The organism is Acidaminococcus sp., from assembly GCA_022482815.1.
In the GTDB taxonomy this organism is placed as follows: domain Bacteria; phylum Bacillota; class Negativicutes; order Acidaminococcales; family Acidaminococcaceae; genus Acidaminococcus.
In genome coordinates, this window is the sequence record JAKVOM010000001.1 from 1 (window position 1) to 230686 (window position 230686).

The 230686-nt window shown below is 48.6% G+C and carries 201 protein-coding genes, 8 tRNA genes, 4 pseudogenes and 3 other annotated features (1 of these 216 cut by a window edge); of the genes and pseudogenes, 29 read left to right on the forward strand and 184 right to left on the reverse strand.

Annotated features, from left to right (window positions below; translation table 11 throughout):
- The 16 genes and pseudogenes from LKE33_00005 to LKE33_00080 all read right to left on the reverse strand — a co-directional run.
- A partial coding sequence (locus tag LKE33_00005; GenBank protein MCH3949317.1) for a hypothetical protein occupies window positions 1-262 on the reverse strand: 262 nt, incomplete at its 3' end.
- Window positions 255-590, reverse strand: a complete 336-nt coding sequence (locus LKE33_00010) for a hypothetical protein (protein MCH3949318.1) — start codon at window positions 588-590, stop codon at window positions 255-257. The genes LKE33_00005 and LKE33_00010, both read right to left, overlap by 8 nt.
- A gap of 1 nt (window position 591) precedes the next feature.
- Window positions 592-1236 (reverse strand): hypothetical protein, encoded by a 645-nt coding sequence (locus tag LKE33_00015; protein MCH3949319.1) that lies wholly within the window; start codon window positions 1234-1236, stop codon window positions 592-594.
- On the reverse strand, window positions 1236-2480 hold the full coding sequence (locus LKE33_00020) for a hypothetical protein (GenBank protein MCH3949320.1): 1245 nt from the start codon (window positions 2478-2480) through the stop codon (window positions 1236-1238). The genes LKE33_00015 and LKE33_00020 overlap by 1 nt, the downstream gene beginning before the upstream one ends.
- Window positions 2477-3265: a phage tail family protein gene (locus LKE33_00025; GenBank protein MCH3949321.1), complete on the reverse strand. Its 789-nt coding sequence runs from the start codon at window positions 3263-3265 to the stop codon at window positions 2477-2479. The genes LKE33_00020 and LKE33_00025 overlap by 4 nt, the downstream gene beginning before the upstream one ends.
- A 2428-nt stretch (window positions 3266-5693) precedes the next feature.
- Window positions 5694-6131, reverse strand: a pseudogene (locus LKE33_00030) (tape measure protein).
- A gap of 217 nt (window positions 6132-6348) precedes the next feature.
- Window positions 6349-6639, reverse strand: a complete 291-nt coding sequence (locus LKE33_00035; protein MCH3949322.1) for a hypothetical protein — start codon at window positions 6637-6639, stop codon at window positions 6349-6351.
- Between the two features lie 56 nt (window positions 6640-6695).
- A complete protein-coding gene (locus LKE33_00040; GenBank protein ID MCH3949323.1) occupies window positions 6696-7070 on the reverse strand; it encodes a hypothetical protein in 375 nt (124 codons plus the stop codon).
- 15 nt (window positions 7071-7085) lie between these two features.
- Window positions 7086-7571 carry a phage major tail protein, TP901-1 family gene (locus tag LKE33_00045; protein ID MCH3949324.1) on the reverse strand — a complete coding sequence of 162 codons (486 nt, stop codon included), beginning with the start codon at window positions 7569-7571 and terminating at the stop codon, window positions 7086-7088.
- A 1-nt stretch (window position 7572) separates the two neighbouring features.
- Window positions 7573-7977 carry a DUF3168 domain-containing protein gene (locus LKE33_00050; GenBank protein MCH3949325.1) on the reverse strand — a complete coding sequence of 135 codons (405 nt, stop codon included), beginning with the start codon at window positions 7975-7977 and terminating at the stop codon, window positions 7573-7575.
- Window positions 7974-8417, reverse strand: coding sequence for an HK97 gp10 family phage protein (locus LKE33_00055; protein MCH3949326.1), 444 nt, complete (start codon window positions 8415-8417; stop codon window positions 7974-7976). Before LKE33_00055 ends, LKE33_00050 begins: the two co-directional genes overlap by 4 nt.
- A 2-nt stretch (window positions 8418-8419) precedes the next feature.
- On the reverse strand, window positions 8420-8740 hold the full coding sequence (locus tag LKE33_00060) for a phage head closure protein (GenBank protein ID MCH3949327.1): 321 nt from the start codon (window positions 8738-8740) through the stop codon (window positions 8420-8422).
- A complete protein-coding gene (locus tag LKE33_00065) occupies window positions 8740-9018 on the reverse strand; it encodes a head-tail connector protein (protein ID MCH3949328.1) in 279 nt (92 codons plus the stop codon). The genes LKE33_00060 and LKE33_00065 overlap by 1 nt, the downstream gene beginning before the upstream one ends.
- 27 nt (window positions 9019-9045) lie before the next feature.
- Window positions 9046-10242 (reverse strand): phage major capsid protein, encoded by a 1197-nt coding sequence (locus LKE33_00070; protein ID MCH3949329.1) that lies wholly within the window; start codon window positions 10240-10242, stop codon window positions 9046-9048.
- Between the two features lie 12 nt (window positions 10243-10254).
- Complete coding sequence (locus LKE33_00075; protein MCH3949330.1) at window positions 10255-10965, reverse strand: Clp protease ClpP; 711 nt, start codon at window positions 10963-10965, stop codon at window positions 10255-10257.
- Window positions 10955-12220 carry a phage portal protein gene (locus LKE33_00080; protein ID MCH3949331.1) on the reverse strand — a complete coding sequence of 422 codons (1266 nt, stop codon included), beginning with the start codon at window positions 12218-12220 and terminating at the stop codon, window positions 10955-10957. The genes LKE33_00075 and LKE33_00080 overlap by 11 nt, the downstream gene beginning before the upstream one ends.
- A 123-nt stretch (window positions 12221-12343) precedes the next feature.
- Between LKE33_00080 and LKE33_00085 the strand changes: the two genes are divergently transcribed.
- Window positions 12344-12796, forward strand: a complete 453-nt coding sequence (locus LKE33_00085) for a helix-turn-helix domain-containing protein (GenBank protein ID MCH3949332.1) — start codon at window positions 12344-12346, stop codon at window positions 12794-12796.
- A gap of 35 nt (window positions 12797-12831) precedes the next feature.
- On the opposite strand, the gene LKE33_00090 is transcribed toward LKE33_00085, so the two are convergent.
- The 6 genes from LKE33_00090 to LKE33_00115 all read right to left on the reverse strand — a co-directional run bounded on the left by LKE33_00090 (window position 12832) and on the right by LKE33_00115 (window position 17474).
- On the reverse strand, window positions 12832-14433 hold the full coding sequence (locus tag LKE33_00090) for a terminase large subunit (GenBank protein MCH3949333.1): 1602 nt from the start codon (window positions 14431-14433) through the stop codon (window positions 12832-12834).
- Window positions 14434-14511: 78 nt separating this feature from the next.
- Window positions 14512-14955 carry a hypothetical protein gene (locus tag LKE33_00095; protein MCH3949334.1) on the reverse strand — a complete coding sequence of 148 codons (444 nt, stop codon included), beginning with the start codon at window positions 14953-14955 and terminating at the stop codon, window positions 14512-14514.
- 146 nt (window positions 14956-15101) lie between these two features.
- Window positions 15102-15281, reverse strand: a complete 180-nt coding sequence (locus tag LKE33_00100) for a hypothetical protein (protein ID MCH3949335.1) — start codon at window positions 15279-15281, stop codon at window positions 15102-15104.
- A gap of 172 nt (window positions 15282-15453) precedes the next feature.
- Window positions 15454-16350, reverse strand: coding sequence for an amidoligase family protein (locus LKE33_00105; GenBank protein MCH3949336.1), 897 nt, complete (start codon window positions 16348-16350; stop codon window positions 15454-15456).
- A 100-nt stretch (window positions 16351-16450) separates the two neighbouring features.
- Complete coding sequence (locus LKE33_00110; protein ID MCH3949337.1) at window positions 16451-16684, reverse strand: DUF4314 domain-containing protein; 234 nt, start codon at window positions 16682-16684, stop codon at window positions 16451-16453.
- A complete protein-coding gene (locus LKE33_00115; GenBank protein ID MCH3949338.1) occupies window positions 16668-17474 on the reverse strand; it encodes a virulence in 807 nt (268 codons plus the stop codon). Before LKE33_00115 ends, LKE33_00110 begins: the two co-directional genes overlap by 17 nt.
- 137 nt (window positions 17475-17611) lie before the next feature.
- Between LKE33_00115 and LKE33_00120 the strand changes: the two genes are divergently transcribed.
- The 5 genes from LKE33_00120 to LKE33_00140 all read left to right on the forward strand — a co-directional run bounded on the left by LKE33_00120 (window position 17612) and on the right by LKE33_00140 (window position 21366).
- Window positions 17612-18031 carry a hypothetical protein gene (locus tag LKE33_00120; protein MCH3949339.1) on the forward strand — a complete coding sequence of 140 codons (420 nt, stop codon included), beginning with the start codon at window positions 17612-17614 and terminating at the stop codon, window positions 18029-18031.
- Window positions 18032-18276: 245 nt separating this feature from the next.
- Window positions 18277-18882, forward strand: coding sequence for a TetR/AcrR family transcriptional regulator (locus LKE33_00125; protein MCH3949340.1), 606 nt, complete (start codon window positions 18277-18279; stop codon window positions 18880-18882).
- Window positions 18879-19766 (forward strand): ABC transporter ATP-binding protein, encoded by an 888-nt coding sequence (locus tag LKE33_00130; protein MCH3949341.1) that lies wholly within the window; start codon window positions 18879-18881, stop codon window positions 19764-19766. Before LKE33_00125 ends, LKE33_00130 begins: the two co-directional genes overlap by 4 nt.
- A 10-nt stretch (window positions 19767-19776) precedes the next feature.
- Window positions 19777-20568: an ABC transporter permease gene (locus LKE33_00135; protein MCH3949342.1), complete on the forward strand. Its 792-nt coding sequence runs from the start codon at window positions 19777-19779 to the stop codon at window positions 20566-20568.
- 12 nt (window positions 20569-20580) lie between these two features.
- Window positions 20581-21366: an ABC transporter permease gene (locus LKE33_00140; GenBank protein MCH3949343.1), complete on the forward strand. Its 786-nt coding sequence runs from the start codon at window positions 20581-20583 to the stop codon at window positions 21364-21366.
- Here the strand turns inward: LKE33_00140 and LKE33_00145 are convergent.
- The 12 genes from LKE33_00145 to LKE33_00200 all read right to left on the reverse strand — a co-directional run bounded on the left by LKE33_00145 (window position 21336) and on the right by LKE33_00200 (window position 31441).
- Entirely contained in the window at window positions 21336-21809 is a 474-nt protein-coding gene (locus tag LKE33_00145) for a macro domain-containing protein (GenBank protein ID MCH3949344.1), read from the reverse strand. The two genes, LKE33_00140 and LKE33_00145, sit on opposite strands and share 31 nt — an antisense overlap.
- A 65-nt stretch (window positions 21810-21874) precedes the next feature.
- Complete coding sequence (locus tag LKE33_00150) at window positions 21875-23104, reverse strand: site-specific DNA-methyltransferase (protein MCH3949345.1); 1230 nt, start codon at window positions 23102-23104, stop codon at window positions 21875-21877.
- 144 nt (window positions 23105-23248) lie between these two features.
- Window positions 23249-23794, reverse strand: a complete 546-nt coding sequence (locus LKE33_00155; protein ID MCH3949346.1) for a P27 family phage terminase small subunit — start codon at window positions 23792-23794, stop codon at window positions 23249-23251.
- A 145-nt stretch (window positions 23795-23939) separates the two neighbouring features.
- A complete protein-coding gene (locus tag LKE33_00160) occupies window positions 23940-24308 on the reverse strand; it encodes an HNH endonuclease (GenBank protein MCH3949347.1) in 369 nt (122 codons plus the stop codon).
- Between the two features lie 127 nt (window positions 24309-24435).
- Window positions 24436-24867 (reverse strand): hypothetical protein, encoded by a 432-nt coding sequence (locus tag LKE33_00165; GenBank protein MCH3949348.1) that lies wholly within the window; start codon window positions 24865-24867, stop codon window positions 24436-24438.
- Complete coding sequence (locus LKE33_00170) at window positions 24864-26114, reverse strand: DEAD/DEAH box helicase (GenBank protein MCH3949349.1); 1251 nt, start codon at window positions 26112-26114, stop codon at window positions 24864-24866. Before LKE33_00170 ends, LKE33_00165 begins: the two co-directional genes overlap by 4 nt.
- A gap of 100 nt (window positions 26115-26214) precedes the next feature.
- Entirely contained in the window at window positions 26215-26511 is a 297-nt protein-coding gene (locus LKE33_00175) for a VRR-NUC domain-containing protein (GenBank protein ID MCH3949350.1), read from the reverse strand.
- Window positions 26501-27064, reverse strand: a complete 564-nt coding sequence (locus LKE33_00180) for a hypothetical protein (protein MCH3949351.1) — start codon at window positions 27062-27064, stop codon at window positions 26501-26503. Before LKE33_00180 ends, LKE33_00175 begins: the two co-directional genes overlap by 11 nt.
- 233 nt (window positions 27065-27297) lie before the next feature.
- Window positions 27298-29565 (reverse strand): DUF3987 domain-containing protein, encoded by a 2268-nt coding sequence (locus LKE33_00185; protein ID MCH3949352.1) that lies wholly within the window; start codon window positions 29563-29565, stop codon window positions 27298-27300.
- Window positions 29562-29981 (reverse strand): hypothetical protein, encoded by a 420-nt coding sequence (locus LKE33_00190; GenBank protein ID MCH3949353.1) that lies wholly within the window; start codon window positions 29979-29981, stop codon window positions 29562-29564. The genes LKE33_00185 and LKE33_00190 overlap by 4 nt, the downstream gene beginning before the upstream one ends.
- The gene (locus LKE33_00195; GenBank protein ID MCH3949354.1) at window positions 29968-30765 is read right to left on the reverse strand and encodes a phage antirepressor; all 798 of its coding nucleotides are present in this window, start codon (window positions 30763-30765) and stop codon (window positions 29968-29970) included. The genes LKE33_00190 and LKE33_00195 overlap by 14 nt, the downstream gene beginning before the upstream one ends.
- 61 nt (window positions 30766-30826) lie before the next feature.
- Complete coding sequence (locus LKE33_00200; GenBank protein MCH3949355.1) at window positions 30827-31441, reverse strand: hypothetical protein; 615 nt, start codon at window positions 31439-31441, stop codon at window positions 30827-30829.
- A gap of 563 nt (window positions 31442-32004) precedes the next feature.
- Between LKE33_00200 and LKE33_00205 the strand changes: the two genes are divergently transcribed.
- From LKE33_00205 to LKE33_00220, 4 genes are read left to right on the forward strand one after another with little or no spacing between them, the layout of a single operon-like run.
- The gene (locus LKE33_00205; GenBank protein ID MCH3949356.1) at window positions 32005-33396 is read left to right on the forward strand and encodes a hypothetical protein; all 1392 of its coding nucleotides are present in this window, start codon (window positions 32005-32007) and stop codon (window positions 33394-33396) included.
- Between the two features lie 13 nt (window positions 33397-33409).
- On the forward strand, window positions 33410-34060 hold the full coding sequence (locus tag LKE33_00210; GenBank protein MCH3949357.1) for a hypothetical protein: 651 nt from the start codon (window positions 33410-33412) through the stop codon (window positions 34058-34060).
- Window positions 34061-34072: 12 nt separating this feature from the next.
- Window positions 34073-36424, forward strand: coding sequence for an AAA family ATPase (locus LKE33_00215; GenBank protein MCH3949358.1), 2352 nt, complete (start codon window positions 34073-34075; stop codon window positions 36422-36424).
- Window positions 36425-36428: 4 nt separating this feature from the next.
- The gene (locus LKE33_00220) at window positions 36429-36632 is read left to right on the forward strand and encodes a helix-turn-helix transcriptional regulator (GenBank protein MCH3949359.1); all 204 of its coding nucleotides are present in this window, start codon (window positions 36429-36431) and stop codon (window positions 36630-36632) included.
- A 218-nt stretch (window positions 36633-36850) separates the two neighbouring features.
- Here LKE33_00220 and LKE33_00225 read toward each other — a convergent pair whose 3' ends face one another.
- The 7 genes from LKE33_00225 to LKE33_00255 form a co-directional block, all read right to left on the reverse strand.
- The gene (locus LKE33_00225; protein ID MCH3949360.1) at window positions 36851-37309 is read right to left on the reverse strand and encodes a hypothetical protein; all 459 of its coding nucleotides are present in this window, start codon (window positions 37307-37309) and stop codon (window positions 36851-36853) included.
- Entirely contained in the window at window positions 37296-37925 is a 630-nt protein-coding gene (locus LKE33_00230; protein ID MCH3949361.1) for a DUF4391 domain-containing protein, read from the reverse strand. Before LKE33_00230 ends, LKE33_00225 begins: the two co-directional genes overlap by 14 nt.
- On the reverse strand, window positions 37922-41155 hold the full coding sequence (locus LKE33_00235; protein ID MCH3949362.1) for an SNF2-related protein: 3234 nt from the start codon (window positions 41153-41155) through the stop codon (window positions 37922-37924). The genes LKE33_00230 and LKE33_00235 overlap by 4 nt, the downstream gene beginning before the upstream one ends.
- Before the next feature lie 779 nt (window positions 41156-41934).
- On the reverse strand, window positions 41935-42087 hold the full coding sequence (locus LKE33_00240; protein MCH3949363.1) for a YvrJ family protein: 153 nt from the start codon (window positions 42085-42087) through the stop codon (window positions 41935-41937).
- A gap of 2 nt (window positions 42088-42089) precedes the next feature.
- On the reverse strand, window positions 42090-42308 hold the full coding sequence (locus LKE33_00245) for a DUF2922 domain-containing protein (protein ID MCH3949364.1): 219 nt from the start codon (window positions 42306-42308) through the stop codon (window positions 42090-42092).
- 87 nt (window positions 42309-42395) lie between these two features.
- Complete coding sequence (locus LKE33_00250) at window positions 42396-42611, reverse strand: hypothetical protein (GenBank protein MCH3949365.1); 216 nt, start codon at window positions 42609-42611, stop codon at window positions 42396-42398.
- Window positions 42612-42755: 144 nt separating this feature from the next.
- Window positions 42756-43319 (reverse strand): N-acetylmuramoyl-L-alanine amidase, encoded by a 564-nt coding sequence (locus tag LKE33_00255; GenBank protein ID MCH3949366.1) that lies wholly within the window; start codon window positions 43317-43319, stop codon window positions 42756-42758.
- Window positions 43320-43911: 592 nt separating this feature from the next.
- Between LKE33_00255 and LKE33_00260 the strand changes: the two genes are divergently transcribed.
- Window positions 43912-44457, forward strand: coding sequence for a sigma-70 family RNA polymerase sigma factor (locus tag LKE33_00260; protein MCH3949367.1), 546 nt, complete (start codon window positions 43912-43914; stop codon window positions 44455-44457).
- Between the two features lie 60 nt (window positions 44458-44517).
- A complete protein-coding gene (locus LKE33_00265) occupies window positions 44518-45579 on the forward strand; it encodes a phage replisome organizer N-terminal domain-containing protein (GenBank protein MCH3949368.1) in 1062 nt (353 codons plus the stop codon).
- A gap of 222 nt (window positions 45580-45801) precedes the next feature.
- Here LKE33_00265 and LKE33_00270 read toward each other — a convergent pair whose 3' ends face one another.
- The 16 genes from LKE33_00270 to trxA all read right to left on the reverse strand — a co-directional run bounded on the left by LKE33_00270 (window position 45802) and on the right by trxA (window position 66829).
- Entirely contained in the window at window positions 45802-46608 is an 807-nt protein-coding gene (locus LKE33_00270) for a sugar phosphate isomerase/epimerase (GenBank protein ID MCH3949369.1), read from the reverse strand.
- An 11-nt stretch (window positions 46609-46619) separates the two neighbouring features.
- Window positions 46620-47702: an ABC transporter ATP-binding protein gene (locus LKE33_00275; GenBank protein MCH3949370.1), complete on the reverse strand. Its 1083-nt coding sequence runs from the start codon at window positions 47700-47702 to the stop codon at window positions 46620-46622.
- A 13-nt stretch (window positions 47703-47715) separates the two neighbouring features.
- A complete protein-coding gene (locus LKE33_00280) occupies window positions 47716-48534 on the reverse strand; it encodes a carbohydrate ABC transporter permease (protein ID MCH3949371.1) in 819 nt (272 codons plus the stop codon).
- On the reverse strand, window positions 48524-49426 hold the full coding sequence (locus LKE33_00285) for a sugar ABC transporter permease (GenBank protein ID MCH3949372.1): 903 nt from the start codon (window positions 49424-49426) through the stop codon (window positions 48524-48526). Before LKE33_00285 ends, LKE33_00280 begins: the two co-directional genes overlap by 11 nt.
- A gap of 78 nt (window positions 49427-49504) precedes the next feature.
- Window positions 49505-50800 (reverse strand): ABC transporter substrate-binding protein, encoded by a 1296-nt coding sequence (locus LKE33_00290; GenBank protein MCH3949373.1) that lies wholly within the window; start codon window positions 50798-50800, stop codon window positions 49505-49507.
- Window positions 50801-51125: 325 nt separating this feature from the next.
- Complete coding sequence (locus tag LKE33_00295) at window positions 51126-51893, reverse strand: cyclase family protein (GenBank protein ID MCH3949374.1); 768 nt, start codon at window positions 51891-51893, stop codon at window positions 51126-51128.
- A 1267-nt stretch (window positions 51894-53160) separates the two neighbouring features.
- Window positions 53161-55188 (reverse strand): TRAP transporter permease, encoded by a 2028-nt coding sequence (locus LKE33_00300; GenBank protein ID MCH3949375.1) that lies wholly within the window; start codon window positions 55186-55188, stop codon window positions 53161-53163.
- Window positions 55130-55675: a DUF1850 domain-containing protein gene (locus LKE33_00305; GenBank protein MCH3949376.1), complete on the reverse strand. Its 546-nt coding sequence runs from the start codon at window positions 55673-55675 to the stop codon at window positions 55130-55132. The genes LKE33_00300 and LKE33_00305 overlap by 59 nt, the downstream gene beginning before the upstream one ends.
- 6 nt (window positions 55676-55681) lie before the next feature.
- Window positions 55682-56689: a TAXI family TRAP transporter solute-binding subunit gene (locus tag LKE33_00310; protein ID MCH3949377.1), complete on the reverse strand. Its 1008-nt coding sequence runs from the start codon at window positions 56687-56689 to the stop codon at window positions 55682-55684.
- Window positions 56690-57998: 1309 nt separating this feature from the next.
- Entirely contained in the window at window positions 57999-58391 is a 393-nt protein-coding gene (gene rpsI, locus LKE33_00315) for a 30S ribosomal protein S9 (protein ID MCH3949378.1), read from the reverse strand.
- A gap of 20 nt (window positions 58392-58411) precedes the next feature.
- Window positions 58412-58849, reverse strand: coding sequence for a 50S ribosomal protein L13 (gene rplM / locus LKE33_00320; GenBank protein MCH3949379.1), 438 nt, complete (start codon window positions 58847-58849; stop codon window positions 58412-58414).
- An 892-nt stretch (window positions 58850-59741) separates the two neighbouring features.
- On the reverse strand, window positions 59742-61373 hold the full coding sequence (locus LKE33_00325) for a hypothetical protein (GenBank protein MCH3949380.1): 1632 nt from the start codon (window positions 61371-61373) through the stop codon (window positions 59742-59744).
- 4 nt (window positions 61374-61377) lie between these two features.
- The gene (locus LKE33_00330) at window positions 61378-63081 is read right to left on the reverse strand and encodes a hypothetical protein (GenBank protein ID MCH3949381.1); all 1704 of its coding nucleotides are present in this window, start codon (window positions 63079-63081) and stop codon (window positions 61378-61380) included.
- 16 nt (window positions 63082-63097) lie between these two features.
- Window positions 63098-64234: an AAA family ATPase gene (locus LKE33_00335; GenBank protein ID MCH3949382.1), complete on the reverse strand. Its 1137-nt coding sequence runs from the start codon at window positions 64232-64234 to the stop codon at window positions 63098-63100.
- Between the two features lie 390 nt (window positions 64235-64624).
- Complete coding sequence (locus LKE33_00340; GenBank protein ID MCH3949383.1) at window positions 64625-65869, reverse strand: IS110 family transposase; 1245 nt, start codon at window positions 65867-65869, stop codon at window positions 64625-64627.
- A 642-nt stretch (window positions 65870-66511) separates the two neighbouring features.
- Window positions 66512-66829 (reverse strand): thioredoxin, encoded by a 318-nt coding sequence (gene trxA / locus LKE33_00345; GenBank protein ID MCH3949384.1) that lies wholly within the window; start codon window positions 66827-66829, stop codon window positions 66512-66514.
- 128 nt (window positions 66830-66957) lie between these two features.
- On the opposite strand from trxA, the gene LKE33_00350 reads away from it, so the two are divergent.
- On the forward strand, window positions 66958-67296 hold the full coding sequence (locus tag LKE33_00350) for a helix-turn-helix transcriptional regulator (GenBank protein ID MCH3949385.1): 339 nt from the start codon (window positions 66958-66960) through the stop codon (window positions 67294-67296).
- 278 nt (window positions 67297-67574) lie between these two features.
- Here the strand turns inward: LKE33_00350 and LKE33_00355 are convergent, their stop codons facing one another.
- From LKE33_00355 to LKE33_00460, 22 genes are all read right to left on the reverse strand, one after another.
- The gene (locus LKE33_00355; GenBank protein ID MCH3949386.1) at window positions 67575-68042 is read right to left on the reverse strand and encodes a YhcH/YjgK/YiaL family protein; all 468 of its coding nucleotides are present in this window, start codon (window positions 68040-68042) and stop codon (window positions 67575-67577) included.
- The gene (locus LKE33_00360) at window positions 68039-68932 is read right to left on the reverse strand and encodes an amidohydrolase family protein (protein ID MCH3949387.1); all 894 of its coding nucleotides are present in this window, start codon (window positions 68930-68932) and stop codon (window positions 68039-68041) included. The genes LKE33_00355 and LKE33_00360 overlap by 4 nt, the downstream gene beginning before the upstream one ends.
- Window positions 68919-70448: a lipase family protein gene (locus LKE33_00365; GenBank protein MCH3949388.1), complete on the reverse strand. Its 1530-nt coding sequence runs from the start codon at window positions 70446-70448 to the stop codon at window positions 68919-68921. Before LKE33_00365 ends, LKE33_00360 begins: the two co-directional genes overlap by 14 nt.
- Window positions 70426-71043 (reverse strand): hypothetical protein, encoded by a 618-nt coding sequence (locus tag LKE33_00370; GenBank protein ID MCH3949389.1) that lies wholly within the window; start codon window positions 71041-71043, stop codon window positions 70426-70428. The genes LKE33_00365 and LKE33_00370 overlap by 23 nt, the downstream gene beginning before the upstream one ends.
- A 99-nt stretch (window positions 71044-71142) precedes the next feature.
- Entirely contained in the window at window positions 71143-71868 is a 726-nt protein-coding gene (gene tsaA, locus LKE33_00375; GenBank protein ID MCH3949390.1) for a tRNA (N6-threonylcarbamoyladenosine(37)-N6)-methyltransferase TrmO, read from the reverse strand.
- Entirely contained in the window at window positions 71868-72488 is a 621-nt protein-coding gene (locus LKE33_00380; GenBank protein MCH3949391.1) for a hypothetical protein, read from the reverse strand. Before LKE33_00380 ends, tsaA begins: the two co-directional genes overlap by 1 nt.
- 39 nt (window positions 72489-72527) lie before the next feature.
- Window positions 72528-73943 carry a hypothetical protein gene (locus LKE33_00385; protein MCH3949392.1) on the reverse strand — a complete coding sequence of 472 codons (1416 nt, stop codon included), beginning with the start codon at window positions 73941-73943 and terminating at the stop codon, window positions 72528-72530.
- 2011 nt (window positions 73944-75954) lie between these two features.
- On the reverse strand, window positions 75955-77268 hold the full coding sequence (locus LKE33_00390; protein MCH3949393.1) for an AMP-binding protein: 1314 nt from the start codon (window positions 77266-77268) through the stop codon (window positions 75955-75957).
- 108 nt (window positions 77269-77376) lie between these two features.
- On the reverse strand, window positions 77377-78603 hold the full coding sequence (locus LKE33_00395; protein ID MCH3949394.1) for an acetyl-CoA C-acyltransferase: 1227 nt from the start codon (window positions 78601-78603) through the stop codon (window positions 77377-77379).
- Window positions 78600-79034: a biotin transporter BioY gene (locus LKE33_00400; protein MCH3949395.1), complete on the reverse strand. Its 435-nt coding sequence runs from the start codon at window positions 79032-79034 to the stop codon at window positions 78600-78602. The genes LKE33_00395 and LKE33_00400 overlap by 4 nt, the downstream gene beginning before the upstream one ends.
- Window positions 79006-79668, reverse strand: coding sequence for a hypothetical protein (locus LKE33_00405; protein MCH3949396.1), 663 nt, complete (start codon window positions 79666-79668; stop codon window positions 79006-79008). The genes LKE33_00400 and LKE33_00405 overlap by 29 nt, the downstream gene beginning before the upstream one ends.
- 102 nt (window positions 79669-79770) lie before the next feature.
- The gene (locus tag LKE33_00410) at window positions 79771-80493 is read right to left on the reverse strand and encodes an RsiV family protein (protein ID MCH3949397.1); all 723 of its coding nucleotides are present in this window, start codon (window positions 80491-80493) and stop codon (window positions 79771-79773) included.
- Window positions 80494-80518: 25 nt separating this feature from the next.
- Window positions 80519-81271, reverse strand: coding sequence for an energy transducer TonB (locus tag LKE33_00415; protein MCH3949398.1), 753 nt, complete (start codon window positions 81269-81271; stop codon window positions 80519-80521).
- A 1-nt stretch (window position 81272) separates the two neighbouring features.
- Window positions 81273-81683 (reverse strand): biopolymer transporter ExbD, encoded by a 411-nt coding sequence (locus LKE33_00420; GenBank protein ID MCH3949399.1) that lies wholly within the window; start codon window positions 81681-81683, stop codon window positions 81273-81275.
- Entirely contained in the window at window positions 81680-82306 is a 627-nt protein-coding gene (locus tag LKE33_00425; GenBank protein ID MCH3949400.1) for a MotA/TolQ/ExbB proton channel family protein, read from the reverse strand. Before LKE33_00425 ends, LKE33_00420 begins: the two co-directional genes overlap by 4 nt.
- 51 nt (window positions 82307-82357) lie before the next feature.
- Window positions 82358-83164, reverse strand: coding sequence for an ABC transporter ATP-binding protein (locus tag LKE33_00430; GenBank protein ID MCH3949401.1), 807 nt, complete (start codon window positions 83162-83164; stop codon window positions 82358-82360).
- Window positions 83165-83166: 2 nt separating this feature from the next.
- Complete coding sequence (locus LKE33_00435; GenBank protein ID MCH3949402.1) at window positions 83167-84129, reverse strand: ABC transporter substrate-binding protein; 963 nt, start codon at window positions 84127-84129, stop codon at window positions 83167-83169.
- A gap of 112 nt (window positions 84130-84241) precedes the next feature.
- A complete protein-coding gene (locus LKE33_00440) occupies window positions 84242-86194 on the reverse strand; it encodes a TonB-dependent receptor (protein ID MCH3949403.1) in 1953 nt (650 codons plus the stop codon).
- Between the two features lie 218 nt (window positions 86195-86412).
- Complete coding sequence (gene truA, locus LKE33_00445) at window positions 86413-87162, reverse strand: tRNA pseudouridine(38-40) synthase TruA (GenBank protein ID MCH3949404.1); 750 nt, start codon at window positions 87160-87162, stop codon at window positions 86413-86415.
- On the reverse strand, window positions 87159-87965 hold the full coding sequence (locus LKE33_00450) for an energy-coupling factor transporter transmembrane protein EcfT (protein ID MCH3949405.1): 807 nt from the start codon (window positions 87963-87965) through the stop codon (window positions 87159-87161). The genes truA and LKE33_00450 overlap by 4 nt, the downstream gene beginning before the upstream one ends.
- Window positions 87959-88822, reverse strand: coding sequence for an energy-coupling factor transporter ATPase (locus tag LKE33_00455; GenBank protein ID MCH3949406.1), 864 nt, complete (start codon window positions 88820-88822; stop codon window positions 87959-87961). The genes LKE33_00450 and LKE33_00455 overlap by 7 nt, the downstream gene beginning before the upstream one ends.
- A complete protein-coding gene (locus tag LKE33_00460; GenBank protein ID MCH3949407.1) occupies window positions 88807-89643 on the reverse strand; it encodes an energy-coupling factor transporter ATPase in 837 nt (278 codons plus the stop codon). The genes LKE33_00455 and LKE33_00460 overlap by 16 nt, the downstream gene beginning before the upstream one ends.
- A gap of 762 nt (window positions 89644-90405) precedes the next feature.
- Between LKE33_00460 and LKE33_00465 the strand changes: the two genes are divergently transcribed.
- Complete coding sequence (locus LKE33_00465; GenBank protein MCH3949408.1) at window positions 90406-91521, forward strand: alpha/beta hydrolase; 1116 nt, start codon at window positions 90406-90408, stop codon at window positions 91519-91521.
- A 52-nt stretch (window positions 91522-91573) separates the two neighbouring features.
- Here LKE33_00465 and LKE33_00470 read toward each other — a convergent pair whose 3' ends face one another.
- The 4 genes from LKE33_00470 to LKE33_00485 all read right to left on the reverse strand — a co-directional run bounded on the left by LKE33_00470 (window position 91574) and on the right by LKE33_00485 (window position 99080).
- A complete protein-coding gene (locus LKE33_00470; GenBank protein ID MCH3949409.1) occupies window positions 91574-92791 on the reverse strand; it encodes an ISL3 family transposase in 1218 nt (405 codons plus the stop codon).
- Between the two features lie 798 nt (window positions 92792-93589).
- Window positions 93590-95134 carry an AbgT family transporter gene (locus tag LKE33_00475; GenBank protein ID MCH3949410.1) on the reverse strand — a complete coding sequence of 515 codons (1545 nt, stop codon included), beginning with the start codon at window positions 95132-95134 and terminating at the stop codon, window positions 93590-93592.
- Between the two features lie 717 nt (window positions 95135-95851).
- Entirely contained in the window at window positions 95852-97387 is a 1536-nt protein-coding gene (locus LKE33_00480) for an AbgT family transporter (GenBank protein MCH3949411.1), read from the reverse strand.
- A gap of 148 nt (window positions 97388-97535) precedes the next feature.
- The gene (locus tag LKE33_00485; protein MCH3949412.1) at window positions 97536-99080 is read right to left on the reverse strand and encodes an AbgT family transporter; all 1545 of its coding nucleotides are present in this window, start codon (window positions 99078-99080) and stop codon (window positions 97536-97538) included.
- A 184-nt stretch (window positions 99081-99264) separates the two neighbouring features.
- On the opposite strand from LKE33_00485, the gene LKE33_00490 reads away from it, so the two are divergent.
- Window positions 99265-99912, forward strand: coding sequence for a hypothetical protein (locus tag LKE33_00490; GenBank protein ID MCH3949413.1), 648 nt, complete (start codon window positions 99265-99267; stop codon window positions 99910-99912).
- Between the two features lie 416 nt (window positions 99913-100328).
- Here the strand turns inward: LKE33_00490 and LKE33_00495 are convergent, their stop codons facing one another.
- The 3 genes from LKE33_00495 to LKE33_00505 form a co-directional block, all read right to left on the reverse strand.
- Entirely contained in the window at window positions 100329-100799 is a 471-nt protein-coding gene (locus LKE33_00495; protein MCH3949414.1) for an L-2-amino-thiazoline-4-carboxylic acid hydrolase, read from the reverse strand.
- A gap of 90 nt (window positions 100800-100889) precedes the next feature.
- A complete protein-coding gene (locus LKE33_00500) occupies window positions 100890-101876 on the reverse strand; it encodes an agmatinase family protein (protein ID MCH3949415.1) in 987 nt (328 codons plus the stop codon).
- Window positions 101877-101952: 76 nt separating this feature from the next.
- Entirely contained in the window at window positions 101953-103185 is a 1233-nt protein-coding gene (locus LKE33_00505) for an Nramp family divalent metal transporter (GenBank protein ID MCH3949416.1), read from the reverse strand.
- Window positions 103186-103397: 212 nt separating this feature from the next.
- Between LKE33_00505 and LKE33_00510 the strand changes: the two genes are divergently transcribed.
- Together LKE33_00510 and LKE33_00515 are read left to right on the forward strand one after the other, a co-directional pair.
- Window positions 103398-104177 carry an IclR family transcriptional regulator gene (locus tag LKE33_00510; GenBank protein ID MCH3949417.1) on the forward strand — a complete coding sequence of 260 codons (780 nt, stop codon included), beginning with the start codon at window positions 103398-103400 and terminating at the stop codon, window positions 104175-104177.
- On the forward strand, window positions 104177-105400 hold the full coding sequence (locus LKE33_00515; protein ID MCH3949418.1) for a Zn-dependent hydrolase: 1224 nt from the start codon (window positions 104177-104179) through the stop codon (window positions 105398-105400). The genes LKE33_00510 and LKE33_00515 overlap by 1 nt, the downstream gene beginning before the upstream one ends.
- Window positions 105401-105991: 591 nt before the next feature.
- On the opposite strand, the gene rpoC is transcribed toward LKE33_00515, so the two are convergent.
- Together rpoC and LKE33_00525 are read right to left on the reverse strand one after the other, a co-directional pair.
- Entirely contained in the window at window positions 105992-110005 is a 4014-nt protein-coding gene (gene rpoC / locus LKE33_00520; GenBank protein MCH3949419.1) for a DNA-directed RNA polymerase subunit beta', read from the reverse strand.
- 15 nt (window positions 110006-110020) lie between these two features.
- Window positions 110021-113752: a DNA-directed RNA polymerase subunit beta gene (locus LKE33_00525; GenBank protein ID MCH3949420.1), complete on the reverse strand. Its 3732-nt coding sequence runs from the start codon at window positions 113750-113752 to the stop codon at window positions 110021-110023.
- Between the two features lie 567 nt (window positions 113753-114319).
- Here LKE33_00525 and LKE33_00530 point away from each other — a divergent pair.
- Entirely contained in the window at window positions 114320-115807 is a 1488-nt protein-coding gene (locus LKE33_00530) for an MBL fold metallo-hydrolase (protein MCH3949421.1), read from the forward strand.
- A 466-nt stretch (window positions 115808-116273) separates the two neighbouring features.
- Here LKE33_00530 and LKE33_00535 read toward each other — a convergent pair whose 3' ends face one another.
- The 8 genes from LKE33_00535 to gatC all read right to left on the reverse strand — a co-directional run bounded on the left by LKE33_00535 (window position 116274) and on the right by gatC (window position 122409).
- Complete coding sequence (locus tag LKE33_00535; GenBank protein MCH3949422.1) at window positions 116274-116774, reverse strand: DNA-deoxyinosine glycosylase; 501 nt, start codon at window positions 116772-116774, stop codon at window positions 116274-116276.
- Between the two features lie 105 nt (window positions 116775-116879).
- A complete protein-coding gene (gene rpmA, locus LKE33_00540; GenBank protein ID MCH3949423.1) occupies window positions 116880-117170 on the reverse strand; it encodes a 50S ribosomal protein L27 in 291 nt (96 codons plus the stop codon).
- Window positions 117171-117175: 5 nt separating this feature from the next.
- Window positions 117176-117505 carry a ribosomal-processing cysteine protease Prp gene (locus tag LKE33_00545; GenBank protein MCH3949424.1) on the reverse strand — a complete coding sequence of 110 codons (330 nt, stop codon included), beginning with the start codon at window positions 117503-117505 and terminating at the stop codon, window positions 117176-117178.
- A gap of 3 nt (window positions 117506-117508) precedes the next feature.
- Window positions 117509-117820: a 50S ribosomal protein L21 gene (gene rplU / locus LKE33_00550; protein ID MCH3949425.1), complete on the reverse strand. Its 312-nt coding sequence runs from the start codon at window positions 117818-117820 to the stop codon at window positions 117509-117511.
- 164 nt (window positions 117821-117984) lie between these two features.
- The gene (locus LKE33_00555) at window positions 117985-118881 is read right to left on the reverse strand and encodes a DMT family transporter (protein ID MCH3949426.1); all 897 of its coding nucleotides are present in this window, start codon (window positions 118879-118881) and stop codon (window positions 117985-117987) included.
- A gap of 311 nt (window positions 118882-119192) precedes the next feature.
- Window positions 119193-120641 carry an Asp-tRNA(Asn)/Glu-tRNA(Gln) amidotransferase subunit GatB gene (gatB, locus tag LKE33_00560; protein ID MCH3949427.1) on the reverse strand — a complete coding sequence of 483 codons (1449 nt, stop codon included), beginning with the start codon at window positions 120639-120641 and terminating at the stop codon, window positions 119193-119195.
- Entirely contained in the window at window positions 120641-122107 is a 1467-nt protein-coding gene (gene gatA, locus LKE33_00565) for an Asp-tRNA(Asn)/Glu-tRNA(Gln) amidotransferase subunit GatA (protein MCH3949428.1), read from the reverse strand. The genes gatB and gatA overlap by 1 nt, the downstream gene beginning before the upstream one ends.
- 14 nt (window positions 122108-122121) lie before the next feature.
- Window positions 122122-122409 carry an Asp-tRNA(Asn)/Glu-tRNA(Gln) amidotransferase subunit GatC gene (gene gatC / locus LKE33_00570; protein MCH3949429.1) on the reverse strand — a complete coding sequence of 96 codons (288 nt, stop codon included), beginning with the start codon at window positions 122407-122409 and terminating at the stop codon, window positions 122122-122124.
- 281 nt (window positions 122410-122690) lie between these two features.
- On the opposite strand from gatC, the gene LKE33_00575 reads away from it, so the two are divergent.
- Window positions 122691-122981: an N-acetyltransferase gene (locus LKE33_00575; protein ID MCH3949430.1), complete on the forward strand. Its 291-nt coding sequence runs from the start codon at window positions 122691-122693 to the stop codon at window positions 122979-122981.
- A gap of 257 nt (window positions 122982-123238) precedes the next feature.
- On the opposite strand, the gene LKE33_00580 is transcribed toward LKE33_00575, so the two are convergent.
- From LKE33_00580 to LKE33_00610, 7 genes are all read right to left on the reverse strand, one after another.
- Entirely contained in the window at window positions 123239-123685 is a 447-nt protein-coding gene (locus LKE33_00580; protein MCH3949431.1) for a hypothetical protein, read from the reverse strand.
- 92 nt (window positions 123686-123777) lie between these two features.
- On the reverse strand, window positions 123778-125838 hold the full coding sequence (glyS, locus tag LKE33_00585; protein ID MCH3949432.1) for a glycine--tRNA ligase subunit beta: 2061 nt from the start codon (window positions 125836-125838) through the stop codon (window positions 123778-123780).
- Window positions 125838-126719, reverse strand: coding sequence for a glycine--tRNA ligase subunit alpha (gene glyQ, locus LKE33_00590; protein MCH3949433.1), 882 nt, complete (start codon window positions 126717-126719; stop codon window positions 125838-125840). The genes glyS and glyQ overlap by 1 nt, the downstream gene beginning before the upstream one ends.
- Before the next feature lie 258 nt (window positions 126720-126977).
- Window positions 126978-127727: a glycosyltransferase family 2 protein gene (locus LKE33_00595; protein MCH3949434.1), complete on the reverse strand. Its 750-nt coding sequence runs from the start codon at window positions 127725-127727 to the stop codon at window positions 126978-126980.
- Window positions 127728-127729: 2 nt separating this feature from the next.
- Entirely contained in the window at window positions 127730-129769 is a 2040-nt protein-coding gene (locus LKE33_00600; protein MCH3949435.1) for a sulfatase-like hydrolase/transferase, read from the reverse strand.
- Window positions 129770-130055: 286 nt separating this feature from the next.
- Complete coding sequence (locus LKE33_00605) at window positions 130056-131510, reverse strand: amino acid permease (protein MCH3949436.1); 1455 nt, start codon at window positions 131508-131510, stop codon at window positions 130056-130058.
- Between the two features lie 541 nt (window positions 131511-132051).
- On the reverse strand, window positions 132052-132369 hold the full coding sequence (locus LKE33_00610; GenBank protein MCH3949437.1) for a TIGR00366 family protein: 318 nt from the start codon (window positions 132367-132369) through the stop codon (window positions 132052-132054).
- Between the two features lie 74 nt (window positions 132370-132443).
- On the opposite strand from LKE33_00610, the gene LKE33_00615 reads away from it, so the two are divergent.
- Both LKE33_00615 and LKE33_00620 read left to right on the forward strand, forming a co-directional pair.
- The gene (locus tag LKE33_00615) at window positions 132444-133145 is read left to right on the forward strand and encodes a transposase (protein ID MCH3949438.1); all 702 of its coding nucleotides are present in this window, start codon (window positions 132444-132446) and stop codon (window positions 133143-133145) included.
- Window positions 133142-134062, forward strand: coding sequence for an IS3 family transposase (locus tag LKE33_00620; GenBank protein MCH3949439.1), 921 nt, complete (start codon window positions 133142-133144; stop codon window positions 134060-134062). The genes LKE33_00615 and LKE33_00620 overlap by 4 nt, the downstream gene beginning before the upstream one ends.
- A 46-nt stretch (window positions 134063-134108) precedes the next feature.
- Here the strand turns inward: LKE33_00620 and LKE33_00625 are convergent, their stop codons facing one another.
- The 9 genes and pseudogenes from LKE33_00625 to dnaG form a co-directional block, all read right to left on the reverse strand.
- Window positions 134109-135260 (reverse strand): C4-dicarboxylate ABC transporter permease, encoded by a 1152-nt coding sequence (locus LKE33_00625; GenBank protein ID MCH3949440.1) that lies wholly within the window; start codon window positions 135258-135260, stop codon window positions 134109-134111.
- A 33-nt stretch (window positions 135261-135293) separates the two neighbouring features.
- Complete coding sequence (locus tag LKE33_00630; GenBank protein MCH3949441.1) at window positions 135294-136454, reverse strand: M20 family metallopeptidase; 1161 nt, start codon at window positions 136452-136454, stop codon at window positions 135294-135296.
- 286 nt (window positions 136455-136740) lie between these two features.
- Window positions 136741-137919, reverse strand: coding sequence for an amidohydrolase (locus LKE33_00635; GenBank protein MCH3949442.1), 1179 nt, complete (start codon window positions 137917-137919; stop codon window positions 136741-136743).
- A 3-nt stretch (window positions 137920-137922) separates the two neighbouring features.
- A complete protein-coding gene (locus tag LKE33_00640; protein MCH3949443.1) occupies window positions 137923-139089 on the reverse strand; it encodes an amidohydrolase in 1167 nt (388 codons plus the stop codon).
- A gap of 98 nt (window positions 139090-139187) precedes the next feature.
- Entirely contained in the window at window positions 139188-140729 is a 1542-nt protein-coding gene (locus LKE33_00645) for an AbgT family transporter (protein MCH3949444.1), read from the reverse strand.
- 608 nt (window positions 140730-141337) lie between these two features.
- Window positions 141338-141412 (reverse strand) — tRNA-Ile (locus tag LKE33_00650).
- Between the two features lie 55 nt (window positions 141413-141467).
- Window positions 141468-142382: pseudogene (rpoD, locus tag LKE33_00655) on the reverse strand (RNA polymerase sigma factor RpoD).
- A gap of 339 nt (window positions 142383-142721) precedes the next feature.
- A pseudogene (locus LKE33_00660) lies at window positions 142722-143204 on the reverse strand (RNA polymerase sigma factor RpoD).
- A 43-nt stretch (window positions 143205-143247) separates the two neighbouring features.
- Window positions 143248-145068: a DNA primase gene (gene dnaG, locus LKE33_00665; protein ID MCH3949445.1), complete on the reverse strand. Its 1821-nt coding sequence runs from the start codon at window positions 145066-145068 to the stop codon at window positions 143248-143250.
- Between the two features lie 304 nt (window positions 145069-145372).
- Between dnaG and LKE33_00670 the strand changes: the two genes are divergently transcribed.
- Window positions 145373-145849 carry an organic solvent tolerance protein OstA gene (locus tag LKE33_00670; protein ID MCH3949446.1) on the forward strand — a complete coding sequence of 159 codons (477 nt, stop codon included), beginning with the start codon at window positions 145373-145375 and terminating at the stop codon, window positions 145847-145849.
- Between the two features lie 300 nt (window positions 145850-146149).
- On the opposite strand, the gene LKE33_00675 is transcribed toward LKE33_00670, so the two are convergent.
- The 26 genes from LKE33_00675 to LKE33_00800 form a co-directional block, all read right to left on the reverse strand.
- Window positions 146150-146944, reverse strand: a complete 795-nt coding sequence (locus tag LKE33_00675) for a carbon-nitrogen hydrolase family protein (GenBank protein MCH3949447.1) — start codon at window positions 146942-146944, stop codon at window positions 146150-146152.
- 15 nt (window positions 146945-146959) lie between these two features.
- Window positions 146960-148360 carry an AbgT family transporter gene (locus tag LKE33_00680; GenBank protein ID MCH3949448.1) on the reverse strand — a complete coding sequence of 467 codons (1401 nt, stop codon included), beginning with the start codon at window positions 148358-148360 and terminating at the stop codon, window positions 146960-146962.
- Between the two features lie 12 nt (window positions 148361-148372).
- Window positions 148373-149611 carry an amidohydrolase gene (locus tag LKE33_00685; protein ID MCH3949449.1) on the reverse strand — a complete coding sequence of 413 codons (1239 nt, stop codon included), beginning with the start codon at window positions 149609-149611 and terminating at the stop codon, window positions 148373-148375.
- A gap of 215 nt (window positions 149612-149826) precedes the next feature.
- On the reverse strand, window positions 149827-150759 hold the full coding sequence (locus LKE33_00690; GenBank protein ID MCH3949450.1) for a LysR family transcriptional regulator: 933 nt from the start codon (window positions 150757-150759) through the stop codon (window positions 149827-149829).
- A 123-nt stretch (window positions 150760-150882) separates the two neighbouring features.
- On the reverse strand, window positions 150883-151770 hold the full coding sequence (locus LKE33_00695) for a kinase/pyrophosphorylase (GenBank protein ID MCH3949451.1): 888 nt from the start codon (window positions 151768-151770) through the stop codon (window positions 150883-150885).
- The gene (locus tag LKE33_00700) at window positions 151697-152359 is read right to left on the reverse strand and encodes a helix-turn-helix transcriptional regulator (protein ID MCH3949452.1); all 663 of its coding nucleotides are present in this window, start codon (window positions 152357-152359) and stop codon (window positions 151697-151699) included. Before LKE33_00700 ends, LKE33_00695 begins: the two co-directional genes overlap by 74 nt.
- A 274-nt stretch (window positions 152360-152633) precedes the next feature.
- A complete protein-coding gene (gene ppsA / locus LKE33_00705; GenBank protein MCH3949453.1) occupies window positions 152634-155021 on the reverse strand; it encodes a phosphoenolpyruvate synthase in 2388 nt (795 codons plus the stop codon).
- Window positions 155022-155365: 344 nt separating this feature from the next.
- Complete coding sequence (locus tag LKE33_00710; protein MCH3949454.1) at window positions 155366-155926, reverse strand: flavin reductase; 561 nt, start codon at window positions 155924-155926, stop codon at window positions 155366-155368.
- 302 nt (window positions 155927-156228) lie between these two features.
- Complete coding sequence (locus LKE33_00715; GenBank protein MCH3949455.1) at window positions 156229-157206, reverse strand: iron ABC transporter permease; 978 nt, start codon at window positions 157204-157206, stop codon at window positions 156229-156231.
- Between the two features lie 91 nt (window positions 157207-157297).
- Window positions 157298-157372: transfer RNA gene (locus LKE33_00720), tRNA-Glu, on the reverse strand.
- Between the two features lie 12 nt (window positions 157373-157384).
- Window positions 157385-157458, reverse strand: a tRNA-Gln gene (locus LKE33_00725).
- A 1367-nt stretch (window positions 157459-158825) separates the two neighbouring features.
- Window positions 158826-159314, reverse strand: coding sequence for a hypothetical protein (locus LKE33_00730; protein ID MCH3949456.1), 489 nt, complete (start codon window positions 159312-159314; stop codon window positions 158826-158828).
- A 6-nt stretch (window positions 159315-159320) separates the two neighbouring features.
- Window positions 159321-160958 carry a glycosyltransferase family 39 protein gene (locus LKE33_00735; protein MCH3949457.1) on the reverse strand — a complete coding sequence of 546 codons (1638 nt, stop codon included), beginning with the start codon at window positions 160956-160958 and terminating at the stop codon, window positions 159321-159323.
- 238 nt (window positions 160959-161196) lie between these two features.
- Complete coding sequence (locus LKE33_00740) at window positions 161197-162504, reverse strand: 2-hydroxycarboxylate transporter family protein (protein MCH3949458.1); 1308 nt, start codon at window positions 162502-162504, stop codon at window positions 161197-161199.
- Between the two features lie 266 nt (window positions 162505-162770).
- Window positions 162771-164210, reverse strand: a complete 1440-nt coding sequence (locus LKE33_00745) for an aminoacyl-histidine dipeptidase (protein ID MCH3949459.1) — start codon at window positions 164208-164210, stop codon at window positions 162771-162773.
- A 3-nt stretch (window positions 164211-164213) separates the two neighbouring features.
- A complete protein-coding gene (locus LKE33_00750) occupies window positions 164214-164561 on the reverse strand; it encodes a PqqD family protein (GenBank protein MCH3949460.1) in 348 nt (115 codons plus the stop codon).
- A 64-nt stretch (window positions 164562-164625) separates the two neighbouring features.
- Window positions 164626-166518: an oligopeptide transporter, OPT family gene (locus LKE33_00755; GenBank protein MCH3949461.1), complete on the reverse strand. Its 1893-nt coding sequence runs from the start codon at window positions 166516-166518 to the stop codon at window positions 164626-164628.
- Between the two features lie 548 nt (window positions 166519-167066).
- A complete protein-coding gene (locus LKE33_00760; GenBank protein MCH3949462.1) occupies window positions 167067-167885 on the reverse strand; it encodes a C39 family peptidase in 819 nt (272 codons plus the stop codon).
- 311 nt (window positions 167886-168196) lie between these two features.
- Window positions 168197-168982: a tryptophan synthase subunit alpha gene (gene trpA / locus LKE33_00765; protein MCH3949463.1), complete on the reverse strand. Its 786-nt coding sequence runs from the start codon at window positions 168980-168982 to the stop codon at window positions 168197-168199.
- A complete protein-coding gene (gene trpB, locus LKE33_00770; GenBank protein MCH3949464.1) occupies window positions 168975-170159 on the reverse strand; it encodes a tryptophan synthase subunit beta in 1185 nt (394 codons plus the stop codon). The genes trpA and trpB overlap by 8 nt, the downstream gene beginning before the upstream one ends.
- Window positions 170152-170784, reverse strand: coding sequence for a phosphoribosylanthranilate isomerase (locus LKE33_00775; protein ID MCH3949465.1), 633 nt, complete (start codon window positions 170782-170784; stop codon window positions 170152-170154). The genes trpB and LKE33_00775 overlap by 8 nt, the downstream gene beginning before the upstream one ends.
- The gene (gene trpC, locus LKE33_00780; protein MCH3949466.1) at window positions 170781-171569 is read right to left on the reverse strand and encodes an indole-3-glycerol phosphate synthase TrpC; all 789 of its coding nucleotides are present in this window, start codon (window positions 171567-171569) and stop codon (window positions 170781-170783) included. The genes LKE33_00775 and trpC overlap by 4 nt, the downstream gene beginning before the upstream one ends.
- A 19-nt stretch (window positions 171570-171588) precedes the next feature.
- On the reverse strand, window positions 171589-172611 hold the full coding sequence (trpD, locus tag LKE33_00785; protein ID MCH3949467.1) for an anthranilate phosphoribosyltransferase: 1023 nt from the start codon (window positions 172609-172611) through the stop codon (window positions 171589-171591).
- Between the two features lie 13 nt (window positions 172612-172624).
- Window positions 172625-173200: an aminodeoxychorismate/anthranilate synthase component II gene (locus LKE33_00790; protein MCH3949468.1), complete on the reverse strand. Its 576-nt coding sequence runs from the start codon at window positions 173198-173200 to the stop codon at window positions 172625-172627.
- Window positions 173197-174663 (reverse strand): anthranilate synthase component I, encoded by a 1467-nt coding sequence (trpE, locus tag LKE33_00795; GenBank protein MCH3949469.1) that lies wholly within the window; start codon window positions 174661-174663, stop codon window positions 173197-173199. Before trpE ends, LKE33_00790 begins: the two co-directional genes overlap by 4 nt.
- A gap of 429 nt (window positions 174664-175092) precedes the next feature.
- Window positions 175093-176208, reverse strand: coding sequence for a M20/M25/M40 family metallo-hydrolase (locus tag LKE33_00800; GenBank protein MCH3949470.1), 1116 nt, complete (start codon window positions 176206-176208; stop codon window positions 175093-175095).
- A gap of 487 nt (window positions 176209-176695) precedes the next feature.
- Between LKE33_00800 and LKE33_00805 the strand changes: the two genes are divergently transcribed.
- The 3 genes from LKE33_00805 to fsa all read left to right on the forward strand — a co-directional run bounded on the left by LKE33_00805 (window position 176696) and on the right by fsa (window position 178728).
- A complete protein-coding gene (locus LKE33_00805; GenBank protein ID MCH3949471.1) occupies window positions 176696-177259 on the forward strand; it encodes a DUF3793 family protein in 564 nt (187 codons plus the stop codon).
- 53 nt (window positions 177260-177312) lie between these two features.
- Window positions 177313-177744 carry a flavodoxin gene (locus tag LKE33_00810; protein MCH3949472.1) on the forward strand — a complete coding sequence of 144 codons (432 nt, stop codon included), beginning with the start codon at window positions 177313-177315 and terminating at the stop codon, window positions 177742-177744.
- 336 nt (window positions 177745-178080) lie between these two features.
- The gene (gene fsa, locus LKE33_00815) at window positions 178081-178728 is read left to right on the forward strand and encodes a fructose-6-phosphate aldolase (protein MCH3949473.1); all 648 of its coding nucleotides are present in this window, start codon (window positions 178081-178083) and stop codon (window positions 178726-178728) included.
- Between the two features lie 209 nt (window positions 178729-178937).
- On the opposite strand, the gene LKE33_00820 is transcribed toward fsa, so the two are convergent.
- From LKE33_00820 to LKE33_00845, 6 genes are all read right to left on the reverse strand, one after another.
- The gene (locus tag LKE33_00820; protein ID MCH3949474.1) at window positions 178938-180323 is read right to left on the reverse strand and encodes a cation:dicarboxylase symporter family transporter; all 1386 of its coding nucleotides are present in this window, start codon (window positions 180321-180323) and stop codon (window positions 178938-178940) included.
- A 111-nt stretch (window positions 180324-180434) separates the two neighbouring features.
- Window positions 180435-181610 carry an amidohydrolase gene (locus tag LKE33_00825; protein ID MCH3949475.1) on the reverse strand — a complete coding sequence of 392 codons (1176 nt, stop codon included), beginning with the start codon at window positions 181608-181610 and terminating at the stop codon, window positions 180435-180437.
- 214 nt (window positions 181611-181824) lie between these two features.
- On the reverse strand, window positions 181825-182679 hold the full coding sequence (locus LKE33_00830) for a MetQ/NlpA family ABC transporter substrate-binding protein (protein MCH3949476.1): 855 nt from the start codon (window positions 182677-182679) through the stop codon (window positions 181825-181827).
- Between the two features lie 12 nt (window positions 182680-182691).
- Entirely contained in the window at window positions 182692-183351 is a 660-nt protein-coding gene (locus LKE33_00835; GenBank protein ID MCH3949477.1) for an ABC transporter permease, read from the reverse strand.
- Window positions 183351-184379: an ATP-binding cassette domain-containing protein gene (locus LKE33_00840; GenBank protein MCH3949478.1), complete on the reverse strand. Its 1029-nt coding sequence runs from the start codon at window positions 184377-184379 to the stop codon at window positions 183351-183353. Before LKE33_00840 ends, LKE33_00835 begins: the two co-directional genes overlap by 1 nt.
- Before the next feature lie 97 nt (window positions 184380-184476).
- Window positions 184477-184696: a binding site (T-box leader), on the reverse strand.
- A 186-nt stretch (window positions 184697-184882) separates the two neighbouring features.
- Window positions 184883-185101, reverse strand: a binding site (T-box leader).
- A 170-nt stretch (window positions 185102-185271) separates the two neighbouring features.
- Window positions 185272-185727 (reverse strand): DUF441 domain-containing protein, encoded by a 456-nt coding sequence (locus tag LKE33_00845; GenBank protein ID MCH3949479.1) that lies wholly within the window; start codon window positions 185725-185727, stop codon window positions 185272-185274.
- A 210-nt stretch (window positions 185728-185937) separates the two neighbouring features.
- Between LKE33_00845 and LKE33_00850 the strand changes: the two genes are divergently transcribed.
- Entirely contained in the window at window positions 185938-187287 is a 1350-nt protein-coding gene (locus LKE33_00850; protein ID MCH3949480.1) for an ISL3 family transposase, read from the forward strand.
- Window positions 187288-187385: 98 nt separating this feature from the next.
- Here LKE33_00850 and rplL read toward each other — a convergent pair whose 3' ends face one another.
- The 24 genes from rplL to LKE33_00970 form a co-directional block, all read right to left on the reverse strand.
- Window positions 187386-187754, reverse strand: coding sequence for a 50S ribosomal protein L7/L12 (rplL, locus tag LKE33_00855; GenBank protein ID MCH3949481.1), 369 nt, complete (start codon window positions 187752-187754; stop codon window positions 187386-187388).
- An 83-nt stretch (window positions 187755-187837) separates the two neighbouring features.
- On the reverse strand, window positions 187838-188371 hold the full coding sequence (gene rplJ / locus LKE33_00860) for a 50S ribosomal protein L10 (GenBank protein MCH3949482.1): 534 nt from the start codon (window positions 188369-188371) through the stop codon (window positions 187838-187840).
- A 27-nt stretch (window positions 188372-188398) separates the two neighbouring features.
- Window positions 188399-188525 (reverse strand) — a sequence feature (ribosomal protein L10 leader region).
- Window positions 188526-188530: 5 nt separating this feature from the next.
- Window positions 188531-189232: a 50S ribosomal protein L1 gene (gene rplA, locus LKE33_00865; GenBank protein MCH3949483.1), complete on the reverse strand. Its 702-nt coding sequence runs from the start codon at window positions 189230-189232 to the stop codon at window positions 188531-188533.
- A gap of 48 nt (window positions 189233-189280) precedes the next feature.
- Entirely contained in the window at window positions 189281-189706 is a 426-nt protein-coding gene (gene rplK, locus LKE33_00870) for a 50S ribosomal protein L11 (protein ID MCH3949484.1), read from the reverse strand.
- A gap of 19 nt (window positions 189707-189725) precedes the next feature.
- Entirely contained in the window at window positions 189726-190319 is a 594-nt protein-coding gene (nusG, locus tag LKE33_00875) for a transcription termination/antitermination protein NusG (protein MCH3949485.1), read from the reverse strand.
- Between the two features lie 2 nt (window positions 190320-190321).
- Window positions 190322-190546: a preprotein translocase subunit SecE gene (gene secE, locus LKE33_00880; protein ID MCH3949486.1), complete on the reverse strand. Its 225-nt coding sequence runs from the start codon at window positions 190544-190546 to the stop codon at window positions 190322-190324.
- Window positions 190547-190558: 12 nt separating this feature from the next.
- Window positions 190559-190723, reverse strand: a complete 165-nt coding sequence (rpmG, locus tag LKE33_00885) for a 50S ribosomal protein L33 (GenBank protein ID MCH3949487.1) — start codon at window positions 190721-190723, stop codon at window positions 190559-190561.
- Window positions 190724-190865: 142 nt separating this feature from the next.
- Window positions 190866-192059, reverse strand: coding sequence for an elongation factor Tu (gene tuf, locus LKE33_00890; GenBank protein MCH3949488.1), 1194 nt, complete (start codon window positions 192057-192059; stop codon window positions 190866-190868).
- 79 nt (window positions 192060-192138) lie between these two features.
- Window positions 192139-192215, reverse strand: a tRNA-Met gene (locus LKE33_00895).
- A 5-nt stretch (window positions 192216-192220) separates the two neighbouring features.
- Window positions 192221-192296 (reverse strand) — tRNA-Thr (locus tag LKE33_00900).
- Between the two features lie 3 nt (window positions 192297-192299).
- A tRNA-Met gene (locus tag LKE33_00905) sits at window positions 192300-192375 on the reverse strand.
- A 4-nt stretch (window positions 192376-192379) separates the two neighbouring features.
- A tRNA-Tyr gene (locus LKE33_00910) sits at window positions 192380-192464 on the reverse strand.
- Window positions 192465-192486: 22 nt separating this feature from the next.
- Window positions 192487-192562, reverse strand: a tRNA-Thr gene (locus tag LKE33_00915).
- A gap of 91 nt (window positions 192563-192653) precedes the next feature.
- Window positions 192654-193457 (reverse strand): undecaprenyl-diphosphate phosphatase, encoded by an 804-nt coding sequence (locus LKE33_00920; protein ID MCH3949489.1) that lies wholly within the window; start codon window positions 193455-193457, stop codon window positions 192654-192656.
- Window positions 193458-193797: 340 nt separating this feature from the next.
- Complete coding sequence (locus tag LKE33_00925) at window positions 193798-194898, reverse strand: 6-phosphofructokinase (protein MCH3949490.1); 1101 nt, start codon at window positions 194896-194898, stop codon at window positions 193798-193800.
- A 17-nt stretch (window positions 194899-194915) separates the two neighbouring features.
- On the reverse strand, window positions 194916-195377 hold the full coding sequence (gene brxF / locus LKE33_00930; protein MCH3949491.1) for a BREX-3 system P-loop-containing protein BrxF: 462 nt from the start codon (window positions 195375-195377) through the stop codon (window positions 194916-194918).
- A gap of 212 nt (window positions 195378-195589) precedes the next feature.
- A complete protein-coding gene (sigH, locus tag LKE33_00935) occupies window positions 195590-196297 on the reverse strand; it encodes an RNA polymerase sporulation sigma factor SigH (protein ID MCH3949492.1) in 708 nt (235 codons plus the stop codon).
- 27 nt (window positions 196298-196324) lie between these two features.
- Window positions 196325-197080 carry a 23S rRNA (guanosine(2251)-2'-O)-methyltransferase RlmB gene (rlmB, locus tag LKE33_00940; GenBank protein ID MCH3949493.1) on the reverse strand — a complete coding sequence of 252 codons (756 nt, stop codon included), beginning with the start codon at window positions 197078-197080 and terminating at the stop codon, window positions 196325-196327.
- A 157-nt stretch (window positions 197081-197237) separates the two neighbouring features.
- On the reverse strand, window positions 197238-198416 hold the full coding sequence (locus LKE33_00945; protein ID MCH3949494.1) for an FprA family A-type flavoprotein: 1179 nt from the start codon (window positions 198414-198416) through the stop codon (window positions 197238-197240).
- A gap of 460 nt (window positions 198417-198876) precedes the next feature.
- Window positions 198877-200226, reverse strand: coding sequence for a sodium:alanine symporter family protein (locus tag LKE33_00950; GenBank protein MCH3949495.1), 1350 nt, complete (start codon window positions 200224-200226; stop codon window positions 198877-198879).
- A gap of 50 nt (window positions 200227-200276) precedes the next feature.
- Window positions 200277-202007, reverse strand: a complete 1731-nt coding sequence (locus LKE33_00955) for an ABC transporter ATP-binding protein/permease (GenBank protein MCH3949496.1) — start codon at window positions 202005-202007, stop codon at window positions 200277-200279.
- 485 nt (window positions 202008-202492) lie between these two features.
- Window positions 202493-205660: an efflux RND transporter permease subunit gene (locus LKE33_00960; protein MCH3949497.1), complete on the reverse strand. Its 3168-nt coding sequence runs from the start codon at window positions 205658-205660 to the stop codon at window positions 202493-202495.
- 15 nt (window positions 205661-205675) lie between these two features.
- Window positions 205676-206845 (reverse strand): efflux RND transporter periplasmic adaptor subunit, encoded by a 1170-nt coding sequence (locus LKE33_00965; protein MCH3949498.1) that lies wholly within the window; start codon window positions 206843-206845, stop codon window positions 205676-205678.
- A 120-nt stretch (window positions 206846-206965) separates the two neighbouring features.
- Window positions 206966-208579 (reverse strand): hypothetical protein, encoded by a 1614-nt coding sequence (locus tag LKE33_00970; protein ID MCH3949499.1) that lies wholly within the window; start codon window positions 208577-208579, stop codon window positions 206966-206968.
- Window positions 208580-208876: 297 nt separating this feature from the next.
- Between LKE33_00970 and LKE33_00975 the strand changes: the two genes are divergently transcribed.
- Entirely contained in the window at window positions 208877-210298 is a 1422-nt protein-coding gene (locus tag LKE33_00975; GenBank protein MCH3949500.1) for an FAD-binding oxidoreductase, read from the forward strand.
- 252 nt (window positions 210299-210550) lie between these two features.
- Here LKE33_00975 and LKE33_00980 read toward each other — a convergent pair whose 3' ends face one another.
- From LKE33_00980 to LKE33_01010, 7 genes are all read right to left on the reverse strand, one after another.
- Window positions 210551-211045 carry an NAD(P)H-dependent oxidoreductase gene (locus tag LKE33_00980; GenBank protein MCH3949501.1) on the reverse strand — a complete coding sequence of 165 codons (495 nt, stop codon included), beginning with the start codon at window positions 211043-211045 and terminating at the stop codon, window positions 210551-210553.
- Window positions 211046-211061: 16 nt separating this feature from the next.
- Complete coding sequence (locus LKE33_00985) at window positions 211062-212042, reverse strand: MBL fold metallo-hydrolase (protein ID MCH3949502.1); 981 nt, start codon at window positions 212040-212042, stop codon at window positions 211062-211064.
- Window positions 212043-212333: 291 nt separating this feature from the next.
- Window positions 212334-213593: a dicarboxylate/amino acid:cation symporter gene (locus tag LKE33_00990; protein MCH3949503.1), complete on the reverse strand. Its 1260-nt coding sequence runs from the start codon at window positions 213591-213593 to the stop codon at window positions 212334-212336.
- 449 nt (window positions 213594-214042) lie between these two features.
- Window positions 214043-215161, reverse strand: coding sequence for a [FeFe] hydrogenase H-cluster radical SAM maturase HydE (gene hydE, locus LKE33_00995; protein ID MCH3949504.1), 1119 nt, complete (start codon window positions 215159-215161; stop codon window positions 214043-214045).
- Between the two features lie 357 nt (window positions 215162-215518).
- Window positions 215519-216829 carry an APC family permease gene (locus LKE33_01000; protein ID MCH3949505.1) on the reverse strand — a complete coding sequence of 437 codons (1311 nt, stop codon included), beginning with the start codon at window positions 216827-216829 and terminating at the stop codon, window positions 215519-215521.
- A complete protein-coding gene (locus tag LKE33_01005) occupies window positions 216816-217562 on the reverse strand; it encodes a gamma-glutamyl-gamma-aminobutyrate hydrolase family protein (protein MCH3949506.1) in 747 nt (248 codons plus the stop codon). Before LKE33_01005 ends, LKE33_01000 begins: the two co-directional genes overlap by 14 nt.
- A 270-nt stretch (window positions 217563-217832) precedes the next feature.
- A complete protein-coding gene (locus LKE33_01010) occupies window positions 217833-218465 on the reverse strand; it encodes a TetR/AcrR family transcriptional regulator (GenBank protein MCH3949507.1) in 633 nt (210 codons plus the stop codon).
- A 144-nt stretch (window positions 218466-218609) separates the two neighbouring features.
- Here LKE33_01010 and LKE33_01015 point away from each other — a divergent pair, with 144 nt between their 5' ends.
- Window positions 218610-219296 carry a hydrolase gene (locus LKE33_01015; protein ID MCH3949508.1) on the forward strand — a complete coding sequence of 229 codons (687 nt, stop codon included), beginning with the start codon at window positions 218610-218612 and terminating at the stop codon, window positions 219294-219296.
- Window positions 219297-219449: 153 nt separating this feature from the next.
- On the opposite strand, the gene LKE33_01020 is transcribed toward LKE33_01015, so the two are convergent.
- From LKE33_01020 to LKE33_01050, 7 genes and pseudogenes are all read right to left on the reverse strand, one after another.
- Entirely contained in the window at window positions 219450-219866 is a 417-nt protein-coding gene (locus tag LKE33_01020) for an endonuclease domain-containing protein (protein ID MCH3949509.1), read from the reverse strand.
- A gap of 251 nt (window positions 219867-220117) precedes the next feature.
- Window positions 220118-220765 carry a cobalamin-dependent protein gene (locus LKE33_01025; GenBank protein ID MCH3949510.1) on the reverse strand — a complete coding sequence of 216 codons (648 nt, stop codon included), beginning with the start codon at window positions 220763-220765 and terminating at the stop codon, window positions 220118-220120.
- Between the two features lie 201 nt (window positions 220766-220966).
- Window positions 220967-222472: pseudogene (locus tag LKE33_01030) on the reverse strand (homocysteine S-methyltransferase family protein).
- A 141-nt stretch (window positions 222473-222613) separates the two neighbouring features.
- Window positions 222614-223210, reverse strand: a complete 597-nt coding sequence (locus LKE33_01035; protein MCH3949511.1) for a Vitamin B12 dependent methionine synthase activation subunit — start codon at window positions 223208-223210, stop codon at window positions 222614-222616.
- A 401-nt stretch (window positions 223211-223611) separates the two neighbouring features.
- A complete protein-coding gene (pepT, locus tag LKE33_01040; protein MCH3949512.1) occupies window positions 223612-224838 on the reverse strand; it encodes a peptidase T in 1227 nt (408 codons plus the stop codon).
- A 54-nt stretch (window positions 224839-224892) separates the two neighbouring features.
- A complete protein-coding gene (locus LKE33_01045; protein MCH3949513.1) occupies window positions 224893-225444 on the reverse strand; it encodes an adenine phosphoribosyltransferase in 552 nt (183 codons plus the stop codon).
- Between the two features lie 564 nt (window positions 225445-226008).
- The gene (locus tag LKE33_01050) at window positions 226009-226317 is read right to left on the reverse strand and encodes a hypothetical protein (protein MCH3949514.1); all 309 of its coding nucleotides are present in this window, start codon (window positions 226315-226317) and stop codon (window positions 226009-226011) included.
- Window positions 226318-226775: 458 nt separating this feature from the next.
- Here LKE33_01050 and LKE33_01055 point away from each other — a divergent pair, with 458 nt between their 5' ends.
- Window positions 226776-228023 (forward strand): IS110 family transposase, encoded by a 1248-nt coding sequence (locus tag LKE33_01055; GenBank protein ID MCH3949515.1) that lies wholly within the window; start codon window positions 226776-226778, stop codon window positions 228021-228023.
- 511 nt (window positions 228024-228534) lie between these two features.
- Here LKE33_01055 and LKE33_01060 read toward each other — a convergent pair.
- Both LKE33_01060 and LKE33_01065 read right to left on the reverse strand, forming a co-directional pair.
- The gene (locus tag LKE33_01060) at window positions 228535-230649 is read right to left on the reverse strand and encodes an RNA degradosome polyphosphate kinase (protein ID MCH3949516.1); all 2115 of its coding nucleotides are present in this window, start codon (window positions 230647-230649) and stop codon (window positions 228535-228537) included.
- Window positions 230650-230652: 3 nt separating this feature from the next.
- Window positions 230653-230686: the final stretch of a hypothetical protein gene (locus LKE33_01065; GenBank protein ID MCH3949517.1), read on the reverse strand. Its footprint extends 1523 nt past the window's final position; only the last 34 of its 1557 coding nucleotides appear in the window; its start codon lies beyond the right edge, outside the window; the stop codon is at window positions 230653-230655.

Genomic DNA, 230686 nt, shown 5'->3' on the forward strand with positions numbered 1-230686 from the left:
CCGAGATGCTTTCTGCCCATTGTCTGGCTGTATCTGCCCAAACTTTAGATGAACGGGTACCTTCCCCTGCAGGAGCACTGTCACTCTCCGCCCAGGCTTCCGCCATATTCTTGCTGTTGAGGGCATCTGCCGCATACTCCCCGGCCTTCTCTTGGTATTCCCGGGCTTGATCCGCTGCGTACCCATCCACCACATCCCCCATTTCCACTTCACTATTGTTCTGGACGGTCAGCGTCACTTCTACATTGGTCGCATCAGACATTATGGGCCACCCCCTTGATGATGAAAGATTTCGTAAAGAAGCAGGTAAGGATCCGTTCCGTCTCGCTGTTCATAATGGCCAGATCGTAAATGTATGCCCCAGGCTCCAGGGAATCCAGGGCTCCCTTGGGAACTGCCACATCTACAAAATTATTGCCCGGATTGTAGAAATTGTCCGAATAGACCACTTCGGAGGAATTTGTAGTCTTCTTGATGGCAAAAACCACCTTGTCCGCATGGGTCAGTTTGTAGTTGGTAAAGCGGAACCGGATGGAAAAGGTGTCGTACTGGGACACCTGGATGTTCTTATTTTCGTCAATGACCAGCATCTTAGCCGCCTCCCGAATCATCACTGCAATCGCAGTTACAGTTGCAGTTGCACTGAGAATTCTCTTTCCAGTATTCTTCCGTATGGGACCGGTTCACCAGCTCCTGGAGGATGCGCCGGAGGGTGTAGGTTCCTGCCGGGATGCCCCGGTGTTTCCGGATATGGTAAGCAGACTTAATGGACTGCAGTCCTGGTGCCGATGTAGGTCCAGTCTCTACGTCCCAGGAATTCAAGCCCATCACCCGAGCATCCTTGTCCGCCTGGGTGCTGGAAGTAACCGCAATTTCCACCTGATCGATGAGCCGATCATCGGTCAGTGTTCCCATCCCGTTATAGGTAACCTGTACTGTTTTTCCTGCATCTGCGGCAGAAAACTTCAGGGTCCCGGTATTCCACCCTTCAATGCCGTGCTCCGTAGTCAGGTAATCTGGCCAGTACTGTCCCTGGGCCGGTTCTTCCGACACTTCCGTCAGGAGCACCCCATTTTGATATTTCACTTGCAGTGTGGTGGGCGATGTTTTTTGGGGAACTTCCGCCAGCCGGATGGTATAGGGACTGTTGGTAGGGATTACATGAGTTTCGTCAAAAATCTTTTTGATGTCGAAGGTATTTTCAAAGGGATTGAATCGATAATCATGGATGGCCATCAGCTTCCTCCTTTCCATTGCTTCAGGACCGAAGACTGGGACTGCTCCATATCCTTGGACCGGCGTTCGATCTCCGACAGATACCGATCCACGGAAAACTGAGGTTCTCCCAGTTCCATCTCCGTCTTAATGCCGTTGGACCCGGACAAGGTATATTTAATCTTTTTGATGGGATAGGTATCTGCATTTCCGTCCAACCGTCGAATTTCGGCCAGACCATCCGTAGACATATGGCGGACATTAAAGGTCCCGTCCGGATAGGGATATTCCAGCCGTATCCCACCAATTTTGGCGGATTTCACGGGAGCCTTATACTGACGGATCTGGTTTTCCCCCCACCGTTTGGCATCGGCCGCATCGTAGGCTTCCGGCAGATTCCAGACAGCCTGGTGAACTCCATACCTGTTCTGGCTTTCCTGATCTTCCACAATGCAGAGCCACTGTTCTCCCTGGTCATCCACACTGCCGCCCTTGATCCGGGCCCAGTTCACCAATTTGGACACATCCCAGGAAGGGGTATAAGACGTTATGTGTTTTCCCACGGTCAAACGGGCCTGTTCGTTGACGGAAGTTTCTCTACGGCGAAAATACAGGCACCGGTATTCGTCCACCCCATACACATAGTCCACGGCAAAGTCAGCCAGGGTGTTCAGGGCTTCTTTCACCGTGACTCCATCAAAGACCAGTTTGGTGGGATTGTACCCTACGCTCTGGATTTTGCTGTCGTTGTAGACCACCTGCAGGGTCTGCCGTTCCACCTGCCGGGCAATATCCCGGACAATATCTCCTACATCGGTGTTCTCGTAGGTCTTCCAGAGCATCACATTCTCCAGTCGGTTATAGAAGCCGTAGCCTTTGTACACGAACTTGGTGTCCGTCGTCCCTTCAATGGGCCGACTGATGATGTAACCGCTATACCATGGCTTTCGGTCTCCATACAGATGGATGTCGATGCGCTGCATATAATCTAGCTGAGCATTGTCGGGCTGCCGGTAAAAGGTCAGCTGGCACTGGCCGCAGCCAGTATTTGTGATTTCAAAGGTTACTTCATTCAGGGCATTGGCTTCGCTTCCCCCTCCGAAAATGGCCGTCCGGGTCCCGTCCCTTTTGTAGGCATAGACCACGAACTGACCGGGATAGTACTCATGGATCTTGCCCCGGTCTCTGCTGCCTTCTCCTTCACTGGTAGGACCTGCAAAGATCCACCGGCCGAAGAGGCCCCTTCCAAAGATGAAATTCGTCATACAAACCACCTGTTGGTATAGGTTATTTCCACCGTCCCTGCTCCTCCTGTGTAGAGAAAGAGATTCGCTCCCGGTTTGGCGTGGAGGAAAGCCCCAGTAAAGGCGTTGATGCTGTTATCCTTGTCCCGCCAGACCGTTCCTTCTCTCCCGTTCACAATGGAGGTCTTGGGAGCCACCAGCAGGGCATCGGTCAGGGTAAACTTTTCTTTGGCTTCCTGGTGCCAGACGGTGAGGTTGGTCATCCGGTCTTTGGGGATAAACCGGAAAGTCAGCGGGGTATCCACGCTCCCCAGGTTATGGAGCACCATTTCCGCCTGCACCGTTGCCTGGGGAAAGAGAAAGACCACTTTGGATTCCTGGGCTTCGTACCGGAACGGGTCTGCCAGGAGAAGGAACACGGTAATGTTGCTTCGTCGTTGCTTGAACCCGTTCTCGAACTTGTGCTTGATCTTGGACAGGCAGGCCACATGGTACACCCGGTCCGGGCGGCCGGCCATTAAGGAATAATCCGTTTGGCCAAAGAAGGTATAGGCTTCATTCAGCACTTCGTCATGGTCTTCCTCCGTAACCCCCTCCATGGAAAATTCCACCTGGATCGTCCGGCCATCAATCTTTCCATCCCCCACTGCATCACTTCCATGGGCGAAGGCCCGGGATTGGAGCTTATTCCGGAAAGTATAGCTGCCGCTGTCCGTCAGGCTCCAATGGGCCGGGAGCTTATATTCCACCCCATCTTTGGTGATTGTGAAATTTTGTTCGTTTTCTTTCCGCTTTGGAAATTGCATCTTAGGCACCTCTCAGTCCGGCCAGAACAGCTTCCGTGAACCCATCCATCAGATCCTCCAGATCCGCGGCGTTGTTGATGTCCCCGAAGTTGTTGAAGGTCGTTGCAACTTCCCGGTTATCCGTAGATTCACTGGAATTCGAGATGCCTTCAGCAATGCTGTCGAACACGGCCCGGTTTAGGGGCAGGGCCACTTCGTCACCGGCATCCCCCAGGACACCAATAAGGGGTCTTGTGAAATACCCGCCTTTGGCATAATGAGGAGTCTTTCCGGCTCCTTGCGCCGCACCTGCAGCCGTATTGGTTGCAGCAGCTGCCATGCCGATGCCTACCGCAGCGGACGTACCTCCGGTCAGAAGGCCCGTGGCCACAGGACCGGCAGACGGGTCGATGACCAGTTTCAGCCAGGCTGCAGGAGCCAGGGCCCCGGCTGCAGCCGTCCCCTGGGCTACGGTCTTGGCTGCACTGGCTGCGTTTAATTTATCCCCGAATAGGGCTGTCACCAACATCCCGGAGATCATCTGGGAGAAATAGCTGGCAATGGTCTTCAGCATGGCCTTCCCCAGATCCAGAAAGGCATCCTTGGCGTTTTTTGCTCCTGTCAGGATATCTGTGAAGGCGGTCTCCAGGCCACTTAAAGTGGTGGAAGCCATGTCCGCGATCAGTTCCAGGGTTCCCATGTGGGCATTCATATAGGCTTCCTGGTAGGTATCCATCAGAGATTTCTCTGCGTCAATGTTGCTTTGGCGGAGGGCCATCTCTGCCGTCAGGGTCTCCTGCAGCATGGCCAGGGAATTCTGGTTGTAGGCTTCATCCAGAGCTGCCTGGATGTCTTTCCCCTGGGCAAAGTAGGCGTTCCGTTCCTCCATATAGCTTTTGTAGGCTGCTGCTTTTTCCAGATTGGCCTGTTTGTCAAAGGCAATCTCGTTGGCACTGGCCTGTTCATAGGCGATGCCTTTTTCCTTCAAAGCATTCAGAAACACAGCCTTTTCCGTACTGGTAAGGCTGATGAAGTCCTGGGACAGCTTGGCGTACTTGTCATCAATGGAAGCCACCGCTTTTTCCATGTCAGACTGCATCTTCATGACTTCCTGTTCCTGTTTGGAACCGTAGAGAGTGAGTTTCGCCGTCACCGCATCGAAAGACAGATCCCGGGCCTTGTTCATCAGCTCTCGTGCCTTGGCCTGTTCCTCAGAAAGGGCATCCAGCCGCTTCTGGGCATACAGTTCTGCCAGACGGGTCTTATCCCGTTCGTAGTTCTCGTTGGCGGATCTGGATTTTTCCAGTTCGTCCGTTTCTTCCTTATACCACCGGTCCACCAGGGCGCTTTTGGTCTGGAAGGTCCGGAACCATTCTTCTTCGATGCTCTTGCTGGTCTGGGCCGCGGCATTGGCCAGCTGGTCCGTGCCTCCGGAGCTTCCGCCCCCTCCGCCGCCACCAGAACCACCGCCGCCTCCGCCTCCTCCGGAAGGAACCGGGATATCCCCGCCTCCCCCTCGAAGGTTGCTGAAGTCCGGCAGCTTAAATTCCCGTTTGGCAGGAGTGCTACTGCCCCCGCCACCTTCTCCACCGCTTTCGCCACCCATGGAACCCAGAGCATTGTTGGTTTCCAGGATTTTCTGGATCAAGCTGGAGAGCCAGCTAATGGCTTCACTGACAAAGTTGGCAATGGTAGAAAGGGCACTAGAGGCCCAGGAGGGAAGGATGCTGCCAGCCATGTCGGACAGGATGCTTCCTACTTCATCGATACAGGACCCAATGCCTTCTACAAGATAGGTAAAAGCATTCAGGATCCAGGTCACACATTCGCTAAGGACGCTGATGAAGTTCAGCACTCCGTTCACTACCTCGCCAATCACCTGCAGGGCTGCATAGAAAGCTGCCCCCATCACGGCAGCCACTAAGGTGAACACCGGTTCCAGAGCCTGAAGGTTGGCAATAATGGACTGGGCCGCCGCGCTCATCATTGCCTGAACGGCATCCACAGCCCGGGTGACCGTTTCCATTTTGATGCCCATAGTTCCCAGCACATCTTCCACGGTCATCCCGCTTTTCCAGATGGCATAGAGGGCCGTGGCCATTGCCGCTGCTACCCCAATAAAAGGAGCTGCCGCTGCTACCGCCGCCAGAAAAGGCGCGGCCATCAGGGTCACCTTCGTCACAAAAAGCCCAATGGCCGGAATGGCAAGGCCAGTGAGAGTACTCACAATGAGGAGGATTCCTGCCTGGAATTCAGGAGGAATGGCTGTCATAAGAGCTTCCGTAAGTCCGGAAGACTGGACGGTGGCTGCAAAGTTGGTCAGCATATCCCCTAAGGACTGGAAGATCCCCGGCAGGTTTAGGGCTTCCGCAATCTGGAGGCCCACTTGGGCCGCCGACTGTTCCAGTCCATCCATGAGTGTGGACCAGGTGCCGCTGATGGTCTCACTCTGCTGATCCATCATGCCCCCGAAAGACTGTTCCATACCACTGACCAAAGCCGTAATGCCCGTTGCCGCATCAATGGCTCCTTTGGACACCCTGTCCATGGCTTCCGGTACGGAAACCCCGATCTGGTCCGCCAGCATCTTCCAGGCCGGAATGCCTGTTTCAGTCAGCTGCATCATTTCACCGGCCTGGACTTTCGACTTTGCCGCCATCTGCCCCAGGGCCAGGGTGATCCGGTTAATGCCTTCTGCTCCAAGGCCCACGCCGGCTGCCGCATCCCCCACCGCGGTTAATGTAGGAATGACCTGTTCGGCCGAAAAGCCGAAAGCGATGAACTTCTGGGCTGCCTGGGACACCTGGCTAAATTCGAAAGGAGTCTTGGCTGCAAATCCCTGCATTTTCCCTAGAAAGTCCTGGGCTTTTTCCGCGCTCCCCAGCATATTTGTGAAAGCGGTCTTGGTACTCTGGAGACTGGCCCCGGCTTTCACCGATGCCACACCCAGAGCAGCCAGTCCGGCCCCGATGCCTCCTAAGACGGCCAGAGATTTCTTGGACACGTCCAGGGCTTCGCTCCCAAAGGCGGACTTGATCTGCCGTTTGGTGGCATTGAGTTCTTTCCGGAGATCGGAGGTATCTGCTCCGATCTTTACCAGAAGGTCAGCGATGGTTGCCACGATCGTCAGCTCCTTTCCGTCTGAATTCCTCAAAGAAGGCATCCCGCTCGGCTGCCATTTGGCTGCTGGTTTTCCTGGGCAGGAAGGGTTTCATCAGCTTTTCCGTCCGTACCGGTTTCCGGGTATGGATGCTCATCAGGCAGGCCACCCAATAAGCAGTCTCCCATTTCTTTCGTTGTTCTGCCCTGGCCCGGCATTCCGCCATCCGATCCAGCTCCAGGGGAGTCAGGGCATAGAATTGGGCAGGCAAAAGATGCAAGAGCCCATAGGCCACTTCTTCCGCCCACCCCAGCCACTCGTTAAAAGACGGGACTTCTTCCTGTCCCGTCGTCAGTTTTTTGGTTTCGTCTTACTCTTCCCCGGTTCTTTCCCCGGATCTTCTTCTGGAAAGATGGCGTAGTACACTTCTTTCCCCAGTATGCCGGACCCGGCAATGGCCTTCACCACCGGCTGGACGAATTCTTCCATCTCGTGGCCTTCATCGATGAGTTCCTGCATCTTATTGGCGTACCACTGGGGATTCTTGATGCCGTGCTGCCGGAGCCCGATGGACAGAAGAGCGGTCAGGATCCCCAGGTTCAATTCCTGGTTCCGGATAATGTCCCCGGCACTTTTTCCGGTAATGTTTTCTACCTGGATCAGCCGGCCGATATCAAAATACAGGTACTGGCCAGGGCCAAAGACTTCAAAGTCGATTTTCTTCATGTTTTCCGATTCCTCCTATTTACCGGTAGGGACAACCGTTCCGTCCGCATTCTTCAGTTCACTTAAGGGCCCGTCCCCGGAAATGGTCCCAGAGAGAGTGGCCACGTCATCATGAGGGGTGGACAGGCTGCATTCCGTCACGGAGCCCCATCCGGTCACATAGCTTTTATCCGGGTACTCGAATTTGATGTGGACCTGCTTTCCTGCAAAGAAAGAGGCTTCCAGGAATTTGGCCCCCTTGTCTCCGGCCAGGTACACGGATTCCAGGTCCAGGGACCAGTTCCGCAGGCCGGGGATGGTGGATTTCCACCCGCTGGACGTTTTGCTGCTGGCGTCGATTTCGTCTGCCTGCCGGGTCAGATCCCCGCTCCGCTGGCCCCCTAAGAGCAGCCAGGTGGGATTGGTATCCGATTCTCCTGCGTTCAGATAGATCAAATAATCCTTGCCGGCAGTCGCCGTGTTGGAGGCTTCACTCCGGCTGGGAAAAGTGGTAGTTGCCATATTACTCCTCCTTATGGATATTCTGGATGAGGACTTCCAGGGTGATCACCCCGCTGTAGCCCATCTCATCCTCCGGGTACGTTTCGTAAAAATCCACCCCTTGGGCAGATACATAGAATTCATCAAGGGAAAGATCCAGTTGGATGCTCCCGAACAGGTTGATGAGTTTTTCCGCCAGAGAGTTGATTTCATACCGTCCCTTGTAATTGCTGTAGATATGGATGTGGGCCGAAAGGTGGGTCATATCCTCGGTTTTGGTGGATTTGTCCTGTACGGTCATGGTCCCCAGGGTGATAAACGGCAGCACCGCCTCCTGAGGCACGTAGTCATAAACCGCCAGTCCCGTATGGTTCCTGAGAAAGGCCATCAGGGCCTTATGCACTGCGTTATTGGGTAATCTCTTCATGGCTCCTGTACCGCTTTCTTCACATCACGGAGCAGCTGGGGTTCCACATAGTCGTAGGAAGGCTTGAAGAAGGGCTTCCCTGCCTGGGCCGGAATCCGGGACCGTTTCGTAAACACAGGGCCTCCCTTAAAGAACCGGAGGGCCTTTTTCTTCTTGGGCCTTACCGTATGGGCCCTACTGCCGAATTCCACCAAATGGGCATAGGGCACATTGCTGTACACCTGGCCTTCCAGCTTCACCGTGGAAAACCGGGTCTTGATGGATTTCTTCAGTTTCCCCGACCGCACCGGTACCCGCTGCCGGGCTTCCCGGGCTACCGCGTTCGTCCCGTTTTTCAGGACTGCTTCCACCCGAAGTCTTGTCTTCCCATCCCAGGCAGAAATCTGCCGGATGGCCTTACTCAGTTCCCCTTCTGGAACTTTTACCGTAAATACGGCCATGGCTACACCCCCTGTTCATACCGATGGACGATCAGCGTGGTACTGTCCCGGTAAGTATTGTCCACGGTCTCGATTTCATAGATTTCCCCCGAAAGCTTGAACCGCCAGCCTCTCCTGATGTCCTTTCGGGGCCGGATTTTGAGACGCAATTGCTCCCGATTCATGGGAGTCCCCTGGGCTTCCTGTTCGGCATAGTTTGTCTGGATCACCTGGGCCCAGATTTTCCCTTCTTCTTCATAGTCCGTATGAAAGCCCCCGTACCCGTCTTCGGAAGGAATAGGCCTAAGAAGGGTAATCCGTTTATCCATCTTCCCGATTTTCACTAGAAGGCTTCCTTCCTTTCCCCAAACAAAAGAGAGCGCAGGGTGAGAAGCAGATTGTGATAATCCGCATCCTCCCTGTGCTCATAGAGATAGGCTACCGAAAAAAGGACGGCCATTTTGAAGGCCGCCGTTTCTTCCGGTTCTTCTTTCCGCAGGGTGTCCAGACAGAGCCGCTCGGAAGAAGCGATGAGACGGGCAATCATGTCATCCTCCTCGTTTCCGTCTATCCGGAGATAGGCTTTGGCTTCCTCAAGCGTTATGAGTCCCGTCACTGCCATGCTCATCGCCTCCCTCTAAAGCGGTCATCAACCGGCCTGGACCTGCAGGACTTTTACGGTTTCCGGCAGGATCAGGCGGCCATCCACCCGTTCGCTGGCCAGGAATCCGATCTGCCCGTTGGCTGCATAGAGTTCACTAAGCCGCTTGAACTTCCGGCCCTGACGGTCGGCAATCCAGTAGTAGGAGTAGTCCCCCAGGGCAATGACCTTGTTGCCGGCCGCCAGTTCCGGCACGAAAGAAGACGTGCGATACGGCAGGCTAAGGATCCGGTCCGGCTGGCCCACCTGGACAGAAGGCTGCCAGATGTAGTTACCGTTGTTGTCCTTCAGTTTCCGGATGGCTTTTACCGTGGAATCGTTCAGGATCCAGGAAGCATTTCTGCGGTAGGGGGTTCTCAGGCTATGGTACAGATCCATCATGTCATCGAAGGTGATGGCGGTCTTCCCGGCCGTCACTCCCACTTCCGCTCCCTGGAACACACCCATAGGTTTATGCTGGCCATCGCCCACCAGGAAGGCTTCTTCTTCCTTAGTGCCGATCCGTCTGGCAAATTCCTGAGTGATGTAGCTTTCCAGGTCAAAGACGCTGTCATTCATCAGTTCTTCGGAAACCCGGATGGCGGTTCCCAGCTTATGGGCTCCCAGGTTCACCTGGCTGAAGGTATCGTCACTTTCCGGATAGGCACTGCCTTCTTCCATCCAGGCCGCTTCCCCGTGGCTGGCCACAACAGGGATCGTATGATCCCCGGAAGACGTGTGGATGGTATGGGCCAGGCTGCGGAAGAAGTTCTCTTCCTGGAGGGCTGCCACCAGAGTGTGTTCGTATTCATCCGGGACCAGGTACCCGCCTTCGGGATCAGAACCGATGGTCAGGGTGTCTTTGATTTCCTGGATGTTGCCCTTCCCCCGGAAGGCCTGCCAGAAGGCTTTGGTGTAGGCATCGCTGGCCCGTCCCACTTTGGTGTCCGGTTTCAGGTTTCCGGCACCGGGATTGACCTTGAGTGCCGTATCAATAGTCTTATTCATTTCATCATCGATGTTCCGCTGGCGTTCCAGCCGTTCGATTTCTTTTCCCAGGGCCACCACTTTTTCTTCCATCCGGTCGTAAACAGCGCTGTCTTCCGCAGAGACCATGCCGTCTTTGTCCCTATGGGATTCCAGGAAGGCTTTAGCCATTTCCCAGGTGTTGGCTCTTTCTTCTCTCAGTTTCAGGATCTGATTCATGGAAATTCCTCCTTAATGCACAAGAAGGCCCAGCCGCTTCATGAGTTTGTCCGCGGGGACCTTGTTGGGTACGGGTTCTTTTGTTTTCTTCACAGACAGCTTGGTCAGCAGGGAATTGGTCACTGCCGCCCGGCTGAACAGCATGGCATCTACGTTGATGTCATTTTCCGTTTTCTCTTCGGTGTAGAGAATGGCGTCTGCAAAACCTAGTTCCACCGCCTTCTTAGCGTTGAACCAGGATTCTGCGTCCATCAGCCTGGAAATCTTGTTCCGGGACAGGCCGGTTTTGATTTCGTAGGCGTTGACGATGCTTTCCTTTACTTCAGAGAGCATATCTATGGCCTTCTGCATTTCCTTGCTGTCGCCAATAGCCACCGTGATGGGATTGTGGATCATCATCATGGCCACCGGGGACATTTCCACCTGGCTTCCGGCCATGGCAATGACGCTGGCGGCAGAGGCGGCCAGGCCATCGATCTTCACGGTCACATGCCCCGGATAGTCCATCAGCATGTTGTAGATCTGGGCTGCCGCAAACACATCGCCCCCGGGGGAATTGATCCAGAGGGTAATATCTCCGCTGCCGGCCATCAATTCATCTTTAAAGAGCTTCGGAGTCACTTCGTCCCCGAACCAGGTTTCATCGGAGATTTCACCGGAAAGGTACAGGGTGCGGGTTTCTTCCCCCTCGTTCTTCACCCAGTTCCAAAATTTACGTTTCATGGGTTTCCTCCTTGCTGCCGGTTCCTGCAAACAGCCCGGCATCCTTTAGTTTCGTCATGTTCCCGTTGATCAGATACAGGTCCCCGCCCTCTTCTTCCGGGATCCGGTTCATGTTCTCCAATTCCCGGATATCGTTGGCGGACAGCCACCCGTTCTGGCGGCCTACAGCATAACCGTTCATCCGGCTTTCGTAGTCGCCCCGGAGGAGCCCGTCCACGTTGAAGTGGATTTCATACCGGGTCCGTTCTTCCGGTGTCAAGAGTGCCTGGCTCATGGCCTGCTCCCACCGGGACACCCAGGGCCCAAGGGTATACTTCACAAATTCCAGGGACTGCTGCTCAATGTTGGAAAAGGTGGATTTCTCCAGATCTCCGATCATATGAGGCGGCACCCGGAAGATCCGGGCAATCTCGTCAATTTGGAAGTTTCTTGTTTCCAGGAACTGGGCCTGGTCCGGAGAAATCCCAATGGGAGAATACTTCATGCCTTCTTCCAGGACGGCTACCTTCCCTGCATTACTGCTGCCTCCGAACTGGGACTGCCAGGCTTCCCGGACTCTCTGGGGATCCTTGATGGTCCCCGGATGCTCCAGGACGCCGCTGGGAGAGGCCCCATTGGCGAAAAATTTCGCCCCGAACTCCTCGCAGGCGATGGCCATGCCGATGGCGTTCTTGGCCATTGCGATGGGAGAATAGCCCACCAGGCCGTCAAAGCCAAGGCCGGGAATGTGCATCACGTTCTCCTTCCGGAGACGGACGGTGCCATATCCCTTGATTTTCGGATTCTCGTCCGTGGCCTTGGTATAAAGGTAGTAGATCTCCCCATCCCCATCCCGGCACACTTCCATCCGGTCCGGCATCAGGGGATACAGGGCTACCACCTGCCCCCTGCCATTCCGAATGATCTGGGCGAAGGCATTGCCCCACAGAAGAAGATGGGTCATGAGCGTCTCCCGGAATACGAAACTTGTCATCTCCGGGTTAGGGGCATCGTGAAGAAGCCCCGCAAGGGGATGCTGGAACTCCCGGACTTTCCCGTTTCCTTCCCGGTTGTACCGGAAGAGATGGAGGGGCAAGCCTGCGATGGATTCTGAAAGGACCCGGACGCAGGCATAGACTGCCGTCATCTGCATGGCGGACCGTTCATTGACGGCCTTCCCGGAAGAAGAGCCGCCAAAGAAGAACCAGTGCCCGCCGCCCAGAAGGCTGTTTCTGGGCTTGTCCCTGGATTTGAAGAGTTTGGAAAATAAATTCATGAAAGACTCCTTTTATTTTTTGGCAACCGACTTTTAGTCGGTTTTCCCATTGACGACTCGATTTCGCGTCTAGTGACAGAAAAAAAGCCTTGTACTATGCTTGCTAACAGGAGGTAATGTGATATGAAATTTGGAGAAAAGATTAGACGCTATCGAGAAAACAATAACCTGACCCAAAAGGATCTAGGGGATCAGTTACATTTAACAGACGATGCAATCTACAAGTGGGAAGCTGGGAAAAGTTTTCCAGATGTCCCTATGCTTCGAAATCTTGTTGAACTCACAGGCTATGATGCTGAAACTCTGACAAACGATAACCGTTCTATCGAAGCCTATTACGGGCTTCCCGTTTCTGCTAAAACGTTCTTGTATGAAAAAACGATCAACGCAAGAGATTCAGTTCATGAAATCTATGATATTGGGTTACGAAAAGGAGTAAAATTACATCGTTTTACAAACCGCGGTGGAGAAGAATACTCAGCCATTTACTGTGGTTCAAATGAAATTTTTTCTTGTCCACGAAAAGAAGAAAAGGAAATGATTTATTACTGGAACACGAACGAAATCAATTTCTAAACGTAAGCCCTACTCACAACGAGCAGGGCTTTTCTCTATACAAAAAGCAGTCCCCGGGAATCGTAGACGCTTTCGTGAGCATTGTTCCCGCACCGGATGGCCCGGTCCAGGCCCATGATGGTGGCAATGGCCCCGTCTATTTTTTCCGTGGACTTTTCCTTATCTGCCTTGATATTCCCGGCAGGGTCTCTCCGGATGTAGATGTTGTCCATCATCCATCGAAGGACTGGATGCCCTCCATGAGCAATTCGCTGCTCCAGCGTGAGCTTCATAAGCTCCTTAGTAGGAGGGCTCATGTCCTTGAATCCCTGTCCGAATGGGACCACGGTAAAGCCCATCCCCCCAAGGTTCTGGACCATCTGTACCGCACCCCACCGGTCAAAGGCGATTTCCTGGATATTGAACCGTTCACCCAACTTCTCGATGAACTTTTCAATATACCCGTAGTGGATGACATTGCCTTCGGTTGTCTGGATAAATCCCTGCTGGGCCCAGATGTCGTACATCACATGATCCCGCTTCACCCGCAGGGGCAGTGTCTCCTCCGGCAGCCAGAAGTAGGGCAGGATGCAGTACTTATCCTGGTCATCCAGAGGCGGGAATACAAGTACGAAGGCGGTAATGTCCGTGGTGCTGGAAAGGTCCAGACCGCCGTAGCAGATCCGGCCTTCCAGATCTTCTTCCCGCACCGGGAACGCACAGGCATCCCATTTATCCATAGGCATCCACCGAACAGACTGCTTCACCCATTGGTTCAGCCGGAGCTGACGGAAAACATTCTCTTCGCTGGGTGTCTCTTTGGCCGATTCACAGGCTGCTTTCACTTTGTCGATTCCCACGGTAATCCCAAGAGAAGGGTTGGCCTTCTTCCAGACTTTCGGGTCGGTCCAGTCATCCTGCTCCGCGGCCCCGTAGATGACAGGGTAAAACGTGGGGTCATGCTTCCGCCCTTCCAGGATGTCCATGGCCTTCTGATGGACTTCATAGCAGATGCTGTGGGTATCCGTCCCGGCTGTGGTAATGAGGAAATACAGGGGCTGCATCCGGGCATCCCCGGAGCCTTTGGTCATTACATCAAAAAGCTCTCGGTTGGGCTGGGTATGGAGTTCATCAAAGACCACTCCGTGGATGTTGAATCCATGCTTGGAATAGGCTTCTGCCGAAAGGACCTGGTAGAAGCTGTTGGTGGGCCGGAACACCATCCGTTTCTGGGATGCCAGGATCTTGACCCGCTTGCTGAGAGCCGGGCACATCCGGACCATATCCGCCGCTACTTCAAAAACGATGGAGGCCTGCTGCCGGTCTGCGGCACAGCCATAGACTTCGGCCCCTTCTTCCCCGTCCCCGCAGCAGAGCAGGAGTGCCACAGCTGCGGCCAGCTCACTTTTCCCCTGCTTCTTGGGGATCTCGATGTAGGCCGTATTGAACTGTCGGTACCCATTGGGCTTAATGGTCCCAAACAGATCCCGGATGATCTGTTCCTGCCAGTCGATCAATTCAAAGGGATGGCCCGCCCAAGTCCCCTTGGTGTGACATAGGCTCTCGATAAAGGCTACCGCATAATCCGCCAGTTCCTTATTGTAGGTGGACGTTTTGGCCTTAAACTTTGTCGGTTTGTATTTTTTGAGTTTCCGCATGGGTGCTCCCTCCTTTCTTTTTACTGGGTATAAGAAAAGGAGCCCGGAGGCTCCTTGGTTCTTGCTGTCCCCCGTTCCTCAAAGGCTGAAGAGGAAGGCGGGGATTCTTTCGTATTCGTTGCTCATGAATTTCTGGCCGGATCCGTAGATTTCGGTCATCCCTTTCAATTTGCAACCCAGCTGGGTAAATTGCCAGGCTACCTGGACGGCGCTGGACCAGGTGGAGGAAAAAGTGAATTCTTTCACCCCAAATTCCCGGAACACTTTGAGGATCTTTTCCGGTTCCTGGTAGGTTCCGGAAAGGTCCAGGAGGCTGTTGCCGTGCTTTTTCATGTCGCTGTAAAGCCGCATCATGTTCCCGAAGTCTTCCCCTTCTGCCTGGACTTCCTTCACCAGTTCCTGGTAGGCATCCCGGCAGGCCTGCATGGTCTGGGCATCCCCAACCTTTTCTGCTGCATCGAACTTCTTTTCCAGTTCCTCGCTGCGCCCGTAGAGTTTTTCCATCATTTCCATCTTTGTCATTTTGTTTTCCTCCTTGTGGTTGTGTGCTTTGCCTTTTGGCATGTACATATATCACTCTAAAAGCAGATAATAGCAAGCAAATTCTGTTTATTTATTCATTTTTTCTGGAACAGGGGCCTTTGCTTGGCCCCTGCCCTTCCCCTGTTTTACCGGAACTCGATGGTCAGCATTCCGTTTCCCATCCACCAGGTACTTTCTTCATTCGGGTCTTCTAAAAAGACTTTCTTGGCTTCCCGGATCATTTTGTTCACGTCGGCCTCTCCGTACATTTCACAGGCTGCTTTCTTACTGATTTTCTTGGCGTCCAGGGTAATGATCGTTCTCATGGGTATTTCCTCGCTTTCATGTGCTTTTTGCTTTTGGGGGCTATCCCCTTTGGCATGTCTATTAATCACTCTAAAAGCACATAATAGCAAGCGAATTCTGTGTATTTATGCAAGTATACAAGAAAGAAGAACAGGGCCTTACGGCCCCTTCCCCTGCCTGTGGCTACCGCCTTCAGGCGGCGTTTCTCCAGGCGGAATTCCCGGTGAGGTGTTTCAGCATGTGGAGCCGGCAGGTCTTGAATTCTTCCCCGATAAGCCCCAGCCGGAGCATCCAGCACCGGAAGGCGTATTTCTCGTTGTCCGTCTCCGTCTTTCTGGCGGAGGCTTTCTTCTGGGTCAGTGCCTGATGGGCCACCGCCAGACAGAACTGGATGTATGCCTTGATTTCCCCGGCGTGGAGGGTGCCGTTGAAAAGCCGGAATTCCACCGTCCCTTTGGTGAAGGTGGCGTGGAGGTTGAGCCCGTGGTACCGGCTGTTGTTGTAATGTTCATCCCGACCAAAGGGTGCCTGGATGTACCAGATGTCGGCAAATTCTGCCATGGTTCGGGGCTGCTTCTTGTTCAGTTCCCAGAGGAAGGTTTCATCTGTCTTCTGGCAGTATCTGGCTTCCCGGAGGGCGTCGATCTGGAGGGCATGGTAGATCATATCTTCCTTGCTGGCCACCAGGTTTACCAGGTTCCGCAGGGTTTTCGGGGTGAACTTCTCGGCTCCCACATGGATGTGAATCCCGCAGGAGGTGTTCACCAGGGCCCCGGCTTTTCTCAGGATCCGTACCAGTTCCTGCAGCTTCGGGATGTCGTCGTAGGAAAGGATGGGGCTTACCACTTCCGTCCGGTAGTCCCGGGTGGCGCCCTCGATCTGGCCGCCCACCTTTCTCTGAGGTCGGATGCTGGAGTCGCTCATGGCTTTCCAGGTCCGTCCTTGGTTATCCAGGGCGGTGTAGGTATCGTAGGCTCCGCCTTCATAGGTGCCCCGTCCTGTTCCGAAGAAACCGGCCATCAGGTTGGCAGCCTTTTCTCTCGTAATCCCCGTCATTTCCATTTCAATCCCGAAGTGCAGTGTTTTCATCCTTCTCGTCATCCTTTCGCTAGGTTTGTGTGTTCTTTGGCATGTGTATATATCACTCTAAACGCACAGAATAGCAAGGGATTTTGAGAATAATTATTAATTATTTCGTATCTTTATTCAGTTTTTGCACCTCATCCACCCCATGGATCACATTAAGGTGGGATCCGTTGTCCCAAACCACCAGGAGGGACCCTATATCATCTACGCCGGTCACCGTGCCTTTCGTACCCAAAGGCGGTGCCTGGGGATCGTCCATCCGGGTAAGGCGTACCCGGGTTCCGGGAGGGTATTCCTGCTGTAGAAATTCCAGCAGCTCTTTATTGGGAAACCGCATCTTTTTTCCCTCCGTTCCGGAAGGCCGCTGACCCACTGAGCTTTTCCAGCAGGATCTTTCGGCAGTCCTTGTATTCCTTCCCGATAAAGCCCAGGCGCAGGAGGAAACACCGGAAGGCGTATTTCTCGTTGGGGACTTCATGTTCTTTGGCCGTGACCCGTTTGGCGTTCTTGGCAAACTGGCACAGGGCCTTCACCAGTCTGGAGTAGGCTTGGACCTTGGCGCCGTCCGCTTCGTGGAACCAGGGGAAGTTGATTTTCCCTTCGCTGCGGATGATGGTCAGGTCATCCGTCCCCAGGGCCTTTTTGAAAAGGCCGGCTTTAGAGGCCACCAGGTTCTGAAGTTTCTCGAAGTCTTCTTCCGTGAAATCGTCCGGAAAGGAAATGGTGAGGGTGTCGACTTTCTCAGGAGTTTCTTCCGGTTCCTGGGCTGTTTCAGGTTCCGTCCCTTCTTCCAGTTCAGCCGTTTCCTGGGAAAGTTCTGGTTCCGGGTTTGCATCCGGTTCTGCCGTTTCCTTTACGGGTTCTTGTTCCGGAGTTTCTTCCGTTGCTGCCTGTTCTGCAGCCGTTTCTTCTGGCTTGAATCCTCTGGCTTCCAGTTCTTTTACCACCTTCTGGAACAGTTCTCCGTCTTCACATTCCATGGCACCGTTTTTCCACACCATAATGCTGCCGATCCGGTAAGCCTTGGTGGGAAGAAAAAGGTACTTTGCCTTTTCTCCCGTAATGGCGCTGATGGCCTGGACCAGTTCTTTTCTCGCTGCACCTTGTCTGTTGTATTCGACCTTCATGATTGGTACCTCCTTAGGGTATTTTGGTACTGTTATTAATCACTCTAAAGGCGAATAATAGCAAGCAAAATGTAGCCCTTTTTGTTCTTTATTTTTCTCCGCCCACAACTTCCTGGTATGAGGATTTATCCGCGAAGGTGGACGAGGCTACGGCCCGTTTTCACACGCTGGCCGGAGAACTGAAAACAGCGGAGGACGAGTTGTCCAAAACCTCCGCGCTCATGGCCGCCGTGGTGCAGTACGCCAAGACCCGGCCCGTGTTCGATGGCTACAAGGCGGCCCGGTATTCCAAAAAATATCTGGCGGAGCATGAGACGGAGCTTGCCGACTACCGGGCGGCCAAGGCCGCCATGAACGAGCTTTTGGGCGGGGCCAAGCTGCCAAAGATGGACGTGCTGAAAAAGCGGCGGCGGGAGCTGGCCGAAAAGCGGAAGGCCCTCTATGCCGAGTACCGGACGGCCCAGCAGGATATGCGGGAGCTGACCGCCGCCAAAGGCAACCTCGACCACCTCTACCGCGCCACCGAGGGGCGCGGGCATAAGGCACAGGAGCGTTAGCGACGGGCCGCAGACAATAAAACTTTGGGACACTTTGTCCCGAAGTTGGCGGGTTTGGGGAGCCTCCCCAACAAGCATTTTTGCGGCCCCCTCGGGGCGCAAAAATAGCAAGTGTCTACACACTTGCCCTGCTTGCCGTTTGTGCGCTCCCCTAAAAATAAAGCAAAGCACCATTGACCGTTTCGGTTATTTGTGCTATACTGTTCAATGATAACCGAAACGGTTATTCAGAGAGGGGTAATACGATGGAAAAATTTCTTGCTCTATCAATCAAAAAGCAGGATACCATACGCAATGCGGCTCTGGCCTGTTTCGCAAAACATGGATATGAAAAAGCATCAATCAATGATATTGCGGTAGCGGCAGGTATCTCAAAGGCGTCTATCTTTCAATATTTTGGAAACAAACAGGCACTCTACCAATATTTATTTGATTACTGCGCTACCCAAATGAAACAAGCATATAACACGAGCGTATTGGAGGAAACCACAGATTTCTTTGACCGTGTATGGGAAGCCAGCGTTATGAAAGTGGAAAACTTGAAAAAGCACCCGCATATTGCATCGTTTATTGCAAGCGTGGCCGCAGAACCAATGCCGGAATTGAAAGGTGCCATATTTTCGGAAACAAACGAAAAATACATTGCATCGCTCGTTCTGCATGAGCAGGATTATAAAAAATTCAGACACCCGGAGGATGCGGAATTAGTGTTTCAGATGCTTATGCTGCTTGCAAAGGGTATGTCCGTTCAGTTGGAAAACGGAGTGGATTATGACGGCATGATGAAAGAGTTTCGAGAAATCCTAAATATGTTGAAGCACAACTTTTACAAGGAGGAATATCTGCTATGAGTGAACCTGTGATTGCCCTAAACAAGCTCACCAAAAGCTATGGAAAGCACCGTGGAATTGAGGAAATCAGCTTTACGGTCGAGCGCGGTGAGATTTTCGGCTTTATCGGCCCTAACGGGGCGGGAAAGTCCACCACCATCCGTACCTTGATGGGACTGTTGAAGCCCACCGGAGGAACCGCTTCTGTCTTTGGACTGGATTGTGGGCGGCAGGCATCTGAGATCGCAAAGGATGTGGGGTATCTCCCCAGCGAAAACTGTTACTACAACAGCATGAAAGTCAAAGAGATGCTTCTTTATACGGCGGAACTCTATGGAGTGGCCGGTCATAACAGGATGGAAGCATTGGCGGAACGGCTGAATTTGGATTTGTCCAGGAGGATCGGCGACCTGTCTTTGGGCAACAAAAAGAAAGTCGGCATCGTTTCGGCTTTGCTACCCTCCCCAAAGTTACTTATCATGGACGAGCCCACCAGCGGCCTTGACCCGCTGATCCAGCAGACCTTTTATGACCTGTTAAAAGAAGAAAATGAACGCGGTACGACGATTTTCCTGTCCTCCCATGTTCTGAGCGAGGTACAGAGGCTTTGTGACCGTGTAGCCATTCTGCGGGAGGGAAAGCTGGTCGGCGTTCAATCCATGAAGGAACTGCGGGGAAACGGCTACAAGAAAATCTCGTTGACAGCAAAAAACGCCATTCCAGAGGATTTATTTTCTATTCCCGGTACGGCTAATTTGGAGTGGGATAAGAGCAAAACTTCTGTATCCTTCATGTTTAGTGGAACCGTTATGACAATTATGAACCAGCTCCATCGGTTGGAGCTGGAGGACATTTTAATCGAGGAACCATCATTGGAAGAAATATTCCTCCACTACTACGAATAGGAGGCTCGTCATGCAGATTTTTCGATTTGAATGGAAACGGTCACAAAAATATATTCTGATTTGGGCCGTTGCTCTTGCGCTATGTATTTTTTCCATGACGCCGGTTTACTATGGCATGGTGGAAACAGCGGGGACGCTGCCGACAGGATTTGCACAGGGAGGATTTTTTGAAACCGTTGGCATTTCCCTGGAGCTTCTTACAAAGCCTATGGGGATGTATTCCTTTCTCACAGGGTTCTTCATGATCGCCGGCGGCATCTTCGGGATGCACCTGGGCCTGTCCTTACATACCAAGGAGTGTACGGAAAACACAGCAGAATATTTGTATACCAAACCTTGTGGACGGCAGGCGATATACAAAGGGAAACTATTGTGCGCCCTTGCCGGGGTATGTGTAACAGGAATTTTTTATGTGATGGCCTCCTTTTTTACGATGACGCTGTTTCGCCCCGGATTTCCAACAGGGGAATTTTTTCTGGTGGCAGGCTCCCTTGTCCTTCTCACTCTCTTTTTTGCATTGATGGGGATAATGGTGGGAGTATTCCGGCCCAATAACCGCTCTCCGCTTCTGACATCTGGACTGGTCGTGTTTGTGGAATACTGCATTACCTCTTTTTCAAGGACTGTCGGTATCCGGGCTATTGGCTTTTTATCGCCGTTTTCCTTTTTCAGTCCGGCGGAGATCCATCATTCCGGGTCTTATTCGTGGGACTATATGATCTGGTATCTGTTTCTGCTGTTTGTGTTTGCGCTGCTGGCGTACTGGAAAATCTTGAAGCGGGATATTGCGATGGCTGTGTAAAGGAGGAAGTAAATGAAAGCGTTAGTGAAAAACGAGCTGCGTTTAACAAGAAAGATACTGCTGATATGGATGGGGATCGTCTTGATTTTATGCGGCTTCGCTTACTTTGAGTATTTGTCACTAAAGGACAGCCTCAATGAGCTGACAGGGCTCATATCGGATTTCCCAAAAATTCTGAAAGCTATGTTTGGCGTGAGCGGTGATCTGACCTCTGCTTTGGGCTGGTATGGCTGTATGTATTATTGGACTACGATGCTGACCAACAGCTATGCGGTCTATCTCGGTGTTTCGTGTATAGCGAAAGAACAGGCGCAGGGAACGGCAGAATATCTATTTACAAAACCAGTGAGCCGTAGCAAAGTTGTCTGTGCCAAAGCCGTTGCCTGTATATGTAATTTGCTTGCACTTGCGGTATTCAGCGGGCTATGTAATTATTTTACCGCCATTTTGCCGCTGGGCGGTTTAGAGCAAAGAGAAGCTGTTTTTACCACCACATTGGGCCTGTTTTTGACAGGGTTGACTTTGTTTGCAATCACGCTTTTGGCCTCCAGCCTGACGAGAACCTATAAAGGGGCCGTTCGGATAGGCGCGGGAATATTATTGCTTTTTTATGGTATCAGTATCACCGCTGAATATCTTGAAGTTCCAATGCTGTACTGTTTAACGCCATTAAAATACTTTGATGTTTACACAGTGGCAATGAGTGGAATACAGTTTTCGTTCTTACTATTGGCTATGATAATTGCGATTGGTTCTGTTATCACGGCTCAAAGAGTTTGGATGTTCAGAGAAATTTGAAATGAATTATATGGATAGCTTCGAGTGGCTGCTATGTCCAGTCTGTAACAGTAAAACTCGTATGTGTTGTCATCAAACAGCACCCACATCACCAAATCAAATGCATCCGGATTCTCATCCATATATTTCTGAACGGTCTTAACTGCAATCTTCGCAGCCTGCTCAACCGGATAATAAAACACACCTGTAGAAATGGAGGGGAATGCTATGCTGCGTATCCCCTGTTCTTTGGCAATCTGCAGCGAGTTTCTATAACACAATTCCAACAGCTTATCCTCATTCTTTTTTCCGCCATGCCATACCGGACCGACTGTGTGAATCACATACCTGCACGGGAGATTATATGCCTTTGTGATCTTTGCCTCTCCCGTTTTACAGCCATGCAATTTAAAGCATTCAGCCCGAAGTCCCGGTCCCGCAGCCCTGTGGATCGCGCCATCCACTCCGCCTCCTCCGAGCAGGGTGCGATTCGCGGCATTGACAATGGCATCCACACCATGAACTTTTGTTAGGTGTATGTTTTCCCATTTCGCAGGACGGTCACGCTGTCCTGCTCCCCTTCGTGGGAAGCCAGGTACCGCTTCACCGCCACATCCACGAACTTGGGTTCCAGCTCCACCCCATAACAGATCCGGCCCAGCTGGTCGCAGGCCATGAGGGTGGAAGCAGACCCCAGGAATCCGTCCAGCACCACCCCGTTGATCTGGCTGCTCAGCTTGATCAGATAGGCCAGCATGGGCACCGGCTTACTGGAGGGGTGCCCGAAACCGTCCTCTTTGCTGTTCTTGATCCCGTCAAACTCAAAGACTGCTTTCTGTTTCTGGTCCCCGTACCAGTTGTGTTTTCCGTCTTTCCGCCACCCGAAGATAATGGGTTCCATGTTAAACTTCCAGTCGGTGCGCATAAAGGGGGCCTTGGGCTTTTTCCAGATCAGGCCAGCTCCCACTTTGAAACCGGCATCTTCGAAAGCGTCGTAAAAGACCCGGGCCTTCATGGTGGCGTAGAACACATAGATGGAGGCGTCCGCCGCCATGGCATCATGGAAGCAGGTGAAGGCCTTTTTCAGGAACTCGTACCCTTCCTGGTCGTTCAGATCATCGTTCCTGATCTTCCCGGAAGTACTCCGGAGGTTGACCAGGTACGGAGGATCCGTCAGGACCAGGTTTGGCTTTACTCCATCCATCAACTGAGCATAAGTTTCCGGCTTGGTAGAATCCCCGCACAGGACCCGGTGCTTGCCCAGCTGCCAGAGGTCCCCGGCTTTGGAAAACACCGGCTTCTGCAGTTCTTCTTCCACGTTGAAGTCGTCTTCTTTGGCTTCTGTTTCTTCATCGAAGATATGGGCGATTTCATCATCGCTAAAGCCGGTGAGGCTCACATCAAAGTCCGCTCCCTGGAGGGATTCAATTTCCACCCGCAGCATTTCTTCGTCCCATCCGGCATCCAGGGCCATCCGGTTGTCGGCCAGGATATAGGCTTTCTTCTGGGCTTCAGTAAGGTAGTCCACCAGGACGCAGGGCACTTCCCGGATGCCTTCTTCCCGGGCTGCCATCACCCGGCCATGGCCAGCAATGATGTTCTTGTCCTTGTCGATGATCACCGGGTTGATGAACCCGAATTCCCGCAGGCTGGCCCGGAGCTTGTTAATCTGCTCCGGGGAATGGGTCCGGGCATTATTCACATAGGGGATCAGCTCATCGATGGGGATGAGCTTCATCTCTTTGGTCGTTTTCTCCATGCCATGTTTCTCCTTATAATCGCAGCAAACCCCCTGCGGGCACCGTTCAGGTCCCCACAAAGGGCTTGTCCTCGTAATGTTTTGATCTGTTGTTTGGTGAGGGGATATCCCCTCAGCCGGGAAATGAATTCTCTTGCTGTCATGCTATACCTTCCGCGACCGCAGCAGCCGTTCCATCACGTCATCCTGGGGCGTGTTGCCGGCAAACTCCACGGAGCAGTTTTCCTTCACCACCTGGTAGATCTGATACCAGATCTGATTCACCTGCTTCATGTAGTTCTGGCCCATGGTTACGTATGGAGAAGCAATGGCCGCATTGGTGGTGGGGTGCTTGGCCAGAAAGCCATATTCCGAAATGGCATGTTCGCACTGGATCCACCGGGACACCGCCATGGCGTACTGGCTGATGAGCTGAGGGCTTACCAGTTTCTCGCAGTGCCGGGCTTTGAGCCACAGCCAGGTTTCCCGGTAGATTTCTTCCGCCTCCAGCTTCCCGCCGTTCCGCTGCTTTTCCTTCATGTAGGCTTTGGGTTCCGGCATATCTTCTCCAGATAGATCCGCCCCTTCCGGCAGGTCCATCACCTTAAGCGGCCGCTTCCCCGGATTGTCCGGCAGTTTGTCCAGCAGGGCCCTGGGTTTCCGCCCCTGGCCCACCCGCAATCCCCCTCGCATGGTTCCGTCTTTTGCTATTTTTCATACCTCCTTTTTCACCGGGTCAATACCCTTTTTGAAAACGCGTTTTTTTCGCGCGTGACCCCTCGCCCGTTCTGGGTTTGCGGGCTTTCAGAGATTCATACTCCCCCTGGGTATACGACTTTGTTTCAGATTTAACATTTTAAAACTCCACTTTTTTATGCCACCTGTCTCCCCGTTTGGCATGGATCCGGGCATGGCAGGCTTTGCACAGAGCAATCAGGTTGTTCCAGTCGTGGGTCCCGCCTTCCGCCAGGGGCTTCTTGTGGTGGACTTCTTCCGCCACCACGTACCGGCCGTTCTTGAGACACAGCTCACAGAGAGGATGGCTGGCCACGTAGGCATCCCGGATCTTCTTCCAGGTCCTGCCGTACCGTTTCTTTGTACCAGGGTTTCGTTCATACTTTTCGTACCGCTTGTCCATGATCTTCTGGTGCATCTCGCAGTACCGGCCGTCCGTCAGGTTCGGGCAGCCTGGGAAGGAACAGGGCCGTTTCGGTTTTCTAGGCACAGCTGCCACCTCCTTTCGGGCATGAAAAAAGCCTTGTAGGATTCTTATATCCCGCAAGGCTTCTCTTTATTCCCTTTTCTGGTGATTCTATCATACCACGAAGGGGCTGTTGAATTCTAGTGCATTGTTACTGCATTTTACTGCACTCCTCCAAAATTTTTTCAACGGCTGCCACCCCATCACTGTGGACGGCATAAACCCACCGGATTCCTTTGCCCATGCTCCGGGCAATATCCTCCCAGGCATCGAAGTGGATGTACCGGTCCCGGAGGACCAGCCGCTGGGCTTCGTCTTCCACCCGGTCGATGACCTGGCCGATCTCATACTTCAGGTCCACCAGCCGGTCCACTTCCTGGTTGATCTCCTGCTCCCGCTCCCAGATCTTCTCGATGGTCCGGACGAAGGGAGCTTCCGTGGGCCGGTTGGGGTTGTGGCTTTCTTCCAGGCCGGCTGCGGAGATCCCCAGGCACAGGTGCCGGAGCTCAGCCACCTCCCGCAGGTTGCTCTCTATTTTCTTATCCAGGTAGAATCCCTGTTGCAAGTACTCTTTCGCGTTCATGCTTTTCCCTCCAAATCCGCTTTGACGGCTTCAATCAGAGCCGCTTGGGAACTGTCTTTCTTTTCCAGGGCTTTTAGAATCCGTTCGTCCATGGTGCCCTTTGTCACAATGTGCTGGACGATCACCGTCCGGCTGTTTTGCCCCTGTCTCCAGAGCCGGGCCACCGTCTGCTGGTAGAGTTCCAAACTCCAGGTGAGTCCGAACCAGATCAGGATGGACCCGCCCTGCTGCAGGTTGAGGCCGTGACCGGCAGAAGCCGGATGGATCAGGGCCACCGGGATCTTCCCGGCATTCCAGTCGGCAAAGTCCTTGCTCTCCTTCAGCTCCCTGGCTTCCATCCTCTGACAGATTCGTTCCCGGTCGTGCCGGAACCAGTAGGCCACCAGCACCGGCCGTCCATTGGCGCTTTCCACCAGATCCTCTAGGGCATCCAGTTTCCGGTCATGGAGATGGATGGTCTGCCCTTCATCGGTGTAGATGGCTCCGTTGGCCATCTGGGTCAGCTTCAGCGTAAGGGAAGCCGCATTGGCTGCCGTCACTTCTCCATCCGGCAATTCCAGCACCAGGGACTTTTTGAAGTCATTATACCGCTTCCGCTCCGAGTCCGAAAGATTGACCTCGGTTTTCACACGCACCAAATCCGGCATCTGCAAATAGTCTGTGGCCTTCATGGACACGGTGATGTCCGCGATCTTTTTGTAGATGGCGTCCTCTGCTCCCGGCAAGGGCTTGTAGGAAAACACCACCATCCCGTTCCGTTTGTCCGGCTGGAAGTAGGTGTTCCGGTACTGGCTGATGTATCTCCCCAGCCGCTCTCCCATGTCCAGGAGCCGGAATTCCGCCCACAGGTCCATAAGACCATTGCCGCTGGGTGTCCCGGTAAGGCCCACGATCCGTTTCACCTTGGGCCGCAGGGCCTTCATGGCTTTGAACCGCTGGGCCTGCTGGTTCTTGAAAGAGGACAGTTCATCCAGGACCACCATGTCAAAATCCAGCCGGCAGTTCTTACAAAGCCACACCAGGTTTTCCCGGTTCACGATGTAAAGGTCCGCTGGCTTCTGGAGGGCCCGCCTCCGTTCCGTCACGGACCCCACGACCACGCTGCAGGTCAGGTCCTTCAGGTGGTCCCACTTCCGGATTTCTTCCGGCCATGTATCTCTCGCTACTCTGAGGGGTCCAACGATCAAAACCCGGTGGACTTCAAAGGAGTCATACATCAAATCCCGAATAGCCGTCAAGGTTGTCACTGTCTTGCCGAACCTAAGCCCATATCCAGCAAGAGAGCCGTCACCGGGTGGGTCTTGATGTACTCGGTGGCGTATTTCTGGTACGCATGAGGTATGAACTTCATTGGGCATCACCTTCTTCCATGATCTTCTGCAGCAGTCCAGGGATGTCTTCCATGGCATCCAGGACGAACACCCGGAACCCCAGCTCCCGAAGCTTTTCGTGCCGTTTCACCTGCAGCATCCGTGGTTTCTTCCCCGGTGCTTTCACTTCCACAAAGGCCAGCTTCCCACCAGGGAGAAGAACCAGCCGATCTGGCATACCAGCATATCCAGGGGAAACGAACTTCACAGCCAGTCCGCCTTTCTTCCTCGTTTCCGTCACCAGCTTTTGCTCTATCTGCTTTTCATTCTTCATGATTCACCTCCGGTATTGGGTCAACAAGATTAAATGCGGCGTAGGCGGCGGAGAGAAAGTTTCTGATGGGCTTCCCCTTATAGGTCCAGATGCACTTACCGCGGCACTTCACGCCGAGATGTTTCGGATTGCGGCGGCTGCGTCCAATGAGAATCTGCTCTCCGTGATAAGTGAGACGCCAGCCATGCGAGGTCTGCTCCCATTTGCGTCCTGGAAAACTGCGTTTCCGTTTGGAACGGTTCCGCATAAGCCGTTCCCGTTCCCTGGCGGCAAGGATATCCCCTTCCATGACTCCGGCGCAGATGCAGCCAACGGCTACATCCTCAAAGTAGTCAGGATGCCTCATCACATGCACAAACCGTACCTTCCTGCAGCCGCAGAGCTCACAGGTGTGAAGCGGCGCCTCCATGTCATCTTCTCGTACATCATAAACTTCCTGGCAATGCCATCCTGAGAGCGGTGCTCCCCATTCGCGTAATATTTTCTGGCTGCGGGCAAAATAACTTTTGTCCTTTCTGCCATCAGCCATTTTTTCCTCTGATTCATCACCCATAGTGTTAAAACCCCCGTATTTTCTGGCTTTCCGGGTTTTGTCCATTTTGTCTGTTTTGTCCCTAAATAAATATTTTTATATTTTTTAGTAGAATAATATATAGAGTAAGTAAGTACTTTTTACTTTTTTATAGTTTTCGGACAAAAAGGACAAAGCCGGAAACCCGCATGGTGCCTGCTCTGAGACTGACCACAAAAATCAGGACAACCTCAGGACAAAAGGACAGAACCCAGTCAATGCTCCTTCAACCAGGGGTTGATGGCATATTTGGGCAGTGGTGGCCTGCCCGTGCCTGAGTATTTCTGCGGTTTTTGCATGATGTACCCGTAATCCTCAAGGAAGTCGAGAACCGGCTGGATGCTGTCCACGGTCTTAAACCTCCGGCACATGCGCATAGCTTCCCGCCTGTCAAAGGCGGTGAGACGCCGCTCCCTGATTTTCTGGAGGATCAGGTTCCCGTTCTCGTACATGTCATTTTCCGGCAGGACGGAATAGGCGGCCTGTGCATGGTTAAGATAATATTTTCCAAGACGTATCGCATCTGACATGGTTTTCCCGGTGACGGACAAGGCATCCTGCACCATAAGAAAGTCATGGCTTTGGTAAACGGAAGCCCTGCAAAGGAGTCCGGATATGCGCAGTACATTGCCGACAAGCTTTCCGGCCCAGTCAGCCATTTCTGCATAGTCGTTTGTGAGCTTCGGCTCCAGCCAGTTTGCGAATGCTTCAAGCTCCCTGTCCGCTTCCGGAGAGAGTGTGATGGTCTGCGGTTTTTCCGGATACTCATCTTCCAGGAGATTCACCACAAGCTGTTCATAGCCGCGGTAGGTTTCGTCCGTCACAGCTTTACTCCGATACTTTCTTTTTCCCACTGACGAGACTGGCATGCTGTACAGGAACCTCGCCGTAAGACCGCGTCCCCGGAATGTGGTGTTGCTCAATACGGATGAGACCACGTTCGGCTGTGCCATCAGGAGGATCGTCAGTGCCGGATCCATAATGCTTTCACTCTCGCGCCCGATACGGTCCACTCGGATCGTATCTCCGGAGTACCCCTTCAGCATGACATCGATATTGACCGTCTTCGTATAGATACCGGAGAGGGTGTCGAAGATACCTCCTTCACTGGAAATGAGAGCTGCATGGCCGTGATTTTTGGCAATGACGGCTACCAGTTTTTCAGTGGTGATGTCATCCACATAAAGCTGCATGGGGCTTACTTCCTCAAAGTCAGCGGCCTCCTGTGCGATACGTTTCAGTTCTTCCGGTTTGGCATTTCCCTTGGCGACCTTGTCTTCGACTGCCTTCTGCCTGCGTTCCAGGACACGTTTCTGCATCTTCCCAGCCTCCACCGCAGCGGCATTCTGTTTGTTGTACTCGGTCTCGTAATCGTTGACCGGCTGCAACATGAGATGCAGGACGGATGACTTTCTTTCGGACGGCGGGGCAATTACAATCACATAAGTGTTGAGCGGCTCCACCCAGCCAGGCTTTCCCTGGATCCGGTATTTCTTCTGCAGACAGGTCGAAAGTACGGAAAGTACGATGCTCCCCGCCATATCCACAGGTGTCTGTGTGCTTTCCGCTACGGCCCTCACATAATCAGCAATCGGCTGCGGCAGCGCATCGACCGGGAATGGAGCCATTGTGAAACGTGATAATGGCAGTGGCTCGCTCCATCCGGGATAGGGATTGTTGAATTCCTGCGGAGGCACATACCCTTCACTGCCTTCAATCTTGTCCCTGTAAAATTTCAGGGCACTTTTCCAGATGGTTCCCAGTTCCTTCTCCGAAAGAGGGGGGTCGCAATTCTCGGCCCTCTGCAGGTAGGCTTCATAGGCTTTGTCCGTATCCCCATACCGTTTCAGCACCCGGCCGGCAAAGTGGGACATGGCATTGTTGCGGCTGCCTTCCGGGATGGAGCTTCCTGTATAGAAGGGAGCTTCCGTCCGGCTGGGTTCCGCAGGTTCCAGTCCGGCCAGGAATTCCATAATGGTGCGCTCCCCTTCCTGCCAGAAGATTTCTTCCGGCACCACTTCCGTGCCATACAGGAACCGGGCCGCATCCAGGGCCTGGCCGTCAAAGAAGGGAAACTGCTCCCGGATTCCCTGTTTCAGTGCCGTATAGGCTTTTTCGTCCTGCACTTCCGGAATGGGAAAATACGCATGGAACCGGGGCCGGGCTTTCCGGCCTTCCTTGGCTTTCCCGCTATTCCGGGACGGGACGATGGCCACAGCCACGTTTGGCAGCATGGCAAGGAGCTTTTCTCCCGTCACCCACTCCTTCGGATTTTCCGTATGGTCGTTGTCGCAGTCCATCACCGCCACATCGGAAGCCAGGAAGTTATCCCGGCTCCGGTAGTTGTCCTTATAGGCCGCACAAACGTGGTCGAAAGCAGCAGCCGTCCCCAGTTCCCTGCTGCTTGTGATGACTGCTTTATTAGGATATATGGCATTTCGTTCGTTGCCGGTACAGTCAGCCGTGTAAATCGTAAATCTCATCTTTCTGCCTCCTCGAGGGTTTCGTTAAAGAATCTCAGCCGATAGTTCTTCCATCTGGCCCGCCGAATCTCCGCATCCATGCCAGGAGATATGGTATCCCCGAACACCCACACTTCCCGGCAAAGGCCCATCAGGATGTTGCCGAAATGGAGCCCTGCCTCCCGTTCCTTTGGATTCCGGTCATCCAGGAACTGGGGAAAGAGGAGATGCGGAGCCAAGGGCAGGTACCCTTCTTCAAAGGCAAAGCGGCAGTACCGCCTTGCTGCCAGGATATTTTTATCCGTTGCCCCGGAATACGGGGAACAGATATATACGAGAGGCCGGTAAGCCCGGAGTGCCTTCCGCTGGGCTTCGACAGCACTGAGGGCTCTCTGCGGAGTCGGATCCGGATAGTGTTCCTGGTTATGCATGTCCATAAATGCCACACTCCTTTTCGATCAGGGGATAGTTTCCTTCCTCAGTCATCAGCCGATAGATGAACAGCCGACCTTTCTGTGTCCAATAGGTATGGACACGATTATGCAGGACGCCGTTTCCGTCCGGGATATTGAAGGTCTTTGTCGAGGTGTATCCCATGGGAGCATAAGCCTGGTAAAGCAGCCAAATATTGCCCTGTTTGTACTGGATCCCGTGTTCATGGAGCCACTGGTTCATGCGGTTTGCAGACCATCCATAGTCCTTGGCAATGGTCGATGTGCTCACCAGCTCCCTACACTGCAGGACCAGATCGAAGTACGTAGCCTTTGGCCGGAGCTCCGCAAGCTGCTGCTGTTGAGCGGCATTTATCTGTGCCAGTTCCCTTGCCCTATTCCGTTCCTCTTTAAGCTTTGTAAGAGCTGCAATCGCAAGATCCGGATTATCCAGGATGGCTTCTGTAGCATAAATGCCTGTTTTTCGGATGGCTGGAAGGACTTCATGCGTCACCCAACGCTTAAATGCCCTGGCTTCCGGTTTCCGGCTTCTGAGAATCAGCGTGTAGAGACCTGCTTCATTGACCACACGTTTTTCGGGATTCCCCGGAATACCCTCGGTTAAAACGAGGGTATTCTTCTCATCGTCATCCAGTCTCGAGAGTGCATCGCTCGGATTGCCGATATCCAGGATGCGGCATATGTCCGCAGCTACGAACCAGGATTCCCCGTTTACAACAGCCGTACGCACGTTCATTCCGTTATAAATAAAATTTTTCATATCAGTCATCTTGCTGACCTCCCTGTATGTAGTTGGGAGTTGCCTCCCACTTTGTAGCCACGGCAATCCATCAAATCTGACGGTTTCCAAAAACTTCCTGCAACTTTTTTCTTGCCCGCTTCAGCTTCTGGGTGATGTTGTTTTCATTGGCACCGATTCTGATGGAGTATCCCCGGATGGATTCTTCGTTGAGATAGACAGAGATTACCGCATCTTCCCACTCCGGCTTGTTCACCAGCACCGTATGGATTTCCTGACGGACTTTTTCTTCGCTAGCCTTGCGATCCCGTTCCGTTGCATCTCGGCTGACAGTATTCATATCTGGCATGGAGATTCCGTTCCGGCTGCACCCGCTTCCAGCAACAGTGCAGGTGTACGTATCAGGGACTGCCTCGATGGGATTCATCAAAGCCTCGTCCTTTTCATTCCGTTCCTGGTAGTCCGGGCACTCTGTTCTTCTCCGATGTTCCCTGCGCCAGTCGTTATAGAGGGGCTTGTTGAATTCTTCGTCCATGATTTCCTGGGCGCTGCGCCGGGTAACTTCTTCCCCTTCCTTTGCCGCCTGTTTTCTCAGTTCGTAATCCCTCTCGATCATGATCTGGCAGTCACCTTCAGGGACTTCCACTACCGTGACCACTGGTGCTTTGGATTCATCCAATCCGTAGTATTTGACTGTGATTTTCACTTTTGGCGTCCTTTCCGTCCGTGCCAGAAGACGAAAGGATGCCAAAAAAGACCTGCGGGGAAAGTCCCCACAGGTCCCAGAGTGCCAAAATGGCGCACGGGAACAAACGGTGGGGGCATTTCCAGTCCTGCCCACCGCATCACTGCGGTGATTCAGAACTGTCTATGCATCCCATCGTCCTCATGCGCATCTCGGACAACAGAGATTTTTTTGTTATGGGTGCCTGAGCACTCATATGGAAGCAGGACTGCCTGCTGCCGTATCAATGTTCAGACTATCCGTCCAGCTTTTGGAATACCCGCTTGCTGGTCGGTCATAATGAAATCGAACTTACTGATTGCAGATTATATTTCTGCATTTGCGGTATTCAGATTCACAGCCACACAGAAAATTCCACACATGCATGGTATAATGTTAGAAAACCAGTAGTCACACTTCCTTCCACCTCCCGTCTTCAATTTCTGATTTCATCCTATCCTTGATAAGGTTACTGTCAATCCGTAGTCCGGGTGGTTAAGGTTACTAACGATACTTAAGCTTACTTTTTTTCAGGAGGTACTGTTATGCCCTCACAAAACAACTTCCACGTTCCCCATTTATGCGGTGGTATCCTGTTCAATCTTTTACTGGAAACAAGAAAAACACGCGGAAAAATCCGTGACAGGGCACATGGCGGAACAGACGGTCTTTCTGATTTGGATGTATATATAGGACTTGTAAATGTTGTAGCTGGCAATGACTGGAAAGATGTTGACGGGACAACAAAAAATAAATGTGTATCTAACTATAAAAGGTGCGTGGACAGCACAGGTTCATATGTTCCTTTTACTGATGAGGTTTTTAGGAAAGCCTTCGATTCGGAATACAATAAAAAAAGCCCTGCCCTCCTTGAAAGGATGGCAAGGTTCATAGAACAGTATTTGAGTCTTGAAAAGTGCAAGTGGCTTGGCAAAGCATTGATTGAAATCATGCAAAAAGACCCTTCAATCAATGATGATGCCGAAATTGCTGTAGGCTTTGGACAAAATATTTCTGTAAAAAAACTGCATGAGGCAAAGAACATTCACTTTTTGCCTTTTTTCCTAAGCGTACTGCATTACGTAATCGATAATTGCCCTGACTGCGAATCCGGGCGGTCCACCTTTGAAACCTGGTATTGCCAAGTTGGTCCGAAAGCGCCATGGAAACCCAAACATGATGTACTCAGTAAACTCGGTGGCACCATCGGCGATATGGAAGTGTCAGTGAATCTGGAAGTTCAGAAAGCCATTACGATAAAAGATGCAGAACATAGAAATTCCGAGAGTACATCTTCTGCAGATGAATGCTCATCGGAAAAGCCAGATAAAAATAATGATATTCTTTCACCCGAATCCCCGCTTTCCAACCGTGATACCACTCTTTTACCCCGGCTGGCGAAGGGATTCAACAAAATATTGAAGTTTGCCAAAGACACGGACCTCAGTATAGAACGTATGCCTTGCGAAATTCTGAATACCTTTGATACCCTGTATAATGAATGGAAGGATCAAGACACGGACTTTAAAGATCCGGAACTGAATAAATTGAAATATGACATTCTAAATACATTGTATGGGTATATCACCTTCTGGGAAACTCATCTTTGGTTCAACGATGATTCTGATTGCTTTGTCCACCTAAAAAATACGTACAAAGATTCCTGGAAAAAAGAAGGAGAACTTCGTCAGCAGGCCATGAAGGACAGAGAAGCTTTCACCCGTCTGCATGAAAGGCTTTGTCGGTATATCATAGACTTTGATATCGATCTAAACAAAACTGAACCAGTTGAAGCCAAGGTCGTAGAAGAAACGCCGCCTCTGGAAAATAATCAAGGCGGCAGCCGGACTACAATTATCGAGCACCAGACCAATATCGGCCACAGTGTGTCAAAGACATATAACATAAAGGACAGCACTGTCACATTTAATGATTAAGGAGAAACAATGTATGAAGAATTTAACAGCTCCTGGCCCACATCAAGTGCGGCCGATAGTCCAAACGAATATAGGGAATCAGGTCATAAAGACATACAACATTCAGGACAGCAACGTTAACATCTATAATACGTGTCCACCTAACCAAGGGAATCCATATAGTGCAGCCCAAATGATTGCACTCAATAATTTCAGCAAAGAATATTATCAGCTCCTCGTTACCTGTGAAACAGATGTCTTTGAAAATAATAACGCCACATTTCCCTTAGACCGTGCGTTAAGTCAAAGGTATGTTCCGGAAGAAATATTAACCCGTTGTTCGTCTTTGTCAGAAGAAGGGATTGCCGAACTGAAGACCTTTCCGGCCATTGTCTGTATGGAAAACACAGGGTTCAATGGAATTACAGATCCTAATCAAACCGCGATATTCGCATATATAACACGAGTAAAAATGGAAGGCTACCAAGTTAGAGTGGCGTTCCAGCCCATTGCACCATTCCATCAAAAAATACTTTGTGAACAGAAATATGCTATTTATTTCGACTTGAACATGAGTTGTGCCATTACGGATTTGAATCGCACTGCCTGGTCTATCCATAAAGTGAATCTTTTTGAAGCTTTCAATGAGTCTGGACTGGGATATCTCCCGCACCCTTCTATTTAAAGGTGACTGTCTATGAACAGAAAATATCCAAGCGAAATAACAGAAATTAGAGTGGATGATGCAACCTTTAAAAATACAGGCACTGTCATCACCCCCACCTATATCAACTACTTTTTCGGAAACAACGGCACGGGAAAATCCACTATTGCCAAAGCAATCCAATCTGGAACTGGCATCAAGTATGCTCCAGGAAGATCTGCCACAGACTACCAGGTATTGGTTTTCAACCAAGAATATATCAATCGAAATATGCAGAACTTCCATAACCTTCCAGGTGTTTTTACGATGGCCGAGGAGAATGCAGAAATCCAGGACAAGATTGATGAGGCTGCAGAGCAGCTGGCTGATGCACAGGAAAAAGTATCAGATGCCACGGATGAAAAAGAAAAATTAATTAAAATAAAAAAAGAAATCTGTACAAAGTTCTACGATGAAATCTGGCGGCGGACTGGAAAACTGCGTAAAACATTTCCAGGCACACAGGCTGGATACCTCAAATCAAAGGCTAATTTAGCCGACAAAGTAAAACTGTGTTCACCCAGCGAATATGATTTGGATGATCTTAAACGGATGTATGATTCTGCCTACTCTTCTACAGCACAGAGCTATCCTCGCTTTAATACAATTAGCGATACTACTGTGCTTGACAGCATTGAAGGCAGCGAAATTCTATCTGTTGCAATTGTCAATTCCTCAGATACCCAACTTGCAAAATTTTGGAAGAAAATCGAGGCTTCCGAATGGGTGCGTCAAGGCCATTCTGCATATCATGGCAAAACCGATGGGAAATGTCCTTTTTGTTCACAGCCTTTGCCTTCAGAATTTGAAAAATTCTTGACAGACAGTTTTGATGACCAATACGAGAAGAACCTTACAAAGCTATCAGCATTCCTTGAAGATTACAGAAACACAGCCAACGCTTTATTTATGCCTTTGTCAAAACTTCCAGAACCGCTATATCCTGTCCTTGATGAAAAACCCTACAAGGATAAACTGGAAGCCCTAAGAGGTATTATTTCTACAAACATAAACCGGATAAAAGAAAAAATAGCCGAACCTTCTAAATCTATTAAATTGGATAATACCGCACCACTACTACAAGAACTCCAAAAAATGATTACAGATTATAATAAACTAATTTCTGATAACAACATGGTAGTTGCTGATGCCCCTAAGAAAAAAGAAGAATGCAAAGAAAAAGTCTTTTCTTTCATGTCCTTCATAACAAATGAAACAATCAAGGCTTTCAACAAAAGTATCTCTGACATTAATAAACAGCTAAACAAGCAACAGGAAATCATTGATACTCAGACAGAGCAAGGTGCGGATATCAGAGAAGAAATCCGTGTTCTAAACAGCCAGACAAAAGAAACTGAGTCCGCAATGAACAACATAAACCTTATGCTGAAAGATGCCGGATTCCAGGGATTTAAAGTCTGTCCCCACTGGGAAGAAAGAAGAAATCCGGATGGTTCTGTAAAACGAGTAATTCCTTCGCCGATTCGTAACTATGCTGTAGTCCGTACCGATACCGAAACAGGAGAAGAAGAAATTGCACATGACCTTAGTGAAGGAGAAAAGAATTTCATCGCCTTCCTGTATTTCCAGCAAACTGTATTCGGGAGCACTGACGCAGACAGCGATTCTCTGCAAAAAATAGTTGTTATTGATGACCCCGTTTCCAGCATGGACAGTGGTACGCTTTTTATTGTAAGTGCTCAAATCCGTAAGATGATCCATATTTGCCGAAACAATGTTGACAACCGGCAACCGGCAGCAGATGGAAATTTCATCAAGCAGATTTTCATTCTTACCCATAATGCTTATTTCCATCGAGAGGTAAGTTACCTTTATGCCCGACAGTGGAACTTTGTATCTTTTTACCTGGTCCGCAAAATCAACAATAAATCTTCCGTCCAGTTGTTTGAAAAGCAGAACCCCGACTGCCCTACCAAAATGATGAATGTCAATCCCGTCAAGAACTCCTACGCTGCCCTTTGGGAATCTTATAAGGAAGTCCGGAGCGGTATCCCGTTAAAGAGCACCATCCGCAGGATTTTAGAATATTATTTCCTGCAATTATGCGGCTATGAAGGAGACGATTTGAGAAAACGTATCCTGGAAGACCATAAGAACAACTTTCTATATGACGAAAATGGCCATGAAACTCCAGAACGATACGAGATGGCTAAGGTCCTTCTGTCTTACATCATCTCCGATAATTCCAGCGTGAATGATGGAATCAACTACACGGACGATTTCCTCGATGAACAGCTTTACAGGGATACATTTAAAATGATTTTCAAATACATAAATCAGGAACAGCACTTCAATATGATGATGGGTAACGAACAAGGAGAATAATGAAATGCGTATCAGCTACAATAAACTATGGAAGTTGTTGATTGACAAAAATATGACCAAGATGGAATTAAAGGAAGCAGCCGGAGTAAGTTCCGCTTCGATTGCAAAGCTCGGCAAAGGTGCCAATATTACAACCGATGTCCTGCTTAAAATCTGCGAGGCCCTTCATTGCCGTGTAGAAGATATTATCGAAACGATCAATGATTAAAAAAAGGACTCCATGTAAACTGATATAGTCTGCATGGAGTCCTTTTCTCACATAAACCATGAACGATTACCAAACTATTGAACGGTGGTCTTTTATCCTATCGTTCAGATGTTGTGCATTTATGACTTTAGAAAGAATATTCCTGAATACACAGATATTCTTTTTAGGGGAAAATAAAAAATGAGCCTTCGAAGGAAAATCCTTCAGAAGCCCATATATCAAGCCGTTTTTACTGTTTGGGGTGCGGAAAATTTTTTTATCAATACGGAAAGGCTTATTTCAATGTAAATCATTTTCACTTTTCCAAGATATGTCTCCTGAAGAAGTTTCAAAGCATCCAGGTTATCCCCTTCAATATAGATATTTTCCGAATCAATACCGCCGGGAGTTCCATCTTTTCCCACCGATTTTTCTCGATTGAAGCGAAGCGTTTTAGCAATGGGCTGGTTTGCAAGAAGGATAGCTTTTTTCTTATCAGGCCACGTAAATTGATATCTTTCCTGTCCTTCATCCACTACCTGAGCATTAATCTCCTGCATCAGTACGGCCTTATTTATGGCCCTTACGACATTACCATTATCATCAATCGTTTCAGTAACAGCATCTGGAAATAGCTCTGCCAATTTTTTGAAATTTTCTTTTGCCAAATCAGGCGTATGCATCTTAAGCTTTTCCATTTTTAATTTCCTCCAGTTCCTTCTTATAGCCTTTCAGTCTTGTATAAAGTTCAAATTTTTTCTTTGGCTGTCGCTCTTTCCACGTAAGAGCTTCCATTTTTTTTATTTGTTCGTTCAGCACTTCAATCTGTTCCTGGCGTTTTAGTCTTTCTGCAATATTCATACTATCCGGAACTGCTTCTTCATTTATCAGAGCAACCTGCTCGACGAAGTGGTTCCAAATATCATCCAGTGAAAACCCTTCTACAGCTATTTTTACTTCTGATTCTTGTTTCCAATTTGTCTGATATAGTTTTCCCTGATACAGCGCACACTGTCTTTCGTCGTTATAAGAAAGAATAAATAACAGTTTATGCGGATTTTGTCTTGCAATGATTTCAAGCGTTTTTTTGTCATAGTTGTTCTTTTTCAGTTCAATCAGCATGACAATAATCTCTTTGATGTCAGACTCACGCTCAAGGTTTAAGTTTTCCTTAGTCAAAATGTATTCAACATATAATCGACTGATATCAGAAACAAATTCATCCTTCAACTTCACTGGTAAAGACAAATGCTTGTAAAATGCCTCCTTCGGCATTTTCCTGTGAACATAGGTAGTTTTGGGAAACTCAATCATGACGTCACCACCATAAAACAAATCAGCTCAAAATCGCTAAGTCCTGAAATTTTTTCTGTTTGAAAAGTAGTCATTCCAGGTGAAAAGAAACTGTCAATATCTTCTTCGTTTTTCACATCGATAATTGACTCAATAGCATCTTCAAGGAGCCCTGAAATTTTGCGCATATCTTTGCCGTTTTTCGTCTTACGATTGAACAACCGGCAGATTGTTTCATCGGGAGCATCCTTCCCACGTGCCAAAACACGCATCACATCCAGTGTATCTTTTACCTGTAAATGATTTGTGATAATTTCTCCGTCCATTCCCACATAGACGAGATAAAAGGGATGGAGACGATTTTTGTGATCGATATTAATATTTTCATTGACATTTTTCAGGACAAAAATGACGCCTGGCTTTTCACCCCGAACTACCGCATGGATACCGAAAGGAACATGGTCAATATCCGGATGTGTCTTCATATACGCCAGCAAATCCATCCGAAAATCATTTAAACCGAGATCTACAATAGAAACTCCGCTGTTCATATCCTCCAAATCGACAACTTCTTCTTGAAGTTTTTTCAGTTGAGCCTTCCTGTATTCAAGGTCTCCTTTTTCTTCGGGATTAATCAGGTTATCATCACCTGTTGAGGTCATGACCGAAATTTTCATTCGTGTTTCAACGCGCGCTTTAAGATTGATATACTCATCAAGATCCAAATCAGGCCAGAAGTTAACGAGTTGAATCACACTGTTTTTACTTCCGATACGGTCAATACGGCCGAACCGCTGAATGATGCGGACAGGATTCCAATGAATATCATAATTGATGCAGTAGTCACAATCCTGCAGGTTTTGCCCTTCAGAAATACAGTCTGTTGCAATCAAAATGTCAATATCATCATGATCATCCGGATAAATAAAATCACGCTCTTTTGAAATCGGAGAAAAAGAGGCGAGAACGTGATTCATCTCTGCTCTAAAGCCAGGGATGGTAGTTTTCCCGTCTACAGATCCGGTAATTAATGCCGTATTCAACCCGAGGGTATCCTTAACTACTTTACTGATATTTTCATAAAGATACTCAGCAGTGTCAGCGAAAGCAGTAAAAATCAAGATCTTCTTGTTACTTGGATTAATGGGATTCACTTCTTTTTCCCTTATCACGCCAAGAAGCTGCGTCAGCTTGTAATCATATTCCGGCGTGATGCCTTCTACCATGGAAATCAAACGTTTAAGGTTAGCAATATCCTCCTCTATATCTCGTTGCCATGAGATGAAATCCATATCATTAAGATCAATCTGTATCTTTTTGCCTACTGCAAATAGCTCCGTGTTCTGATCATCGTCATCAAACTCTTCGCTTACGCTTGAAAGGTCCGTCATTTCATCCAGACGAACATTTTTCCCTTGCCTAAACTGTTCAATGGTCTGATTCGTTTCGTCAAGATACTGATAAACCCTTTTAATTGTCAGGAGAAATGAGTGAACGGAGCTTTCCATACGCTTGAGCAGGTTAATGCTCATCAGCCGCTGAATCCCTCGTTCACGGCCACGCTTCATGTTTTCTGATTCATCATGATCAAGATATTTATGGAGCTTGCTAGGATGTATGAACTCGGTTGGTGTATAAATAGTCAGGTGCAGCAAGTTTAAAATATTGTAAATATCCTTGTAGTTTATTGCACTTTCTAAGGTCGTGAGTTTAGGTCTGAGTGAAATGGGTTTATTGCGCTTCGGAAAGGTTCCGATATCCGTTGTGTCGTAATATTTCTGAATATGTTTTCTGGATCTTGCAATAGTAACGCTATCCAGCACTTCAAAGAAATCGTAATCAAGCTGAGACAAGAGATTTTGGGTAGTTCTCTCCTCTTCCGGCAGTTTAGCCCAGGCGTTATAGACTTTCTGTGCTTGCCGAAAAATCGTATCTATATCAGATTTAGTATTAAGCTTCTCGTTAAAAGAAGCCGCATCTCCTTCATAAGCCAATGCCAGTTGATTCCGCAAGTCGAAGAATCGATTATTTACCGGTGTCGCAGAAAGCATCAGCACCTTCGTCTTAACACCCGGTTTAATCACACGGTTCATAAGACGCATATACCGGTTTTCTTTTTCACCGCCATGCGTATTTGTTCCGTTTCCATTCCGGAAATTATGAGATTCATCAATAACTACAAGGTCATAATTTCCCCAATTTATACGATCAATAGGAAGACCGATTACCGTTTTTCCTCTATTCCTGGATAAATCCGTGTGATATAAGACATCATAGCGAAAACGATCCCCGGCAAGAGAGTTATTTACCAAATTTCCGCGGTAAGTCATCCAATTTTCGGAGAGTTTCTTAGGGCAAAGTACGAGTACATTCTTGTTGCGGCCCTCATAGTATTTAATAACGGCCAGGGCAGTAAAAGTCTTGCCAAGGCCGACGCTGTCAGCAAGGATGCACCCATTATACTGTTCCAGTTTATTGATGATTCCCAGCGCAGCATCTTTCTGGAAATTGTAAAGCTTATTCCAAATAATGCTGTCTTTGAAGCCTGTTGCCTCGTTAGGAAGAACATCTTCAGAGATATCCTCCAAAAACTCACTGAAAATGTTATAGAGCGTCATGAAATAGATTAATTCTGGTGAATTTTCTTGATATACATTTGAAATCATACTGATGACTTCATTGGTGACATCAGTCATCTTATCCTTATCATTCCAGATTTCATCAAAAGTATTCAAAAACTCTTTGCTGGCAGGATTCTCCATCCTCGTTACCATGTTGGTCATGTTGTTTCCACGTTCGCATCCAAGATCAATCGTAGTAAACGAGTTCATAGGCATGTAGGTATAGAGCTCATCTTGATCATCCACCAGCAAAAAGTTATTCATACCTTCCCGTGTATTGTTTGTTTTAAACTTGGCTTTTACCTTTATCCATTCAGCACATTCACGTGCAACAGCTTTTTGTTTCAGTTCGTTGCGCAAACGGATTTCGAATTGTGTGCCATATAGACTTTTTTCACGCTGCAGTCGGGAAATATAAAATTCTCTTCTTTCTTTTGGAGTTTTCTCAGCAACAAATGTAGGAGACGTAAAAATGAAACGGAATTCATCACAGGATTCCAGAGCATCCTTTAATGCTTGATAGGCGTAAATAGAAAAGCAGGCAGCGGCAATAGAAATTTTGCTGCCGGATTTGATTTTTTTTAAAAGGTCATCTCGCACGACATTTGTAGTATTATTAAAGACTTCCATGGATTTTACACTCCAATCGCATCATGGATTTTTAAAAAAATTCGAGAATCATTTTCACTATGCACAAAAGCTATCAAGCCTAGAACACGCCATGATAATACTCTTATATCATATCACAATATGCCTTGTTTCTGAGAAACAGATTTTTCCCAGGAGATATTTTTCAGACTAATCACTGGCAAATGAAACTGTTTCAATTTTGAAGCAGCATCAATATTTATTCTGAAATGAGGAGCAGCAAAACAATCTCTCTGTACCTACTTCTGCGTCTGACTCAATCATCATTTTGTCATCGGTAGAATTTTACTTTTCTTATTTGATTATAGAAAATTCCAAGTATGAGAGCAAGGAAATCAAGTACAATAAATGATACATATAAGAGGCTCAGGTTTTTAATTAAAGTTGATTGCAGCGCCATGCTTCAGCTCTTTTCTTTCACTCCAATTCTTATATAATCAGCTTAAATTCTTCTTATCCTTCTCAAGGATTTTAGGTATAAAAAAGGCATACGCTCCTATCGGAACGTATACCCTGACATCACACCTCGTTTTATTTTGTTTCTATTGGAATCTGCTGCAAGACAACCGCATATACGCAAAAGACCGGATTGAGGGCACGAAGTCGGAACTGAGCGCCAACGATTTGCAAGCGTGAGCGCCGCAAGAGTGGTCACAATCCGGTCTGACAATGCAGATGCCGCTGACTTCTGCGGAGTCCATCATAAACTTTCTTATAAAAAAACCGCTGCAAGCGAAAGAATCACTTGCAGCGGTTTTTAGTTATGCTCTATGCATCAGAATATCTTTTAACGAGTCAATACTCAGCGTAAGCTGCTCCAGCTTATCTTCCATACGCACCAGCAAATACCAGCTGATCACCATAGGAAAACCGTACTGGGCCGCCTGGCCGAGCAAGACGGAAAAGTTATCCATGATTAGTCTTCCGCGTCGAAGACTACTTCAGTCTGGCGTACCTTTGCGCCTTTGATGGATGCCATGTCGACTCCATCGCCGCCGTAGAGGTTGAGGGCCAGGAGCTTCTTCATGACCGGTTCTACCTTATCACGGGTCGGGTTCATGATCGGGTTGGTGATGCTGATGCTCTTCGTTTTGTTGTTCGTCAGTTTGAAAGTCAGTTCGAGAGTGTTGCTCATTAGTAATTCCTCCTTATCAAGTTACAAAATGATGGGCTGGCTGCCGGAATCATACCGGCAGTCACTTACTGCAAAAAATGCAGGGGCTTACTCCTTAGCGCCCGCTACGAGCAGTTCGCGTTTGATGGCGTACATAGCCGTAGGCTGGGCAGACATCAGTTCTGCCACGGCGTGCCCCATTTCCAGCAGTTTGTCGTCCGCTGCGTCGGGACGCAGACCGGAGAAGGTAGTCTTTCTGGTCTTTACTTTTTCGCCGTCCATGTAATCACTTTCAAGCTGCAGAGTCAGAGATTCAATGTTCATGTGTGGTTCCTCCTTTAAATGTTGAAAAGTTTGGCGGAAGTCCTTCCGGCATCATCAGTCCCCGGCGGCAGTCTGCGCACTGGCCGGGCCCGGTCATTCCGGTTTATCTGATGATCCTTCCGACACTCCCGTCTTGTAAGATACTTACATCAGATAAGAGAGCACGGAAGAAGCATGCTGCTGGTAATAGAGCGCCTTTCCGCGGAAGATCATGCCCCCGCTCCGCCATACACCGTCAAAATCCAGGAGCTTATACAGGTCCCAACGTTCGAAACGGGACGTTCCCGCCAAGGCTGGCCCGTATCCGTCAAGATCTGCCGCCTCCGCATGGGTCATGATATGCTCGGGGTCGATAGGAATTCCCAAGGCTTCAGAAAGAATGAAGCATAAGATAGCTGTCTCTTCGATCTGCATCGGTGTTGGTGGATAATCGCCCAGGTCAAAAGACCCGTCGGCATACATTACGGCATCTTTGGCGCAGCAAAGAGCCAGGCCGATGGCGCCGGTGTTCCGGTGCCAGGTGTGGGCCAGCGTCGTCGTGAAATCTTCACAGGACGCATAGGCCCGGCCGACGTCCGTCAGGTTCAGGTGATAATCCCTGAAAGGCTGGTCATACCGGCCGGCTGTCCAATGGACATAAATACGGTTGACCTTGCCCCGGGCCCGAAGGCCCATCTGATAGACATCTTTTCTCGTTACGTACATCATGTTTCTCGCACCCCCTACACTATATAAGTGTCAAAAAATGGGGTTTTGTCCAAAAAATTAGCAGATTTGCTAATTTTATAAGTTTTTTCTTATATATTTTTGAACGAAATACTAATTTGTTTGTGTTTTTGTAAAATATAGAAAAATGTGGTTGATTTTTTGTTTTTATCTTGCTAGTATAAAAAACAGTTACGCTCTACATCATGTTTCTTCTCACATCTAAAGTAATAGCTACCCCCAGGAAAACGAGAATCTCATTAATCTTTCCAAGTTAGGAATCTTTATGGAAATTGAGGTTCAAATTTTTCACACCCTGATATTTATGTAGAAAGTGAGCTGTTTTCCATGTTGAATTTTGAACCTCTTTTTGTATTATTGAACAAACGTCATATCTCCCAGAAGGAGTTAGCCCTGAAAGCCGGACTGCATCCGACCACGATTTCGCGGTTGCGACATCTGTCCGGTTTCTCTATGCCCAAAAGAGCATCCGTCCTTCCTAATTGCCAAATTTTGGAAAGGATCTGCATCGCGCTTGAATGCCAGCTTTCCGATATTGCATACGTCGAAGTTCCTCGCAGACAGGTAAGTTTTTATGCGTAAGGTCGATTTTGCCAAACTGCTGCCCCTTGCCCAGGCAAACCAGCAGGATGCCCAGGTGACCATCATTCAGGCGTTTCAGCCTCTCATCAATTCTTTCCTTAGGAAGGAATACGATTACGGTAAGAAGGAAGATATGCGGTCGTACCTCACGCTGGCAGCCATCGAGGCTATGAAAGACTATAAAGGTACGGACATCAGAACGTTTCCCGGATATGTCAAAGATCGAATCGTAAAATTCGCTGGTCAATATCAGGGAGCAGAAAAACAGCACAGGGAAATAAAGGAAAAAATTGCCCTGGAACCCACTGAAACGACCTACTTCATGGAAACTGCCTTTGACAGGGAAGACTACAAGGCGCTGCATAACGCCATGAAACATTTATATCCCTATGAGCGAAAGCTGCTCATCAGTTACTATGGGAAAAATAAAAGCATGGACGAAATTGCTCACGAATATCACATCTCAAAAAGCAAAGTTTCTTACCAGCTCAAGAAGCTGCGCAGAGATTTAAGAACAATGCTGACGAATGGACTTTAAAACAAAAAATCCGATGCCGCAAAAGGCATCGGATCCTGATGATAGAGGAGAACAAGAAATATGAACTGTACTGCGAAAGTTAATCTTAAATATGTGAACTTGATGCTCGGTGTATTTGATAACCCCAAAATCCAGCTCATTGAAAATAAACCCAACGGAGATACTTTTTTGAAGCTTTGGTTCCATATGCTTGTCACGGCTGGAAAATGCAACAAAAACGGCCGTATTGAACTCACAGACAATGTCCCGTTTACCTTGGAAGATTTGACCATCTTATGGCATTCTTCTCTCGAAAGAATCAAGGAGGCATTAGACCTTTTCGAACGCATGCACATGATTGTTTTGGATCAAGGTGCGATTATCGTCAGGAATTGGGGACGGTACCAGAATGTCGAAGCGATTGAGAAAATGAAAAAAATCCAGGAATCCAATGCAGAACGACAAAGAAGGTATCGTGAAAGCCACAAGAAAGACAGCATGATTGAAAAAAGCGTATCCGAATCAGTGGATGACATGGAATTAGAACCGACTACTGCTGAAGAAGTGGAAAATACTCCGGAAGCAATTGAAACGGCTGCCAAGGAAACAATGCCTGAAGAAGTGCCTGAAGCAGAATCTAAAGCAGAACCTCCGGCTGTTTCGAAAAAGGAAGAAGTAAAAGGAACTGACATCAAACCGGCTGAAAAAGCCTCAGAAGTGAAGTCCAGCCCTTGTTCCAAACTTTCTCTCCCCACCTACACTACTACGCGGAGGAAGCTGACCGATAAAGAAACGAATGACCTTACGGCTGCGCTCATGGCCTATCAAGTCAGCCAGAAAACCGCTCAATCCCTCTTAGACACGTATGGTAAAAGTGTGGTTAAAGATGCCATTTCATATTTCAGGACAATAGCGGATAAGCGACATATTACGAATCGCTCCGGCTATCTCATTGCACTTATCCGGGGCGGTGCCGCAAAGGAGGCAAACCAGCGATTTGTGCCCTGCACCAACCCTGACTGTCACAACGGCTATGTAATCAAGAATGAAAACGGTCATGAATATGCGGCGCCCTGCCCCGTTTGTCACACCAAAGGCAGAATCCTGAAACCAAGTCCCGAACAGGAACTTCAATTCAATTAAGTATGCGTAACGTTACCGTAACGTTATATAACGCCGCTACATAAGAATACATAACAAAACATAACAAAACAACAACAAACAATACACCTGGAGTACGTTGTATAGTACTCGGAGATGAGCTCGGGCTGTGGATAAGTGTAAAACATATAAAAAATGCCAGCCAAAAATTTGACTGGCATCACGAATGAACTCTATGCATTCATTATACTTAAGTCTTGTGATTTACTCTTTTCCTTCTTCTACCCAACCTTTCAGCTCCTCGAGCTCCTCGATAAGTTCAGGGTGCGTAAGTTTTTCATGAGGTTCATACTCAATGACGATATTGGCATCGTGGGTGTATTTGCCGATCCAGTGCATAATGGTCCGGATATCGGCAGTACCTTTATGATAATCCAGGTGCTGGTCGGAGATGCCATCGTTGTTGTGCACATGAAAACCTTTAACGCGAGGGCCGTTAATGGCCAGGAATTTTTCGATATCGAGCCCATTCACATTAGCATGGCCAATATCAATCAAGGATTTTGCTTCCGGGATGTTTTCAAAGATCTGGAAGTACTCTTCGTTGGTAAACAGGTGCACTTTATTCTTTTGCCGGCAGAGGTTTTCAATGATGAGGTTGACCCCCAGTTTTTGGGCACGCTTCGTCAGTTCCCGCATAACTGCGTAGGCATTCTGCTGTTTCTGCGGAATTTCAGCAGGTTCAAACTGAAGCTGGGAATAGTGAAAGACAACGTGGCGCACATGATTTGCAGCAGCAAGCTGAAGGACGCGTTCATAGCTTTCCATGAGCCAGGCATGTTCCTTGGACACAAGGTCAGACGTTGCTTCTACTCTGACATAAGGACCATGAAAAGTCATGGGACAAGTCACGTTCGGAACTTTACGGCTCAGCGTCTCCCAGAAGTCTGCGTCATGAGTAAAGGCTGTAAACTCAATACCAAAGTCCGGTCTGTGCAGAGAAGAAAGCCAGTCGGCAAACTCCGCAGCGCCGTGCGTACCCACAATCAAATCCGAAATAAAGTATTTCATGGGTGGCCCCCTTACTCCGGATAACCGACGTTCCTGCCGGTACCCGCATCAAAAAAGTGGAGCTTATTCTGATTGACATCCCAGTAAGCTTCTTTTTTGCCCTGCAGAACATCGTCCCGCATGATGGAAATTACATCTTCGCCATTAACGGTAAAGTAATACCCGACGCGGCTGCCGTAATCTTCCTGATACTGTACGGTGACAGGAATTCTCCCCGCTCCCGGTTCCGGATAGAGGACAACATCTTCGGGACGGATTCCGGTCTTGAATTCCTGACTCGGCGCAGCGTCCAAAACTTTCATCCAATTGGCCTGAAGCGGCAGAGGCGTATTATTTAACTGCAGGCTGCCGGCATCCAGGGGTGCACTGAAAATATTCATAGACGGCGACCCGATAAATTTGGCAACAAAGACGTTAGCCGGTCTGTGATAGACTTTGGTCGGCGTATCAAGCATCTGAATCTTGCCTTCGTTAATGACTGCGATGCGCTGGCCTACGGTCATGGCTTCAATCTGGTCATGAGTCACGTAAATCATGGTCTGACCAAACATTTCATGAATCTTGACGAGTTCCTTACGAGCATGCCCGCGAAGCTGGGCATCCAGGTTGGACAAGGGTTCGTCAAGAAGGAAAAAGTCCGCCTGCTTTACGATGGCACGTGCCAGAGCGACACGCTGCCGCTGCCCACCGGACAATTCGCGGGGCAGCCGCTTTTCGAGACCTTGAAGATTTAAAATCTCGACAGCGGAGGCGACACGTTTTTTCATTTCATCTGCCGGAACGTGGTTAACTTTAAGACCATAGGAAATATTATCCTCTACACTTAAATGAGGAAACAGTGCGTAATTCTGGAATACCATGGCAATGTTCCGGTCGCCCGGATCCATGTTATTGGCCAGTTTCCCGTTCATATAGAGTTCACCGGACGTAATGGTTTCCAGTCCGCTGATCATGCGGAGAATGGTAGATTTGCCGCAGCCTGAAGGCCCCAGGAGAATCAGCCGTTCTCCTTTTTTGATAGCAAGGTCAAGACCCTTGATAACTTCCGTTTTGCCAAACTTCTTGACTACATTTTTGAGTTCAATGCTATACATACACGACACCTCGTTATTTTATTCCGGAATGCGCAAACGTTCCGATGATGAAACGCTGGCAGACAGCGTACAAGCACAGCGGAAGCAGCATAGTGAGCGTTGCTACAGCCATCGTAACCGGCACGTCGGTACCGCCTTCGGAACTTACGAACATCTGCAGAGCTAAGGACAACGTGTAGTTGACTTCGCTCTTGATGATAATGGCAGGCCATACGTATTCGTTCCAGGAGTTGATAAAGAAGATAATCCCGATGGACAGGATAGCCGGTTTGATGATGGGTACGACAATCGTACGCAGCCGGGTCCAGTGGGAAGCATGTTCCAGTTCTGCCACTTCCATGAGTGACATCGGAATCCCTTTCATGTACTGTCTCAGAAGGAAAATTCCCGTAGCATCGGCTAACTGCGGCAGTGCCACACCATAGATGCTATCCACGAGGCCAATACGGGACAGCGTGATATAGTTTGGAATCATCGTCACTGTGAAAGGAATAAAAATCGTACTAATGAGCAGAAAGTACAGAATCGTCTTATGCTTAAAATGGAAAAACACAAATGCATAGGCTGCAAAGACGCCCGTTGCTACTTTGAACAGTGTCACGAGGCTGGCAATGAGGAACGTGTTGGAAAGGATGCGGGCAAAAGGCACGACTTCAAAAACGCGCTTATAGGCATCAAGTGTTGGCTCCGCCGGAATGAGCGATGGCGATGAGAAAGCTTCGCTCATCGTCTTAAAAGAAGTCGACAAGGAAAACAGAAGCGGATAAATCAGCATCAGCACAAGGATAATGAAGAGAATGTGCCATTTGATTTCAGATCTATCAATTTTCATAGTACACTCCCTTCTCCACAAATCGGAATTCCAGATATAGCAGCAGCAGGAAGATGATCATAGTCACAATAGCAAGCGCCGCAGACATCCCCGTTTCATAGAAGGTAAAAGCGTAATCATATCCACGGTAGATAATGTTGGAACTGGCATCGTTCGGTCCGCCCTGAGTCAGGACCTTGATTGGAGTAAATACGTACTGCAGGCCCTGCACGATGGTCATAATGAGGATATAAATGGCCGTCGCCGACGTCAGTGGCATAACAATCTTTCTAAAAATGTTGCCGTTTGAAGCTTTTTCAAGACGGGCTGCTTCGATCAGTTCTTCCGGTACGCTGCTCATGCCGGACAAAAGAATCAGGAAGTTGTACCCAAATGCCTTGTACACGGCAACGAGACTGATAACAAGGATAACCAGTCCGGGCGTCTTTGACCAGGCTGGAAGGGTAATACCGGCTTTATCTGCCAGTGCAGCAACGGGGCCCGATACAGGATTAAAGATCCATTGGAACAGAATGGCCCCAACTACCAGAGCAATCAGGGATGATGAAAAGAGCAGTGCCTTATAGACATGCTTCCCTGTCTTCATCAAAAAGGTGTTGATATATGCCAGTATATATGGCAGCAGAAAATTAAAGAAAACGAGAATGACAATATACAGAGCCGTGTTCTTAAAAACCTGCACAGTTACCGGGTCAGAAAGCAGATTCACATAGTTCTGCAATGCCACAAATTTCATGTTTGGGGAAACCATGTTCCACCGGTAAAAACTTAAATAAATTGTATAAATGAGCGGGTAGAACATAAACAGGATGAAAACGGACAGTGCCGGCAGGATATACAGCACCGCGAGCCTCCGTTCCCGTTTCAAATACCCCATATCATTTGCTTTCATAAGGCTCTCACTCCATCGGAAAATACACAGAGAGGACCGTTCATAAAACGGTCCTCTGCGTTGGAAAACGATTTGTGTTTACTTTAACAGTGCATTCAAGTCATCTTGTGCTTTTTGAAGGACCGTCATCGGATCCTGACCGGAAAGAATCTGATCTCTTGCATCGGCCAGTCTCTTTTCAGCCTTTACGCCAACGTCACCTGGGAAGGCAACCCACTGAGAAAGCATGGGCAGTTCCTCGAAAGCAATCTTAAGGGCCGGCGTCTTTGCGATAGCTTCCTTGATGGAAGCATCATCTACAACGTCCTGACGAGGCGGGAGGTAACCGGTATTGATAGTCCACTGAGCCAGGTACTTCGGCTGCATGATAAACTTGATGAATTCCCAGGCAGCCTTTTGTTCTTCCTTGTTCTGAGCCGTAATAGCCAGGAAGTTACCGCCGGAAGGAATCTGAACTTTCTTCGTGCCGAAAGCAGGGAACGTGCAGGCCATGACATTGAACTTGGAAGATTTCGTCACAGTACCGATTTTGGCACTGGTGCCCATCAGCATACCGACTTTGCCGGAATAGAAGGAAGCAATACCTTCATCGGCAGCGATATGCAGTGCAGATTTATCTTTCAGAACCATATCGGCATAGAGCTGATAAGCTTCGACAGATTCAGGGGAAGCAAATACAGCCTTATTATCCTTGCTCAGGATCTGAGCGCCGTTGGAAGTAAGAAGACCCTGCGTAGCCCAGTTATCCTGATATTCCTGCATATAAAAGCCGTAGTCGCCAGTCTTGTCATGGATAGCTTTCGCATAATTCTTGACTTCTGCCCATGTCTTAGGCGGTTTGTTCGGGTCGAGGCCGGCAGCCTTGAACAGGTCCGGATTGTAATACAGAATCGGAGCACTGATAGAGAACGGCAGCCCCACTTGCTTGTCACCATCTTTTGCCAGAGACAGCACGTTCGGTAAGAAGTTCTTTTCTACAAAGTCTTTATCCTTATCGGAAGTCTTTTCGACATCAAGCGGAGATACATACTTGAAGTTCTGATCAAAATACTTCAGGTAGTTATAGCCAATCATTGCAATGGACGGGGATTTGCCGGCAGCCACATCCGCCTGCAAATTCTTCATCAAACCTGGATACATATCCGGGTTATAGACTTCCTTTACCAAAATCTTGTCCTGGGATTTGTTGAAGTCTTCCACCATCTTCTTGATGACAGGAGCACCGAAGTTCTTGGAATAAACATGCCAGAACGTTACAACTGTCTTGCCGCCTTCTTTTGCTGCTTCCTTCTTTTCGCCGCCACCACATCCAGTCAGGGCTGCCAGCATCAGCACGGAAACCAGCAGGCACAACACCTTTTTGAAACTTTTCATCTTCTCTTTTCCTCCCATCTGAACGCTACAACATTCATTCTAAGTAACGAGTGTAAGTTTCATTTATATAGAAAGTGTAAAAGTAACGTAAAAATTAGGAAAAAAGCTGTTAAACACAGGCAACATCAATCTCGACATGTATCCAAAAGACACTGAGAATGAAAAATAAAAGAATAAGACTTCAAGTGAAAACAGGTAAAAAATTAGGGCATACGTTCATGCAAAACGTATGCCCCAATTTCACACCTGTTTTTATTTCATTTTTCACAGAAGATTTACTTCAAGCCAGCCGAACACCAGAGTGAGGCAGGTGCCTTTTAAAACATCACTTCTTCGGCGTAATCGCTACTGCTCTAACAGGAAGTCCAGTAGCTCCTTCAATATTAGGCCATGCGGCGAAAAGCAGTGCGCCCACGGGAGCGACTTTATCGAGGTTGTTCAGGACTTCGATCTGGAGTTTGCCCTGGCTCAGTACGTAGCGTTCGCATACGAGGTCTCCTGCCGCGGCAGCGACTTTGGACGCGTCGGTATCGAGGGTCTCATGTCCGCTTGCAGCAGCGTTACGGGTTTCATAGATATATTTCAAAGCATCCAGCGACCAGCCCGGAGCGTTTTCGTTGCCTTCCGCGTCAAGGCCGGAGAGTTTATCCATGTTTGGCCAGTTCTTAGCCCAGCCGGTATAAAGGGCGACAAAGGCACCATCGGGGATAGGACCATATTTTGCCTCAAAGGCTTTGATGTCGTCCACCGTGACGGCATAGTGCACGTCTTTTTTGACTTTATCACTGATATCGATGACGACAAGGGGATAGATCATATGCTTGACGCCATATTTGTCGGAGAGATTAGCACCTTTCACAAAATGGCCCGGAAAATCCACGTGCGTTCCGAACTGTCCCGGGAATTTGAAGGTCTGAATCAGGCATTCCAGCATCGGGTTGCCCCAATCAAAGACCGTCTTGCAGAGTTCCACGGAGCCTTTCGGAATCCCGGCCCAATAGGGGCTGTTATTATTCAGGGGATGGGTCAGGTCCACCCATTCATATTGATTGGACTTCAGCTCCTCTAAAATCGACCACAACTTTTCACTCATCGTCAAGCACCTCACTTTTGTTAAATTACGTTGTGTATATCCTAGTAAAATTGTGTGTGATTGTCAAGCGGGTAGGAATTTTCAGAGAATATAGTACGTGAAGAGAAGACATAGAAAAGTGGGTAGTGGCTAGTGGAGAGTGGCTAGTACACCCGTGCGGGCAGCTGCTTTAGCGGATTCTTGAGAAAGAATGCACGGGCAGCTAGTAAAAAACAAAGGCGCTTTTGGCTTTTGGCATTTGGCCCAGTAAAGTGGGTAGTGGATAGTGGATAGTGGGTAGCACTGCAGTGCGGGCATCTGCTTTGGCGGATTCTTGAGGAAGAATGCAGCGGGTAGCTAGTAAAAAATAAAAGCGCTTTGGGCATTTGTTCTAACCTCGTCTGCTACAGTGGGTTAACATTTTTGATTCAAGTAAAATATGATATAAAACCTAAAATTTAGCAGATAATCTAAATTTTTTTCATTTAGCCTTGCCCTCGGCAGAGTGGTCCGTCGAGTAGACGGGTCGAGTTGCCTCGCCCGCCCCTCACAGAACCGTACGTGCGGTTTTCCCGCATACGGCTCTTAGAATAATCTTTCAGCACCATATCTGCACTCTTGCACTCGGTGCCTTAATTTCTGTGTCGCAATTTCCATTATGGTAACCTCTTTGTCTTACCTTCTGTTTTGAGACAGAAATCGATTATTCTTTGCCCCCTTCGCTCCGCCTACTTTCATAGGTTTCATCACTACTATGAGGCAATCCGACTACTGACTCAGCTTTTGCCAACCTCCGTACAGTTAAGTATTTAAGTCAGCATACCACTGTCCCTTGGACTGAGTCAGTTCTCCCAGGTACATGAATAGTGTTTGTGTACTCGCCGTGCACTTGGACCCCGATGGAACTCTGTGCAGTTCTCGCCGCAGTTTCCTGCTAACGAACTGCACGCTTCTGCCTGCGACCGGTGATAAGGTATCGGCTTCCATATTACGGTTAACGAGGCTGATTCTGCTTCACGCCTTGCTCATCGCATTTGGCATTACGGCTCTCACACTCCCTGTCTACGCTTCATGCTCACCTCACGGCTCTGCATGCAAGACTCGGTACCAGCTGCTTGCTAGGCTTTACTGGATTCGGACTTTCACCGAACTATACTATTCACGCCGAACTGGCGCACATCACCCATCGCTTGGCAATTTTTCTTCCACGGGCGAGCTGCGTAACAAAAAAGATGCTTCCCTGCGCAAAACAGGGAAGCATCTTTTGTCTTAGCAGCAATATTCGTTTTTACGCAACCGGATTGAGAGCAGCTCTCTTTCTTCTTTGAACCACGATAAGCGCAACGAGAATAACTGCACCGATGATATCGGTCTGTATGCCCGGAACCATGAGGCAAAGGGCACCGATAAGAGCGACGCCCCTCAATATCAGGTTAACCGGCGCGTACACGTACCCTTCGCAGGCAACTGCCAGGAGGAATACACCAAGAGCAGCCGTTGCTGCCGTCAGAAGGCCTTCCGCAAAGGTCGTATTGATCAGCATGAGCTGAGGAGACAATACGAAAATGTACGGAATGATGAAGCCTGCGATAGCAAGCCGCACACTCATCCACCCGGTTTTCATGGGGTTGCCGCCGGATACACCGGCAGCTGCAAAGGCGGCCAAAGCAACAGGCGGCGTCAGGTTTGCAAACATTGCAAAATAGAAGCTGAACATATGGGCCGATGCATTCGGAATCCCTAATTTAAACAGGGCCGGAGCTGCAATGGACGAGGTAATGATGTAGGACGGAATGGAAGGAAGCCCCATGCCGAGAACCATGCACGTTACCATCGTGAAGACGAGGGTAAAGAGGATAGACGTCTTGCCCAGGCTGATGATCGTGTTCGCCATCGTAAGCCCGAAACCGGTCTTGGAGGAAACACCTACAACGATACCGACGCAGGCGCAAGCCATAGCAACGCTGACGGTCTGTTTAGCCCCTTCTGCCAGCGCATCCACGATCTGTTTAAAGGTCATACGCGTCGACTTTTTAAAGGCGGCGACAACAATCGTGACACCAATTGTCAGCACAGCTGCATAGACGACGGTAGAGCCCGAGAAGAACAGCATATACAGCAGGAACAGGATAGGAATAATCAAGTGTCCCTGAGCCTTCAAAACTTCCGATGCTTTAGGAAGCTGAGATTTCGGAACCCCGACAAGTCCATCCTTGGAAGCACGCAGCTGAACCTGGATCAGAATGCCCATGTAGTAGAGCAGCGCCGGAATGGCAGCCCAGACGATGATTTCAGAGTACTTAACGCCCAGGATTTCTGCCATGATGAAGGCTGCAGCGCCCATAATCGGAGGAAGCAGCTGCCCGCCGACAGAAGCGGCAGCAGAAACTGCACCGGCAAATTCTGCACTATACCCTGTCTTTTTCATCAAAGGAATCGTAAAGGAACCTGTCGTTACCACGTTAGCAACAGCGGAACCGTTAATGGATCCCAGAAGGCCGGCAGCCACGACGGATACTTTTGCAGGGCCGCCCTTTGTATGACCGGCAAGGGCAAGGGAAATATCATTAAAGAATTTACCCATGCCAGACTTGGTCATCACGCAGCCGAACAAGATGAAAAGGAAAATGTAACTTGCAGAAACGTTAACAGAGGTACCGTAGATACCTTCCGTATTGGCAAAGAAATGGTTGGAAAGGCTGAGCCAGTCATACCCGCGGTGCATAAACATTCCCGGGAACTGCCGCCCGTAGAGCCCGTACAGAATGAACCCTATGCTTAAGAGCGGCAAAGCTTTTCCGCTGCATCTGCGGGTAGCTTCCAGGACGAGAACCACGAGAAGCGTTGCCATGATCATATCGGTCTGACTGGCGCGGCCGGCCCGCTCAACGACACCAAGATAATCCGTGTAGATATAGAGCGGTATGGTAAAACAAAGAATGGCAAGGATCCAGTCAAGGATGGACGGTTTCGTCCGGCTGGATTTCTTGGACATCGGATACATCAAAAAACACAGACTCGACATCATAGCTACGTGGAGACTCCGGTGAACCAGCGTCACAGGAGGTCCAAAAATAGCCGTGTAGAGATGATAAAGCGAAACAACGATACAAAAAATATAGAAAAACGACTGCATGACGCCGCTAAATTTACGCGTCGCCGATTCCTTATCAACCTTTTCAATGATGGCAGTAGTCTTCTCCATCATTTCATCGGACATATCGCCGGTAATAACACCATCCTTATTAACTGGTGCATCACTGAAAGAACTTGCCGAAGTAGGGTTGGTTGTGGATTTTTTCTTCAAGTCTTCCATCGAAGAATCCCCTCTCTTCTATCACAAGAATCAATCGAGTATGTTCCGGCAGGAGCTTTCCACTGGTAATAAGCTCATCATTGAGCTTGATTTCCCGAGTCGCATAGTGAGAATTAATCCAGTCAATCCTTGGAAAAGACTGATCAATCTCATCCATGAAAATATTTCCCTTCTCATCCACCCAGGTCTTTTTTCCTCTGTTTTCCGGGATTCCCGCTCCAAAAGCGGGAAATGATATGGTATCAAGTACCAACGAATGATCCGGTGCAATATGAAAGTACTCGTGCCAGTGAATATGTTCAAGCGAATGAATCCATCCAAAAAATAAACGATCGCCGGCTTGGACCGGGAACTCTACGTAGATATGCCGGGTCTCGTAATTTTTGATTCGCATGACGGTCTGACTTGCCCAATGCCACCAGGCAAATAGTCCGATGGCACTGAACAGTACGACCATCCATAAGGCAGTTCTTGTTTTGCCTTTCATCCTAAATTAGAGCATTCCTTTTTCCTTCCAGAATTTTTCAGCGCCCGGATGAAGAATCAACTGAGTTCCCTTGATACCACGCAGGCCGGTATCCAACTTGATTTCGCGTTTTGCCGTTGCGTGAGAGGCACCGATTGTAGCCAGGCCCTTTTCGGAATAGATTCCGGTCAAAAGGTCATAGACAACTTCGTCCGGCAGTTTCTTGTCAACAAGCATAACATTCATTACGGCAGCCGTCGGTGTGTCTACATCCGTGTCATAGGAATCCTTCGGGATCTTGTATGGCATATAGAACGGATATTTCTTGGTCAGGTTGGCCATAGCTTTTTCATCAATGGGGATAAAACGAATCTTCTTCATCGTACCGAGTTCCTTGATTGTCGCGTTGCCAAGGCCGCTCGTTACGAATGCGACATCGCACTGACCGTTCTTAATCTGGTCGATAGCTTCGCCATAGGACAAGTAGTCAACTTTAGCATCACTATAACTCATGCCGTTAGCTTCAAAGATCATACGAGCGTTCAATTCTACACCAGAATTCGGGGCCCCAACACCGACTCTCTTCCCCTTGAGGTCGGCGAAAGTCTTGATACCCGTATCTTCAGTTGTCACGATCTGGACAACGTTAGGCCAAAGACCCATCATCACGCGCAGATCCGGTTCCTTTTTCTTGCCTTCGAAAGCACCGAAAGCTTCCTGGCATTGGATAACCGAATCGGACATAGCAATTGCCATTTCACCTTTTCCGGTAAGAATACCGTTGATATTTTCGACCGTAGCTCCCGTTGCTGTCGAAGATGTCTTGTAGCCCATCTCTCCTGCTACTTTGGAGAAAGCACCGCCAATGGGGAAATAAATTCCACTTGTAGGACCAGTGAGCACCGTTACAAATTGCTTGCTGCGGTCCAGCTTGCCGTCAGCGGATTTTTGATCTCCGCCGCCACCACAGCCGGCTAGAACAGATCCAGCAATAAGCATGGCCAAGATTGAGGTAACTACTTTTTTGACTTTCATTGAGATTCCCCTCCTTTTAAAGTTTTCTTTCTGGTTCGTTCCACTCATCATCTGTATTTTTGCATTTTTTAGCAGGAGCTATGCATATTTATGCATTCTAAATAGAATAAATACAGAATTTGTGAAACATTAACTACGAATTAAGAATAGCACAAACAAAATTTCACGTCAATAGTGAAAATTATCAATTATTTTACAATTTGCAATATTGTATACTGTATTTTTAGTACAATTGGTATTATTCCGATATATAGTTTTTATTTATGTATTTAATTTATGTGCATATATATTTTTATAGTCAATGGAATTATACTAACGTATTTTTTAATATATTTTTTTCAATCGAAATGGTACGAATGATTTAATATAGTTTTTATTTATCGTTTATATATAATTTTAATAGTTGTAATTAATAAATTTGAACTTATAAAATAATTATGCGTTATTATTTTTTCTTAAAGAGGTGAAAAGCAGACATAGAAATTGCTTATTTCTAGCATTATGTGCGTCAATTCCCTATAAATGAGGGGTATTTAGTACCCTTTCAAAGTAGTAAAAGGAGTATGGAAATAAATACAAGAAGTATTTTTATCAAAGTCACGAAATTGGATCCTGCAAAAAAAGAAGCACTCGGCAGAAGCACTGCCGGGTGCTAAAAGTCTTTAAATGTGGGCTGCCGTCGAAGAGGGCTGCACTGGGGATAGTACCTTGAATTGAAGTTTAGTTAGAATTTCACAGTTGCTTGATTGGGGGCATTCCCTGTTGTCCGACTGACCACCCACAGCAGAGCAGCGGGTGATGTCCCTTAAATTTATTTTTCTTCTGTATCGGGTTGCTGAAACAAAAATCCAGCACTCCTACATTTTATATTCGCAGCTCTTTCGCCCTCTTGTTTTTTGATAAAAAAATAAGAGGGAGGAACCACAGGAATGCGACGCAGTCGCTTTCCGTCCGTGGTGGGTATTCATTCAGAACGCAGGGATGGGTACGATTACGGGTCGTCCTGGTTCAATTGGGCCAAATGGAACATTTGGCTACCTCTAGTAGTGCTGCTGTTTTCCAGTCTCTTTTATTTACCCTTACTTGTTATCTAACTGAATATCCACCGCAAGCGGTTCCCCTTCTTCCTCGCTACGCTCGAAGAAGGCACGGATATAGTCGCTAAAGCTCCGCTTTAGCAAAATATAAAAAAAGAAGCTATCCCTCCACATAGGCAAACCTCCTGCGTCGGTTTGCCTATTCGCATATAAAAAAACTGCCGACTGCAGTTGCAGTCGACAGTTTTGAATTCGTAAATTCGTAATAAAACTCAGCGCTTGCTGAACTGAGAAGCCTTACGAGCCTTCTTCAAGCCGTACTTGCGACGTTCTTTTTCGCGCGGGTCACGGGTCAGGAGACCAGCCTTCTTCAGGACAGGACGGAAGTCTCCGTCAACTTTCAGCAGGGCACGAGCAATGCCGTGACGAACAGCACCAGCCTGGCCGGCAATACCACCGCCGACTACGTTAGCCAGTACATCGTACTTACCGAGGGTTTCGGTAGCTTCCAACGGTTGACGAACAACCAGTTCGAGGGTCTTCAGTCCAAAATATTCACTCAGCTCACGGCCGTTGATGACGATCTTGCCTTCGCCCGGAACAAGGCGAACGCGAGCAACGGAACTCTTGCGGCTGCCAGTCGCATCATAAGTTACTTTTGCCATTTTCTAGTTCTCCTCTCCTCTTAGCGAATATCGATGGTCAGAACTTCAGGCTTCTGTGCAGCATGAGGATGTTCAGGACCAGCGTATACATGCAGTTTTTTAATGATGTCAGCGCCCAGACGATTGTGGGGAACCATACCGCGAACAGCCATTTCAACCATGCGGACAGGGTTCTTCTTCAGCATATCGCCGGCAGTAACGTATTTGTCACCGCCCAGGTAACCGGAATGACGGAAGTAAACCTTGTGGGTCAGCTTCTTGCCGGTCAGCTTAACCTGTGCAGCATTGATAATGATTACATGATCCCCAGTATCCATATGGGGAGTGAAAGTCGGTTTATTCTTGCCGCGGAGCACCTTTGCGACTTCTGCAGCCAGACGGCCCAGAGTCTTATCGGCAGCATCCACTACGTACCATTTGCGTTCAATGGTAGACGGGGTTGCCATATATGTCTTCATCCTTATTCCTCCTAAATAAAGCTCAATCTGCAAACATGTATCCGAGTGATGAATCTTTGGTACTCGCGCCGGGGCTAACGACTCGGGCCCAAAGTGATACCGTTATATTGTAATCGTTTTAACAGTTTGTGTCAAGGGAAAATACTTGAAAGGCGGCATGCGCCTAGTGGAAAGTGGATAGTGGGTAGTGGATAGTACCGTAGTGCGGACAGATACCTTCGCGGATTCTGGAAGAAGATTACAGCGGGCAGTTAGTAAAAAAATAAAGGCGCCTTTAGCTTTTGGCATATAGCTTTTAGCCCAGCCTGCGGCGGCAAGGTCCGGTCTGACGACCGGAATAAAATGAAAAATAAAGTCAACTTTTGCTTATTATATTTGCCAAAGCGAAGCTTTGGCGACTGCATTTCGCCTTGTTCGAGCGCAGCGAGGAAAAAGAGGGACCGCAGTGGCCGTCGATTGCTTAAGCAATCGCGGACACGTCTGCGGTGGAAAATCAGTCCGACAACAGAGATTAGTAGAATTGTTGGTGTGATTTTTTACGTCGCGCTATTCTCCACCGCAGTCAGTACGTAATGCAGATAACTTCCTTTCATTATCATATTCTTCCCCAATTTTGAAATACAGTATCCGGCACAGTGCCTGCAAGACAGTTTCGTACGTATCTCACTTTGTATTATATTTCAATAATAATGAGAACACCCAAACATCCCCGACAGGATCACGCCCGGGGATCCACCGCCCTGATAGAACAAGTCCACCATAATCCGTTGTCGGATTACAGTGGGCTCGTGTTCATTCTACGCTTTTACATTTACTATGATAAAAACTATCAAATTGTATCTGCGCAAGCTTTAGCATATCACCTATCGTTCTCAAAAGGCCAAATAAGTTTCTAGAGAGTCGTAGGCTGCAGTCTCACTATCAGTCTTTCCATTGCATTGCGAATTGATGTCTTGGTTATTTTCAGTTCATGTGAATTTGTTCTGGCTTCTTCAACGGGAGGATACTCTAATTTCTCGTCCTTAAGCATCTGTATAAAACTCCCATGATCCCCAATACCCTTAGTTTTATGAGGACAGGGACCTGCAATGATTCCTGCGTATTTCATACCATTTTGTTTAATCCTGTCTGTATAACTTTTTACATCCTCATAATTCAGCAAAATTTCCAAGTGATCATTACGGAGGCCTGGCACTTGTTTTTTAAGTACCCCCTTAATATCATTTGCTTTAATCCTGGATTCACCGATAATCAGGATTTTCTGATTTCTTCGCAAAAAACTTGCAGCCGTAAAGCCCGGCGATGCGGTTTGTTCAGTTTGAGTTTCCGGGACTGCTGCACGAAGTCGCTGAATCTCTGCATTAGCCTTCTGCAAATCAGAAGTGAATTTGTCAATCTTTGCGCTATATTTTTCAGCCTCAGCATTCTGTTTAGCAATCGTTGCGGTATACTGTTCAGCCTCAGCACGCAGCTCGGTGTTTTCATTTTCAGTTTCCGCCAGTAACTCATTTAACTCTTCAATTTCAGCCTTCAGTTTTCCTAAAGCGGAGGCCTGTTCCTTCAACTGTTTTAAGTCGGATTCATGGCCCGAGAGCTTGCTTTCCAACGTCTTTTCTCTTTGTAAAGAAGCATATTCCCGTTCTTTAGCTCCCTGAAGCTCCTCTGTGGTGGATTTTAACTGACTCTTGAGTTTGGCATTCTCTTCATGCTGCTTAGCAATATCCTGCTTATACTGCTTTGCCTGTAGTTTGTAATCACCAAGCTGGAGTTCCTGTGCATTAGCTTTCTCCTGTAATTCTGCAAGTTTATCTTTAAGTTCTGCAACTTCTTGTTCAAGCTCACTTGCTGCCTGTGCACCGGTCTCTTCTTCCTCTACCTCTTCCTTTTGCCACTCAGCCAGGTTCACCTCAAGTCCTAAGGCAACCTCAAAATTCAGGCATGCATTGGAATCTTTAACTCCAAGCTCCTCAGCTTTATTTAGAATCGCTTCCGAATCTACCTCTGACAAATCCTGCGTTCCCGAAAGTTCAGCGACTCTGTTTAAAAAGTCCTGAAATAGGAACTTGCGTTTTTGCACTGACTCGGGGTTGTTCTTGTTAATTTTATCAATATAATCAAAAAGATATTTCGGGTTCTCCGCCCAATACAAAAGAATATCCGTATGAATCTGGGACGCTGCAAAGTACAAATGAACCCAATCCGGAAGGTCTTCATAATTATCTTCCAGCACTATTAGATGATTACCGGCTTCGACATATCGCCCGAATTGAAAACACATCCTTGCACTCTGCTGTGTAGCAGTCAAGAAGCACTCCCTGTTGGAGTATACATTCAACCCCAGATTAAATGCTCTTTCATACGCTTTGATAATCAACTTGTCTGCTTCGCTGGAATCATGACTATATATGAATTTACCAATCCAAAATGCGTCTTCCCAGTCTCTGGCATTAGCGATATCTTCTTGCAGCGTATCAATACCTGGCAACTCGGCTTTTTGTTCAAACATCAATTCATACTTTCGCATTTGACTACTCCTCTAAGTTGTTGAATACCTCTTTCCAAGACTTAGGATCTTCCGCAAATACTTGTTTGAATTTATCTTCCTTTTCTAAATAATCCTTATGCAGCTTTTCTTTATTCGGCACAAGATTCTTAGCGTCTTTTAGCAACTGTTCCAACTTCTTGCGCTTCTCGATACTCAACTCCTCGCCTTTCTTAATAGCAGGAAGGGTCACTGATGCAATGCGGTATGCATATCCCTTATTTTCTGCTTTCTTTTTGGAGCCACAGTCCTCAACAGCCAATTCAAACAGCTTTTCAAACACTTCGTCCTTTAACTTAGCAAGTGGTATTTTTAAAAGTGCTTCCCGAACATCACTTGCTGTGATGACCCGTTCCTCGTGCAGCTCAATGCCAAGAATCGCGCCATTCTCAACGCCACAAGGCTGCGGAAAAGTTGTCGACAGGGTAACTCCAGAAGCAGGATTCTTTTTTTCTACATAAGCTTCTATGTACTGCCACAATAACTGATTGTCCTTATGGAATTTATTGCCAGGAAAACCAAGGAGCCCGTTCAGTACACCCCACAAAACCATGGCGCGGCGTTTCGTCAGTTGATCTGCATTATAGACTTCTAATGACCTTAAAAAATCATCATAACGTTTCGGGTTTTTTGCCACAAACAACAAGGAGCTTAGTGAGCAGATCCGTTTTGGAATTGCTGCTAGAATTTCTTCCGGGGTTTTATCAGATTTCCCGGAAATCAATTCCTCGATTTCCGTAATACTACATTTGATTTGATTCTTCTCATTTGGGTTTTCGCTCAAGACAGATAGCGGACCGCTGAGCGAGTCCACTACCTCAATCATAGTATTTGGTGATTTTCTGAGATCAGTTTCAACGTCTAAAAAAGTACGATAAATGATATTGTAAATCTTTTGATTCAAATCAGTCATCTGATTCTCAGGTTGATAAAACAAATCCAGCTGCTCCACATTGTCTTTCTCTTTTTGGGCAAGATTAAGATAATGAGGAAGCGCTGTGCTAACGTCATCTTCATGTAATCCTAAGAACCGCATCAGACTTCTGTCAATGCTAAATCTATAATTACCATACTGCCAGTTACGGGTACCAACCACAAAATTTAGCAGCCCGGCCCTTTCTTTTTCACGAACTTCAATACCTCTGATTATGTCTTTCACATTCATCTTACCGGCAGAAATAATTTTTTCCTCATCCGGAGTCAAAGTGAATTCTTCCGAAAAATCTTCTGGTAGAATTCCGTATTTATTCGTTGGGTACCAGTAATCCGGCGACGGGCGTTTAAAATTAGTGACATCATCATGCGTATCAAAATAAATTTTTTCCACGCAGGAAAGAGGAATTTCACCAAGCAAATAAGCACCTATGCAGGTGTCAGGATTATATTCATTCAGTTTCTTCAGTTGGTATTCTAAAGAACCGTCCTTCTTCATAAGAAAAATAGCTTCATGGTCATCTTCATTCGGTTCTCTTAATTCCAATGTAATGGGGTAAACGGATTCCGGTGTTGTAATCCCTTGTTCCCGCACCTTGCGGCTTAATTTTTTATGTGTGACGAACAAGAAATTTTCAGAAGTAACAGATATCGTCCTATTGCCAAGTTTATCGTGTACTACGCTGTCAGGAGCTATGATGTTACGTTCGAGATAGTCAAACAACACACTTTTATTTGAATAAAAGTAGAATTTCATACTAAATCCCTCTTGATCATTTCCATTCCAGTAAGTCACTGTTGTTAGTCAACACTGTCATTGTATTGATTTTCCCTTCCTTTATCACCTTACTCCAATAATAAAGATAAAGTTCGCTGATTGCCCTCGAAGTAGCTACATATACCCTGTTTGCGTCAATTGTTGCATCCCCGGAAGATAAAATTTTATCGAACAGGGGAAGCAATACAATATCGAATTCCAATCCTTTCATGGTTCCGTATGTAAGAATTTTCACTCCAGGCTGATTAAAATCAATAGTATACTTCGGTGGCAAATGCATCTGTACATTAACAGTTTTCGGTAGTATGGCTCTCATGGATTTATATGTATTTATCTCTGCCCCTTGGTTCACAACAATAATACCGATTTCTTTCTCTTTATTTTGTTCAATGATTTTAGCCATTTCTTTGTTAAGTTCGTCAAAATTGCCTGATGCTGTTTGGGTGATAACAGGCTTCTTTCCATGATCTTCGGAAGGTGCCGGAGTTCCATTTATGCAATATAGCGCAGATACTTTTTGGATTTCAATTGTATTTCGGAAATTCCGAGTTAATTTATAATCTGTCGGTTCACATAACATTTTTAAAGTGACATATTTATTTGTCTTATCATCCTCTATTGCCTGGTTGGGGTCAAAAAAACATGTCATATGCTCTGAAATTTTGCTCAAGATTTCAAGCAATTCAATAGGAAAGTCCTGAGATTCATCTATGACGACATGGAAATATATTCTTCCCAGCTTACCCATTCTCTCTTGTACTTTATTCCACTGTATATTCCATATCCACTTATTCCCAGCCATAGTGAACAAGTCCGTTTGGGGCCAACCTTGTTGCGTATAAACCTCCTTAAGCCAGTGATGGTATGTGCTAATTTCAATGTTCTTAAAATCTTCCTTATCAAGGGCAGTTGAAAGAAACCCTTGCAATGGTTTGTTATAAACCAGCATTAGAACAGGCTTCCCTTCTTTCTCCTTTGAAGTTAGATTTGCCTGGTCGGCCCGATAAATTGCCATGACGGTTTTACCTGTTCCGGGACCTCCGCTAATTAACCAGTTTTTCTCGACAGACAAGTTAATAATATTCATCTGATCTACACTTAAATCCGCGCCATCTGGCAGCTTAAATCCCATGGTTCTTCCTCCCATTGTTATATGTAAATATGAGGCCTCCACCAGTAATTCCGGTGCAGTCCTTCCCGCAGTATTCCCTGTTTTCACAGAAAGGATTCTTTATGTAAAATTAGTATACCATATCAAAAAGACATAATCTCCATAACATTTACTTTTTAAATAAGTTTCTAGTTCCTTTAACAGTGCGCCGTCCGATTGCGACCTTAAAATTCGCAGTATGTTCCCTTGAAAGAAGGTACACCGTAGCCAAACCTCCTGCGTCGGTTTGCCAAAAAATAAAAAAAATAAAGGGACATCATCCACCACTTTCCGGAAGGTCTGATGCCATCAGGCCTTCCTGCGGTTCCCCTTCTTCAATGTCGCTATGGCGACGTCGAAGAAGACTAACTATCATATGTCAAGTACAATGTCCTGTGAATCGGAGCTAGTATTTATCTGCTTTTGAAGCATTAATTGAGCAGATGTTTTGTATGTATTTCCTGTTGTCTGAAGTGCATAAATTAACCGTACCAACTTTTTGGCTGCATGAGAGATTGCTATGTAGTAATGCTTGCCTTCGTTTAGTTTCTTAGCTAAATATTCCCTGTAGGCTGGTTCGTACCGGCAGACGAATATCGCTGCGTTAAAGAGCGCAAATCGTAGATAACGTGACCCTCTTTTCTCCATGTGGGCGCTTCGACCTATCCCACTTCGGCGTCCTGATTGGTTCCTGGACGGTGCAAGCCCGGCATAAGCTAGAACTTTGTCAGGAGAAGAGAACTTGGAAAAATCCCCGACTTCCGCTAAAATTGCGGCTCCTGTGACGGCACCAATCCCAGGAATTGTAAGTAAAGGTTCCGGATGCTCGCTCAGCAGCTCCTTTTCCTCAGCCTCGATTTTGCGAATTTCTTCATCATAGTCCTCAAGAATCCGGATGTTCGCCCGCAATTCATGTTCATTGCCCAGATTGTTGTGTTTACCGATAGATTTTTTTGCCTCGTCACGAATTTGTTCAGCCAAATCCTCATTTAAGCTGCCTCTGGATGCCTTGTGAATAATGTTTTTCAAGTGTTTCAAGTTGGCGTTTGCCAGCTCCTCGGGAGTAGGATATTCCATGAATATAGCGTGAGCAGTAGCAGAATTCAGGTTCATATATTTTCCTAGTTCAGGGAAGTTGAGAACCACAAGCCGATCCACGTCTTGTTTAATCTTTGTTCTTGCCTGAACCATTCTGAACCGAGATCTGGTAAGTGACATGAGACGTTCATTGTGGTATTCTTTAGGAACGTAGGGTTTGAGATCCAAATCGGACATGAACATACAGGCTATGAAATGAGCATCAATGCGATCGGTTTTAGTTTTGCGAAGGCTATGACTCTTTTTGTATTGATCTGTCATCATGGGATTGAAGACATAAGTTGGTAGCCCGTTATTCAGCAGGAATCTGGTGATATTCTCGCTGTAAGGTCCGGTGGCTTCAAGCCCTACTTTTATGTTTTCTGCCGGTTGTTTGTAAGAGCATATCTGCTTCAGCAGAAAGTCAAAGCCTTCCCAATCATTGGTAATAGTAAATTGCTTGTACCTGGACTTATGCTCTGGGTCAAGAATGCAGCAGTCATGTTTGTCTTTGGACACATCAATTCCAACGTAGATCATAATATAAAACCTCCTAAAAAATATGATGCTGAAACCACAGACTCTCTGCTATGTATCCTTGTTCTATATAAACCGTCTGGCGGTATCTAACTAATTAACATCGCTGCAAAGAGCTGTGGTTGGAGTCTTCTTCAAACCGTTAATCGGTAGGTCCTAAAACCAATCCACAGCATCTTTTACAGTGTAGCACTTTCCCCCAAAAAGAGGGTTAAAGTCCCAATACATATGATACAAGGTCTCTACTATGAACTGCAGGCCTGCTATATTTTGTAGCAGTGAAACACTACAAGAGATTTGAAAGTCTTTACGTAGCCAGTGTTTTACTTTGCTTAAAGAAAATATAGAACACCTGTGGTAAATTCTTTAGGGACCCTCTTCGACGTCGCTGCGCGACATTGAAGAGGGAGGACCGCTTGCGGTGGGTGATGTCCCTTATATCTTTTACATCTTCAGGCCTCCACGGGCGACACGCGACCAGCGGCCTGCGACCAGCGAAATGGGCTGCAAAACAATAATCGCACATTGTTTTGCAGCCCATTTTTCTAAACACTGCTTTTCCTATTTTATTTCAAAAGATCAGCTGCCGTGTAATCAGAGGAGGTCTGCTTTGCCGGCAGCGTGTCTTGAATTGTCGTCCCGGTCTTACAGCAGAGCCTTAATCTTGCTTTCGACGATGCTTTGGGGCACGGCACCGATAAACCCGTCTACGGTACGGCCGTCTTTGATGAAAGCGAACATAGGGATACTCGAGACGTTAAATTGCTGCGCCAGTTCCGGTTCTTCATCCACATTCACTTTGCAGACTTTTAATTTTCCCTGGTAGGCGTCAGCGATAGATGCCGTGACCGGGCCCATCATTCTGCAGGGCATGCACCAGTCGGCATAAAAATCGATCATGACGGGGATTTTGCTATTCGTAACTTCTTCCACGAAATTTTTTGCAGTAATCTTATATTCCATAATGATTTCCTCCTTGCTAAGCAGGTTGTATATTTCCTTTGATAGTGCTATTATATCTGATATAAAATACTTATCAAGTACGCAATTTAAACTTAGTGAGTACGAAAAACCTGAGTGAGGAAATCAAAATGAAAAAAGAAACTTTATGCGACACAATCGGAGGGCCTGGATGCGGCCTGAAACGTGTACTTGACCTTGTGGGCGGGAAATGGAAGATACTGATTCTCTGCGCCATTAACGTGCATCAGACGATGCGGTATGGGGAGCTGCGCAAAGCCATCATAGGCATCACCAATACGATGCTGGCCAATTCCCTCAAAGAACTCGAAACCGCCGGCCTTGTCACAAGAACGTTGTACGATGAGCGGCCTATTCGCGTGGAGTACCAATTGACAGATAAGGCAAAATCCTTGATTCCTATTTTGCTGGAACTGCAGGAATGGGGCCGCGCACATCTGGATGCATAAAAAGAAGGCTATGACGAAATGCAGCTGCATTTCGTCATAGCCTTCTTTTTCGCTGGTCGCAGGTCGCTGGCCGCGGGGCGCCCGCAGAAAATAATCCACTGCTAAATGCCATAAGTCAAAAGCGCCTTTATTTTTTACCATCTGCCCGCTGCATTCTATCTCAAGAATCCGCCAAAGCAGCTGCCAGCACTACAGTGCTAACCACTCTCCACCAGCCACTACCCACTTTACTGGGCCATATGCCAAAAGCGCTTTTTATTTTTCCACAGCCTCTTCTTTTACTCCATCCGCACTTTCACAACGATTTTCTTCACATGCTCCGGTTTACCGTCCGCTTCGCAGTTAGGACGATGAACTTCCCAGGGGAAGAAGATGGCAAAGTCACCTTTTTCCAAGGTAACGGTGTTTTCTTTCGTCGTTTTGCCATAGAAGGAAACATCATCCTTCTGCCGCCGGTCCTCGGTCATGTCAGAGACGTTTTCCACGTCTGTGGCACCGATGGTCTCCCGCCCTTCTGCCACGATCTGGATATCGATGTAGCATTCATGCTTTTCCGGACGCCGTGCATCAAAGGGTTCCGTCTCATACTCATTGACGCTGGCAAAAATGTTATCCCCGTCAATCGGTGTCTTGCCTGTGGGGATGGCGTCAAGATCAAGGTCACGCACTGCTTCGAGGGCCTTTTTGACGCGTCCCGTCATAAAGGGCAGCAGGCGGTCAATGTCTTTCTGGGTTCCTGTGATCATTTTGTTTCCTCCTTGGGCAGCAGTATCTGCAGTTTACTATAAATCCGCAGGGCGTTCTCATAGAAAAAGGCTTCGTGATGCTTTTCCGGGATGAGCAGGCTCAGCACATCAATATTTGTCTTCAGGTTTACGAGAGGCCAGTCCGTCCCGTACATCACTTTATCGTAGCGGTCCATATATTCAAGCCACATGCGGAGATAGCGGAAATAATCCTCATGCTCCTTCACGTAGGCAGGACCGTCAAACTGTCCTTCCAAAAGACCTGACATATCGGTAAAGACATTTTCATTTTTCACCATCACTTCGGCCGCATCAAGCACCCAGGGATTCCCGAAATGGGCGATGACGAATTTGACCTTCGGGAACTTTACCGCAACCGGGTCGATGGTCAGAGGATGGGCATATTTGAGTTCTCCGTATCCGCCCGCCGTTTCTCCCATGTGAAAAACAACCGGCACGTCATAGGCGGCCGCCAGTTCGTACAGAGGATAATGACGCGGATCATCGGCAAATACATGGTTATAGCCTGTGTAAATCTTGATGCCCACGCACTGCGGTGTCTTTACAAAGCGTTCGACTTCGAGAGCCGTCTTTTCCGCGTTCTCCTCCGTGAGACTGTCACTTTGGATACCGGCGCAATAGACAATCTCGGAAGGCTGATTGTAGTGATTCAAATCAAAGGGCCCGGCAAGATTCGGCACTTCCGGCACAACACCGCCGTAGGCAGCAGGTCCGCCGCTGCCGTTTCCCATCACAATGGACATGACGACACCATTCTCATGGCAGGCCTTCAGATAATGAGCAGCCGTATTTTCGTGGCCGGCCTGACGGGCAAGTTCGTCAAACCCGGAATAACAGGCAAAATGCATATGTGCATCAATGATTTTCATTGCTCTCACCTTCGTCCTGTACCCACAGTGCGCGCTGCTCTGTCACAAACGGCAGCAGTTCCTGCATCTGCCGCTTCTGATCTTCAAGCAGGGACAAAGTGGCCTGTACGACGCCGCGGTCAAAGCTGACATTAGCGCTCCCCATGGTCGCAGTAGAGAAGTTTTCACCCTTCAGGGAACGAATGTGCTGCGTCACGGTCAGGTACCACTGCCGCGTCTGTCCGATCCGCTTCTGATCAACGGTTGCAACAACGAGGTAGGAAGCGCCGGCAGCCTGTGCTTTCTCTCCCAGCTGCGTCGGTTCCTGGAATTCATTGCCGGGAATGACGCCTTTATCAATGACGACATAAGACGGCAGGAGCGCTTTATATTCATCCATCAGAAAACGCCCCAGATCCGGTGAGAAGCGGTCGTCAAAGCCCTTATTTCTGGCATAGACTGCCAGTGCCACGAGCGGCTTTCCTTCGGTACGGCGCTCGTCGGGCGGATACTTCATGGCTCCTGCTGCGATGGCAGCGTCCCAGGCATCATAGAAATGGCGCACGGCCAGATCATAATAGAAGGATACCGGATGCTGGTAAGAAGTGTACTTTTCGGAAAGAGCATATTTCTGCAGCGTTCCGAACTGCGTATAGCCCCCGCCCACAAAAGTCTGCAGGCTGCCCGGCACCGGGTCGAGGCTCGTGACGACACGCAGGATGTCGATTTTGTTTCCGTAGGTATCCGCGAAGGCTTTGTTGCCCACAGCAGGCGCACCAAAGGTAATCACAGGAATCTGCTCTTTAGAAACGCCCTGCTCCGCCAGGCGCTCGCCCAGGAGCGTAGCTGCCGCCCCGCCGAGACTATGGCCGGTAAGCAGCAAACGGCGCTCAGGGTGCTTTTTCAGATAGGCCGGAAGATCATCGGGCAGCCCATCTCCGTCAATATCAATAGGCGCCTTCAGAATGGTTTTAGCATAGGTATCAAAGCCCTCATGAACAGCCGGCACGCTCTTATCCTTGCGGGGATTTTTCCCACTATCTGCCGCGGCAAAAGGAACCTGATCCGTCTGCAAATTGAGCTTCCAGTCTCCCTGGCTCTGGCTGCCGCGGACTGCCAGAATCGTCGGTTTGATTCCATGAATCGGCTTATCTCCGACGGCTACATCAAAATGAACCACGGTTTTACCGTCACGGCTGGAATATGGTGTGACCTTCCACCCGTAATCCGTAAAAAGCTCATGTTCCTGGCTGCCGGACCCATTTTTGTAAGTGCCCGAACAAAGTGAAGCGGCAGCTGCCGTCACAGCTGCTTTTTGAACTTCTTTCCGCAGTTCCTGTGAAGTTTTGACAGCGGTCTCGGAAGCAGACGGAGCCTCCTTAGAAGTTGCGGATGCGGCAGCAGGCTGAGATTGTGCTTTGGCAGCTGCTAAAGCCGGCACCGTGCTTCCCCACATCCCTGAAAAAAGGAGAAGGCCCAGTGTCATAGAGAGGGCCTTGGTAGAAATATATTTTTTACTTTGCTGAATGTGCTTCATTGATTTCCCTGATTTCCTCCTGACTCAAATGAGCCGTAATGATGCCATCCAAAAGGTCTCCCAGTTCATCGACCTGGAAGATAATGTCGATGCCGCCGTTACCAAGGATATAATCCTCAGGTACGCGGGTAATCGGCTTCTTCGGTACAAACTTTACATAGCCATCGCGGAAGAAATTCGTCTTTGACTTGGCCTTGAGATCATCCACTGTCAGTTTCACTACGTTCTGGAGCGGAATCCGCTGACCGGTCTTTAAATCATAGACGGCGCCCCAGGCTTTCAATTTATTGACCTTCCCGTCATTGCGGAGGTCATACATGGTAAAGGAAACAAGGTCCTTATCTTCATAAGCGGTATCGAACCAGGTTCTGCCGGAAATGAACTTATGGGCCATATAATCATAGCGGAAATCATCCATGAACCCGCGGATATCCGCATTGATGGCTTTTGTGGAAGCCTTGCTGGCTGCAGTTATGTAAGGCCAGCTCATTTCGATATTATCGATGGCTGCTTCCTTTTTCTCGATTTCTGCCATAGCAGGAAACGTCAGTCCCAGGCAAAGGACGAGAGCTGCAAAAAAACTTTTCTTGAACATTGCATGCACTCCTTTCGCTTTTACATTATCTTATATTATACCATATTTACAAACTAAAATATCATGCTGCGTTTTTCTTGAAGAATTCGTAACCGTGCCCTATTTCTTTATTTCCTTGTTATCAGGTATACCGCTGCGGCGCTCTACGGCAATGACCGAAAGCGTAGTATCCGCCACTTTGAATTTGATATTGAAGCTGCCAAAGTCCATTCCGTAAATGCGGCCGGGATCATTTTGGTAGTGCGGTCTCGGGTCCTGGGCCAGGACACCGATAAGAGCCCTGCGCTGCGCTTCCGGAATCTGATTGAGCAAACTTTCCGGAAAATCCACGTCAAGAGTTTTATCAGGCGACGGAGCAAAGCCGCAGGTGGCTTCTTCCCGGATGTCCGCATAAGGGACATAGGGCTTGATATCATAAATCGGAGTCCCGTCCATCAAATCCGCTCCACTTACCACAAGCCGCGGTCCCGTCGGTGAATCCCACAAGATTTTTTCCAGTTTTACGACGGAAAGACCCAGTGGGTTCGGACGGAAAGGAGTACGGGTGGCAAAGACGCCGAGCCGCTTGTTGCCGCCAAACCTCGGCGGACGCACGGTCGGTGACCACGTCTTATTCTGCGAAAACTCCCAGATCAGCCAGATGTGTGAAAAGGTGTCCAGTCCACGCAGCGCTTCGGGCATCCTGAATCCTTCCAAAAAAACGATTTGTCCCGTCAGTTCCGGTACAAGACCGCTTTGACGGGGCAAACCAAATTTTTCAGGAAGCAGCCCCTCATAGCGCGCTATGGGTTTAAGAAGTAATCCTTCGCTGCTCATTTGTTCCATTAATCAGAAGTCACTTTCGGAATCTTTGTTTCGTTCAGGTCGTTATCCACGTAGAACCGCGTTCCTTTAGCCGTCAGTTCTGCTGCGAGGCCCTTGGTCGTCATCTGGTACATCCACATGCCCGGAGCGACCTGGAAAGAACCTTCCAGCGCGTCGCCGTGAACATCATCCGTAGCTGCGGCAACAGCCTGACCGCCAAAGGTCCATCCCTTGGAAACAAAGCTTGTAAAAGCATCGATGGTGTCGAAGACAAAGACAATATTGGACTGGCGGACACCGATACCAAGTCCCAGTTTGCCTTCTGCCATCTTCATGAAGATTTCCTTACCGTTGGATTGGTTAACAGCCCGGCCGCGTCCATGGCCCCCGCCAATGAAACCGGCCGTGTAGCTCGTATCCATGAAAACAGCATACCCGTAGGCATGTTCAATGGCACGTTTCGACTTCGGTTTCTTTTCATAGAGATCTTGCAGGACTTTGTAGGTCTTTACCCGAAGTTCCTGTCTTTGCTGCTCTTTTTTCTCCGCTTTTTCCTGTGCCGTGGCTGCGTCAGCCATGACAGGGACAAGCATGAGACAAAAGGCGAGTATGGCAACCATCCATTTCGTCAGTTTCCTCATTTTTATCCCTCCTGACCATTACTGAAATTTTCTACTTCATTATGCATTTGCCATCGGGAGAATCGAACCGCCGCCAATAAGGCCAATAGAGCGGCCGCCCAGCCACTGGTTTGCCGTATCATTGCGGTCGTAATAAATGTTGTGGCCATTGCCCTTGATATTGGAAAGTGTCGTATCCGCGTCCGTGAACGCCGTCACATAGGCATCCCCCGTCAAGGACCAGGTTGATTTGGCATCCAGGGATACGGCCGTGCGCTGTGCCTTCTTGTCCGCGTTAATGGTTCCGTTCCAATGGCTTTCGTTTTCCAGTTTGACTTCCGCCGAGCTGAGGTTATCCACGGTGATGCTGCCGCTTAAAGGCTGCTGGTTGGCAATAAATTCGGCAGCAGCACCATTTTCTCCCTGCTTGCCCCACTCGCCGCCTGCAACCTTGGCCAGCACGTCACCTTCATACTGCAGGCCCGTCATTTCAAGATAGACACGGGCTCTGGTATTCGTTACATAAAACATCGGTCCGTACCCGACGTGACGCAGCGTGCTGTGTTTTGCGGAAAACCGGGAATAACTGTCTGCCGCCGGAGCCGTGTGCAGCTGGCGGTAGAGCAGCACACCTTCACTGCCGCCGCCCGTAAAATCAGCATATTCCAGTCTGGCCACATTACGGCCTTCCACGACAACAATATTGCTGTTGCCTGCACCGCCGCGGACTTCAGAAACGGAGATATCCCCGCCGGAATACACAACCGGGCTGTCCGTACCGGACGTGGAGAGCGTGCTCTGCGTCACCGTCACGGCCGCTTTGCCGCCGGCTGCGCTGACTGCCGCACTATGGGTACCTGCCGTACCCACGTTGACATTATTGGCCGTTATCTTGCCCTCCTGAGAGGAGGCAAGTCCGGGGCACCATTCTCCATCTGTACGGATATTGCTGTTATGTACCGTCACATTGGCCTGCGGGCCTACTGCAAAAATAGCGGCCGCACCGTCAGCCTGGGCATGAAGCACGCAGCCTTCCAGGGAAGCCGTACTGTTCACAGCGTCCACCACTGCATTCTGACCATTGAGACGGCTGCCCTTAAGACTCGTCGAATTTCCCAGTTTACTGAGGTTGCTGTGGCTGACGGTCACATTAGCCCCATTGCGGAGCAGCAGTGCGTTCTGGTCGGCCTGAGCTGCCGCATAGCCATCGTATAAAGTCTTCGTTTCACCGGAAACCGTCTCTACACCACGGAGTTCCTCTACGGGCAGCGGCTGGCCTTCTACGTAAGAAGAAGCTTTGACAGAGGCTACGTTTTTGTTCGTGCCTGCCATTGCCTTATCCGCCGCGGAAGGAATTGTCGTTTCTTCCGTAGTCTGTGTCGTACCGGCAGCAGCCGTCTGAGATGCGGCCTGCACTCCGGAATACGTCATCAGCGTCAGCATCACTGCCAGCGCCAGAGATCTGTTAAATTTCATAAGTGGAACACTCCCTCATCTTTATTTCTTCTATAAGCATATTATAAGTATACCATTTTTGCCGTTTGAATAACATGGAGGAATGGGACAAGTCTGTGTCAAAAGAGGAAAAGGCGTTCAAAAAGGGGACTGTGAAAAAATGAAACCATTTTTCACAGTCCCCTTCGCTGGTCGCGGGTCGCTGGCCGCAGGTCGCCCATGGAAACAAAATCGCTTCGGCAATTTTGTCTTGAACAAATAAAACAGGATTTCTCAGTCAAGTTATTCATCTCAAAAATCTAACAAAATTAGAAAAAATCTCTCAGACGCTGCTCACAAGGACAACCGAGTATCAAAGCATGGGAGATTCTTTTCTCCAATCACATCCTCTTCGAAACGTACACCCCGATACCACACCTCTTTTTTATTTTATTTCTGTTGGACTCTGCTGCAAGACAGTCTCAGATACGCGAAAGGCGGGCACGGGGCCCAGAAGATGTACACAAATAGTACCTCGATGGATCACACGCCCGCCTGACAAAGTAGATGAGGCAGGGAGCCAATGATTCAATGAACGGCTTCAGATACATGCGGGTTCAGCGTTCAGCCGGATACCAAATATGGAAGACACTTTTTTCTCCAATTACATCCTCTTCGAAACGTACACCCCGATACCACACCTCTTTTTTATTTTGTTTCTGTTGGACTCTGCTGCAAGACAACTGCTGGGCCACAACAGATTTGGCAAGAGATATTTCAAAAAATATTCAAAAGTGTTTTTCTGTCTCTGGTACTGTCCCAAGCACTCTACTTAAGTATCCACCACAAAACTTATTTTAAGCACTGCCGTTATTTCATTTTTCACAGAAGATTTGCTGCAAGACAACTGCAGGGACGCGAAGGACCGGGTTGAGGCCACGAGGGCGGAACTGAGCGCCAACGATCCACAAGCGCAGCGCCGTGGGAGTGAGGGGAGCCACTGACTCATTCAACATCCCATCTTCGCACATCTATGCCGTTCTCTCGTTGTCGTCAAGGACTGGGCTTACGCCCGGTAAACCGGCGCCTTGTCTCCTAGAGAGAACGGCATATCTGCGTGAATCTGGAGATATTTCAATGAATCAGCGGCTCCCCTCGACGCGAAGTTTCTCAGAAGCAGCGACGAGGAGGAGCTGCGTGAGTTTCCTTTTCGGCCGAAGGCCGCACGAGTGGTCGCAACCCGGTCCGACAAAGTAGATGCGGCAGGGAGCCAATGATTCAATGAACGGCTTCAGATACATACGGGTTCAGCGTTCAGCCGAGTACCCAAATATGAAAGATACTTTTTCTCCAATCACATCCTCTCCGAAACGTACACCCCGATACCACACCTCTTTTTCTTTTGTTTCTGTTGGACTCTGCTGCAAGACAACTGCAGATACAAGGAAGGCGGACTTAGGGACCCGAGATAATACAAAAATAGTATATCGAGTGGTTCCTAAGTCCGCCTGACACAGTAGATGCAGCAGGGAGCCAATGATTCAATAAACGGTTTCAAATACATGCGGGTTCAGCGTTCAACCAGATACCAAATATGGAAGACACTTTTTTCTCCAATCACATCCTCTTCGAAACGTACACCCCCGATACCACACCTCTTTTTATCTTGTTTCTGTTGGACTCTGCTGCAAGACAGTCTCAGATACGCGAAAGGCGGGCGCGGGGCCCAGAAGATGTACACAAATAGTACCTCGATGGGTCACGCGCCCACCTGACAAAGTAGATGAGGCAGGGAGCCAATGATTCAATGAACGGCTTCAGATACATGCGGATGTGCCAGCTACGCAAGAAGACAATCCGGAGGGTTACCGGGTGTAACTCGAGGAATTGTCGACACAGCGTAACTGGCACAGACACATGTAGATGAAGTTGCGAATGAATCACTGGTTCCCTAATTCTGCGGAGGACAACGGAAACCTCCATAGAAAAAGCTCTGCCTCATGATGCGCGCGAGGCAAGCCGAGCGCCAGCATAAGGCAGGTGCCTTTAAATATCACCTTTTCTTTTTTAACAAATCCAACAAAGCTCTGGTATTTAGCTTCCCCACCCCATTCAGCGGGAACTCCTTCATCCTTACAAAGTATTTCGGCAGCTCTGACGGCAGAAGACTGCGGCGCAGGGCCGTCCGCAGCGCCGCATCCGAGGCATCCCGGTTCAGGATGACAAAGGCGGCCATGTCCTGTCCCCGCCTCTCATCGCGGATAGCAAGGACAATAGCATCGGAGACGATATCAAGCTGCAGGAGGGCTTCTTCCACCTTGGTGCAGCTGATGGTAAGTCCGCCTTTATTGATAATCTGTCCGCGCCTGCCTTCAAAAATCAGATATCCGTCTTCATCCCAGTAGCCCGTATCGCCCAGCGTACACGGCTGGGAAAGGCCCTTTACATGATAAGGCGTGTCGATATAGATCAGACCGTCCTTCACGGATACTTTCACACCTTTGCAGGGTTTGCCCACGCTCATCGGATGGGCAAGCAGTTCATCATAGGTAAGGCTTGTGATGTAGTCCAGCTCGCTGGCCCCGTAGTAAAGATAGATTTCACTGCGAGGGAAACAGTGCTTCAGTGCCTTTGTCGTTGCGGAATCAAGCAGCTGCGACCCTGCCATCACGGTTTTCACTTTAGGAAAAATGGCATTCACAGACCGCAGGAAAAGCTTTAATTTAACGGGTACGAGGTAGACAAAGTTGACGGCGTACTTTTCCATAGCTTTGGCCCAGCGGCGCGGATGCAGCCCTTCGGCCACGACCATAGTCGCTCCGGAATACAGAAGGCAGGCCCAGACATTGAGATTGCCCGTAAAGCTCATGCTGCCTTCCACAAAAGCGACCGTATTCCGGTCCGATTGAAAAAGCCGGTTCTGCTCCGGGAAAAAGTCGGCCCAGCTGGCATAGGTCCGGTACATGAGTTTTGGCATGCCTGTAGTGCCGGAGCTCAGCACGCCCATACAGACGTCCGTGAGATCCGTGTTTTCTTCGGCACCCGGACGCACTTTCCCCGTGTCAATCCAGCGGATATGACGGGCTTTGGCAAGGTTCTCCGCCATTTCATCCGTCATATCGGGGTGCCCGAGCACAGGAACAAGTCCTGCCCGTTCAGCTCCCAAAAATGCCGTAATCTGGTCGAGCGGACGCCGGCGGATAATGAGCAAAGTGCCTTGACGCACTTCAGCGTTTCTGAGGGTGTCCGCATAATGATCAGCCAGGTGATTTACTTCCCGATAGGTATAACATTTATCTTCTGTAATGAAGCACGGTTTGTCCGGAACCTCCCGAGCCCACCGTGCCGTAAGCTGCGCATAATCCAATGTAGATTCTCCCCTTAATCGTAAACGGCATCGTATGAGCGGTACCGCACCATTATCACATAACGACAGGCCTTCTGCTTTCACGTGCGGACGGCCATTTGCTGCCAGTCATTCTACATTCTTTAAAATCATTCCGCTGCCGGTGCCGCCGGCACCGGCGATGGCACACAATCCGTAATGACCGTGCTGCGCTTTCAGCGCCGCAATGGCGTGCAGCACCAGGACAGCACCGCTCGCCCCGTAGGGATGCCCGTAAGCAAGCGCTCCGCCAAGCGGCAGGTAGGCCTCCCGGCATTCCGGGTGCTGCCGCAGGAACAAGGCATCAATGACCGCAAAAGCTTCGTTATATTCAATCGTATCCATGTCCGCATAAGTAAAGCCGCTTCGCTTCATGAGGGCATCCCCGACCCGCAGCGCGCCCAAAGGACTAAAGCGCGGATCGCCCGCGGCATCGCAGACATGGGTAATCTCCGCCCAGGGCTTTTTCAAATACCCTTCGCGCCGCCAGCTTGCCAGGAGGCGCCCGGAAACGAGGATGACAAAAGCAGCTCCGTCATGGGTAAGGCAGGAAGTCGCTGCCGTAAGTTTCGGGGTTATTTCGCTGAGAGGCTCTTTGCCCTGCTCCCTGCGGAGCGGGTTGACCAGAGCCAGTGTCTCTTTTTGGTTAAAAAGTGCGGGCATACGGTGTGCCAGTGCCGGATTCATGCGGCGCCGGATGCCCTCATCCCGGGAGCTGCCGAAAAGACTCACCACATAGGGAGCGACCACGTCTGCCGACTGGGCAGCCTTCTGATGGCTCCGCACGGCCCACGCATCCATTTCTTCCCGGGACACGTCGTACCACTGGGACGTTCTTTCCGCACCCTCCAGCATCGCCCGCGGACTGTTTGTATCCGGAGAAAACTGGGCCACCATATAGCCTTTCTCGCTGTACCGCGGGTCCTGCGGCTGATAAATCCGCCGCGGCTGCATGGAAGTGGATTCCACACCGCCGCATAAAAGCAGGTCAGCCTGGCTGCTGCGAATTTTAGCCCAGCCGATGGCAATGGATTCCGCCGCCGAAGCGCACTGCATATCTACGGTAAAAGCCGGCACAGAAGCATCGACCCCGGCGGATAAAGCGGCGAGCCTGACGACATTGCCGCCGGGCCCAACCGCGTTGCCGCCGATGATTTCTTCAGGATTTCCGGCTTCCGGCCAGGTTTTAAAAATCGCCCGGAAAAGAGCTGCTGTGAGCTCTTCCGGACGAATATCTTTAAATACACCATGGGTCAGTCCCAGGTGGCTTCTCAGGCCGCCGAGGACGTAGACCTTATTATTTTCCTGATCGATCATTTTCCAATTCCATAACGATACAGACGGGAAGCCAGCATCGCTGCGACAACGACTTTCAGCACATCCCCGATGATGAACGGGAAGACAGCCGAGACCAGCGTAGCCCATACTCCGATGTGGTTCACGGCGTACATGCTGATGCAGCCGCAGATATAAATGATGGGCATGCCGATGCAGATACCGGTCGTCACCAGTTTCTTAAAATCGTGGGAGTCGCCGCGAAAAGCACTCATGGCAATGACAGCCACGAGGAACCCCGCATTGAAGCCACCCGTAGGTCCGATAATTTTAATAAGTCCGCTCGTGCCTCCGACAAAAACAGGCACACCGGCTACACCGAGCAGCAGGTAAATCAAGATCGTCATTCCTGCCTGCTTCGGTTTCATAATGAAAGCAACGAGATTAACCATTATGGTCAGTGCTGTCACCATGGCCGGGGTAAAAGGCAGCGGAAAAGAAATGTACGCCGACACTGCTAAAAGCGCGACACACACTGCAGTCATAGTCATGGTACGCACTGGGGAGACACTTTTGGAAGCTCCTTGAACAGTAGTTTGCGAAATGTCTGCGTGACTCATGGGCACGTTCCTCCTTGAGATAAACAGGCTCATCCGTGTGAACAGGAGCCTGGAATTTCACAGAAAGGAAATCCGGATCCCCGAGAGACTTTCCCAGTTCGGAAAACAGATACATCCCCTGCACGACCGGCTGCGACGTCAGGTGAATAGGATTCATATCACCCGTGCGGTAAGCAAAGCCGATGACTTCATCCCTGGTAAAAGAGCGCCATAAATTTCCCTGGTTCCCTTCATGTCTTGCTGCGGGAGAAGTGTGCTTTGGAAAAGCAGCTAAAAAGATCCAGGCTTCGAGCACGCCGATCATTTCTCCGTTGTCGACAGCCTGCACCTGCAGACACTCCACATTCGTACCATGTTTCACAGTACGAATGGTCCAGACCGTATCCGCTGTTTCTTCCTTCCAGCGAGCATACGTCAGTCTTCCTATGTAGCTGTTGTCGTACCGGCTTCCCTGATAAGCGGAAAGACCCCGTACATAATCCATCATTCGATTCCTGCCCATATAGTCTACCCGATTTTCCCTTTCTGTTCAACTGTTTCGTCAAGTCGGTTAACGTATTTTAATTATCCAACATTTTTCCTGTTCTGCTCAGTCCATCGGCAGTTCGATAATGCCGACATCATAAGGCGCAATCTCATACTGCTGGAAAAGGAAACGTATCTTTCCCTTACTGTCGAGATAATAGTTTTCCGGCAGTTTTTTGAGGCCCTTGAATTCAGGATAGAAGCACTCCTCACGCCCATAAGGAGTAGCCCAGAGTGCCTTGTTGATTTCTTTCAGTGTGTAGGGCTTTCTCCCGCGTCTCTTGAGTACTTCCTGCCAGGTCACAGGGCGGCCGGTTTTGCGGTCAAAAGTCACGCCCCGTTCCCAGCTCGTAGGATGAGCGGCCATGTCGTAATAGTCCGTCCCGTAACTGCGGAAACAGATAAAATCATCCCCGACATACCCTACCAGATAATCAACGATGGAAGTCAGCATCTCTCCCAAACCATCGCGGTAAGGCTTGTTGGCCTTCAGATAGGCCGTGTGCGACTGGGCCGCCTTGGTCCGGAAATAATGATTGATCCGCGCTTCCGCCACTTCAGACCCTTCGATATGAATGGACGGATAATGCAGCTGCAGCGCTAAGTCTGAAATCTGCCTCTCGTAGACATTCACTCCCTTATCCTGGTAAACGACCTGCCAGGGTTTCTTGTCAAAATAGGACAAATCTGCTTCATCCGCGCTCGCTTTCGGCATTGGGAAAGCAGACAAAAGAAGCACGCCAAAAACACAACACCCCAAAATACGATGAATTTTCTTACCCCACATCATCATCCACTCCCTTTAGGAGATTTCAATCCTCTAAATTATATACGACACGAACCCTTTTTTCTCCTTCTACCGGTTCGCCGGCCCGGTTCAGTGCCGGGCGAAAACGCCATCTGTAAGCTGACTGCAGGGCGGCCTGATCAAGACGTTCGTAGCCGCTGCCGCTGACAATCCAGGCTTCCGTCACCGACCCGTCAGCGCCGACAGTGACTCCGACGACGACACTTCCCGCTTCCCCGGCCTGCCGCGAGGCAGAAGGATAATTCTTGCTGTAGGAAATAAGGCTTGCCGACCGGCTGCGGTCCGTTTCCGGTTCCTCACCGCCTCCGCCGCTGCCCTGACCACTGCCGCTCCCATTACCGCCTTCCCCGGCGCCCGTTCCTGTTCCCGAATCCGAAGCGCCTCCGGTGCCGGACCCCTGCATCTTATTAGAATCCGCACTGCCCGAAGCAGTATCAGGAGCTTCAGCGTCCTGCTGCGCATTCTCTGCAGTCGTTTCAGGGCGTTCCAATTCCTTGAATAGAGAAGATAAATCGGCTTCTGCCGCACTTTCCTGTTCCTGCACCGGTGATGCTCCATTTGAGACATCTGATGCAGTGCCGGACTGCATATCCCCGCGCATCCCGATTGAAGAAGAGTCTCCTTCATATAATGAAACGGGAATGATCTGCTCAGGTTTACCGACTAACTGATTTTTCGCGGTAAGCCCGACAGCCGACAGCAGGAGGATATGAATCAGCAGCGAACCTGCCACAGAACGATTCCAATGCTGCTTCATATCACGCCTCCGGACGCACAGCCAGCGAAAACTGCAGAAGGCCCGACTTTTTGAGGATTTCCATGACGCCGACCACTCTGCCATAGCTGACACTGTGATCAGCCCGGATAATCACCGGCACATTCTGATCTCTGCCGGCTTCATTCCTTGCTTTGGCGGCAAGTTCCTCCGGCGTTACTTTATCACTTTGCCAGTAAATTTCTCCGTCTGCCTTAATTGCCACATCGACAGCCTGATCCCTGACAATAGCTGCGCTGCCCTGCGGAACATCCACAGGCACGCTGTAGCTCTGCGTCATGTACATCATGCTGACGATAAAGACAACGAGCAGCAGAAAAATCAAATCGACCATGGGACCAATCTGGATTACGGGATCCGATTTCTTCCCTTGCTGCAGATGGAGATGGATCATGAACGCGGCTCCTTCTTACGGGCAATCGCTTCTGAAAACGTGTTGGTCAAAAGCTCCAGCTCGAGCGTAATCAGATGCATACGCTGAGAAAAATAAGCGTAGAAACAAATCGTCACGATGGCGATGGACAGTCCGAATACCGTCGTAATCAGAGCTTCGCTGACGCCGCTTGTCACAGCCAGCGGGTTTTCCCACCGGTCACCCAGGGCGGCAAATGAAGACATCATTCCGGTAATGGTTCCTAATAGTCCCAGGAGCGGAGAAAGTGTCACCACGACCTTCAGATACGGCAGTCCATGACCAAAGCGGCTCAAAATGGCCGTGCTTTCCCCTACTACAAAAGCTTCCTGCATCTGGAGATATTCCGGTGCTTCCAGAAGTCGCACAGCAAGGGCTGCCTGCCCGCCCTTTGTAGCAAGGGCCAGGTTCTTCGCCTCTTCCCAGTGATCTTTGCGCAGGGCACGGCAGAAATTCTCCGTAAAGGCTTTTTCCGTATCCGCTCTGTGAAAGAAGGCGATACGGTTCAAAATGACCGCAACGGAAATAATTGAACAAAAAAGCAGCGGCCACATGACAGGCCCGCCTTTTGAAAAATATTCCATACCCAGATAAATCGCTTTCATTTCTTTATCTCCCTCCGGCGAAAATTGCTTGCACCGTCTGTTTCCATTAACTTATAAGATACGCTCCACCCTCGATTCAAGGGCTTCCTCCTGCTGTTCCTCAGCAAGACGAACCAGGGATATCGAGTCGCCGTTTCTGCGCACATGACAGGGCATTCCATAAGCCTCACTGACGGCCTCATCCTGAAGCACTTCTTCCCAGGTTCCGTCCCGAATAATCCGGCCACCGCCGACAAGGATCAGGCGGCTGCAGAACCTTACGGCCTGCGTTAAATCGTGGAGCGCCGTCACCACACTTTTGCCGTGATGGGACAGGCTCTGCAAAATCCGAAAAACATCATTTTCCTGGATCGGGTCCAGCGACGCTGTCGGCTCATCCAAAAGGTACAACTCGCCTTGCTGCATCAAGGTTCGCGCCAGCATCACGCGCTGCTTCTGACCGCCGGACAGAACAGTCACAGGCTGCTCGGCAAACTGCTCCATCCCTACGAGGGCAAGGCACTGCCGGGCCCGTGCTTCATCTTCTCCGCCCCGGCGCCACCATGACAGGTGCGCGTATTGTCCCAGGAGAACCACATCCAGGGCCCGATACGCAAAAGGCACCGGGCAGTTCTGCGGAAGATAGGCAATGTGCCGCGCCAATTCCTTCCGTTTCCACGAACCCATTGAAAGTTCTTTAAAGGACACATCGCCCTTGAGAGGCGGCAAAAGGCCGGCCATAGTTCGGAGCAGTGTGCTTTTCCCGCCGCCGTTCGGTCCGATGAGACCGATACATTCTCCCGGCTCTATGGTGAGCGTAACGCCGCGAAGTACGCGGGATTTATCGTACCCTAGCACGGCATTTTTAAGATGCAGCATGATCAATATCCTTTCAGGAGTTCTTCCGGTTCCGGCGGAAAAAGCATTTTATCATAAGCAGCGTTGGCCATTGCCTTGATGCCATAAATCAGATGCGGTGAAGCATCGTACACATAACGGTCGGGCAGGGCAACAAACCTCACGTACCCCTGCAGTTCGGCATAGGCAGGATCCTGCAGAAACTGGTTCTTTAACGCGTCATACGCTTCCTTATCTTCGGCAGAAGGTTGGGAAAGCAGGATAAAATCAGGATGGGAAGCAAGGACTGCTTCCTTCGAAAATTCCATGCCATTTTTCAGGCCGCCCGCAGACAGGCCATTCACCCATCCGCCGCGGGCCGCCAGTTCATCATAAAGAGAACCGGCCCCACCGTAGCGGCTCATCAGTGACAGCAAGATGCCTACCGGTTTATGGCCCTGCTGTCTGCCTACAACGGTTTCAATCTGGTCAAGCTCATTTTCCATCGTCCGGATCACTTTGCGGCCGACAGCTTCCTGGTGAAGGACCTGTCCCATAAGCCGCACATTATCTTCTACTTCCGCTACCGTCACAGGTCCGTGGCAGACAAAGACGGGAATTCCCATTTCCTCCAGTTTCTCGACGAGAGAAGGATCGGACCACGTCGAAGCAAAGAATACGTCGGGATGGCATGCAGCCACACTTTCCGGCGTAAACTGCCGCATCTTGGGCAGCTTTTTCGTTTCATTGGCAATAAAAGAGATGGTCGGTTCCCCGTCAAGGTAATAAGCGCCGGCAAAACGGCTTGCCGGTACGAGGGTCATGGCTGTTTCATCCAGGTGGAGCGAATCGGTCAGGATTTTTTTCGGTTCTGCCGAAAAAGCAACGGCTTTGCCACGGGCATCAGTCACCGTGTAGGCGCTTTTACCCGTCAGCCTGCCGCAGCCACAGAGAAGCAGGCACAGAAAGATAACCAGTCCGAAAAAAAGCTGCTCTTTTCTTTTCATGCCTGCCCCTCCCTTATCTTCTGATTGTTCCCGTAAAAAATAGAGGAATCACCGCCTGCGATTCCTCTATTATAGCATGGTTATTGACGGTTGAAAGTACCTGTTTTCCGCCTTAGAACTTGTATTCTGCTCCGACTACAAAACGTCTGCCGGGCATCGGATAATTGTCCTGCCCATCAACAACTCCGCTGTACTCAGCGTAAGCTGCGTTGTTCAAGTTGTAGCAATTGATAAAGCCGGTCCAATTATGAGTAAAGTTATACCGGGCAGTCAAATCCATGGTGAAGTAATGATTTTCCCCAAAGTAGGATTCCGACAATCCGGAAGCACCGCGCCCGGTCAGGGACACGCTGAGTTTCGGATCATGATATCTGATTCCTGCCTGGAAGTAGTTCGGTGCATAATGGTCATCACGGACGTATCCGGATCCGTTATTTGTATCATTATCCACTTTCACATACGTGTAAGCAGCATTGACATCCCAGTTATCATTCAAATGATGAACCAAGGATAAGGACATACCGCGCTTTTTCTGTTTATCGATGTTCACGGCATGATAGCTCCAGTCAGGATAGGAAACCCAGTTGATTGCATCCCTCAGCTGGCTGTAAAACGCGGTAATGCTGCCTTCCGTTTTGGGCGTCAGCTTGAAATTATAGCCCAGGTTATATACATTGCCTTTTTCCGGCTTCAGGTCTTCGTTGCCGAACATCATATAGTCGCCCTGATACCAGAACAAATCGTCAGTCGTAGGTGCTCTGAAGACCGAGTTCCAGGACAAGTAAGCGTTGCTGTCCTGACTGAACTTTTTATTGAAAGCAATGCTGCCGGTAGTCCGGCTTCCTGCCTTGCTGTGATTATCATAGCGGACGCCGGTGTTGACCTGCCAGGTCGGAGCAAATTTCCATTGATCCTGCAGGAATACAGCCTTGTTATTATACCCCTTCGTGCCTTCGTATACACCCGTGTGGTCTACCTTCACATTTCGATACTCAGCCCCGGCCACCAGAGTATTATTGTCAGACAGGGCAAAATTCTGCTGTCCTTCGACAGCCCAGTTGCGTTCGGACATTTCGCCGTCATTATAAGCATTGGTACCAAAATTCCGATATCCTAAATAATTCCGGTATACCTGGAGATATCCGCTGTTTTCAGCATTGCGATTCCAGTCGTAGCGTACACCGAAATTATTCGTCTTTTTGGCAGTATGGCGCTGATCCGTATTGGGCTGATAAGAATATGTATAATAATCAAACCCGTATAACCCGGCAAGGAAGTTTCCTTCCAGATTAGAATAATCATAGTTAATAGTCAGACCGTCATCCTTGGTGAAATCCTGCGTCAATTTCAGGGAAATTGCATCCTGCGTGTAATCCGACTGACCATCCCATTGTTTCGTATTGCCATCCGTATCCTTATATTTCAGATGAGAGGCTTTATTACGGCTGGCGCCCACTTGAAGGCCTGTCTTGTTGACTTTCCCGCCAAAAGATACACTTAAATCCTGCGTACCCCAGGAGCCGTATCCGACATGGACTGTGCCGGTAGTTTCTTCTGGAGTCTTCGTGATGATGTTCACCACTCCTCCAACAGCATCTGCACCGTACAGTGTAGAAGCACCGCCCTTGACGACTTCAATCCGGTCAATCATGCTGACCGGAGGCAGCGTGTTGGCATCAATGGTAGCTTTCCCCCTTGATACACCGACGCTGTTATTGAATCTGCGGCCATCTACCATTACAAGAACGCGGTCATCCCCATTCAGCATAATCATGCGTTCAAAGGCAGGGCCGCTGGCATTCAGCACTCTTGCACCCGGCACATCTTCGATGGCATCGGTGACTGTCCTGTACCCTCTTTCCGCAATCTGATCACTCGTGATTACGGTTACGTCGGCCGGCGTATCTACCTTCTTGTTAGGAATACGATTCGCCGTAATGACAATCTCTTCTGTTTCTGCATCATTACTTGTCTCAGCCTCAGCTCCCCAGGCTGTGGCTGTGCTCCCCATTACCAGTAAGCTCAATACCCCTGCCGTCAATGCCTTCTTCCCATGATAGTACATAAACATCCTCCTCTGAAACAACTTCTATTGTGAAAACACTAGTTATTGTAGTACATCTCATAGCAAAATACAATATGTAGTAGATAAATTTTACAAAGCATACTACAGGTAGTTTTTTCTTTCAGTGACAGATTAGATAAGGAGGCTTCTGTAATAAAAAAATTCTGGTCGGCACCGCCTTCCCCCATAAAAGGAAAAGCAGATTTGACCAGAACTTTTTATTTGTAGGATACGTGCATCAAAAACAGCCCGCACGCGGGGGCGGCCATCCCGGCCTTTTTCCTGTCGTGCGCCGCCATGACCGCCGCAAAATCGTCTTTTGTCCATTTGCCAGTTCCTACTTTGACAAGACAACCGACAATATTGCGCACCATGCGGTACAAGAAGCCATCGCCCCGGATGGTAAAGAAATAGCGATTTCCTTCCTGCGTCCAATGCGCCTCGTACATCGTCCGTACAGGAGATGTTTCCTGGCTGCCATGATTCTGGAACGACGAAAAATCGTGGGTTCCCACGAGCAGCGCTGCTGCCTCGTTCATCGCGTCGAGAGATATTTTCTCCCGAACCAGCCAGGCAAAACGCTGCGCACAGGGATCCGGAAGCGGTGAATAATCCACTTCGTAACGGTAGGTCTTATCCACGGCATCAAAACGCGCATGAAATTCATCCGGCACGACCTCTGCCTCCCGCAGGGCTATATCCTTCGGAAGCAGGTGAGCTACGGCACGGCGGTAGTTTTCCGGCGGGATAGGAGACGATGTTTCAAAGGAAATCACCTGTCCCAGCGCGTGCACACCGGCATCCGTACGGCCGGCAGCCTTGATCAGAATCGGCTCATGAAGTGCCGTACTCAGCGCTTTTTCCAGAATCTGCTGGATGCCGACGCCATACCGGGTCTGGCGCTGGAATCCCTGATAATCCGTGCCATCGTAAGCAACGATGGCCTTAATCATATGACGCTCACTCATGCTGCCATACCCCAGCGCATGAAAGCGAGCACCGCAAAAAGCAGTACCATGATCACAGCCGTGATACCGTCCGGTTTCCCATAGGAAAGTTCATGCATCCGCGTCCGCCCTTCACCGCCATGATAGCAGCGAGCTTCCATGGCAAGCGCCAGTTCATCAGCACGGCGGAACGAGGAAATGAAAAGCGGAATCAAGATCGGCAGCAGGCTTTTCGCCCGTTTGACCATGTTTCCCGAAGAAAAATCAGCACCGCGCGACATCTGGGCTTTCATGATTCTGTCGGTTTCTTCGAGGAGCGTCGGAATAAAGCGCAGGGCAATCGTCATCATCATGGCCAGTTCATGCGCCGGTACCCCGATTCTTTTGAAGGGGCGCAGGAGACTTTCGATACCGTCCGTCAGCACAATCGGAGACGTGGTGAAAGTCATGAGCGAAGAAATAAGGAGAAGAAGTACCAGGCGGACAGACATCTTGACGCCCATGATAATACCTTCTTCTGTGATATTAAGGAACTGCCAGTGCCAGATGACCTTGCCCGGATCCATGAAGAAATGGACCACCATGGTCAGGATGATGATAAACCACAGGGGTTTGATGGATTTCAGCAGCAGTCCTGCCGGCAGTCTTGCAATCATGGCCGAAATGGCAATGAACGCAATAAGGATACCATAGGACAGCGGGCTGTTCGCCACGAAGACCATGACCATGAAAAAGAGTACCGCCAGGATCTTGGTCCGGGGATCAAGCCGGTGGATTACGGAATTGCCGGGATAGTATTGACCTAACGTAATATCTGTCAGCATCTCTTCCACCCCTTTGCTTTCCGAATGGCTTCAATCAATTCTTCTTTGGTCAGCGGCGTTCCTTTGATAGGGAGTCCAGCCTGCTTTAATTCTTCTGCGAGTTTGACGCTCTCAGGAATATCCATGCTGAGCTTCCGCAGCGTTTTTTTATCATTGGTAAAGATATCCCGTGCGGGCCCGTCCAGGTGCAGCTTGGCATCACTCATCACGAGCAGCCGGTCGGCATAACGCGCTGCCTCTTCCATGGAATGCGTAATCAGGATGACTGCCATCTTACGCTTCTTGAAGATTTCCGTGACCTGTCCGAAAATGCTGTCCCGGCTGATCGGGTCAAGACCGGCACTCGGTTCATCCATGATAAGGTAATCCGGTTCCATGGCGACGACACCGGCAATAGCGACGCGGCGCATCTGCCCGCCTGACAGCTGGAAAGGAGACCGTGCGGCGAATTCGTCAAAATCGAGATTGACGAATTCCATGGCAGCCCGGACGGCTGCGTCCACTTCTTCCGGCGTCTTTCCCTGGTTGCGGGGACCGAATGCGATATCTTCATAAATTGATTCAGCAAAGAGCTGGTGTTCCGGGTACTGGAAAACCATTCCCACTTTGCCGCGGGCTTTTTTAGCCTCCGCTGTTTTACCCTTAAGGTCCACGCCATCCACCCGGACAGAACCCGTATCCGGATGGAGCAGCCCGTTCAGATGCTCGGCAAGCGTTGATTTGCCGCTCCCGGTATGGCCGATCAGTGCCACAAATTCACCTTTGTTGATGGTGAACGATACGTCGTCCAGCGCTTTATGCTCCAGACTCGTATGGGCCATATAGGTATAAGAAATATGATCTACTTCGATGGACATAATGCGTCACACAACTCCTCATGTGTCAGGATAGAAGGCAGGTCATGCCCTTCTTCTTTCAGCGCGTAGGCTACTTCGGCCGCCAGCGGGCTTTCCAGACCCAGCTCGCGGATACGTCCTACCTGCGTGAAAACTTCCTTCGGGGTTCCTTCCATGACAATATGACCGTGATTCATAGCAATGATCCGGTCGGCCAGAATCGCTTCTTCCATTTTGTGCGTAATATAAACAATCGTAATATGCTTTTCCTTATTGAGCGCCAGCACCGTGCGGATGATGTCCTTGCGGCCTTTCGGGTCGAGCATAGCCGTCGGTTCATCAAAGACAATGCATTTGGGCTCCAGGGCCACTACCCCGGCGATGGCAATCCGCTGTTTCTGACCGCCGGAAAGACGGTGCGGTGCATGTTTGGCATAAGCCGACATTCCGACGAGCTCCAGGGCTTTTTCCACGCGCGGGCGGATTTCCGGTCCGGGCACGCCGATATTCTCGAGGCCAAAGGCCACATCTTCCTCGACGACGGCCGCTACAATCTGGTTATCGGGATTCTGAAAAACCATGCCGACGGTCTGCCGAACAGGCCACAGATTTTCTTCTACCGATGTATCGAGCCCGCCTACAAGACAGGTTCCCGATGTCGGTGTCAAAAGGGCATTGAAGTGCCGGGCCAGGGTCGATTTGCCGCTGCCGTTCGTGCCGATAATCGCCACGAACTCACCAGGCTGTATGGACAGGTTGATATCATCAAGCGCTGTCATTTCTTGATTTTGCGCATCTACGTACGTATGCGTCAAATGTTTCGTTTCTATGATAGGCTCCATAATTTCCTCCGTGAACTTTTATTATATATTGGTTTACCTTTGACCGTCAACGTAGGGCTTTTTGTAAAAGAACCTTAGTGCAAATAAAAGGCACCTGGGCAAATCGGGCCCTCGACAGGTCTCGGACGCCGCTTCACCCAGAGTTCTTTCTAAGGAAACTTTTTTCGCACTGCGCGAAATACGGGCGCATCTGCTTTGTCAGACCGAATTGTGACCACTCGACGTACCTGTTTTCGTACGACTTCGTGCCCCCAATTCGGTCTTTCGCGCATCTGCACCCATCTTTCGTACAGCGCAAAAAAAGAAAAATAAAAAAAGGTGTAAAGATGGGGTGAAAGTGTGGATTAATAAAGTTGGATAAAGAATACTGACCTCAAAGCTGGTTTACGGCAAGGTTCATCAAAATAATATGCTTTGCTGCGAGAAAGATAGAACAAGCTATTAATGAAAGATTTTTAAAAATTAACCCTACAAAAAAGGTTCATAAAGAACGGCACCCGAGGTGGTGCCCCCCTTCATGAACCTTGTTCACTCTCAGCTGTATGATTTTGTCTTACACTCGTTTCAGTCTACTCCCTATGCGCCCCATTGTCAAATCAGGACCAATGCCTATCCGCATCATATGATCAGGCATTAGCCAGCGGCTCTTATTCCATGCTTTCAAAGCATAGTTCAAAATATACAGGAAGTATTGGTTTTTTCTCTCAGTTTTCTTTATGATAAAGGTAAAGCAAAGGATTAGGAAAAATAAAGGAGGCAATAATGATGAAGAAAAATAAATTTCGTATTTTTGTTTTGACATCTCTTATGGCGAGCCTGATGATGGCTGTTGGAGGCGGCTCTGCTGCAGCGGCTAAACCCGGCCCCTCCAAGGCACCGGCTGAAACTATAAAAGCAGCTTCCCTTTCTAATAAGTGGGATAAGACTTTTCCGGAAGATCAGCGCGTGAATCACAAGAAAATTACGTTCCATAACCGTTTCGGTATTACCCTCGTCGGTGACCTTTATACTCCCAAAAATGCATCCGAAGGCGAAAAATTCGCGGCCATCGCGATTGCCGGCCCCTACGGCGGCGTTAAGGAACAGGTGTCCGGACGGTATGCTCAGGAACTCGCGGCACGCGGATTCATGACACTGGCATTCGATCCTTCCTTTACCGGTGAAAGTGCCGGCGAGCCGCGCAACACAACCTCTCCGGAAATCAATACGGAAGATTTTTCGGCGGCCGTGGATTATCTGTCTACGCGCAGCGATGTAGATCCTAACAAGGTCGGTATCCTCGGCATCTGCGGCTGGGGCGGTTTTGCGCTCAATGCGGCAGCTAACGATACCAGAATCAAGGCTACGGTTACGTCCACGATGTACGATATGAGCCGCAATATTGCCAACGGTTATTTTGATTATGAAAAAGACGAAGCTACCCTGAAGAAGGAACGTATGGCTTTGCGTAAAGCCGTCAGCGAGCAGCGTACCGAAGATTATCGCACCGGTACCTACAAGATGACAGGCGGTGTTCCCACTGAAGTCACAAAAGATACGCCCGCTTTCGTCAAAGACTATCATGATTTTTACCAGACAAAATTAGGGTACAACCCACGGTCTTTCGGTTCCACAACGGGTGCTACCTTAAGTTCCCTGCAGGCATTCATAAATATGCCGCTCCTTTCCCGGGCCGATGAAATCGAGACACCGGTTCTGATGATTCACGGAGAAAAAGCCCACTCCCGCTATTACAGCGAAGATGCCTTCAAAAAACTTAAGGGTAATAACAAAGAACTGATGATCATCCCCGGCGCCGTCCATACGGATCTCTATTACAAGATGGATGTCATCCCCTTCGACAAAATTGAAAAGTTCTACCGTGATAATTTGAAATAACAAAAATAGGTTCTTTGTCAAATGTTGGGGTGCCCCACAACTAAATCGCCTTTTAGGAACTCGGCAAGGCATTTGCCGAGTTCCTTTTTTGCCAATTCACATAGAGAATCCGGTTCCTAAATCTGTTGAAATCACGCATTCCAAATGCAACTCTCTTAACCGTCTTAATCAGGTTGTTACAGCCTTCTGTGAATCCATTGGAGTATGGCTGGATAATTGCTTGAATAATTGCAGCCTCCCAATCTTTAAAAGATCTTAAAATCCCTTTAAAAGCATCTAAGTTGTAGCCCATTACCATAGCTAACCATTTGTTTAGCTCCCGCTTCGCAGCCAATTCAGTCTTCTGCCTCAATACTTTGTGAAATGCTTCTTTGAGTATATATGCACGCCTCAGTTCATCAGATTGAGAGAGGATGCAGCGCAGCTTTACCAGCTCTTCTCCACTTAGTGTTGTTCCCCTCTTTTGGAGAATCCTCTTATTATGTTTCAAATAAGGTGAGGTCTTTGGAAACGTATTTTGAATGTCTTTCCTTACTCTTTCCATAGCCCAGAGAACAAGTCGCTGTACATGGAATCTATCGGCTATCAGTGTGGCATTCGGGAACATTGTTTTATAGACAGAACGAAAAAGGGCAGACATGTCCATTACAACATAGCGAACCCTTCTTCGCTCCGCTTTAGGATAGCGAAGAAAATAACGTATAATCCAGTCTGCATCACGTCTTGGCAGAATGTCGATGAGCTCATTGTGTTCTACGTCTGTAATGCTGACCTGATACTTTTGTCCATGAGCATTGCCCCGGAATTCATCCATGGCCAGGACTTGGGGAAGGTGTTGGGGATGAGGGAAATGAAGGCGGTCAAAGTAACGTATGACCGTTGTAGTAGATGTGTGGAAGTCAGCCGCTATATCTGTGAAGCTGCGCTTTTGAAAACACGACACCATAATCTGCATCTGCAGATCTTTTGATTTGCGTTGATAACGCTGCAGGAACGGGACGGTTTCAAAGAATGTACGACCGCAGCAAGGGCAAACGTATCTTCTTTTATGTAATCGGACAAAAGCCTGTTGGTGCAAAATGGATCCGATAGCAATCCTTTGCCAACGGTAATCCTTGATTCTATCGGTCTTCGCATGACAATTAGGGCATTGGACAACAGCTCGATTCAGTTCCATAATAAATTCAATTTGTTGCTCACTGTGGATGCATTTTTTTATTACGTTACCTTTGACATTCAAGGAATTTGCTATATAATCAAATGTGGACATAGGCCATCTTCCTTTCATTTAGGTTTGGCGATTTAATTGTAAGAGTGGATGCCGTCTATGTCCACTTTTTTATGCAAAAATGGGGTGAGGAAAGAATATTTCCTCACCCCAACATTTATTATAGAACCCAAAAATAGGCCGTGAAGAATGCAGTCGCATTTCTTCACGGCCTATTTTTCGCAGGTCGCGAGTCGCTGGCCGCAGGTCGCCCAATGCCATAAGCAAGAGACTGAAAGCGCCTTTTTAAAATAAAACCTGAAATTTAGATTAGCTCCTAAATTTCAGGTTTTATTTTATATTTTATTTGAATCAAAAACTTTAACACACTGCTGCAGACGAGCCTATCTGCCGTAAGCCAAAAGCCAAATGCGCTTTTATTTTTTAATTTTTCTTTTTTTGCGCTGTACGAAAGATGGGTGCAGATGTAAGGGAACCAATGACTAATTCAACGCACCATCTTCATGCATCTGCGCTGATCTCTCGTTGTTGACAAAAGCTCGACTTACACCCGGTAAATCATCGCTTTGTCGCCTAGAGAGATACAGCGCATTTGCGCGAATCTGGCACGTCTCATTTAGTCATCGGCTCCCTAGAAGGCTGACTTAGGGACCCGAGATAATACAAAAATAGTATATCGAGCGGTTCCTAAGTCAGCCTGACAAAGCAGATGTGCCCATATTTCTGCGCCGGACAGAAAAAGTTTCCCTACAAAAAGCTCTGGCCCAATAGACGCCCGAGACAAGTCGAGGGCTCTATTGGGCCAGGTGCCTTTTTTAACACTTATCTAAATTTTACCACTTACAGTACGCCGGGAGGCAGCTGCATCCCCACCCCCGGTCCAATCGGCAGACCCAGGGTCATCCAGATGATGAGGAAGATAATCCAGCAAATCTGGAGGACGACAGCAATAGGAATCAAGTTGGAAACGAGAGTTCCGATAGCCGCCTTAGGCATGTATTTTTCCTGAGCTACGGAAAGAATCATCCAAAGGTACGGGTTCATGGGCGTGAAGCAGTTCGTCGGGGAGTCACCCAAACGATACAGGAGCTGTGTGAAGCCCGGATGATATCCCAGAAGCATGAACATCGGGATAAAGATCGGAGCGAAGATAGCCCACTTTGCCGAACCGGAGGACATGAAGATGTTGACAAGGCTCGTAATGATAATGAAGACTACGCACATCGGAAGACCCGTAAAACCAACGGTCTGCAGGAAATCGGCACCGGAAATCGCAAGCAAAGTTCCCAGGTGGGTCCAGCTGAAGAGGGCCTGGAACTGGCCGCAGAAGAAGCAGAATACGACGAATGCGCCCATACCGCTCATCTGGTGAACCATGGCTTTGTTGACATCTTTAATGGTCTTGAAGGAGCCTGTAGTTACGCCGTACGTAATACCGGCCAGGGAGAACATGATAAAGAGCAGAGGAATAAGGCCTTTGAGAAGCGGAGATCCCACGAAGGTATGTCCATCCTTGGAAAGAATACCCGTAAAGAAGCCCACGGCCAGAAGGATAATATACAGAACGATGACAAGTCCTGCACGATTGAGGCCTTTGATTTCAAGTTCCGTCACACCGCCCAGTTCCTCATCAGCCCCGGGCCCTTCATACTTCCCGAAACGGGGTTCTACGATTTTGATGGAAACGAGGGCAATCACAGCGGCACAAAGGAAAGTGGAAACGAACATGAAGTACCAGTTGCACGTGACATCGACGGCAAAGACGCCGGCCTTTCCAAAGAAACCGTCGATTGCCTGGTTCGTAAGTCCCTGAAGCAGGGAATCCGTACCGGCAATCATGAGGTTGGCGCCAAAGCCTGCTTCCGCACCTGCAAAGCCGACCATCATGCCGACAACAGGATGTTTCTTGACGCCGATATAAGCAACGGCGGCAAGCGGCGGGATGACAACCATAGCCGTATCGGAAGCGATGTTACCGCAAACGCCGAGAAAAGCTACGATAAAGGGAACCAGAGACGGCGGCACGTTCTTCATGCTCCGGCGCAGCAAAGCAGCGAGCATGCCGGATTCTTCACAGAACCCGATGGCGAGCGTCATCGTAATGACAAGACCAAAAGGAGCAAATCCGGTAAAGTTTTTGACCATAGTTGTCAAAAGCCACTGGATACCTTCCTTGGTGAAGAAGTTCTGGGAAGCCACAAGCTTATGGGAAGCCGGGTTTTCCAGGGCAAAACCAGCCTGCGTGCAAAGGGCGCCGACAATGGCCGTAATTACAAATAAGATAGCAAATAAGATGGCGGGAGGCGGCAGTTTGTTGCACACGCGTTCGACCGTGTCAAGGAAGCGGTCAAGAAGACTGGATTTCTTTTGAATCTGGTTTTCCATTTCTTGGTAAATCCTCCTTTAAGGAAAGTTCACAGCCACTATGAGAGATGGCTCAAGGGCTTCGGAACGACAACGCCGGTCTGACAGATTCTTCCGCAATTTAAGTCGGCTTCATCAGGGTAAGGGTTCAAGGCCAAACGCGTTGACATCGCAAGTCCGCAGGTCAAAGACAGTGCTTTTTCAAAATTGTCTAGTATGAAAGGACAGTGGCTATGTGGTTAGATGAGAAAACGTTCGAATTTCATCTAAATTTTGTTTCTATTATAACAGATTTTAAGCTTAAAGGGGCAGATTTTTTATATTTTTCTAAAAATTTGTCTATTCGATACGGACAAAGTAGAGATTCTTCGCAAAAAATATTCGTGTTTTTTCCCCTATTTTTAAGTGGTCATCTTCCCTATTTTGTTGCATTTAAAATTACAAATTATAATTCCACTGCCCGTTACCATTTTTTCTTGTAAGCATTGCTTAATTTTGTGATAGATTTTCTACCTCTCTTTATGATTTTTTCTCACTTCATTTTTCTGTTTCCGAGAAAAGAACGGCATCTTCCCTTTCCTATCATCGTTCGGTTCTTTCAAAAAGCCTATTGCTTTTATTCATTCATGATAAAGTGACTACAGCGATTTTACTTTCGCAGGCTGCCTATAAACTGAAAAAAGGGACTGTGAAAAATGCGTAACCCACACTCTTCACAGTCCCTTTTTTTCATTGAAATTACAAAACCCCTGCAGGAAGCGTAACACCCACGCCCGGCCCAATAGGAATACCGGCCAAGACCCAGATTACCATGAAGATAATCCAAATCACCTGCATAATAAGTGCTACAGGAAGCAGATTGGATATCAGCATGCCCAGTGTGCAGTCAGGCATGTATTTTTCCTGTGCCACGCTGAGGCACATCCACAGATAAGGCATCATCGGCGTAACGGCGTTCGTCGGAGAATCGCCTAACCGATACAGCAGCTGCGTAAATCCGGGATGATACCCGAGCAGCATGAACATAGGCACAAAAATCGGTGCTAAAATCGCCCACTTGGCAGAACCGGAGGACATGAACAGATTGATGCATGCCGTAATCAGTACGAAGACAATGCACATCGGAAGCCCGGTAAAGCCGACCGATTTCAGGAAGTTTGCCCCTTCAATGGAGATCAGTGTCCCCATATGCGTCCATTTGAAAAGTGCCTGGAACTGGCCGCAGAAAAAGCAGAATACGATGTAAGCTCCCATGGCAGACATCTGTTTGACCATCGCTTTGTTGACATCTTTCATATTCTTAAATGTGCCGACCGTCCATCCGTAGACAATGCCAACGAGACTCAGTGCAAAGAACAGAATTGGAATAAGGCCTTTAAGCAGTAAAGAACCAACCAGCGTATGTCCATCTTTGGAAAGAACACCGGTAAAGAACCCGACGGCGATAAGCACTATCATCACCAGCAGGGCAAGGCCTGCATTCCGCATACCTTTCTTTTCCAACTCCGTAGTTTCCTGAACCGTATCAAGCGTTTCTCCTTCGTATTTGCCAAGGCGCGGTTCCACAATCTTAATGACAGAATACCCGATGACAAGAGAACACAGAAAGGTGGAAGCTACCATGAAGTACCAGTTGCAGGTTACATCAACGACAAAGGAAGAATTTCCCAGGAAACCCTCTATAGCCTGATTGGTCAGGCCCTGAAGCAGAGAATCCGTACCGGCTATCAGAAGATTCGCCGTAAAACCCACGTTGGCACCGGCATAGCCGCAGATCATGCCGGCAATAGGGTTCTTGCCGACACCTAGGAAGACGATGGCACCCAGCGGCGGAATCACAACGGCCGCCGTATCGGAGGCAATATTGCCGATTGTCCCGGCAAAAGCAACAAAATACGGCACCAGATTGGGCGGTACATTTTTCATGCTGCGATTAAGAAGGGAAACCAGAAGTCCGGATTCTTCGCAGAACCCGATGGCGAGCGTCATGGTGATCACGAGGCCTAAGGGTGCAAACCCGGTAAAGTTCTTAACCATCGTTGTCAGCAGCCACTGTATGCCATCTTTCGTGAAGAAATTTTGAGAATAGACCATCTTATGTGTAGCCGGGTTTTCCAGTGCGACTCCGCTCTGAGTCAAAATGGCGCCTAAAATAGCTGTAATGACAAAAAGAAATATAAACAAAATAGCCGGAGGCGGCAATTTATTGCATACTCTTTCGACCACGTTTAAAAACTGGTTCAATTTTCCCTTATTTCCCACTCTTGTTTCCATAAAATAGCCTTCTTCCTTTTAAGAGATATTTTCAGGCTGTCTTTTGCGAATTCAGATAAAATGTCGTTTCAAAAAGCTAAAAATACTCCCTTCCGGCATTGCGCCGGGAGAGAGTATTTTATTCAGTATTTAGAGAGTTCTATACCTTTTAGAGAACTCCGGGCGGCAACTGCATGCCAACACCAGGACCGATAGGAAGACCCAGGGTTTCCCAGATAATCAGGAAGATAATCCAGGCAATCTGCAGTACCACAGCGATCGGAATCATGTTCGAGATGAGAGTACCGATAGCAATATCAGGCATATACTTTTCCTGTGCCACGGAAAGAATCATCCAGATGTACGGGCTCATCGGAGTGAAGCAGTTGCCCGGGGAGTCGCCCAGACGATAGATGAGCTGCGTAAAACCAGGATGGTATCCCAGGAGCATGAACATAGGCACGAAGATAGGTGCCAGAATCGCCCACTTGGCGGAACCGCTCGATACGAAGATGTTGATGCAGGCCGTAATGAGGATAAAGGCAACGCACATCGGAAGACCGGTGAAGCCGATGCCCTTCAGGAAATCAGCACCGGAAATAGCCATCAGCGTTCCCAGGTGAGTCCAGTTGAACAGAGCCTGGAACTGGCCGCAGAAGAAGCAGAAGACTACATAAGCCCCCATGCCGCTCATCTGCTTGACCATAGCCTTGTTGACGTCTTTGATGCTCTTGAAGGATCCCGTTGTCACGCCGTACGTGATGCCGGCAATACTGAACAGGAAGAACAGAATTGGAATGAGGCCCTTAAGGAGCAGGGAACCAACGAGCGTATGACCATCCTTGGAGAGGACACCTGTAAAGAACCCGACAGCAAGGACAATGATGTAAAGCACTACAGCAATACCTGCATTGTGGAGTCCCTTGATTTCAAGAGGCGTTACTTCCTCAATCATGCCGTCTTCTTCCTTGCTATGGTAGACAGGGAAGCGCGGTTCTACGATCTTGATGGAAACAAGACCAATGACGAGAGAGCACAGGAATGTCGATGCAATCATGAAATACCAGTTACAGGTAACGTCGACGACGAACTTGCCCGGTGTGCCAAGGAAGGCATCAATTGCCTGGTTCGTAAGGCCCTGAAGCAGGGAGTCGGTCCCGGCAATCATGAGGTTGGCCGTAAAACCAGCCTGCGCGCCTGCATAGCCAACGATCATACCGACTACAGGGTTCTTCTTAACGCCGATGTAGACGAGTGCTGCGAGCGGCGGAATGACGACCATAGCCGTATCAGAAGCGATATTGCCGACGGTTCCTAAAAATGCAATGAGGAAAGGAACAATGGCCGGCGGCACATTCTTCATGCTGCGGCGAAGCATGGTAACAAGCATTCCCGATTCTTCACAGAACCCGATGGCCAGCGTCATGGTGATAACGAGCCCTAACGGAGCAAAACCTGTGAAGTTCTTGACCATACTGGTAAGGAACCATTTAACGCCTTCTTTAGTAAATAGGTTCTGGGAATACACCATTTTCTTCGTTGCCGGGTTCTCCAGGCCAAATCCCGAAGAAGTAAAAAACAGCCCCACGACGGCAACGATAAGGAACAGGATACAGAACAGGATAGCTGGGGGCGGCAGCTTGTTACAGACACGTTCAATCGTGTTGAGGAAACGATCTACCCAGGATTGTTTCCGTGCATTTGTTTCCGGCATAAGTACTCCTCCTTTGCGTTAAAGCAGAATTATTTATGAAAGCCTCCCCGTGAGACCATCATTATCAGAATATTTTCACAGTTTAATTATATCATCCCTACCCTCAAGCGGTCTAGTAAAAAGGCCGCGGCCCATGCTATAATGGGTGGTATCGTATTGTCCTCAAGATAAAAAGGAGTCCATCATGGAAGACGTTGTCATCAAGATTTTGCCCGATTTTATTGGCTGGAAACTCCATACCCCAAAGGAATATTTGCTCTTTTTCCTGGTTCTTGCGACCGGCATCGCTGTCTTTTTCTGGAAGTGGAAAAAGATGAAGCAGGCACGTACACCGGAAAAGGCTCTGGAACGTGTAAAAGAAGCCATCAGGAAAGGATCCGGCAAGAAAGCCTGGTACTATCTGCCTCGGGACGGCTTTCCCCAAGGCATCGACCTCATTGCCCGCGTAGAAGGAACGCTCTTTCTCTTCAAGATTTATCACAAAGGGTACCGTGTTTACGGCAGCAGCCAGGAATCGACATGGCGCATTGCGGATAACGCGTCGAGCCTCATCGCAGAAAATCCCCTGCGCATCCTGGAAAAGGCGGAAACGCAGTGCCGGGAGCGCCTTCAGCAAAAAGGAATTTCGTCTGTTTCCATAAAGACGCTTGCCGTCTTTGCCGATAATTACGCCGAGCCTGCATTCTTTACGGATGAAGAAAGCAAAAAGCACCTTGCCTCAACGTCGACCCTCAGGAAAAATCTCCCCCACCTTTATCAAAAAACGGCGGGTACTGCTTCCGCAAAATCCCTCCAATCGGCCTGCGAGGCACTTTTTCTTGCGGCAGAGTGAAAACAGTTCATAAGGTATTTTCCCAAAGAATCTTAGCACTTTGCAAGAAAATAATACAAGCAAAGTGAACAATAAGAATTATTATAAATATTTTGTTCGCTATTTATTTCTTCTTATTTATACAACAATACTTTCCTTATGTCAAGAAAATGAGAGAAATATAAGGGACAACTTATGTTTATAATGTATACAAGATACACTCTCCAGCAGTGAATTTTCTTGCATCATGAGTCGTCTTTTCTGGTCTTGATCTAGAAAAAAAGCAAAAAGCCGAAGGTACTGCTTCCCTATGAATTCCAAGGAAAATGGTGCTTTCGGCCTTTTTCATAAGTCATACGGAAATTAAAATGTCAAAAAAAAATGCCGCAGCCTGAAATAATCATCAGTCTGCGGCATTTTCTGTCAGATGCTACATCTTATTTTTTCATGCGGAAACAGAATGTGCAATGACCATCTTTGTACATAATATGGTCATGGATACATTCCATCTCTTCGTTGTATCCTTTTACAATGGCTGGATCAATATTTTCGCAGTAAATCCGACCATACTTATCTTCTCCGGCTTTCATCCACGTTTCTGCAAATACACAGCGCGTGAAATCCTGATGGATTTCATCCTTGCCATATTGTGTATCGTAGCCGAACAGTTCACTCCGTTCCATATCATAGCTGGGCAAATAGGCAGCCAAATCATTTTTCTTGCCACTTTGCTCTGCCCGATGTGCAATATCCTTACCGCGGACAATTCCCCAATCGATAACGCTTTGTTTTAAAACAGCTAATCCCTTTTCACCAAACTCCTTTTCCATATTTTTGGCCAAAATAGAAAAGAAGCGAGCAAAAAGAACAAACATAGAAACAGGTTTATCCAATTTTTCTGGTTTCATAGCAAATTCCCTCCGCTGTACAGAAAGGACACTGATTTACAAGTTTTATTGCTTGTGCCCATAGAAAAATCAGTGTCCTTAAAAATTTTCTCACTTACCAGCCTTCAGGCGATGTTCAGCAACCCCATTCAGGAAATACAGTGCTGCCCAGCAGCCAACATGTGCAGCCGGTTGAAGCGTCAAAGTATCCGGATAGATTTCAACAAAATCCAAAGAAGAAGCACCGGCAAGACCTGCTTCATGAACCATCATCAACAACTCAAAGCTTGTTAAGCCGGCCATGTCTTGAGGACCCTGAGGCATAAAGGCAGCATCCAGACTATCTGCACAAATTGTCACGTACATGACATCTGTATCTTTGGAAGCGATTTCTATTGCCTTTTTAACGGAAGCTTCCCAACCATTTTTCTTGACTTCCATGCAAGGAATGACCGTAGCGCCATACTTTTTAGCGTTCTGTCTTTCTTCTTTGTGGTTTCTAGGCCCACGAATGCCAATATGGACAATCTTTGTCGGATCCATATTCGGATCATTATACAGACGATAGAAAGGTGAGCAGCGAGAAAGCTCATCATCACCAAAATGCGAATAGTTGTCCAGGTGCGCATCGAAATGCAGCACACCAACACGTTTCGGATGACGTTTTGCCATTTCACTAATCAGTGGATAAGCAATACCATGGTCACCGCCAAAAACAATAGGCACAGCACCGGCATCTATGATTTCGCCATAACTCTGGCGAATGGACTTAAAAGTAAAGTCATAGTTACCATTTTGTACGGCACAATCACCGTAGTCGGCAGCTTTCAATACGTCAAAGCAATCAAGATCAAATTCCGGCAGATACCCGGTATAGCGGATAGATGCAGAACGGATAGCCTTCGGTCCGTCAGTGCAGGAAGAATAACCGCCGATGGTGCAGCCGCCTTCCCAAGGTACACCCAAAATGGCTACGTCTACATCTTTCAATTCTTCCTTTTTCTCAATAACAGACAAATTAAGAAAGGAAGGAACGCCGCTGTAAATATTTGTCGGCAAGAAATTAGGATCATAGATACAAGGTTTGCTCTTCTTCATGAAACGACATCTCCTTTTATGACTAATATCTTTAAGATAGAAACAACATTGAACTACGGACAATTACGTTGCCGTCTTAGAACAGGCTGATAACACTGCTAATACCCAAAATCAAAGAAATAATGAAGATGGCTAATCCAAGGACTCTTTCCAATTTACTATTGACGTAAGGCCCCATCACACGACGGCTGCTAGTCAAGTAAATTGTTACCCCAACCACAACGGGAAGAACGATGCCGTTGACGCCCTGGGCCGTCATAATAAGAGCAATAGGATTAAATCCGTACCCTGCAATAACGATACCGGTAATCAATACCAAAAAGTTAGTGATGACATATCTCTTATCGGAACGATTTGTTTTCCATCCGAAAAGCCCTGCCAATACATAAGATACACCCATCGGACTGCAGACTGCACTGGAAATACCGGCAGCCACAAGACCTATTGCCATAAAAGGCTGAGCATACTGACCCAGCGTCGGTTCCAGCTGAACTGCCATATCCATTGCATTCCGAACCGGCATGCCGCGCATAACAGTTGCAGAAGTAACCATGATTGCACCGGTAACAATCCCACCTATCAGCATCGGAATGTTAGTGCCAAAACGGCAGAGCGGAAGCTCTTCAGGGGAATGCCAGGTCCGTTTTGCGGATGCTGCATGCAGAAAGAAGTTATAAGGAACGACAGTGGTACCAATCAGAGACAGACATGTCATTAGGCTCCCGCTTGGAACTGTAGGAATGCAGCCTCTCAGTAATTCACCTAAGTTTGGCCTTACGGCAAACATTGTAACTACAAATACAACTGCCATTACAATTACGCAAACACCCAGTAACTTCTCAAGATACTTTACCGCGTCTCCGGCAAAACTCAACAGAATCAAAATGCAGAAGCCCCATATAGGAGCAATAATACGAGTCGAAATTCCTGTTAACGCACTAATACCAATTGCAGTGCCCGTCAAGTCACCGCTCATGTACGCAAACCCACCGATAGTAATAGCCACTGCAACAAGACCGCAGAGCAAATTTCTAAGCGCAGGTCTGTCTTCAAAATCTTTAACCAAATTCTCTGCAAGCCCCATCTGGGTGATAATGCCCAATCTTGCAGACATTCCCTGCATCACTATAACTGCAATAACAGAAAAAATGATACACCAGAACAAAGTGAAGCCATACTCCGCCCCGGCCTTTGTAGAACTCGTAACTGTACCCGGCCCAATGAAGGATCCTACAATCAAGAATCCAGGCCCCAGGGACCTCATTTTTTCACCCCAGGTGAACTTTCTTTCAGCCTTCTTTTCTTCCATTTTAACGCAGCCTCCCTTTTTAGTGAAGTTCATTAAATCCCCTTTTAGCAGCTGACGCTTCGTTTTTTAGTGCTCATTTGTTACATTGTCGTTTTTTATGTTATATTGTAGTGTGTGATTACGTTATAGCAGTGTTTTATCAATTTGTCAAGCTAAAGTTTTTATGTTAATCTTTAAGCAGTTATATTCCACACAAAGAAAGGATAACTGAAATGAAATCTCCAGTTTTTAAGCCAATACAATCTGTCCAGCGGGCAATTGATATTATTGACTGCTTTGAAAGTGCCCGACCTGCACTGACTTTAGCCGAGATCAGCAAAAAAACTGGTCTTAATATTAATACTACTCGCGGCCTCGTCAATACGCTGCTTGCAAATCACCTGCTAGTGCGAGACCCTGAAACATTATCCTATTCATTGGGCATGTATTTTTTAGGAAAATCAGAATTAATTCGCAGCACGGTTGACAGCTATATCGTTCTTTTTAAACCAATCGTAGACAGTATTGCCGAAAAATATCATTTTGCCTCAAGCCTGCAGTTAGTCAACCAAGGACAAATTTACAGTGTATATTGCTCCTATCCTACTAGCCGCGCCTATTACATTGTCCTTTCGGAGTTTTCCAGCCTGCCAAAACATGCAACAAGTTCCGGAAAACTGCTTCTGTTGGATGAATATAAGAGAATAGGAGAATCCTGTCTTAACGATATTGAATTTAAACCTTATACAACCAATTCCATTCTTTCCAAGGAGGAACTTCTAAAGCAATTGAAAGAAATTGATAAGGTTGGATATGCTACAGAGTTGGAAGAATATACTTATGGTGTAGCAAGTGTGGCTGTTCCTATTTATGATAAAGACGACCACCTGCTGTTAACAATCAGCGCAACATTTTTCACAAAATATATGGAGCAAGTTCGGGAGAGTCTGACTTCTGAATTAAAATCAGTGGTAGCACAGTGGAGAAAGAATGAAAAGAAAGGAGTAAAATGATGAGTTCATCGTTCACATTATGGAAAGAGTTATTTACCTCGCTGGCAAAATTTGGTTTTCATGGGAAGAGCGGTACCACGCGTCTGTCCTGGTCCAGTGAATTTATGAGTGCCCAGAATTACCTGCTTTCGTATGCAAAACAGCTTTCTTTACCCGCAAAAATTGATGCAATGGGAAACCTCTGGATAACGTATCCGGGTAAAGATTCTTCTGCCGCTCCCCTTTATGTAGGGTCGCACGTGGATTCCGTTCCTGACGGCGGATCATTTGATGGTGCCCTTGGTGTGTCTTCAGCGCTTGCCACAGCTGCCTTATGGAAAAAAGAAGGATATGAGCCCACGCGGCCGGTTCAAATCATCGGTTTTGCCGAAGAAGAAGGTACCCGTTTTGGATTATGCTGCCTGGGCAGCCAGGCCATAGCCGGAAAACTTGCCGGGAAAAAGCCTGATGAGTTTGTCACAAAAGATGGGCAGAATCTGGAAGAACTCCTGAAAAAGTCGGGGCTCACGGGAGATCCTTTTGAAGCTAAGCTTGATAAAAAGGGCTCTTTTTTGGAGCTCCACATCGAACAGGGAGGAACCCTGGAAGAGGATGCGATTCCGCTCGGCATCGTGTCCGCTATCGTCGGCATCAACCGTTATATGGTGACAGTTTCCGGAGAAGCCAATCATGCCGGCACGACAGCAATGAATCACCGTCATGATGCGCTGGCTGCCGCTTCGGAATGCATTACTGCCCTGTATCAGCGGGCCCTTGACCATGGCAGGCAGTATGTTGCCACAGTGGGACACATAGAGGTCGAGCCGGATGCGATGAATGTAATCCCGGGAAAGGCCGTATTTTCTTTGGAATTCCGCAGTTCCGAAACGGCCATTATGGAAAATGCGCTGGCAGCCTTTAAGGAAAAAATTCCCACAGTGGAAAAGAAATACGGCGTCACGATCTCTGTTGAAGTGCTCGACCAAATTCCACCGGTTCCTATGGACAAGAACCTGATGAAAGTACTGCAGGAACAGGCAGAGGAAAATCATATTCCCTATGAGATTATGCCAAGCTGGGCCGGCCACGACTCCATGATCATCGGTCGGGATATGGCAACAGCCATGCTCTTTGTACCGAGCATAGGCGGCATCAGCCATAGTCCGAAAGAATTTACGAAAGATGAAGATATTGAAAAAGCCCTTATCGTCCTTGACGGCACAATGAGGGCACTGACAAAATAGTATTTGTGATTTTTATCAAAAGCACAAAACATGGGTTGTAAATAACAAAAAGAGCGCTTTTGGCAAATGGCATCTAGCTTTTAGCCTTGCATGCATAAAAGTGGTTGGTGGTTAGTGTTTAGCGGCTAGTACAATCGTGCAAGCCGCTAGTTTCTACGGGCGGGATACGGAAAGCGTGAAAAAGGGCCTGTAAAAAAATGAAAAGGCGCTTTTGGCTTTTGGCCTATGGCATATAGCCCAGTAAAGTGGACAGTGGCTAGTGGAGAGTGGTTAGCACTGTAGTGCTGGCAGCTACTTTGGCGAATTCTTGAGATAGAATGCAGCGAGCAGCTAGTAAAAAATAAAGGCGCTTTTGGCCTATGGCATGTAGCCTCGTCTGCAGCAGTGCGGTAAGACTTTTGATTCAAAAAAATAAAACCTGAAATTTAGCAGTTAATCTAAATTTCAGGTTTTATTTTTATAAGTTCAAAGAAAAATACCTTGGTCATTTTTCTTCCACTAGCGACCCGCAGCCAGCGACTTGCGACCAGCGTAAAAAGAGGCTGTGAAATCATGCACACGCATATTTCACAGCCTCTTTTTCATTTGTGATTATTTTTCTTTCGGAGTTTCTTCAGCAGCTCCCTTTACTTCATCGGGACGATGGAGTTTCAGCTGGATGTTACGGTATTTAGGCATACCCGTACCAGCAGGAATCAGCTTGCCGATGATAACGTTTTCCTTGAGGCCCAGCAGCGGATCGACCTTGCCCTTGATAGCGGCATCGGTCAAGTTACGCGTGGTTTCCTGGAAGGAGGCGGCAGACAGGAAGGAATCCGTAGCGAGGGAAGCCTTGGTAATACCAAGCAGGATCGGATGGCCTTTAGCAGGCTCCTTGCCTTCCGCCATGACTTCATCGTTCTCATCTTCGAATTGAGCGATGTCGACGACGGAGCCCGGCAGCATTCTCGTATCACCGGCGTCATCGATGCGATACTTACGCATCATCTGACGAACGATGACTTCGACGTGCTTATCATTGATTTCAACACCCTGGGACTTATAAACGCCCAGTACCTGCTGAACCAGGTAGTACTGCGTTGCGTTCGGACCACTGATGCGGAGAATATCATGCGGATTCAGGGAACCTTCGGTCAGGCGGTCGCCGACTTCCACGTGAGCGCCATCGGCCACGTGAATCTTGGCACTGGTTGGAATGTGATAGGAATCTTCACTGCCATCTTCTCTGACAATGATGATGTAGCGCCCATCTTCCTTTTCTTCGATTCTGACCGTACCGGCAGACTCTGCCAGGATACCAGGATGTTTCGGTTTTCTGGCTTCGAACAGTTCTTCAACACGAGGAAGACCCTGGGTAATATCTTCACCGGCAACACCACCGGTGTGGAACGTTCTCATGGTCAGCTGGGTACCAGGTTCACCGATGGCCTGTGCAGCAATCGTACCTACGGCTTCGCCGACTTCTACCTTCTTGGCGGTAGCGAGGTTACGGCCATAGCACTTGCGGCAGACACCGAAGTGAGACTTACAGGTCAGTACACTGCGAATCTTGACGCGGTCACGCAGGCCGGCAATGACGTCAGCCATATCTTCCGTGATATAGTCATTGAGGTGGTAAACTACTTTGCCATCCTTGTCGGTGATATCTTCGGCCAGCGTACGGCCAACCAGACGATCACGCAGGGATTCCAGAACCGTGCTCTTATTCTTACCGGAAGTGATGGCCTCTACATAGATACCGTCTACTTCGTTATTGCGGATGCTCAGTTCCTTGACAGTACCGTCTTCCAGTACCTTCTCGATAGCTTCTGCCGTGAACTTGCTGCCCTTTTCGGCCAGCACTTCACCCTGGGCGTTCACAATATCCTCAGCGACTTCCTTATCCAGGAAATGATGCGTCATATGTTCGCGGAAAGCAGCCTTGACGCGGTCTTCGCTGACGTTGATTTTCAGTGTTTCCGGTTCTTCCGTGCTTTCTACGTCCACAGGATACAGTTTGATTTCCAGAATCTTGGCGGCAAGCAGACGGTCAAAGACTTCTTCCGTAATTTCCGTATCAGCTTCGGCCAGGATGCTGCCGTCTTCCGGATTCAGCACGCTGGAAGCGAGGGTGCGTCCGATGGCATATTCCTTCAGCTTGCGCTGACTGGAGCCAAGGACGCTCTTGCAGAAGCGGGCGCGTTCACGAACCAGGTCCATGCTGCTGACATCGCAGTCATCCTCGCGGACGATAACATCCTGAGCTACGTCGACCAGACGACGGGTCAGGTAACCGGAGTCTGCCGTACGCAGAGCCGTATCGGCCAGACCTTTACGAGCACCGTGCGTGGAAATGAAGTATTCCAATACGGTCAGGCCTTCACGGAAGTTGGATTTGATAGGACGGTCGATGATACGGCCGGAAGGATCAGCCATCAAACCACGCATACCGGCGAGCTGACGAATCTGCTGAACGTTACCACGGGCACCGGAGTTAGCCATCATGTACACAGGGTTGAATTTGTCCATGGTGTGCTTCATGAGGGCATTTCCTACGTCATCCGTAGCTTTGTTCCAGATGTCAATGACCTTGCGGTAACGTTCGTCGTCGGTCATCATACCACGATTGAACAGGCGTTCCACCTTGCTGACCTGCTTTTCTGCAGCAGCCAGGATTTCACCTTTTTCTTTAGGAATCTTGATATCGGAAGCGGCAATGGACAAACCGGACAGGCAGGCATGGTCATAACCGAGTTTCTTGACGATATCAAGGACGCGGGCAGTACCGAAGTTGCCGTACAGTTTATGTGCCTTAGCAACCAGACGGCCCAGTTCCTTCTTATCAATCAACTTACCAAGGAGCCACGTACCGTCTTCCTGTTTGGAATAGTAGCGCATTTCTACCGGCAGTTCACTGTTATAGATGATATTGCCGACAGAAGTCGTTACAAGGCTTTCGCCCACGTTGGAAGGTTCCGGATAAATTTCGGAATTCGGGACACGGACTTTGATGCGGGCCTGCAGGTCCACATACTTATGGAAGTAAGCCAGACGGGCTTCATCAAAGCTGATAAAGCGATGACCTTCACCCTTGGCACCCTCTTTGAAAATGGTCAGGTAATAAGCACCCAGTACCATATCCTGCGTCGGAACGGTGATTGGTTTGCCGTTTGCCGGAGACAGAATATTGTTGACACTCATCATGAGCACACGAGCTTCTGCCTGAGCTTCTGCAGACAGCGGCAGATGGATTGCCATCTGGTCACCATCAAAGTCGGCGTTGAACGGTGTGCAGACCAGAGGATGCAGCTTGATGGCGCGGCCTTCGGAAAGGATTGGTTCGAATGCCTGGATACCCAGTCTGTGCAGCGTCGGGGCACGGTTCAGCATCACAGGATGTTCCTTGATGACGTCTTCCAGAACATCCCATACAGGATCGGAAGCACGTTCCACCATGCGCTTTGCGCTCTTGATATTGGTAGCGGACCCGTTTTCCACGAGGCGCTTCATAATGAAAGGTTTGAAGAGTTCCAGTGCCATTTCCTTCGGCAGGCCGCACTGATGCATCTTCATTTCAGGGCCTACGACAATTACGGAACGGCCGGAATAGTCAACACGTTTACCGAGCAGGTTCTGACGGAAACGGCCCTGCTTACCTTTGAGCATATCGGACAGGGACTTCAGAGGACGGGTGCCGGGGCCCGTTACGGCACGGCCGCGGCGGCCGTTATCGATCAGGGCATCGACAGCTTCCTGCAGCATACGTTTTTCGTTACGTACGATGATATCAGGAGCCTGCAGTTCCTGCAGTCTCTTCAGACGGTTGTTGCGGTTGATAACACGGCGGTACAGGTCGTTCAGGTCACTCGTGGCAAAACGGCCGCCGTCGAGCTGAACCATAGGACGCAGATCCGGAGGAATGACCGGCAGTACATCGAGGATCATCCATTCCGGCTTGTTGCCGCTCTTCAGGAAGGCTTCGCAGACATCCAGACGACGAACGATGTTGCGTTTCTTCTGAAGACTGGTCTCATTCTTCAGGGCAGCACGCAGTTCCATCGTCAGTTTTTCGACATCGATTTCATGGAGCAGTTCCTTGATGGCTTCGGCACCCATGCCGACGCGGAAACTATCCTTGCCGAATTCGTCGACTTTTTCCTGATATTCACTTTCCGTGAGCAGCTGCTTCTTGGTCAGGTTGGTATCGCCCGGATCAAGGACGATATAGCTGGCAAAATACAGCACCTTTTCCAGGTTGCGCTGGCCAATATCAAGAATAGCACCCATACGGCAGGGAATGCCCTTGAAATACCAGATGTGGGATACAGGAGCTGCCAGCTCGATGGAGCCCATACGGTCGCGGCGAACCTTGGCGCGGGTAACTTCTACACCGCACTTATCGCATACAACGCCTTTATAACGGATGCGCTTATATTTACCGCAGTGGCATTCCCAGTCTTTCGTCGGCCCGAAAATGCGTTCGCAGAACAGGCCGTCACGTTCCGGTTTCAAAGTTCTATAGTTGATTGTTTCCGGTTTAGTAACTTCACCATGGGACCAGGATCTGATCTTTTCAGGAGAAGCCAAACCGATTCTCATAGAATGAAACTTATTTACATCCAACAAGAGCACTCACTCCTTTCACTCTTCGTCAGAGCCGTTATCGTCGCCCTGGGTATCATCCATTTCCATGTTGCCCGTATCGGCGATTACGTCAAAATCACTGCTTTCAGTCTGGTCTTCATCCGGGCTGATTTCTTCATCACTGTTTACATGGACATTGCTCTCACCGGTATTGGCACTGGCCGTTACCTTGTTGTTGGACATATCCATATCCAGTTCTCTTGCAATATCGCCCATTCCGATATCTTCGTCTTCATCATCCAGATCGATTTCTTCATCGTCTTCGTCGAGGACGCTGACATCGAGGCCGATAGCCTGCATTTCCTTCACGAGTACCTTGAAGGATTCAGGTACACCCGGTTCAGGAATGTTTTCGCCTTTAACGATAGCTTCGTAAGCCTTTACACGGCCGACCACATCGTCGGACTTTACGGTCAGGATTTCCTGCAGTGTGTAGGCAGCGCCGTAAGCTTCCAGAGCCCAAACTTCCATTTCACCGAAACGCTGACCGCCGAACTGAGCTTTACCACCCAGAGGCTGCTGCGTTACGAGGGAGTACGGGCCGGTAGAACGAGCATGAATCTTATCGGCAACCAGATGGTGCAGCTTCAGGTAGTAGATGCAGCCAACGGTTACAGGGTTGTCAAAAGGTTCACCCGTACGGCCATCGTACAGGATCGTCTTGCCGCTTGCATCTACGCCGGCAGCTTCCAGCGTCTTTGCCATATCTTCCTGACGGGCACTATCGAATACCGGGACAGCCACCTGGACGGCGCCGTCCACCGTTTTCGGCATGCCGTACGTATCGAAGTCGTACCCGGCTTTTCTCAGATCTGCTTCCACCGTAGGATCTCCGTTTTCAATACGGCGGCCAAGTGCTACAGCAGCCCAGCCGAGGTGAGCTTCCAGAATCTGTCCGATATTCATACGGGAAGGTACGCCCAGAGGGTTCAGTACGATCTGGACCGGTTCGCCGTTCGGCAGGAACGGCATATCTTCGCGCGGCAGAACACGGGAAACAACACCCTTGTTGCCGTGACGGCCGGCCATCTTATCGCCTTCACCGATTTTACGTTTTTGAACAATATTGACACGAACCTGCTTATTTACACCAGGCGGCAGTTCATCCCCGTTCTCACGGGTAAAAATCTTGACGCTGCTGATGATACCAAATTCGCCATGAGGTACACGCAGGGAGCTGTCGCGGACTTCGCGGGCTTTTTCGGCGAAGATAGCGCGAATCAGGCGCTCTTCGGCAGACAGTTCCGTCTCGCCTTTCGGCGTTACTTTACCAACCAGGATATCGCCCGGGCGGACTTCCGCACCGATGCGGATAATACCGTCTTCGTCCAGATCTTTCAGGGCATCTTCGGAAACATTCGGGATATCTCTCGTAATTTCTTCAGGTCCCAGTTTGGTATCGCGGGCATCGCAGTTGTATTCTTCAATATGAATAGAGGTAAAGACATCGTCCTTGACCAGATCTTCACTCAGCAGTACAGCATCTTCGTAGTTATAGCCTTCCCAAGGCATATAAGCAGCGATTGCGTTGCGGCCAAGTGCCAGTTCGCCGTGATCCGTAGCAGGACCATCAGCCAGGACCTGACCTTCTTCGACCTTTTCGCCCTTAGTGACAATCGGGCGCTGGTTGATGCAGGTGCTCTGGTTGGAACGTTTGAATTTCAGTACGTTATATTCGTCGACGCCGGTCCCGTCATCGCGGGTAACGATGATCTTGTCACCGCTGACATACTTGACCGTGCCGGCATGCTTAGCAAGGATGCAGACACCGGAGTCAACAGCGACCTTATATTCCATGCCCGTCCCGACAACCGGAGCTTTCGGGTTCAGCAGAGGCACGGCCTGACGCTGCATGTTAGCGCCCATCAGGGCACGGTTGGCGTCATCGTTTTCGAGGAACGGAATCAGTGCGGCAGCAATGGACATAACCTGTTTAGGAGATACGTCCATGAAGTCAACATGGGTCGGCGGGACCGTAATAACGCCCATTTTATCGCGGCAGGTAACATATTCGTTAACGAAATGACCATCATCCGTCAGCGGTTCGTTGGCCTGTGCTACTATATATTTATCTTCCTCATCGGCAGCGAGGTAAACGATATCGTTCGTAACAATGCCCGTTGTACGGTCTACTTTGCGGTATGGTGTTTCGATAAAGCCATAACGGTTGACAACAGCATAAGTAGCCAATGAACCAATCAAACCGATGTTAGGACCTTCAGGAGTTTCAATCGGGCACATACGGCCATAGTGAGTCGTATGTACGTCGCGGACTTCGAAACCTGCTCTTTCACGAGACAGACCGCCGGGCCCCAGAGCGGACAGACGGCGCTTATGCGTCAGTTCGGCCAGCGGGTTGTTCTGGTCCATGAACTGAGACAGCTGGCTGCTGCCAAAGAATTCCTTAACGGCAGCCACAACCGGACGGATATTGATCAGAGCCTGCGGCGTAATCACATCGGCATCCTGCAGCGTCATCCGTTCACGAATGACACGTTCCATACGGGACAGGCCGATACGGAACTGGTTCTGCAGCAGTTCGCCGACGCAGCGAACACGACGGTTGCCCAGATGGTCGATATCGTCCTTGCCTTCCATGCCATCGATGACGTTCAGCAGATAGCCGAAGGAAGCAATGACATCAGCCTGGGTAATCGTGCGGACGGAAGGATCGATGTCCTTGGTGACGATCACGCGTTCCGGATGTTCCTGGAACATGACCCAGACGATAGCGTAGCCCGGCTGGGAGAAGATGCCGCTCTTTTCGATGGCATCAATTTCGTCATCGCCGATAACAGTTCCCTTCGGAACGACGACTTCACCCTTCGTCCCGTCCGGATTTTCAAAGCACAGATCCTCGGCAAGCGTTCTGCCGCTCAGACGGTTGCGCCAGCCCAGTTTCTTATTCAGTTTGTAACGGCCGACATTAGCCAGGTCATAACGTCTGTTATCGGAGAAAATGTTATAAATCAGCTGACGGGCGTTTTCGAGGTTCTTCGGTTCGCCCGGACGGAGTTTCTGGTAAATTTCCAGAGCCGCGTCTTCTTCGTTTTTCGTGGTATCCTTGGCAAGCGTAGCTACCAGGAAAGGATGTTCACCGAATACGGAGATGATATCATCATTGGACGGCAGGCCCATAACGCGGAGCAGGGACGTGGCAGAAAGCTTTCTGGTACGGTCTACACGGGCGTAGATGATACTGTTGAGGTCCGTTTCATATTCAATCCAGGCGCCGCGGTTCGGAATGACCGTCGTACCATAGAGGTACTTACCCATAGGATCGCTGTCCTTGGAGTAATACACGCCGGGGCTGCGGACGAGCTGGCTGACGATGACACGTTCAGCACCGTTGATGACAAACGTACCTGTATCAGTCATCAGAGGGAAATCCCCCATAAATACAGTAGATTCCTTGATTTCTCCTGTATCTTTATAAAGAAGACGAACATCTACGTTCAGCGGAGCTGCATACGTAGCATCTTTTTCTTTGCAAGTTTCAACATCAAACTTCGGATCGCCGATGGTGAAATTTTCAAAACTCAGTTCCAGATTATCCGAAAAATCCTTGATTGGGGAAACATCACGAAAGACATCATGCAGTCCTTCTCTGATGAACCACTCATAGGATTTTCTCTGAAGGTCAATCAGGTGCGGCATCTTCAGGACTTCTTTGATCCTGGCATAGCTGTACCTTGTACGGTTGCCATTATGAACCGGTTTGAACAACATATGGGTCCTCACTCCTTTTTCATCCTGCAGGTTTTTTCACACAAAAAAACAAGGCTCACAATCAAAAAAATTCTTTGATTAGCCTTGTAAAAAATAAGTTACCTCAGTCAGCATTGCGTGCTCCTCTCAGTCAAACGATCGGAACGCGATGTCCAACCACTGAGCACTCGCGAAACCTTATGATCCTGCTATAAAAATAAAATTTCATGGAAATGATATTTTACCATGTATTTTATTTTTTTGCAAGAACGAATGAAAAATAATTACAATTTTTTCCGGTACCTGAAGAGATATAACTTTCAGTTTCGGGTTCATGCCTTTTCTCCCCGTGAAATACCATTTACGAAGACAACTTTTCTTATGCTATAATGAAACATCTCGATAAACAATATATTCCAAAGAGGAAGAAGGCTTATAACAATGAAGCGAGTGAAAGCAATCGGGATGCTCCTTATCCCCCTATTTTCATTCATGGCCCCGATTTATGCCCAGGCGCAGCCAAAATCAGGTCAGACATCTTACCCGCCCCGTCATGAGGATGGGACATATCACAGCCCTGCAGGGCGAATGATCATGGAAAGAGGCGTCGATGCCTATTACAAAGGAGATTATGAAAAAGCGCTCCGCTATCTGCAAAATGCCTATGCCCGCGGCAACATGAAGGCCGGCCGCTATATCGGTCTCTGTTACGAAAACGGGTACGGCGTTCCTCAGGATGACAGTCTTGCCGCCCATTGGTACACAGAAGCATCTCAAAAAGGAGACGTGACATCGACGTATCTTTTGGGAATGCTTTATGAGCAGGGCAAGGGTGTCCCCCAGGATGCACAGAAGGCCTTCGCCCTTTATAAGCAGTCAGCCTACAGAGACGACAACGTCTCCGCTCCCAGCCAGCTTGCCCTGGGCCGTCTCTACGAGAACGGAATCGGTGTGGAAAAAGACCTTGCGAAGGCCCGCTACTGGTACGGCCGCGCTGAAAAGGCCGGCAGCCGGGAAGGAACCGTGGCTCTCTTCCGCCTTGACGGAAACGAAAATCACCCCGTCCGCACGGTCACAACGAGAATCACAGAGGGAAGTCTCTTCGACATCAAGGACGGCGTCACGCAGATCGATACTTCAAAAATCTGGACGCCTGTAAAAAATATTGATTTTTCCTCGAAACATCAGATTCTTATCCAAAATCCGGATGGAACAAAGACACCCATGGACGAACCCTGGTATGAAGTTCACCAGATTGCGCCCCACACCTGGCAGATCCGCAGTGACGGCGATTACTGCTATCTGCTCGAAGGGGATGCACTCGCTGTCATGATTGATTGTGGCTATGGAGCAGGCAACATCCGGGAATTTGCCCAAACGCTCACAGCAAAACCCGTTAAGTACGTCATCAATACGCACTATCATTTCGACCACACAGCCAATGACGCCTATTTTGATGCAGCCTTCATGACCAGGGAAAGCGTTCCCTACGCCACCGTTCCCTACAACAGCTTCAAAGGGATGGATGTTCCCCGAAACTACCCCGTGATCACGGTTACAGACGGATACATGATGGATCTGGGGAATCGTCCCCTTTCGGTCATCGTCCTGCCCCACTCGAACCACACGCTGGGCGGCCTCATGGTTCTCGACAAAAAGGAAGGCATCCTTTTCACCGGTGATGAGTTTCTCCGTCCAAGCGGCGTATCGCTAAGCATCCCCTTTGAGGACTTTGTGCGGAATATGGAGCGCATCCACACAGACCGTCCCTTCATCCATACCCTCTACGGCGGTACCGGGCGGATGGCCCTCAGTGTATTTGATACCTATTACGAAGCAGCTCGTTACGGAGCTTCCGGGAAAGCTCAAATTGTTATTAATGAACACCCGGAAACCAGACGAATGCCTTCATCAAACCTCGCCCCCGGTGAGACTCCCGTTTACGTGAGGGGACAGGTCCGGCCGGGAGATTCGACCGTTAACGCCCCGGAACCCGCGCCCCAGGGAAAACACGTCTACTATACGTACCATGGATTCAAAGTGAGTTATATTATCCCCGATAACGCAAAGTCCTGAGAGCTTTCCATACAGAAAAACTACAAAAGTGGCTGTGAAATAATGCGGGTGCATTATTTCATAGCCACTTTTTCACGCTTTCCGCAGCCCGCCGTGGAAGCAAAATGACCTTCTATTAAACCCAACTGTCAGGTTGGGTATTCCTTTGGGACCTCCTTCCACGCAGTCGGAAGGAGGAGGCCACGAAGTGGCGGAAGATAGTACCAATCCAATGCTAAATGCCATAAGCCAAAAGCGCCTTTATTTTTTACCAGCTGCCCGCTGCATTCTATCTCAAGAATCCGCCAAAGCAGCTGCCAGCACTACAGTGCTAACCACTCTCCACTAGCCACTGTCCACTTTACTGCGCTATATGCCATAGGCCAAAAGCTAAAAGCGCTTTTTATTTTTCACAGCCCCGCGTTTGTTTATAAAAAAGCAGCTTTGGACTTTTAGTGAAAAATAGAGTAACGAAAAATATAAAGAATTACCGGCAAAAGTTTTTTAAGTACGGCCCCCAGGCCACTTGCAGCTGCTTCAAGCTGCAGCGCGCGTTGGCCGGGCTTGTCGATGGCATGGCCCGAATGATGAGGCCGCTCCTTCCAAGCAGCTTCTTATTATAACGGCGGAAAGCGGCATAAGCCTTTCCACCGTTGCAGAGGATCTGGCAGATGCCCGGATAAGACCCAATCAGGGCCGCAATATCATTGGGTTCTTCCTCCCGGATGGCGGAATCAAGACTGCCTTCCCGCTCGCAGCGGCCAATGGTATCCCACAGGGCAACATGGTTCCGAAGGAGCATGGCGAGCCGCCCCTCATAGGTTACCGGCACCGATTCCTCAAAGATTGAAGCCATAAGAGGCCAGAAACGATTGCGCGGATGGGCGTAATATTGTTGTTCCTGCAGGGAACGCACACCCGGCATCGACCCCAGCACAAGGGTGCGGCAATCCGGATCGATGGAAGGTCCCAATCCGATACAAAGCATAGACAGTACTCCTTTCTTGTGCACGAGCAGCAAAAAAGCAGGTCTTTTTCAGCAGAGATATGAAAAAATCCCGCCGGCAAGCCGACGGGATCATCCTCATTATGTTCAAGCTTCTGCTTCAGCAGGGATAACGCTGATGGTACGGCGATCCTTACCCCATCTGTCAAAGGAAACCTTGCCGGCAACCTTAGCATAAATGGTGTAATCCTTGCCCATACCTACGTTCTTTCCCATATGGAAACGGGTACCACGTTGACGAACGATGATGGAACCAGCCGTTACGAACTGACCATCATGAGCTTTCGTGCCCATACGCTGAGCGTTGGAATCACGACCGTTGTGAGTGGAACCGGACCCTTTCTTATGAGCGTGTAATTGAAGAATTAAATCGAACACTTAACTCACCTCCTGTGTTCATGAATCCTCAGGTATTCCTCGGTATAAGTCTTCTGCAGATGACGCAGACCACAGACCATAGTCTTCAGCACTGCATCCGTCTTAGCGTCGGGCTCTCCTACCAAGGCTACCGACAAACTGCCGTCTTCCTCATTGATTGAATACTTTACCTGACGGTGAAGTACTTCGTTGAGACCATTTGCGGCAATTTGTGTATTCAGCGATACTGCATAGCAGACTTCGTCAAATCCCTCAGGATTGGCGTCTGCATGCCCGGAAACGGTGTACCGTCTGATTCTGCCATGTTTGTTGTAGTACAAATCTACCTGGATCATGGCTTAGGCTTCGATCTTCGTGATTTCAACCTGGGTAAAAGGCTGACGATGACCCTGGCGCTTGCGATAGTTGCTCTTTGCTCTGTATTTGAAAACAAAGATCTTATCAGCTTTGCCCTGCTTAGCAACCTTAGCGGTTACCTTTGCGCCTTCAACTTTAGGCGTGCCAACTTTAACGTCAGCATCATTAACTACGGTCAGAACGTCGTCAAAAACGACTTCTTCGCCTTCAGCAGCATTCAGTTTTTCAACGTTCAGGACATCACCTTCGCTGACGCGATACTGCTTGCCGCCGGTACGGATAATTGCGTACATTCTGTGCACCTCCCTCATCATAAGACTCGCCGAATACGGTACTCCTTCCGGAGTTTTCGGAACCTCTCCGGGCGGTAGTGCTAAAAACAAATTCAGCCTTTCAAATATACTATAAGTAACGGTAAAAGTCAAGAAAAATCATGCACTGTGCCGGCTTTTGGCCATCAGGCGTGCTCCGCTCCGTGCGTAGTCAGATACACTCCGACAAAGATAACGGCAGCACCGCATAACTGCATGAGCCCCATGGGATCATCAAAAATCAGCCAGCCGCAAAACATGCCGACTACCGGCGTCAAATTCAGGAAAACAGAGCTGACGCTGGGTCCGACTTCCTTGACACCGATATTCCAGAAAACGTTGGCCGCAATGCCGCCGAACAGCGTGATATACAAGTAAGAAAGGAAAGGAACGACAGGCAGTATCGTAATCGCCAGGGTACCCGACAAAAGACCGAAGATGAGCGTACCCAGGGCGCCGCAGAGACTGCACCAGCCGAGTGCGGTCAGCACATCGAGGTGTCCGGTCAGTTTTCTGGAAGCGAGGCTGTAAAATGCCCAGGCGAGCTGGGACAAAAGGCAGAACACATCGCCCTGATTAAAGTGCATCGTCAAAAGTACCTGAATGTCACCTTTGGTGATGATGCTCAAGACGCCGATAAAGGAAAGGAGAATACCCAGCCACTGTTTGCCGTTAAAATGTTCACGCAGGATCAGAAAGGCACAGACGGCTGTAATAGCAGGTGTCGTTGCCGTAATCAAAGTACTGTTTGTTACGGTCGTAAACTGCAGTCCATGGAACTGCAGCACACTATTCAGCATTTGTCCGTTGATGCCCATGAATACAATCCACGGCCAATCTCTTTTGGCCGGAAGGATTTGATGAATCTGCCAATGCGAGGCCATAAACTGGTACAGCAGAATCAGGAGGCCCACAACCAGAAAACGGAAGACCGTAATCGTGGCCGGACTCCAATAGGGCAGTAAAAATTTCAGGGTAATGGGCTGAAATCCCCAGAGGGCACCAATGAGTGCGAGCAAAATATATGTTTTGGAGCGGCTCATGTCATTCTCTCCTTTCCCGAATTTTCTCCTAATTATAGCATGGAAAAGAGCGTTTTTTATCGATATGGGGTATTTGTTTTATCGATAGAAGAAGGCTGACTGAGACCCTCTAAGAAGACTAAGCAAAGTAAAAGATAAAAAGCGCTTTTGGCCTATGGTATTTAGCCTCGTCTGCAATAAGAAATGGTCAGCAGTTGGTTTCTAGGGGTTCTTCCACGGGCGACCCGCGGCCAGCGACCTGCGACCTGCGTAAAATTAGGGGCTGTGAAAAATGCATACACATTTTTTCACAGCCCCTAATTTTAATAGAATTACTTACCCATGATGGTCTTCTTAATCATCTGGTTAACCATGCCCGGGTTTGCCTTACCGCGGGACTTCTTCATGACCTGGCCGACGAGGAAGCCAATGGCTTTATCCTTACCGCCCTTGATATCAGCCACAGACTGCGGGTTAGCAGCAATGACTTCATCTACCATAGCCTGAATAGCACCGGCATCGCTGACCTGTTCCAGACCCAGTTCCTTGACGAGCTGAGCAGGAGCTTTGTCATTCTTGAGCATTTCAGCAAAGACCTTCTTGGCCAGTTTGCTGGAGAGAACGCCCTTATCGATCAGGTTGACCATTTCAGCCAGATGTTCCGGAGAAATCGGGAAATGTTCAATCGTCGTGCTTTCGGAGTTCAGGTAAGCGGACACGTCACCGAGCATCCAGTTGGCAAGAGCCTTGGCATCTTTCGTAGCTTCGGCTGCCTTGTCAAAGTAAGAAGCAAACTTCTTATCGGCAACGATGAGTTCGGCGTTATATTCATCGAGGCCCTTTTCCTTCATCAGGCGGGCTTTCTTGGCATCCGGCAGTTCCGGAAGTTCGCTCTTTGCTTTTTCAATCCAGGCATCATCAATAATGATAGGTGCCAGGTCCGGTTCAGGGAAGTAACGATAGTCGTGTGCTTCTTCCTTGGAACGCATGGAGAACGTCATGCCCTGTGCATCGTCCCAGGTACGGGTTTCCTGGATGACATGACCGCCGTCTTCCAGGATTTCTTTCTGACGTTCCACTTCATATTCAATCGCACGTTCCAGTGCCTTGAAGGAGTTCAGGTTCTTGATTTCGGCACGGGTACCAAATTCCTTGGCGCCTTCCGGCATAATGGAAATATTGGCATCGCAGCGCATGGAGCCTTCTTCCATCTTGCCGTCGCAGACTTCCGTGTACTGCAGGTAGGAACGCAGCTTTTCCATATAAGCGCGGGCTTCGGCAGCACTTCTCATATCCGGTTCGGATACAATTTCAATCAGCGGTACACCGGCACGGTTGTAGTCAACGGCAGAAGAATCGGAAGTGCTGATGGTGGCACCGGAGTGCACCAGCTTGCCGGCATCTTCTTCCATGTGGATACGCGTAATGCCGATTCTCTTCGGCTTGCCGTCCACATTGATATCGACATGGCCGCCCAGGGCGATAGGCTGATAGAATTGGGAAATCTGGTAAGCCTTGGCCAGATCCGGATAATAGTAGTTCTTTCTGTCGAACTTGCTGTAATGCTGGATGTCGCAGTCAAGTGCCACGGCAAAACGCAGTGCAAATTCTACCATCTGCTTGTTCATGACAGGCAGTGCGCCCGGCATGCCCAGGCAGACCGGGCAGACATGCGTATTCGGTTCACTGCCAAACTCCGTGGAGCAGGAGCAGAAAGCCTTGGTTTTCGTTTTCAATTCGGCATGGACTTCCAAACCGATTACGGTAGTATATTCAGTCATTATTTCTTACCTCCCAGGGGAGCCACGGCCTTGTGGAAATCCGTAGCCTGTTCAAAGGTGTAAGCGGCACGCAGCAGGGTTTCTTCACCCAGGGGCTTGCCGATGAGCTGTGCCCCGACGGGCATGTTGTCGACAAAACCGCAGGGAATGGAAATGCCGGGCAGCCCTGCCATGTTGACAGGAATGGTCGTTACATCGAGCATATAAATCGTCAGCGGATCCATCTTGGCATCCAGCTGATAAGCTACGACAGGAGACGTCGGCGTAAGCAGGAGGTCGCAGGTCTTAAAGACTTCCTTATAATCGTTGCGGATCAGCGTACGGATCTGCATAGCCTTGTTGTAGTAAGCATCATAGTAACCGGAACTGAGTACATAAGTACCGAGCATGATACGGCGGCGAACTTCTTCGCCAAAGCCTTCCGTACGCGTAGCAGCCATCATTTCCGGAGCGGACTGAGCCTGCATGTTGCGGTAGCCATAACGGACACCGTCGAAACGGCCGAGGTTAGCGGAAGCTTCTGCCGGTGCAATGATGTAATACGTGATAACGGCATATTCCGTATGCGGCAGGGAAACTTCAATAACTTTGGCACCGAGTTCTTCGAACTTTTTAGCCGTCAGTTTAATCTGTTCAGCAACCTTGGGATCCGTGCCTTTGCCAAAGAATTCCTTCGGCAGGCCGATGGTCAGGTCTTTTACGTCTTGTTTCAGTGCCTTGGTGAAATCAGGAACCGGCACGTTGGCAGAAGTAGAGTCATGGGCGTCTACACCGCAGATGGTGTTCAGCACAATCGCTGCGTCCGTAACGTCTCTCGTAATCGGCCCAATCTGATCCAGGGAAGAAGCGAAAGCAATGCACCCATAACGGGAAACACGGCCGTAAGTCGGTTTGATACCTACACAGCCGTTAAAGGAAGCAGGCTGACGAATGGATCCGCCCGTATCACTGCCGAGGGACCAGATTGCTTCGCCGGCTGCAATAGCAGCAGCACTGCCGCCGGAAGAACCGCCGGGAACGCGGCTCAGATCCCAGGGATTAGCGGTAGATTTGAAATAGGATGTTTCCGTCGTGGAACCCATGGCAAATTCATCCATGTTCGTCTTGCCCAAAAATACAGTATTATCCTTGCGCAGGTTTTCGATGACATGAGCATCATAAACAGGCTGGAAGTTTTCCAAAATCTTGGAAGCGCAGGTAAGACGCATTCCCTTCAGGGAAATGTTATCTTTGATGGCCCCGGGAATACCGGTCAGCGGCTTCACGGCCTCGCCGGCAGCAATCTTGGCATCCACTTCCTGAGCTTTTTTCAAAGCTCCTTCTTTGTCCAGAGTAATATACGCTTTGACTTTATCTTCGACTTCATCAATCCGGTCATAGACCGCATTGGTCAATTCCACAGAACTGATTTCCTTTTTGGCCAGTTTCTCGTGGAGTTCATGAACAGTTTCATTGTATAACGCCACAGTTCTTCCTCCTCTTACTCAATAACGCGAGGCACCTTAAAGCCGCCGTTATGTTCTTCCGGTGCATTCTTCATAGCTTCCTCGTGGGTCACACCGGGTTTTGGCACGTCTTCACGAAAAACGTTGCTCGTAGGAAGTACATAAGGGGAAGGCTCGATACCGGTCGTATCGACCTTTTTCATAATCTCAGCATATTCCAGGATCTGGTTGAACTGTGCCTGAAACTTCTCAAGGTCTTCTGCCGGTACATTCAGCCGGGAAAGCGCTGCAATATGCTTTACATCTTTTGCTGTAATGCTCATGGTTTCACCGCCTGTCTAATTATTTCATAATGAGTTATTATATCATATCCGTCACATATAGTGAACACATGCGGGGAAAAAGACGCCGTTTGAAGTACGCTGCCGGCAGAAAACATCTGATACTATGCGTTTCCAGGACAAGGCCGCAGTACCTCCCCACCCAGCCGGGATGAAACGTGAACAAATTGAAAATTCTTGATTTTTTCTTAAATTTCTCTGTACTTAAAAGTTTTATCCTGTAAAATATAGGTAAAGAATTTACGTAAGAAAGGGGATGCCTTATGGACGAGAGCATCAGTATCCGCTTTGAAGATAACCAAAACCGTGCGGCCGCCTATGACGGAAACCAGGAAGTCGGCTGCTGCACCTATTCTGTTGACGGCGACGTATGGGTACTGGAGCATACTTTTGTCGACCCGGCATACGGCGGCCATGGACTGGCCCGCAAACTCGTAGACTGCGTGGTCCGGGCTGCCAGGGACTCAGACGTCAAGATTCTTCCGGTTTGTTCCTATGCAGCCAGTTTGTTTAAAAAGGACAAACAGTATGATGATGTAAAAGCTGATGTATAAAAAAGGGGCTGTGAAATAATGCATACGCGTTTCACAGCCTCTTTTTCACGCTTTCCGCAGCCCGCCGTCCGCATCCCGCCTGTGGAAGAAAAATTGATTAAACAATTTTTCTTTGAATTTATAAAAGCAAATTCTTGAAAATTCAAACCAAGTCTCATTATGCTGAAAGAACGCACGAAATGCAGCTGGCAAAGCCGCTTTTTCGTGCGTTCTTTTTGATTTCAAGGCCTGTTCAATTTCTGAGTTTCAGGACTCTCTCAGCCCCAAATTGCCTTCATGATATTCTTGTACTCATCTGTAAGCTGACGAATAATCAAGTCATACATAGAGTAAATCAAATCGCCGTCCACTTCTGTCTCGTCCTTAAAGAACAGGCAGACATCAAGTACCAGGTTGCCTTGCTGATCCAAGTAGAATTTGAGCGGCTTATACTTTCTGTTATATCCGTTGATAAGTTCTGCCAGAGCCGCCTTTTCCTTGTCCGTGCTGTCTGCCGTCTGAGCCTGCGGTGCCACAGCGACCCGAATCATGCAGTATGGGGTGTCGTCCAGAACAACAATGGTCGGCAGCTGGTTGCCGTGAATATCAATTTTGGAGCGAAATACAACTGAGTGAAATTGATTATCCTGAAGTTCTTCCGAAGTAAATGCATTAATCTTTTTTTCATCCAAAAATTTTTTAAAGCTCTCTGCTTTTGCGTTCATGCTTGTTCATCCTTTCTTTCCCCATTTTTTTGCAAAATCACAATGCACATCCGAAAGGGCTGCTGCAAAACACTGCAGCAGCCCCTCTTTTATTATTTCATGACGAGCTGGCTCATATCAGCCACGCTGTTTACAAGACGTTTCACTTCGCCGAGAAGTGCCAGACGATTATGCTTTATCGCTTCGTCCTTATCCATAACCATGACGTCATCAAAGAACTTATTGACCGGTGCCGCCAGCACATCATTCGTCTTCAGGACATCGGCAAAGCGGCGTTCCTTAAGGGCCGTTTCAGCTGCTTCTTTATTCTTTTCCACAGCTTCATAAAGGGCCTTTTCAGCTGCTTCCTTCAGCAGTTCCGGCTTCACAGCATCCGTCACGTTGTTCTTCTTCGTAATATTTTCTACGCGCGTAAAGGCCTGGATGCTGTCTGCGGCCTGGGCTTCGCCCAGATAAGCAGTCAGGGCATCGGCAGCGGTAAATACGTCAGCCAGGTCATCCCGATTGTCGGCACCAAGTGCAGCGTCCACAATATCATAGCGAACGCCCTTATCGAGGAGCATGTTCTTCGTACGCTGTGCAAAGAAGTCAACGACATCGTCAATCAGTTTGGCTTCATTATCAACCTTGATAGGCAGGTTTTTCAGTGTCTCAGCAATAGCAGCGCGCAGCGGGAAGTGCAGGCCGCCGTCCACAACAATATTGAGGATACCGAGAGCCTGACGGCGCAGTGCATACGGGTCCTGGGAACCGGTCGGGGCTTCGCCTCTGCTGAAAGTAGCCACGATGTTATCGAGCTTATCCGCTACGGCAAGAATGCGGCCTTCGTTGCTCTTTGGCAGTTCATCACCGGCAAATGCAGGCAGATACTGCTCGCCGATGGCCTGAGCCACCGTCTGTCCTTCGTTATCCAGGAGGGCATATTCACGGCCCATGATACCCTGTAGTTCCGTAAATTCCGTAACCATACCGGTCACAAGATCGGCCTTGGAGAGCATAGCGGCGCGGTCCAGTGCTTTGGCATCAGCCGCAATACCGGTCGCTTTCAGCAGGTCTGCCGTCAGCTTGCGAAGTCTTTCCGTCTTTTCATACATGTTGCCCAGGCCGCGCTGGAATGCAACATTGTGCAGGGCGTCGCGATGAGCTTCCAGGGACTTCTTGCGGTCTCCCTTGAAGAAGAATACGGCATCGTCCAGACGGGCACGCAGCACACGTTCGTTACCATGGGTCACAATGTCCAGATGCTCGCTGTTGCCGTTGCGGACCGTAATGAAACGAGGCAGCAGGTTGCCGTTGTCGTCCAGCACAGGGAAATAGCGCTGATGATCGCGCATCGGCGTAATGACAGCTTCCTTCGGGAGCTTCAGATAATCTTCGTCGATGTGACCACACAGGGCCGTCGGATATTCAACCAGATAGAGGACTTCTTCCAGAAGATCCGGGGAAATCGCGGTATGACCGCCTTCCTTTTCACCCAGTTCCGTAATCTGCTTACGGATCATTTCACGGCGTTTGTCCACGTCCACAATGATGAAGTTATCTTCCATCGTCTTGACATAGGCATCAGCCGTCGGAATGGTAATCAGATGATTGCTCAGGAAACGGTGTCCGCGGGTCTGGTTTCCGCTCTTGACGTCATTAGCTTCCACAGGGATGACTTTGTCATCAAGCAGGGCAACCATCCAGTGGAAAGGACGGACAAAACCGAATTCATAATCAGCCCAGCGCATCGTCTTCGGGAAGGACAGGGAATGCAGGATATCATCGAGGATTCCCGGCAGCAGGCTTTCCGTAGCCTTGCCTTCCGCGTGTTTGACGGCATACACATAGCCGTCACGGGAAATGAGGTCCTTGACGTCCACACCCTGGCCGCGGGCAAATCCCTGGGCGGCTTTGGTCGGAGCGCCGGAAGCGTCAAAGGCAATCTTGAGGGACGGTCCCTTGCTTTCCGTCGTTACATCTTCCTGGCGGTCGGCTACTTCGGAAGCAATGAAGGCCATGCGGCGGGGCGTGCCGTAAACTTTGACTTCCGCAAAAGGAATCCGGGCTTCCTTCAGTTTGGTTTCGGCCAGTTCCTTATAATTTGCTAAAATACCGGGCATATACTGGGCCGGCATCTCTTCCGTACCAATTTCATATAATAAAGTCGCCATTATTTCTTACCTCTCTTCAGCATAGGGAATCCCAGTTTTTCGCGTTGTTCCACGTAGGCAGCAGCGCAAAGTCTGGCCAGAGCGCGTACGCGGCCGATGTAGTTGGTCCGTTCATCCACGCTGATGGCGCCGCGCGCGTCAAGCAGGTTGAACGTGTGGGAACATTTCAGCACATAATCGTAGGCCGGACGGATATTCCCCGTCAGGAGCACACGCTTCGCTTCTTTTTCATATTTATCAAAGAGATCGAAGAGCAGATCGATATCTGCAATATCAAAGCTGTAGCGGGACTGTTCCACTTCGTTGGTGTGGAAAACGTCGCCATAGGAAACGTCGCCGACCCAGTTGATATCGTAAACGTTTTCTACGCCCTGGATATACATGGCAAGACGTTCCAGGCCGTACGTGATTTCCACGGCTACCGGCTTGATGTCCAGGCTGCCGACTTGCTGGAAGTACGTGAACTGCGTGACTTCCATGCCGTCGAGCCAGACTTCCCAGCCCATTCCCCAGGCACCGAGAGTCGGGGATTCCCAGTTATCTTCGACGAAACGAATATCGTGTTCTTCCGGATGGATGCCCAGTTCCCGCAGGCTTTCCAGGTAAAGTTCCTGAATATTGCTCGGGGACGGTTTCATAATGACCTGGAACTGATGGTGCTGAAACAGGCGGTTCGGGTTATCGCCGTAACGTCCGTCGGCCGGACGGCGGGACGGTTCTACATAGCAGACGTTCCAGGGTTCAGGTCCGAGTACTCTCAGGAATGTAGCCGGGTTCATCGTGCCGGCACCTTTTTCTACATCGTAAGGATGGAAATTGATGCACTGCTGACGACCCCAATACGCATTAAGCGTTGAAATAATGGTCTGGAAATTCATCATTTTTCGTTCTCCTCCTAAACAAAAACTCCCGTCTCTGTAATATAGACGAGAATCATCTACATTACAGGGACGGGAGTACACTTCCGCGGTTCCACCCTGTTTGCCGCTTGCGCGGCCACTCTTGTGGTGCTTACGTTCCGGGATGCCAACCCCTTCATCACGTATTTACGCCGCAACTATAGCAAATTAAGGCCGTTTTGTCAAGGCAGCAGCCGCTGCCGGCTGACGCATCATGCGGCATGTTCCCGTAAAATGCCCTTATTCGAGCCAGCTCTTTTCGGCAAGTTTCATATACTTCATGGCTGTATAGATACCATGCTGCAGCGTGGCCACAAACCCCATGCTGCCCTCGCTGATGCCGCCCTGGAGAATAAAGACCTTGAACATGCCGGCCAGTGCGTGGAGCGCCGCTTTGGCGGGCGTTGCCGTGCGGCCTTGTTCCCATGCCTCATCCGCCCAGATGGTTGTATAGTGGCCGGCTTTTTCCCACCACTGTGCATAGGAATCATAGGTATGATGTTCTATCGTTTCTGCAAGATCCGTACAGGGCAGCGCACATTCGGGCCGTTCGTGGACTTTGCCGACCCAGGTCACTGCTCCCTTTGGGAAAAGGCGAGTCACCCTGTCGGGGCCGAAAGCACCGCGATGATAGTGATGTCCGAAAGCAATATTTTCCCGTTTCAGCGAATATTGGTGATCTGCCGGGCCGATTTTCACGGCACGCACCTTAGCTGCTGCGGAAGGCGTAAGACGCTCGTCAGCATCAAGATAGAAAACCCATTCTCCTTTGGCACTGCCCAGGGCAAAATTCCGCTGTGCCGAAAAATCTCCATCCCAGGCGCGGAATACCACGTCCGCCCCGAGTTCTTTCGCCAGTTCGACCGTCTGATCCGTACTGCCGGAATCCACGACAAGGATCTGATCCGCCCACTTGGCCGCGTTTTCCACCGCACCCCGGATATGACGTTCTTCATTTTTCGTCAGGATAATAGCGGTGAGAGTCCCCATGTTCATGCCTCCTTTCCCAGCAGCTCCGGATGCCGGACAAGATAACCGGTCAAATCCATATATCCGTTACGCTCATTCTGGAAGGGAGGCTCCCCTTCTTTGAGAGCGTCCGGTCCGAAAGCAGGACCGAGCGGCTGATAGAAATCATTTTCATAAGTGCCGTAAGCATCCCTGGTCAGCCAGTGATACGGCGACACGACGTGGTCAATCGGCTCCAGTAAAGAGCCGTTGATTGCGTAATACCGGAATCCTTTCGGTGCAATCAATTCAAAGATGGTCGGTGCAATATTCATATGTCCGCCAATCGTGTTGCCTGCAAAAATAGACTGATCAATTTCAGGATGGTTCATAAAGAGTACCGGAGAATGACGTTCCCGTAAATTGCATTCCCGCTGCATCAGTGACGTATGGCTCAGTATCGCGCTCATATCGTAGGAATGGTCCCCCGTTATCACAAAGAGACTGTCCGGGAAGGCTTCCTTCATTGTCTTCAGGAACTTGCCGACGGCCTGATCGGAGAACCAGAACGTTCCCAGATTCTTTTGGATAGCCTTGTTCCGTTTGATATCTTCCGGTGCGTCCGGCATGACTTTTTCCGTGTCATATCCATAATGAGCCAGAGGAATCTTGAAAGGTCCGTGATAACTCGTCGTATAGAGGAAATGGAACTGATAAGGTCCACGCTCCTTATCCCCTTTGAGAATCATCTCGGCGGCTTTTTCAAGAAATACATTATCGTATACGCCTACCCACGTTTTGGGCGCGTCGGGGCCGCAGAAATCAGTAGCCGTTTCCACTTCATCAAAGCCGCAGGACGGAGCAAACTGGTTAAAGTTGCCGTACGTCACATTCCCGCCGTACCAGTAAGTGGAGTGGTACCCCATTTTGGCCAGCTGCCGCGGCAGTGCCGTCGGAAGCTTATTCTTCCAGAACGATTCCTTTTCGTTAAGTTCCAGACCGGCGTCAAAGATGCCACTCATGAGACTGACAATGGAAGGCCGGGAAATAATACCAGCGGACAATGCGCTTGTCACAGCTGCAGTGTGTGCGTCTTCCTTGAGCCAGCGCCCTCCCGATACCAGATTCAAAGAGGCGAATTCCGGGTCAAAGAACTGCTGCAGATAGGTTTCCCCGACAAAAAGAAAAATATGCTTTGGTTTGGTGATGCGGGGGCCGGAAGCGGTACGGAGAAAAGCGAAAGCCGGATTCGGCAGTTCTGTAAGCGGCGTCTTTACCGTAGTAAGCGGTGCAATAGCCTCCAGATCCTCTTCATCCGTGTGCTGATAAGCCTCATTCAAGTCATGTTTCATGACCTGTTCCAGCGCCACCAGATCGTCCACGGTTGCCTTGGCAAAAAAGATGTCCTTTTTTACGAGGCTCGGAATCGTATCCCACTCCGGTTTGTCATCATGCATAAAGGTTCCGCCGTACCGGAACCAGTAAAAGGCGGCAATGCAGCCAAGGAAAATCACCGTGTTAAAAGCATAGCGCAGCACAGTGGAGGAAATTTCCGGATAAGGCAGGCTCGGCAGGGACAGCAGCCCCCGGATGGCTGCCCAGCAGAAGATCTCATAGGGAATAATTCCCAAAAGGACCAGCGCGCCGTGGTTTTGATGGAAGAAAATATCGGCCAGATTATGCTTTTCCGCGTTGGCACCCAATTTTAAGATCTGGTTATAGATGTCATGAAAATGAAAGTAAAAAATCATCTTGCCGGCAAAGGCGAGATAAAGTACCAGTGCGTAAAGCATTCCGCCAATCAGCCGCAGCGTGTCGCCCATGGCCGCATATGCCGGAAAAAATGCACCGGGCAGCGATACCAGGACGAGAGGAATCAAAAAGACATAGGCATTAAAGTCCATGCCCCACCAGAAGCCATAGCGAAAACAGTGAAATACGACGGCTCCCTTCCCTTTGAGGGAAGGATACGGGCAGTACGTACGGATAAAAATAGCACGAAAAATCGCGCACAGAATTGGGAAAAATAAAAATAACTTTGCGTCCTGCTGAAGGGACGCGTAAAACACACTGAACAATGTCATTCTCCTTTCGAAAAGGCTCCTTCATTAGAAAGAGCCCCTTCGGAACAGCTCATAGTGACTCACTGACAATCAAAAGAAAATCAAGCAAGAAATAAATACCGTCACGTCCTTTCTCTTGCTTTTGCAGTCCTCTGCATTACAGATTCTATTATTGTATCATGTTCTTTTTTAAGCGTGGGTGAAAAATAAGAAAAAAGTATAAGAGACCCACTAATTACAAAAAATGGAGCTGTGAAGAATGATTTATTTCTTCACAACTCCATTTTCAATATCAAGCTCTAAAAACTTACTCTGCCTGAGCCAGTTTTGCACGTTCCCTGCGGGCAAGAACCGGGAAAACCAGGCCGATACCCAGCAGGATGACCGGCGTAATCACGTTCATGGTTACTTGGAACCACCAGGTGCTGCTGTAAGCTTCCACACCGTAAGGCACCATTCCCATGACGGAAGCGTAAGCTGTGATGGCAAAACACCAAAGACCGATGAAAGCGCCAAAAGCTTTGTTCTTTGTCAGATGATAAGCAGATTCAAAATGTTCCGGGCTGCGCTTCAGAGCGATGTAAGCGAAGAACACCCACAGATAAGCCATCGGCATGCAGATTGCGTTTAAGCGAAGCAGCCAGATGTACAGCGTCGTCATATCACCGATACCAAGGGCCGGTACGATAATCAGGATGCTGACCAGGGCACCGGTCAGTTTGTAGCCATTGACAGGCACACCCTTTTCATTGATTTTCGTGAAAGAACTCGGAACAAACTTCGGATCCACATCGCTGAGCAGGAATTTAATCGGTGCATCGATGGAAATAGCAAGCGTTGCAGCCTGTCCCAATCCGGCGCAGATTGCATACAGGATGACAAATGCCTTGCCGACGCCGTAGTAAGCACCCAGTTTAGCAAAGCAGTAGTAAGCGCCGTTCATCATCAGGTCCTTAGGAATGTTATTCGGATCAAACATCAGACCCATGGCAAAGGTACCGAGCACTGCCGTGATAGCTACCATGATGGTCATGAAGATCATTGCTTTCGGGAATTCCTTGTCCGGTTGTTTCAGGTTTGCTACATATGGAGCAATTCTTTCGCAGCCGCCGACGGCGAAGACCAGAATGCTCAAGGTCGTCATGTACTCGAAGTTGAAGTTCGGCATGAACGTTTCAAGATCAAAATTATAAGAGAAAGTCTGCGCTTCGGTAATGTACGGAGCGGCCAATACGAGCAGCACGTAAAGGATGGACATGACAAACATGAAGGATCCTGCGATGGAACCAATCCGTTTCAGGGCATTGACACCCTGAGCCGCATACCACATGAAGAAAAGGAAAATACCGAGACTGATGAGCTGCAGCGTCAGCGGCGAAATCATGCGCGTCAGCTGATCATTCTGGAACACAGCCCAACCCAGGGCAATCAGGATATTCTGAGGTTTTTGAGCAAGATAAGGAATATTGACCACCCAGAAAGTCCAACCGGCAAAGAAAGCCAGCTTGGAAGAACAGGTCCGTTTAATCCAGGAGCTGACACCGCCGGCACCGCTGCCGAAAGTAGCACCCATTTCGCCGACCATCAGGTTGTAAGGAATAAAATAGAAAAGGAAAAGAATCATCCAGGAAACAATAACTTTCAGTCCCTGGTTAGCAAAGCCATTGACCGTATTGCCAAAGCCCCAGACTACGGTATAAGCCATCAGACAAAGAGCCTGCCACGTCATAGCTTTGCTTTTATTGTTTTCGTTGCTGCTCATGAGATTAACCTCCTTGCTATAGTGCATATCACAAATTCGTTATATTTATTATAGCAAGGAATGTTCTCGTGTCAAAGACAAAAAATGAAGTCGAATAAATTTTGTCTATTGTACAGAGACAAATTAATACATTCTTGTTTCTTTCGTTTTCCGAACGTTCGAAATGAAAGAATGTGTGCTAATTTTTCGCAGAAAATCTGACTATTTTGTGTATTACAGACCATATAATCAGACAAGAAATTCTTTAAAATAAAGGATGAAAAACTTTAATAGCAGCGCAGGATCCAAGTATTTTTAGAGGTAAAACAGCATGTATTGTCTTTTATCTGTGGACGTTCGAGTCCTTTTACAGTGTACTTTTTAATCTGTTTATTCCCATGTCTTCTTACACATCCCTCTGTTTCCATTGTAAAGAGACACTTGTACAAATCTTGCGGATATGAGCAGAAACAGAGAAAACAAAAAAGGGCTGTGAAAGATGAATTTATTTCTTCACAGCCCTTTTGCAAATCAATATCAAGTTGTGACAGTCAATCCGGCATCAGAACGGCCCAAGTCTGACAGCCGTTGCGTAGAACAGTACCACGAAGGCAACGATCCACCAAATTCCCAGCATCGGGAAAGCGAGTTTCCACCATCTCTTCAGAGGAATGCCGGCAATACTCAGGATCGTCATCGTCGTACCGCTGGCAGGGGTAATGCTGTTGGTGAAGGCATCGCCCATCTGGAAGGCAAGAACGGCAGTCTGACGAGTAATACCGATAAGGTCAGCCAGCGGTGCCATGATTGGCATCGTGATGGCAGCCTGACCGGAACCGGAAGGTACAACGAGGTTGAAGATATCCTGTACGATGAACATGCCGATACCCAGGAGTGATATGCTCCCCTTAAGACGGAGAAAAAAATTATGTCAATGTTTTAAGGAGGCATGTCATGGTAAAGAGCAATAATAAATTCATCTCTCCTGAGATTAAACTTAACGCTGTCAAAGATATCCTTGAACACAGATCCAACACCTACCAAGTGGCTAAAAAGCTTGGTATCCGGCGGCAGAACGTTTCTGTTTGGGTAATGAATTACAAGAACGAGGGTGCAGAAGCCTTTTCCCCGAAAAAGGGAAAGAAAACCTATCCCCTTTCCCTTATGGAAAATGCCGTTAAGGATTATCTGAATGGTAAAGGCAGCTACATTCAAATCTGTAAGAAATACAAGATCCGTTCCCCCAGGGTTCTTGCAGACTGGGTTAAGCATTATAATATTCATGGAGAATTAGATTCTTACGCTTATCAAGAGAGATGTGATAAATCCATGAAAGGTAAGGCAAGTACCCTTGAAGAACGCTGCAAAATCGTCAAGGAATGTCTGGAATCCAACCGTGATTACCGTTCTGTAGCCGAAAAATACGGTTATTCCTATCGTCAGGTCTACAACTGGGTTAAACGCTACGAAAAGGACGGGAATTCAGGACTGGCCAACCATCAGGGTAGACCCAAGAAGAAGCCGATGGATCCTTCCCACAAGGAAACAAAAGATGAGGAACTGGTGCGCCTGAGACAAAAAGTCAAGGATCTCGAATTGGAGATTTTGCTTCTAAAAAAACTGGACGAGTTGACGAAAAGGAATCGCTTTCGTTGACTCGTAATCGTAAGCAGTATGAAGCGATTCAAGAGGTTTGCGAGGAAAATGGGGCTTCCGTGCAAAAGTGTTGTGCTATCCTGCACGTTTCCCCCTCTGCCTACTATAGCTGGCGCAAGACGCCCCTTAGCCTGAATGAGCTCATAAACAAGGGGATCTGCTGCCATATTCTCAGGCTTCATATTAAATATCCTGAAGCGGGATACCGCATGATGGCTGATAAATTAAGGGAAGAATGCAACATCGATATCTCTGATAAACGGTGTTACCGTCTTTTTCGTAAGCTGCATATTCATTCCCAGATTAAATGGAGACCAAAAGGCTGCACCCATAGCCGTGTAGGCAAGAACAGTCCACGCAAAGCAGAGAACGTACTGAACAGGAAATTCCATGCAGACATGCCTGACCAGAAGTGGGTGACAGATGTATCCGAATTCCGGCTTAACATTCCAGGCCCTGTCAGTGGAACTTATATTGTTAAACATCTCTATTTAAGCGCGATTTTAGATCTATATGACCATAGAATTGTATCCTATGCGATGAGTGACCGTAATGATACACCTCTTGTTATGGAGACTTTCAGGAAAGCCTTCAAACAGAATCCCAATGCACATCCATTGGTCCATACAGACCAGGGTTTTCAATATACAAGCAATGAATATCTGGAAATGGCAGAACAGTACAACTTAACAAGAAGTATGTCCAGAACCGGCAGATGCCTTGATAATGCCCCAATGGAAGGGTTCTGGGGAATGTTAAAGCGGGAAAGAATCTATATGCATACATACTACAGTATCGAAGAACTGGAGTGGGATATCCGGGATTACATTCTATATTACAATACAAAGAGAACTCAACGTAAACTGATGAGAATGTCCCCGATGGCGTTCCACAATTTCTATGCCAGTGCTGTTTAAGAATATGTAAGAAATGATACATTTTTAAGCAGGATTTTGAAATGTTTTAGTCTCCGCTTGACGGGGAGCACACCAGGAGAGAGGTAGGTACATTATTCAGTGCACCAGCCAGATAATAAATGATGGTATCCAGGATGTGGCCGTCGCCCAAAAGCACCGTCACGCCTTTGCACATGCCGACCATCATGCAGGGCAGTGCCATGTCCTTGACGCCTTCGATGAAGTTATCTGCTACATCGTTAGGGCTCATCTTAGCTACAATGCCGGTATAAGCCGTCATCATCAGGAACAGGGCAGCAATTTCATCCATGTAGAAACTAAACTTCAGGACGCCGACGAGAATACCGATAATAGTTACCACGAAACCGCCCAGAATCAGGCTGTGCGTCTTCGTCATTTCAGTGTTAATGCCTTCGGCTTCATCCAGATTGAGTTTTTCTTTGTAAATCTGATCGTAATCATACATAAAGCTCTTTTCCGGATGCTTCTTGACCATCTTGGCATACAGATACAGTGGAACCGTCGTTACCACAATAAGTGCAACAAGCATAACCATACGGATTTCCACGCCGGAGAAAAGCGGCAGTCCGGAAATACTCTGGGCAACACCGACCGTAAACGGGTTCGTTACGCCGGCGCCGTAGCCTGCACCAACGGCAAAAAGGAACAAGCCTACAGCCGTAATCGAATCAAATCCCAGGGCATAGCAGACAGAAATCATGAGCGGTACAAAGGCAATGTACTCTTCACTGCAGCCTGCAAACGCGCTGAGGCAGGTGAAAATCGGAAGCAGGACAGGAACAATCAGCGTTTCATGACCCTGCATCTTCTTTACCATATAGGCCATAAAGGCATTGATGGAACCCGTGGCAGCCATGACGTGCAGCGTGCCGCCGATGAGCATCAGGAAGCCAACGATGTCAGCTGCGCCCTCGATGCCTTTCGGAATCGCCATAAAGAATTTCAGGAACGTAGTCGGTTTCTGGGCAATGAAATGGAACGATGTCGGATCTACGACCATACGGCCGCTCGCCGCATCCTTAACCCGGTCAAATACCCCGGCCGGGCAAATATACGTGGCAATTGCGCTGACTACCAGGATAAGCGCAATAATCATCATAGGGCTCGGCACCCGAACCTTCTTGTTGACCGGCTTTGTCAATTCCGGTGTCTCTTGTGGCTTCTTTTCCTCAGTCATAATCTTCTTTCCCTTCTCCTTTAATTTTTCTGCTTAATCAAGCTGCATAATGGTGCTGACCAGAACAGCCGTCCGCGTGAATAACGTATCTACATAAGCAAATTCCTGAAGTGTATGTTCCTTTTCCCCTTCCGGCCCCAGCGAATCGAGAATCGGGATATTCGCTTTGGCAAGGAACGAAGCATCGGAGCATCCGCCCGGATGCAGCGGTTCATACGGAGCAATGCCGTACGTCCCGGCAGCCTCGTTATAGAGTGCCAGGAGTTTCATCGTGCCCTCACTCTTTTCAAAGACCGGCATGCTCGACGGGAACTCGACTTCTGCCGTTGTACCTGGGACATCAGTCTGCCGGCAGATAGCAGTGATTTGTTCCTTCAGAAGATCAAGATCGCTGTTCTTATCAACACGGCAGTCCACTTCGATGCGGCATTTATCCGGCACCACATTAGAAGCGGTCCCGCCTGCAATGACGTCGGTACTGACGGTGCGTCCCTCTTTCAAATCGGTCAAAGCCCGGAGCTTGGTGATGATGCCGGCCATCGCTTCCACCGCATTGGCACATTTTGTAAACTCATTGCCAACGTGGCCGGCTTTACCGTGAGTCGTAATCCAGACGTCCATGCATCCTTTGCGGGCAATGACAATCTGGTGAGTCGTCCGGCCTGTTTCCATGTTAAATGCGCAGAGGCATCCTTCCGCCTCTTCTGCCAGCATATCAGCTGCCCGGGAACCGACGTGCGTCGTTTCCTCATCGCCGACGAGGACTACTTTAAACGAATGACGGTCATACCCCAGCGCCTCCAAGGCTTTAATCGTATACAGCAGCGATACTACGCCGCCCTTCATATCGCAGGTACCGGGTCCGTAAACCTTGCCGTCTTTCTCATAAAAAGGATTCTCAGGATACGAACCATTTGGAAATACGGTATCAAGATGACCGCAGAACAGGATCGGTTTCCCGGAACGTTCTTTTCCTTTGTATGCGCGCAGCATGGGAATGGGACACCCCGTCGGCAGCAGCTCGCTTTCAAATCCCTCTTTCCGGAAGCGGTCGCTGACCTTCTGCATCAGTTCGGCAATTCTTTGGCCTTCTTTGCTGCCAGCCTGGAAGTTGACAAGATTCTTCCAGAACTCCATCATTTCTTCCTTATGTTCGTCCAGATATTGTTTTATTTTCTGTTGATTTTCGTTCATAAGCCCTCCCACCATTTGAATGCGATCAAGATAATAAATAAATATGCAATCATTTTACTCCAGAATGGATTCTGCCGCAACAAGAAATCTGAAAATTTGTCTCTCTCAGGCACAATATTTCTTCATTTTTGTGCTTTAATCTCGGATTTTCTCATTATTTTTTTCTTATTTTAAAAAGCCATCAAAAAAAGAGCAGCTTATTCGCTGCTCTTAGAATGATTAATTATACATTATGTAACAAATATGTCACTTTTAGTTCTTGTTATGCAAAAATCCGTCTTTATTTTTAATTTCCATTTAAAAAATGAATAGCAAAGTAGGCGTACACACCGGCCCCATAAGGCAGCACGTCTTCATCCGGCTCAAAATCCGGGTGATGGTGAGGGCTCGTAAGCCCCTTTGCCTCATTTCTGGACCCAAGGAACCCGAAGACGCCCGGTGTTTTTTCCATGTATACGGAAAAGTCCTCTGCGCCCATCTGTTTTGCCATCGGCACGAGCGCCTTGTCACCCAGCATAGCCCGATACCCTGCGCGGGCGATTTCATTGAGTTCATGATGGTCATTGATAAGCGGCGCCGGGCCAAAGAAATAAGTGCAGTCCGCCGTGCAGCCATAGGCCGCGCAAACCCCGTCTGCAACATTCTTGATCTGCTCCGGCAGCGTTTTCCGGAATTCCTTATTAAAGGTCCGTGTGGTACCCACAAGCTCCGTCTTATCCGCAATGACGTTGCTCGCCGTACCGCCGTTCATCATACCCACTGTCAGGACAAAGGTGTTCTTCGGGTCGTTCCGGCGGCTCACCAGTGTCTGAAGGGCCATGACGACCGCAGCCGCTGCCACAATGGAGTCCCGGCCTTCCTGAGGGGCACTGCCATGCGCTGCCTTGCCGTGAATCGTAATGGTGAAGCGGTCGCTGCAGGCCATACGTTCCCCATCTTCCAGGTTCGCCGTACCATGTTCCAGGAGGTTCCAGACATGCTGTCCGAAGATAGCATCCACATCATCCAGAGCACCTCTTTCTACATAATGGCGTGATTCGGTGCCGATTTCTTCACCCATCTGAAAGAGCAATTTGACCGTGCCGTGCAGCTCTTTACGATGTGCCGCCAGGATATGGGCAGCCCCGAGCAGCATTGCGGTGTGCGCGTCATGACCGCAGGCGTGCATGACACCTACCGTTGTGGAAGCGTAAGTCCTCCCATTCGGATGTTCCGTAATAGGAAGCGCGTCAATATCGGCACGGAGCATCACCGTCTTTCCCGGATATCCGCCTTTGATGATTCCTACGCAGCCCGTAATATCCTTAAATGTCTGCACCTCAATGCCGAGCTTTTTCAGTTCCTCCACGATGTGGGCCGTCGTATTGACTTCGCAGCGGCCCAGTTCAGGATGCGCATGCAGATAATGACGCTGAGTCAGGATATAGTCTTTGAGTGACAATGCTTCTGCTTTGATATCCAGCATCGCTCACGCCTCCTTTCCTGATACATCGAGGGCAAACTGGGCATAAAGTCCGGCCCCTTTATAAAGGATTCCGTCATCCATGGCAAAATGATCGGAATGGAGCGGCGCCGTATGATTGGCATCTCCCACGCCAAGGAATCCCAGAACACCGGGAACTTTCTCCATAAAGAAGGCAAAGTCTTCAGATCCCATCATGGAGGACATCGCATACAGCACATCATTTCCCCAGAGCTTCTGTGCAGCGCCGCGTGCCGCAGCAAGCAGTGCTTCATCGCTGTTGCAGCACATGGGTTCATCGGTCATGATATCCATATCAGCCGTACAGCCATAAACTTCTGCCGTTTGCTGGAACAATTTCAGCAGCTTCTGCGGCATCGTCTTATAAGTGTCATGATCATAGGTGCGGATTGTCCCGACAACCTTTACTTCATCGCAGATGATATTGAACTGATGTCCCGCAGTCACTTTGCCAAAGGTTACAACCAATGGATTCTGGGCATCATTGACGCGGCTTACCAGGGTCTGGGCATTCAGAATAGCCGCACTGGCAGCTACAATCGCATCGTGTCCCAGATGCGGCGTAGAACCATGGGCCGACGTACCTTTGACCGTGATGGTAAAGTCCGTGCAGGAGGTGGACCGATAGCCCGGATCCAGGGAGATCTTTCCTGCCGGTACAGCAGGCTGCACGTGAAGAGCGAAACAAGCATCCACGCCCTGAGTCAGGCCCTTATCCACATACCACTTGGCACCGTGCCCCGATTCCTCCCCGGACTGGAAAAGCAGAATAACCTTTCCTTTAAGCTCCGCTTCATGAGCTTTGAGCAGTTGAGCCGCCCCAAGGAGCATGGCCGTATGACCATCATGGCCGCAGGCGTGCATTCTTCCCGGTACGGATGAAGCAAAAGGAACACCGCTCTTTTCCACGATTGGAAGAGCATCAATGTCTGCCCGCAGCAGTACCGTTTTTCCAGGCTGTTTGCCTGCGATTTCCGCCGTCAGGCCGTAATGGTCGGGAAATGCAGACACGGGAATACCCATTTTTTCCAGTTCTTCTGCAATAAAAGCCGTCGTATCTTTCTCTTCAAAAGACAGTTCCGGATGGGCATGAAGATGCTGCCGAATCCGGCTGATGCGTTCTTTCAAGGCTAAGGCTTCGTCTTGGATCATAACCTCATTCCTTTCATTATTTCTGTACACACAACGGTACGGCAGTGCTTTCCTTCAGAAAACACTGCCGCCCGTAAACCACTATGAAGTTTGAATCATCAATGCGGGAGCATAATCGGACCACCAGGGCCGAGCGGAAGATCCAGGACAACCCAGATGGAAAGCAGGATGATCCACGCAATGGCGAAGGAGACGGAGTACGGAATCATGTTGGCAATAATCGTACCCATGCCGGCATCCTTCTCGTACTTTCTGACATAACCGAGAATCAGAGGGAAGTAGTAGAACAACGGGGACAGCGGGTTCGTAATGGAGTCGCCGATACGATATGCCGTCTGCGTCAGAGCCGGATCATATCCCAGGAGCATCATCATCGGGACCATAACCGGTGCAAGAATAGCCCACTTGGCAGAAGCGGAACCGATGAAGATATTGACGATGCAGGACACAAAAATCAGACCGATAATCAGAGGAATACCGGTAAAATGCCATGTCTTCAGTGCTTCGGCACCGTGAATGGCGAGAACTACGCCCAGATTCGACCAGGCAAAGAATTTCGTAAACTGTGCGCAGAAGAAGCAAAGCAGGATGTAAGAAGAAACATCCTTGAAGCCATTGGAAATATCGGCAAACATGTCTTTATCATTTTTATACTTACCGCTGGCAAACCCGAACACAGCGCCCGGGACGAACAGTACCAGCGTAACCATCAGGATGATGCCCGTCATGAACGGGGATTTCGGATTCAGCACGGAGTGGGTCTTCGGATCGCCCAGAATCGGGTCATCGCCCACGCAGAGCAGGCCGATGGCGATAATCGTAAGCACAGCGCCAATGCAGGCTTTTTTCACAGCGGAAACCTTTTCCGGAGTGATATTGGTGATTTCTTTATCCAGTTCGTACTTGCTGAGGTCCTGACCGGCAAAACGCGGCACCATGAATTTTTCCGTAACAAGCGTGCCGATAATGCTGAGGACGATACAGGAAGCCACCATGAAGTAATAGTTGATAGCCGGAGAAGCCTGGTAATTCGGGTCAATCAGACGGGCAGCCGCTTCCGTAAAGCCGTAGGCCAGGGAATCGGACATACCGAGCATCATGTTGGCGCAGAACCCGGCAGCGACGCTGGCAAAACCGCAGAACACGCCAAGGAGCGGATGACGGCCCAGACTCAGAAATACCACGCCGGCTACCGGCGGCAGCACAACGAAAGCAGAGTCACCGGCCACGTTGCCGTTGATACCGATGAAGATGATAGCAAAAGTAACGATGGCAGGCGCAGCCTTTCCCAGGATAACCTGCATAAAAGTGGCCAGGAAGCCGCTGCGTTCAGCAAGGCCGGCACCAATCACGCAGACCAGCACCATGCCAAGAGGAGCAAAACTGGAGAAGTTATTGACAGCCTGGCTCCAAATCCGGCGGAACCCATCTATTGTCAGCAAGTTAATGACTTTAATGGTCTTACCCGTGCCGGGGTGAACCGCGGAAGCGCCCATGCTCCCGAAAACGGCGGATAAAATAAGCGTAATAACAGCAAGAATAATAAACAGTGAAGCCGGGTCCGGCAATGCGTTGCCGACTCGTTCGACAAAGTTAAGAAACCGATCCATTGCGGTCTTTTTCTTCGGAACAGCCTCCATACACTTTCCACCCTTTCTTTACAAACAGTACATTTCCCCTTCCAAGTTCACTACTGCATCTTTCCGGATTCAAAAACGCACTGAAACCGGATTCTTCCTCCTTTCTTTTACCCGAAATCCGAAACATCGGCAAATGAGGGAAATGAATTCGAATAAAATCGAATATTATTTTTAATTCATTTGCTAAATGTTCCTACCTTACTGAATTACCTTATCATATTTTTCATAATTTGTGAATAGTAATATATTTTTAAGAAAATAGTTCTTTAAAATTGTACACATTGAAAAAATATTTTTGGATTATGCTGGATTTTATGTTATTGTTACTTATCACAAAGAAGTCGTCAAGCACTTTATAAAGGGTTTTTCAATGGACAGTTCGCGGTAAATAAAGCTTACTTGTATAGAAATATATTTTTAAGCCCGGGAGAATCTTCCCCATATTTCCCGAACATTTTTTAGGGCAGTACTTCAATAAAAGGCGAAACTGGCAAGTCATTTGGGCTAAAAAGCAGAACATGATCAATGGATTCCTTGCAGTCTTTGCCGGACAATACAAAAGGAGCTGTCACAATCATCACTGATGTGACAGCTCCTGAAATTTTCTATGGTGGGCCCACTAGGGTTCGAACCTAGGACCAACCGGTTATGAGCCGGTGGCTCTACCGCTGAGCTATAGGCCCGACTAGCAAATTATATAATAAATGTTCTTTCTGCGTCAACCATTCTCCGCTTCTGTTATTCAAGAAATTCCTTCAGCGGTTTGCTCCGTTTCGGGCTTCTCAGCTTGCGCAGTGCCTTGGCTTCGATCTGACGAATACGTTCACGCGTAACGCCAAAGTACTGCCCCACTTCTTCCAAGGTACGCGTACGGCCGTCAATCAGGCCAAAACGCAGTTCAAGCACACGTCTTTCACGCGGACTCAGATTATCCTGCAGTACCTTGCCAAGCTGTTCCTGCAGCAGCGTATAAGAAGCGGCGTCAGCCGGTGATGGTGCTTCCTGGTCTTCGATAAAGTCGCCCAAATGGGAATCTTCTTCTTCGCCGATTGGTGTTTCCAAAGAGACCGGTTCCTGGGCAATCTTCTGGATTTCACGAACCCGTTCGACAGGCACGTCCATTTCCTTGGCAATTTCATCCGGTGTCGGTTCCCGTCCCAATTCCTGAAGCAGCTGACGGGAAACGCGGACCAGCTTGTTGATGGTTTCTACCATATGAACCGGAATACGGATCGTACGGGCCTGGTCGGCAATGGCTCTCGTAATAGCCTGACGGATCCACCACGTTGCATACGTACTGAATTTGAAGCCTTTGTTATAGTCGAACTTTTCAACGGCCTTGATCAGGCCCAGGTTACCTTCCTGGATCAGATCCAGGAACAGCATGCCGCGTCCGACGTAACGCTTGGCAATGGAAACAACCAGTCTGAGGTTAGCTTCCGACAGGCACTTCTTGGCATTTTCACCAATGGAAGAAACACGGTTAAGAACAATCCTGAAACGCTTTTCATCCGCTTCAAGACGTTTTTTCAGTTCATCATTCTCAGATTCGGCCAGTTTGGCTTCGAGGACCTTATCAAGTTCCGCGAGTGTCACAAGGCCGGTTACGTTCTCCTCGGTCTCTTCGGTTTCAGGCTTCTCTTCGCTGCCCTTTGAAGGACGCAGGAGGGTATAGCCGTTTTCCAGCATCAGGCGCTGCAGCCGTTTCTTCTCATCCTGGGTAAAAGCACTGCAGTACTTGTCCAGCTGCGTAAGCTCAATGGATTTTTCCTTCGGGAAAATCGTCTGAACCAGGCGGTACACGACATTCACAGCGCGCTCATTGCACCAGGCCTCTTCCTGGGAGAGCAATGTTTCCATCTGATCCAGCAGCTTTTCCGGGGACAGCCGCTTGTTGACCGGCTCATGTTCTACTTCAGGCAGTTTTCCTTCCTTGATTGTCTTTGCCTGATTACCCTTATCGGTACGCTTGGCAAGCTTTACTTCATCATCGCCGGCCAGCAGGGGCACCCGCCCGATTTCCTTCAGGTACATGCGGACAGGATCGTCCACAATGACACCTTCCGGTACGGAAAGGTTATTCAGTTCGGATTCATCGATTTTCAGTTCTTCTTCATCAATTTGAGACGGCTCTTCGTCTTCAGAATCGTCATCGATGACTTCGATATTCTTTTCAGACAGTTTCGTATAAATTTCATCCATCTCATCTACAGAAATGGAATCTTGATTTTGTAAGCGGTCCTGGATTTCCTTATAGGTGAGAACGCCATTCTTTTTCTTGGCAAGTGCCTCTAACTCCGCCAGATATTCGGCAGCCGTTTTCGCTTTGCCTTTTTTTGCAGTTTTGCCCTTTCCTGCTGATTCCGCCTTTTTGGCTTTTGTTTTCTTTGCTGTACTCTTGGCAGCGGACGCCTTCTTAGCCGTTTCCTTAGAAGCTGCAGCTTTTTCCAACGTCTTCTTCTCTTTCTCCGTCATTGAGGCGTTCCCTCCTTTCTCATCGTGCAGACAGTTGCTTCTGCTATTTCTGCGTAAGAACCGTCAATTTCTCTATCTCCGATTTTATTCGCCGACATTGCTCCAATTCCTCTAAAAATTTTTCATTTCCATCCTTTTCATAGCTTTCAGCCTGCTTGCTGTGCTTCTCATATTCCTTTTCGAGAGCCGCAATCTGCAGGCGGTTGAGACAATCCCGAAGCACCTGCGGCAGCGTCTCTTCCGCCACCTGAAGAGTCATAATCCTGGTCAGCTCGGCCGCTGCATCTCCCTGAAGATCCTCAAAAAGATTCCGCGGATTCTGAAGCGTCCCTTCCTGTGACCGCTTTAAGAACGCCATGAAGATTTCCTGGCGTGCCGGAGAAGTAAAACTGTCCTTGTGGGCAATCCCCTCCTGGGAAGCGTCCGGCCGATACCCATTCAGAAAAGCAAGCAGCACGCAGCGCTCCGCCTGTTCAGTGGGATTGGTGATCTTCATCTTTCTCTGAGTGAGCCACTCCGGATTAAATGGCTTCTTGTTTCCGTTTCCGCGGTGGGTAAGTTTGCGGTATTCGCTCTGGATCTGTCCTTCATCAATATTCAGTGTGCGGGCTAATGCCCTGATCCTTTCCCCGACTTCCACATCACTTTGGCAGTCGAGGAAAAAAGGCAAGATTTCCGCTACGGCATTCACCTTGCCCGACAGGGTATCGATATCGTAGTGGGAAAGCGCCGTCTGCACTTCATAATCAATGCCGCCCAGCGCACTCTGCACGAGTGCTTCAAAAGCTTCCCTGCCCTCTTTACGGATGAATTCATCGGGATCCTTTCCATCGGTCACGTGCATGACCTTCACGGAAAGTCCCGCCTTGAGGCCTAACGGAATCGCCCTCATCGCGGCATTCCGCCCGGCCTGATCGCTGTCAAAACAGAAAATCACTTCCGGTGTCAGGCGTTTCAGGAGTCTTGCCTGATCGGTCGTAAAGGCAGTTCCCATTGACGCCACGGCCCACGGTATACCCGCTGCATGAAGGCTGATGGCATCCATATGACCTTCCACAATCAGTGCCTGCTGCCGTTTACGGATGAACGGTGCCGCCCGATCCAGTCCAAAAAGCAATTTTCCTTTATGGAACCAGGGTGTCTCCCCGGTATTCATGTATTTGGCAGGAGAGGCATCCTTATTCAAGATACGCCCCGTAAACCCGACAACGTGTCCGCGCGGATTCTTGATGGGAATCATGATGCGCTCCCTGAATTTATCATACACCCCACTGCCGTGCGTGCGCTGATTGACAAGCCCCGCCTGGAGCAGTACAGCCTCGGGAACGCCTCGCTTTTCAAGAGCTTTATGCATCGCCTCAAAATCAGGCGGCGCCATCCCCAGCGTAAAGGACTCAATGATATCGCTGCCGATGCCGCGCCCGGCGAGGTAAGCAATGCCCTGCTGCCCATAATGAGTCTTTGTCAGGCATGCGTGGAAAAAGCGCATGGCCAGTTCATTGGCATTCATAACCGCCTTGGTTTCCTTCTCCCGACGCATTTCCTCCGCTGTCTTGGCCGGAGCCGGAATAGGAATGCCATACTTATTGGCCAGGATTTTCAGGGCCTCCGGAAATTCAACGTGATCCCGTTTCATGACAAACGTAAATACGTCGCCGCCCGCTCCGCAGCCGAAGCAGTGGAAGAAGCCGCGTTCCGGATTGACTGTAAAAGAAGGCGTCTTTTCATTATGAAAAGGACAGCATCCCCAGAAACGAGTTCCCTTCTTTTTGAGATCCACCGTTTCCGAAACTACACTGACAATATCCGCCGCCTGGCGAACTTTCTCTTTGAAGTTTTCGTACTGTTCCTTCATATCTGTCATGACGCTTCACCTATATCGCCTAAAAAAGCCTCCGCTGCCGGGAGTCCCGCAGGACGGAGCCTTTTCAGTATCATATATCAACTCACTAGTGTATACTATTCTACACTTTTGTGCAGTTTCCTTCTTTAAAAAGGGAAAAAGTACCCGGCAGGGCATTCGTCTGAAATCGAATGATCCGTGTGCCCTTATTCCAAGGCAGCTTTTTGCACAAGGCAAAAATAATTTTGATTTTCTTTTTTCACATACTTTTTTCTGAAATTGCGGTATAATATCAAGGATTATTTTTATAGAAAGGAATTTACCGATGAAACATTTTCTCTTGATATTTATATCTGCACTGATGCTTTTTGCCGGCACCGCCTTTGCGGCAAAACCGGAAATCCGCTATGACCACCAGGAATTCAATCCGGATACCATGAGCTACGTCCTTACGGGAAATGTATCCGTAGCCGTCAATGATCGGACTATTACGGCAGATAAAGCCGTTGTATCGTTCCTTACCAATGATGTCCGTGCCTCCGGCCATATCAAACTGGTGCAGGAAGACATTACCTTTACGGGAAAAGAAGCCTATGTAAGCGGAGCCAGTCACTCGGCTGAAATCACAGGGCCGCTCCGTTTCACCCAGGGCGATACCGTCATTACAGCAAATCGGGGAACTTTCAACTGGGAAACGAAAGAAGCTAAATTTATCGGAGACGTTGTCTGCAAAAAGGATAAGGAAACCCTGAAACAGGATTCTCTGACCTATAACGTAAAAACCAGGCAAATTAAAAAGTAACGACGACATAATAGCCGTTACCTTCCGAAATGCCAAGCGAAACTATGAAAATAAAAAGGCGCTTTTAGCCTTTTGCTTATGGCATTTAGCATTGGATTGGTACTATCTTCCGCCACTTCGTGGCCTCCTCCTTCCGACTGCGTGGAAGGAGGTCCCAAAGGAATACCAAACCTGACGGCTTGGTTTAATGAAAGGCAATTTTTCTTCCATGAGCGACCCGCGGCCAGCGACCGGCGACCGGCGTAAAAAAGGGCTGTGAAATCATGCGTGTGCATGATTTCACAGCCCTTTTTTAACTTTTCACCGATAACATTCCGGTCTTCTCAGTCCCAGGAAGGGATATTTTTTCTTCCATTCGCCGGCTTCAGATAAATTGAGAGACACGGTAATCAGTTCTTCCTTGTCTCCTGCTTTATAGAGAACTTCACCGCTCGGATGGGTCACAAGGGATTCACCCGCAAAAACTACATTTCCCTCTTTGCCGACACGATTGCACATAGCTATAAACACCCTGTTCTGCATGGATAGTACCTGAATTTCGCTTTGAAACAAAGCCAGAGGTTCACTTTTTAAATTAGCCGTAGGAATAATAACCAGATCGGCGCCCAATGCTGCACAGGTGCGTACACTTTCAGGAAAATGCCGGTCAAAACAAATTACGATGCCAACCTTTCCAAAGGGAGTGGTAAATACCTTGAACCCATCCCGTGAAGGAGCATAGTAGTCGGTTTCATAAAACTCAGGCGCCCGAAAAATATGAACCATCGTGGCGATATCGACGAGCTGCCCGTCAGGATCAATCCACAAAGAGGAATCATACCGTTTTCCGTCATCCAGTTGAAGATAGAGATTGGGAGACAAGTAATAATGATACTGCTGAGCTTTTTTTCTGAGCCGCGCGACCTCCTCACCATCCGGTTTCATCAGATATTGCTCCGCATTGCGATGAGGATACTGAGGGAAAAACGGCGAGTATTGGATTTCAGGGAAAAAGAGTAAATCGGAATCCCCGGCTGCATCACAAAATTCCATTGTTTTCTTTTCGTTGGACTTAATATCATCTGTCATCTGAATCTGAGCCATACTTAATTTCATAGAAATCCCCTCTTTTTACCGGTAACCAATAGCCATAGCAACCATCAGGAAGATAATCGCCTGCACAAAGAAAATGAAAACTAAGGGTAAAATAAATTTTTCCCACTTGGAAAAAGGTACTCTCCCAAAGCCAAGAGCAAGCATCAGAACACCTAATAGGGGCGTACACAGATTGGTCAATGCATCGCCAAACTGATAGGCCAAAATAGCTACCTGGGATTCGATTCCAACAATTTGGGCAATTGGAAGTACAATCGGCATCACAATCAGAGCTTTTCCTGATCCGGAAGGAATAACGAGGTTAATCAACATGATTACAATCAGAATACCAATAACGGTAACTTGTTGTGGAAGACCGTTCAAGGGACTGGATAAATAGTATATGATGGTATCCATGATTTTCCCTTTTGTAAGAATCCAGGATACACTGTACGCTACACCCATGACCATGCAGGCACTTGTCATCCCCGATACGCCTTTAATAAATTCTTCCGTAATTCCATTGACGTCTAGTCCGCTGCATATACCCGCTATGATTCCTATCATAACGAAAATAGCGGCCAAGTTAACAAGGTTCCATTTCCAGTTCATGGAACCATACACATATACCACAATTCCGAGTACCAGTGACAGCAAAACAATGGCATGCTTTTTGCCAAAAGACTGCCCTTCAAATTCTGAAGCATCAAATGCAAGGCCTTCCTGATTAATAGAAGCCACCAGACTTTTAGCAGGATTTTTCTTTACACGTTTCGCATAAGCCAGCACGTAAATTAATCCGGTAATAGGAATGACCACAAACATAATCATTCTAAGCCCAATTCCTGAATAAATAGGGAGCCCGGCAATATTCTGGGCAATTGCGACAGTAAAGGGATTGGTTGGTCCTGCCGCAAACCCTGCAATTCCCCCAACGATAGCAATAGCAACCCCAACTATGGCATCATAGCCAAGTCCTATTGCAATAGAAATGGCCAGCGGCATGAAAGGAATGGCCCCTTCGATAAGACCGAGGAATCCGCCCATCAGCGTGAAAATAAGGTATAGGAAAATGAGAATCAAGTCACCGCGTTCTGACCCGAGGTAATCAATCAGCCGTGCAATCCCGATATTAAGGGCACCCGACTTCGTTATACATCCCATTCCCCCTCCGACGAGGGCCACAAAGAAGATAACTGTAGCGCCGCCGATCAGACCGCTTGGTACTGCAAGAAAGATATCATAGAAACTTACATGAGGAGCATCAATAAAGGAAAACGAATTAGGATTTACAATAGACCGGCCATTCTCAATTACCCGCTCGTATGCTCCCGGAGGGATAATATAAGTGAGGATAGCTGCGGCAATGATCATGAAAAACAAAAGAGCTACCGCATTCAAAGGCTTATGTTCTTTATTATTTTTTTGAGCTGCCATAATATTCCCCTCCTACTTCAAACGTCCATGATTCAGATCGTCAAGGAGGTGCAGTGCATTATTTACATGCATTCGTACACCACCGGATAAGACCTTTGGATCAAGGTGAAAATAAGGACTGTGAAGAGGAGGTTGGTTTTTCTCAGTACCAATGCCAAACCAGAAATAAACACCCGGGACATGTTCCAGGAAGCAGCCGCAGTCCTCACTCGTCATAGATGGAACATCCGTATAATCTACGTGTTCAGCACCCAGGAGATTGCGGCAATAGTCAGCAACTCGTGCCGAATAGTCAACGTTATTGAGGACTGCCGTATAGAATTTATGTCGTTCTACCTTGCCCTTGCAGCGTCCCGCCTGCGCTATATGACTTACTATTTCTTCCATGCGGGCAGCAATGTGCTCTCTGACCGTACTATTGAAGTTTCTATAGGTTCCCTCCAAATGCACCTGATTGCAGACAGCATTCCATACCGCGCTTGGAGTATTGCAGACACCAATCGTAAAAGCACTTGTTTCGTAAGCAGGAATCTCTCGTGCCGAAACCATATACAGTTCATTAATAATTTGAGCTGCCACAGGAAGTGGATCGACAGCTTTATGGGGCATAGCACCGTGCCCGCCTTTTCCATAAATATCAATCGTAAACCAATCACTGGACGAAGCTGCGTATTTTTTGGAAATCTGGACATTGCCGAATGGGATGGAGGGCTGCACGTGCATAACCAGACATGCATCCACACCATCCAGTACATGATCTTGAATCATCTGAAGGGCGCCGCCCTGGACGGAAGTGTCATAACCATTTTGTTTAAGGAGTTCCCACGCATCAGAAGGAGTCCCTTCCTCAGCCGGCTGAAAAACGAAGCGAATTTTGCCGGAAAAACTTTCTTTGTGTTTTGCAAGAATTTTAGCAGCTCCCAGCAGCATCGTTACATGAGAATCATGACCGCAGCCATGCATAAGTCCCGAATTTTTTGATTTCCAAGGGACGTCAGATTTTTCCTCAATTTCCAAGCAGTCCATGTCAGCACGGATCATTAAGGTCTTACCTTGTTTTCCTGAGTCAAGGTCACCTACTACACCAGTTAATCCAACACCAGTCTTAACATCCAATCCATACGACTTAAGCTCCTGCGCTATAAATGCAGCAGTGCGCACTTCATGAAATCCTTTTTCGGGGCATTCATGGAACATCTTATAATGCTGCTCCAATTCGCCTTGCATTTCGATGATTTCACTTTCAAACATGGATAAAACCCCTTTCTTGCCTCCTACGAGAGAAACCACATTGAATTGTGCGCGCACTTTACACAATATTGTGTTTTTTAATTCATATCCACATTGTCTGTATTAATTATCTCACCGGTGACTACATTTGTATAATACTTAAAATTGGCAAATCACCATAGATTAAATCTATTTTTTAGGTGATTTGCCAATTAAATTACACGTTTTAAATTTGCTTAATCCTTTTTACTCATATTTTTTTCTTTATACTCCTTGATGTATTTTTGTAAGGTCTCAAGATAAGCTTTTGCGTAGCGACTGGGAACTACATCCTTACGCATAATTGTTCCTATTCTCATGTAGTCATCAACGGCCAGAGGCTTTACCACCACATGTTCACCATTCAAATCCGCTCCGAGGACTCCTGAACTAATCGTGTAGCCATTAAGTCCTACTGCAAGATTAAATAATGATGCTCTATCATGGACGTGAATCTCTTTTTTATGTTTCATAGCAGGCAAAATCTCTTCCCATAGGTAAAATGCATCATGTTCGCCCTGGTCAAAAGTAAAGCACGGATAGGGTTCCAAATCTTTGAGCGTCAGCACTTTTTTATGAATAAGAGGATGTTTCTTACTGATGAATACGTGAGGTTTAGCAACAAATAATTCTGTGAATCTTAAATTATTTTGATTCAGAAGTTTTTCAATATATTTCTTGTTAGCGTCATTCATAAACAAAATGCCGACTTCACTGCGCAAAGTACTCACATCATGAATGACATCATATGTGCTTGTTTCCAGAATCGTAAAATCATATTCTTCCACATTATACTGACGAATCAAATCCACAAAAGCATTCACAGCAAAGGCATAATGCTGACATGATACTGAAAATTTTGGAGCCTGCATTTCCGTATGAAGATATTGTTCCTCAACCATACTGACCTGTTCGAGAATTTGACGGGCATAACGAAGGAAACGGGTTCCCTCAGGTGTAACAGAAATCCCGTGTTTATTTCTTGCAAATAGTATGATTCCCAGTTCATTCTCTAAAAGGTGGATTGCATGGGTCAAACTTGGCTGACTAATATATAATTTTTTGGCTGCCTCCGTAATGTTTCCAACCTCTGCAACCATTACAATATAGCGCAGCTGTTTCAGAGTCATCGCTTCTATCCCCCCTACATCTGGAATTCCAAAAAACAAAGGGTCATTGCATTTTAATTAAGATGCAACAACCCTTCTCAATACAAATGAGAATAATAGATTTTTTCAATTTCTACCGGAACGTCAATAATCGAAATTAAAGTTCTTCCGTAGATATTCCAAAATCAGGCTCGCCGTTTCCTCGATAGCTCGGTTCGTTACGTTGATGATTTTGCAGTGCAGACGCTGCATAACGGCCTGGGCATATTCAAGTTCCTCAGAAATCCGGTGGATATCCGCGTAATTAGCGCCGTCCGTCAGTCCCATTGCCTTAAGACGGGCCAGACGAATTTCGTTTAATTTATACGGATCGATAAGCAGTCCGATAATCCGGTTAGCCGGCACCTTGAACAATTCTTCTGGCGGCGGAATCTCCGGCACCAGAGGCACGTTGGCTACCTTCAGCTGCTTATTGGCCAGATACATGGAAAGCGGTGTCTTTGATGTACGGGAAACCCCGATGATGACGATATCCGCTTTGGTGAGTCCCCACGGGTTCTTGCCGTCATCATATTTGATAGCAAATTCAACGGCAGCCACGCGCTTAAAATACTCATGGTCCATGGCGTGGATCAATCCAGGCTGGTTTTTCGGCAATAGCCCCGACGTTTTTTCGATGGCTTTCAATACCGGCCCCAAAATGTCCACAGTTTCAACGCCTTTTTCCTCCGCTTCTTTAGCAATTGCTTCCCGAATATCCGGTGAAACAATCGTATAGCAGACGATTGCATTTTGTTCCTTAGCTTCCTGCATCAGTTTTTCGATTTGTTCGGTACTATTGACGTAAGGAATACGGATAATATCGAATTTTTCCTGCACAAACTGACTTGTCGTTGCCCGTACCACTGACTCAGACGTTTCGCCAATGGAATCAGAGATGGCATAAATAATAGGTGCTTTAGCTATGATAAACTCCTCCCTTCCCTTCAGCCAGCTCAGCCAGCAGACGAGTAATATTGGTTTTTGATACACGGCCAATCAATTTGAACTGACGCCGTGATCCTTCCACAGGCTGGACCACAGGAAGGCAGTCAATCTCTGCCTCTATCAGGCGCCGTGCTGCCGTTGCTGCCGGTTCATCCGGAGCGACAGTCACTATTTTACTGAGCGGGGTCATGACCATGGCAATCGGCAGTGCATGCAGGTCGGCTCCGGCGTTCAGTGCCGCTTTTAAAAGATCCTTACGGGAAATAACTCCTGTCAGGAGACGTTTCTCATCAAGTACAAAAATGGTGCCCACGTCTTCCAGGAACATCGTCACTACCGCGTCGTATGCACTCTTGTCAATCATCACCACAATTGGTACGGACTGAATATCTTTGACCGTGATAGAAGAAAGCTCTTCAACCAGAAGTCCCAGTGTATTCTTGCCCGTATAAAAATACCCTACGTGCGGACGGGCATCCAAAATACCGCTCATTGTCAGGATTGCCAGATCCGAACGCAGTGCAGCCCTTGTCAGCCCCAGTTCCCGAGCTATTTCCTGCCCTGTAACCGGACCATTGCGCCGCACGATTTCCGCAATCCTTTGCTGTCTTTCGCTCAAAGAAATGGGACTCACCACCTTTCTATCATTTGAAGCCTGTACACTGTCAGCGTAAACTGAAATTTCCATTCCGTCAAGCCTTTTCTTTCTTCTGCGGATTATTTGGCGACTTTTTGCAGATTGATATCCTCATTTCCCGGCCAAATTACAACGGTTATATACGGTCAAAAGACCTGCAGGAATCCTGCAGGTCTTTTGAATAAGGAGTGCACAGAAAGCACGGGGTCGCTTACTGCCCCGGTATCATGCCGCTTCACGAATCCGGAGCAGCAGCGAGCCAGTGATTTCTTTACCAAGCTAAGTCATCTTCGTGCATATTACGGCCACGTCCCGTCAGTTTATCGAGGATGATCCGCTGTTCAACCTGTGCCACCATCTTCTTGGTGAACTTCACAGCATCCGGGTTGACAGACATGCTGTCGATGCCGCACTGAACCAGGAATTCAGCAAATTCAGGATAAACGCTCGGTGCCTGACCGCAGAGAGATACGGTCTTGCCGTCTTTGTGGGCCACATCGATCAGATGACGAACGGCGCGCTTTACGGCCAGGTTTCTTTCATCAAACAGGTGGGAAATTACGTCGTTATCTCTGTCGCAGCCCAAAGTCAGCATGGTCAGGTCATTGGAACCGATGGAATAACCATCGACGAACTGGTTGAATTTATCGGCCAAAATGATGTTGGACGGAATTTCTGCCATCAGCCATACCTTGAAGTCAGGACCTCTGTGCAGTCCTTCTTCTTCCATGATATGAACAACCTTGGCGCATTCGTCTACCGTGCGGCAGAACGGAATCATGACGTTCAGGTTCTTCAGGCCAAATTCCTCACGAACCTTGCGGACAGCCTTTACTTCGAGGCGGAAAGCTTCGGTGTATTTCGGATCATAGTAACGGGAAGCGCCTCTCCAGCCAAGGAGTGCACTCGGTTCATGCGGTTCAAACTCTTCGCCGCCCTTAAGATCTCTGTATTCGCTGGACTTGAAGTCACTGAAACGAAGGGTAACAGGGCGCGGAGCCATAGCCTGGCAGACTTTGCGGAAACCGTCAGCCAGCTGGTCTACAACTCTTTCCGGATGACCGATCTTAATGAGATACAGAGGATGTTCATGGATGTAGGTCGTCCAGATGAATTCTTCACGCATCAGACCGATACCATCGCAAGGCAGCTTGCTGTATTTTTCTGCCAGGGAAGGATCGCCCAGGTTCATATAAATCTTGGTGCCTGTTACAGGGAAGGTTTCGGCAGCTACTACCGTGCCGGTCGGAGCCGTGGCAGCGGCAGCTTTCTTCACCTGCAGGTTGCCTGCAAAGACAACACCGTTCGAAGCATCAACCGTAATTTCTTCACCGGTCTTCAGTACTTCCGTAGCAGCCTGTCCGCGGGATTTCGTACCTACGATGCAGGGGATGCCCAGTTCACGGCTGACGATGGAAGCGTGGCAGGTCATACCGCCGCTGTCCGTGACAATGGCCTGAGCCTTCTTCATGGCCGGTACCCAGTCAGGAGCGGTCATTTCAGTAACAAGGATTTCGCCGTCCTTGAATTCTTCAATATCGGACGGATCCATAATTACGTGAGCCTTGCCATAGCCTTGGCCAGGGCTTGCCGGCAGACCTTTTACCAGGACTTTGGCTTCTTTCGCTGTCATCGGTTTTTCCTCCTCTGCTTTCTTTTCCTTATTACGGCGGGACCATACAGTTTCAGGACGAGCCTGGAGGATCCACAGCTTGTTGTTGCGTTCATCGACGGCCCATTCCATATCCATGTAGCAGCCATAATGTTTTTCAATCTTCTTGGCATATCCGGCGAGCTGCAGGATCTGTTCATTCGTCAGTTTCTGTTTGTTCCGTTCGCCTTCCGGTACGGCGACTTCTTCAGTTTCGCCGCCTTCCTTGCGAATCAGTTTCTTATCCTGTCCATTCACGGTAACGGAAAGGATCTTGTTGTCAGCTTTAGATACGACATAGCTGTCCGGGGTGACAATGCCGCCGACGACATATTCGCCGAGGCCGTAAGCCCCTTCAATCATAATATTCTTGTCATCGCCGTTAGCCACGTTGACCGTGAACATAACGCCGGCTACCTTGGAGAATACCATCATTTGAACGACGGCAGAAAGTGCCAGGGACAGATGATCATATCCTTGTTTTTCACGATAGTATACAGCGCGGTCAGTAAAGCAGGAAGCATAGCATTCCTTGACTTTGCGGATTACGTTTTCAGCGCCCTGGATGTTCAGGTAAGTATCCTGCTGACCGGCAAAAGAAGCATCCGGCAGGTCTTCTGCCGTTGCACTGGAGCGAACAGCCACGTACGGATTGGGCTGGTTCACTTTTTCGGAAAGTTCCTTATAAGCCTGGGCAATAGCATCCTGCAAATCCTGCGGCATTTCCTGTTCCATAATGGATTCACGGATTTGTTTGCAGACGCTGGAAAGCAGTTCGCTGTTTTCCACATCTGTCAGCTGGGCGAGCAGGCTGCGCAGTCTTTCTTTCAGACCGGTTTTTTCAATAAAGTAGCGATAAGCATGGGCCGTTGTGGCAAAGCCATACGGAACGGGGACATCCGTCTTGGAAGTCATTTCACCGAGGGAAGAGGATTTCCCGCCGACAATGTCCACGTCTTTTCTTTCGAGTTGATCGAACCAAAGTAAGTAAGCGGTAGATTTGTCCATGATAGCACTCCTTTATGACACGCTGATTTGTTCGTTTGTATCGAACTAGTGTATACTATAGCACCATTATTGTGCTTATTCAAGTAGGATTTAGATAATTTTACACATTTTTCAAGGTTGTCAACACGTAAAAGAGTTCACAAGGATGGGCGTATTACCGCATATTTTCCCTATAAAGCCAGATAGAATCACGTATTGTTCCGATTTTTTTAAAGAAAAATGTCTGCTAATTAGTATACACTATTTCGTTTTGATGAGCGGATAAGGATCAAGTCTCCGCTACAAAAAAAGCTGTGAAGAAACGACAAGCATTTCTTCACAGCTTCCCTTCACAAGAAAATAAATTATTTTATAAGTTTTTTCCCGTCAGAAAAGGCGTTCCCAACAACCTTTTCCGCTACCAGATACTTCTGGTTAACCGGATCAAAAATCAGCGGATGCAGTTTAGCCGGGTCAATCTTACCATCCGTCAGGACAAATTCCTCGGCGGCTACATTGACAATCTTGCCTACGAGACGGCAGGAAGCATCGTCATAGCTCAGTACTTCACATTCAAGAACCATCGGCAGTTCCTTGAACACAGGCGCATTGACGTGCGTGGATTTTTCTGCCGTAAAGCCGGATTTCTTCATCTTATCAGGCGTATTGTTGCCGCTGACGATACCGACATAGTCGCAGGATACAAGCGTATCCACCGTCCCCATAGCCACCGTGAAGGCCTTGGTTTTCTTCAAATTCTTGACCGTTTTATGCACCGGTGCCAGGCACAGGGAAATTTCATTATCGTTGCTGATGCCGCCCCAGGCTGCGTTCATAGCATCAGGAACACCATTTTCGTCATACGTACCTACAATAAAGACGGCCATCGGATAGCAGACCGTTTGAGCGCCAAAATCTTTTTTCATCAGAAAAGCCTCCTTACAGTAAATAGGTTCTTCCTACATTATATCAAAAGGGTCAATATAAAAAACACGCCGGCCGCTGGCCGCATGTCGCCGGTCGCCCCCATAAGAAGCCAAAATGCCGAAGTCACTTGGCAAAAATAAAAAAGAAAACGAGCAGCAGAAACCATCCACTGCCTGCACGATTGTACTAATCGCTAACCACCAGCCACTGGCCACTTTTCCACAATACCGCAGGCAAAGCTAAAAGGCCACATGCCAAACGTCAAAAGCGCATTTATTCAAGCAAATTCGTCTCTAATCCATCAATGCCTTCTCAATAAGAACAGGAAATACGGGGCGCCGAGAAGGGCCGTTACGATTCCGGTGCGCAGTTCTCCAAAAGGAAACAACACGCGGCCGGCAAAATCGCAGGCAACAAGTATGACTGCTCCCATAACGGCACTGGCCGGAAGCAGCATGCGATGGTCAGGACCTGTAAAACGCCGCGTCAAATGCGGCACAATGAGCCCGACGAAGCTGATATTACCGACAAGACACACGGCGAGGGCCGTCAAAAAGGAGACCAGAAGCAAAATCCGGCGCCGCCACACAAAGACGTCGAGCCCTGCCGCAAGCGCTTGTTCCTCCCCCAGGGAGAGCAAATTGAGGGGCCGGCCCAGCAGCATAAGGATCATCATAAAGATTGCCATAACCGGCAGGAGCGGAAGCTGCCGCCAGGAACTGCCGGACAACGTTCCCAGCGTCCAAAAGAAATACTGCTGCATAATCTGCGGAGGAGCAAAACTCAAAAGTCCCGACGTGAGGGCTCCGCAGAAAAGTCCGATGGCCACGCCGCCCAGTAAAAGAACGGTATCTCCCCCATGCGCTTCGCCCGAACGCCGTCCCAGCAAATTCACAGCAGCAATCGCTGCCAGCGCGCCAATAAAGGCCCCCAGGGGCAGCAGAAACGCATACTGCAGACAAAACCCGGAAAGAAGCGCAAGTACGGCACCCAGGCAGGCTCCGCCGGAAACGCCGAGAATACCGGGATCCGCCAGAGGATTTCCGAAAACGCCCTGCAGAACAGCGCCTGAAAGCGACAAGGCTGCGCCCGCCGCCGCTCCGAAAACAAACCGCGGCATCCGGATAAAATAAATAACAGCCTGTTCCTGTGCTGTAAGCGTACCGGTCACAAGATGAGACAAGGACACCGGAATAAGGCCGCAGCCAGCATCCAACAGCGCAAGTACGGCCAGGACAAGCAGTAAGGCCAAACAAAGCCGCAGCAGTTTCTTATCCAATGCATTCCCTCCTCATTTTGGGTATAAAAAAAGACGCTTTCTCAAGCGTCCAGATTCTATAAGTGAGCCCTTTGGTTTCACGAATTTTCGATGGTAGCGCCAACGAGAATCGAACTCGTGATTTCGCCTTGAGAGGGCGACGTCTTAGCCTCTTGACCATGGCGCCATATAAAAAAAATGGCTCCGGGACTAGGACTCGAACCCAGACTAGAAGATCCAGAATCTCCTGTGCTACCATTACACCATCCCGGAAGGTACTTTTTTATTATAGCAAATCATGAAAAATATGCAACCCTTTTTTGAGAAAAAATATAACTTTTTTAACTGTTTTGGGGATTTTTTATTTTTAGAAGGTATTCATTTGGAAAAATGCAGATAACCTGAGCATCAAAAAGAGGTTAGTCTGAAATGGAGAATTCGTTTTATTCATTGAATGCAAAGCTGCCAGGAAAATTTTGCTTCCGCAAGCGATCCGCGACACGCAATCTGCAGCTTTTGGCAAACCTTCTTCGTTAAAATGATAAGTTAAAACTTTCCTCCCCCACTTCGTGGTCCGTCCTCCTTCCGACGAACGAAAAAGAAGCTATCCTCCACCGCATTCGTCAGCGCTTCCTACCGTCAGTGCTGACTGCGGTTCTCCTTTCGAAGCCGCGTAGCGGCTTGAAAGGAGGTGGCAGAGGAATCGCAAACCTCCTTCGTCGGTTTGCCTATTAAAAGAAAAACCCCTCTGCTGTCCTGTACAGAGGGGTTTTTCCAAAAGGAAGTTGAAGGTGTTGCAATACTTTATTACAAAGGGGAGAAAGAAGTGCAGTCGGAAGTACCTTCCTCCTGCTGACTATACTATACAAACCATCTGTGGCAAATTAACGTTTAATTTTTGAAATCACTGTGAAATCAGCAGCGATGCAAAAATTAACGTTATATTTCTCAAAAGAAAAGTCCCCCGTCGGGGAAACGAGGGGCTTTTCCTGATAGGAAGTTCTTTCTATTGATGCAATAACGGGGAAGAGTAATAAGGAGGGGTATTCCCTACTACGCTTATAGCATAAGACATCATTATGGCAATTCGCGGTCCCTTTCATGAAGTATTTGTGAAGTGCAGGGTCTCTGCGTTCAATCAGTACTGCGCTTAAAACTCTGCAGCTTCGTGCTCGTCCTTCCGACTACGTGGAAGGAGGTGGCAGAGGAATGCCAAACCTGACGGTTTGGTTTATTTAATAGTGAAACACCTCCTGCCGGGGAAGCAGGAGGTGTTTCTGAAAGGAAGTTGTTTTATGATGATTTTGATGGGGAAGTTGTAGCAAGGAGGGGTAATCCTTACTACGCTTCATAGTATAGAGGTCCACTGTGACAATTTATCGTTATATTTATGAAATATTTGTGAATTTGACTATCCAATCAGCTATGTTTTCGTTCCAGAAACGGAAAAAACTCCCGCCGGGGAAGCGGGAGTTTTTTCTGAAAGGAAGTTGTTTCGTCAAAGATGATTTGATGGGGAAAGATGTAATAAGGAGGGGTATTCCCTACTACGCTTCTAAGTATATCGGGCAGATTTGACAAAACAAGGTCCCATTTATGAACTGTTTGTGAATTCGACTGTCCAGTCAATTTGTGTCTTTTTACGCGTCCATTCCAAAATATGTCAATACATCCACTACAAAGCTCTGCGCCCTTTCCGGCGTAAATCGGACAAGCTTGCTCATAAGCACAATGCCTTTCAACTGGTTCCGCAGCAGGTCAGAAAAAGCCGATTTATCCAAGGCCAGCTCATCCCCGCTCTGCCTGCCGTCATAACAGCTTAACGCTGCCAGCAGTTTCAGTGTATTGCCTTCTTTTTCGGCAAGGAAGAAAAGAAACGGACAGTCCGTCAGGCTTTTCACAAAACGAACAGCACCGGCTTCTCGCCAGATATCAGCACGACAGCCCGGTGCAAAGGAGATACTGAGCCTGCCGCAGAATTTCTCGGCAAATTCAGGATGTTCCCCAATGAACCGGAGGATTTGCAGATAGGGTTCTGCGCCTTCGGGAGCTTCGTATACACTTTTAGGAATTTGCCACTTCAAGGCAGTATTCTTTTCCAGATAAGATTGAATCTCTGTACTATTCATGTATTTTTAACGCCTCTTGATCATGATGGTCCACTGCCCGAACAGTTTTACTCTCTGCCAGGCTCCCGGCCAGTCGGCTTCCAGCTTTGTTTTCAGTTTCTTTGTATTCATATCCACAAGAACCACGGCCTGGGGTACGTTCTGCACTTTACTGTAAGTAGTCCAGGGCATGATATTCTTTGCGGACCAGCTGTAGTCCTTAGGTGCGAATTCTTCTGCCTGATCGTCTGGAACGAGCATCGTCAAGGTGCGGCCTGTATAGAACCAGGTGGAAGTCGGATAGCCGCCGCCCCGCACATAAATCGGAACGTCCTGCGGAACCATGGCGTTGATATACATGGCGGCCCACTTACCGGTTACTCCACTCATCAGCGGCACCGCAAGCATCTTCGTAATACAGAAGAAAAACACGTACGTGAGCATCAGTGTCATCACAACAATTTCTTTGGCATTCCTGCCGCGATAGCGATTCAGCGCCATGACTGCATAGCAGGCTGCAAAAATCATGACCAGATAGAAAATATCCCGAGGATGCTGCAAAAGTTTCGGAGCAATAGTCGGAAGCTTGTAAGATACGACAGAAAGCGCCACGTAGAAGAGGAAGTTGCCCAGGAGCAGCCATTTCAGTGTCAGTTTCTCATTTACTTCCACGAGATAAGAGGCCGTCAGAATCGACAGCGGCATCAGAATCGGATACGTATAGGTAATGTACTTTGTAGCCATGCATTGGAAGAAAATAAAGATAACGGCTACCCACAGCATAAGGTAACCCTCCCGCACGCCGGGACGAACCAGGTGCTTTTCTTTCCATAAATAATGTTTCAGCATACCCGGCACAAGACCAATCCAGGCAAAAGCATTGAGGATATTAACGGCCGTATAGTACCAGATAACATTGTCACGGGGATGTTCGGAAACAGTAGCCCTGAGGAAATTCTGGGTTCCGATGAATCCGGAAAGAAAGTCCGGATGCTTGATGGCCATTGCCACATACCAGGGTGCAGCAACCAGGAGGAACAAGGCAATCCCGCTTCCCAGCTTTGCTTCCTTAAGAGACGCAAAATCCCGGCGCCAGATGAGGAACAGCAAAAAGATCAGTCCCGGAAGCAAAAAGCCGATGGGGCCTTTGGTCAAGGTTGCCAGAGCCGCGCAGACGTACATTCCGTAATAATATTTTTTCTGCGGCGTACTATACCCCAGATAGTAAAAAAGAAGGGCCCCGTTTAAAAACAGGAACAGCATACCATCGGTCAGGACAGATTTAGAAATCGTAAAGAACTGCAAAGTGGCAAGCAGAAGCAGGCCGCTGTAAAAGCCGATTTTTTCCGAATATAATTTTTTACCGCCCCACACTACAAGTCCCAAGCCCATAAGTCCGAATAAGGAGGGGAAAAAGCGGGCTCCGAATTCATTAAAGCCGAAGATTTTAAATCCCAGCGCAATCATCCAATACGCAAAAACGGGTTTGTCAAACCAATATTTTCCATAAATCTGGGGAGATAACCAATCCCCGCTCATGACCATTTCCTTGGCCGTAAGAGCATAGTTGCCTTCCACGCTGTCCGTCAGAGGCAGCAGCCCGTTCAGGTAGTAGAGCAGCAGCACGGCGAGAATCCAGAACATAACCCAATATCGTCTTTTCATTATTTTCCTCCTGCATTTTTCAAACATCGTACAGATACAGCCTATTGTAACATTTTCCCGCCGAAAAAAACAATTCTTCACAGTTACCAAGGCAAACGACAGGCACCAAACAGCAGATGCTAAACCTGCGCAGAAAGGTAAAAAAGTAGTAGCTAATTCAGTCATTCGTGCAGTCGGCAGCGTTTCTCAAAAAAAAGCACCCGACCGAAGCCGGATGCCAATTTTTATAAAAATCACGTTATTTGCCCATCATAGAACCAAAAAGAACGGAACCCAGAATCAATACGATTCCGCCGCCGAGACGGGAAGACAACTGGGAATAAGCAATAAGCCCCATACGATGAGAAGCGCCCAATACGGCAAGATCACCGGATCCGCCTCGGTTAGCCATGCAGAGACCGGCCGTAATAGCGGAATCAATAGGATAAAACCCAACCCACTGTCCTACGATAGCAGAACCAAGAATAGCTCCCAGGACGATGAGGAAAGAAATGACGACGTTGCTGGGTGTAATAGCCGCTATTAATTGATTGAGGTCTGTATCAGCCCCGACGCCCACCATGATAGTGAGGACAAGGCAGGAACTCATGAAAGACTGCAGCCGTTTAGCAGCCGCTTTGACTTCCTGAGGAACCCAGCCGAGCATAGCAAGTACCGTGACGACAGCAATCATCCAGGCAAAAGGATGAATCTGCACGCCAAAGACGGTCGGAAGGAGAGCCTTACCGAGAAGTGTCCCGGCCGCATAAAGGCTGACGCCCATAAAGAAAGCCCCGCCGATTTCTTTAATGGAAGGAATGGTGTCATTCTTTTCGGCTTCGATATCAACGCCTTTACGAATCAGTGTCGAACCATCACCGGTCCAGGTCGGATGTTTGTGGCCGATCTGATCCAGTACGGCTGCTGACAGAATAGCAAAGATATTGGCAATAGTGAGAACTGTAATGGCAAAGGCATAGTAGTCGGACGCCTTGTTCCCCGTGACACTTTCATAAATCTGGGACAAAGGCACCGCGCCGGCCCCGTTGCCGCCGCCCATGATAGGCAGAACATAGTTGAGGACAATCATAGAAGGGGAAATTCCGAAAAGAAGACCCCCCAAAATACCCAGTGCAGCAGCACCGATGAGCCCTCCGAAGATGGCTGGCAGATAGCCCGCAAAGGATTTAATCAGGAGTTTCTTTTCAAGACCCAGAATGGAACCGCAGATCAGGAAGACAATAAAGAAGCTTAGGAAATCGGATTTGTCCATCAGATTGGTCACGGTCTGAGCATACTTTTCCGGAATCATGTGATTGGTAAATAAATAGGCTGATGCCAGGAAAGACAGGACAAGCCCGCCACCTATGTAGGAATTCCAGAAAGGAATCCGTTCCCCGATTTCATTAAAAACAATGCCCATGGCAAGTGTCAAGGCAAAACCGCCGGCAAGATCCGTCGACAGTGAGCCCGTCCACATACCTGCAAAGACAATGATGATAAACGCCAGGCAGAGCGGCCATGGCAGCCCAAAGGGACGGAAGGATTTGACTTTCTCATTAGACATAAACTCTCATTCTCCTTTACATTTCATGAGTTTACATATTTTGTATATATTTTACCTTAAATTAAAACTATTTAAGGAATTGTTATTATCTTAAACACATTGTTGTAGAATGTCAAGTATCTTACAATTCTGAATCAACCTTATGATTTACCATTCTGTTTAGTATGCTCTTTCTGTACAGAAAAATTACCGCATTTTTTGAACAACAAAAAGCACGTCCTGCGATAATTTCGCAGGACGTGCTTTTAACTTAAGGAAAATTTTCCCTATTTCATGCGTTTCAGCGTTTCCAATAAAAGCTTCCAGGTTCTTTGGACAGAAGCAATTGACATTTTTTCCTTCGGCGTATGGACACCGGTCAGCGTCGGCCCCAGGGATACGCAGTCAAGGCCAGGCAGTTTATGGGCAAGCAGCCCGCACTCTACACCGGCATGAATCGCTTCAACGACCGGACCTTTTCCGTACTGTTCACGATATACCTCAACAAGGAGGTCACGCAGCGGAGATTTCGGTTCGTAGGTCCACCCGGGGTAGTCTCCGGACCGTTCCATAGTGCCACCCAGAGCCGTAACTAAAGTTTCTACCCGGTCAACGAGCATCTCCTTTTGGGAGTCGACGCTGCTGCGAACCAGGAGACCTCCTGTCATTTCGTCCTTTTCCAGCTTGAGAATACCGAAGTTAAGGGAAGTCTGAACCAGGCCGGGCATTTCGGCGCTCATAACCTGAACGCCCTGAGGCACACAAGTAAGAAAAGCCCGGATATGATTCGTTGTCTTTTCATCCATAGGAAGTTCCTCAAAAGAAGCCGGTTCCAGCGTTACCTCCACTTGGGGATCGGTAACGCGGCATTCCTCCTTAAGGAGTTTCTCAAAGGATTGGACCCACGCTGTGGCTGCTTCAGCGTCCTTTACGACAATACCGGCAGAAGCATTCGGCGTAATGGCGTTGTCCTTGGAACCACCGGCGAGCGTCACGAGACGGTAATCTGTTACTCTGCGAAGTCCCGTCAGTATACGGCCGAGGAGAAGATGGGCATTATTGCGTCCTTTGTTGATTTCTGAACCGGAATGGCCTCCCGTAAGCCCCTTGACGTCAAGGAGCAGCGGTGTTCCTTCGTAAGCCTCACGCGACACGGGGAAATGACACAGAAGATCGACCCCGCCGGCGCAGCTGACCGTAAAGATGCCTTCGTCTTCGGAGTCAAGGTTGATCATCCGGCGGCCCTTGAGAGGAGAAACATCGAGTGCTGCTGCCCCGACCATGCCAATTTCCTCATCGATGGTATAGACAATCTCAAGGGGCGGATGAGGAATCTCGTCATCATCGAGAAGAGCGAGTCCCATAGCAACGGCAATGCCATCGTCCCCGCCGAGCGTCGTACCTTTGGCGTAAATCGTGTCGCCGTCGCGAACGAGGTCAAGGCCTTCCCGTTCCATATCCTTGGTGCAGGATGGCACCTTGTCGCAGACCATATCCATATGACCCTGCAGGATAACCGGTGCAGCCTGTTCATAACCGGTTGAAGCCTTCTTAAAGATGATAATATTGCCAGTCTTATCCTGGATAACGCGAAGGTTTCGTTTTTCAGCAAAGGCTGCGAGCCAGTCACTGATGGCTCTCGTGTGGCGGGAGCCGCGGGGAATAGCAGAAATTTCTTCAAAAAAATGAAAGACACGCTGCGGTTCAATTTGACTAAGTACGGCCATGATTTATTCTTTCCTCCAGGTAATGAATTCCTGCCGGGCAAGCATCTGCATAAAAACAATCAGTCGCTCATAAAGAGGATGAGCCTTTTCACCGAAGTGATTTTCAATCACATCGGCCAGTTCTCCCACCGTCTTCTTCCCATCCATATTGAGCCAGAGCACGCTGCCAAATGCGTCAAGGTCAACATGGCTGACTCGGGGGCGGTCGAAGAGATTCTGGGCCACTCTGTCAAAGAAGCCGCGGTGCTCGATATGAATCGTAACAAATCCCTCTTCATCCTGGCTCCACCGAAAACGGCTGGTCCGGCAAGGGATCCGGTCCAGATAATTTTCCTTGTTTTCTTTCATCATACTCTCCCAACAGACAGGTGCCAGGCCACAGAGTCCTGCAGCCTGGCACTGATCTAGATTTTTATCAGGAACGAGCCTTTCTGCCTTTCTGGCAGAATACATAAATCGTTGCTACAAGAACAGCGAAGAACACAATACCACCGACATTACCCAGGTTGACAGACTTGGAAATATCGAGGTTAAGGTTCATGACAGCGAAGACTGCCAGGAGAATCCCGACGAGACCTTCACCGGCGATGAGCCCGGAGCTGTAAAGTACACCGGACTGCACGCAGTCGTTCTTTTCCGTATCATCCTTGAACTTGCGGGATTCCACGTAGCGGCGTAAGAGTCCTCCGACCATAATCGGAGCGGACAGATGAATCGGAAGGTAAATACCGATGGCAACGGCCAGAACCGGAATGCCCAGAATCCACATGGCAATGGAAAGGAACACGCCGATGAGAACGAGGTTCCAAGGCAGATTGCCCATCATAACGCCTTCCACGACCATCTTCATAAGCATGGCCTGCGGTGCCGGAAGTTCAGCAGAGCCGTAGCCCCAAGCCGAATTGAGCAGATACATGATGCTGCCGATAGCAATAGCGGAGCAAACAACACCGATCATTTCGCCGATCTGCTGTTTCTTCGGAGTAGCCCCGACGAGGAAGCCCGTCTTGAGGTCCTGAGAAATATCACCGGCAATAGCGGCAACGACGCAGATAATACCGCCGATGGAAATAGCCGTTACCATACCTGCAGCTCCGTCACTGCCTGTATTCTTGAGCAGCAGCGTGGAAACAAGGAGCGTAGCAATGGCCATGCCGGAAACAGGGTTGTTGGAAGAACCGATGAGTCCGACCATACGGGAAGAAACAGTTGCAAAGAAGAAACCGAAAATAGCTACGAGCAGAGCGCCAAACGCATTGAGCGGAATCGTAGGAATAGCCCACAGCGCTACAATAATGATAAGGATTCCGGCCAGCAGAGTCTTCATGGAGAGATCCTGCTCCGTGCGCAGGGTCGATTCACCGTTTTGGCCAAAATCGCCCAGGGCATCATGGAAGGTCCGGATGATGAGCGGCAGGGATTCCAACAAGCCAATGAGTCCGCCTGTCAGAACGGCACCGGCGCCGATATAACGGATGTACGTTCCCCACAGGGAGAAGGATCCTCCCTTGGCAAGGAGTTCAGCGACAGTCACCTTAGCAGGGAAAAGCACGGCACCGCTGCCAAATACGGCAATCATCGGCATGATGACAAACCAGGCCAGAACGCCGCCGGCAAACATATAAGAAGAAACCTTGAATCCACAGATATAACCGACACCGGCAAGGGCTGGCAGAACATCGAGACCAAATCCGGCTCCCTTGTACCCTGGAATTTCCGTATGAACTTCACTGGGGAACAGCTTCAGTCCATCAGCGATGAATTTGTAGACGGCTGCAATGCCAAGTCCGGCAAACACGGTAGATGCCTTGGCACCGCCTTCTTCACCGGCAATAAGAACTTCTGCGCAAGCCTGCCCTTCCGGATAGGCGAGAACGCCGTGTTCCTTTACGATAAGGGCGCGGCGCAGGGGTACCATGAACAGGATACCCAGGAGACCGCCAAACAAGGCAATCAGCCCGATTTCCAACATGGAAGGTTCTGCTACGACGCCTTCCTGGGCCCACATAAACAGAGCCGGCAGGGTGAAGATAGCACCGGCTGCCACCGATTCACCGGCAGAACCGATTGTCTGCACCATGTTGTTTTCCAGAATGGAATCCCGTTTCAGAATAAAACGAATGATACCCATACTGAGTACGGCGGCAGGGATGGATGCTGAAATTGTCATGCCGACACGCAGTCCCAGGTAAGCATTGGCAGCACCGAATACGATGGCCAGGATGGCCCCTAACACGACAGAAACCGTGGTCATTTCCGGAGCCACGCGGTCAGCCGGGATGTAGGGATGGAATGATTGATCTTCCATAAGTGACACCTCTCTTTTTGAATTCATGATGGAAATAAAGATACGACAACTGCTATAAAAAACGTGGAAAAGAGCCTGGCAGATTTACTCCATTCCAGGCTCAAAGCCGCGTGAGATTTCGTCTCCTGTAAACATGTGTGTCTTTTCCGCAAACAACTCCTCTCACACTGTACCCTCATTATACGTTTTTGTAAATTTTAGGTCAATAAATTTTCACAGTTTCCTTAAATTATAGAAAAATGGCATTTAATTATTGCTCAAGAATTCCCTATTCATCTTGCTTTGATACATTTGTTAAAAAAGGCATAAAAAAAAAGCCCTTGAGAACAAGGGCAAATGAGGGGTAAATTTAACTTACAGCGTAAGTATAGCACGATTGTATACAATGTGCAAGTGAATTTTCAGTTTTTTCTCAGATTTCATATTATTTGATACATTTCTATAAAAAGTTAATAAAACGTTTCGGACGGCTCGAAACGTTTTATTATTGATATTCTGATTTATTCACTTATAATCATCCAATCCTCCAGATGACTGCAGGGCATTTTCTATTTCTGCGATGTTCTCCCCGAAACGACATATCCGGACGGAACAGCCGTCAGCCACTGCCGCTCTTTTTCACCTTCCCGGAATAGATGGCTGTCAAACCACATACTGAAAAAACGCTCTGCCGAAGCAATATTATAGCCGTCCTGACAATGGTCGCTGGTATCATACGGATCGGCTAAGATGAGAACATCGTTAGCTGATAACGTGTCCCCCATCGTATCAAATCCGATAATGACACGCCAGTGGCCGTCCCAGTCAATATTCTCGATCATAGTAGGAATACCGGCCTGCAGATTATCCAGGACAAACTTTTTGAAAGCACTGTAATCTTTTGGTGAACCATCCGAGAGAGCGCTGCGGACTTTCCAGCCTTGCTTTTCGAAATACCGTACCATACCGCGGGTATTCGTCCCGACATCAGCCATGCCGGCGGGGTGCGTATCCATGATCTTGGCAATAGTCATTTCCGAGTCCGGTGATTTTCCGAGAAAATGCGTCATCACCGTATAAGCAGCCGCCGGTCCGCAGGTATACTCCGTTTCCTGCTGATGGGTCTTATAGTGTGAAATCACCGTCAGTGATCCCTGGGATTTCAGATTATAGACATCCACAGCCTTGAAATAGGGAGAATCTTTGATATCTGCCGCATGATTGACAGAAGCGGCTCCGCCGCCCGCTTTTTTGAGCAGTGCCTCGATTTCTTCCGGCGTTTTTCCCGAAACCGATTGGCTGGCTGCCCCTGCGCAGCCGCTTACTCCACAGGTCAGCGTCAAAGCCGTTATTCCAACAACAAACCAGCGGCATAAATTTAATTTCATAGTACACCTCCTTTGATAGCATAAAGTATACAATAAAAGTAGAGAATAAAACAACAAAAGGCGCTTTTGGCTTTTGGCATATGGCATTTAGCCTCGTCTGCAGCAGTGTGTTAAAGCTTTTGATTCAAATAAAATAATAAAAACCTGAAATTTAGCAGATAACCCAAATTTTAGGTTTTATTTTAATAAGTTCGTAGAAAAATGCCCTGGCAATTTTTCTTCCACGGGCGACCCGCGGCCAGCGACCAGCGACCAGCGTAAAAAGGGCTGTGAAATAATGCACACGCATTGTTTCACAGCCCCTTGTTACATTACTTTACTGTGCTTTTAACGGCGTCAGCCATTTTCTTTACATATTCTTTGACGGGTTCAACGGCGTTGCGGCCTTCCTTAGCGATAATCTTTACGATAGCGCTGCCGACGATGGCGCCGTCACTGAGAGCCGCCATTTCAGCAGCCTGCTGCGGCTCGGCAATACCAAAGCCGACGGCTATAGGACGATCTGTCACTTCGCGGATCTTTTCCACGATTTCTCCGAGGTTCGTCGTGATCTTTTCACGCACACCGGTGACACCCATGGAGGATACCAGGTAAATATAGCCCTGCGCCTCTTTGGCAATCATCTGTACCCGGTCGTGAGACGTCGGAGCAATCAGGGAAATCAGTTCGATACCGTACTTGGCTGCATCTTCTTTAAGAGTGTCTTTTTCTTCAAAAGGCATGTCCGGAACAATGACACCATCAATCATGGTCTCCTTGCAGTTCTTAAAGAATTTATCCCGGCCATAGGTAAAAATCGGGTTGACATACGTCAGGAATACCAGCGGCACCTGAGTATGGGCACGGACTTTTTTCAGCATCTCAAACAGTTTATCAATCTTGAATCCGGCTTTCAGGGCACGATTGTCCGCTTCCTGGATGACCGGGCCTTCTGCCACCGGATCGGAAAAAGGAATACCCAGTTCAATGATGCCCGCTCCGGCTTCTTCCATCGCGTAAATCAGTTTTTCAGTCGTTTCAAGATCCGGATCCCCGGCGGTTACGAAAGGAATGAAGACTTTTTTATTTTTCTTGAAAGTATCGGTAATTCTAGTCATGCAGATCGACCCCCTTGTATCTGGCAATAGCCGCTACATCCTTATCACCGCGGCCGGACAAGTTCACTACAATAATTTTATCTTTGGGCAGTGTCGGTGCCAGTTTCATGGCATAGGCCACAGCATGAGCACTTTCTACAGCCGGAATGATGCCTTCGGTACGGGACAGGTATTCAAAAGCCTGAACGGATTCATCATCGGTAATCGGTACGTACTGGGCGCGTCCCGTATCATACAGATAAGCGTGTTCCGGTCCGATTCCCGGGTAGTCAAGGCCGGCGGAAATGGAATATACCGGAGCAATCTGGCCGTCATTATCCTGCAGGAAATAAGATTCCATACCATGGAAGATACCCGGTTTGCCGCAGGCAATGGTAGCTGCCGTTTCTGCCGTGTCGATGCCGCGGCCGGCTGCTTCCACGCCGATCAGCTGTACGTTCTTGTCAGGGATGAAATCATAGAAGATACCCATGGCGTTGCTGCCGCCGCCCACACAGGCCATAACAATGTCCGGCAGACGTCCTTCCTTTTCCATCATCTGCTGTCTGACTTCTTCACCAATGACTTTCTGGAAGTCACGCACCATCATCGGATAAGGATGCGGCCCCATGACGGAACCGATGCAGTAAGCCGTATCTTCACAGCGGCGGCTCCATTCGCGCAGTGCCTCATTGACCGCGTCTTTGAGGCTCATGGTACCGGTCTCAACCGGCACAACATCCGCACCGAGGAGCTTCATGCGGAATACGTTCAGGGCCTGACGTTCTGTATCCATCTTCCCCATATATACAACGCATTCCATTCCCAGGAGGGCAGCGACCGTTGCTGTAGCCACACCGTGCTGGCCGGCGCCGGTTTCAGCGATGATGCGCTTCTTGCCCATTTTCTTGGCAAGGAGGCATTGTCCCAGTGCATTGTTAATCTTGTGGGCACCCGTGTGGTTGAGGTCTTCCCGCTTCAGATAAATCTTGGCTCCGCCCAGATCCTTGGTCATTCTCTCTGCATAGTAGAGCAGGCTCGGACGGTTTGCATAATCATGATACAGAGTCTGAAGTTCCTTCAGAAATTCCGGATCCTTTTTATAATGTTCGTATGCTTCCGAGAGTTCCAGAACTGCATTCATCAAGGTTTCGGGAACATATTGTCCGCCATGCTTACCATATCTTCCGTTACTCATTTTGTTCATCCTTTCTTCTGACTGCTTCTATAAAAGCTTTGATTTTCACTTCATCTTTGAAGCCATTCGTTTCCACGGCACTGCTCACATCCACTCCATAGGGATGGGTCCTTGCCATAATGGCTCCCACATTCTGTGCATTCAGGCCGCCCGCCATGAAATATGGCTTCGGGATTTCAGCCTGCCGCAGCAGCGTATCATCAAAGGTCTTTCCGGCACCGCCGTAACCCGCAGTGAAGGCATCCAGAAGGAAACCATCACACGGATAGGCCGCAAGGCCTTCCAGGCTCTTTTTATCTCGTACCCGGATTGCTTTCCATATCGGGGCTTCTGTTCTCTCCTTCAGCCATCGCACGGCCTCCGGAGTTTCATCCCCATGCAGCTGGATGACATCGATGATACCCGAGTCTACGTAGGTAAGAATCTCAGCGGAATCCGCATTGACGAACACACCCACGGTCTTAATGGAGGCATCCAGCTCTTTCCTGATAGCGGCCGCCTGCGCTTTTTCCAGGTATCGTCTGCTTTTGGGATAGAAGATAAAACCCGCAAAATCAGGATGATACCGGTTGAGGATGTCTGCATCCTCCCTGCGCCGCAGCCCGCAGATCTTGATTTTGGTCATCCGGCATCCCTCCCCAGAAGTTCTTTCATTTTGTCCGGGATAGAAGCGCTCCGCATGAGGAGTTCTCCTATGAGGACGCCGTTCACGCCGCCCTTTTCCAGTTCGGCAATCTGACTGCGGCCCTTGATGCCGCTTTCCGCTACAAAAGCAATATCAGAAGGCACCAGCGGGCGAAGCCGCATGCTGTTATGAATATCCACGGTGAAGTCTTTCAGGTTCCGGTTGTTGACACCCAGGACTTTAGCTCCTGCCCTGAGGCACCGCTCCACTTCATCGCCGTCATGAGCTTCCATAAGAGCATCCATTCCCAGGCTTTCAGCGATTTCACGGTATTCCACGAGCTGACTGTCCGAAAGAAGTGCCGCAATGAGAAGGACTGCATCGGCGCCGAGAAGCTTTGCCTGGTAGATCATGTACTCATCTACCGTGAAATCCTTGCGCAAGAGGGGCAAATCGACGCATTTGCGGATTTTTGCCAGATAAGCATCGTCACCTAGGAACTTCGTCGGTTCGGTCAGTACAGAAATTGCGGAAGCTCCGGATTTTTCATAAGCCTCGGCAATTTCCGTATAAGGAAAGTCAGGAGCAATGAGTCCCTTGGAAGGCGAAGCCTTCTTGACCTCCGCTATGATATGCAGTCCCGGTGCCAGCAAGGCTTTCCGGAAACATCCGGCCCGCAGCCGGGGAAGTGCTTCTGCCTCGCGCCGAATCGCGTCAAGACTGACTGTTTTCTTGTTTTTTTCCACCCGCTCCCGGGCTGCTTCTGCCAGGACATCCAGAATCATGCTGCCTGCCATCCTTTCCTTACTCGTTGCTTACTTTGATCACTTGTTCCAGTTTTGCGGCTGCCTTTCCGCTGTCAATGATTTGCTCGGCCAGCTTGATGCCGTTTGCAATGGTATCTGCTTTCTGGGCGACAAACAGGGCAGCACCGGCGTTCAGCAGTACGGCGTTCCGTTTCGTTCCTTTCAGCTTACCGCTTAAGATATCGCGGGTAATCTGGGCATTGACTTCCGGCGTTCCGCCGACCAGTTCTTCTTTGGCTCCCGGCTTCATACCGAAGTCTTCCGGACGGATCACGGAAGTGCGGTAATACCCATCGCGGATTTCACAGATAGCCGTCGGGCCATTCGGAGAAATTTCATCGAGCTTTTCACGGCCGTAAGCGACAATACCGCGTTTCACACCCAGGCTCGTCATAACCTTGGCCAGCGGTTCCACCAGATATTCATCATATACGCCCAGGAGGAACATTTCCGGCTTTGCCGGGTTGGTCAGAGGCCCCAGGATATTAAATACCGTGCGGAATCCCAGTTCCTTACGAATCGGGCCGACGTATTTCATAGCCGCGTGATATTTCTGTGCAAAAAGGAAGCAGAAATTTGTTTCCTTGAGCATCTTCAAAGCCATCGCCGGATCCTGCTGAATGTTGACACCGAGCGCTTCCAGGCAGTCAGCCGTGCCGCACAGAGAAGAAGCAGCACGATTGCCGTGCTTGGCAACTTTGACACCGCCGGCTGCCATGACCATGGCCGACGTCGTGGAAATGTTGAAGGAATGAGCTCCGTCACCGCCGGTACCGACGATTTCCATGACTTCCATACCGGGATGGGGAACCGGTGTAGCTAAGGAACGCATGGCCTCGGCGCACCCTGAAATTTCAGCAATCGTTTCTGCTTTTGTGCTCTTCGTAGAAAGAGCGGCCAGAAAAGCGGCATTCTGGGTCGGCGTGGTTTTGCCGCCCATAATTTCCAGCATGACGTCATGAGCTTCCTGATAGGTTAAATCCCCTTTGCTTACGAGTTTGATAATGGCTTCTTTAATCATAATGTTTCTCTCCTTATTTCTTCAGATTTATAAAGTTGCGGATGATTGTCATTCCGTCCGGCGTCATAATAGATTCCGGATGGAACTGCAGTCCGTAAATATCATAGTCACGATGCTTCAGCCCCATGATCTCGCCTTTTTCCGTTTCAGCGGTAATCTCAAGTTCGTCCGGCAAGCCTTTTTTGTCTACAATCAGGGAATGGTATCTGGCTCCCTCAATCACGGGTCCCAGCGATTTAAAAATGGGAACGCTGGTATCAATATGGATTTTATCTTTCTTGCCATGAACAATCTGTGGTGCAAGAATGACTTTTCCGCCAAAGACTTCGCCGATGGCCTGATGGCCTAAGCACACGCCCAGGATGGGGACTTCCCCTTTCATTTCCCTGAGAACCTCTTCGCAGATCCCGGCATCACTCGGTTTGCCCGGTCCCGGTGAAAGGATAATGGCATCAGGATGCATCTTCCGGATATCGTCCACCGTGACGGCGTCGTTGCGAACCACTTTCACGTCCGGGTTGAGCGTTCCTACATATTGGTAAAGGTTGTATGTAAAACTGTCATAGTTATCAATAATCAGGATCATCATTCTGCCTCCGTCGTCGCAATCAGCGCGTCTTTAACTGCGCCGGATTTATTAATGGTTTCCTGGAACTCGTTATCAATCACAGAGTCCGCTACGATTCCGCCGCCGGATTGGAAATATACCGTGCCGCCGCGCTTTACAGCCGTCCGGATGGTAATGCAGATATCCATGTTGCCGGCAAAGTCAAGGTATCCGACGCCTCCTCCGTAAGGTCCGCGCCGCTGTGGTTCGAGCTGGTCAAGAATCTCACAGGCCCGGATCTTTGGAGCTCCGGACAAGGTACCTGCCGGAAGCGCAGCACACAGCGTATCAATGGCATCCAGCCCTTCTCTCAAGGTTCCCGTGACGCGGCTCGTCAAATGCATGACATGGGAAAAACGTTTGATCATGTGCAGGTCGTGAACCTTGACCGTTCCGAACTCACTGACCTTCCCGACATCATTGCGGGCCAGGTCAACCAGCATGTTGTGCTCTGCCAGTTCCTTCGGATCGTTTTTGAGGTCTTCCTCAAGAGCCTTGTCCTCTTCTTCCGTGCGGCCGCGCCGTCTGGTTCCGGCAATCGGCATCGACGTAATGGTACGTCCCTGCAGTTTAATCAGAGTTTCCGGAGAAGAACCGGCAATTTCGGTCGTCTCATCCTTGAGCAGCATCATGTACTGGGAAGGATTCGTCGTCCGGAGGACACGGTACAGATTGAAGAGGTCCTGATCGTAAGAAGCCGAAAAACATTGGGAATACACAGCCTGGAAAATATCTCCCTGACGGATGTATTCCTTGATGCGCTTCACGTTGGCATCGTAGAGGCTGCGCGGCTGGTTGCTTACGATTTTTCCCAGCTTGGCCGGTTTAAAGACCGGCAGGACAACCGGCTGTCTTACGATAGTTTCCATCTCATCAAGTGCCTTCAGCGCTTTCGGATAATCCTGTTCAAGATTTTCCGTACGGACATTGGCGATGAGGAACAGCTTCTGCTTAAATTGGTCAAAGGCAATCACTTTATCAAAAAGCATCAGCTCAAAATCAGGAAATTCGGTAGCTTTGCGGGGGTCGAAGCGGAGGCTCGGCTCGCAGTACTGAATGAAATCGTAGGAAAAATATCCGACGAACCCGCCCGTAAACGGCGGCAGTCCCGGCACTTCCGGAATCTTGTACATTTTAAGCATTTCCCGGATGACTTCGAGGGGTTCCTTATCGGTGGTCACCTTTTTGCCGTCCCGTGTTACCTCTACCTTGAAATCCTTAGCCGTTACCCTGGCAATCGGATCATAACCAATAAATGAATAGCGGCCCCGGGAATCGACGCCTTCCAGACTTTCGAGCAGGAAGTAGCGGTCACTGCGGTTTCTCACGAGACTGATCAGCCCTATCGGAGTCACGGTGTCTGCCATGATTTCCCGCACGACCGGGACAGCGCCATATCCTTCCGCCAGTTTCTTTGCTTCTTCCAGACTTGTTTGTATCACCATGTGTTCCTCCTTTTTTATGAGTTGACATCTGTGATACGCATCCGGATATATAAAAAACGCCTGTCCTTATACAAGGACAGGCGTCATAACCTGCGGTACCACCTTGTTACAGGGAATAAACCCTGCGCTCAGCAGAATGCCAACACATTCCTCATCCTTAACGCGGTTGTACGTTGCGCAATACTCTCCGAAGATTTCCACGCACCCTCAGTGGTCCATTTGCCAGACTGCCGCTATCCGGATTCCATCACCCCGGACTCTCTGTCAGTACATCTTCTGACGTTATCTCCACATCACAGGTTTCATAAGGTTTTATTAAATTATGGTGTTATCATAGCGCCGATTACAATTTTTGTCAACACATCTCTAAGAAAAATTTTTTCTGTATGCTTTTTTTAAGCATGTATCCGCAAGAGAGTGTTTCGTTTATTACAAGTTGAGCATAAAAGCAGCCAGCTGCTTCAATCCGCCGCTCACGGAAGTTAAGTCCAATTCCTCCTGCAGTGTGTGGACACCTTTCTCGCGGGCTACACCAAAAGCCATGGCCGGAATCTTACGGCTCAAAGCAATATTGGCATCCGTGCTGCTGCCCTCAAATCTCGTCATTTTACGGTTCCGGGCGCGGATAGCCGTAATCCGGTCATAGATTTCATGCTGCATCGGACCTTCCCCACAAGGTCTGTCCCCGATGAGTTTCGTTTCGATTGTCACCTTATCGCTGCGGTACTTATCCAGAATCGCATGGAAGGCAGCATCCAGTTTCAGCAGTTCCTGGTAAGAAACGGACCGCATGTCCACCGTGAATTCGACATCCGCGGCAATGGCATTGACCGTGCGTCCGCCCTGGATCGTACCGATATTGTATGTTGTTTTCGGCGTCTTCGGAACCTGAATCGCATAAAAATCTTCAATAATAGCAGAAGTCCGCTCAATAGCGTTCGTATTTCCGAAATTGGCGAAGCTGTGGCCGCCTTTTGTGACCACATGAACTGCGTAGCGATGAGAACCGACAGCTTCATTGACGAAACGGTCACAGTCGCCGTCCACGGCGATAAAATAACTGAGACAATCCTGCCAGGTATCCGTCAGGTACCGGCTGCCCTTCAGATTGCCAAGCCCTTCTTCCCCGACGTTAAAGGCGAATACCGCCGGAATCTCCTGCTTCATCTTGAGAAACATTTCAATGAGGAAAAGCAGAGCAGCTACATTGGAGCTGTTATCCCCGATAGAAGGAGCCCTCATCGTTGTACCGTCAATTTCAGGAACAATCTTGTCTACACCGGCAAAGACCGTATCCATATGGGCCGTATAAAGGGGAAATTTCCCCTCAGCAGGAAGGTTATGAGGGTACACAACGTTCCCTGCTTCATCGATATATGCCTCTTTGGCACCTAATTTATGGAGTTCATCCAGAATATAATGAGCCTTATTGGCTTCCTCCCCTGTAGGAGACACAATGGAAGCTACATCGTAAAGTCTCTGGACGTAGGAAGGCATATTCGCGTCAATATACTGGTCTACCATTTTCTGCATGACTTCATTCATGGAAAAATACCCCTTTCAAAAAGATAAATAAAATCAAGAAAATTATATCATGAAGAGGTATGAGACGTAAAAGAGGAAAAGGAGAATAGTGTTTAGTGCCAAGTGGTTAGTACAATATTGCGAGCAGCCACTTGTGCAGATTCTTGAGGAAGTCAGGAGAAGTTAGTTAGATTCAAAAGACTAGTTCTATTAGTTAAAAGCAAAATTTACGAGTCAATTTTGCCTCCACGAGTGAGTCTGCGGGCTGGCAGGCGGTCTTGCAAACCGCTCGTCGGTTTGCTTCTTCCAGTCCGGCCAGCGACATGCGAGCTGCGGGCGGCGAATTTTTTTCAAAACCTATTGCATTCTTTTTTTCTGTATGCTATACTTTGCTCAGTTAGTAAAGACTAACTTAAAAATATGTGTTGTTCAAAAGGCCTCTCCTTCTATCACGTGTCAAAGTTAGTCTATACTAATACCAATTATTTCCCAGGAGGTACGTAACTTTATGAGAATTCCCCTTGAAAGTGAACTAATCAGGCAGTGTGCCCCTACACTTGCCGGATTAAAGCCTGCCAGTCTGTTCCGCTTTGTATTCCCTTCGCTGGCGGATTCATCCCGGCTCGTCGCTTCACTTTCCCTTATTCTTGCACCCAAGAATATCGGCATTGAACTGCTTCAGTTTGATGTAGTAAGACGCAGCGGACTTCTCTTTGTTTACCGGCCTGATGACCTCAAACGCATCGTCAGCCAGGATTCACATCGGGATTTTTTCAAACGCCAGGGTTATTCCCGTCTGTGCTGGCAGGACATCCTTGCGGAAATTTCGCTGAGAATGACTCACAGGGCTTCCTTCCCCCACGAAATCGGAATTCTGCTGGGATATCCTCTCGATGATGTAGAGGCCTATATGGCTGCTCCCAGGAAAAAAGGCCTCTGCTCGGGCTGCTGGAAAGCTTACAGCCAGCCTGCCCGGGCTCGGCTCTTTTTTGAGAAATGCCGGAAATGTACCCTCATTTATTGCCGCTGCTACGCAAGCGGCATCCCTCTCAGCCGATTGGCCGTGGCATAAATGGCAACGTACTGTTTCCGAAGCATAAATTCACCTTGAAAGGACGATTTACCATGAGTAAAAGTGCAGTTGTATATTGGAGCGGTACCGGCAACACGGAAGCGATGGCCAAAGCTGTCGCAGAAGGCCTCAAGAGCAAAGGTTCTGATGTCAAGTTATTGACTGCCGGTGATTTTGCTGCAGAAAATCCTGCAGACTATGATGGAATTGCTTTCGGCTGCCCCGCAATGGGTTCAGAAGTCCTGGAAGAAACCGAATTCCAGCCTATGTGGGATGGCGTAAAAGACAATCTGAAAGGAAAAAAGATTGTGCTCTTCGGTTCCTATGGCTGGGGCAGCGGTGAATGGATGGAAAACTGGAAAGCTGATGCAGAAGCCGCCGGTGCCATTCTCGCAGCCGATACCTTGATCATCAACGGTACACCCGATGATGACGGTCTTGCTAAGTGTGAAGCATTGGGAGAAGCTCTGGGCAGTGCAGAATAAATGGAGCAGCCAGGTTTTGTACAAAAAGTCGTTCCCCTTACGAAACCTGTTCATTGAATCCGCACAAGCGTGAACTTTTTTCAATGTATCTATAATTTGATTTCCTTTTTGCAGCATTGCTTCGTAGGAAAAAGCATGGAATGTTCCTCTCTTCATTCCATGCTTTTTTCCATATCTAATCCAGTTTCTGCTTGGCCAACCTTTTACATTTATTTTACACCTGGCCAAAATTTACCCGTTGATTTCCCCATGGTTGTGAATTATCATGAAAAGAGAAATTACGTTTGACGAAATGAGTCAACTGTGGCCTGAATATTTCAGAAAGAAGGGATTCCAATGAAAATTTTTATGGATACGGCCAATGTAGAAGAAATTCGTGAATTCGCCGATCAGGGCATTGTCTACGGGGTAACGACCAACCCTACGCTGATTGCCCGCTCCGGCCGGACGCAGGCAGAAGTTATTCCCGAAATTTGCAAATTGATTCCCGGTCCCGTCAGTGCAGAAGTTATCAGTACGGACTGTGCCGGCATGGTCAAAGAAGCCAAGAAACTGGCTAAGATTGCCGATAACGTCGTCGTAAAAATCCCCTGCATCACCGAAGGCCTGAAAGCCGTCAAGATTCTTAAAGAAAAAGGCATCCATACCAACGTCACGCTGGTCTTCAGTCTGGGACAGGCTCTCCTTGCCGCCCGCGCCGGCGCTACCTACGTAAGTCCTTTCATCGGCCGTCTGGACGATATCGGAGAAGACGGTGTCAAACTGGTAAGCGACATGGTGAAGGTATTCCGTCTCTACAACCTGCCCACCCAGATTATCGCAGCCAGCATCCGCAGCGTCGATCACGTCAATAAAGTCATGCTGACCGGTGCCGATATTGCCACCATCCCGACAAAAGTACTGCGGGAACTGATCCATCATGACCTGACGGACAAAGGCCTTGCCAAATTCCTGGAAGACTATAAAAACAGCTTGAAAAAGTAAAAATAACAAAAAGGGGGCTGTGAAATCTGCACCTGCATGATTTCACAGCCCCCTTTTACGCTGGTCGCAGGTCGCTGGCCGCGTGTCGCTCAGGAACCAAAATTGCCAAGGCAATTTTGTTCTGAACTTATAGAAGCAGACTTTTACATTTAAGCCGAACGCTAAATGCGCTTTTAATACTATAGCGGCTATCTATAGCTGTCTACCTCTTATTTCGACATATCCTGGAAAGTCTTTTCATCGAAGGTTCCCATGATGCGGTCAACGACAATGGCGTTTGTCATAGCTCCGGAAACGTTCAGCATCGTGCGTCCCATATCAATGATGGGGTCAATGGCGAGAACAGGCGAAATAGAGGAGAAATAAGCCCCGAGCCCGGTTCCGCTCAGGGAGACGGAAGCGGCCATGGTCGCTGTACCGGGAACACCGGCAATGCCGATAGATCCGAGGGCAATAACAACGATGCTCATGATGAAGAGAGTGAGATCAAAAGGTACACCGGAAACATTGGCAATATAGACTACGACGAAGCCCGGAAAAACGCCTGCACACCCCTGCATACCGGCTGTTGCACCAAAGCTGGCCACGGTATTGGCCGTCGTTGTGCTGACGCCGAGACGTTTGGTCAAGGTTTCTACCGTAAGGGGCAGTACACCCATCGAGGAACGGGAAGTAAAGGCGAGAACCAGAGGACTCTTTGCTTTACGGAAGTACGTTACGGGATTAACTCCAAAGCTTACGAGAAGGACGGACTCCAGAACGAACATGATAGCCAGACCGACGTAAAGGAGAACAATGAAAAGACCCATATCCATGATGGCCTTAAGACCGCGCGTGGCAAGCGTATTGGCCAGGAGGGCTACAACTCCGTAAGGCATCAGACCGATGATAAAGTCGCAGGCCCAACCCATGAGAATGTGAAGCTCATCAAATAGCTTCGTGAACGTTTCCATGGAATTGGTTCCCGTCTTTTTGATAAGCTGGGCAATACCGCCGATAACGACGCCAAAGATGACGACGGCAATGACGTTCGTATCCGCCATTGCTTTCACAGGGTTCATGGGGATGAGCGCCCGAAACGTGTCAACGACTGGTTTCACTTCCCGCATCTTGCTCGTTCCTTCGGCAAGAGCCGAACCACCGGCCCCCAGGCCAAAGAAGTAGCCGAGGGAAAGCCCGACAATGGCTGCGAGGGACACCATGCCGAGGTTGGTCGCCAGCATCGCGCCGACGAGTTTCTTCAAATTAGTTCCCTCATTCATATGTAGGATGACGTGGATGATAGAAATGAGCACGAGGGGCACAACGAGCATACGAATCAGGTCAATGAACCCACCGCCTACGAGAGAATACCATTTCGTGGCTTCCTTGATGTAGACGACTTTTGTGGGAGCGTCGGGAAAGCCGGCTATGATTTGAATCAGGACGCCAAGAAAGGCGCCGGAGATGGTACCGATTGTGACCAGCTTACCAAAGCTGATCCCTTTTTGATCCAGATGATGGATACCCCACAAAATAAGAAGAAAAATAACAAGAAGCACAACGGTTGTGGGGTGACTGATCATGAGAAATTCCTTGAAAAATTTGAATTCCATGTCATCCTTCCTTTCTATTTTAAAGTATATTAAAATGCTATGAATTAAATTAATGATGATATCAGTATAAACGAACTGCGGGCCGAGCCAACGGCCCGCAGTTCTTATCAGTTACTTTATTTCTTTCCCGTACTCATTGATATATTCCAGGAACCAGGCGACACCGAGAGGCAGCGCTTTTTCTTCAATATCAAAGTAAGGGCTGTGCTGCGGATAACATTTGCGCCCGTCCGTAAAACCACCACCCAGGCAGAGCATGGCTTTCGGAGCCAGATATTTGGCAAAGTCTTCGCCGCCCATACGGGGTTCTTGCGTTATTACATGGTCCCTGCCAAAGATTTTTTCTGCTGCTTTAAGGCCCGTAGCAGTTACAGCTTCATCGTTGACCATCACCGGCGTACCGAAGTGATAATCCACCTTGATTTCGGTTCTCGTTGCTGCCGCAATACCTGCAGCAACGCGCTCCAGCTGCTCCGGGAAGGCATCACGCACTTCCGGGGTAAAGGTCCGGGTTGTCCCCATAAGATGAGCCGTATCGGGAATGACGTTGCTCGTCGTCCCGCTCTGGAAGGCGGTCACACCAATCACAGCCGCATCCAGCGGCTTGATTTCCCGGCTGACAAGAGTCTGTACCGTATTGTAAAACGCCACACCGGCAGCAATCGGGTCAATCGCTTTTTCAGGATGGGCCCCGTGTCCGCCCTGCCCTTTGATATACACATCAAAGGTATCGGATGCTGCCATAATGGGGCCGGGCTGGAGATTAGCGACTCCGTACGGCAATTCTCCCTGGATATGGAGTGCAATGATCCGGGTACACTCTTTTACAAGGGGATCATCCTTCATATGCAGAGCACCGCTGTCCGCGATATATTCTTCGGCAGGCTGAAAAATAAGGCGTACCGTTACGGGCAGTTCGTCTTTGTGGGCAGCCAGGATTTTAGCTGTCCCCAATAACATTGCAATGTGCGTATCATGGCCGCAGGCATGCATCGTTCCGGGATTCTGTGATTTGTAAGGCGGATTGCTCTCTTCTGTAATCGGCAGGGCATCAATGTCGGCACGGATACCGAGGATGATATCGGAAGATTTTGCGCCTTTCAGCGTAGCAATCACGCCGGTTTTGGTAGATTTCTGATTGGGAATTCCCAGCTCATCAAGATACGCTTGAATTTTTTTCTGTGTTTCTGTTTCATGCCATGACTGTTCCGGATGGGAATGGAAATATTCGCGCAGCCGCGTCAGCTCGTTACTGATTGCCTGTGCTTCTTTTAAACTATCCAGCATTAGAAAAACCTCCTGAAAAAAGCCGCGCGTCGCAGGTCGCTGGCCGTGTGCCGCTTTCGAAAACAAAATTGCGATAGCAATTTTGCTTTAAATTAATAAAAATATTATCCGAAATTATATATGCCAAATGCTGCTAAAAGCGCATATATCTTTTTGTTATCAGCTAAGAGGCTGTGAAAAAATGCTTATTTTTCCACAGCCCCTTACTTCTTATTTAATTTTTCTTTGCATTCGGGTCGTTATTCGGATCATACCAGAGGCCCGTGTTGTTCTTCTTCATGTATTCGGCAAATTCCTTGGAATGGTAGGCGTCAGCAATATCTTTGACCCACTGAGCATCCTTATTTTTGTCAGCTACGACCAGCTGCAGCAGCAGGTGCGGCAGGATGGTTTCCTTGAGGAGCGCCGTTGACGGATCAATCTTCGCATTATAGACAATCGAGCCCGTAATGACAATATAATCAAAGTCTGTCCGTACGGAAGGAATATTCAGGGATTTCATTTCCGTAAATTTCAAATGATGCGGATTCTCTACGATGTCCTGCTGGGTAACCGTTGCCAAATCCTTTTTAGGATCCAGTTTGATCCAGCCAGCCTTTTGCAGGATTGCATAAGCTCTTGCCGTATTGGCGGCATCATTCGGTACGGCAATGGAGTCACCGTCAGCCAGCTGATCCATCTGCGTCTTTCTGCCGGCATAGAGACCAGCCGGAACCGTCGGAATCGGGGTAATGGCTGCCAGATGACCGCCCTGCTTCTTATTGAAGTTATTCATATAAGCCGTATGCTGTTCGACGTTGAAGTCTACTTCGCCTTCGTTCAGCACGATATCAGCCTGCAGCAGGTCGGACATATCTCTGCCCGTAATCTTATAGCCTTTCTTTTCCAGAATCGGCTTTATACCTTTTTCAAAAAGGTCACTGTACGGGCCCTGGGACTTACTGAACGTCAGCTCTTTCTTTGCACCGGCGCTCTTGGAATCACTGCCGCAGCCAGCCGTAAAGGCCGCGACCATCATTCCTGCCAAAACTACGGCTGCTAATTTCTTAACCTTATTCAAATTCATCATCATCGAACCTCCTTAATGGTTTCTTGTCTTAAAAGCTAAATGGTTACCAATGGTTTGGATAATCTGCACAAAAATAATCAAAATGACGACCGTGAAGAGCATGAGCGGCGTATTCATCCGTTCGTACCCGTAAGTCAGGGCCAGGTCGCCGACGCCGCCGGCACCGATGGCACCGGCCATAGCCGTTGCCCCAATCAGGCCTATCGTTCCTGTCGTAATGGAGAGAATCAAAGAGCCTTTCGCTTCGGGCAGAAGAAAGTACCAGATAATTTCAAAATAGGACGCGCCCATAGCCTGTGCGGCTTCGATGATTCCCTTGTTGACATCCAAAATGGAATTTTCGAACAGGCGCGTCAGATAAGGGGCAATGAAAATCACCAACGGCACCAATGCCGCCGTGGTTCCGATACGCGTTCCCACGATCATCTTGGTGAGGGGCATGATAAAGACCATGAGAATGATGAACGGAACCGAACGAACTGTATTAATGACGGCGTTCAGGATACCGTAGATGTACTTATTCGGAAGAATACTGTCCCGGTTAGTCAAAACCAGAGTAAACGCCATGATGAGCGCTAAAATCGTACCTAGTACCAGGGACACGAACACCATGTAGAGCGTTTGTTCTGCCGCCAGGATAAGCTGCGAGGTAGGAACTCCTAAATCCGGCATCACAGCGTCACCTCCTTCCATTTCACTGTGCGCTGCGTCAGATAAGCGGAAGTTTTATCGGCAGCACCATTTTCGTCAATAATCTGGATAATGTAGATACCCAGAGCCGTCTGCTGCAATTCGCTGACGTTGGCAAAGACAATATGTGTCTCTATGCCTAATTCCGCGTTCATATGGTAGAAAATATCTTCGGCCGCTTCATCGCCGAGGAGGCGGACCTTAAAGAGCTTGTAAGGCCTTTTTTCTTCTTTGATATGGCTTTGAATGGCCTCAGGTACCGTATCGGGGATGACCGTATGAACAAACCGCTTTGTAATTTCCTGCTGGGGATCACTGAAGACATCCAGCACGGAACCGCTTTCTACAATCCTTCCCAATTCCATGACAGCGACGCGGTTACAGATTTTTTGAATGACGTCAATCTCGTGTGTAACGATTAAAATTGTGATATTAAGTTTCTGATTAATTCGCTTCAGGAGCTGCAGAATCTGTTCCGTCGTGTCCGGGTCGAGAGCGCTTGTAGCTTCATCACAGAGCAGGATGGACGGATTCGTCGTAAGAGCTCTGGCAATGCCGACACGTTGTTTTTGTCCGCCCGAAAGCTGATCCGGATAAGAATCTTTCTTATCTTCCAGATTGACAAATTTCAGAAGCGTCGTCACGATCTGGTCAATGGCAGCCTGTTCAATATGGCTGAGCCGAAGCGGAAGGGCAATATTTTCATAGACCGTCTTGGATTCCAGCAGGTTAAACTGCTGGAAAACCATGCCGATATTCTTTCTTACCTTTCTGAGTTCTTTGTAAGGCAAGGAGCTCACATTCTGACCATGAACAAATACGCTTCCCGAAGTCGGCACTTCAAGGGAATTAACCATTCGCAGCAGTGTCGACTTACCGGCACCGCTGAACCCGATAACACCGAAAATATCACCCTTCTCAATAGAGAGGTTTACATCTTTCAGGGCTTCTACAGTCTGCCCGCCCAAAGAGAAGGTCTTATTCACATCTTTAAACTCAATAAAAGACATCGTAATTCCTCCTCTGCATACATTTAATCAACAACACCTTTCTGTTCCCCCTTATCACTATGAACCAAAAGGATTAAAAAAAGAGCCATCGTCCCTATGCAGAGACGACGGCTCGTGGTTCCACTCTGTTTTACCAGCATCCTAAGGCTGGCCTCTTTGCTCTTTTAACGGAAGCAGTCCCGTGACAGCCTATTTTTGTTTCGGCTGCCCCGCTCGCGGAGGCATTCGCTGCTTTTCCCTTCCGATCCGGCTCTCAGCTTTTGCCGGAATCTCTGGCGGCGTTCCAAACAGGTACTTGTTCCGTTCATCGCGTTTTTCAATATGGGTAAATCATACTAAAATAGTATGTATTTGTCAATCCTATTTAAAAAAATTTCTTTTTTTGATGAGAATAAGCGAATTTTATTTCAAATGTTACATAATATCCTATTGCTATGGTGGGATTTCATTGACATCCCGCAAGAATTCGCTTTTACCTCATCAAAAAAGCCATCGCCTCCTAATACAGAGACGATGGCTCGTGGTTCCACCCTGTTTTACCAGCATCCTAAGGCTGGCCTTTTTGCTCTCATAACGGAAGCAGTCCCGTGACAGCCTACTCTTTTTCGGCTGTCCCGCTCGCGGAGGCATTCGCTGCTTTTCCCTTCCGATCCGGCTCTCAGCTTTTGCCGGAATCTCTGGCGGCGTTCCAAACAGGTACTTGTTCCGCTCATTGCGTTTTTCAATATGGGTTTATTCTATGCAAAGCAAACGGATTTGTCAAACATTCAGCAATCTTTTTTAGTGATTCGCACAAATATCATCTGAATTGTAATATATTTGACATACTCCCACGACTAAAGTCATGGGAGTATGGGATAATAACGAATCTTATTTTATCTGCATCATTCCATCAGGAAAAGAGATAATGAAAAATCTTCAGAAACACATATAAGATTCCGCTGGCGATCAAGGGACCGACGGCAATACCCTTGAGCACTACCACACCGATGACCGTCCCAATCATTACGGAAGCCACAAGCTGAGGATCTTTTGTCAGAATATCAAGGCCCCACCGTCCCAGTAAGGCCACGATGATGCCGGAAACCAGGGAAGCGATACCCACGGGGCTTTTGAAAATATGGATAAAGTCCTGAATTCCGATTTTACCGAGGGCAATAGGCGACAGCATCCCCGCAGTCAGGATAACAATCCCCCAGTTCATGCCATGCCCTCCGACATAGGCCAGATGCTCTTCCGATAAAATCAATTTCAGCACGACCAGGATTGCGGAGGAGTATGTTACCGTCATATTATGCCCGAAATAGCCAATAAGGCCTAATCCAATCAGGATAAGGTACCCCTGCATGAAATCATCTCCATTTATCTGTTGAAAATGTTACTTACTTATTGTAACGGAAATAAGACTGCTTGGCAAACATCCGGAGCAGACACGCACCTTCCGGATAAAAAAGTGGTTCTTCACGGAAATTTGTTGACTAAAAGACATTTGACTATTGAAAAAGGACATTAACTCCTCCAAAATATAATCGTCGAAACCATACCTTGGGAGGAGAAAATGTCCTTTACTAATTACACTATTCAAAATAATGCAGAATGTCAAGATGTCTTTTACAATGTCTTCATGCCGGAAGACCCTTTTGATGACAGCCAGGAGATTGTTATTTGCAGTGAAAAGAAATATACCGACTTCCGTTGTCCTAAATGTGGTCAGAAAATGTATTCTTACGAGCCATTTTCCACCTACTTGAAAAGCTTTCCTGCGTATCCTGAGCATACCAGGATGATCCGCTTTGAAGGGCATCGTTTCCGTTGCTCCTGCTGCCATGCAACGATCACTGAGCCTATTCCTTTTAAATATCCCGGGACTCGCATTACCATGAGGGCTTCCCTTTGGATTGAGACGCTGCTTCGTAATGGAATCCCTGCCAATGCAATTGCTAAGATGTCAGGAATTCACTGGAGCACGATTCGCTATGTCCACAAACAGCTCATGGACGAATCTCTCGATAAATATGAAATGGAATTGGAGCTGACCTCTTACAAGCCCCGTTTCCTGGCCATCGATGAGTTTGCTATCCATAAGGGACACACTTATGCCACTTGCGTCATGGATTTAGCGACAGGTTATATTCTCTGGGTTGGCAGAGGTCGGGCGATAGCTGACTTCGAGCATTTCTTCAAGGAATATGATCAGACAAAGCTGACAGAGGTCAAGGCAGTCGCCATGGATATGAACGCTTCCTACAACAAGCTGGTACAAGAACATCTGCCGCAAGCTAAGGTCGTGTATGATCGTTACCACATGCAGGCTCAATTCGGGAAGGAAGTATTAGGTGTAGTAAGACTTGATGAGGCCAGAATGCATAGGGATAACGCCAACGACATGCAAGAAGCATTAAAAGACGCAAGTGCTGAAGACAAGCCGGCTTTGAAAGAGCGGATATCCGAGGAAAAGAAGAACTACCGCACATTGAAGAAAGTCCGCTGGCCGTTACTCACCAATGAAGATAGGCTGAATCCTAAGAGCAAAGAAGCGTTGCAGGCCATCTTTGCAGAGCACGAGGATCTGGCAATATGTTATTCCATGAAGGAAGAGATGGTAGCCCTCTATGAATTAAGGGACTATGACAAGGCTCTTGCAGGATGGAAGCGCTGGTTTAAAGCTGCACTAGGCAGCGGGATTCCGGCCCTGGTTAGGTTTGCTAAGATTAAGCTGCCAAGGATAGACGGTCTGGTGAACCATGCCCTGTACCCGATAAACACAGGGAAGCTTGAGGGTTTCAACAACAAGATTAAAGTGGCCAAAAGAAGAGCTTACGGATACAGAGATGATGAGTACTTTTTCACGTTAATTCGCTACCTCTCAATTCCGACCGTAAGAGGTATACTCCCGAAAAAAACGTGAAGAACCAAAAAAGTAAAAACCTTTAGCCGCTTAGCCATTCCTCATATAATCCAAAAAAACTCCCCACGCAATGCGTGAGGAGTTTTGAAAAGTTGAAATTATTTCAGTTCAACCTTAGCGCCGGCAGCTTCCAGCTTTTCCTTCATAGCTTCAGCATCAGCCTTAGCTACGTTTTCCTTAATGGTGTTAGGAGCAGCATCAACAGCAGCCTTAGCTTCCTTCAGGCCCAGACCAGTCAGTTCACGAACAACCTTGATAACCTGAATCTTGCTAGCGCCAACGTCAGTCAGAACAACGTTGAATTCGGTCTTTTCAGCAGCAGCAGCACCGCCGGCAGCAGGAGCAGCAGCAACAGCAACAGGAGCAGCAGCGCTAACACCGAACTTATCTTCCATAGCCTTTACCAGGTCAGCCAGTTCCAGGACAGTCATGTTTTCAATGGCTTCCATAATTTCTTCTTTAGTCATTTTAAATACCTCCGAAAATTTTTCCAGTTAATTTTTTAATTAAATAAACGATGGGTCAAGCAACCCGTTGATAACTCAAGCGATTAAGCGGATTCTTTTTCCTTCTTCTCGCGAATTGCATCCACGACAGTAACCAGGCTGCGCAGCGTACCATGCAGTACATTGACGAGTCCGGAAATCGGGGCCTGCATGCTGCCAACCAGTTTGGCCAGCAGTTCTTCCTTGGACGGCAGTTCTGCCAAAGCATTGATTTCGTCAACACTGATTGCCTTGCCATTCAGGAGACCGCCCTTAATTTCAAGAGCCTTATGATCCTTACCGAAGTTATGAGAAATCTTGGCAGGAGCGACAGGATCGTCAGTGGAGCAAGCCAGAGCGGTATTCTGTTCAAGAATGCCATCCAGGCCTTCAATACCAGCTTCCTTAGCAGCAATGCGGATGAAGGTGTTCTTGGCAACCATGTACTTCACACCGGCTTCGCGCATTTGCTTTCTCAGCTCAGTATCTTCAGCTACGGTCAGGCCGCAGTAGTTTACCAGGACGACGCCCTGGGAACTAGTCAGCAGCTCTTTCAGTTCAGCGACTTTTGCAGCCTTTTCAGGTCTGATATCATGCATCAATATACACCTCCTTGCTTCAAGATATTAATCAATGAAAAGACCTCTCGGCAGGCCGCCGGAGGTCGTATTTATAAAACACTCCGACCTGGGCAGGCGTTCATTCACGTTAGGCTTTCGCACCCGCTGTCTGCGGTCCGATGGTCATTTTCAATTTGATTACTTGTTGCTGTCAGCTTTCAGTACATCGATAGGTACGCCAGGGCCCATGGTGGTGGACAGGGTAACACTCTTAATGTACTGGCCTTTTGCGCCGGAGGGCTTTACTTTGATCAGGGTAGTGATCAGGGCAAGATAGTTGTCCAGCAGCTTTTCAGCGTCAAAAGAGGCTTTACCGATAGCGGTTTGTACGTTACCGGCCTTGTCGGTACGATATTCAATCTTACCGGCTTTGCTTTCGCCTACGGCACGTTTTACATCCATGGTTACGGTACCAACCTTCGGGTTAGGCATCAAACCTTTAGGACCAAGCAAACGGCCCAGACGGCCAACAACACTCATCATGTCAGGGGTAGCAATGCAGACGTCAAAGTCGAACCAACCGCCTTTGATCTTTTCTGCCATATCTTCGGCACCAACGAAATCAGCGCCGGCTTCCTGAGCTTCCTGAGCCTTAGCGCCTCTGGCGAATACCAGGACGGTCTTGGACTTACCAGTGCCATGAGGAAGAACCAGAGCACCGCGGACCTGTTGGTCAGCGTACTTAGGATCTACACCCAGACGAACAGAGCATTCAACAGTGCTGTCGAATTTGGTGCAGGAAGTCTTCTTGACCAGTTCAACAGCTTCTTTCGGGGAATATGCCTTGCCGGCTTCAATCAGCTTTGCGGCATCGGTATATTTCTTACCAGCTTTTCTCATTTGAAATCCTCCTAGTGGTACTAACGGCGTAAGCCTCCCACGTCAAACTTAGTCTACTACGTCAATGCCCATGCTGCGGGCAGTGCCTTCGATCATGCGCATAGCTGCTTCAACAGAGCCAGCGTTCAGATCCTTCATCTTGGTTTCAGCGATTTCCTTGACTTTGTCGCGTTTAACCGTAGCAACCTTGTTCTTGTTCGGTTCACCGGATGCTTTGTCGATACCGGCTGCCTTCTTCAGCAGAACAGCTGCAGGCGGAGTCTTCGTGATGAAAGTAAAGGAACGGTCTTCGAATACAGTAATTTCTACAGGGATAATCAGGCCTGCCTGTTTTTCAGTGCGGGCGTTGAAGTCCTTAACGAAGGCCATGATGTTGATACCAGCCTGACCTAATGCCGGGCCTACAGGAGGTGCCGGAGTAGCCTTACCAGCAGGAACCTGCAGTTTTACCATCTTAATAACTTTCTTTGGCATATCAATTACACCTCCTTACTTACTCTATAGCTTCCACTTGGGTAAAATTCACTTCAATCGGAGTCACGCGGCCGAACATTTCAATCATAACCTTGATCTTCTGTTGGTCGTTGTTGATCTCCGCTACCGTACCTACCATATCATTAAAGCCGGGGGCCTTAATGCGGACGGTATCATTCAAATCAACAGGGCACTCCATATGTACCAACGGTGCTGCTTCTTCCTGTTCAGGTGCTGCACCTTCTTCTTTGGGCTGCATCTTGAGGATACGCGCAACTTCATCGTCAGACAGCGGAATCGGTTTAATACTGTTGCTGCCAGTATTGCCGATACCACCTACGAATCCGGTAACGCCCGGGGTATTGCGCACAGCATACCAGGTACGTTCATCCACGATCATATCAATCAGTACATAGCCCGGGAAAATCTTACGGGGCACGACCTTTTGCTGATCATCCTTTGCGCTCACTTCGTCCTGCATAGGAACAAGAACCTGGAAAATCTTATCTTCAAACCCTAAGGAATGAATCTTATTTTCGAGGTTCTTCTTGACTTTGTTTTCATACCCGGAATAGGTATGAATTACATACCAATGTCTTTGACCTTCTTCCATGCTCACTGCACTCCCATTACCAGACGGAACAGTACGGAGAAGATAGCATCAATGGCCCAGATCAAAAGGGCAGAAGTCAGGGAAGCCACAATGACGGTAGCAGTATAGCCTAAAAGCTCGCGCCGATTGGGCCACGTCACCTTTTTCATTTCATTTTTAACATCCCGCAGGAAGCCCGACACTCCGCCGGAGCTCTTCACATCGGGAGTCATCTGAGTTGATGCCATAGTCCCTCCACCTTACTTCGTTTCCTTATGCAACGTGTGCTTTTTGCAGAACTTGCAGTACTTTTTGATTTCAATACGATCAGAATCGTTTTTCTTATTTTTGGTCGTCTGGTAGTTACGCTGCTTGCATACGGTGCAGGCCAGGGTAATGCCAACACGATTGTTATTTGCTGCCATTTCTTTACACCTCACTTACTTCCAAGAATCCCTAAAGTCGCCTATATAGACTACCACACAAGGGATAAGATGTCAACAAAAAAATGAGGACCGACCATTTTCGTGTCGGTCCCACATTTTAACCGCTTAGCAGCGGAGTTTCTTATTCGTCGATTTCGGTAACAACACCGGCACCAACGGTATGGCCGCCTTCGCGGATAGCGAAACGCAGACCTTTTTCAATAGCAATCGGGGTGATCAGTTCTACGCTCATCAGAATGTTATCGCCAGGCATTACCATTTCGGTTCCTTCCGGCAGGTGAGCTACACCCGTTACGTCCGTCGTTCTGAAATAGAACTGGGGACGATAGCCGTTGAAGAACGGAGTATGACGGCCGCCTTCTTCTTTCGTCAGTACGTAAACCTGACCCTTGAATTTCGTATGAGGATGAATGCTGCCCGGTTTGCTCAGAACCTGACCACGTTCAACTTCGTTTCTTTCAATACCACGCAGCAGGCAGCCGATGTTGTCGCCGGCTTCTGCTACATCCAGGGTCTTGCGGAACATTTCCAGACCGGTTGCTACGGACTGTCTCTTTTCAGTCGTCAGACCTACGATTTCGACAGGGTCACCAATCTTGATGGAACCACGTTCAACACGGCCCGTTGCTACGGTACCACGACCGGTAATCGTGAATACGTCTTCGACAGGCATCAGGAACGGTTTCGTCAGATCGTGCTGCGGAGTCGGAATGTACTTGTCGACTTCTTCCATCAGCTTCAGGATGTTCTTCTTTTGTTCTTCGTCGCCTTCCAGAGCCTTCAGTGCGGAACCTACAACGATAGGAACTTCATCGCCGGGGTAATCGTACTGGGTCAGCAGGTCACGAACTTCCATTTCAACCAGTTCGATCAGTTCAGGATCGTCGACTTGGTCGGACTTGTTCAGGAATACTACGATTGCAGGTACGCCAACCTGACGGGCCAGCAGGATGTGTTCACGGGTCTGAGGCATAGGACCATCAGCAGCGGAAACAACCAGGATGGCACCATCCATCTGAGCAGCGCCGGTGATCATGTTCTTAACATAGTCGGCGTGGCCCGGGCAGTCTACGTGAGCGTAGTGTCTGTTCGGAGTTTCATATTCAACGTGGGCGGTGTTAATGGTGATACCACGTTCTCTTTCTTCCGGAGCCTTATCAATATCAGCATAAGCTTCGAAAGTAGCTTTGCAGCCCGGAGTCTCGGACAGTACCTTGGTGATAGCTGCCGTCAGGGTCGTCTTGCCATGGTCAACGTGACCGATGGTACCAATGTTAACATGGGGTTTCGTTCTTTCAAATTTCTCTTTAGCCATTAGATTACCTCCCAACGTTTTCTTGTGTTAATGACTGGATTTTAAAAGAGCCCCGAAAGACGGGGCTGGACTTATGAGATGGTGGCGGCACACGGATTTGAACCGCGGACAGGCCGGGTATGAACCGACTGCTCTAGCCAACTGAGCTATGCCGCCATGGATGGAGCTGATGACCAGAATCGGACTGGTGACCTTATCCTTACCAAGGATACGCTCTACCAACTGAGCTACATCAGCATGTGGTTGCGGGGGCTGGACTTGAACCAACGACCTTCGGGTTATGAGCCCGACGAGCTACCAACTGCTCCACCCCGCGATTATGGTGGAGGGAGAAGGATTCGAACCTTCGAAGCCAGAGGCGGCAGATTTACAGTCTGCTCCCTTTAACCACTCGGGAATCCCTCCACGTTTGTGTGTCACTAAAATCTGGAGCTGGCAAAAGGAATTGAACCCTCAACCTACTGATTACAAGTCAGTTGCTCTACCATTTGAGCTATGCCAGCCTCTGAATTCGTAACATAGAGAATTATACAAAATGTTACAATATATGTCAAGCGAATTTTTGCCGCTTTTTTACAATGTCCTCAGGAAGCATCACAGATAGAAATACCACAGAGAGAACGCAGCCAGGATCAGCCGGTAAATAGCAAAGGAAGTCAAAGTAGATTTATTAAGGAAGCCGATGAACCAGAGTACGGATACATAAGCAACGGCAAAAGCAACCACAAATCCGACGGCCAGTACCGTCAAATCGCCCATGGAAAGAAAAGCAATATTCTTCAGCAGTTCATACAGACAAGCTGCAACCATGATGGGCAGTGCCATAATGAAGGTGAAATCGGCACCGGCCTTGCGGTTGACACCGACCATGAGGGCTCCGCTGATCGTCGAGCCGCTTCTGCTGAACCCCGGCCAGAGCGACAAGAATTGATAAAAACCAATGTACAGGGCCTGACGCAGGCTGATGTGATCCACGTCCTGTACCAGTTCTTCCTCATGTCCTTTGATTTTATGTTCTGCCGCCATCATCAAAACCGCACCGAGGATCAGACCGATAGCTACCGTAAACGGAGAAAACAGGTACTTTTTAATGAAAGAATGTACCAGCAGCGCAAAAAGCATGGTAGGGACACAGCCGGCTGCCACATGGATTCCGCTCAAACCCTTCTTGGGATTCCAGCCGTCACGCGTAAGGAAGCGGGCAAAACGGTTCCGATAGATCACCAGCACAGACAAAATGGCGCCCAACTGAATTACAATATCAAAGATTTGGGCAAGATTTCCGCTGAATCCAATCATGTGCCCTACAATAATCATATGGCCGGTAGACGATACCGGCAAAAATTCCGTCAGCCCCTCGACAATGCCGAGAATGACAGCATTGATAATTTCACTCATACCTGTTTTAACTTCCTTTCCTATTTATCCTGCTAAATAAAGCTGAAGTGACTGCAAATACGAAGAAAGCATATACACTTTTTTTGAATAGCCTGCTTATTATACTCTATTTATTTTCTGAAAGGAAGATGGCTTAAGCCTATAATCGAGGATATTCCGGAAGTTTCATAGAAAATTTACGGGCTCTTTGAAAAAATGTTAAAGAATGTTTAGAATAAGCCAAGGCGCTTCGCACAAAAGAAAGCTATGGCCGCCTTCGGCGGCAAAGCGACCTGCGACCAGCAAAAAAAAAGACCGTGAACCAATGATTGCTCATTGTTTCATGGTCTTTTTTAACACCTTAATCTCCGAAGCAGATGCCCAGTTCACGGCCGCACTTGATGAGATCGGAATCAGGAGGTACCTGATGCGGATGATCAGCGACCTTCGCAATCGGCACGCGCACAATCTCGTTGGCATGGAGCGATACCATTACATTGTATTCGCCGTCCATGCACGCTTCCGCGGCCTCCACACCGTAACGCGTAGAAAGGATACGATCATAAGCGGTCGGTGAGCCGCCGCGCTGCAGGTAACCCAGAATGGTGGCACGGGATTCAATGCCTGTCAGCTTCTCGATCTGATCAGCCAGCTTATTGCCGACACCGCCCAGGCGGATCTGTTCAAAACTCTCTTTTACAATGCGGGCTACAGTAATATCCCCGCCTACCGGCTTTGCACCTTCGGCTACAGTGATAATACTGAATTTCTTACCCTGTTTCTGCCGTTCTTTGATTTTCTTGACAACAGAATCAATCTTATAAGGAATCTCAGGAATCAGGATAACATCAGCGCCGCCTGCCAGTCCGGAATGAAGTGCAATCCATCCGGCATAACGGCCCATGACTTCCAGTACCATGACGCGGTGATGGGATTCGGCCGTAGTATGCAGCCGGTCCAGTGCGTCTGTTGCGGTTGCTACCGCCGTGTCAAAACCGAATGTCCGTTCCGTGCAGGGCAGGTCATTATCGATTGTCTTCGGTACACCGACTACATTAACCCCGCAGAAGCGATGCAGGTCATAGCCAATCTTCAGACTGCCGTCGCCGCCGATAATGATCAGGCATTCCACATGATGATCTTTTAAATTTTTGACGACAACATCCCGCATATCCTTGTAAATGATGTTACCGTCCTTGTCTTCACCGCTGGCGTAGCGGAAAGGATTATCACGGTTGGTCGTACCAAGTACCGTCCCGCCGCGAGGCAGGATGCCCGACACATCGCTCATGGAGAGCAGCTTCATGTCGTTTTGGATCAAACCATGAAATCCATTGGAAATGCCGTAAATCTGATATCCATTATGAATAGCCGTTTTCACTACTGCCCGAATTACCGCATTAAGCCCCGGGCAATCACCACCCCCAGTAAGTACGGCCAGCGTTCCTTTAATTCCTTCCATTGTTGTCACCTACTCATTCAGTCAATATTCCAAATCGTATAATCTGCTGCAGACAGGCGGATAGATTCGGTTCCGTCAAATTTGTCATAGCAAAGCAGACCATCTTTCACATAACCAGGCCATGCGAGGACGATAGTAAAGGCCTTACCCAGTTCGTCAAATACACTCTTTGAGTCGATGTTGAACACAGGAATAAAGAAAGTCTGTACACGGTCAAGCATAATCACAGGGCCACGGTGCGTAGCGAGTTCCGCGCGGAACGTTTCCGGAGCTTTTGCTTTTCTTTCGCTCGGCAGCAGCTTCAGGAATTCTTCCGTGATCAAAAGACGGGAATCCACATAATCCCAATTTTTCATCTCTGCGGCTTCGCGCAGGATTTTGCTCTTGCCGCTGCCCGGTTTACCGGTTACGACTAATACTTTAATATCTTTCTTTTGGACTTCTTCGACTTGTTTCAGAAATTCATCAATCTGACTCATGGCTATCGCCCTCCTTATATTTAGTTCGCCCACCTTAACCTCAGGTTATATGCTAATTATCCTATTCGTCAAAAGCCGTTTCTTCCCTCTAAAACTTTTTATTAATTCGGTTCCGGCTTTTTCCTTCGGGAATATTGTATCATATCAAACAATAATTTTGGGGAATCTTTCTTCTGAAATCAATCAATTGCAGATCATACAGTTTTTGCACTCTATTTTTCTTTTTGAAATTGTTCCTTGGCGGCCATAATAAGCAGGCCTTTATTGAGCGTAGCCAGATCCAGGTCATGGTTACGCAGGGCAAGGTACTTTTCCAGCTTCCGCTTTACCCTCTGAAGCGCATTATCGATGGACTTGGTACTGCGTCCCATTTCCGCGGCAATTTCTTGATAGGACTTGCTCTCGAGATAACAGCACAACACTTTCCATTCCAACGCGCTCAGCATGGAAAGTACATTTTTTTCAATATCGGCAAATTCTTCCTGATCCACGACCAGATGCTCCGGGTCGATGCTGCGTGACCCGCCCAGCATGTCCATCAAGGTACGTTCCTTGCCGTCATCATAGACCGGTTTATCCAGCGACACATATGAATTGAGCGGTTTATGCTTCTGCCGGTTAGCACCCTTGATGGCAGAAATAATCTGCCGGTTGACACACAGTTCGGCAAAGACCTTAAAAGAAGCCTGATGGTCCGTTTTGAAATCACGAATGGCCTTAAAGAGACCAATCATTCCTTCCTGGACGATATCTTCCCGTTCTGCTCCAATAAGAAAATACCGGCTGGCTTTGATCTTAACAAATTCCTTATACTTTTCGAGCAGGAAATCCTGGGCTTTGGCATCATGGTCGCTGCGGATGCGGGCAATCAATTCTTCATCGGTCATCTGCCCGTAATGAATGGGTTCCTCGTTTGACATAGATTCACCTCTCGTCAGATAAGAAAATTACTGCTTTCGTTCAGCAAGCAGCCTCTGCCGGACAATATCATACATCAGGATGGCACCGGCCACCGAAGCATTCAGAGAAGATACCTGGCCCAGCATGGGGATACGTACAATAAAATCACACTGTTCCTTTACAAGGCGTCCCAGACCATTTCCTTCAGCTCCTACAACCAGCACCATCGGTCCCGTAAGGTCTGCGTCAAAGTACAGGTCCTTACCGTCCATATCAGCTCCGACAATCCAGAAACCCGCTTTTTTCAGTTTCTTCATCGTCTGAACCATATTGCCGATAGGAATAATGGGAATATATTCCACGGCGCCTGCCGATACCCGGGCAACGACCGCGTTGAGAGGACAGCTGCGCCGCTGCGGGAGCAGGACACCATCAAAACCTGCCGAATTGGCCGTCCGGATAAGAGCCCCCACATTCTGCGGATCCTGCAATTCATCAAGAAGCAAGAAAAGCGGCGTCTTACCGGAAGCCTGCACTCTGCCAAGCACCGTATCAAGATCGGCAAGCGGTACGGGAGTCCCCTGCGCGGCCACCCCTTGATGACGCAGCCCGCCGGCAAGGCGGTCCATTTTTTCCTTCGGCACCAGTTCCACCGGAATGTGCGCTTTTTCTGCAAGTGTTTGGATATCAGCCAGGCTGCCTCCGTGGCTTGTCGTCTGGATGTAAATTTTTTGCAGACCTCTGCCGGCCCTCAAGGCTTCCCGTACGGCATTGCGGCCGACAATGATATCACTGTTATTCATCCTTCGTTTTTTCTCCTTTGGCAGGGAGGCGGAATTTTTTCTCTGCCTCCTGGGGCCTGCCTGATGCAGAGCCCTGCTGTTAATTCCTAAAGCTACAAATGGAGCTGAAATCATTTTACGGTTTCAGCTCCATTGCTATGCAATTATCAACTAACGATTACTTTCCGGAAACTTTTTCAGCAAATTCGTAGCCGAATTTCTCGGCAGCCTTGATATCCTCAGGCAGCGGACGCCACTTGCAGTTGAAACCCGGCAGCAGCTGCATACCGCTGGCAGTGATGGCAGCTTCCAGTTCCTTCTGTGCACCGCCGGCCCAGCCGAAGCATCCGAAAGCAGCTGCTTTCTTGTCGGTCAGCTTCATGCCTTTGAGATACATCATGAAGGCGCCCATCGTCGGCATCATTACACTGTTCTGCGTAGGGGAACCGACGAGAATCGCTTTTGCCGTCAGAACGTCGCTCATAATCATAGCTTTCCGTTCACTGGTGTAGCGATACAGCTTAGCACGCATGCCCTGAGCCTGGATACCATCCATAATGGCATTAGCCATAGCAGCCGTGCCGCCCCACATCGTATCATAAACAATGATGATGCGGTCGATGGTCTTGCCCGTGCCCCAGTCCTCATAGCACTTCAGGATATCTTCAATATGGGATCTCCAGATGCTGCCGTGGCAGGAGCAGATCATACGAAGCTTGAGGCCGCGTACCGTCTTTACGGCACCCGGTACCAATTTGCGGAAAGGCATCAGGATATTAGCAAAATACCGTTGTGCTTCATAGAGCATATTGGTAACTTCGGTCTCATCATCAAAGCGCTTGGAGCAGCAGTAATGCTGACCGAAAGCATCACTGGAGAACAGAATTTCTTCTTCCGGGCAGTACGTAACCATGGAATCAGGCCAGTGCAGCATCGGAATAGGAACAAAGGTCAGGCTGCGCTTACCGAGGCTGATTGTATCGCCTTTTTTAACAATCTGAGTTTTGAAGATATCGCCATAATGCTCTTTCAGTTCATTGGCGCCCTGCGGCGTAATGAGCATTGTCGCATTCGGGCAGGCCTTGGCCAGGAGAGGCAGGCTGCCGGAATGGTCCGGTTCCACGTGGTTAACGACAATATAATCTACCTTAGCCGGGTCAACAACTTCACTGATATTGTACAGTTGTCTCTCTGCAAAAGGAGCTTTGACACCGTCAATCAGGCAGACCTTTTCATCCATAATAAGATAAGAATTATAAGTTACACCGCGGGGAGTGGAAAAGCCGTGAAAGTCAGCACAAGTCCAATCCCGAATCCCCACTTCATAAATATCTTTACTAATTTCCTGTGGTTTCATAAGTGCAGTCTCCTTTCTCACACTACTGCTACAATTATACTATTTTCTCAAAGTAAACACAATTATAATGATTGTAAACGCCGGTCGCATGTCGCAGGTCGCGCTTTATGAAGCAAATCGGCAAGCGATTTGCAGTGAATTAAAAACCAACCTCCGCCTGCTACCTGTCTCAAGGTTCAATGTCTGCAAGACACCGACCGTACACGATACATTGCAGGCAGTACAAAATCGCCGTCCGCAGTCCGCCCATGAAGGCAGTTTTTCAAATTTAGTTCAAATGCAATTTTATGTTTTATTCTGGTCATAAGCCTGCATTTTTTGTCTAAGGCGACCCAGATGCCATGTGCAAAAGGCCAAATGCGCATTTATACTTCCACCGTCGACAGCTGCCTGCCATCTGCTGTCTGCCATCTGCCAAAAGCGGCTGTGAAAAATGAACCCATTTTTCACAGCCGCTTTTTTACTCTTCCTTTTTCGTACGGAGATAATCAAAATAAATTTTGGTTTCCGAAACAACAACACCGGACAAAGCCAGGAGTGCAATCAAGTTAGGAATTGCCATAAGACCATTTACGATATCGGCCAAAATCCAGATAGCCTCCAGCTTCAGGAAAGCACCCATACCAACCAGAATGATGAATCCAATGCGGTACGGGAAGATAGCCTTTGTGCCGAGCAGGAACTGAATGCAGCGTTCGCCGTAATAGTTCCATCCCAGAATGGTCGTAAAGGCGAAAAGCACCAGACCAACCATCAGGAGGTAACCTCCCATTTGAGGATAAGCCTGCAGGAAGGCTGCGTTCGTCAAAGCCGCGCCGTTCAGATCACTCGTCCACAGTCCGCTGATGGTCACAACCAGACCCGTCATGGTGCAGATGATAATCGTATCAATGAAAGTACCCGTCATAGAAATAAGGCCCTGTTCTGCAGGGAACTTTGCTTTGGAAGCAGCGGCTACAATCGGAGCAGACCCTAAACCGGATTCGTTGGAGAATACGCCGCGGGCAACACCATTACGCATGGCGTACATTACAGTTGCGCCAAGGAAACCGCCGCGGGCCGCCGTCGTCGTAAAAGCATCATGGAAAATTTCAGCTACGGCACCAGGTACCTTATCGGCAAATATAATCAGGATACCAGCCGTAGACAGCAGGTAAATCACAGCCATGGCCGGCACAATACGGGAAGCAGCTTCAGAAATACTCCTCAGGCCGCCCAGCGTAACAGCAGCTACGGCAATGGTCAGTACAACAGCCGTACCCGTAACAGGGATACCGGCGTTCAGCTTCGTAATATCCACGATGGAGTTGACTTGAGCAAAAGTACCGATACCAAAGTAAGCTACAAGCACACCGAAGAATGCAAAAATACAAGCCAGTGGTTTATACTTTTCGCCCATGCCGAGCGTAATGTAGTACATCGGGCCGCCGGCAATATTGCCTTTGTCGTCAACGGTGCGGAATTTACGGGCCAGCAGGCCTTCGGAATATTTCGTAGCCATTCCGAAGAAAGCGGCTATCCACATCCAGAAGATAGCGCCCGGGCCGCCCGCTTTAACAGCCGTTGCGACACCGACGATATTACCGGTACCAACGGTTGCGGCAAGTGCCGTGCAGAGTGCCTTAAACGCGTTGATATCCCCTGCTTCCCCGTTTTCTGCCGTAAAAATAAGTTTCAGTGCTTTCGGCAGACGGCTGATCTGCAGGAAATGAACACGGCAGGACAGGAAAATACCGGTACCGACGAGCAGCACCAACAGTGGAGGTCCCCATACGAAACTATCAATGCTGTTCAACAATTCAATGCTCATAATGCAAAATTCCCCCTCTTCATCATCATTTACAACTTTCTGCTAAGTTTCTAACCTATATCACTAAGCACCGCTTCACCAGTCTGTTTGTTCAAAGTGAGGGCGCGTTGATGGAAGGAAGTCAGCGTACTGCGGTGACCCACGCTGACAAGGGTCGTCTTTGTAAGCCGCTCTGCCAGCAGCTTATACATAGCTGCCTCAGTATCTTCATCGAGGGCTGACGTAGATTCATCCATGAAGAGCCACGCCGGCTCATAAATCAGGGCACGGACGAAAGCCAGGCGCTGCTGTTCACCCACAGAGAAAACATGGGACCAGTCAGCTTCCTGATCCAGGCGGTCAGCCAGATACCCAATCCGGCAGTCCGTCATCAGTGCCTTCAATTCTTCATCAGTACGGTGACGCGTTCCCGGATAAAGGACCGCATCACGAAGTTTGCCCAGCGGCAGGTAAGGCCGCTGCGGGATGAACATCACATGCTCAAAATCGGGCATTGTCACTTTCCCGCGGGCAAAGGGCCAAATCCCGGCGAGCGCACGAAGCAGGGTACTCTTACCGCTGCCGCTGCTGCCGCGGATCAACACATTTTCACCTGGCTCAAAAGTCAGGGAAAGCGGTTTCAGGATAGCCTGTCCATTGGGAAGGTCAACCTCCAGATTTTCGATTTCAATCTCCGGCTGATTCACAAACCGGCGTTCCACATGTTCCTGGTTGCCAGCTTCCCGTACAGCCTGCATATGGGCGCCAAAACTGGTAAGACGATCAACCACAGCCTGCCATTCGGCAAGGGAAGCATATACATCCACAAAATAGGAAAGGGACTCCTGGACGCGGCCGAAGGCTGTCGCCACCTGCATCAATCCGCCCAGGGTCAGCTCTTTTTTCAGATAGCGCGGAATGGCCACCACAAACGGGAAGATAATAGCAATCTGGGAATACCCGGAATTCAGCCAGACGAGCTGTTTCTGCTTCTGGACAATTTTCCAGAAATTATCAAGAAGCCTCTTGAAACGTTCGCCAAATACTTTACGTTCATGAGATTCGCCGTGATAAAACGCAACGCTTTCGGCGTTTTCACGCATACGCATCATGCTGAAACGAAAATCAGCTTCATACCGCTGCTGCACAAAATTGAGCCCGACAAGACGATGCCCCACCTTATGCGTCAGATACGTACCAATCACGGCATAACCCACAGCTACCCAGACCATGTAGCCATTGATGGTCCACGTACGGCCCATGAACTGAAAAGATAACGGACCGGACAGCTGCCACAAAATAGCCACAAAGGAAAGCAATGTGCAGAGTGCCTTGATAATGCCAATGAAAAAGCTCAAGGTACGTGTCACGAAAAGACTGACGTCTTCACTGATACGCTGGTCCGGGTTATCCATGTCTTTCCCGAACATCTCCAGACGGTAGTATGTCTTGCTCTGCAGCCATTCATCCATGTAGCGATTGGTGAGCCAGCGGCGCCAGTTCAAAATCAGCGTCTGCTGCAGATAGTAAGCATACACGGCCAGAACAATATACGTAAAAGCCAGTTTGGTAAAACGCCAGAGCTGGGAGAAAATTTCTTCAGTCTGATAATTTTGCAGTGCCGTATAGAATGCATTGTTCCACTCGTTGAGCAAAACCAGCATATACACGACACCGAGATTGAGAACAAGAATAGCAGCCAGCAAGAGAAAAGCTTTCTTCTTTTCCTCACTTTTCCAGTAGCTGCGGGTCAGGTGCCACACCTGACGAAGCAATTCAATGGTAAGATTTGTTTTTTTCAATTGTTCTTCTCCTTACAAAACATTGAATGAGGCTATTATAATCCGTTATATTATAAAAAGCAAAGGTTTTATGAAAATTTTATAAAACATTGTATCATTTAAAATTTTCTTTCCCTTCATTATGCATAGTATGTTTCATTTAAAAGACACATTATAATTTGTCAATCTGCACAGTCCAAAAACGAACGTTTTGCTCAATGAAAAGCTATCCTTCACCACTATCGTCAGCACTTCCTTACGTCAGTGCTGACTGCGGTTCTCCTCTCCTTCCGACTGCGTGGAAGGAGGTTATAGAGGAATCCCAAACCTACTAAGAAACTTTCCTCCACCGCAGAGCGGTCCGCCCTCCTTCCGACTGCGTGGAAGGAGGTGGCATAGGAATTCCAAACCTGACGGTTTGGCTTAATTAACAAAACACCCCTGAAGCCCATCGGGACTCCAGGGGTGTTTTTCGTGAGTCAGTACGCATACGTACTAACCCTATTTTACTTTTCCTCGGATTCGTTTGAAGTTTCATCTTCTTCATCTTCCGTAGATCCCAGAGGAATTTCCGGATGGAAGACTCTTTCAATCGTCAGGAACAGAACCGGTACGAGGAAGATAGACAGCAGGGTGGAGCTCATCATACCGCCGATGATAGCAGTACCGATGGAAGTACGGGACCCTGCGCCTGCGCCGGATGCCCAAGCCAGAGGTACAGCACCGATAACCGTTGAGAAAGCGGTCATCAGAATAGGTCTCAGACGGACCTTAACCGTATCAACCAGAGCCGGCAGGACGGCACGGCCATTATCAACTCTCATCTTTGCGTATTCGACAATCAAAATGGAGTTCTTAGCCGACAGACCAATCAGCACAATCATACCGATCTGCATGTAAATATCAGCGTTAAGGCCTCTCAGATACTGGAACCCTACGCAGCCCATGACGGCCGTAGGTACACCGAAGATAATGCCCAGCGGCAGCGTCCAGGATTCGTACAGAGCAGACAAGCACAAATATACGAAGATCAGGGAAGCACCGAAAATCATGTAGGAAGAAGAACCTGCGTTCTTTTCATCACGGCTCTGGTCAACCCATTCGTAGGTATAACCACTTGGGAGGTTTTCATTCAGCACGCTTTCGATGGCCTCGATAGCCTGGCCGGTAGAATACCCGGTAGCAGGAGCACCTGCAATCTTAGCACCACGGGCGTTGTTGAAACGCGTGATAACAGGAGGAGCCTGAATTTCTTTAGCCGTAACTACAGCCGAAATAGGAATCAGGTCTCCGGAGTTGTTCTTTACGAAGATATTGGAAAGTTCCTTCGTATCGGCACGGAACTTCGGATCTGCCTGCATAACAACTTTCCAAGTTCTGCCCAGGAGGTTGAAGTCGTTGATTTCACTGCCGCCGAGGTTTGCCTGAAGGGCCGTTGTTACGTTAGAAACAGGGATATCCAGGCTTTCGGTTTTTTCACGATCCAGTTCGAATTCGATGGAGGGCGTGCTGTTTGAGAACGTCGTGTAAGCCATGGACACTTCCGGACGCTGATTAATAAGACCCAGCAGTTTTTGAACGTCCTGGTTCATCGTATCGGTATCTTTACCAACCGTATCCATGATGTAAAGGCTCAGGGAACCGGTACTGGACATACCGGGAAGGACAGCGACGTTGAAAGCACGAACCGTTGCTTCAGGAGTTTCGGCACCCATAGCGGCTACCTTATTGATAATGTCCTGTACGCTCTGACCAGTTTGAGCTTCACGTTCGTCGATATCATTCAGTTTAACAGGAACCAAAACGCCATCCGGCTGACGCGTACTGGACAGGACATCGATACCAATAACTTCCATGACGTACCTGACACCGGGGATCTTCTTGACTTCCGTAGCAAACTTACCGGAAAAAGCTGATGTACGGTTCATAGAAGACGCAGCCGGCATCGAAGCGGAAACCAGCATAAAGGACTGGTCTTCATCCGGTACGTAACCGCTAGGAATCAGCTTAAAGAAGACGCCAATCATAACGAAGACAAGACCTACACCACAGAGGCCGAGTTTGTAATGATTGAGCAGCTTCTTACAAAGATTCACATAATGCTTAGTCGCCCATTCGAGCCATCTGTTGAAGACATCGAATACCTTGGTCAGGATTTTACCGGTCTTCACTTCCGTCTTCGGTTTGATGACGATGGAGCTGACGGCCGGTGACAGGGACATAGCGACGACTGCCGACAGGGACAATGCCACCACAATGGTGAGAGCGAACTGCTTGTACAATACGCCCGTAGCACCGCTCATGAAAGATACCGGCAGGAAAACGGCGAGCAGTACGAATGCCGTAGCGACAATAGCGCCCGATACGGAACGCATAGCCGCGAACGTAGCTTCCTTGGCGCTCATGCCCATTTCGTCAACGTTATATTCGACAGCTTCAACGACAACGATAGCATCATCGACGACGATACCGATAGCCAGCACCAGAGCGAACAATGTCAATGTATTGATGGTGAAATCAAAGATATAGAAAGAAGTAAAGGTACCGAGCAGGGAAACCGGAATAGCCAGAACCGGAATCAAGGTAGCTCGCCAGCTCTGCAGGAAGAGCCAGGTAATAAGCACTACGAGAATCAGCGTTTCAATGAACGTGACACCTACTTCTTTTAAGGATTCACGCACGTAGTCCGTGTTATCCTGTACGATAATCAACTGTAAATCAGGCGGGAAGTTCTTTTCTGCTTCCGACAGTACCTTTCTGATAGCAGCTACAGATTCCAGGGAGTTTGCATCGGACTGCAGCGTGATGGCGTACTGCATAGCCGGCACACCATCCAGACGACCAACTACGAAGTCACTTCTCTTACCATACTCAACGCGGGCGATATCACGCAGGTGGAGCAGCTGCCCATTCGAGTTCTTAAGAACGATATTCCCGAACTCCGATTCCGTTTTCAAACGGCCCTGCAGACGAGCGGAGTACTGGTACTCCTGATCATTCACTGTCGGCCGTCCGCCAATCTGACCTACAGGCGCCTGAATGTTCTGGTTCTTGACAGCCGTGGAAACATCAGCTGCCGTAATGCCATTGAGGGCCATCTTCATCGGATCCAGCCAGATACGCAGGGACAATTCAGGGCCATATTCGTTGACTTCGGAAACGCCCTTTACACGTTTCAGGGCATCGACGAACTGCGTAGCACCATAGTTTTTCATGAACAGTTCATCGTAAGTGCCGTTCGGTGAAATCAGGGAGAAGTACATAATGGTTTCATCGGCGCGTTTCATCGTCGTAACACCATACTCCGTAACTTCACTCGGCAGGGAAGCGTTTGCCTGAGACACACGGTTCTGTACCTTGACCATGTCCATATCGGCATCGGATTCCAGGTTGAATTTAATATCCAGACTATAGTTACCGGCGTTATCACTGGTCGAACGCATATCGATCATGTCATCAACGCCGTTGACCTGTTCTTCAATAGCCTGAGCTACCGTTTGTTCGATAACTTCCGCGTTAGCACCGACGTAGTTCGTTGTTACGGAAACACGCGGATAAGAAATCTGCGGATACTGGGCTACAGGAAGGCTCATTGCGGAAATACCACCGACGAGCGCAAGAATAATGGAAATAACGCAAGCGAATACGGGGTGGTCAATAAAGAATTTTGCCACTTGTCAGACCCCCTCTCACTTTGCAGAAGTTGAATCGGTGGAAGTGGAAGAGGATTCAGTCGTATCCAGATCATCTTCAGTGATCATCGTCGGATCAACTTTACTGTCTTTGTTCAGCTTCTGAACACCTTCAACAACAACAGTTTCCGAACCATCAAGTCCGCTCTTCACAAGCCACAGACGTCCGATACGGGCACCAAGCTGAACTTCCTTCAAGGAAACCGTATTATCAGAATTGATTACATACACATAATGCTTGTAAAGCAAATCCGTTACAGCACGCTGCGGAACAAGAACCGCGTTAGGCACCGTGGAGCCCACCAGAGAAACATTGGCAAACATGCCAGGCAGGAGCAGGTTATTCGGGTTTTCAAAAACGGCCTTTAAGGTCAGTGTACCGGTCGTGTCGCTGACACTGCGGTCAACCTGATCCACATAGCCTCTGTACGGATACTCGGAGCCATCTGCCAGGGTAAGGGTAATATCACGAAGCTGAGTACCGTTATCCGTATTGCCCTTCAGCATATCAAGGTAATCACTTTCAGAAACGGAGAAACGGACACGCATCGGGTTGCTGTTGGACAGCGTCGTCAGAACGGTAGAATTAGCCGTTACAAATTCACCTGCTGCCAGCGTATTGGTATCAATCTTGCCGGCAAAAGGAGCTATGATGCGCGTATCGCTGACATTGACCTGGGAAGAAGTTACGAGAGCCTGGTAAGCATCCACGCTTGCCTGAGCCTGTGCCAATGCCGTGTTATACTGATCCGCGGTCTGTTTGGAAACAGCACCTTGTTCATACAAAGTCTGATAACGAGCCGCATCGCGCTGCGCATTTGCGAGAGTTGCCTGTGCATTAGCCAAGTTTGCCTGTGCATTCAGGACGTCGGCCTGATAGGTACGCGGATCGATTTCGTACAGCAGCTGACCAGCTTCTACATAGTCACCGCCGTTTACATACTTTCCGACAATTGTTCCGGTTACCTTGGATTTAATGGATACTTCATCCTTTGCTTCTACGAAACCGGTGTACTCATACGTAATCGGTGTATCTCTCTTGATGGCCTGCATTGCCTTTACCTTAACGGCGCCGGATGTGGTCGCAGTTTTCTTACTGCAGCCAGCAGCCCCCAGCACGAGCAGCAATGCCATGCCAACTGCCATCGCTTTCTTTTTTCCTATCATTTGACTAATTCCTCCTACACACCTACCCTCACAGGGGCAAAAAAATTCTACTTAAAGAAACACCCAATATTATAGCGTAACCCCGAACGGGTATCAAACGCCAAAATCACTGATTATCCTTCATATTTCTCTGTTTTTCTCTATTTTCATCTTTTTTTCATCGTTTGACTGGCTAGTCAAAAATTCTTCATTCAGCTTATTCTTTAACAGGAACGGCAGTACATCTTCTTCCGGCAGGTCAAGCTCCCTGTGGTTTCCGTAAAGAATAGCAAATACGGCATTATCGTAGTAATACCCATTCAGATCCTTTTCCGTAACAGTGATATTCTTTTCTTCCGCCTTTTTGGTCACTAGTTTCCAAAACTTGCCATACGGACGTACGAGATCTTTCAAAGGCACTTCTTCGCCCGTTTTGAGGTTGAAATTGAAGCTCTTGATCACAGGCTCACTGATTTCATGATCGGAATAGAGTCCCATCACAAGCAGACTGACGTAATTCCTGCCTGCATACTTCACATCGTAGGATAAATGCAGGCGGCTGCCGAACGTAGCCGCTTTCTGGCGGTCGCGGTAAAACATTTCAATCTGATGATTCAATTTCCAGGCCAGCTTGGGGTCAATTTTTTGAAAATGCGGATATTCCAGCGTCCCTGCCGGCGTCTCTACTTCCTGGGGAATGATTTCGTAGCCGCTCTTACCCTGCACGCTCTGCCCGGCATTATACTTGGGCTTAGCATAAAGATTAGCCTGGAAGTTCACATCATCGGGCACCCACGTCCCGGCACGATATTCCCAACGGGTACGGACATACCCAAGAGGGCTGGCATTGATGACACCGGCAATCTTCTGTACCGTTATGACCGCGTCGACCCCATCGCCATTCGTATCAGCAGTCATCAGCTGACTGATTCCCTGTACGTAAGGTCTCTGTCCGGAAAGGCGAACCGTGCCGTCTTTATTGAAGACGTTCAGCGTTTCATACATATCTTTATCCTTGGAAAGATCAAGGATGACCTCCTGCTGAATGCTCGGGAAATTCAGCCGTGCACGGAATCCGTCCAGGTAGACGCCATTCATTTGGATACCCCGGTTATCGGTGGACGTAAAGATTTCCTCCGGTTTGCTGCCCGTGAAATCGAGGATCCGGTAATCCACCATTCCGCCGCTGCCGCCCGTAGGAGCTGCAATCACCACATTCATGGCACCGCTGCCCGTCACGTCGGCAAGTGTTACATAAGCATCGTATCCGCCCAGATTCTTCGGACGAATATAATATTTGACAGGAGCGTTCTCGGAATCCTTTACAATCACGTACATATCGCCCATGAAGCTTGATTTGTCAACAACGGGGCTTCCCATCAGGTCAACAATCTCGGCTTCTCCGTCTCCGTCCACATCGCCGATGGCTTCACTCACAAGCTGGCCATGCTGCAGCGTGAAATCGACTTCACGTGTCTGCGGCTTGAAAGAAGGCTTTTGCGGCACATTGCCAATAGGAATTTCATTATCCTTCTTATCTTCCGCAGCAGCCGCTTTCTCTTTTTCCCTGGACTCATGTTCTTTGCGGCTTTCCGCACGGCTCCAGCCTTCCGTCTTCTCAATAGTTCCGGAAGCTGCAGCCGGCTGGGTATCACCCTCTGCCGTAATCTCGGCAGCTTCTCCCCGATGAAAGGGAAATCCCATAAGCCCTGCCAGCACCAGGGCGATTCCAAATTTTTTATGCAATCTATTCAATGTAAGGAACCTCCTGTATGTTATTTTCTAATTAAGTGTCTAGTTATTATACAATAGAAATGAGAAATTTGGGTAGAATTTGAATAAAAAACAAGAACTATAGAATATAATGCGTGTGCCTTCTTTCACATTCCCTTGTTCCGCCGTCTGCTTTCTGCTCTGCGCAGCCCGGACAGCAGCCGGCAGCATCTGAAGAAAACTACAGACAGAGCCTCTCTTCTTTACTAATTATCTGAAAACGCATATACTTGTGGAGATAAAGTAAAATTGACCTGAAAAAAGGAGTGTTTGCAACAGATGACTGAGTATAATCCGATTACCCCTGATTTTCTTCAGAAGTTATTTGATATTGCCGGACGCCGCGTGGTTGTAGGCGAATCCATCAACCCTGACTACACACATGACACCATGCCGATTTATGGCATCGGCATGCCGGAAGCTACCATTGATGTCAATTCAACGGAAGAAATTGCCGCCATCATGAAGCTCTGCAACGAGCATCATGTCCCGGTTACGGTCCGCGGTTCCGGAACGGGGCTTGCCGGCGGCTGCACTCCGGTTCAGGGCGGTGTCGTGCTCTGCACGGTTCGCATGAACAAAATCCTCGGCTACGATGAAAAAAATATGAACGTCCGCGTCCAGCCCGGCGTGCTCCTTGATGATTTGGCTAGAGACGCCGCTGCCCACGGATTTTTCTATCCGCCCGATCCCGGCGAGAAATATGCCACCCTCGGCGGCAACGTGTCGACTAATGCGGGCGGGATGCGCGCTGTAAAATACGGGACAACACGTGATTATGTACTGGCTATGACGGTAGTACTTCCGACAGGCGAGATTGTCCGGCTCGGAGCTCCCGTCAGCAAAACTTCTTCCGGATACAGTCTGCTCCATCTGATGATCGGTTCCGAAGGCACGCTGGGCATTATCACGGAACTCACGCTGAAACTGATTACGCCGCCCAAGTGTCACTGTTCCCTCATCGTGCCGTTCCGTACGCTGTCAGAGGCCATTCAGACCGTGCCGCCGCTAAAACGTTCAGGCCTTGATCCACAGGCTATCGAATTCTTCGAAAAGGAAATGCTCGATACAACGGAAGCCTACATCGGCACAAGCGTCTTCCCCAAGCAAGTGGAAGGAGAAACGGTAGGAGCTTACCTGCTCGTTACGCTGGATGCTTCCACCAATGACCTCCTTGATCAGGCTGTAGAAGATGCTTCTGAATTGTTCCTCGGTGCCAATGCCATGGATGTGCTCGTGGCCGACGTTCCCATGTATCTGGATAAGACCTGGGCAGCCCGTTCCGCCTTCCTGGAAGGACTGGAAAACCAATACAACCTGATTGATGAGTGCGATGTTGTCGTCCCGGTTTCCCATATTCCTGATTTCATCCTGCACATTCACGAAATTCGTGACAATTATCCATTCGATGTCCGCATGTTTGGTCACGCCGGTGATGGAAACATCCACGTGTACGCCTGCGCCAACGGCGAGCAGAAGGATATAATGCCTTTTAAAGAAGCCACGGCACGCTTTATGGATGACCTGTATGCCAAGGCGCTGGAGCTGGATGGGCAGATTTCCGGTGAACACGGCATCGGCTTCGGTAAAGCGCCTTATCTGCAAAAGGCATTGGAACCGGCCCAGATCCGGATTATGCAGGGCATCAAAGAAGTCTTTGACCCTAATCTGATACTGAATCCGAATAAGATCTGCTTCTAAACAGTAACCGGAAAATATCATAATAATATACAAGGGGCTGTGAAATATGCGAATGCATTGTTTCACAGCCCCTTTTTCACGCTTTTCTCTGTCCGCAGCCCGCATTCCGCCTGTGGAAGCAAACTGTTTCTCAGTTTGCAAAGATTAAAAACTGACTTCTATCTGTAGTCTTACTCAAGAATCCGCCAAGTCAACCATTCACACGATTGTACTAACCATCTTACCCACTGACCACTTCTATAGTGCCTCAGGTTATTTCTTATAAATGGCTTCTGCCTGCTCTGCCATGCGCTCGCCATACGTTCTGAAGAGATCGGCAAAATCTTCCATCTTAGGGCTCATGCCGACAGGTCCCAAGTGAATAACAGGCTTGCCCTTGGCAGATCCCCCGGAATAGACCATCATGCCAAAGACCATTGCGTGCGTCAGAAGCGTTTGGATAACCAGATCAGCCCCGCCGTGGATGTACTGCGCAGTGGCAAAAGCACCACCTAATTTCCCGGCAAGATTGAGTCCGTGACCCTCCTTTTGGAGCCACGATGTCATATCCCCCGTCAGCGATGCCATATAGGTAGGCGCTCCGAAAATAACGACATCCGCTGCTTTGACAGTCTCCACATCTACGTCAGGAATTTTAAAAGTGCTTACTTTAATGTGCCCGCTCTTCTCCAATCCTTCCGCGATGTAGGAAGCGGCTTTTGCCGTGTTTCCGGTCTTGGAATCAAAAATAATTACTGCATGAATCATTTCCGTCATCCTTTCTTCACTTGACTATAAAGTATTCATTGCGTTCACCCTGCATCTCATGGGTCAGTTTCCCGCGCACGGTCAAATAATCAAGATGGGCCTTAGCTTCCCCTGTCGCAAAATATTTCTGCGTCAGCGGAAATTCTTTCCAGTTCCGCGCCCTGATGTTCCACTGCATGAGCCCCGCAATCTCATAAGGCGTAAGCCCCGGATGCGCTTCTACGATATTCATTACACCTTCAAGACGCTTCCGGTGGTGTTCCTTTAAGAAATCTACCCGATCACGCAGCGTGCCGAGCGGCACCCTGTGCCCCGGAAAAAGCCTTTCTGCCGGCAAATTACGGATTTTATCAAGGCTGACCAGGTAATCGCCCAAAGAATCTTTGACGCCGAGCCAGTCACAAATATTCGGTGTAATGCGAAACAGTACATGATCTCCCGTAAAGAGCCAGCGCTTTTTCCCTTCGCAAAGGCACATATGACCCGGTGTGTGGCCGGGCGTAAAAAGACATTGCAGCGCCATTCCGCCGTAATGCAGTACTTCCCCATCAGTTACAAAAGTGTAGTCGTCAAATGGTTCCGGTCCCCGCGTCTGTGCAGGATTTTTCCCCCACAGAGCCAGGACTTCCTCCTCAGAAAAGCCATTAAAAATACATCTATGGTAACGTTTTTTCCAAAGTTCATCATCCCGGATAGCGGAAAGTCGTCTGCCGTCAATCTCACTGATATAAATCCGGCATCCCGGCCTGTGCAGGAACGTCGACAGGCCCGAATGGTCGTGATGGACGTGGGTCAGGAAAATATCCGTGTGACTGAGATCCACGTGCAGCTCCGAAAGCTGCTGCAGCATCGCTTCCCGGCATGTCGGTTCGTTAAAACCGGTATCAATGAGCAGGTTGCGTTCCCCAACAAACAAATAGCTATTTAAGTTTTTCAGCGGATTTCCCACCAAAGGAATATCCAGCCGCCATAGATTTTCGGCCAGGCGTTCAGACACGTTGTTCACTCCCTGCGATGATTATTTCTATCTTTATTCTAACATAATTAAAATGAAAAGACGCTTCTAGCATTTAACATTCAGCTTTTGGCTGCCTTCGGTAAAGTGAAGAAGTGGCTGGCATCTGATAGTTTGTCCGCAAATGTGAACAGATTGTCAGGACAAAACCCGAAGCAGACAGCCGATAGCAGTTTGCAGATAGCAGCCGATAGCAAAAGAAGAGGTCGTGAAAAATGAAACCATTTTTCACAGCCCCTTCAACTAAACTCACTTATCCGGCATCACAGCCTTTTACTCACTTTTTTGCTTCATACTCACTGCGCCGGAATTATACCATTTGTTGACACAGACAGAGCAGGAAATATCACCGATGACGTTAAGAGCGGTACGGCCCATATCAAAGATACGGTCGGCGCCGAAAATGATGCCGATGTAAATCGGATCGATACCTACAGCTTCCAAAACCATAGCCAGCATAATCGTACCGGCGCCAGATGTCCCGGCCGTACCAATAGAGGCCAGGGTTGCCGTAAGCACAACCGTTACAAGCTGCGTACCCGTCAGATGCATTCCCATGCAGCGAGCCAGGAAGACGGTTGCTACGCACTGATAAATAGCGGTACCATCCATGTTAACCGTTGCACCAAGCGGCAGCACGAAGGAGCTGACTTCCCGCTTGACTCCCATCTTGTCGGCGCATTCCATGGAAATCGGAAGCGTGGCAAGAGAGGAAGTAGAGGTAAAAGCGAACAGGAACGCAGGCATGATTCCTCTGAAGAAATCAATCGGATGCATCCCGGCAATAAATTTAGCAGACAGGGAATATACCACGAAAGCGTGGATAATGTAGCCGATGTAAGCGACCCCGATAACGAGAGCCAGGCTCGTTACAATGCTCGGCCCCTGGCTGGCGACCACCCATGCCATCAGGCAGAAAACACCAACGGGAGATACGCTGATAATCATCATCATGACCTTCATCATGACTTCTTCCATGGAACGCACAAGCGTAGCCGTCGGTTTGCCCTTTTCACCGGCCAGCAGAATCCCGCCGCCAAAGATGATAGCGATAAAAATGACCTGAAGCATAGAAGCCGAGGAAAAAGCCTTCCACATATTGCTCGGGAAAATATTGACAATCGTCTGCATGACAGTTGGTGCTGCCTTTGCCTTAAATGCCTGATTCTGAGCCATGGAAAGAACCGGGAACTGACTTTCAAAAGCAGTCCCCAGAGCCAGCCCGATGACACAGGCGATAGCCGTCGTAATAAGGAAATAAATCAGTGTGCGGACGCCGATGGTCCCGACCTTGCGGACGTCACCGAGCTGTACCACACCATCAATGATGGAAAGAAGCACCATAGGAACGACTACAAACTTCAGCAAATTGATAAAGATATCGCCAAACGGTTTGAGCCAGGCCGTAGTAAAAGCTGCAGCTGCCTTGGCCCCCATGGATCCCCACATAGCGATACCGGCAACAATACCGGCAACCATAGCCAGGGCAATCCATAGACTGAGTGACATTGTCTTTTTCCTTGATTCATCCATAATATCTCTCCTCTTTCTGCATCTTAACTTGACCGATATGCCCACACCCGATAAAAATTTTGCATATTGTATCCAATGCAACTTCATTGTAGCATTACATTTCTTTATTTTCAAATTATTCAGTATATACAAATTATTTATTACTATATTATTAAAGAAGAAACAATTTGCCCTCTGTTTGTGTAAATAGAGCGAAAACAACACGTATACAAAGAATGATTTGAGGGAAAATGCAGAAAAAAGAGGGTCAAAAATTCCGATATCATGTACAACAAAACCAGATAGTACTGCGAAAAATAACGGGCAGCAATTGAAAAGACGCGTGTCTCGGACCGCCGGCCACCCGTGGTAATAAAAAACAGGAACTGTGAAGAAAATTCGCAGCAGAATTTCTCCACAATTCCTGTTTATCGTATTTTATCAGCCAGGGCAGCTCCACCCCGGCCATTTTACTGGTGCCGATTCAATAACGTATGATGATCCGTAAAATAACGGGGTGAATCTCCCCATTCATCCCAGCCGACACGTTCCCCGATGGAATGAATTCTCGACTCAAGGCAATTCTTGCACATATCCGGCGTATCGCTCACACACGGTTTATTATCGTACAAAAGATACTGTGCTCGATACTTCGGCACCGTCACAATCGGCATCAGGATATTGGCTCCTGCCTTAAGGCCCATTTCGCGGCCAATCGGATTCAGTGCCTGAAGCGCCGTTGTAGCGGCAATATTGACGTTTTTAAGGCAAAGCCGCGTCGCCGCAATCATATTGAGTCCCAGGATAAAGCGGCGTTTGCGTGCCTCAAAGGAGTCACCGCCGTTTCGCAGGACTTCCTGCCCCAGCGGCGTCTGGTGATGGACTACGTACGGTCCCATACCGATCATATCAATTTTCAGCTTTTTGTAGAAAAGAATATCATCGGCCAAATCTTCCAAAGTCTGACCGGGCAGCCCAATCATATCTCCCGTTCCGACCTGATATCCGATTTTTTTGAGCGTCAGGATACAGTCCCTGCGCACCGTCCATTCATGATGGCCATCCCGGGGATGCAGTTTGGCATAAAATGCAGGATTGCTGGTTTCAATACGAAGCAGATAGCGGTGTGCCCCGGCTTTGAACCAGCGGCGATAGGTTTCTTCCGTCTGCTCTCCGACACATAGCGTAATCCCCAGCGCTCCGTGACCGATTTTCTTGATTTCCCGCAGGATTTCTTCTACAAATTCAATAAATTCCGGATCCTGCCGTTCCCCGGACTGAAGTGTCAGCGATCCGTAATGACGTTCGTACGCCCACCGGGCCATGGCAAGAATATCTTCCCGACTCGTATCGAAGCGCTTTACTTCCTGATTATCGCGGCGGATTCCGCAGTACTTGCAATTTTTAATGCAGCGATTGGAAAATTCCAAAAGACCGCGATAATAGTCCACATTGCCAATATATTTCAGCTTCAGGGCATAAGCCGCATCATAGAGTTTCTGACGATCTTCCTCTTCCGTCAGTCCCAGCATTGTGACGAGATCATCCCGGGTCAGTTCTTCCTTATGTAAAAGAGCGTCAAGCTCCATGCCTTCCTCCTTCAATGCAAAAAAGCAATCTGCAAACAGTATCGACATTGTATAGGGAATAAGTGTGTATTGTCAAGGAGAGGAAAAACAGTGATTAGTGGACAAGTGGTTAGTACACCCGTCGGGCATCTCCCTTGGCGGATTCTTGAGCAAGATTGCCATACAAAGCCAAGGCAGATAGCTGATAGCAGCCGTCGGTGAAGCCTTTGATTGTAAAGCTATGTCGCTGCGCTTTCATAAAGAAGCTAAACACATAGCTACAAAAAATCGGACCCCGCAAGGGATCCGATTTCTTATTTAACCTCCGCAAAGCGCATTACGGTTTGCATCTACGGGTGACCAGCACCCCGCATTCTTTTACTCGTCCTTACTTTCCTTGATGAGTCCTTTCTTTTTCTTATTGGCGTACACAAGGTAGTACGGAGCAATAATGATGCAGCCGCCGAGGCCCCAGATGAGCTGCGTGGTCTTGGCATTGGAGAGCATCCAGAGACTCGTCAGGATAGCAATGACCGGAATAATGATCCCTCCGGGAATCTTGTAGGTCCGTTCGCGGTCTTTCCATTTCTTCCGGAATACGATGACAGCAAGACAAGTCGGCAGATACTGCGTAAAACGAGATACAGCACTGATCGCAGCAAGCGTCGTAAAGCTGCCGCTCCAGGCAAGGAGAATGCTCAGCACTGCAATGACCACAGAGGCCACCCACGGCGTTCCCCAGGGCGTTCTCTTATTCAGGACTTCCGGCAGCATACCGTCTTCAGCAAGAGACGTGCAGCCGCGCGGTGCGTAAAAGGACTCGGCCATATTGATGCCGCCCATGGAGCACAAAGTGCCGGCCAGGATAAAATACATTCCGACAGGCCCGAGAATACGTCCGAAAGCGGACTGAATCGGTGCTTTGTCCGTAGCCAGATCCGGTCCCAGGATGCCGATGGAAATGCCGACGACAAGCATGTACAGGATCGTTACAATAACCATCGTCAGAATAATGCCCCGAGGCAGATTTTTCTTCGGATCTTTATAGTCTTCAGCGCCGATGGCAATGGCTTCAAAACCGGTATAGGCAAAGAACATGGTGATAGCCGCATTGGCCACGGCACCGTCAGCCATGTGCTCAGGTACAAAGGGAGTGAAATTGTCGCCGTTGATAAAGAAGATACCGATAGCAATAAAAACAAAAAGCGGCACCAATTTCGACACGGTCATGACATTGTTAAGAATCTTGGAAACCTTGACGCCTGCGATATTGAGGATGGTCAAACCGCCAATCATGACAGTCGCAATGATATTCTTCATTGTATCCCCCTGGAAGAACGGGATAGCTGCGCCGAGTGCTGTAGCAAATCCGACGGCCATGGCCGCCCAGGCGATGACGGAGACGAACATCTTTAAAACGCCGACTTCATAGCCCCAGAAATCCCCGAAGGCCGCCTTGGCGTAAAGGTACGGCCCGCCGTTGCGGCTGAAGAATCCGGCCGTCTCGGCAAAGCACAAGGCCAGACATCCCGCCAGGAAAGCATCAAAGAGCAGCACCACCAGGCTGGAAGGCCCCATTAAGGCATAAGCACGGTTTGGAAGCAGGAAAATCCCCGTACCAACAATAGAGTTAATACCTAACAAAACAATACTGACCAAACCAAATTTATCTTTTTTATCTCCCGCCATGGATAACCGCCTCCGCTGCCTGTACAAAATCTTTGAAGAGGCGTTTTGCCAGTTCATTATTAATAGACATCATCTCAGGGTGGAACTGATATCCCATCAAATAATTCTCGCCGGTTCCCTGGATGGATTCAACGGTTCCATCCTTTGCGCGCGCCGTAACAACAAGGCCCTTGCCGACCTCGTGCACGGTCTGATGATGGTGCGTATTCGTTACCCATTCCGTACGGCCCAGGATTTTCGCCAGCCGGCTGTCCGGCTCAATTTCGATTGTATGGGTCGGCGTAGCAGGATCCTGATTCTGGGAATGCTTGACAAAAGACCGGGCATCCTTGGACAAATCCTGATACAGCGTACCGCCATGCGCAATATTGATAATCTGCATACCGCGGCAGATACCAATAACCGGGATACCTCTTTTTTCTGCTTCCTGCAGAAGCAGCATATCGAAATGATCCCGTGCCGGCCATACAGGTCCAATCTGGCGGCAGGGCTCTTCCCCATAAAGAAGCGGATAAATATCATGCCCGCCGCTTAAAACGAGTCCGTCAACACGGCTCATCACTTCTTTTACTGCCTCTTCGTCCTCATTAAAAGGGACAATAACGGGAACCCCGCCCGCTTCTGTAACCGAGCGGATATAATCGTGGTTTACATAAGATCTGTGATATCCCGGAAATGTTCCTCCCCCATCTACCATATGACTTCCAGATACACCGATAAACGGTCTTGTCATATGTGTTCACACTCCTTTCCTACTATAAACATAACAAATTCAAAATATAATACGGGGAAGAATTGATTCACCCTGCGAATCAATTTTCCCCGATTTTCTATTATAATATGTTATGTTATATCAGAAAAGAGTTTTTATGAGCACTCATATGCAGACAGGTACCCATGCCCGGCTGCCAAGCCCACCATTTCGTAGTTTCATAAAAAATCGGACCCCTAAAGGATCCGATTCTTTTATTTATTATTTTATGGCAAATCGCCCTGCGGCTACTTACTTTTTCCCGACAGTCCCTTCCGGACCGATACTGTCATAGCCGCCCAAGGCAAAACGAAGCAGTTGTAACTGCAGCTCATACCAGTGCTGATTCTTGCACCAGCCAATGCGTTTATTAACGGCCATGGATCCATTGACAACGTACCAAAAAATATTTTCGGCAATGAATTCCGAGACGCCCTGTCGTTTCATCAAAAATGGAACAAGGAATTTCCGTTCTTTGTCAAAGATTCTTTGGACAAGCAGAGATGCAAGATCGTCATCCTGCATGAGAGGACGATACTTCGGAATGTCAATCAGACGGTAACAAGGCGGAAGGCGATCATTATAGGCTTTGAAGGCGGCAAGATTATTTTGTCTTGCTACCTCCCACAAGTCATCAAAAGATTCACAGCAGTTACGGTCTGTAATCGAATCCAGGAAGATCATAGCGTCCTGCATCACATCCTCGAGGAGGGCATAGATATCGACGTAATGAGCATAAAAAGTCCCCCGTGTCACATGGGCTCTGCGGCAAAGCTCCGTCACACGGATTCTGGAAAAAGGAATCTTTTTTAGCATTTCCAGGAAAGTATCCTTGAGCAATGTTTTTGTCCCACTTGAACGCATAGTGGGTCGATCGGATTTCATAGGTGACACCTCCTTTTTTATTGTACCATCCTTTAGAGTTCTCATCCAAAAAACCATACATTTTTGGAATTCTGTTCATTGATTAAAAATATTTTGTCTTGATATAATTTAAAAAGAGATTCTTATTGTAAAGGAGAGATACCTATGGAAGAATTATTCAAAAACTTCAACGGAAAAGCCCCGAAGATTGATCCGTCTGATGCCGTCCTTCTGCTCATCGACCATCAGAGCGGTCTGTTCCAGTGCATCCGTGACATGGACTTCAAACGGGTACGTGACCATGCTATCGCCCTCGCAGAAGCAGCTACGCTCGCAGGCATTCCTGTCATCACGACTGCTTCCGTTCCTCAAGGTCCTAACGGTCCTCTGATTCCGGAAATCCATAAAGCAGCTCCTCATGCAGTATACGTTGCCCGCCGCGGCGAAATCAACTCCTGGGATTGCCCGGCTTTTGTAGAAGCTGTCAAGAAAACGGGCCGCAAGACCCTGATCATTGCCGGCACCGTAACGAGCGTATGCCTGGCTTTCCCGGCTATCAGCGCTGTTCAGGACGGCTACAAGGTCTTTGCCCTGCCGGATGCTTCCGGTACCTATTCCAAGATGGCCGAAGAAGTTTCCCTCGCCCGCATGGTACAAGCTGGTGTCGTTCCTATGGATACGGCTTCTGCTATTGCCGAACTCCAGAAGACCTGGCATCGTGACGACTGGGAAAAATGGGCACTCGTCTGGGCTCGTATCTTCACGAACTATGGCCTGCTGCTTGAAAGCTATGCCAAGGCCGTGGAAGTTACGAAGACCGGTGAACCGATGGATAGTCTCCGCGAAGACTGAGCGTGTCGTAGTAAATAGCTGATTAGAAGTAAAAACGGGGCTGTGAAATCATGCACGTGCATGATTTCACAGCCCCGTTTTCATGCTTTCCGCAGTCGGCCCGTGGTTATTACAACCGTGCGAGTACCTGTTTTAGCGGATTTTTGATACAAGTTACGACTTACCGTTACTTGCGGCTTTTGGGAATTCTCCTTCCAGTCTTGCTTCCAATACTTTCCGCAGTTTCACTTTTACCGTATACAAATGATTTCTGATTTCCAATTCTGAAAATCTGATAACTTCATAACCCCTGCTCTTGAGAAATGCGTTCTCCCGAAGATCATATGCCATCACTGCTTTCTCAAAGTGCTCAGTGCCATCGACTTTGACAACTAATTTAGCCTTTGCACAATAAAAATCAGCAATAAAGTGATACAAAACTTTTTTCCGTGTAAAGTGCACAGGAAGTTTCCTAAGAACCTGATACCATAAAGTCTTCTCCTCCACGCTCATGTTTTTGCGCATTATTCTGGCTTGATACCGAAGCTGATCATATTCAATGTACGAAACTTCATCTCTTGCTCTCATCATGAGTACCTCCAATAATATAGAAAATAAATTTTAGTGATACTGCTACTATACACGAAGGCAGCATAAAAATGTGAATCGTGGATGTGAATGGACCAAAAATGGAAGTAAGGGGGGGGAAATAGGCATCACTGCCCGCAAGATAAACAGTTTTTTCCTACAGGCAACAAAAACAGGAGCTGTGAAAATCCATAATAGGATTCACAACTCCTGTTTTTAACATATTCAATTAAAGCACACTATTCCGCGGTTCCTTACTTCTTATCAGCAAATACTTGTCTGACAAAGTGAATAGCTTCCACGGCATTGGGTGCCCAGCAGTCCGCTCCAATATCCTTTACATCCTTCTCGGTGAGCATTGGCCCGCCCGCGATGATCTTGCAGTCCGGCACCTTCCGGTGCACCTCTTCCACGCATTTTTTCATTTCAGGAATTGCAAAAGGAAGAAGCGCACTGAGTGCAACTACCCTGGCATGATGTTCCAGTGCATTTTGCACAACCGTTTCCGCAGACACATTACTGCCAAGATCAGTCACGGTATATCCACAATGGCGCAGAAGTAAATGTAAAATATGCTTTCCCACATTCTGGAAATTACCCTGAATGGTGGCAAGGAGGACCTCCTGATTGCCTTCTTCCTGCGAACCGGCAAATCCTAGCTTATCATGAAGTACATTGAAGGCTGCATTGACCGCTTCCGAACTCATCAATAACTGGGGAAGATAAATCTTCTTTTCCTTAAACTTAGCACTGATACTATCCAAAGTTTCAGCAATCTCATGATTGATGATATCCACCGGTTTTTCATGCGTCTCCAGCAATTTCTGGACAGCACTGACGGCCGCTTTAGGATACCCCTTTTCTATGGCTTCCCCCAAAGACAGCTTTTCCAAATCGAGCATCGATGATTTAGGCATTGGCCGTGAAACCATTGCGTCCCCCGGCACGGATTCATAATAGGCAATATACTTCCGGCAGCCTTTGTCAAATCCTCTGATAGCTCCATGCGCCACATATGTCCCCATCATCGTCCCCTGATTCGGATTAATAATAACGGCGCTCACTCCTGCCTGCATAGCTTCTGCAAAGAAAGCACAGTTAGCAGCCTCACGATAGGGCAGCCCATAGGAAATATTAGAAATACCCAGGATGGTCTTGATTCCATTCCGTGTCAGCTCGCTGACCATCTTCAAAACAGTCTGGCTATTTTGAGGACTTGTACCAATGGGAACGGTAATCGGATCAATCAGTAAATCCTGCTCCGGAATGCCTTCTTGTTTTGCTGCGTCAATAATTCTCAAGGCAATGGCCATCCGTTCCTCATAGGTGTGCGGAATGTCATTTTCATCCATGCAAACTCCGACTACAAGGGCACCGTACTTTTTGGCAAGGGGTAAAACTTTCTGCTAAGAATCTTTACTGCCATCCACACTATTCAGGATAGGTCGTCCGTTATAGATGCGCAGCGCCTGATCCATGGCTTGTGGATTTGCTGTATCAATCATCAGCGGAATAGGCGTAATCGACTGCAGTCTCTTAATGACTTCTGTAAGCAGCGCTGCTTCATCCGTCCCGGGAATATACACATTCACATCAAGGATCTGGGCACCCCGTTCGATTTGTTCCAGGGCGAGCTGGCAGACATATTCCAAATCCCCCGATACTAAGGCCTTCTGCAGGTCCGGCTTTCCTTTCGGATTGATCCGTTCCCCGATAATGACCGGCATGCCTCCGAATTTTACCAGCGTCCCGCAGCCCGTCGCTTCAGCCACTTCCACCTTCCGGATTTCCGGCAAAGGGATACGCTTGACCCTGTTCACGACTTTTTCGATATGCATCGGCGTGGTTCCACAGCATCCGCCCATGATGGAGACATCGTTCACCATACCAAGCATAGCTTCCGCATAGTCATCCGGTTCAATCTCACCGACGCGCTCGTGCGGACTATAGGCAGCAAATCCGCAGTTCGGATTCACTACAAGCGGCAGATTGACCGCTGCCCTTGCACGTTTGACAAGCGGCTGCATTTGGGCAGGTCCCATTCCACAGTTAAAGCCGCAGGCGGTAGCACCGAAAGCTTCCGCGAGTACCATAGCCGTTTCCACATCTGCTCCATTAAGCAGTTTACCGTTCACATCAAAGGTATATGTCACAATCGTCGGAAGCGAAGAATGTTCCCGTGCCGCCAGCATTGCTGCTTTGGCCTCATAGGTATCGCGCATCGTCTGAATCAGGATGAGGTCGACGCCTGCTTTCTTTCCGGCTTCCACAATTTCCGCAAAATAATCCACTGCATCCGCAAAGGGTAGGTCGCCGTACGGTTCAAGAATACGTCCCAATGGTCCTATATTTAAGGCCACATAGCCGTCTTTCCATGCCATCTGAAGTGCTCTTCTGGCATTATAGACAGCCGCTTCCACAATTTCCGATACACTCGGAGTATTTTTTCCCGGAGAAAACCTGAGGGAATTCGCCTCAAACGTATTTGTCTTTAAAATATCCGCACCCCGGCGAACATATTCTTCGTGAAGGGCCTGTATAACCTCAGGATGGGATAAATTCCATAGCTCTGGACGTTCTCCCAAAGGCAGCCCTGAAGTTTGCAGCATCGTCATCATCGAACCGTCGAAAAAGAGTCGTTTTGAGTGTAGCGCGTCCAGAAATTTCATGTGATTCCCTCCATTCATTACGGGCAATTTAACAGGAGACCAGAAAGTTGTACCCTTTTTTCCTGCCCTTTTTATTTTGCATCAATATATACCAATTACGCCAACCACGGATTTTGCAGGAAAAACTCCCTTCTCCGCACAGGCTGTCAAATCGGTTACTTCCGTACCTTCCAGCAAAGCAAAAATTTTCTTCTGCTCATTGAAAGGCCAATCCTCCGTCCCGGGAGAGATGCACGGCAAAAATCCCCGGGAACCGGGTAATTTACTTTTCCAAATAGCTTCCTGCTTGTGCAGGTACGCATCCAAAAGCGCCTTGCCCACGGCTTCCGCCGCAGCACCCTCTGCGGAGTTTTGGGCCGTAATACGGCTGATGGCCGCATCCATTCGGTAGCCCAGTGTAACTGCAAAAACAAGAAGAGAGGTACACCCCTTTAACCGATGAGCTAAAAAAGAACTGCATAAAGTAACGCCACCGGAAAGAAGCACCCCTGTTTCTCGTCCGAATTTCCCTGTAACTACGGCATAGGAAAATCTTTTGGCGGCCGCACGAGGCTGCATTTCGTTACGCAGCATCAGGAAAGCACAATCGACCAGGACAGCTGCTTCTTTATCTTCCGGATCCGCTCCCAAATAGAGAAGCGCCTCCCTTTCATGAAATGGAACAGCTACCGGCTCCACTATATGTTCCCCCGCTTTCAGCCGCAGTATAATGGTTAACAAATAAATTGTACTATTAGATTATGTTATGTATTTGCTTTGGGTACATTGTATAATAAGATTCACTATAAAACAATAAAAAATAATTAAATTCTGAAAAATTATCCTTTAAGACGACATATTTATGTACTAATATGTTACAAAATATAGAAAATAGCCTGAAGACCCACCCGAAGCAGCGCAAAACAGCAGGCAATGCTTTGCAGAATTGTGCCGAGAGCAGTCGGCCAAAAGGCAGACGGCCGGCAGGAGGTATACCTGCGGCTCTGAACACTTCAGCACCGGAAAGACGGCTTCAACGCAGGCCGGTCCCCGGTGCTGAAATTATGACCGGTGCATCCTGCAGTTATTCTTTACGCAGCTTATTTGCCGCTGCCGCAGAGACCGCAGACAAGCTTTTCCAGGACATCCACCATAGTCCCCAGGGATGCTTCTGGAATGAATTCATAGCGGCTATGGAAGAGATAACCTCCCGTTGAAAGGTTCGGGCAAGGCAGTCCCATCCTGCTGAGACGGGCACCGTCCGTACCCCCGCGGATTGGTTGGATTTTTACCGTAACGCCGCAGGCTTCGAAAGCTTTCTTGGCTTCCTCCACAAGTTCCATATGCTGCTCAATGACAGGTCTCATATTAAGGTACTGGTCTTTAATTGCAACGGAGACCACACCTTCGCCCCACTTTTTATTGAGTGCGGCTGCAATGGCATTGACTTTATCCTTTTGTGCCTGGAATTTTGCACTGTCATGCTCACGGAGCAAATATTTCAGTTCACAGTGTTCCACGCTGCCCTTAAAGGATGATAAATGGTAGAACCCTTCATAGCCTTCCGTATAGACCGGCTGTTCTTTTTCCGGCAGCATGTTCTGGAACTCACAGCCCACAGCTGCTGCGTTGATCATCTGTCCCTTGGCGTCGCCCGTATGAACACTGACGCCATTAATGGTAACGACGGCCAGTGCAGCATTGAAATTTTCATATTCCAGTTCGCCCAGAGCTCCGCCGTCCACCGTGTAGGCTACGTCCGCACCGAATTTCTTGAGGTCGAAATATTCCGTACCATTGCCCACTTCCTCATCCGGGGTAAAAGCAATGCGAATCTTACCATGCTTCGGAGCCGCCGGATTCATCATGCGCTCGGCAAGCGTCACAATTTCAGCAACCCCCGCCTTGTCATCAGCGCCGAGAAGGGTCGTACCGTCTGTCATGATGAGGCGCTTGCCAACCATCGCTTTTAAATCCGGGAAAACATCCGGTGTCATCACAATCTGCTTATCGGCATTCAGGACGACATCTCCGCCCTTATAATCCACGAATTGCGGATGAATGGGGCCGCCGGCTACAGCGTTACTCGTATCAAAGTGGCTGATCAGCCCAATGACAGGTGCCCCTTCCGCCGTGGCCGGAACCGTGCCCGTCACGTAACCATACTGGTCCTGTTCGACATCCTGAAGTCCAAGTTCCCTCAGTTCTTCGGCAATCGCCTTGCCCAGCACCAATTGGTTCGGACTGGAAGGGTACGTCTTGGCATCATCGATTGAGGTCGTGTCCGTTTGAATGTAATTGAGGAAACGTTCTACAGCTGTTTTCATTATAAATTTCTCCTTCTCTTATTCATATTGATCCCCAAAAGCATTTTCAAGCCTTCACTCCGGCTTAAAAAGCGGGAGATTAGCCAATACAGTAATATCCTTGCGGCCGATGGAATCCCCTTCGGCTAAAATGGCCTCACGGCCCATAATGTGAGCTCCGGCCTTATTCATCAGTTCCTCCAGTGCTTTCATGGAACCACCCGTGCTGATGACATCATCTACGAGAAGCACATTCTTTCCCCTGATCAATTCAATATCTGCATCCTGGAGCACCAGCATTTGTTTTCCTTTTGTCGTAATGGACTCATCTTCCACAACAAGCGGATGTTCCATATAAGCCTTAATAGATTTGCGGGCCACTACATACCGCTTCATACCCATGAGGCGGGCCATTTCGTGAACGAGAGGAATCCCCTTCGTTTCAGCGGCCACAAGATAATCCGTACCTTCAGGAACATACTTCACCAGTTCCTTTGCCGCATTGCTGACAAGCTCTACATCTCCCAAAATCACAAATCCTGCGATGGCAAGCGTCGGTGAAATCGGAAGAATCGGCAGCTTGCGCGTACATCCGGCCACTTTCAGCTCATAAAAACGATCAGCCATTCTATTGCCTCCCTTGGACAAAATCAATTTATCCACTGCAGCAGTCCCCATATCATCAGTCTGCAGAGGACTTATCCACAGTTTTTTATCCACAAGGCTTTTGAAAACCTGTGGATAACTTTTAATTTTTTACTGTTCCTAAAGCATCGAAAAGCAAAAAAGTCAAGTTATTTTTTTGACTAAGCAGTCATCTACTCCCGCATAAATTCAGCATTTCCGGCTCTTTTGTTCGATTTTTTCACTGTCCGGTTCCGGCCGTAAAAATTATCCACAAGCGCTTTGTAGTCCCCATCGGACTTGTGGACAACTTAATTTTACTTATCCACAGTTATCCACATTATCCACAGTCGTTGTGGATAAGTCAGTGCATAACCCGGCGGGTGCAGAAGAATTCAAGCCTGCCGCAGGCTGATTCCGGGCAGCATCATATTTCACAATAACTGCTTTTTTCTTTGCTGAAGTCCCTGCAATACAGCCCTGAAATTCGGAATTTATACAAAGACAAACAAAAGGGGAAAACTTTGCCCGTATAATCGGGAACAACAGTTTTCCTCCATTCGTTTTTTAAAGATTTTCTGCCATCTTAGGAGGCATGCTCCACTCGACAAGCACTTCCGTGTTTTCCCACAGACGGCCCAGTACAAGCTTGGCATCTTCCCAGCTGTCGGCAGCATTCACCGTTTTCTTTTCAAAATGATAGGTACACTCATCCCTGGGAACACTTAAAGTCAAAGGCTTTGCCAAAAAGTCCAGCACTGCTTTTTCAGCTTCTGCCTGCCCTTCCAGGTGTGCGGAAAACTTTTTAGCCTCCTCATCGTATTCCAAATAGCCATACTGGCCCTTATAGTTAAGTGTTACCATTTTCGTTGCCATAAAGACACTCCAATCCTCTATTTATCATAAATTATACAGCAATCTATAATGTAAACATTATATCACAACGCTATAGGAAAGTGGTGAAAATCGGTACTGCTTTTGACAGGTGGCAAAGGCTGACTTTACCGGTCGATTGTAAAGCCTAAAGGTTAAAAGAAGCTATCCTCCACCGCACTCATCAGCACTTCCTGCCGTCAGTGCTGACTGCGGTTCTCCTTGTATCATATGAATAAGGACTTTACCTCCTTTTGGGGATAAAGTGCTACACTGTAAAAGATGCTGTGGATTGGTTAATGTCCTCCTACCGATAAACGGTTTTATGGAGATTCCGACCACAGCTCTTTGCAGCGATGTTAATAAGTTAGATACCGCCAGACGGTTTATATAGAACAAGGATACATGGCAAAGAGTTTGTGGACTCAGCATCATATCTTTATCTTTGAGGAGGTCTTTTTATGATCTACGTTGGAATTGATGTATCTAAGAGCAAACACGACTGCTGCATCCTTGATTCTGAGCATAAGGACGACTACGAGGAATTCACGATCCCCAATACCCGGAATGGTTATGACCACCTGCTAAAGCGAATTTTTTCCTACAATCAATCGGTAAAAAATATAAAAGCAGGGCTGGAGGCCACCGGAGAGTATAGTGTGAACATCACCAGATTCCTGTTGAACAATGGCCTAGCAACCTGCGTTCTCAATCCTCTGCTGACGGATCAATACAGAAAGAGTCATAGCCTTCGCAAAACTAAAACCGATCGCATTGACGCACACTTCATTGCTTGCATACTTATGTCCGATTTAGACCTCAAGCCCTACGTACCCCAAGAATACCACAATAAAGTCTTGAAGTCACTAACCAGGACTCGCTTTGGATGGGTTCATGAACGGTCTCTAAAAAAGCAAACCCTTACCCGTATAATTGATACTAGCTTTTCTGAACTTCCACAGTACATAAACCTGGATTCTGCTACCGCTCACGCTCTCCTTAAGGAGTATCCCACTCCCGAGAAAATGGCGAACGCAAATTTGAAACACATGAAAGAAATTATCTACAAAACATCCAAAGGCAGGTTAAGTATGGATCTGGCTGAGCAGATTCGTAACGCTGCAAGGCATTCCGTAGGTCTGGGCAAAAGCGATATATCTACTGAAATTAATGTAGTGGAAACAATACACGATATTGAGGTAAAAAACGAACAAATTCAAAAAGTTGAGTCCAGAATTAAAAAACTGTTAGAGGAACGTAAAGAACCGTTACTTACAATCCCTGGGATTAGTATTGCTACAGGGTCCGCAATTTTAGGAGAAATTGGGGATTTCTCCAGATTTTCCTCCCCCGACAAGATACTGGCCTATGCCGGATTTGCGCCCTCTAAGAACCAGTCAGGCCGGCGGAGTGGAATAGGACCGAGTGCCCATATGGAGAAAAGAGGATCACGATATCTACGTCATGCTCTCTTCAATGCGGCAAGATTCGTCTGCCAAAATGAACCAGCTTACAAAGAATATTTGGCAAAGAAATTAAGCGAAGGAAAACATTTCTATATAGCAATCTCTCACGTAGTTAAAAAGTTAGTACGTCTAATCTATGCACTTCAAACGAGAGGAATCCCATACAAAACACCTGCTCAATTAATGCTTCAAAGGCAGATAAATACTGGCTCCGATTCACAGGATTTTGCACTTGACATATGATAGTTAGTCTCCTTTCGAAGCCGCAACGCGGCTTGAAAGGAGGTCCCACCTAATTGGAAGTTTAGTTTAAATTTTACAGGCGCTTTATCGGGCCAATTCCTGTTATCCGACTAAACACCCACCGCAAGCGGCCGCCCTCTTATTTCCCAAAATCAGGGAACCAAGAGGGCGAAAGTACTGCTGAAATTTCGGTTGCAAATTTTTTCAAAAGCAATGATTTAAGATAAAAATAAGGCGTACGCCCCATCAAGAAACGTGTGCCCCGATATCACGCATGCTTTTTTATTTTGTTTCTGATGGACTCTGCTGCAAGACAGGCGCAGGGACGCGAAGGACCGGGCTGAGGCCACGAAGTCGTACAAAAGACGTACGTCGAGTGGTCGCAGCCCGGTCCGACAAAGTCCATGCGTCTGGATTCTGCAAATCGCTCTGTGAAATTCCTTAAAAAAAGCTCTCAGATAAGATGCGTGCGAGGCCAGCCGAGCACCAGATTATCTGAGGTGCCTTTTTCTCACTCTTCTGCTTTATGATACACAGGCTTCAACCTCTGCTCCATCGGCATCTCCTTCTTAGGCGCATGCTCAATCGCCCATTTCATCATACTCTCCTGGGCGCTGACAGGTTCGCGGCCATGGGAAGTAACGCGGCGATAAGTACCATTTGTCAGCATGACGTGCGCACCGAGGTTATCCCGCAGGCAGAAATTCAGGAATTCCTTGATGCGGGCAATGTGTTCCGGCCGTTCAATCGGGAACATCAGTTCCACACGTTCACTCAAGTTACGATGCATCATATCGGCACTGGATAAATAGAGTTCCTCGTGTCCGCCGTTGGCGAAATAATACACGCGGTGATGCTCAAGAAAGCGCCCGATAATGGAACGGACGGTAATGTTATCGCTGATGCCCTTGAGGCCCGGAATCAGGCCGCAGATACCGCGGACAATCAGCTCAATCTTCACGCCGGCCCGGGAAGCCTCATAGAACTTTTCAATCATGGGCTGATCCATGAAGGAGTTCATCTTGGCAATAATGTGACCTCCCTTGCCTTCTTTCACGTGCTGGATTTCCCGGTCCACCAGGTCATACATTTTCTGGCGCAGCCCCAACGGTGCCATGATGAGTTTATGGAATGCGGGCGGTTCGGAATAACCACTCAGTACGTTGAAGAAGGCAGAAGCATCTTCACCGTAAAGGTCGTTGGCCGTCAGGAGACCAAAGTCCGTATAGATTTTAGCGGTTTTATCATTATAGTTGCCGGTGCCCAGATGGACGTACCGTTTGATGCCTTCCGGTTCTTTGCGTACTACCAGCGTAATTTTGGAGTGCGTCTTAAGTCCGACAAGACCATAAATGACGTGGCAGCCGGCACGTTCCAGGCGGCGTGCCCAGACAATGTTGTTTTCTTCATCAAAACGAGCCTTTAATTCCACCAGTGCCGTGACCTGCTTGCCGTTTTCGGCAGCGCGGGCAAGTGCCGCAACAATGGGAGAATTGCCGCTGACGCGGTACAGGGTCTGCTTGATGGCAAGGACATTCGGATCTTCCGCAGCGTCCGCCACAAGTTTGACGACGGGATCAAAGCTTTCATACGGATGGTGCAGCAGGATATCATGTTCGCGGATCTGGTCAAAAAGATGATCATACGTCGGCAGTTCTGCAGGCTGCTGCGGCGAAAATGGCGGGAAACACCAGCGTTCCATGCCGGGCAGGCCAATGAAACGGAAGAGGAACGTCAAATCCAGCGGTCCTCTGATTTCATAGACGTCCTGTTCTTCCAATTCAAGGTTCTTCACCAGAAAATCTTTCAGGAAATTACCGCTCTGAGGATTGATTTCAAGCCGGACAGCACTGCCCCGTTTCCGCTTTTTCAAGGACAGTTCGATTTCTTTCATCAGGTCGTGCGTTTCATCTTCATCGACTTCGAGGTCGGAGTCACGGGTGATGCGGAAAGTAACCATATCCACAATCTTAAGGCCCTTGAACAGGTCCTTGCAGTGTTCCATGATAATGTCTTCCAGAAAGACAAAGAGCCTTTCTCCCTTTTGCCCTTTGACTTCCAGAAAACGCGGCAGGACGGAAGGCACCTGGATGAAGGCAATCTTCTGTTCATTCTTTTCGTCGCGCAGTTCCACGGCGATATTCAGGGATTTATTGGCAAGGAACGGGAAAGGACGGGCCGCATCGATGGCCATCGGTGTGAGCACCGGGAAGACATCTTCACGGTAATACCGTTCCAGTTCCTGGTGCTGTTCCTGAGTCAGTTCAAAAACTCTCTTGAAACAAATACCATATTGTTCCAATTCCTTGAGCAGGGCGAATAAATAATGATATTTCAGCTTCATTTCGCTGTGCGCTTCCACAGCGATGCGCTTCAATTGTTCCGTCGGAGTCAGTCCGGCCATATCCGGACGCTCAATGCCGCTCGCCTGGCGATTGATCAGACCGGCGACACGAACCATGAAGAATTCATCCAGATTGGACGCGGAAATCGCAACAAAGCGCAGGCGCTCGCAAAGGGGAATTCTTCTCACACCGGCTTCCTTCAGCACGCGAAGGTTGAATTTCAGCCAGCTCAGTTCCCTGTTGATGTAGTATTCAGGTTTCGTCAGATCCACAACAGACATGGATTAAACCTCCTCTTGCTTTAGTACAGGCTTCAGG

What these genes read in the sequence shown, in the direction of transcription:
- LKE33_00840 (MCH3949478.1), bottom strand. Translation starts at nt 184,379, where the DNA reads ATGTCTTTTATTGAGTTTAAAGATGTGAATAAGACCTTCTCTTTGGGC.
- rlmB (MCH3949493.1), bottom strand. Translation starts at nt 197,080, where the DNA reads ATGAATAACAGTGATATCATTGTCGGCCGCAATGCCGTACGGGAAGCC.
- LKE33_00530 (MCH3949421.1), top strand. Translation starts at nt 114,320, where the DNA reads ATGATCATGGAAAGAGGCGTCGATGCCTATTACAAAGGAGATTATGAA.
- LKE33_00800 (MCH3949470.1), bottom strand. Translation starts at nt 176,208, where the DNA reads ATGAATGAAGTCATGCAGAAAATGGTAGACCAGTATATTGACGCGAAT.
- LKE33_00430 (MCH3949401.1), bottom strand. Translation starts at nt 83,164, where the DNA reads ATGCTGCATCTTAAAAATGCCGTGCTAGGGTACGATAAATCCCGCGTA.
- LKE33_00630 (MCH3949441.1), bottom strand. Translation starts at nt 136,454, where the DNA reads ATGAACGAAAATCAACAGAAAATAAAACAATATCTGGACGAACATAAG.
- LKE33_00275 (MCH3949370.1), bottom strand. Translation starts at nt 47,702, where the DNA reads ATGTATAGCATTGAACTCAAAAATGTAGTCAAGAAGTTTGGCAAAACG.
- LKE33_00295 (MCH3949374.1), bottom strand. Translation starts at nt 51,893, where the DNA reads ATGAGTGAAAAGTTGTGGTCGATTTTAGAGGAGCTGAAGTCCAATCAA.
- LKE33_00055 (MCH3949326.1), bottom strand. Translation starts at nt 8,417, where the DNA reads ATGGCCGTATTTACGGTAAAAGTTCCAGAAGGGGAACTGAGTAAGGCC.
- LKE33_00500 (MCH3949415.1), bottom strand. Translation starts at nt 101,876, where the DNA reads ATGAAGAAGAGCAAACCTTGTATCTATGATCCTAATTTCTTGCCGACA.
- brxF (MCH3949491.1), bottom strand. Translation starts at nt 195,377, where the DNA reads ATGAGTCAGATTGATGAATTTCTGAAACAAGTCGAAGAAGTCCAAAAG.
- LKE33_00395 (MCH3949394.1), bottom strand. Translation starts at nt 78,603, where the DNA reads ATGATCGATCAGGAAAATAATAAGGTCTACGTCCTCGGCGGCCTGAGA.
- LKE33_01055 (MCH3949515.1), top strand. Translation starts at nt 226,776, where the DNA reads ATGATCTACGTTGGAATTGATGTATCTAAGAGCAAACACGACTGCTGC.
- LKE33_00740 (MCH3949458.1), bottom strand. Translation starts at nt 162,504, where the DNA reads ATGTCTAATGAGAAAGTCAAATCCTTCCGTCCCTTTGGGCTGCCATGG.
- LKE33_00220 (MCH3949359.1), top strand. Translation starts at nt 36,429, where the DNA reads ATGCGTATCAGCTACAATAAACTATGGAAGTTGTTGATTGACAAAAAT.
- LKE33_00210 (MCH3949357.1), top strand. Translation starts at nt 33,410, where the DNA reads ATGAAGAATTTAACAGCTCCTGGCCCACATCAAGTGCGGCCGATAGTC.
- LKE33_00280 (MCH3949371.1), bottom strand. Translation starts at nt 48,534, where the DNA reads ATGAAAATTGATAGATCTGAAATCAAATGGCACATTCTCTTCATTATC.
- LKE33_00735 (MCH3949457.1), bottom strand. Translation starts at nt 160,958, where the DNA reads ATGAAAAGACGATATTGGGTTATGTTCTGGATTCTCGCCGTGCTGCTG.
- LKE33_00105 (MCH3949336.1), bottom strand. Translation starts at nt 16,350, where the DNA reads ATGAAAACACTGCACTTCGGGATTGAAATGGAAATGACGGGGATTACG.
- LKE33_00025 (MCH3949321.1), bottom strand. Translation starts at nt 3,265, where the DNA reads ATGCAATTTCCAAAGCGGAAAGAAAACGAACAAAATTTCACAATCACC.
- LKE33_00945 (MCH3949494.1), bottom strand. Translation starts at nt 198,416, where the DNA reads ATGAAACCACAGGAAATTAGTAAAGATATTTATGAAGTGGGGATTCGG.
- LKE33_00545 (MCH3949424.1), bottom strand. Translation starts at nt 117,505, where the DNA reads ATGATCCAGGTAGATTTGTACTACAACAAACATGGCAGAATCAGACGG.
- LKE33_00075 (MCH3949330.1), bottom strand. Translation starts at nt 10,965, where the DNA reads ATGAAACGTAAATTTTGGAACTGGGTGAAGAACGAGGGGGAAGAAACC.
- LKE33_00425 (MCH3949400.1), bottom strand. Translation starts at nt 82,306, where the DNA reads ATGAAAGCGATTTATCTGGGTATGGAATATTTTTCAAAAGGCGGGCCT.
- LKE33_00260 (MCH3949367.1), top strand. Translation starts at nt 43,912, where the DNA reads ATGCGTAAGGTCGATTTTGCCAAACTGCTGCCCCTTGCCCAGGCAAAC.
- LKE33_00400 (MCH3949395.1), bottom strand. Translation starts at nt 79,034, where the DNA reads ATGGTGACAGCACTGACCATAATGGTTAATCTCGTTGCTTTCATTATG.
- LKE33_00090 (MCH3949333.1), bottom strand. Translation starts at nt 14,433, where the DNA reads ATGCGGAAACTCAAAAAATACAAACCGACAAAGTTTAAGGCCAAAACG.
- rpmG (MCH3949487.1), bottom strand. Translation starts at nt 190,723, where the DNA reads ATGGCAGCAAATAACAATCGTGTTGGCATTACCCTGGCCTGCACCGTA.
- LKE33_01020 (MCH3949509.1), bottom strand. Translation starts at nt 219,866, where the DNA reads ATGATGAGAGCAAGAGATGAAGTTTCGTACATTGAATATGATCAGCTT.
- LKE33_00410 (MCH3949397.1), bottom strand. Translation starts at nt 80,493, where the DNA reads ATGTGGGGTAAGAAAATTCATCGTATTTTGGGGTGTTGTGTTTTTGGC.
- LKE33_01045 (MCH3949513.1), bottom strand. Translation starts at nt 225,444, where the DNA reads ATGGCTGATCGTTTTTATGAGCTGAAAGTGGCCGGATGTACGCGCAAG.
- fsa (MCH3949473.1), top strand. Translation starts at nt 178,081, where the DNA reads ATGAAAATTTTTATGGATACGGCCAATGTAGAAGAAATTCGTGAATTC.
- LKE33_00185 (MCH3949352.1), bottom strand. Translation starts at nt 29,565, where the DNA reads ATGAGATTTACGATTTACACGGCTGACTGTACCGGCAACGAACGAAAT.
- trpA (MCH3949463.1), bottom strand. Translation starts at nt 168,982, where the DNA reads ATGACTAGAATTACCGATACTTTCAAGAAAAATAAAAAAGTCTTCATT.
- trpB (MCH3949464.1), bottom strand. Translation starts at nt 170,159, where the DNA reads ATGAGTAACGGAAGATATGGTAAGCATGGCGGACAATATGTTCCCGAA.
- LKE33_00850 (MCH3949480.1), top strand. Translation starts at nt 185,938, where the DNA reads ATGTCCTTTACTAATTACACTATTCAAAATAATGCAGAATGTCAAGAT.
- LKE33_00810 (MCH3949472.1), top strand. Translation starts at nt 177,313, where the DNA reads ATGAGTAAAAGTGCAGTTGTATATTGGAGCGGTACCGGCAACACGGAA.
- LKE33_01000 (MCH3949505.1), bottom strand. Translation starts at nt 216,829, where the DNA reads ATGGCGGGAGATAAAAAAGATAAATTTGGTTTGGTCAGTATTGTTTTG.
- pepT (MCH3949512.1), bottom strand. Translation starts at nt 224,838, where the DNA reads ATGAAAACAGCTGTAGAACGTTTCCTCAATTACATTCAAACGGACACG.
- LKE33_00370 (MCH3949389.1), bottom strand. Translation starts at nt 71,043, where the DNA reads ATGTTCAAGAAAAGTTTTTTTGCAGCTCTCGTCCTTTGCCTGGGACTG.
- LKE33_00460 (MCH3949407.1), bottom strand. Translation starts at nt 89,643, where the DNA reads ATGGAGCCTATCATAGAAACGAAACATTTGACGCATACGTACGTAGAT.
- LKE33_00845 (MCH3949479.1), bottom strand. Translation starts at nt 185,727, where the DNA reads ATGCAGGGGTACCTTATCCTGATTGGATTAGGCCTTATTGGCTATTTC.
- LKE33_00525 (MCH3949420.1), bottom strand. Translation starts at nt 113,752, where the DNA reads ATGTTGTTCAAACCGGTTCATAATGGCAACCGTACAAGGTACAGCTAT.
- trpD (MCH3949467.1), bottom strand. Translation starts at nt 172,611, where the DNA reads ATGATTAAAGAAGCCATTATCAAACTCGTAAGCAAAGGGGATTTAACC.
- LKE33_00335 (MCH3949382.1), bottom strand. Translation starts at nt 64,234, where the DNA reads ATGGGATTTAAGCTGCCAGATGGCGCGGATTTAAGTGTAGATCAGATG.
- truA (MCH3949404.1), bottom strand. Translation starts at nt 87,162, where the DNA reads ATGAGTGAGCGTCATATGATTAAGGCCATCGTTGCTTACGATGGCACG.
- LKE33_00475 (MCH3949410.1), bottom strand. Translation starts at nt 95,134, where the DNA reads ATGGAAAACCAGATTCAAAAGAAATCCAGTCTTCTTGACCGCTTCCTT.
- LKE33_00830 (MCH3949476.1), bottom strand. Translation starts at nt 182,679, where the DNA reads ATGATGAATTTGAATAAGGTTAAGAAATTAGCAGCCGTAGTTTTGGCA.
- LKE33_00925 (MCH3949490.1), bottom strand. Translation starts at nt 194,898, where the DNA reads ATGGAAGGAATTAAAGGAACGCTGGCCGTACTTACTGGGGGTGGTGAT.
- LKE33_00180 (MCH3949351.1), bottom strand. Translation starts at nt 27,064, where the DNA reads ATGGGTGATGAATCAGAGGAAAAAATGGCTGATGGCAGAAAGGACAAA.
- LKE33_00115 (MCH3949338.1), bottom strand. Translation starts at nt 17,474, where the DNA reads ATGAAGGTCGAATACAACAGACAAGGTGCAGCGAGAAAAGAACTGGTC.
- glyS (MCH3949432.1), bottom strand. Translation starts at nt 125,838, where the DNA reads ATGGCGACTTTATTATATGAAATTGGTACGGAAGAGATGCCGGCCCAG.
- LKE33_00825 (MCH3949475.1), bottom strand. Translation starts at nt 181,610, where the DNA reads ATGCTGGATAGTTTAAAAGAAGCACAGGCAATCAGTAACGAGCTGACG.
- LKE33_00140 (MCH3949343.1), top strand. Translation starts at nt 20,581, where the DNA reads ATGAAAGCGTTAGTGAAAAACGAGCTGCGTTTAACAAGAAAGATACTG.
- LKE33_00805 (MCH3949471.1), top strand. Translation starts at nt 176,696, where the DNA reads ATGAGAATTCCCCTTGAAAGTGAACTAATCAGGCAGTGTGCCCCTACA.
- LKE33_00535 (MCH3949422.1), bottom strand. Translation starts at nt 116,774, where the DNA reads ATGCTTTGTATCGGATTGGGACCTTCCATCGATCCGGATTGCCGCACC.
- LKE33_00095 (MCH3949334.1), bottom strand. Translation starts at nt 14,955, where the DNA reads ATGACAAAGATGGAAATGATGGAAAAACTCTACGGGCGCAGCGAGGAA.
- LKE33_00100 (MCH3949335.1), bottom strand. Translation starts at nt 15,281, where the DNA reads ATGAGAACGATCATTACCCTGGACGCCAAGAAAATCAGTAAGAAAGCA.
- LKE33_00685 (MCH3949449.1), bottom strand. Translation starts at nt 149,611, where the DNA reads ATGTTTGAAAGTGAAATCATCGAAATGCAAGGCGAATTGGAGCAGCAT.
- hydE (MCH3949504.1), bottom strand. Translation starts at nt 215,161, where the DNA reads ATGGAGCTTGACGCTCTTTTACATAAGGAAGAACTGACCCGGGATGAT.
- LKE33_00420 (MCH3949399.1), bottom strand. Translation starts at nt 81,683, where the DNA reads ATGATCCATCTCCATCTGCAGCAAGGGAAGAAATCGGATCCCGTAATC.
- LKE33_00010 (MCH3949318.1), bottom strand. Translation starts at nt 590, where the DNA reads ATGCTGGTCATTGACGAAAATAAGAACATCCAGGTGTCCCAGTACGAC.
- LKE33_00225 (MCH3949360.1), bottom strand. Translation starts at nt 37,309, where the DNA reads ATGGAAAAGCTTAAGATGCATACGCCTGATTTGGCAAAAGAAAATTTC.
- LKE33_00495 (MCH3949414.1), bottom strand. Translation starts at nt 100,799, where the DNA reads ATGAAACCAGAAAAATTGGATAAACCTGTTTCTATGTTTGTTCTTTTT.
- trpC (MCH3949466.1), bottom strand. Translation starts at nt 171,569, where the DNA reads ATGATTCTGGATGTCCTGGCAGAAGCAGCCCGGGAGCGGGTGGAAAAA.
- rplU (MCH3949425.1), bottom strand. Translation starts at nt 117,820, where the DNA reads ATGTACGCAATTATCCGTACCGGCGGCAAGCAGTATCGCGTCAGCGAA.
- LKE33_00775 (MCH3949465.1), bottom strand. Translation starts at nt 170,784, where the DNA reads ATGACCAAAATCAAGATCTGCGGGCTGCGGCGCAGGGAGGATGCAGAC.
- tsaA (MCH3949390.1), bottom strand. Translation starts at nt 71,868, where the DNA reads ATGGAACAAATGAGCAGCGAAGGATTACTTCTTAAACCCATAGCGCGC.
- glyQ (MCH3949433.1), bottom strand. Translation starts at nt 126,719, where the DNA reads ATGATGAATTTCCAGACCATTATTTCAACGCTTAATGCGTATTGGGGT.
- LKE33_00440 (MCH3949403.1), bottom strand. Translation starts at nt 86,194, where the DNA reads ATGTACTATCATGGGAAGAAGGCATTGACGGCAGGGGTATTGAGCTTA.
- LKE33_00515 (MCH3949418.1), top strand. Translation starts at nt 104,177, where the DNA reads ATGAGTTCATCGTTCACATTATGGAAAGAGTTATTTACCTCGCTGGCA.
- LKE33_00250 (MCH3949365.1), bottom strand. Translation starts at nt 42,611, where the DNA reads ATGAACATTGAATCTCTGACTCTGCAGCTTGAAAGTGATTACATGGAC.
- LKE33_00190 (MCH3949353.1), bottom strand. Translation starts at nt 29,981, where the DNA reads ATGGACATGCATAACCAGGAACACTATCCGGATCCGACTCCGCAGAGA.
- LKE33_00790 (MCH3949468.1), bottom strand. Translation starts at nt 173,200, where the DNA reads ATGATGATCCTGATTATTGATAACTATGACAGTTTTACATACAACCTT.
- LKE33_00050 (MCH3949325.1), bottom strand. Translation starts at nt 7,977, where the DNA reads ATGAAGAGATTACCCAATAACGCAGTGCATAAGGCCCTGATGGCCTTT.
- LKE33_00085 (MCH3949332.1), top strand. Translation starts at nt 12,344, where the DNA reads ATGAAATTTGGAGAAAAGATTAGACGCTATCGAGAAAACAATAACCTG.
- LKE33_00045 (MCH3949324.1), bottom strand. Translation starts at nt 7,571, where the DNA reads ATGGCAACTACCACTTTTCCCAGCCGGAGTGAAGCCTCCAACACGGCG.
- rplA (MCH3949483.1), bottom strand. Translation starts at nt 189,232, where the DNA reads ATGAGAAAAGCTGGTAAGAAATATACCGATGCCGCAAAGCTGATTGAA.
- LKE33_00990 (MCH3949503.1), bottom strand. Translation starts at nt 213,593, where the DNA reads ATGGATGAATCAAGGAAAAAGACAATGTCACTCAGTCTATGGATTGCC.
- LKE33_00350 (MCH3949385.1), top strand. Translation starts at nt 66,958, where the DNA reads ATGAAAAAAGAAACTTTATGCGACACAATCGGAGGGCCTGGATGCGGC.
- LKE33_00300 (MCH3949375.1), bottom strand. Translation starts at nt 55,188, where the DNA reads ATGGAAGACTTGAAGAAAAAATCCACAACCAACCCTACTTCGGCAAGT.
- LKE33_00415 (MCH3949398.1), bottom strand. Translation starts at nt 81,271, where the DNA reads ATGAAGCAGCATTGGAATCGTTCTGTGGCAGGTTCGCTGCTGATTCAT.
- LKE33_00920 (MCH3949489.1), bottom strand. Translation starts at nt 193,457, where the DNA reads ATGAGTGAAATTATCAATGCTGTCATTCTCGGCATTGTCGAGGGGCTG.
- LKE33_01025 (MCH3949510.1), bottom strand. Translation starts at nt 220,765, where the DNA reads ATGCTCGATTTGGAAAAGCTGTCTTTGGGGGAAGCCATAGAAAAGGGG.
- LKE33_01015 (MCH3949508.1), top strand. Translation starts at nt 218,610, where the DNA reads ATGGAAGAATTATTCAAAAACTTCAACGGAAAAGCCCCGAAGATTGAT.
- LKE33_00385 (MCH3949392.1), bottom strand. Translation starts at nt 73,943, where the DNA reads ATGAAATTTAACAGATCTCTGGCGCTGGCAGTGATGCTGACGCTGATG.
- LKE33_00015 (MCH3949319.1), bottom strand. Translation starts at nt 1,236, where the DNA reads ATGGCCATCCATGATTATCGATTCAATCCCTTTGAAAATACCTTCGAC.
- LKE33_00980 (MCH3949501.1), bottom strand. Translation starts at nt 211,045, where the DNA reads ATGATTCATGCAGTAATTATTTTTGATTCCAAGACCGGAAACACGGCA.
- LKE33_00355 (MCH3949386.1), bottom strand. Translation starts at nt 68,042, where the DNA reads ATGATCACAGGAACCCAGAAAGACATTGACCGCCTGCTGCCCTTTATG.
- LKE33_00595 (MCH3949434.1), bottom strand. Translation starts at nt 127,727, where the DNA reads ATGGGGACTCTCACCGCTATTATCCTGACGAAAAATGAAGAACGTCAT.
- LKE33_00195 (MCH3949354.1), bottom strand. Translation starts at nt 30,765, where the DNA reads ATGACTGATATGAAAAATTTTATTTATAACGGAATGAACGTGCGTACG.
- LKE33_00255 (MCH3949366.1), bottom strand. Translation starts at nt 43,319, where the DNA reads ATGATGTACGTAACGAGAAAAGATGTCTATCAGATGGGCCTTCGGGCC.
- LKE33_00240 (MCH3949363.1), bottom strand. Translation starts at nt 42,087, where the DNA reads ATGGATAACTTTTCCGTCTTGCTCGGCCAGGCGGCCCAGTACGGTTTT.
- rplL (MCH3949481.1), bottom strand. Translation starts at nt 187,754, where the DNA reads ATGACTAAAGAAGAAATTATGGAAGCCATTGAAAACATGACTGTCCTG.
- LKE33_00285 (MCH3949372.1), bottom strand. Translation starts at nt 49,426, where the DNA reads ATGAAAGCAAATGATATGGGGTATTTGAAACGGGAACGGAGGCTCGCG.
- LKE33_00040 (MCH3949323.1), bottom strand. Translation starts at nt 7,070, where the DNA reads ATGAAGAAAATCGACTTTGAAGTCTTTGGCCCTGGCCAGTACCTGTAT.
- LKE33_00450 (MCH3949405.1), bottom strand. Translation starts at nt 87,965, where the DNA reads ATGCTGACAGATATTACGTTAGGTCAATACTATCCCGGCAATTCCGTA.
- LKE33_01010 (MCH3949507.1), bottom strand. Translation starts at nt 218,465, where the DNA reads ATGAAATCCGATCGACCCACTATGCGTTCAAGTGGGACAAAAACATTG.
- LKE33_00165 (MCH3949348.1), bottom strand. Translation starts at nt 24,867, where the DNA reads ATGAACGCGAAAGAGTACTTGCAACAGGGATTCTACCTGGATAAGAAA.
- LKE33_00070 (MCH3949329.1), bottom strand. Translation starts at nt 10,242, where the DNA reads ATGAATCAGATCCTGAAACTGAGAGAAGAAAGAGCCAACACCTGGGAA.
- LKE33_00130 (MCH3949341.1), top strand. Translation starts at nt 18,879, where the DNA reads ATGAGTGAACCTGTGATTGCCCTAAACAAGCTCACCAAAAGCTATGGA.
- LKE33_00670 (MCH3949446.1), top strand. Translation starts at nt 145,373, where the DNA reads ATGAAACATTTTCTCTTGATATTTATATCTGCACTGATGCTTTTTGCC.
- trxA (MCH3949384.1), bottom strand. Translation starts at nt 66,829, where the DNA reads ATGGAATATAAGATTACTGCAAAAAATTTCGTGGAAGAAGTTACGAAT.
- LKE33_01005 (MCH3949506.1), bottom strand. Translation starts at nt 217,562, where the DNA reads ATGACAAGACCGTTTATCGGTGTATCTGGAAGTCATATGGTAGATGGG.
- LKE33_00505 (MCH3949416.1), bottom strand. Translation starts at nt 103,185, where the DNA reads ATGGAAGAAAAGAAGGCTGAAAGAAAGTTCACCTGGGGTGAAAAAATG.
- LKE33_00745 (MCH3949459.1), bottom strand. Translation starts at nt 164,210, where the DNA reads ATGGCCGTACTTAGTCAAATTGAACCGCAGCGTGTCTTTCATTTTTTT.
- LKE33_01050 (MCH3949514.1), bottom strand. Translation starts at nt 226,317, where the DNA reads ATGGCAACGAAAATGGTAACACTTAACTATAAGGGCCAGTATGGCTAT.
- trpE (MCH3949469.1), bottom strand. Translation starts at nt 174,663, where the DNA reads ATGGTGATACAAACAAGTCTGGAAGAAGCAAAGAAACTGGCGGAAGGA.
- LKE33_00080 (MCH3949331.1), bottom strand. Translation starts at nt 12,220, where the DNA reads ATGAATTTATTTTCCAAACTCTTCAAATCCAGGGACAAGCCCAGAAAC.
- LKE33_00325 (MCH3949380.1), bottom strand. Translation starts at nt 61,373, where the DNA reads ATGCGAAAGTATGAATTGATGTTTGAACAAAAAGCCGAGTTGCCAGGT.
- LKE33_00625 (MCH3949440.1), bottom strand. Translation starts at nt 135,260, where the DNA reads ATGACTGAGGAAAAGAAGCCACAAGAGACACCGGAATTGACAAAGCCG.
- ppsA (MCH3949453.1), bottom strand. Translation starts at nt 155,021, where the DNA reads ATGGACAAATCTACCGCTTACTTACTTTGGTTCGATCAACTCGAAAGA.
- LKE33_00835 (MCH3949477.1), bottom strand. Translation starts at nt 183,351, where the DNA reads ATGCCGGATTTAGGAGTTCCTACCTCGCAGCTTATCCTGGCGGCAGAA.
- LKE33_00635 (MCH3949442.1), bottom strand. Translation starts at nt 137,919, where the DNA reads ATGCTGGATATCAAAGCAGAAGCATTGTCACTCAAAGACTATATCCTG.
- nusG (MCH3949485.1), bottom strand. Translation starts at nt 190,319, where the DNA reads ATGGAAGAAGGTCAAAGACATTGGTATGTAATTCATACCTATTCCGGG.
- LKE33_00680 (MCH3949448.1), bottom strand. Translation starts at nt 148,360, where the DNA reads ATGGCAGCTCAAAAAAATAATAAAGAACATAAGCCTTTGAATGCGGTA.
- LKE33_00290 (MCH3949373.1), bottom strand. Translation starts at nt 50,800, where the DNA reads ATGAAAAGTTTCAAAAAGGTGTTGTGCCTGCTGGTTTCCGTGCTGATG.
- LKE33_00730 (MCH3949456.1), bottom strand. Translation starts at nt 159,314, where the DNA reads ATGAATAGTACAGAGATTCAATCTTATCTGGAAAAGAATACTGCCTTG.
- LKE33_00330 (MCH3949381.1), bottom strand. Translation starts at nt 63,081, where the DNA reads ATGAAATTCTACTTTTATTCAAATAAAAGTGTGTTGTTTGACTATCTC.
- LKE33_00380 (MCH3949391.1), bottom strand. Translation starts at nt 72,488, where the DNA reads ATGAGGAAACTGACGAAATGGATGGTTGCCATACTCGCCTTTTGTCTC.
- LKE33_00645 (MCH3949444.1), bottom strand. Translation starts at nt 140,729, where the DNA reads ATGGAGGCTGTTCCGAAGAAAAAGACCGCAATGGATCGGTTTCTTAAC.
- dnaG (MCH3949445.1), bottom strand. Translation starts at nt 145,068, where the DNA reads ATGACAGATATGAAGGAACAGTACGAAAACTTCAAAGAGAAAGTTCGC.
- LKE33_01060 (MCH3949516.1), bottom strand. Translation starts at nt 230,649, where the DNA reads ATGTCTGTTGTGGATCTGACGAAACCTGAATACTACATCAACAGGGAA.
- LKE33_00490 (MCH3949413.1), top strand. Translation starts at nt 99,265, where the DNA reads ATGGAAGACGTTGTCATCAAGATTTTGCCCGATTTTATTGGCTGGAAA.
- secE (MCH3949486.1), bottom strand. Translation starts at nt 190,546, where the DNA reads ATGGCATCAACTCAGATGACTCCCGATGTGAAGAGCTCCGGCGGAGTG.
- LKE33_00610 (MCH3949437.1), bottom strand. Translation starts at nt 132,369, where the DNA reads ATGTTCATCGTACAGGATATCTTCAACCTCGTTGTACCTTCCGGTTCC.
- LKE33_00485 (MCH3949412.1), bottom strand. Translation starts at nt 99,080, where the DNA reads ATGCCGGAAACAAATGCACGGAAACAATCCTGGGTAGATCGTTTCCTC.
- rplM (MCH3949379.1), bottom strand. Translation starts at nt 58,849, where the DNA reads ATGAAGACATATATGGCAACCCCGTCTACCATTGAACGCAAATGGTAC.
- LKE33_00270 (MCH3949369.1), bottom strand. Translation starts at nt 46,608, where the DNA reads ATGAAATACTTTATTTCGGATTTGATTGTGGGTACGCACGGCGCTGCG.
- LKE33_00600 (MCH3949435.1), bottom strand. Translation starts at nt 129,769, where the DNA reads ATGACATTGTTCAGTGTGTTTTACGCGTCCCTTCAGCAGGACGCAAAG.
- LKE33_00555 (MCH3949426.1), bottom strand. Translation starts at nt 118,881, where the DNA reads ATGAGCCGCTCCAAAACATATATTTTGCTCGCACTCATTGGTGCCCTC.
- LKE33_00435 (MCH3949402.1), bottom strand. Translation starts at nt 84,129, where the DNA reads ATGAAAAGAAAAGAGCAGCTTTTTTTCGGACTGGTTATCTTTCTGTGC.
- LKE33_00125 (MCH3949340.1), top strand. Translation starts at nt 18,277, where the DNA reads ATGGAAAAATTTCTTGCTCTATCAATCAAAAAGCAGGATACCATACGC.
- LKE33_00465 (MCH3949408.1), top strand. Translation starts at nt 90,406, where the DNA reads ATGATGAAGAAAAATAAATTTCGTATTTTTGTTTTGACATCTCTTATG.
- LKE33_00760 (MCH3949462.1), bottom strand. Translation starts at nt 167,885, where the DNA reads ATGAAATTAAATTTATGCCGCTGGTTTGTTGTTGGAATAACGGCTTTG.
- LKE33_00310 (MCH3949377.1), bottom strand. Translation starts at nt 56,689, where the DNA reads ATGAAAGTCAAAAAAGTAGTTACCTCAATCTTGGCCATGCTTATTGCT.
- LKE33_00110 (MCH3949337.1), bottom strand. Translation starts at nt 16,684, where the DNA reads ATGCGGTTTCCCAATAAAGAGCTGCTGGAATTTCTACAGCAGGAATAC.
- LKE33_00245 (MCH3949364.1), bottom strand. Translation starts at nt 42,308, where the DNA reads ATGAGCAACACTCTCGAACTGACTTTCAAACTGACGAACAACAAAACG.
- LKE33_00950 (MCH3949495.1), bottom strand. Translation starts at nt 200,226, where the DNA reads ATGAGCATTGAATTGTTGAACAGCATTGATAGTTTCGTATGGGGACCT.
- LKE33_00305 (MCH3949376.1), bottom strand. Translation starts at nt 55,675, where the DNA reads ATGAAAGGCAAAACAAGAACTGCCTTATGGATGGTCGTACTGTTCAGT.
- LKE33_00135 (MCH3949342.1), top strand. Translation starts at nt 19,777, where the DNA reads ATGCAGATTTTTCGATTTGAATGGAAACGGTCACAAAAATATATTCTG.
- LKE33_00755 (MCH3949461.1), bottom strand. Translation starts at nt 166,518, where the DNA reads ATGGAAGATCAATCATTCCATCCCTACATCCCGGCTGACCGCGTGGCT.
- LKE33_00405 (MCH3949396.1), bottom strand. Translation starts at nt 79,668, where the DNA reads ATGATGGATTATGTACGGGGTCTTTCCGCTTATCAGGGAAGCCGGTAC.
- LKE33_00575 (MCH3949430.1), top strand. Translation starts at nt 122,691, where the DNA reads ATGGACGAGAGCATCAGTATCCGCTTTGAAGATAACCAAAACCGTGCG.
- LKE33_00020 (MCH3949320.1), bottom strand. Translation starts at nt 2,480, where the DNA reads ATGACGAATTTCATCTTTGGAAGGGGCCTCTTCGGCCGGTGGATCTTT.
- rpsI (MCH3949378.1), bottom strand. Translation starts at nt 58,391, where the DNA reads ATGGCAAAAGTAACTTATGATGCGACTGGCAGCCGCAAGAGTTCCGTT.
- LKE33_00690 (MCH3949450.1), bottom strand. Translation starts at nt 150,759, where the DNA reads ATGACTCTGAAACAGCTGCGCTATATTGTAATGGTTGCAGAGGTTGGA.
- LKE33_00175 (MCH3949350.1), bottom strand. Translation starts at nt 26,511, where the DNA reads ATGAAGAATGAAAAGCAGATAGAGCAAAAGCTGGTGACGGAAACGAGG.
- rplJ (MCH3949482.1), bottom strand. Translation starts at nt 188,371, where the DNA reads ATGCATGATATCAGACCTGAAAAGGCTGCAAAAGTCGCTGAACTGAAA.
- LKE33_00820 (MCH3949474.1), bottom strand. Translation starts at nt 180,323, where the DNA reads ATGGAATTCAAATTTTTCAAGGAATTTCTCATGATCAGTCACCCCACA.
- LKE33_00975 (MCH3949500.1), top strand. Translation starts at nt 208,877, where the DNA reads ATGACTGAGTATAATCCGATTACCCCTGATTTTCTTCAGAAGTTATTT.
- tuf (MCH3949488.1), bottom strand. Translation starts at nt 192,059, where the DNA reads ATGGCTAAAGAGAAATTTGAAAGAACGAAACCCCATGTTAACATTGGT.
- LKE33_00710 (MCH3949454.1), bottom strand. Translation starts at nt 155,926, where the DNA reads ATGAAAAAAGATTTTGGCGCTCAAACGGTCTGCTATCCGATGGCCGTC.
- LKE33_00455 (MCH3949406.1), bottom strand. Translation starts at nt 88,822, where the DNA reads ATGTCCATCGAAGTAGATCATATTTCTTATACCTATATGGCCCATACG.
- LKE33_00230 (MCH3949361.1), bottom strand. Translation starts at nt 37,925, where the DNA reads ATGATTGAGTTTCCCAAAACTACCTATGTTCACAGGAAAATGCCGAAG.
- LKE33_00750 (MCH3949460.1), bottom strand. Translation starts at nt 164,561, where the DNA reads ATGATGAAAGAAAACAAGGAAAATTATCTGGACCGGATCCCTTGCCGG.
- LKE33_00365 (MCH3949388.1), bottom strand. Translation starts at nt 70,448, where the DNA reads ATGAAGCACATTCAGCAAAGTAAAAAATATATTTCTACCAAGGCCCTC.
- gatB (MCH3949427.1), bottom strand. Translation starts at nt 120,641, where the DNA reads ATGACTGAATATACTACCGTAATCGGTTTGGAAGTCCATGCCGAATTG.
- LKE33_00235 (MCH3949362.1), bottom strand. Translation starts at nt 41,155, where the DNA reads ATGGAAGTCTTTAATAATACTACAAATGTCGTGCGAGATGACCTTTTA.
- LKE33_00580 (MCH3949431.1), bottom strand. Translation starts at nt 123,685, where the DNA reads ATGAACGCAAAAGCAGAGAGCTTTAAAAAATTTTTGGATGAAAAAAAG.
- LKE33_00215 (MCH3949358.1), top strand. Translation starts at nt 34,073, where the DNA reads ATGAACAGAAAATATCCAAGCGAAATAACAGAAATTAGAGTGGATGAT.
- LKE33_00470 (MCH3949409.1), bottom strand. Translation starts at nt 92,791, where the DNA reads ATGTCCACATTTGATTATATAGCAAATTCCTTGAATGTCAAAGGTAAC.
- LKE33_00480 (MCH3949411.1), bottom strand. Translation starts at nt 97,387, where the DNA reads ATGGAAACAAGAGTGGGAAATAAGGGAAAATTGAACCAGTTTTTAAAC.
- LKE33_00065 (MCH3949328.1), bottom strand. Translation starts at nt 9,018, where the DNA reads ATGGCAGTGACGGGACTCATAACGCTTGAGGAAGCCAAAGCCTATCTC.
- LKE33_00360 (MCH3949387.1), bottom strand. Translation starts at nt 68,932, where the DNA reads ATGAAAATCATTGATGCACATATGCATTTTGCCTGTTATTCCGGGTTT.
- LKE33_00150 (MCH3949345.1), bottom strand. Translation starts at nt 23,104, where the DNA reads ATGGAGAAAACGACCAAAGAGATGAAGCTCATCCCCATCGATGAGCTG.
- LKE33_00615 (MCH3949438.1), top strand. Translation starts at nt 132,444, where the DNA reads ATGGTAAAGAGCAATAATAAATTCATCTCTCCTGAGATTAAACTTAAC.
- sigH (MCH3949492.1), bottom strand. Translation starts at nt 196,297, where the DNA reads ATGTCAAACGAGGAACCCATTCATTACGGGCAGATGACCGATGAAGAA.
- rplK (MCH3949484.1), bottom strand. Translation starts at nt 189,706, where the DNA reads ATGCCAAAGAAAGTTATTAAGATGGTAAAACTGCAGGTTCCTGCTGGT.
- LKE33_00965 (MCH3949498.1), bottom strand. Translation starts at nt 206,845, where the DNA reads ATGATAGGAAAAAAGAAAGCGATGGCAGTTGGCATGGCATTGCTGCTC.
- LKE33_00340 (MCH3949383.1), bottom strand. Translation starts at nt 65,869, where the DNA reads ATGATCTACGTTGGAATTGATGTGTCCAAAGACAAACATGACTGCTGC.
- LKE33_00265 (MCH3949368.1), top strand. Translation starts at nt 44,518, where the DNA reads ATGAACTGTACTGCGAAAGTTAATCTTAAATATGTGAACTTGATGCTC.
- LKE33_00605 (MCH3949436.1), bottom strand. Translation starts at nt 131,510, where the DNA reads ATGAGCAGCAACGAAAACAATAAAAGCAAAGCTATGACGTGGCAGGCT.
- LKE33_00675 (MCH3949447.1), bottom strand. Translation starts at nt 146,944, where the DNA reads ATGAAATTAAGTATGGCTCAGATTCAGATGACAGATGATATTAAGTCC.
- LKE33_00205 (MCH3949356.1), top strand. Translation starts at nt 32,005, where the DNA reads ATGCCCTCACAAAACAACTTCCACGTTCCCCATTTATGCGGTGGTATC.
- gatC (MCH3949429.1), bottom strand. Translation starts at nt 122,409, where the DNA reads ATGAGCATTACAGCAAAAGATGTAAAGCATATTGCAGCGCTTTCCCGG.
- LKE33_00640 (MCH3949443.1), bottom strand. Translation starts at nt 139,089, where the DNA reads ATGATCCAAGACGAAGCCTTAGCCTTGAAAGAACGCATCAGCCGGATT.
- LKE33_00510 (MCH3949417.1), top strand. Translation starts at nt 103,398, where the DNA reads ATGAAATCTCCAGTTTTTAAGCCAATACAATCTGTCCAGCGGGCAATT.